Below are 230,686 nucleotides of genomic sequence, written 5' to 3' on the forward strand. Positions count from 1 at the left end.
TGATCTCCCTCTCGCAGAACGTCCGGGCGAGTTGACGGAAGTCGTCGAGGTCCTGGTTCATCCAGGGTGAACGGCGGCTGGGCATGGGTCCTCCAGGGAGTATTCGCCGGGTACAGGGTGTGCCCGAAGGCTACGGGTACACCCTGTACCGCGCCAGTCCCTTTCGGGTTAGAATGTGGTCGTGGATCTTGCGAGGTGGGTGGACACGGCCGTGGTGCGCCGATCGACGGCGCACGAATCGCACCGGTCGGCACGACGAGAGCAGATAGTGGTGGCTGCGGCTCGTGCGATCGAGGAGTACGGTCCCGGCGTCGGTACTGCCCAGATCGCGGAACGGGCAGGCGTTGCGCGGCCTCACGTCTACCGGCACTTCGACAGCAAGGAAGACCTCGAACGAGAAGTGCTCCGATTCGCGGCTGATCAGCTCATCGACACCGTTCGTCCCGCCTTGCGTGTGAGCGGTACAGCTCCCGCCATCATCGAAGGCGTGATAGGCGCTGCCATCGGATGGGCTGCCGGTCATCCCAACCTGTATCGCTTCATGGCGGCGCGCCAGCAGAACAAGGAAACACACCGGGCCAGGTTGGGGCGCACACGGTTCCTCGGCGAGGTGGTGGCCGCAGCCTCGGCATACATGCGCACATCCGAGGTACAAGTCGATCCCCCGGACGGCGTGATGGCGGGGTTGATGGGCATGGTCGACGCGGGGATCATCTGGTGGCTGGACCACCACGATGAGTCGAAGGAAGAGGTGACCACCCGGATCGCCCATCAAGTTTGGCTGATCATGCGTGATCTCGCCCAGAGCGTAGGGGTTGCTGTGGACAACGACCTTCTGTTGAGCGCGCGATGAGGGACCTCTCGCCCGGAATGGGCGCACCCCGAGCCCGTCGAAGCGGTCCCGCGTTGGAACGGCGACGCCCCGTGTGCGACCGGTGGCTGGAAGAGGTCGGTGACCTGGTGCGGCGGATGCCCGACGTCTGCATCTCGGCAGTGCCCGGCGAGCAGCCGGCCGGCTGGCTGCGCACGGCCGTAGCGCTCAAGACTGACGGTCTGGTCAACACCGCGGTGCGGCGATGACGCCGGCGCCGGGATCGCACCTTGAGGCGACCTTCTTCCTCGATCACGACCACGCTTCGGTACGCGACTTCACCCAGCACGTGATCGCCGGCGCGTCGAGCCCCCGAGAGAGAGCGTCCCTACTCTTTGCTGCAGTGCGTGACCAAATCTGGTACGACCCCTACTCGGTCTCCGAGGATCCTGAGCATTACCGGGCGAGCCACGTCCTCCAGGCCGGCCGCGCCTACTGCGTGCCCAAGGCGGTGCTACTGGCCGCGGTTCTGCGGGCCGCGGGCATCCCTACCCGACTCGGCTTCGCCGATGTACGGAACCATCTGCAGACCGACACCTTACGAGCCGTCATGGGTGGAACGGACCTGTTCGTCTATCACGGCTATTGCAGCGCCTACATCGACCGACGATGGCTGAAGGCCACACCTGCCTTCAACGTCGAGTTATGCGAACGATTCGGCGTGCCCCCGGTCGACTTCGACGGACAGAGCGACGCGCTCATGCACGCCTTCACCTCCGACGGGACTCGGCACATGGAGTACGTACGAGACCACGGCAACTTCGACGACCTCCCCCTGGGCCGCATTCTGTCCGCTCTCCACCAGGCCTACGGACCTATGGTCACCGCCGCTGCGGGGCCTGACCATGCCTTCACTCCTCCAGCTACCACCGGTAAGACCACTCCGGAAGGATCCGTGGACTCATCCGGGAGCACCGGATGAGCCACTCCCACCGGGCGCGGTCCTTCTAAGGAACTGCGGAAGTGGTACTCAAGGGTGCTGGTGGGCGCGTCGGAAGTGGCTCGGTGAGCTGCCGGTCCACCCTTTGAAGGCGTGCGAGAAGTTCGTGAGGTCGCTGTAGCCCAGTTCGGCGGCGACCTCACTGACAGACGTGGAGCGGTCGAGCAGCCGTATCCGGGCGCGGTCGAGCAGTGACTCCTGGAGGAGTTCGCGGAAGCTGGTTCCCTCCGCGGCGAGCCGGCGTTTCAGGGTACTCGAGGAGATCGAGAACTCATTCGCGACCGACTGGAGGGTCCTCACCCCGGACCCGTCCTCGAGCAACGCCCGCACTCTGCGGGTGAACTCCGGGCTGCCGCCCTGACGTTCGAGCGCCTGCTGGAGGCTGGTGACGGCGACGTCGTAGGCGACTGGGTCGGGGAAGCGGCAGGCCGCGTGTAGCGTCCGTTCAGGGATGTGCACATAGGACAGGGGGGCGTTGAAGATGAGCCGCGCCCCCGGCCAGGCTTCTCGAGCCCCGCTGCTTGGCTCCGGCCAGCGACTATGCATGGTCACCTCCGACGCGTCGTCGACCAGTCGGTCGACCAACCGCATGAGGGCGAGTCCGCAGTAGGTGACGGCGAGACAGTCCAGGTCGGGGTCTGCCGCGTTCCCGGTGAGCCGGATCGTCAGGTCGTCGCGCTGGGGATCGGACTGGGTGGTGACGGCCTCGGTGATCACGGGAAGATAGGTCAACAGCTGAACGACCTGGGCGACGGTTCCTGCGCTGACCAGCGGCACGCTCAACGGCCCGAAGGACGTGAGCTGGGCCTGTTCCGCGCAGGCGATCCCCAGCTTCGTTGCCTGCTCGGCATCGAGGTCCGGGTAGACCTCGCGAAACCACCGCAGCGGTGCCTGCTCCTGGGTCCGGATCAGAGACAGTTCCCCGGTTCCCTCGCGCGCCATGATGGCACGGAACTGCTCGGCACTGTCCGGATCGATCGCCGGACTGGCCAGCAGCTGCGCGAAGGCAAGCGCTGGGACGCCCGGCTCGCTTCTCTGCACAGCGCTCCTCACGTGACCCGATCTCACAGCAGGATGACACGATTCAACATGGTCATCGCCGATATCAACGACAATACTGGAGAAAATGTCGATGACGTAGTCAATAGTGAGGGAGTTGTAGATGACAGTCGTTACCTTCGTGTCATACGACGGGGAGAAGCACGAGGCGCCCATCGAGGAGGGCTGCTCGCTGATGCAGGTCGCCACGAACAACGCCATTCCGGGCATCGATGGTGACTGCGGCGGAGAGGCCGCATGCGGCACCTGCCACGTGATCGTCGATTCCGCCTGGGCCGCCAAGGTCGGCCCCTCCGGCCCGGAGGAGGAGGAGATGCTGTCGATGAACCCCGAGCGAGAGCCGACGTCGCGGCTGTCGTGCCAAGTCCAGGTCTCCCGGTCATGGGACGGCTTGACCGTGCAGTTGCCTGAATTCCAGATGTAACAGGAGGTGTTGACGAGATGAAGATCCCTGACGCAGTGAAGACGAAGGTCGACGCCGCCATACCCCTGGATCGCCAGGTCCAGGCCGCGCACCTCTACGACAAGAGCCGACGTTGGTTGACGGGCACGAACGGGCAGAAGATGTTCGTCGAACGCCCGATCCCGCCGGTCGAAGAACTCGCGCTCGAAGACATCGACCTCAGCAACCCCTTCCTGTACCGACAGGGGCAGTGGGCCCCCTACTTCGAGCGCCTGCGTAACGAGGCCCCGGTGCACTACCAGCCCAACAGTCCGTTCGGGCCGTTCTGGTCGGTGACGCGGCACGCCGACATCATCGCTGTGGACAAGAACCACGAGGCCTTCTCCGCCGAGCCCCTGATCGTCATCGGGGCGCCGCCGCGGTTCATGGACATCGCCATGTTCATCGCCATGGATCCGCCCAGGCACGACGTTCAACGGCGCGCCGTCCAAGGCGTGGTGGCTCCCAAGAACCTGCGCGAGATGGAGGGCCTCATCCGGGAGCGCGTCAGGGACGTCCTGGACAACCTGCCCGTCAACGAGCCTTTCGACTGGGTGAGGACGGTGTCGATCGAGCTCACCGCGCGCATGCTGGCGACCTTGCTGGACTTCCCCTACGAGCAGCGCCACAAGCTTGTCGAGTGGTCGGACCTGGCCACCTCCATGGAGCAGGCCAATGGAGGGCCCTCCGACAACGACGAGCTGTTCAAGGGCATGGTCGACATGGCGCGTGGACTCAGCGCACTGTGGCATGACAAGGCCGCCCGCCTGGCGGAGGGAGAAGAGCCGGGTTTCGACCTGATCACGATGCTGCAGAGCGACGAGGCCACCAAGGACCTGATCAAGCGACCAATGGAGTTCGCCGGCAACCTGATCCTGCTCATCGTCGGGGGCAACGACACCACCCGCAACTCGATGAGTGGGGGGGTTCTCGCGCTCAACCAGTTCCCCGACCAGTTCGAGAAGCTGAAGGCCAATCCGGATCTGATCCCCAACATGGTCTCGGAGATCATCCGCTGGCAGACCCCTCTTGCCTACATGCGGCGGATCGCCAAGACCGACACCGTGGTGAACGGCCAGTTCATCCGCAAGGGTGACAAGGTGGTCATGTGGTACGCGTCAGGTAACCGGGACGAGTCCGTGTTCGAGCGGCCGGACGAGTTGATCATCGACCGGCCCAACGCCCGCAACCACATCGCTTTCGGGTTCGGCGTCCATCGGTGCATGGGCAACCGATTGGCCGAGCTGCAGTTGCGGATCCTCTGGGAGGAGCTGCTCCCACGCTTCGAGAGGATCGATGTCGTCGGTGAGCCGGAGTACGTGCAGTCCAACTTCGTTCGCGGCATCAGCAAGCTGATGGTCGAGCTCACCCCCAAGGGAACCGGATGAGTTCGGGGCGCGCGGTGGTGGTCGGCGCCAGCCATGCCGGCGCGCAGTCGGCCACCCGCCTCCGCCGGGAGGGTTGGTCCGGTGACATCGTGGGCCGGTGACGAGCCGATGTTGCCCTACCAGCGACCCCCTTCTCGAAGACCTGTGGAAGGAACAAGGACGATCTGTGGAAGGGACAAGAAGGTGTCGGCGCTCCCATGGTCCCGGTCGGACCAGTACGACCACAAGCTGCGGATCGCGGGACTCAACAACGGTTATGACGACATCGTCCTGAGCGGTGACCCCACCTCTGACCGAAACCGCACCTGCTACTACCTCAGGCAGGGCGAGCCGGTCGCCGCTGACAGCGTCAACCGCCCCGGGGACTCCATGACCACCAACGGCATTCTCGGCCAAGTCGCCGTCGACACGACTGCCCTGACACCGGAGGTGGCGGTGTGAGCAAGCAGACCGACCACTGGTCGTGGTCACCACCGAACGTCTGACCCCCGAGGTGAACAAGGATGGTTTGGAGGTCGACGGCAGGGCCCGCGATGAGACTTCTGCCTTTCGTTCCGGGCGCCCGTGACTCGCATCAGTCCGCAGGCGTGCGACGCGCACCCGCGGACGCCCGCGGCCCTGCATGGTGGCTCGCGTTGGTCGTCTGCAAACCCCTTCTGCTGCTCGTCAGGAGAGCGGACTGGCGCGGTACAGAGCGCCTTCCCGGGTCGGGGGGCGCAGTACTGGCGGCCAACCATGTCTCCCAAGCCGACCCGCTCTTCCTCGCGGAGATGGTCCTCGCCCAGGGCCGGACCCCCCGGTTCATGGCAAAATCGAGCCTGTTTCAGAGCAGAGCAGTGGGCTGGTGGTTTCGGTCGGCCGGCCACGTCCAGGTCGACCGCTCCGACGGGCGAGCCGGGATCCGCGCCGCGATCGAAGCAGTGGATCGCGGCGCCCTCGTCGTCGTCTACCCGGAGGGATCGATCACGAACCGACCGGATGCACGTCTGATGTCGCTCAGGTCGGGTGCTGTTCGCATCGCGCTCGAGACGTCAGTCCCATTGATCCCCGTCGCCCAATGGGGTGTGCAGGCCATCGCGCCAGCTTACGAAGGAAGGGTGGTGCTGGGCCGCCGTCGTCGGGTCACCCTGCTGGTCGGGGACCCGGTCCCGCTCGAGGACCTCCGAGAATTGCCGACGGCGACGGGAGCCGCTGCGGGTGTGCAAAGACTTCAGGACACCCTCGCAGCGATGGTCGACCAACTGGCCGACGAGCACGCTAGGTAGCGTGTGGCCGTGTCCAAGTCAGTGACGCGAGTCGATCGCGAGACAGGAATCGCTAACCTTTCTGTCATGCGGGCACCGTCAATGCGCGAACGATTCAAGGAGCACATGCGCCTGGCTGTCCTCGAGGCTGCCCACGACCTGACTGTCGACCGCGGCTGGGACCGGGTGCGCATGGGGCAGGTGGCTGATCGTGCCGGGGTGTCGCGGGCGGCTCTGTACAAGGAGTTCGGTGACAAGGCCGGCCTCGGAGAAGCCGTCGTACTCCGGGAGGCCTCGCACTTCCTCGAGGGCATCCGGGGCGCGCTGGAGGCGCACATCGGCGATGCGAAGCGAGGCATCGCAGCCGCCGTCGACTACACCTTGAACGAGGCCGGGCGCAGCCCCCTGCTCAAGGCGGTGCTCATCTCCAACCGTGACCTTGATGCGGGAGGTCAGGCGTCCACGGGGATGCTCCCGCTGCTCACGACATCCGCGCCGCTTCTCGACCTCGCCTCCGACACCCTGGCCGGATGGGTCGCGGAGAGTTATCCGGGTCTCCCCCCGGGCGATGTCATCGACGCGGCCGACACCCTGGTGCGCCTGACGGTCAGTCATCTTGCGCTCCCCAAGTGGGACCGAACCGCGACAGCGCGGAAGATCTCCGAGGTCGCCGTCCGGTTCCTCTCACTCGAATAGTGACCTACGCCGGGCGTCGGGAGCCTGCCGTCCGGCCACCACTCCGGGCAACCGCTCACTTCTCGACTCCACCGCGCACTTCCGCGCCATGCGAAAGCACACCACAGGGCAGGGGTCGTCACCCGGTCAGGACAGGTCGAGGAAGCTGCGCAGGTCGTCGAAGGACTCGCGCACCACCGAGTAGTGCGCCCACTTGCCGCGCTGCTCGCGGACCAGCAACCCGGCCTCGACGAGCTTCTTGAGATGGTGGCTGATCGTCGGCTGGCTGATGTCGACCACTTCGAGGAGGTCGCACGCGCACACCGAGTCACACCCCTGAGCCGCGATATGCGACAACAGGCGCAGCCGCATCGGGTCCGCGAGCGCCTTGAGTCGCGCCGACATCCGCTCGGCGGTGGGAGCGTCCACCGGCCCCGCCGACATCGAGCAACACGCGTCCTGCACCGGGGCCGACAGGCCGGGTTCCACTGTTGTCATCGTCCACCTCACCTGACCCCGAAGATACATTGACACTCACCGATATGTCAGCCTAGCCTCCCCCATAGACAATCATCGATCTAAGGACGTTCTCCCGGATGAGCACCATGATGACCGGGCCCGGCGTGGCACCGGTCGCCAAGAAGATGTCGTTCCTCGACCGCTGGCTGGCCCTCTGGATCCTCACGGCGATGGCCGTCGGGCTACTGCTCGGACGGTTCATCCCCGGCCTCGACCGGGCGCTGGACTCGGTGAAGATCGGCGGGATCTCCGTCCCGATCGCCATCGGCCTGTTGGTGATGATGTACCCGGTCCTCGCGAAGGTCCGTTACGACGAGACCCACCGGGTCACCGGTGACCGGAAACTGCTCACACTGTCCCTGTTCCTCAACTGGATCGCCGGTCCGGCGTTCATGTTCACCCTCGCGTGGGTCTTCCTACCCGACCTGCCGGAGTTCCGTACCGGGCTGATCATCGTCGGCCTGGCCCGCTGCATCGCCATGGTGTTCATCTGGAACGACCTGGCCTGCGGCGACCGGGAGGCCGCGGCGGTGCTGGTGGCGATCAACTCGGTGTTCCAGGTCGTGGCGTTCGGCGCCCTGGGCTGGTTCTACCTCCAGCTGCTGCCCTCCTGGCTGGGGCTGGAGACCACGATGGCCGAGTTCTCCGTGTGGGCGATCGTGCTCTCGGTGTTGGTGTTCCTCGGCATCCCGCTGCTGGCCGGCTTCCTCACCCGAGTGTTCGGCGAGCGGGCCAAGGGCCGGGAGTGGTACGAGGAGACGTTCCTCCCCCGGATCGGCCCGTGGGCCCTCTACGGGCTGCTGTTCACGATCGTGTTGCTGTTCGCCATGCAGGGCGATGCCATCACGTCCCAGCCGCTCGACGTGGCGCGGATGGCCGTGCCCCTCCTGTTGTACTTCGTCCTCATGTTCCTCGTCAGCCTGTTCGCCTCGCGGGCGGTGGGGCTGAACTACGCCAAGTCGACCAGCGTGGCGTTCACCGCGTCGGGCAACAACTTCGAACTGGCGATCGCGGTGTCGATCGGCACCTTCGGCATCGCCTCCGGCCAGGCCCTCGCGGGCGTGGTCGGGCCGCTCATCGAGGTCCCGGTCCTCATCGGGCTCGTCTACGTCGCCCTGTGGGCCGGACCGAAACTCTTCCCGGGCGACCCGACCCTGCCCGATCGTTCGGTGACCGGGACCCGCTCATGACCGCCGAGCAGCAGGCGCACCACGTCCCCAGCGTTCTGTTCGTGTGCGTCAAGAATGGCGGCAAGTCCCAGATGGCGGCGGCGCTCATGCGCCTGCACGCCGGCGACGCCGTCGCCGTCCATTCGGCGGGCACCGCGCCCGGCTCGGCGGTCAACGCGCTCGCCGCGGAGGCGGTCGCTGAGGTCGGCGCCGACATGTCCGGCGAAACACCCACGGCCATCGACCCCGACCTGCTGCGACAGGTGGACCGGGTGATCGTCCTGGGCGACGAGGCCGCCGGGGAGATCGACGACGACGACGAGGTCAGCGCGCTCGAAATCTGGCGCACCGACGAGCCGTCGCACCGGGGCATCGAGGGCATGGAGCGGATGCGTCTGGTCCGCGACGACATCGATCGCCGCGTCCGCACCCTGCTCGCAGAGCTGACCGATTTCAGGCCCCGCGTGCTGTTCGTCTGCGTCCACAACGCAGGGCGCTCCCAGATGGCCGCCGGCTACCTGTCCCACCTGGCCGGAGGACGAATCGACGTCCTGTCGGCCGGGTCGGCACCCAAGGATCAGATCAACCCGGTCGCCGTCGAGGCGATGGCCGAGGACGGCGTCGACATCACCTCGGCCACGCCGAAGATCCTCACCACCGACGCCGTCCGCGCGTCCGACGTGGTCATCACCATGGGCTGCGGCGACGCGTGCCCGGTCTTCCCCGGCAAGCGCTACGAGGACTGGGAGCTCGCGGACCCCGCGGGCCAGGGAATCGAGGCCGTCCGGCCTATCCGCGACGAGATCAAGCGGCGGGTCAGCGCGCTGATCTCCGAACTGCTCGAGACCGGATCGTAGCGGGCGGGCAGGGGGCTGGCCCGCTCCCCCGGACCACCTCGCCGACCGGGCAGGTTCAGCCGACGTGCCAGTGACGGCGGATGAGCTCATCCCGGTCGGCCTCTCCGCTTCCGGAGTCGCCCACCTCGTCGTCGTCGTCGTTGTCGTCGTCATCGTCGTCGTCATCACCGCGTAGCCCCGCGAGCACCGAGTCGATGAGCGCGGCGGGGAACACACCGTCGGCCTCGAATATTTCGCGCTCGGCCTCCAGCACGTCGGCCGACTCCGCGCACGAGGTGGGCAGGGTCTCGAAGTCCTCGCCGTCGGCGGCGTTGAGGCGCTCGGCCTGCTCCAGGCTGCCCGGGTCGTCGAGCCCGCGCCTGGCCGCCACTGCCATGCCCGCCAGGAGCAGGTGCACGTCGGCTGAGCCGTCGCCGAGCCGGAACTCGACGGTCTGGGGGTGCGTGGCGGGCCCGGGGATCGGCTCGGAGCTGCCGGGGTTGGCGTGGGCGACCATGTCGGCCAGGACGTCGCCGCCCCAGGCCAGCGGGACCCGGACCAGGCCGGTACGGTCCTGCATCCCCCAGCAGATGTCCTCGGGCGACTCGTCGCCCTCGGCGAACCGCAGGTAGGAGGTGGGGACGGTGTTGCCGAACGCGGACAGTGCCCGGGCGGCCGAGAGGTAGCCGGCGATCAGTCTGCGCGCGGTGTCGGTGATGCCGGCGTCGTCGACGATGACGTTGGTACCGTCGCGCACCAGGCGGCTGTGGATGTGCAGTCCGTTGCCCGCGCCGTCGCCGCTCACCAGCGGGGCGAAGGTCGCCTCGAGGCCGTGAGCGTAGGCGACCTGACGCACCACCCACTTGGTCAGGACGATGGCGTCGGCGGCCTGCTCCAGGGGGACGGGCTGGAGTTCGATCTCGTGCTGGACCAGCTGTCGGTCATCCTCCAGGATGTTGCCGACCTCGCCGTGGACGTACTTCATCGCGACCCCCATCTCGCGGAGGTGCCCCAGCACCTGCTCGCGGACCCGCTCGTGCTTGGAGAAGGGCGCCGACTCCTGGTAGCCGCGTTCGGACTCGACGGGGTAGATCGGCTCGGGATCGGCGGCGAGGTAGTACTCCAGCTCACCGAAGGCCTCGAGCGTCATGCCGGTCTCCCGCGTGAGCACCTCGGCGGCGCGGCGCACGACCTGCTCGCGCGCGTAGGGCAGCGGCGTCCCGTCGGGAGCGTAGAACGAGCAGAGCACGTCGAGCGAGGTGCGTTCCCCGAAGGGGTTGAGGAACGCGGTGCGGTGGCGCGGGACGATGTAGACGTCGCTGGCCTCGGTGTCGGTGCCGGGAAAGACGCTCGAGCCGTCCACGCGTTCGCCGCGGGTGAGCACCTCGTGGAGGTGCTCGCGCGAATTGATGGGGAAGGCGAGCGTTTTGAGCCGACCGTCACCGCCGACGTAGCGGAGGTTGACCTGGCTCAGCTCCAGCTCTTCGGTGGCCCGCACGAGGTCGGCGGCGGTGAAGTCGGCCGTCGGTGTGCCGAGTAGTCGGACGAGCGGGTGGGGTTCGAACGAGTCGATGGCCATGCCCCGTTCTACCAGCGGCGGGGCCGGCCCGCTTCCGGACGGCGGGGCCTGCGCGCGGCCGGGGGCGCGCCGTCGGTGACGAGCCCGATGTGTCAGTCCAGGTCTCTAGACGAGACCCGGCTCCAGCGGTGCCGACGACGTCCACGCCGACGGTGTTCGATCTCCTGGTAGTCGAACACCGGTAGTGAGAGCTTGAAGCGGATCGCGGCCACTCGCAGGCCGAACCCGACGACCAGGGTGATCGCCGCGCCCCAGTTCTCGGGGACGCCCGCAGCCGCGAGGCCCACGTAGACGAGTGCGGCCAGGATGGCGACACTGGCGTACAACTCGTGCCGGAACACGAGCGGCACCCGGTCGCACAGCAGGTCACGCATGACTCCCCCGAACACGCCCGTGATGACCGCGGCGGCGACGGCGATGAGGACGCCGTGGCCCATCTCGAGGGCGATCCGGGCGCCGAAGATCGCGAAGACGGTCAGTCCGAGTGCGTCGAGCCCGAGGAAGAGCACCCTGAAGTGCCGCATGAGCGGGGCGACGAACACGGTCACGACCGCGGCCAGCGCGACCAACGCGAGGTAGGACGGATTCTCCACCCAGATGAGCGGATAGTGGCCCAGCAGGACGTCCCGGATCGAGCCACCGCCGATGGCGGTGACGCACGCGACGATCACCACCCCGAACAGGTCCATGCGCTCGCGACCGGCGGCCAGCGCGCCGGTCATCGCCTCGGCGGTGATACCGATGAGGAACAGTACGGTGAGGAATTCCACGGGTGCGACGCGTGACTAGAACCAGAGGTCGGCCAGCAGCTCGATCGACCGGTTCCGCACGGCCGGGTCGTAGGCGTAGGTGACGGTGATGAGCTCGTCGGCGTCGGTGCGCTCGACGAACTCGTCCAGCTGCGCCTTGACCGTGGCGGGCGAGCCGACGGCGCTGATCTCGAGCATCGCGGGCGTGCTGCCGGCGAACTCGGACGGGTCGACGGGCGGCTGGATCTTGCGGCTGCGCCCGGCCCGCAGGTCGAGGAACATCTGCTGCAGGGTGGTGAACTGCCGCTGCGCCTCCTCGTCCGTGTCGGCCACGACCACGTTGATGCCGGCCATCACCTGGGGCTTGTCGATGCGCGCGGTGGGCGCCTCGGTGCTGAACGAGTCGCGGTAGACGCGGATGGCGTCGTCGATCTGGTCGGGCGCGAAGTGGGAGGCCAGCGAGAACGGCAGTCCCAGCTGCCCGGCGATGGAGGCGCCGTTGACGGTGGAGCCGAGCACCCAGATCGGCACCTCCGTGTTCTGCGAGACCGACGACAGGATCGGGGTGCTCCGCGCCGTGCCCTCCTCGCCGAACCAGCCCTGCAGGTCGTAGATGTGCCGAGCGAAGGCCTGCGGCTCGGCCGATGAGCGGCTGAGCGCCTGCGCGGTCATGCCGTCGGTGCCGGGGGCGCGGCCCAGGCCGAGGTCGATCCGGTCGCCGTGGATGTTGACGAGCGTGCCGTACTGCTCGGCCACCATGAGCGGCGCGTGGTTGGGCAGCATGACGCCGCCGGAGCCGACGCGGATCCGCTCGGTCACCGATGCCGCCTGGGAGATGAGCAGCGACGTGGCGCTCGAGGCGAGGTTGGGGGTGTTGTGGTGCTCGGCGAACCACAGCCGTGAGTAGCCCAGCCGATCGGCGAGGCGGGCCGACTCCATCGACGCGGCGATGCCGTCACGCGCGGTGGCCCCCTCGGAGATGGAGACCAGGTCGAGAATGCTCAAGGGGACCGACACAACGCACCACCTTTTCGTAGCTCACCGTCACCGCCGCGAACATCCGCGGCTCGTGTGTCGAGGCTACCGACGCGGCGAGGTCGGTGACGGGTCACGGATCGGCGCCACCCGCGTCCGCCCCCGTGACGGGCGTGGGTCACACCGGTGCCACCGTCGGTGACGTGCGGGACCGGACCGACGACGACGACGACGACGACGACGACGACGAGCTTCCCGTCCCCGCACCCCGTGGCCGCCTGCCGGCGTCGGCGTTTCGGGCCCCCACCCCTGCGCCGTGGGTCACACTGAGCTCGTCGCGGGGTCCCGCCCGCGCATCAGATCCGCACGAAGGGTCCGATCACATGACGCAGACACGCTCCGATGAGCCGCTTCACCAGCGGGTCACCTCGGGAGAGGCCGATCTCGACGATTTCCGTGAGCGCCTCACGGCCTGGCTGGCCGAGCGCGACGAGGTCGACGCTGCAGCCGGGGTCGAGGTCTCGGCGGTGAGCCGGCCGGAGAGTTCGGGGATGTCCAACATCTCGGTGCTCTTCGACGCCACGTGGGCCCCGGCCGAGGCCAGCGCACCGGCGGGCCCGTCCGAACCGCGGCCTGCCCGCCTGGTCGCGCGGATGTGCCCGCTGGACGACGCGTTCGCGGTGTTCCCCGTCTACGACCTACAGAAGCAGTTCGACGTGATGCGGGCGGTCGGCGAGGCCACCGACCTGCCGGTGCCGCGGGTGCGCTGGCTCGAGCAGGATCCGGCCGTGCTCGGAGCGCCGTTCCTGGTGATGGACCGCGCCAGCGGCCGGGCGCCGGTCGACAATCCCCCGTACGTCTTCGACGGCTGGCTACTCGAGATGGCCCCCGAGCAGCGGGCCGAGCTCCAGCGCGAGTCCGTGGCGGTGCTCGCGGAGATCCACCGCATCCCCGCGCCGGCCGACCTCCTGCCGATGCTGGCCCCGGCGCCCGGGATAAGCGCGCTGCGAGCGCACGTGGACGAACAGCGCGCCTACTACGAGTGGACGACCCGCGAGGACGGGCTGCGGATCCCTCTCATCGAGCGCGCCTTCGACTGGATCGAGGAGCATTGGCCCGCCGAGACCGGACTCGACGTGCTGAGCTGGGGCGACGCCCGCATCGGCAACATCCTCTACGAGGGCACCACCCCGACCGCCGTCCTGGACTGGGAGATGGCGGCCATCGCGCCGGCCGAGGTGGACCTCGGCTGGTTCCTGTACTTCCACGACCTGTTCCAGGACCTCGCGGAGACCTTCGGCTTCCCCGGGATCCCGGACGTGTTCGACCACTCCGAGGTCGTCGAGCAGTACGAGCAGCTGACCGGCTCCACCGTCCGGGATCTTCCGTTCTACTACGTCTACGCCGGGCTGCGGCAGGCCATCATCCTGTCGCGGATCACTCGTCGTCGTATCCACTTCGGTGAGCAGGAGGCGCCCTCCCACCCGGACGAGTACGTCCTCCACCACCCGATGCTCGCCCGCCTGATCGCCGGCTGACCGCACTCAGAAGGCGTTTCGCGGTGACTGCTGAAATCCGCCTTCCGGAAGCTCAACTTTCGCTCCCAGCTCTCGAAGGACTTCTGCTGCCACCTCTGGCCGCTCGCGTATGACCGAGCGGGCTTGATAGTCCCTCCATTCAGCTCGCCCTTGGTCAATCTGTTCTCTCCAGTCACCACTTCCTTCAACGCCGCATTCGGCGATCAGGAACTCCAAGAAGTCCTCGACGCAAGGCCGGAAGCGCTCTCCGCCGGTCGGGATGTGGAGAGACTCGACAGCAGCCGGAGTCTTGTGACCCGTCTTGGCAAGGAACAGCGTTAGTGGCCCACTCTGCGCGTGTATGTGAATGTGAGAAGACGGTACGTGCACCGGCTCGCGCAGATACTCCATCCGCAAGATCGGTCGCTTGCGCATATCAAGGAGTTTGAACGCGGACTCGTACACGGCCATGTAGCGCCCCGCCCGGTCGCGCCCCACCGTGAAGTGGACCTCGACAAATCCGATCGAGGCAGGATTTCGTTCTGCTTTCAGTGGTCGCCGAAACTCAAACGAGAACCTCGGCCCCTTGGGAGATCTGACGACACTCAACGGCTCTTCAGATCGGGCGCCGGCCAGCGTCGATTCGATGCGGCTACTGCACTTCACCGCGAAGTCGCTTACATCGCGTTGAAGGTCTGCGTCGCGCTTTTCGTCGTCACCGAAATCGCTTCCGAAGTCGTCAGTCATCCCATAAGAGGAAGCGAATCGTCTTGACTTCGTCCCAGACTTCCCGCTCTTCGTCGGTCAAGAGGTACTGTTCGGCGAGCTTGGCCAGCTCCTCGTAGCTGTGGCCGACCCGTGCGAGCGCGAGCCGCTCCTTCTCGCGAAGCTCCGGCTCAGTTGGGTTTTCGAACACAATGGTCATGGCTTACCTCCCCCTCCTCTCCTACGTGCCCTCAGTATGCATCGCCGGTACGACAGGAGTCGGGTTGTGGCCGTACTGCTCCCAGATGGCTGCCGGGATGTCGCCCCTGTTAGCGCGACGACGGCGGACTCACTTCCCGCGCACCCATGCCGGGACTACGTACGAAGCGGTGACATTCAACGGCTCTCTGCACCAGAGTGGAATCACCTTCCTGACCCGACACGACAGGCCTGCCGATGAAGCCGACGCCGCTCGACGAGTTCCCCGTCCACCAGACGCCCCTGCCGATGACCCAGGTCGGCACGAGTGACCGCAACTTCTACGACCGCTACTACTTCAACGCGCACGACCGCACCGGCGACGTGTTCCTCGTGACGGGGTTCGGTGCGTATCCCAATCTCGGGGTCGTGGACGCGTTCGTCACCGTCCGCCACGGCGACACCCAGCGATCCGTGCGGTTCTCCGACGCCCTCGACGCCCGCTCACTCGCGCCCGCAGTGGGAGGCTTCCGGATCGAGGTGATCGAGCCGCTGAGCACCCTGCGGCTGGTGTGCGAACACCCGGACCTGTCGGTGGACATGACGTGGGAGGGGTCGTTCGACGCGGTGCTCGAGGACCGGCACGTGCTGCTCGAGGGCACGCGCGCGATGCTCGACGCGAGCCGGTTCGCGCAGGTGGGCAGCTGGTCGGGCACGCTCTCGGTCGACGGGCGCGACTTCGCCGTGGATCCCAACGCGTGGCTGGGGACGCGGGACCGCTCGTGGGGCATCCGGCCGAGCGGCGAGTCGGATCCCGCCGGCCGGTGGGCGGCCGAGCCGCGGGAGGGCTTCTGGTGGACCTACGTTCCGCTGCGCTTCGACGACTACGCGATGGTGGTGATCCTGCAGGAGAGCCCAGACGGGCACCGCACGCTCAATCACGCGAGTCGGGTGTTCGCCGACGGGCGGATCGAGCAGCTGGGCTGGCCGCGGATGGAGGTCGACTACCGCAGCGGCACCCGTCACCCCGACTGCGCGCGCCTGCACCTGACCACGCCCCGCGGCGAGCCGCTGCTGCTGGAGGTCGAGACCCTCGGCGGCGTCCCGCTGAGCATGGGCTCGGGCTACGTCGGCGACCCGGCGTGGTCGCACGGCCGCTGGATGGGCCGCGAGTGGAGCGAGTCGGTCACCTACGACATGACCTCCCCCGACGTGGTCGCGATGCTGCCGTTCAACACCATCGACCACGTGGCCCGCGCGACCTGCAACGGTGACGTGGGCTGGGGGCTGTTCGAACACGCGAACCTAGGCCGCCACGACCCGTCGGGGTTCACCGACTGGGGCGATATGGCATGAGAGCCGCAGCTAACCGCAGGTACGGGTTGACCGACACCTCCACCCGGCGCGGTTCACCGCCGTAGGATGCCGACGTGGACGGACATCAGCCTGCGTCAGTGCAGGCGAGCAGCATTAACGGCGTCGCCCAAGCGCAGGCACCAAGCACGCTGGTATTCCTCCTGCCGACCACTCGTAGGCGCTGCGGTGGCCAGATGCGGCGTCGAGACGGAGAACCGATCCGCTCGGCCGAGTGGTGCGCCATTGCATCGATAGGCCAGCACGTCCGATGACGGCCGAACGAAACCAATCCCCAGCCCGCGCAAAGCGGCCAGCTGCATCGTCCGAGACGGTTCGCGTCAACATGTCGAGGCAGAAGCGACGCGATACCGGGTGCGAGATGGCTGTGCGACGGATCCTCCACGCAGAAGGGATCCGCTACAGGGTCGACTTTCGCCCACTTCGCGATGAGCGTTTCAGAGTCGACATCGGCTGGCGTAAGTACAAACTAGCGGTGTTCATCGACGGCTGCTTCTGGCACGGATGCCCGGAACACGGGACTGTTCCGAAGAGCAATCGGACGTGGTGGGCCAGCAAGCTCTACGAAAACCAGCAACGCGACCGACGCGTGCTCGCGACCCTCGAGGATGCTGGCTGGATAGCTGTTCGCTTCTGGGAACACGAACCGCCGCGCAGCATCGCACACTCAATTATAACGCTCGTCCAATCCAGACGCCCACCATGCTAACGTGAGACAACATAAGTAATTCGCCATCGGTTGTCGGCCGTGGCCGACCCGCCAGCGCCCGATACCTACCTCGCCCCCGCCCAGGAGAGCCCACATGGACCCTGCATTCATCCGTGAAACACTAATCGGGCGAATGCGTCGACATGGCGAGGACCTAGAAGCAGCTATGCGCTCAACTGCTCGCGGCCTCGGCGTCGACATCTCGACCTTGAAGCCGGCCGCCGACGCAATCCGCCGCGAAGGCGCCCGGAACCGTCTCTTGACAGAACCGGCGGGCGTCGTGAAGGACCTAGTCCGTGACGAGCTGACCCACGAGAGTTGGTACACCGGCGAAGAAGAGGGTGACGAGTTTTGGCCGCGACTGAGGGCAAAAATGCAGCTCGGATCGTTGTCCGAGGCCCTGCCAGAGATCGATAAGGCGTCTACCAAGGTAGTCGCCTTGTGCGCCGATCCGAATGTCCGACGACTCAAGAAGCGCGGAATGGTCGTCGGACACGTCCAATCTGGCAAGACAGCCAACTACACAGCGGTCATGGCGAAAGCGGCTGACGCCGGCTACCAACTTTTCATCGTTCTCGCTGGAATGCACAACAACCTCCGACGACAGACACAGGTGCGCCTTACCAAAGACCTCCTAGACGACAGCTGGGCACCCCTAACAACGAGGGATGACGACTTCGGCACGGTCACGAACGGCTCCGCCATGCTCAAAAACGGCACCAAGGCGATCGCTGTTGTCAAAAAGAACCAGAGTCGGCTCGAATCGCTTCGCACTTGGCTATCGGAAATCCCGGAAGATATCCGAGCCCGCGTACCAGTAATGATTCTTGACGACGAAGCTGATCAGGCCACTCCAAACTCGTCTACCAACGCCGACTCAAGGACACGGATTAACGAGCTGGTACGCGAAATCTGGGCTGAAGTAAAAACCGGGACATACGTCGGATACACCGCCACCCCGTTCGCGAACGTTTTCATGGACCCCCACGATGAAGAGGAGCTCTATCCAGCAGATTTCATCGTCGACCTTCCACGGCCCAAGGCCTACTTCGGCGCTGAGAGACTCTTCGGCAGAGAGCCCCTCGATGAGGAAGACACGCCAAGCGATGGAATGGACGTCATCAGGTATGTGCCCGATGAAGACGCAGATCAGCTCCGCCCCCCGTCCGGTGCCGAGAACCGTAATCGCTTCGACCCAGAACTCCCGCCTTCCCTCATCGAGGCAATATCGTGGTTCATCGTCTCGACAGCCATCCGCCATGCAAGAGGCGAAGCCGCAGAGCACAGCTCTATGCTCATTCACACAACTCACTTCGTAGGTCCTCACTTCGCTATGAAGGAGAGGGTCGATGCACATCTACAAATGCGCCTCCGAGAACTCGCGGAAGGCAAATCGGACGCGTTCCGCGAGAGTTTCGAGCGAGAAGCCGCACGCGCGTCCGATTCAGCTACTAAGCCAATGCCTCCGTGGGAAACAGTGCAGGAGCGTCTCTGTTCGGTAGCCGAAAGCGTCCGAGTCATCGTCGATAACGGATTCTCACGCGACCGCCTCGACTACGAGCGAGAGGACGATGACGGCGAGAAGCTAACGGAAACCGTCATCGCCATTGGCGGAGGCACACTCTCACGAGGCTTGACCCTCGAAGGCCTAGTGGTCTCGTACTTCATCAGAACATCTAACACTTACGACACCCTTCTCCAGATGGGTCGATGGTTCGGTTTCAGGCCGGGATACGAGGATCTTCCTCGAATCTGGATGCCTCGTTCCCTTGCACTAGAGTTCCAATTCCTAGCCTTGATCGAAGAAGAGATCAGACAGGACATGCGACGCTTGGAGAAGATGCAGGTCACGCCCAAAGAGATGGGGATCCGCGTCCGCAGCCACCCTGGGCGACTCGCCATTGTAGCGAAGAACAAGATGCAGCATGCAGACATTGTTTGGGTGTCATTTTCCGGAAAGCGCCTGCAAACATTCATTTTCGATGAGTATGACGCTTCGCTACAGCGCCAGAATATCGACGCCGCACGGAAACTGATCGCGGAGGCGTCCAACTCCTCGGCCGCAGGAGTTCGTCAGATCCCCGGGTCGCCGAAGTGGGTGGCTCACGATCTACCCGCGGCGACTGTTATCCGATTCCTCAACAGCTATCGAATCCACCCCGATCAATCGAGCATGCGCGCGGACCACTTGATCGGCTGGATTGAGACCGCCGCGTCGGATCGTCGATGGAATCTGGTAATCAAGGGATCGGCCCAACAGCAGACACTCGACGGCACAGTGATCGATTTAGGGAGCATCGACCTCGGCCTTCCCGTCGAAGTCCCGGCTGTCAATCGCGCTCCCCTGACTTCGTCTTCGAAGGGAGTCGCCAACATAAAGTCGCTCCTCTCGCAGAGCGACTGGTACGCCGATCTAGATCCCGCGCTGATCGCCGACAGAAAAGCTCTCGACTACACGGCCGCCCGAGAGTTGCGGCGAGACCACGCAAACGGCAATGGACTGATCATCATCTACCCAGTAAGCAAGCACTCCGTCCCATTGAGCCCAGCTCAGCTCCGAACGAACAGCAGAAGGGCAATGACCTCTCCGGAACATCTCATCGGAGTCGGAATAATTCTCCCAGACATTGGTAACGACGGGGTAGCAGAAGAAGGCGACTACTATTCAGTCACACCAGACTGGGAGATGACTGTAGACAGTGACGAGACACCTCCGGACCTAGAAGGGTCGGCGCAGTTCGACGGCGCCGATCGACAGAGGGCCTAGAGAAATGGATGTCGGCGAGCACTTTGTATATCTTTCAGAGCAGCAGCGCGACGTCGGAATGTCTCAAATCTTGACGAGGGAGATCGCGTCCACGTCCGACATCGGTCGCATCCTCGTCGGTATTGACGACCACGGTGATCGACACTTGCTCATTCCGATTACCCCGAGCCAACAGCTAACGCCGTTCTCCCACAAGGCAATCTCAGTTTCCAAGAGAACATTATTCGGCGACTCGGCGATGACCGATTATCTTGATGTCGCTTGCAGCAAGCCACGTCTGTTTTTGGTCTTCGACCGATTGCTCGACGAGGTTGTCTCTCGAGTCATATCCGGCGCCGCGGATCCCGTTGCCGCCTGCTTGAACACCTTGGACGAGTGGCGACAAATAATAGAGACCGCCTCAAGTCAGACCGCAGCTACGACAATCGCCGGTCTAGTGGGCGAGCTGGCACTGCTTGAGAGCTTAGCGAGACTTGATCCGATTGGGTCATTGACTTCCTGGGTGGGGCCAGAAGGCGTAGTCCATGACTTCGTATCCGACGAGAACTCCGCGATCGAGGTGAAGGCGACGACCTCGAAAGAGGGTAATCGCACGTCAATTCACGGGCTCGACCAATTAAATTTCAGCTCTAGAGCACGCCTTTATCTCGCCGTCTACCACCTTAGGGAGAGCCCCAATGCCCCCAGCTTGGACGACAGGATCGATCGGTTGGTCAATATCGGTGTGTCTAAGGTCGAATTGATCAAGAAGATCTCCAAGGCGGGATACGTATATGAATCAGGTACAGACGCCGACCATCGGTTCGAGTGCATCGGGTTCAAGCTCTGGAGGGTGACGGATAGCTTTCCGGGCCTGAAGAGATGCGATCTCGGTCCAAAGCTCACTGCCGGAGTGGAAAATGTCCGGTTCGACATCGAATTAGTCGCCGCGCCGCCGCCGCTCGATGAGCATCAAGTCGAACAGGTTCTCGCTAGTTGGAGCCCACATGTCTGACGAGCTCGAGGAAGCGCTGGCTCCAGTTAAGCAACACTTCCGCGGAAAGAAGATTAGTGAGAACACGGTGTTGGCTGCATACATGCGGGCGGCGAAACTAGAGCCGACCGGACCAAAGTGGCAAGCGGCTAAGGCTGCGTTCAAAGGCGGAGCCACTTTTTCACAGGCAGTCGCTGCAGTCGCGGAGTCGAAGAGCTCGGCGGCCCCCCAGGCCGCGGGCGCGCCGCAGGCTGTGCCGACGAAATCCCCACGTGAACCAGTTCCCTCGCTTAGACCGCGCAGTTCTACTGAACAGGTTTCCCCGTCGTATAAGACGACGAAAGAGGTGAGTCAGGTGGGCGCCAAGCCTGATCCCATAGCGCGTACGCCCCGCAAGGTCTTTAGAACGCCGACGGGCGACGACGAACGGAATTCAATGAAGTGGTTCCCGAAGCGGTTCGCCCCCGGCGATATCCATGGGCAGGGAGCCGAGAAGCTACTCGGACGGCCAGACCTTCAACAGTTGGAGGTATTAGTACGCGAGACAGCTCAGAACTCCTGGGACGCCCGCGGCACCGCAGATCATATTGACTTTTGCATCAATCTACGACGCCTCTCCAACAACAATCTAACCGCGTTGAGGCGCGACGTATTTGGAGAGGCTGGGGGACCAGAGGGATTACAGGAAATCTTGACGCGCGATGAGGTCTGGGCTATCGAGATTTCCGATCGCGGTACAATCGGTCTAGGTGGTCCGACTCGGAATGACCTTGAGCCTGCCTCGGGGGTGCCCACCAACTTTATCGACTTTGTTTTCGACCTAGGCGCACCGAAGAGCCAGGGCATGTCGGGCGGTACTTACGGCTACGGAAAGACCGTGTCCTACTCGTCGAGCAGTGTTGGGACGGTATTGATCTGGTCACGGTGTGCGAACAATGGTCAATTAGAAGACCGATTGATCGGTTCTGCGATCGGGCCTAGTTTCAATATGGGCGGCCGACGATACACTGGGCGGCATTGGTGGGGGCGGATCCCAGAAAATGGCGACAGAGTTGAACCGCTAATAGGAGCCGAAGCAGAACGTATCGCTGCAGACGTGTTCTCGAGCGGGTTCGAGCGTTCGGCTACGGGTACAAGTATTCTAATTCTCGACCCGCATTTTGGCGATGACGATGACTCGCGGCCTAGTCAAGCACGTTCGATCGCAGAAGTCGTAGAAAACCATCTCTGGCCGAAGTTGATCGATTCAGACTTGCTGCGCGCACGGATGAATATCACAATACTGCTAGACGGCGAGCCCATTCCAATCGGAGATCAGGCGTCACACAAGATTCGGGCCAACTACGGGGAATGCCTGAACATGGTTCGAAGAATCCAGAGCGGCGGCTCGACGGATTCCGACAACGTTCGAGCGTTTCCGATTACTCGCTATAACGATGTCGTGGGTCATTTATGCATGACCCGGTTTCCAATAGATAAGCGCTCGGGACAAGGTGTTGAGCACGAGGACCCCGGCCCAAAGCGACTCGCGGAAAACCGAGTTGCCTTAATGAGGAACGAGGCCGAACTCGTCGTAAAGTATCTAGATTTCCCCGCGCTAGCCGTCGAAGGGTTCGCATGGGTCGGTGTGTTCAAGCCTGTCTCAGCAACAGATGGGGCGTTCGCAGCCGCCGAACCCCCAGCGCACGATGAATGGAACCCAGCGACCGTGACAGTGAAGACGCAGAAGTCGATCGTCAATGTAGCGCTTCGGAAAGTAAAGGAAGCGGTGGCGTCGTACCTAGCACCGACTAAGTCTCTGGGCGAAGTGGGTGTTCAACCACCCGCTGCCCAGATCGGTGACTTCCTAGCCGGACTACTAGTGGGTTTAGACGGGCCCGCTCCAACTAAGCGGCGGAACGGCACGATCCCTTCGACTCCGAAAAAGTCGAAGGCTAAAGTCAGCATCTCCGGCGTCAGAACCGACCCAATTCCGGGTTCAGAGTGGAACACGTCGATAGTCACAGTTCAAATGCGAGCCAACGATTCTCAGTCTCGCTCTGTGTCGATGGACCTGTCAATCGGGACCGAGGGGAACAGTCGTGAACCTATCAACCGCGTTGTACTTCGAAACAACGGTTGGCTTTTGGATTCGGGGATTGTCGCAGACCAGAACATGCAGATGAAAGATGGTGACACCGCTTTCTACGCCTTTGATTCTAGCGCCAAAGTCGCGATCGACTTACAACCTCGGATAGAGACTCCCTAATGGCGCACTTTCGAGTACTCCCACACAGAGTTGCCAGCGCCGCATCAATCAATATCGAGCAGTGGTGGTACCGCCTCGGCGACGGCGAGATCAGTGACCTGCCCGAACTGGTTCCGGGGTGGGACTACAATACCCACACGGTCGTCGGGGTAGACGTAGAAATCAACACAGAAGAGCTGACCTCCAGCACTGGCTTACCTATCGAAGCGATCGAACTCGTTATTACGGTTGATTGCCCTGCCGTCTCGGAACGCTTTCTCGAAAAATCCGCCATCATGGACGGGCCCCAATCGCTGGCCGTAGAAATTCCCAGCGGCCGAGTCGCCGACTCCTTCATTGCGACTGCACATCTTGTCGCGAAATCAACCGAGCCACTTCGGCAGTCGCCGGCCTCGGTCAAAAGTGGGGCGCGCCTCTTCACCTCGGAGCCGCAGCGGGCGCAGCTGGAGGGGTCTGGGGGGCGCTTTCCCGTTGAGGTCTGCGGATTTAGCTCCATCGGCTTTGAGTCCGCACCCTGGACGCTGGTGTCCGACTTCGAGGAGCTCAGCGACTCATTTATGGGCTCTATTCGACTCTTTGTCAATTCGGAGCACCCACTTGGAGCGCTCGCGGCGAAACCAGCCCAGAACGCGACGGCCGCTCGCTTGATGCAAATCGACACTATGCGACTTCTCATCGCCGAAATTGCGCGTAGTGGAATGTACGAATCCCACACCTCGTGGCCGGATGGGAGCGTGATCTATGTGGTGGACTCGATGTGCTCAGCCTACTTTAACCGCGAGCTGAGCACGATGATTCAACTGCTAAGTGTTGATCCTGCTGCGTTCGAGCGTCTCCTATACGACAGTCTCCCCTTCGACGAGGTTGCTTCTCTATGAGTCATTACGTATACCCTCGGCTATCGGGGGCCGCGGCCGAATCCGCTTATTCTTCCATATCGGAGGCCTACCGGTCCGGGGGACTAGCGGCCGTAAGGGAACTAAGCCGGCTATCGCACTCATCGGCGAGCCCCGTACCAACAGGGGGAACCGTAGCGACCGAAACGCGTATTGCGGCAGTTCGGGAAGCTGCAGAAGCCGCCACACAAGAGTGGATCGATCGGGGCATTATTGGGCCACGCGAGGTGGGCGTCTTCGACATTGCACTTGGGCGCGCGTTACACCGCTCGCTCGAGATTACGCCAGCGGACGCCGCCCATGTCGACACCTGGAATTTTTTATCTCTCGTGGTTATGCCGCACTTGAGCGTGCTCAGGTTCCCCGACATGCATCGAACGAGAATCTTCGGAATGCCCCGGAATTCACTTCGTCGCGCATGGCAACGAGAGGAAGTGATCGGCGACCTCCTCCTAGGAAATGAGGGCACACTCGGCGAGGATATTCTGGTTGGGATGTTCGAACGGACTGCGCTCGCGAGGAACCGCACCCTCATCCGGGCAATGACCCGGGCCCTACTCGCCTACGACGGCCCCATCGCTAGGTCCACTCTCGCTAGACGATTCTCGAAAACAGTAACCTGGGCCACTGGACCATTCCTGCTCGACACCCTCAGTCAGAACGAAGTCGACGAGCTAATTCCCCAATACTTGAACATCTCTATCTTGAAGTTAAACGAAGGCGGCGACCTAGAGGAGGCAGAGGTGAGCACCGCCGCGGCGCGCTGAAGCCGTGAAGGGGCTCGGATTTAATATCTTGTCATTGCTTTCGGTAAGGTGTAGTTGTGGATAGTGGAGAGTTGGGGACTTCTAAATCTCCGTACGGGGTCAAGCTGGTCCGCGGCCCCTTCCTCGATCTGCCTCCGCACGAGCACCACGCCGCGGACGTCGGGGAATTCAAGCGTCTCACCAGATCGCTGCGGGGGCGTGGCGCGCATCTCGCTGCGGACCTCTTCTCCGGCGCCGGAGGAATAAGCCTGGGTCTCGAGGAGGCCGGCTACGATGTGGTGCTCGGCGCGGACCACTACGAAGCCGCTGTCCGCACCCACGCCCATCACTTCGCAGGATTGTCCCTGGACTGGGACCTCGCGGACGCGGACGTCGTCGAACGCGTCGCGGGACTCATCAAGGAGGCCCGAGTCGAGATCATCGCCGGCGGCCCGCCCTGCCAACCGTTCTCGAAGGCCGGCCGATCCATGATCCGACACCGCGTCCAGCTCGGAGAGCGTGATCCCCACGATGAACGGCGGGATCTCTGGCGCTCATTCCTCGAGATCGTCGGAAGCGCGCGGCCTCGCGCTGTGCTCATGGAGAACGTTCCGGACCTCGCACTCGACCGCGAGATGTTCATCTTTCGATCGATCGTCGAAGAGCTGGAACAGGACGGCTACTCCGTCCACACCCGCATCGTGGAGACGTGGAGGTACGGCGTTCCCCAGATGCGTCAGCGCCTCCTCGTGGTCGCCTTGCGAGACGGCGTCGCCTTCGAGTGGCCCGCCGACGCCCCTACCAAGACGACACTGTGGAACGCGATCGGGGAGCTTCCCGAGGTCGATGGCGGCTGGCGCCCCGAGGGTGGCGCCGAGGGCTGGGCGGAGTACGACGGTCCGGTAACCGAGTATCAACAGAGGATGCGGCGCGGTGTGGCGGGTGCGGACGCCCATAAGGTGTTCGACCACATAACCCGTCCGGTTCGTGAAGACGATCGTGCGGCATTCGAGACCATGACGCACAAGACCAAATATTCCGACCTCGCGCCCGAGCACCAGCGGTACCGCAACGACATCTTCGACGACAAGTACAAGCGTCTCGACGAGAACGACCTCTCGAGGACGATCACCGCGCACATCGCCAAGGACGGGTACTGGTACATCCACCCCCGCCAGCCGAGGACGCTCACCGTCCGCGAGGCCGCGCGCATCCAGTCCTTCCCCGACTACTTCCGCTTCTCGGGACCACCGTCCGCCGCCTTCAAGCAGATCGGTAACGCGGTCCCCCCCTTGGTCGCCGAGACCGTGGGCAAGTCGATCAGATCAGCGTTGGCTGCCGGCCGGTCGATGCCGTTCAACACACGCGAGATATCGGCGAGGATGGCAACCTGGTATCGGGGGCGCGGAGTGGACGACCTCGCCCTCCCCTGGTTCCGATCAGGCTCGCGGTGGGTCTTCGTCGCCAGTGAGATCCTCCTCGCCAGAGCGTCACGGGCCGTCACGCGCAGCTTCTTCCCCGCCATCGCAGCGCTCGACGTCCCCCGAGGCTCCCTTCCCGCGGACGACGCCCTGGCCATCCTCAAGAACATGGCCGAGGGAGTCGGACGCTCGACGCGCGCGGACCAGCTCGGTGAGCTGGCCGGACAGATGGCCGATGCCCCGGATGCCCTCTGGTCGCCGACGATCGACCGCACCGCCCTTCCGACGATCCCTGCGTCCATCGCGGACCTGGCCGAGCTGGCCGTGCCGACAACCGACGAGAACGGGTTGGAATCAGAGGAGCCCATTCTCACCGGAAAGGGCATTCTCCGGGTGGCCAGTCGGTTCCTGGGCAACGACGTCGACAAGCGCAACAAGCTGACCGACGGCCGACTGGCAGTCGCCAGACTGGTCGGTATAGGTGAGGAGTCGCGTGACGCCCAGCTCGGTCTCATCGAGCTCGCGGCGTCGGTCTGTACCATCGACCAACCTCGGTGCAGCATGTGCCCGCTGTCGGACCACTGTGCGTACGCCAACGACAAACGAGATGAACCGACCTCGCTTTTCTGAGGTCAGAACCCGAGCGACTTCGCCATGTCCGGTGACTCCTTCTTCAGCAGGTCCGAGATCTGCTTGAGGGCGTCGAAGTTGCCGGTACGGACGAGCGCCGCCTTGATCGCCAGCCCGATCTCGGCGCCGTTGGACACCTCGCTCGGCATGCCGGCTGCGCCATTGTTACGCCTACGCGGAGCGTCGACGCGGTAAGCGTTGTTGGCGAGGATGCAGAGCTCCGAGATCGGGCGTCCCAGCATCTGCTTGAGCTGCGGGGGGAGAGCGACCCGCATCTTCGCAACATTGATGTTGAACGCCGCGTCCAGGTCGGTGTCGAAGTCGACCGAGGCTCGTGCCAACTTCGTGTGCTCGTCCAACGCCCGGGTCCCGGCCCATCCGCCCCATTGCACGAGCCGGTTGGCGCGGTAGATATACAAGCCCTGCTGGCGGTTCCACTTGAGCGGACCAGACGCCGCCTCGAAGGCCTCCGGCGACGAGAACGCGTTTCGCGACGGCAGGATGAAGCGGCGGAGATGAACCTTTCCGGCATGGTCGCCGACCATCACCTCGAACGACTCCGGGCCGAGTTCCTTCAGCTCCGGCTCGTTTCGCTGGAAGGGGTCCCACGGCGTGAGCGGCTGGTCGTCCACCCAGATCTCAATCTTCCGCGCGGTCCCCTCGCCGGCCAGGAAGCGGTGGAACACCATCGATAGGTGCGCCATGAGCTTCTCACGCAGGCTGTCGAATCGCCTTTTCGCCCACCCACCGGTTGACTGCCTGGCCGGCAGTATCCGGTCGAGCTTCTCCCAGATCACGACGGTCCCCGGCTCACCGGCCAGCAGCTCACGAGCTCTGGTGGTCGCGGCATCAGGATGCGGGACCACGACGATCCAGTCATCGCGCTCGGCGATGAGGTCGAGATCCAATCTCTGGATCTGGGGTTCCTTCATCCGGGCTGTGCGACTGACGACGGTGACCGAACGTCCCTGCGAGAGAGAAGCGGTCTTCAGTCCGAGCCCGTACCGCCCGAGATCCCCCAACTCGTAGTCACGGCGGCTGCCGAACCGGAGCGATTCGAGAGCACCGTTCACCGACATTCCGTGCCCGTCGTCGCAGATGAGGAGACGAGAGCCCTCGCCGTCGAACTCCATGAAAACCCGTATCTTCTCCGCACCGGCACTCACCGAGTTGTCGATGAGGTCAGCCACCGCCGAGCTGAAGTCGTACCCGATATCCCTCAGGGACTCCGTGAGCCTCGCGGCCGAGGGGGTGACGGATGCGATGGCGACTCCGGGGTTCACGTGTTGATTCTCTCTACTTCCTCGAGACTGACCTGCTCAGCCGATGGCGACGACCATTGTCGCCCACAGGTCAGACACCGGAGCCCGGCCGGGCCCGCCGAGCATCGGCGACGCTCCGATACTGCCGCCGACCCACAGGATTCGGTCGAGCCGCCCCCGACCGGGCTTCTCCGGCGCAGGAGTCAACCTCGCTGACATCGGCCTTCCGGTGACATTAACACCCGCTTCGACGCCCACCGCTCGCGACTCGCTGCCGACGGCGCCGCGGTCGCGTAATGGCTATCGGCCGACCACGACGACTACCGCCGGTCAGTCGTCCGACCGGCCGAACCGTCGTGGTGAAAGTTCCAGCCGACTCGCCGCGCTCGGCGAACACCCCCGCCGAAGTGATGCGCCACCGGGTCGACGAAGTCGGCCGGGCGAGCGGGCCCCTCGTCGTCGTCGTCATAAAACCCACCAGCCCACCTGCACCTTTCCCATCCACCGGAATCGAACGGTGACGCGCGCCACAACGCGGTCACAGTGTCCTCATCCTCCCCCGGGCGCGCGCAGCGCGACGGACGGCGGCACCCCCGGCACGCCGGGACCCTCATCGGCGAAAGGACACCCCATGGGCGACGTCCGTGCCCTCGGCTACCTCAGAATCGACACCACCGACCTCGACCGCTGGCGCACCCTCGCCCACGACGTGCTGGACCTGGGCGTGGGCGCCGGCGGCGACGACGACACCCTCCACCTGCGCCTCGACGAGCGCGCCCGCCGCATCACCCTGCGCCGCGCGGAGAAGGACAACCTCGCCGCCGTGGGCTGGGAGGTGCGCGACGAGATCGCCCTGGACCGCGTCCGGGCCACCCTCGCCGAGCACGGCATCGCCTACCGCGACCTCACCCACGACGAGGCGCAGGCCATCAAGGTCGACGGCGCGATCACCCTGGAGGACCCCTGCGGCCAGCGCCTGGAGATCTTCCACGGCGCCGAGCTGGACCACTCCAAGGTCTCCACCAAGTACCGCACCGAGTTCGTCACCGACGAGCTGGGCCTGGGCCACCTCGTGGTCCCCACCACCGACTACGACGCCACCATCGGCTTCTACCGCGACGTGCTGGGCTTCCACACCCGCGGCGCGTTCCCCTTCCCCACCGCCCCCGGCATGCCGCCGCTGCGCATCCAGTTCATGGGCGTCAACCCGCGCCACCACAGCTTCGCCGTGATGCCCGCCCCGCACATGGGCCCCGGGATCGTGCACATCATGCTCGAGGTGGCCCAGATGGACATGGTCGCCCAGGCCATGGAGCGCACCACCGAGCACGGGTTCGGCATCTCCTCCACCCTCGGCCGGCACACCAACGACAAGATGATCTCCTACTACCTGCGCGCGCCCGGCGGCTGGGACATCGAGTACGGCTACGACGGCCTCATGGTGGACGAGAACCAGTACCTGCCGCAGAACATCACCGCCGACAGCTACTGGGGCCACGACTGGTCCGGCAGCGAGCCCCTGGCCTGCACCCTCCCGCTCGAGGAGACCGCCGCCGAGGCCGCGGCCGACTCCCTGTCCGAGCCCGTGGTGGAGACCGTCTGACGCACTGACGCTTCCTACGCGCCCCTGACCTCGATCAGCTCCCACCACCGCGCGGGCATGGTGCTGGGCGCTCTGCACGGCCGCCGAGTGGCTACTGCGTCCACGCAGGTACCGCTCGTCGACCCGCTCCTCGGTGTAGGCCGTGGCGATGTCGGCCGGGTCCTCCGCCTGGTCGACGCGGCCGCAGAAGAGGCCGTGCGGCAGGACGAGCATCGTCGCGGCGAAGCGGTCGCCGCCCGGCTACTGAGCCGGATGCGTGGTTCTCGGCCGGTGCTCACGGACCGGGAGTCCGAGGTCCTGCGCGCCGTGACCGAGGGGGCTCGAGCAACCGGCAGCCCGCCGAGTCGCTGCACCTGTCCGAAGGCACGGTCAAGACCCATCTCGTGCATGTCTTGAGAGAGGGTGCTGTGAGACCGGCGCCGTCATCGTCCGGCGCAAGAACTCGGCCGTGATCCCGCCGGCGTGGCGGCTGTGCGGGGTCAGGCCGGCGAGCACCGAGAACGCGTGGACTGCCGAGTACCACCGATGGGTCTCGACGGGCCGCCCGGCCGCGTGGAGGCGTTCGGTCAGCTGGAGCGCGGCCGGTTCCACGAGTTCGCCCGCAGCCAGGGTGATCAGCGTCGGCGGGAACACCTCCGGATCGCAGGTGAGCATCGAACGGCTGCTCTCCAGCCCGTCGGCGTGGTGCTGCCACAGCCTCTGGAACCGCTGCACCGTGACGGCCGGTTGGTAGGAGTCGCGCGTGGCCCACGGCCCCTCACGCACCTCGCCATCGACGTCGAGCAGGGGCGAGTAACCCACCATCGCGGCGGGCTGGCGGACGCCGTCGCGGGCGGCCAACTCGCAAATCGCGGCGGCCAGGTACCCGCCCGCCGAGTCCCCGGCCACCACGATCCGGTGATCCGCGGGCAGTTGCTCGGACAGAGCGCGATACCCGGCGTAGGCATCCGCGACCACGGTCGCCAGGTCGACCTCCGGCAGCATCCGGTAGTCCAGCGAGTGCACGGTCACGCCGAGGTCCATCGCCAGCCGGCCGCAGAGCCCACGGTGGGTGCCGGGGCCGCAGAAGACGAACGCGCCGCCGTGGAGGTAGAGCACGGTCACGTCGGCCAGTGCGTCCGGGCCGACGGAATCGGGGGTCGACGTCTCGGCCGCGGTGCCGCCGAGCACGGTCCGTTCCACACGCACCCCGGCGGGGCCCGCCAGTCGCGAGAACCCGCGCTCGACTGCGGCCAGCCCCCGGATCCCGGCGCCGGTCATGGGCCAGAAGCGGTACACCTGACGGAGCGTCGCCCGCCCGGCCCAGTAGAGCAACCGGGACTGCAGGTCGACCTCACGATGGATGATCACGGAGGGGTCTGTCCGAGTGGTCAAGAGCGGGACGATCCTTGCGTTCGTAGGAGAGTGCGCTGCTTCCGGCGACCCTTGGCGGCCATCAGCGGCAGGAGGGCGGACGCCAGGCGGGGGAACGCGGCACCCAGCCTGGCCAGCGCCCCGCGCCTAGCCGGGACGGCCGTAACCGGGCGCCGCGACTCCAGCACCCTGCCCACCGCGCGCACCACGTCCTCCGACTGCAGGAGGACACCCGAAAACGACAGCGCCGCCTGCGGGTCCTCGAGTTTGTCGAAGAGCATCGGGGTCCAGATGCCGTCCGGGCAGATGCACGAGATGTCGATATCGTCCACCCCGGCCAGCCGCAAGTCGGCGGCCGTGCTGGAACTGAAGCCCATCACCGCGTGTTTGGACGCCGCGTAGACGGCCTCGCCCGGGACCGCGGAGATCCCCGCCAGCGAGACGATGTTGACGATGTGCCCGCCACTGCCGGTCGCGCCGGTGCCCGGGATACCAGCGCTGCGGGCGCGCATGGCCTCGATCGCGGCGACCGTGCCGTTGATCGTCCCCAGCGCGTTGACGTCCAGCATGAGCCGCCGCTGGTCGTCGGTCTGCTCCCACGCCGGGCCGGTGAGCAGGACACCGGCGTTGTTGACCCACACGTCCACGCCCCCGGTCTCCGCGACCAGCCGGTCCCGGGCCTCGTCGACCTGCCCGCGATCGCGGACGTCGACAGCGGCCCAGAGCGCACCCCGCCCGATCTCCGCGGCCGCCGTCCGGGACGACTGCTCGTCCAGATCGGTGATCATGACGCGATACCCGCGGTCGGCCAGCAGGCCCGCGATATCTCGGCCCAGGCCGCGACCGGCCCCGGTCACGAGCGCGCTGCGGATCCTCGTCGTCGTCGTCACTTCCCGTCCCTCAGTCCGGCGCGGATCTCGCCGTAGGAGATCCCACCGTGGCAGTACGTCGGCACCACCGGCCAGAAACGCTTCCACGGCGCCAGTTCGGTGGAGGGCAGGATCTGCAGCCAGCGCGGGTCGGTCGGGCACGGGTCGGCGAGGGTCTTCTCCTTGATCATGGAGTCGTACTGGTCCAGCGCGTCCTCGAGGGTGTTGGCGTTGGGGCAGATCTCGCGGCCGTACTCGCGGTGGTAGCGGCGCACGCCCGGGATCTTCGACAGCTCCGGCTGCCAGTTGTCCAGGGAGATGCCGTTCTCGGAGGACACCCACACGCCGTCCGGGGTGTTGATGACCAGCGAGTGGTTGCCGTCCGTGTGGCCGGGCGTCCACAGCAGGGCGATGCCGGGGCCGAGCTCGATGTCGCCGTCGAACACGGCGAACCTGTCCCGGTGGACGCCGTCGAGTCCGTCCTCGACGTACCAGGCCCACTGCATGGGGTGCAGGTCCTCCAGGGTGGCCAGTTCGCGGCGGTGCACGAGCAGCTGCGCGTCGCCGAACAGGGCGGTGCGCGGCGTCGGCTCGCCGGCGATCACCTCGCTCGAGCCGAGAATCATCCGGGGGTCCTGCACGTGCAGGTGGTCGAACGTGAGGAAGTCCACGTCCTCCGGCCGCAGCCCCACCTTGGCCAGGGCCTCGGCGGGCTCGTTAAAGTACTTGAGAATCGCCTTGCTGGCCAGGCGGCCGCCGGGGACGGCGTCGACCAGCCTCTCCAGATTGGCGTAGAACGGCGCCTTGGCGGAACCGGCGGGGACGGTCGGCTCGAACACCAGGGTGCGGGGCCGACCGTTCCAGTCGTCGTACTGGACCACCACCATGCGGTTGATCATGGTGACCAACGGCAGGCTGGGCACCGACACCGCGTTGTCGAAGGCGTACTTGACCGGGTACGGCGCCCCGGCCACGTCGACTGACCGCACCGCCCGCACCTGCCCCTGCTGCACGAACCGCTTCTTGTACTCGGCGGCCACCGAGCGCACCGCCCTCAGCCGCTCGCCCCGCGGCCACACGTCGTGGACGCCGTCGAATTCGGGGATCGGCCGCGCGCCGATCTGCTCGAGCATGGGTCCGGACACCTGGTCCGAACGCGGTGGATCTTCGCGCAGCATCGTTCGCTCCTCCTCGCCGATGGGGTGGCCGCCCGGGGGGCGCCGGTCGTTCCCGCGGTCGACACCAGCATCCGGTGTCCGGCGGCGGGAAACTTGTGTCAGGGCGACAGATTGGTGGTCCGCCTCAGCTCCCCGGGGGACATACCGAACCACCGGCGCGCCGCGTGGCTGAGCGTGGCCTGCTCGGCGAAACCGACCAGGTCGGCGATCTGGGTGAAGGACAGGTCGCTGGTCGTGATGAACCGGTGCGCGCGATCCCGACGCAGGTCGTCGACGACCCGGCCGTAGGTGGTGTCGACGGCGGCGAGGCGACGTTGCAGCGTCCGCGGGTGGAGCAGGAGCGCCCCGGCCACCTCGACGAGGGTGGGGACGCGGCCGGGAAGGCGCTCCCCCACGAGGCGGCGCACCTGGTGAGCCACCGAGTCCGACGGGTCGGAGTACGAGCCCGTCAGGTGATCGAGGGCCGCGCGACGGAGATCCTCATCCGCGGAGGCGAACGTGGCATCCAACATCCGACGGTCGACGCACAGCGCGGCCGCGGGCCGGTCGAACTTCACGTCGACGCCGAAGAAGCCCAGATACCGGCCGACCGGCGAGAGTGGTCCGTGCGGCACCTCCACCGACCGCAACCCGGTGGACTGCCCGACCAGATGCACGGCCACCCGGTAGAACACCCCCAGCCCCAACTCGGCGGCCTGCGGCGAGTACGGCGACTCGGTCAGTTCCTTGCGGTACGTCAGGGCGATCACGCCGCGCCGGCCCCACGGGTCGTCGGCGACCTCGATCCTCAGCGCGGGGCTGTGCACGAACATGAACCGAGCCGCGCACTCCAGTGCCTCCGCGGGGGTCTGCGACGATCCGATCGCGCGCGCGATGGGGCCGAGAATCGTCACGTCCTGCCGTTCGGCCAGCCGCAGACCGAGGTCCGGGCAGCGCAGGTGGGCTGCCGCCACATCGAGCATCCGGTCGTGGTCGGTGATCGACAGCAGCCCGTCCTCGTCCGCCAACGTCTCTGGCTCGATGCCGAACCGCGCGAGCAGCCGATCCGGATCCCCGCCGAGTTCAGTGACGAGCTCAGCGAACCCGCGCAGGCTCGCGGCGCGGATCAACGGCTGCATCGACGTCGCCTGTCCTTTCGCGTGCGGAGTCCCCGAGGAGCCGCGGTCGAGGACGTCTCCGCGGAGCCACACGTGGTTCGACCATCCTCGCTCCACCTCGCCCCGACGTCCGGCCCTACCCGCCGCCCCTGACCTCGATCAGCTCCCACTGCCGGACCGGCCCGGGGGCGTGGGCCCGGCACATCGTGAAGATCGGCTCCGAGTAGGTTTCGCGCAGCCACACCTCGATCGGACCGTGCGGGCCCTCGAGCGTCACCTCGACGTGCTCGTCTCGTTCGACCACGCGCACGGGGGCGAAGGCGTCGATGCGGTCGTCGGGCTCCACCGCCCGGGCGTGATGCTGCGCGCTCTGCACGGCCGCCGAATGGCTACTGCGTCCGCGCAGGTACCGCTCGTCGACGCGGCCCTCGGTGTAGCGGGTGACGATGTCTGCCGGATCCTCCGCCTGGTCGACGCGGCCGTAGAAGAGGCCGTGTGGCAGGACGAGCATCGTCGCGGCAAAGCGGTCGCCGCCCAGGTGGGAGCACTCCCAGGTCGCCTCCGGATACCGCTCGGCGATCCGCGCCGCGGCGCTGCGCCCCCGCACGGCGCAGCACTGATCGTGCTTGCCGTGCGCGCACACGGCGACCAGCGGCTCCGCTGACGGGGTGCCGGCGGAACCGTCGAGGGGGATCTCGGCGTACCCGACCGGGCCGTCGACCTCGCCCCACCGCAGCGACTCATGCCCCGGCCGGGCGTCGGCGAGCGCCCACCGCCAGCGTGGCTCCTCTGTATGGCGACGACGACCCGGCCTGCGGATCGCGGCAACCCGGACATCAGCCTCCTGGGCACGCCCGGCGATCTCGCGGCCCAGCTCCGGCGGAAGGAGACCCGGCGAGTCGAGTAACGCCGAATAGCCCCACGGGCCGGACAACTCGACCATCAGCCATCGCAACCCCCGCGAGCCCGACCCGTCCAGGGGATCGCCGCGGCGCAACGACGAGTCGCTGCACGGCTCCCAGTCCGCAGGCCTGCTCACAGCGCCACCACCACGCCCTCCCGCAGCAGCCGGCGCAGGACCACCAGGCCATCGTCGGCATCAAGGCCGGGAAGCGTGCCGGCGCTCACGGGGTCGCCCTCGAGGACAGCGCGCAGAGCGGGGGCGCATACCGGCGGGAACGTCACCGACTTGGTGGGCAGCCTCAACACCACCGTGCCGGGATTGGCGGCGGCGGAGTCGGGGTCGGAGTCGGAGTCGGTGCAGTCCACCCGTGCATGGAGCCCCTCGCGTAGGTGCAGCCGGGTGTCGGGCTCGAGGGACGCGACGGCGTCGAGGGTGGCCAACGGGCGGATCGCGGCGGGTCGGGTGAGATCCAGGTACTTCTCGGCGAGCGCGTCGCCGGCGAGAGTGCTGAGCTGCTCCTGCTTCTCGGAGATCAACCGGGCCAGTATGTCGAGGACCTCGCGGGCGTGGGGCTCGGCGCGCGCGGCATCGGTCGGGGCGAGCCCGAACGGCAACGACGCCCGCAGCTCCTCCTCCGAGGCCAGTGCCTCGATCATCGCCGTGGCGACGTCATGCCCGGTCAAGGGGGCCACGCCCACCGTGAGGTGGATGGAGGTATCGCCCTGCGCCTCGGCGGAGTGGATCCAGCCGCGCGGCAAGTAGAGGCAGTCCCCCGGCTCGAGCACGGTGTCGATGACCGGCTCGTCCTTCGCCCGTTCGGCGATCGCCTCGCGGTGATCGGTCCACGGCTGATCCGCAAGCGGATGGTGGTGGACGGGCTCGTGCACCCGCCACCGCTTGGTGCCGGACACCTGGAGCACAAAGACGTCATGGACGTCGTAGTGCGGATCGAACCCGCGATTCGCGGGCGGGGTGATGTAGGCGTTGGTCTGCACCGGATGCCCGATGTCCGAGGTCATGCCCCGCACGAAGTCGATGATCGGCGGCCAGAACCGGTGCAGACCCTGCAGAACGAGCGTCGCCCCGGCGGCGTACTGCGTGAGCACGCCGTCGGGGTCGAGCTGATCGGCGATCTGCGCCCCGAACCCCGCGGAGCGGGTAAAGCACGCCCGGTCGACGAGCGTGCCCTCCCGCGCCATCCGGACGAACGGCGTGCGCACCCCGCGCTCGGCGACGATCTCGTCGACCATCCCGGGTGAGAGCAGGTCGGAGTAGTCGCGTGGCAGCTCGGCCGCCCGGGTCAGCAGGGGCCGCTGCCCCCACACCCGAGCCGCGAACTCATCCGAGCCGCACGCGACGCACCGATGAAGCGCCCGCAATTACTGGGTGCCGTCAGCGCCGCCGTCGGCACCATCCGGGTTCGAACCGCCGTCGGCCACCCCTTCGCCGGTGTTCGCGGAGCCATCGGCGGAACCGTCCGCGCCGCCGTCGTGGCCGTCCGGGTTCGAACCGCCGTCAGCCAGGCCCTCGCCCTCGCCCTTCATGTGGTGGGCGGATCCGTCGGCGCCGCCGTCGTGGCCGCCCGGATTGGAACCGCCGTCGGCGATGCCCTCGCCCTGAGCGCCGGACGTGGTGATGTCGTCGTCGTTGATAGCCATCTGCGTTCCTCTCGTCGGTGCAGGTGCGAAACCTGCAGGGAGTCGTGCGATCTGGCCACGTGTTCCGGCAGCAGGCCGGGACACGAGGGGCTTGCAGTTCCACTATGGCACTGGACCGGCCTCGATACGACCGAAGCCGCCGCCGGTTCGGCGTGACCGGGCGGCCGCATCGTTTCCGAGCGGCGGCGGTCCTCGTCGTCGTCGTTGTCGTCGTCGTTGTCGTTGTCGTTGTCGTCGTCGATCTATCCCCGCGCCACCCCGAGCTCGCGGTCGACCCGGGGCGGGTGGGCGTCAGAGGCTGACGCCGCCGGGGCCCCGGCCCAGCGCCTCGGTGACGGAGGCGAACATCGTGGACTTGATGGCGCCGAGGGTGGTGCGGTCCTTGCCGAGGATCGGCTGGAGGCGCCCGAGCGCCGCGGTGACGATCTCGGCCTCCGCAGCGGTCGCGTCGACGAGGCCCGCCTCCTCCGCCTCGGCCCCGGGGTAACGGTGGCCCGTGCTCATCGCGGTCAGGGCGGTCTGCGGGGTCGTCTTGGCCTGGATCAGCGCCGCCATGCCGGGAGTGAACGGGATGTTGATGTCCACCTCGGGGAAGCAGAAATAGCCACGGTCGTCGCGCATCACCCGGTAGTCGTGGGCCATCGCGAGCATCGCGCCGCCGCCGAACGCGTGCCCGTTGACCGCGGCGACCGTCGGCAGGGAGAACGTCAGGACGCGCGAGAACAGCTCCTGGATCCGGCCGACGTACCAGTCCAGGCGGTCGGAGTTGGCCATGAGCCAGTCGAGGTCGAGGCCATTGGAGTAGAACTTGCCCGACCCCACGGTGACGAGCCCCTTCGCGGACTTCTCGACCTCATCGAGGTGGGCGTTGATCGCGTCGAGCCGGTCCGGGGAGAAGCGGTTCTCGTCGCTGCCGAGCGTGAGGACGGCGATGTCCTCGTGGTGGGTCAGGGTCGGGGTCATGGGTTGTCCTCTCGGGTGGTGGGGTTGTGAGGTGTGGGTGGGCCGGGGTCGGGGTTCGGCGGTCGACCGCTACTCGTCTAGAAAATCCTGGATCCACCGGCGAATGTCTACCAGGGTCCCCGCATCCACCCGGCCGGCATGGCCGACAACACGCTGACGCGAAAGGGTGTGCACCTGCTCGGTCATCGCCCAGGAGTCGCGATCCAACACGTCTCCACGGAGCAGGACGTGGTTCGACCATCCGCGATCCACCGACGTCACCGGAACCACCATCACGAGAGTATCGGCGAGGGAGATGTGCGCGCGCGACGAGACCACCACCGCGGGCCGGCGACCACTCTGCTCACGACCCGCCACGGGATCGAGGACAACCCATATGACCTCCCCGGGAGTCGGGTCAGGCATCCTGCGCCCGCTCCCACCACTCGGATTCCTCGCGGTAGGACGCCAGATCTTCTGGCGATGTCGCGTCTATCTCCGCACGCAGGCGCTTGAGCCGCCGTTGCTTCTCGGCGAGTGAGGCGAGATACGCAAGATGGTCGCCCAGCGTGCGGTGCTCCTCGGCGGCCTGCCTCTTCAGAAGATCCCGGAGGTCGCGACTCACCTTGATCGTCGTGTGGGACATACCGAAAGTATGCCTTTGGTCATACCGCCGAGACGGCGAACTCCTCGCACGCCCGACGCACGAGAGCCGCCGCCCGGTCTGCGCGACCGGGCGGCGGCTCTCGCCTGTGTGCGACTGCGGGGCCTCGTCGTCGTCGTCGTACTCCCGACCAGCTCAGCCCGCGACTGGCCACTCGACCAGCAGGTGCGCTACTTGACCAGCAGCTCCGCGATCTGGATGGTGTTGAGCGCCGCACCCTTGCGCAGGTTGTCGCCCGCCACCATGAGGTTGAGGCCCTTGTTGCCCTCGATCGACTGGTCCTGGCGAATCCGGCCCACCAGCGACTCGTCGATGCCCGCCGCATCCAGCGGGGTCGGCACGTCCACGACCTTGACGCCCGGCGCCTTCGACAGCAGCTCGCGCGCCTGCTCCGGCGTGATGTCCTTGTCGAACTCCGCGTTGATGCTCAGCGTGTGACCGGTGAACACCGGCACGCGCACGCAGGTGCCGGCCACCCGCAGCTCCGGCAGGTCGAGGATCTTGCGCGACTCATTGCGCAGCTTCTGCTCCTCGTCCGTCTCCTCGGACCCGTCGTCGACGAGCCCACCCGCGAGCGGCAGCACGTTGAACGCGATCGGCGCGACGTACGGGCCGTGGTCATCGACCTTCAGCGCCGAGCCGTCGTGCACCAACTCGTGGCCCGCACCGACATTGCCGGTGATCTGATCGTTCAGCGTGTCCACGCCGGCGAGCCCGGAACCGGAGACCGCCTGGTACGTCGACACGACCAGACGCTTGAGACCCGCCGCGTCGTGCAGCGCCTTGAGCACCGGCATCGCGGCCATCGTGGTGCAGTTGGGGTTGGCGATGATGCCCTTGGGCGGGTTCTTCGCCGCGTCCGGGTTCACCTCGGAGACGACGAGCGGGACGTCGGGGTCCTTGCGCCACGCGCTGGAATTGTCGACGACGACGGCGCCGGCCGCGGCGAACCGAGGGGCCTGCTCCTTCGACATCGTGCCTCCGGCGGAGAACAGGGCGATATCGATCCCCTCCAGCTCCTCGTCGGGCGTGTGGGCGGTGTCCTCGACGACGATGTCCTCACCGCGGAACGGCAGCGTGGTGCCGGCGGACCGGGCGGACGCGAAGAAACGGACCTTGTCAGCCGGGAAGTCCCGCTCCTCCAGCAGGGCACGCATGACGCGCCCCACCTGGCCCGTGGCTCCGACTACGGCGACAGTGGTCATCTCTGAGGTCAACTCCTGACAGGTTGGTCCCGGCCCGCCGCGGACGGGTTCTCCGCCCTGCGCTCGACCGACCGGCAGTACCCCATCCTACCGGGGCCGCCCAGCTCCGACAGCGGCGTGCGTCACACCCGGCCGCGCTTCGGGCACAGACACCACGCAAGGCGAGGCCGGGGCGGAGCGCGGGCGGCGGGGCACGCCCCGCCATCCGGTCGCTCGCCCCCCCGGCCTCGCCGTCCGGAGGAATTCGCCTGTATCGGCCGAGTGGCGTTGCGCAAATTCCTCTTCTCGGCGAGGACCGCGGTGCTCGCCGAGGGGGTCGACGTCCTGGGCCAGAGGCCGTGGCATCGCTATCCACACCCCTCGGCCCCATCCACAGGTCGACGCGGATCCCTGCTCTGCGCCCCTGCCAGTCAACGTCCGCTTGGCAGAGTCACGGTCCGTGAGCGCAGAATCCCGCACCGCCCCCATCCGCACAGCCCCCATCCGCACCCGCGACCTGCGGCACCTGACCGGAAGCCGCGTCACGAACCGCGGTTACACCCGCCTGCACCACGGACTGTGGGTCCGGGACCACGTGCACGTCGACGCCTGGGCGCGGGCCGAAGCGCTCATGACGCTCTACCCGGACGCGACGTTGACCGGGTGGATCGCAGCCACGCTCTATGGGCACGACTTCCCGCCGCGCGAGTTCGCGGACGATGTGGTGGCGCCCGGCCGGCGGATCGAACGGCCCGGGCTGGCGGGCTGGCAGTACCGGATCCCGCCCGAGCACATCCACGTGCTGACGTCGGGACGTTCCCCCGACATCGGCATCGCCAGCCCCGAGTGGGTCTTGTTCGACATCGCTCGTCGCGAACCGCGCGTCGAAGCCATCTGCGCGCTCGACGCCTCCACCACCATGGGGGTCCTACCGATCAGCCGCCTACCGGCCCTGGTGGAGGACATGCACGGCGTCCGCGGTCGCCGGACTGTTCTCGAGAGGATCGAGGAGGTCGACACAGATGCCGAGTCGCCCTGGGAAACCCGGACGCGGCTGTTCCTACTCGAGAACGGTCTGACCGGATTCGTCCTGCAGCACCGGGTCCCCGAGTTCAGGTATCGCCTGGACATCGCCTGGCCGGAGTTGAAGGTGGCGGTGGAATACGACGGAGGGGACCATCGCACGAAAGAGCAGCAGGCGAAGGACGAGATCCGACGGAACCGGCTTCGGGCGGCCGGCTGGTACATCGAGGTGGTCACCGCGACCTCGCTCCTCCGCACCCCCGGCGAGATCCTGGCACACGTGCGTGCAGCCCTCCACCGCCGCGGCTACGGGAGTCTTCGCGGCTGAACCGACCAATTCGGACGACCCGCCGCGCCGGGTGATCGCCGAGCAGAGGATTTCGCACTGAGCCACTCGGGCGATACAGGCGAATTCCTCTGCTCGGCGGGGCGCCGGGTGCGCGGGGCGCCGGGGGGCGCCGGGCGCCGGGCCGGCCTGGCTTGGGGCGGGCCGGCGGAGGGGTCAGGTCAGCGGCCGGTGCCGGCGTAGACCTGCGCCTCCTCGTCGCCGCCCAGCTCGAACGCCTTGTGCAGCGCGCGGACACTGTCGGGCAACTCGTCCTCGCGGACCAGCGCCGAGATGCGGATCTCGGAGGTGGAGATGAGCTCGATGTTGATGCCGGCCTCGGACAGCGACTCGCAGAACGTCGCGGTGACGCCCGGGTGCGACTTCATGCCCGCGCCGACGAGGGAGACCTTGCCGACGTTGTCGTCGTAGAGCACCTGGTCGATACCCAGATCGTCCTTGGCCTGCGAGAGGACCTCAACGGCCTTGGCACCCACCTCGCGGGGGCAGGTGAAGGTGATGTCGGTCTTGCCCTCCGCCTTGGAGACGTTCTGCAGGACCATGTCGATGTTGATCTCGGCGTCGGCCACCACGCGGAAGATCTTGGCCGCGTACCCCGGCTGGTCGGGGATGCCGACGACCGTGATCTTGGCCTCCGAGGCGTCGTGAGCGACTCCGGTCAGGACTGCGTCTTCCACGGGGATGTCCTCCACTTTTCCGGCCACGAGCGTGCCCGGGTTGGTCGAATACGAAGAGCGGACGCGCAGCGGCACGTGGTAGCGGCGGGCGAACTCCACACTGCGCAGGTTGAGGATCTTGGACCCGACGGCCGCCATCTCCAGCATCTCCTCGTACGAGATGGTGTCGAGCTTGCGGGCGTCGGGCACGATCCGCGGGTCGGCGGTGTAGATGCCGTCCACGTCCGAGTAGATCTCGCACACGTCCGCACCCAGGGCCGAGGCCATCGCGACCGCGGTGGTGTCGGACCCGCCGCGACCCAGGGTCGTGACGTCGCGGGTCTCGCGGGACACGCCCTGGAAGCCCGCGACGAGGGCGATCTTGCCCTCGTCCAGCGCCTCACGGACGCGCCCCGGGGTGATGTCGATGATGCGGCTGTTGCCGTGCCTGGTCGTGGTGATGATCCCGGCCTGGGATCCGGTGAAGGAATAGGCCTCCATCCCGTACGAACTGATGGCCATCGCGAGCAGCGCGTTGGAGATGCGCTCCCCCGAGGTCAACAGCATGTCCATCTCGCGCTGCGGAGGCGAGGGACAGACCTGATCGGCCAGATCGAGTAGCTCGTCGGTCGTGTCGCCCATAGCCGAGGCCACGACCACGACGTCGTTACCCGCCTTCTTGGTCTCCACGATCCGTTCCGCCACCCGGCGGATTCGTTCTGCGGACTCCACGGAGGAGCCGCCGTACTTCTGCACTACGAGTGCCACGCGGTCACACCCTTCCGGTGTTGATCGGCTTACCGCAGACCTACTTTACGGGAGGTGTTTACTCATGAGGGATGAGTGAAATCTGGGCGGCAGTGATTCTCGCCCTCGCGTCCGCCCTCAGCCAGGCCTTCGGAACCGTCATGCGGCACCGTTCCCCCCAGCGTGCGAAGGGTCGACACGAGGGTCACTTCAACGTGCTCGCGAGCCGGTACTGGTGGACCGGCATGGTCATCAGCCTCGCCGGATTCGCGTTCCAGGGCCTCGCGCTCGCGTTCGGATCGCTCATCCTCGTCCAGACGATCACCGTTCTCTCACTGACGTTCGCCCTCCCCCTCGGCGCCTGGGTCACCGGTCGGCGGGTCACCAAGACCGAACTCTTCTGGGGGTACGTCCTGACGGGATGCGTGATGGTGCTCGTCATCTACGGACGGCCCACCGGAGGAGATGCCCACCCGCCCTGGTGGCAGTGGGCACTCGCGTGCGCGGGCGGACTCCTCGTCGTCGTCGCCCTCCTCGGTCTCTCCCGTAACCGCATCTCCAACGGCAACCGTGCCCTCCTGCTGGGCGTGGCCGGCGGCACCGCGTTCGCCTACGTCGCGCTGCTGACGAAGGGCGTCGCCGAGCGGTTCCACGACGGCGGACTGTTCACCGTGGCCACGACCGGCGAGGTGTACGGCCTGGGCGTGGCCGCCGTCGCCGCACTGACGCTCCAACAGATGTCGTTCTCCGCGGGCGCGGTGCACCAGGCCGTGCCCGCCTCCACGGTCACCACCCCGGTCGTCTCACTCGGCCTGGGCGTGGTGGTGCTGGGCGAGTGGTTCTCCGTCGACGGCGCCGCCCTGATGCTGCTGGGCGCCACCCTGACCGTGATGGTGCTCGCGACGGTGCGGCTCGCGCACAAGGACGTCGACTCGGCGCAGTCGATCCCCGACCACCGCGCGCCGAACCGCCGCGCCTCGGAGTGACGCGCCTCCGAGTAACGCCCCCGGTGCACGCCGCGACGTCCTCACCATGAGGACCCATGTCGAGCAGCCCGAGAACTCCCCACCATCGCCTAAGCTGAGCTTCATGCGCCTCACACGTCACAGTGGCCCCACCCGGCCCGGCCGGTTGGTCGCCGCGGTCGCCGCCATCGCCGGGACGGTGGCTGCGTCGCTCGCGGTCGCGGCACCCACGGCCGGCGCGGTAGTGAACGGCGCCCCCTCCGGCCCCGCCCCGTGGGCCGTGCAGATCACCGTCTTCGACGGCGTCCTCGGCGCGCCGTGCTCCGGCGTCGTCATCCACCCGCACTGGGTCGCCACCGCCGCCCACTGCGGGCCGACGAACCCCAACGCGTACACCCTCGGATTCGGCAACCTCGCCACCGTTCCCGGCGGCTTCACCGCGACCGCCTCCCTGGCCAGCCCGCCCATCGTCGGCGCATTCGGATCTCTCGACACCGGCAGCCTCGGCCGCCACGCCCCCGAGGCGGTCTACAAGGCCCCCGCCGGGGACTTCATGCTCCTCAAGCTCCGCCACCCCGCGCCGTCCCCGTCCGTGCAGCGCGCCGGCGTCGACCCCGCCCCCGGCGAGGTCCTGCGCTTCCACGGATTCGGCGAGACCACCCCCCGCGGCCTGCGCTCCCCCGAACTCCGCACGGGCCTCACCCGCCTCGACCGGATGGAGCCCCGAGCCGGCTCCCGCGTCGGCCGCTCCCACACCATCCAGGGCGGATACGGGTACGGCGACTCCGGCGGACCCGTCTTCCAGGGCGACCGACTGGTGGGCGTCCACTCCGGCTCCGACCACGACCGCCGGCAGCCCGACGGCACCAACCCGGCCCGGTACGAATCGATCCCCGCCCAGAACGGCTGGATCGACTGGATGATCGCCAACCGATGACCCAGGGCAGTCGGCGATGCCGAACCCCCTCGATCTTTGCCACACTGGACAGATGACCCCGCCGGAGCTCGTCATCCGCCGCGCCGCGCGCGCGGATGTTGACCTCGTGCTGTCCGCGGGTGACCTGCTCAGCACCCCGCCCACCGCGGAATGGACCACGGACTTCCTCGACCGAGGTTCCAACCTGCTCGTGCTGGCGCTGCAGGACGAGGTGCCGGTCGCGATGCTCGTCGCGGTGGAGACCGGACACCTCGGCGCCAGCCCCGACCTGTTCGTCTACGGCATCCGGGTCCGTGAGGACCTGCGCGGCCGGGGCATCGCCCACAAACTCGTCGAGAAGGCGGTGGAGGTGGCCGAGGAGGCCGGCTGCAGCAAGGTGTGGGGGTCCATGCAGGTGCCCGACGACCTCACCCAGGACCCGCCGTCGGTACCGCCCGAAGGGACCACAGCCGAGTCCTCGACGTTCGTCATTCCGATCCCGTGACGGCCCGCGGGGATGTGTATGATGACCCGCATGCAGCGCGTGCTCCTTCTTGGGTGCCGCGGCGGGGCCCGCTGAGACGGACCGGCTCCCCGTCGCGGGATCTCGTCGCGCCGGTCCGATCCCTGCCGATCGCCCCCCCTAGGAAGTTGAGCCACTGCAATGAATCCCGCTGATGCCTTCGTCTCGTCGTCGTCGACCCTGACTCCCCCCTCCAAGCCCGGCCGCCCCGACCAGCCGTCGTGGAACAAACAGCGCGGCTCCTCCATGCCGGCGCACCGGTACCGGCCGTTCGCCGAGGAGGTCGAGGACGTCTCCCTGCCCGACCGCACCTGGCCGGACAAGATCATCACCCACGCCCCCCAGTGGTGCGCCGTGGACCTGCGCGACGGCAACCAGGCCCTGATCGACCCCATGAGCCCCGCGCGCAAGCGCCGCATGTTCGACCTGCTCGTCCGCATGGGCTACAAGGAGATCGAGGTCGGCTTCCCGTCCGCCTCGCAGACGGACTACGACTTCGTCCGCGAGATCATCGAGGACGCCGCGATCCCCTCCGACGTCACCATCCAGGTGCTGGTCCAGTGCCGCGAGGACCTCATCCGCCGCACGTTCGAGGCGTGCGAGGGCGCGTCCGACGTGATCGTGCACTTCTACAACTCGACGTCGATCCTGCAGCGCAAGGTGGTCTTCCGCAAGGACCGCGAGGCCATCAAGAAGATCGCCACCGACGCCGCCGAATTGGTCACCACGATCGCCAAGGACTACCCCGACACCAACTGGCGCTGGGAGTACTCGCCCGAGTCCTTCACCGGCACCGAGCTGGCGTTCTCCAAGGAGGTCTGCGACGCGGTCACCGAGGTCGTGGGCGCCACGCCGGAGAACCCGATCATCATCAACCTGCCGGCGACGGTCGAGATGGCCACGCCCAACGTCTACGCCGACCAGATCGAGTGGATGCACCGCAACCTGGCACACCGCGACTCGACCATCCTGTCCCTGCACCCGCACAACGACCGCGGCACCGGCGTGGCCGCCGCCGAGCTGGCCTTCCAGGCCGGCGCCGACCGCATCGAGGGCTGCCTGTTCGGCAACGGCGAGCGCACGGGCAACGTGTGCCTGGTGACCCTGGGCATGAACATGCTCACCCGCGGCGTCGACCCGCAGATCAACTTCTCCGACATGGACGAGATCCGCCGCACGGTCGAGTACGCCAACCAGCTGCCCGTCCCCGAGCGTCACCCCTACGGCGGCGACCTGGTCTTCACCGCGTTCTCCGGCTCGCACCAGGACGCCATCAACAAGGGCTTCGACGCCCTGCAGGCCGAGGCCGATGCCCGCGGCGAGGACATCACCGACATCACGTGGGAGGTCCCCTACCTGCCCGTCGACCCGAAGGACGAGGGCCGCACCTACGAGGCCGTCATCCGCGTGAACTCGCAGTCCGGAAAGGGCGGCGTCGCCTACATCATGAAGAGCGACTACGGCCTGCAGCTGCCGCGGCGCCTGCAGATGGAGTTCTCCGCCCTGGTCCAGTCGGTCACCGACTCCGAGGGCGGCGAGGTCACCCCCAAGGCGATGTGGGACATCTTCTCGACGGAGTACCTGGACCGCGTCTCGCCCATGGAGCGCATGTCGCAGCACCTCGTCCCCGCCGAGACCGATGACGGCGAGGACGCCATCGAGGCCGTCATCAAGTGGAAGGGCGAGACCCGTGAGCTGGCCGGGTCCGGAAACGGACCCCTCGCCGCGTTCGTCGCCGCCCTGAACGAGATGTTCGACGACGAGGTACGCATCCTCGACTACTCGGAGCACGCGATGACGTCCGGGGATGACGCCACCGCGGCCGCGTACGTCGAGGTGCAGTTCGGTAACCGGGTCTTCTGGGGTGTCGGACGGGCCGGTTCCATCACCACCGCCTCTCTGCGCGCCGTGGTCTCCGCCGTCAACCGCGCCTACGCCGACGAGGCCGAGGGCGCCGAGTCCGTCGGTTCGGTCGAGGGCGCCCGCACCTGGGCCCCCTGACCGGCTGACGTCGGCGGGGCCGGCGCGCCGGGTGGGCCGGGTGGGCCCGCCCCCGGGCGGGTTGGGTGGGCCCGCCGCGCGGGTGGTGCCCGCCGCGCGGGTGGGGTGGGCCCGCCCTCCCGACATCGACAAGACCGTTCCGCGCACATCGCCCGAGAGGCTGCGTGCGGAACGGTCTTCTCGTCGCGCGTCGGGGCGCGCGCGAATCGTGGGGCAGCACAAGGCGTTTGGCCTCATCGCCCGGGCGGACGCCGCCACATCAGTCACATCGCCCTCAGATATCCCTCCGGTAACGAGGGTCTCGATTCGGTCACGCCAAGCGCGTAATGTAGCGGCGGGCCGCGCCGATAGGTATGGGTCGGCCCTTCGCAAACCTCAGTCTGGAGCCCGTATGTCCGTGACACGCCGTGGATTTCTCACAGCCGCATCCGTCGGCGTGGGCGTCGCCGTCGCCTCCACCGTCCGAGGTCCCGTCGCCGGGGCCAATCCCTTCACCACCGGCTCGCTCGGCGTGGCCCAGGACCTCATGCAGTCGGTCTCGACCGGCAGCGGGATGATCCAGCCCAACGGCACTCTCGGCTACGTCGGCGTGACGTTCCCCAGTGCCGAGGAGATCGTCGGCCGGATCCGGTTCGCATTCCCCGACGGCTCGGTCGGCGACTGGCTCCCGCTCGAGGGGATGGACTCCGCCCCGGACGCCGGCAGCACGCCCGCCTCCGAACTCGTCGGCGCGCCCGATGGTGCCGTGGGGTACGAGGTCGACGCGCCCGCGGGCGCCGAGGCGACCGTGTTCGACGACGGCCGCGGCACCCCCCGCAACTACAGCCTCGGCAGCGTCGGCCTGGCGGGCCTACCGGTCATCCCGCGCGCGGCGTGGGGTGCGGGCGATGTCGCGGGCTTCCGCTGGGCGCCCTCCTACTTCCCCGCGCAGTCCATCACGATCCACCACACCGCCTCCCCGGTCGGGCCGGACCGTGCGGCCAGCGTGCGGGCGATCTACAACTACCACGCCAACACCGTGGGCTGGGGCGACGTCGGGTACCACCTGCTCATCGACCCCGAGGGCCGGATCTACCAGGGCCGCGGCGGAACGCCCGTCGGCAACCCCGTCTTCCAGTTCCCGCCGGTCGCCGGGATCGCACCGCCGGTCGTCACCGGTGGCCACGTGGGCGGATTCAACAACGGCAACATCGGTATCAGCCTGCTCGGTGACTTCACCGGTGCACCGCCGACCTCGCGCGCGGTGGGCGCGGCCATCGACTGCGTGCGGGCGCTGTGCAACGCCACCGGCATCAACCCGCGCGCTGGCATCACCTACCGCAACCCGCAGGGCGGGGCCACCCGGCCGATGATGGCCGTGTCGGGCCACCGCGACTGGGGCGGGACCGCCTGCCCGGGCAACTCGTTCTACCCGCAGATGCAGTTCATCCGCGACCAGGCAGCCCGGGGCTGGGCCCCGACCGCCGTCTCCTCGGCGGCGTTCGGCTCCTGACCTGAACCGGTCGGCGCCGCCCGCCCCTCGCGGCGCCATCACCGTCGCCGTCGCCGTCGCCGAGCAGAGGATCTCTACTGCATCGCCCGAGTAGCGGGTGCGCGAATTCCTCTGCTCGGCGGGCGGGTGCGCGAATTCCTCTGCTCGGCGGGCGGGTGCCCGCCCGGGCGCCGCTCAGCCGCCGCCGCCGCTCGGTCGCGGGCGGGTGCCGGCCCGGCGGGTGCCCGCCCGGGCGGCCGGCGCTGGGCCGGGCGGGCCGCCGCCGCTCAGTCGCGGGCGCGACCGGGGACCAGCATGCCGAGCACCCAGTTGACCAGGCCGATCACGATCGCGCCGAACAACGCCGCCCAGAACCCGCTCACCACGTACTCGGCCCCGAAGGGCTGGAACGTCGTGGTGATCCAGCCGGTGAGCATGAGCATCAGCGCGTTGACCACCAGCAGGAACAGGCCCAGGGTGAGGATCGTCAGCGGCAGCGACAGCAACTGAACGATCGGTTTGATCACCGCGTTGACCAGGGTGAACACCACCGCAACGACGAGCAGCGCCGTGATGGTGGGGACGTTCACCTCGTTCTCGATGTCGCCGGCGCCAGAGGCTGCGGCCCCGGAGATCTCGTGCAGGGTGATGCCCGGCACGATCAGCGTCGCCACCCACAGGGCGACGGCGTTGACGATCAGCCGCAATATCAGCGCCATCGAATGGTCAGCTCCTCACGTACTCGTCGGCCACGTCGAGTGCGCGGTCGAAGATGTCGAGGCCCTCGTTGGCCTCGTCCGGGGTGATGATGCACGGCGGCACCACGTGGAATCGGTTGTAGTTCATGAACAGCAGCAGGCCGTCGGACTTTGCCTTACCGAACGTGCGGGCCATGGCCTCCGATGATCCACCGTAGGGCGCGAGGGGCTCGCGTGTCTCGCGGTCGGCCACCATCTCCACGGCCCAGAACACGCCGAGGCCGCGGACCTCGCCGATCGACGGGTGCTTTTCGGCGAGCTCGCGCAGGCGCGGGCCGATGACGTCCTCGCCGATCATCTTCGCGTTCTCGACGATCTTCTCGTCGCGCATGAGGTTGATCGTCGCGACCACGGAGGCGCAGGCCAGCGGGTGCCCGGCGTAGGTCAACCCGCCGGTGTAAGGCGTGGTCTCGAAGGAGGCGGCGATGCGGTCGTGCAGGATGACGCCGCCGAGCGGGACGTAACCCGAGTTCGAGCCCTTGGCGAAGGTGATGAGATCGGGCGCCCAGTCGTCGTCGCCGGAGCGGAAGTGGTCCAGGGCGAGCCACTCGCCGGTGCGGCCGAAGCCGGACATGACCTCGTCGCAGATCATGACGATCCCGTACTTGTCGCAGATCTCGCGCACACCGCGCAGGTAGTCGGCGGGCGGCACCATGATGCCGACCGTGCCGGGCACCGACTCGATGATGAGGGCGGCGAAGTGGTCGGGGCCCTCGAGGCCGATGAGCGAGTCGAGGTGCTCGAGCGCCCGGTCGCATTCCTGCTTGTCGTTCTCGGCGTAGAACTGCGAGCGGTACAGGAACGGGGCGTGGAAGTGCACGGCGCCGGTGTTGCCCATGTCGTTGGCCCAGCGGCGGGTGTCACCGGTGAGGTTCATCGAGGTGGTGGTGGCGCCGTGGTAGCTGCGGAACGCCGACAGGGTCTTGTGGCGGCCGGTGTGGCGGCGGGCCATGCGGACGGCGTGCTCGACGGCCTCGGTGCCGGCGTTGGTGAAGAACACGCGGTTCATCCCGGCGGGCGCGACCTCGGCGACGAGGCGGGCGGCCTCGGCGCGGGCGGCGTTGGCGTGTGCCGGATTGATGGTGCACAGCTCGGCGGCCTGGTCCTGGATGGCCTTGACGACCACCGGGTGCTGGTGGCCGATGTTGGTGTTGACCAGCTGCGAGGTGAAGTCGAGCAGCCGGTTGCCGTCCCCGTCGGTGAGGTGGCAGCCCTCGGCCGCGGTGACGACCATCGGGTCGCTCGAGCCCCAGGCCGACCACGGGGTCAGGACGTGGGCGCGTTCCTTCTCGTAGACCTCACGGGCGGCGGCGTTCTGGGGTGCGGGCACTTGCGGTACTCCTGTGGTCGACGACGGTGGCCGCCGCCCATCATGTCAGTTCCGCCGCGCCGCCTCGGACCAGCGCCCCACGATGCGGAACGCGGGGGTCTGGAGGCGCGGAACGCGGGCGCCGAGCAGCACGGAACGCGGGGGTCTAGAAGAGCGCCCCCTGCGCACTGTCCACGGCCTGGGCCCCGGCGACGGACCGCCCGGGGGCGACGGCGGCGAGCATCTCCTCGAACCGCGCGTACGGCACCAGCTCGAGCCCCTTCTTGCGGGCGAACGCGGTCCGACCGCGCACGGCGCCGGGTGCGTCGCACACTGCGAGGGACGTGCGGGACGAGATGCGGTCGGCGACGTAGAGACCGGAGTCGACGACGAGGCCGGCGATCTCCTCCGGATCGCGGTCCACGTCCTGGGTGAAGACCACCTCCATGCCCTGCACCAGCCCGCCGCCGCGCTTGAGCCGCCCGGCCGGCCGCCACAGCCTGGGGGCGGCGAGGGCCTCCGCCCACACCGTGGACACGAGGTACCCGGTCTCGGGATGCGCCACCATCGCGTCGAGTTCGCGTACCTTCGGCTGCACGTCCTTGCCCCTGGCCACCTCGAGCAGTCCGGCGAACACCCCGGCCAACACGAGGGCGTCATCGTGGGCGTCGTGCGCGGCCCGCTGCTCCACCCCGAAGTGCGCGGCGAGCGTCGACAGTTTGAGGTCGGCGGTGGACAGGTGCAGCCGACCGGCGAAGTCCAGGGTGCAGAGGAACCGCTCGAGCGGCGCCGGGAGACCTGCCCGGCGGGCCTCGGCCGCGAGGAACGACGCGTCGAAGGCGGCGTTGTGGGCGACGACCGTCCTCCCGTCGAGCACCCGGTCCAACTCGGCGGCCACGTCCGGGAAGCGTGGTTTGCCCGCGAGGAGTGCCGGGGTGAGGCCGTGCACGTGGACCGGCCCCGGGTCGACGCCCGGATTGAGCAGGGTCGTGAACTCCTCGACCACCTCGCCGTCGTCGTCGATCACCACCGCGGCCACCGACAACACACGGTCGACCGCCGGCGTCATCCCCGACGTCTCGACGTCCACCACCACCCAACCTGCCATGCCCACCATCGTCCCAGACCCCTCCGACATCCCGGCCGTCACCGTCGCAGGTCACGGCGTTCACACCGTGGTGAACACCGCGAGCGGCCGCTACGCGCTGGGCGGTGCGGTGCGGTTCTGAGGCGGCCGTGCTGCCCGGACGCCGCGCTGCCTAGACTCTGCGGCATGAGTTCCCGCGCGATCACCGCACTCACCCCCCGCGGTCGGGTGGCCGTGGCCGTCTCCCGGCTGGCGACCTGGGCGTCCCGGGTGTCGGGGCGCGGGTCGGGCGGGATGATCGGCGGCCTGGTGGCGCTGAAGCTCGATCCGGGCCTCATGCGCCAGCTCGCGGCGGGCCGGCGGACCGTGCTGGTCACGGGGACCAACGGCAAGTCGACGACGACGAGGATGGTCGCCTCCGCCCTGTCGACCGTGGGCCGGGTCGCCTCGAACGCGAACGGCGACAATATGGACGCCGGGATCGTGTCCGCTCTCGGGGCCGACCGGGTGGCCGGGTTGGCCGCCATCGAGGTCGACGAGCTCCACACGCCCGCGGTCGCCGAGAACACGACGCCCGAGGCGATCGTGCTGCTCAACCTCAGCCGTGACCAGCTCGACCGGGTCGGGGAGATCAATGCCATCGAGCGCCGGCTGCGCGCCGGGGTGGCCGCGCAGTCGCAGGCGACGGTGGTGGCGAACTGCGACGACGTGATGATCACCTCCGTGGCGTACGACAACCCGTCCGTGGTCTGGGTGGCCGCCGGGTCCGCGTGGGCGGGCGACTCGGTGAGCTGCCCGCGCACCGGCGAACCCATCTCGCGGACGGTGGACTCCACCGGGGCCGTGCGGTGGCGGTCCGAGGGCACGCTGCCCGACGGCCGGACGTTCGAGCGGCCCGAACCGGACTGGCGGGTCGACGACGAGGCCATCCACGGGCCCGACGGGTTCAGCGCCCCCATGAGTCTGGCCATCCCGGGGCGGGCCAACCGGGGCAACGCCGCGCAGGCCGTCGCCGCCGCCGTGGCGATGGGTGCCGACCCCGCCGCCGCCGTCCGGGCGGTGGAGCAGGTCGACGACGTGGCCGGGCGCTACTCGACCGTCGACGTGGACGGGCGGGCCGCCCACCTGCTGCTGGCCAAGAACCCGGCCGGCTGGCAGGAGGCGCTCGGCATGATCGACACCTCCGCCGACGGTCTGGTTATCGCGGTCAACGGGCAGGTCGCCGACGGCGTGGACCTGTCGTGGTTGTGGGACGTGCGCTTCGAGAGCTTTGAGGGCGTGACCGTGTACGCCTCGGGCGAGCGCGCCGCCGACCTGTCGGTGCGGCTGAGTTACGCCGGGGTCGAGCACCAGCTGGAGCCGGACCCGCTGACCGCGATCCGCCGCTGCCCACCCGGGCGCGTGGAGGTGCTGGCCAACTACACCGCGTTCCGCGATCTGGGGCGGACGATCGCCGCTGTCGGGCCCCGCACCGGGGCCGGGGCCGACCGGAAGGAGCAGCAGCGATGAGCGAGCAGAACACTGGCGCGGAGATCCCCGGCGCGGGCGGTTCCGGGACGAATCCCGACCCGCGCAACGCCGGGGGCCGCGACGCCGGCGCCTCGGCCTCACCGCTGGACACCGTCGCCGCGGATTCGGCCCGGCCCTCCGAGTCGACCGTGCGGATCGGCCTGGTCCTGCCGGACGTCATGGGGACGTACGGCGACGACGGCAACTCGTTGGTCCTGCGCCAGCGCCTGAGGTGGCGCGGATACGACGCCGAGATCGTGCGGATCACCCTGGAGGACGAGGTCCCGGACTCGTGCGACCTCTACACCGTGGGCGGTGGCGAGGACGCGGCGCAGAAGCTCGCGTCCCGGCACCTGACCGCGTCGCCGGGGTTGCAGCGAGCGGTGGAGCGCGGCGCGCCGGTCCTGGCGATCTGTGCCGGGATGCAGGTGTTCGGCGAGTGGTTCGTGGTCTCCGACGGATCCCGTGCGCCCGGCCTCGGCCTGCTGGACGTCACCACGACGCCGCAGGCCTCCCGCTCGATCGGCGAGTTGGTGGTCGCGCCGCAGGTCGCGGGCCTGACGCAGCCGCTGACGGGCTTCGAGAACCACATGGGCGCCACCGTCCTGGGCCCGGACGCCGCCCCCCTGGGCCGCGTGACCTCCGGGGTCGGCAACGGCGTCCCGGCCGGGCAGCAGGTCCCGGCCGGCGGGCTGGTCGAGGGCGTGGTGCAGGGGTCGATCATCGCCACCTACATGCACGGGCCGGCGCTGGCCCGCAATCCCGAGCTGGCCGACCTGCTGCTGTGCCGCGCGCTGGGTGTGGACTCGCTGCCGCCGGTCGAGGTCCCCGGGGTGGCGCAGCTGCGCCGCGAACGGATCGCGGCCGCTCGCCGCTGAGCCGTCCGCCGGTCCGCTCGCCGGATCGCGATCTGCTCCCCGGGTCGCGATCCGCCCTCCGATCTGCCCCGAGCCGCCTCGATCCGCCCTCCGAATTTTGATACGCGCTGCGGCGCCCGCGGGCGGATCGCATACCGAGGGGCGGATTCGTGTCGTGACCGGGAGGTCGTCTGCGTCCGGGGGTGGCGATGGCCGTGGACGCCCGATCGCCCTGCGGGTCGGCGCCTCTGACATACCCTCGGTGACATGTGTGAACACCACGGCGCCGCCACCCTCACCGGGACCGTGTCCCCGCCCGATCCCGCCGTCGAGGCAGCGCAGGTCCGCGCGTTGTGGGAGCCGCTGGGGCTGCCGGGGGTCATCGACGTGCACACCCATTTCATGCCGACGCGGGTCATGGACAAGGTGTGGAACTACTTCGACGCCGCCGGCCCCAAGATCGGGCGTCCCTGGCCCATCACGTACCGGGAGGCCGAGGACGAGCGGGTCGAGCGGCTGCGCTCGTACGGGGTGCTGGCGTTCTCGTCCATGCTGTACCCGCACAAGCCCGAGATGGGGGCCTGGCTCAACGCGTGGGCCGCGGAGTTCGCCTCCCGGCACCCGGATTGTCTGCACACGGCGACCTTCTATCCCGAGCCGGCGGCGGCCGACTACGTCCGGGATGCCGTCGACGCCGGGGCACGGGTGTTCAAGTCGCACATCCAGGTGGGCGAGTACGACCCCCGTGACCCGCTGTTGGAACCGGTGTGGGGTGTGCTGTCCGAGGCGCAGGTGCCCACGGTCATCCACTGCGGGTCCGGGCCCGTGGCGGGCGAGTTCACCGGACCTGAGCCGGTGGCTGCGGTGCTCGAGCAGTTCCCTGAGCTGCCGCTGATCGTCGCCCACATGGGCATGGGCGAGTACTCGGAGTTCCTCGATCTGGCCGAGCGGTACCAGAACGTCTACCTCGACACCACGATGGCGTTCACGGACTTCGTCGAGGAGACCATGCCGTTTCCAGAGGACGAGCGCGGTCGCCTGGCCGATCTGGGCCACAAGGTTCTGTTGGGGACGGACTTCCCGAACATCCCGTACCCGTACGCGCACCAGCTCGAGGCCCTCGCCGGGCTCGGGATGGGCGACGACTGGCTACGGGCGGTGTGGCACGGAAACGCCGCGAGGCTGTTCGGGCTCTGACTCCGCGCCCGGGTAGCCGATCTCCGGGCTCGGTGCGGGGTCGGCCGGGGCCGGGGCCCACGCGTCCGGGGCAGGCGGGGTGTCCTGGGCGGGCGCCGAGTTCGGCGCGGGTACGGCGGGCTGCGCGGGGTCGATCTGCTCGGGGCGCAGCACGCCGCCCGACCGGGGGGCCTGGGCGGGCCCGCCCGAGAGGATGCGGCGCCCCGACAGTGCGCTGCCGAGGGTGAGCTCGTCGGCGAACTCCAGGTCGGCGCCCATCGGCAGGCCGGACGCCAGGCGGCTCACCACGAGATCGGGGAATGGCCGCAGCAGACGGGCCAGGTAGGTGCTGGTGGCCTCGCCGGTGGTGTTGGGATCGGTCGCGATGATGATCTCGGCGATCTCCTCGCCCTCGGCCTCCCCGCCGACCCGCCGCATCAGCCCGGCGATGCGAAGTTCGTTGGGTCCGATGCCGTTGATGGGGTCGAGCGCCCCGCCGAGCACGTGGTAGAGCCCGCGGAACTCCCGGGTGCGCTCGATGGCCTCGATGTCCTTGGGCTCCTCGACCACGCAGATGAGCGTGGGGTCGCGGCGCGGGTCCGAGCAGATACGGCAGCGCTCGGCCGCCGCGACGGTCCCGCAGACCTCGCAGTAGGTGACGCCCTCGACCACGGCCTGCAGCGCGGAGCGGAGGCGTTCGACGGAGTCGGGCTCGGCCTGCAGCAGGTGGAAGGCCAGGCGTTGCGCAGACTTCGGACCGATGCCCGGCAGCTTGCCGAACTCGTCGATCAGGTTCTGGACCGGTCCCTCGTACATCGCGCTTTCCTGTGCTCTTGCTGTCCCGACGACGGCTGCGTCGCCGGGTGGCGGGTCCGATTACGAGTCGGAACCCGGTGGCGGGGCCCGGAACGTGCCGGGCCCCGCAGGCTCACATTCCCAGTCCGCCCATCATGTCGCCGAGGCCGCCACCGGAGGCCAGCGGGCCGAGCCGGGACTCGGCGAGCTCCTGCACCTTGGTGTGGGCATCGCCGAACGCGCCGACGAGGAGGTCCTGCAGCGTCTCGATGTCCTCGGGGTCGACGACCTTCGGGTCGATCGTGACGCCGGTGACCTCACCGGTGCCGCGCATGGAGACGGTGACGAGTCCGCCGCCTGCCTGACCGTCGACGGTGCTCGCGGCGATCTCCTGCTGCGCCTCGGCGAGCTGGGCCTGCATCTGCTGTGCCTGCTGGAGCAGGGCGTTCATGTCGGGTCCGGGCTGCATGGCGGGGTCCTTTCGGCGGTGTGCGGGGCAGTGCTGAGTTCATGGCTGGTGTTCAGGCCTGACCCTGCCGGGGCGGCCCCGGTCGGTCGGTTCCCAGCGTAACCGTCCGGTAGGACACCGTGCCCCGGCGCGCGGCGGGGCGGGTGGGTCAGCGCTCGAGCGGGCGGGCCCCGAGGTGCTCCTTGAGCAGGGCCAACGCGATGTCCTCGCCGGTCCGGTGGTCGAGGTTCTGGGGGCCGCTGCGGGCCTCGTCCACCATCTCCTCCTCGCTGACCGGCTGCGGGGGCGGGCTGTTGGGCTCGCCCGGTTCCGGCTCCGGCTCCTCGGGCGGGGGCGGGATGTCGTCGTACCCGCCGCCCGAGCGACCGCCGCCCTGGCCCTGCCCCGCGTCCGCCCCGCGCAGGCGACGCTCCCAGCCCCGCGGCTCGCCCTGCTGGGGCGCGCCGGGGGCGTCAGTAGGGCCCGCGGCGGATCCCCGTCCGGGTGCTGGAGGCGACGCGTCGGCGGGAGCCGCGGTGTCCCCGGCTGCCGCGGACGCGGAGCCCGACGTGCAGCGGATGGTCCAGTCGCCGCCCACGACCTCGGTGATCGAGTCGGTGATGGCGGTGGCGTTGTGCGGCTGCGAGAGGCGCTTGGCCAGCGGCGCGTAGTCGTGCACCAGGTGGATCACCCGGCCGTCCACCCCGGCGACCGTCGCGCCGGCGAGCATGACCTCCACGGTGCGGGTGCGGGTGCGGACGGCGTCGCGGATGGCGGGCCAGGCCCGGCGGATGTCCTCGGCCTCGATCCCGGGTGCGCCAGCCGCGAGCGCGGACGCCGCCTCGGGCTGCGGCTCCGGGTCCGGCCCGGACGACGCCTGCTCCGGAACCGATGCTGGCGGCACGGGTGCGGACTGCTCGGTCGCGGACTGCTCGGTCGCCGCCGCGGGCTGTTCGCGCCACGGGTCGTCGGTCTGCGCGGGCGCGGGCGCGGGCGCGGGCGGGGGCGGGGCCGATGCGACGGCAGGAGTCGCGTCTGCGCCGGCCGAGGCTTCCTGCGCAGGCTCCGGAGCGCCCGCTTCGGCGGCTGGCGCTGTGGTCGCCGTGCCGGGATGAGCGGCGGGTGCGGCGGGAGCGGACGGCGCGGCGGTCGGCGCGTCGGGACCTGCGGCGGGCTCGGATGCCGGCCCGGGCAGTACGTCACCTACGGGTTGCTGCTCGGAGGTCGGCGGCTGGGCCGACTGCGGGGGCTGTGCCGACTGCCGCGACTGAGCGTGCTGCGAGGACTCCGACTCGGGAATCTGGTTCGCCGCGATCTGCTCCGCGACGGACCCGGCGGGCACGGCCGGGGCGGCGGGGTCGTCTGCCACGGCGGGCTCGTTCGGCGCTTCGGTCCCAGTCGGCGCTGCGGGCGCAGTCGGCGCGGCGGGTCGGCTCGGCGCGGGTTCGGCGGCGGCGTGCGGCGGCTCTGGCGCGGACGCCTGAGGCGGAGTCGGAGTCGAAGCCGGCGTCGGAGTCGGAGGCGGAGTTGAAGGCGCAGCTGCAGCCGGAGCCGCACCCTGGCCCGCCGGCGCGGGGGTCTGCGGCGCCGGCTGCTCTGCGGCGGGCGCGGCCTGCTGCTGCGACCGGCGCACGAACTTGGGCCGCCCCTCGGCCTGGCCGGCAGCCTGCGGCCCCGGCCCGCCGGCGGTGCCGGGGCGGGGCTCGTCGTCGTCTCCCCGAGGCGACCCTCCCGGTGCGGATCCACCGCCACCGACGGCACCCGCCGCGGCGGCCGGCCGCACGGCGCCCGACTCGAGCGACTCGACACGCTGCAGCAGCGCGATCATGGAGTCGTCCGCCGAGGGCAGGAGCAGCTTGGCGCAGAGGATCTCCAGCAACAGCCGCGGAGAGGTGGCCCCTCGCATCGACCCCATCCCCTCGTGCACCATGTCGGCGCAGCGGGCGAGAGTGGCGGGCCCGATGTTCTCGGCCTGACGCCGCATGGTCTCGGCCTGCTCGACCGGCGCGTCGACGAGCCCACGCTCGATCGCCTGCGGCACGGACTGCACCATGATGAGATCGCGCAGCCGCTGCAGCAGATCGGCGGCGAACCGGCGCGGGTCGTGCCCGGCCTCGACCACCTTGTCGACGGTCCGGAACAGCGTGGCCCCGTCGCCGGCGGCCAGCGAATCCACCGTGTCGTCGATGAGCGCGACCTCGGTCGCCCCCAGCAGGCTCACCGCGCGCGGGTAGGTGATGCCCTCGTCACCGGCGCCGGCCATGAGCTGGTCCAGCACGCTGAGCGTGTCGCGCGGCGATCCCCCGCCGGACCGGATGACCAGGGGGAACACGGTCGGCTCGACCTGCACACCCTCCTGCTCGCAGATCCGCTCGAGCAGCCCGCGCATCGACGTGGGCGTGAGCAGCCGGAAGGGGTAGTGGTGCGTGCGGGAGCGGATGGTGGGCAACACCTTCTCCGGCTCGGTGGTGGCGAAGATGAAGATGAGGTGCTCGGGCGGCTCCTCCACGATCTTCAGCAGCGCGTTGAAGCCCGCGTTGGTGACCATGTGGGCCTCGTCGATGATGAGCACCCGGTACCGCGACGACGCCGGGGCGAAGAACGCCCGCTCGCGCAGATCACGCGTGTCATCGACACCGCCGTGGCTGGCCGCGTCGAGCTCGGTGACGTCGAGGGTCCCGTGGCCGCCGGGCGCCAGCGCCACGCACGAGTCGCATTCGCCGCACGGGTCGGCGGTGGGCCCCTGCACGCAGTTGAGCGAGCGGGCGAGGATGCGGGCGGACGAGGTCTTGCCGCAGCCGCGTGGGCCGGAGAAGAGGTAGGCGTGGTTGATACGACCGGAGGACAAGGCCACCGAGAGCGGTTCGGTGACGTGCTCCTGGCCCACGACCTCGGCGAAGGAGGCGGGGCGGTACTTCCGATAGAGAGCCACGCCTAGAGGGTACCCAGGGGGTACGACGACGAGGACTTCCGCTTCCGACGGCGATCACGCGTGATCCGGGATGGGCCGAAATGACCGGAGGGGCCGCGTCATACGCAGCCCCTCCCGACGTCCCTCGCGCGCGGATCGGGCCCCCTCAGACCCCCGCGGCACGGTTCCCGAACCGATATCGGACACCGGCCCCTCACAGCCCCTCAGCTGTCTCCGGTGTCCGCATCCCTCTAGCTCGGACGACTCCGATACAACCAGACGGCCCCGGCCCGGACAAGACCGCACTTGCGTTGACCATCGCTCAACAACGCGGGTGAATTACATTCATGCAGGTGACAGGGTTACCTAAGCTACGGACTCCCGCATTCACACTATGGGAATGTGTCAGAGATCACGGACGGGCAGACGTGCTGGTCACCTGTCGATTCCCGGGGCGAGGAGGCGAGATCGGGAGCGCGGTCCGTTAATGGCCGTCGTTAACGCGGATCGTGCAGTTGTTACACACCGCCCGAGCCGAGCGATCGCTCAGTCGGCGAGCGCCGCGCGGCAGGCCGCGAGAAGAGCGCACAGGCCCACGACATCCATGGCGGTCTCGACCTCGGCCAGGGGCGGGAGCGTGGGCGCCAGACGGATATGGCGGTCGTCGGGATCCTTGCCGTACGGGTACGCGGACCCGGCCGGCGTGAGGGCCACCCCGGCCTCCTTGGCCAGGCGGACGGTCTCGGTGGCGGTGCCGTCGACCACCTCGAGGTCGATGAAGTACCCACCCTCGGGCCGGGTCCAGCCGGCCACGTCGTACTCGCCGAGCCGGTGGGCCAGGGCTGCGGCGGCGGCCTCGAACTTCGGCGCGATGACCTCGCGGTGGCGGAGCATGTGGTCGCGCACCCCGTCGGCGTCACCGAAGAATCGGGCGTGCGCGAGCTGGTTGACCTTGTTCGGCCCGATGGAGCGCACGGAGGTGTGGCCGAGGTACCAGTCGAGATTGGCCCGCGAGGCGGAGAAGAACGACACGCCCGCGCCGGCGAACGTGATCTTGGAGGTCGAGCACACCTGCCAGAAGCGGTTGGGGTGGCCCGCCTCGGCGGCCAGCGTGTCGACGTCCGGGACCTTGGGGAAATCCTCGGTGAGCGTGTGGACGACGTAGGCGTTGTCCCAGACGATCCGGAAGTCCGGGGCGGCGGTCGCCATGCGCGCGAGGCGGGACACGGTGTGGTCGTCGTACACCGCGCCGGTCGGGTTGGCGAAGATCGGGACGCACCACATGCCCTTGATGGACGGGTCGTTCGACACGAGACGCTCGACCTCGTCCATGTCCGGACCTGTCGGCCCCAGCGGCACCGGGATCATCTCGATCCCCAGCGCCTCGGTGATGTTGAAGTGGCGGTCGTAACCGGGCACCGGGCACAGCCAGCGCAGGACCGGCTCGTCCTTCCACGCACGCTGGGAGTCGGGCGTGCCGAAGAGCATGGAGAACGTCAGCAGGTCGTACATGATCGACAGGCTCGCGTTGTCCTGGGCGATCACGCGGTCGGCCTCGACCCCGAGCAGCTCGGCGATGATCGACCGCAGTTCCGGCAGTCCCGCCCCGCCGCCGTAATTGCGGACGTCGGTCTTACCCGCCGCGTGGTCGCCCTCCCCCGGCAGCGACAGCAGCCGCTCGGACAGGTCCAGCTGTTCGGGCGAGGGCTTTCCGCGAGTCAGGTCCAGGGCCAGGCCCTTGTCGGCCAGCGCGTCGTACTCGGCGGCCAGTTGCGACTCGAGTCGGGCGAGTTCGTCGGCGGGGAGATCGGACAGTGCCACTGTGGCCTCCGGCGGGATCGACAACTTCGGTGTTGGTGCCCTAAGACATGTCCCAAGACATAAGGGGACCCCGCGCACCCGCCAGAGCCCGCTGACCCTTGCTGCCTTCCGGCCCTGGGGGAGTTCACAGGATGGACGCCGCGCGGGGTCCACGGACGAGTCTAACCGGCCCGCCTCCCGCGCCGCACCCCACCCGCCCCCCGCGCTGCACCCCACCCGCCTCCCGCGCTGCACCCCACCCGCCTTACGGGCCCGGATCGGAGCCCGCTCGGCCCCGCGGTTTGCCTCCGCTTGCGCGTCCTGGGTATTCTCCTCCACGGAGGATTCGCCTAGTGGCCTATGGCGCTCGCCTGGAACGCGGGTTGGGGTTTATAGCCCCTCAGGGGTTCAAATCCCCTATCCTCCGCCGCAGACGCGGCCCGGAGCTCTCGAGCCCGGGCCGCGTCGCTCATTTCAGCCACGCCCGGGCCGACCGGAGGCCCGCTCTCGCTCCCGCGACCACCCACGCTCGGTAGGCTCGCGATCGTGACCGAGACCACGGGCGGCCGGACCGTTGACGACGACGTCGCCCTGCGGGTGCTCGTCTACAGCCACGACGCCGCCACCCGCAGCCGCGTGATGTCCGCCCTCGGCACCCGCCCGCACCCGGACCTGCCCCGGCTGACGTACCTCGAGGTCGCCACGGCCCCGGTCGCCCTCGAACACCTCGACGCGGGCGGGGTCGACCTGGCGATCCTCGACGGCGAGGCGACGCCCACCGGCGGACTCGGCCTGGCCAAGCAGCTGCGGGACGAGCTCGACCGCTGCCCGCCGGTGCTCGTCCTCATCGGCCGGGCGGACGACCGCTGGCTCGCCGACTGGTCCCGCGCGGACGCGTCGGTCCCCCACCCGATCGACCCGCTGCGCCTGCGCGACGCGGTGAACGGGCTCCTCGCCCCCGCCTGACACCGGCCCCCGCGGCCGCGCGCACTCTTCCCCCCGCCCGCGGAGCACGACCGAGACGCCATCTGTCCGAACCCCCGACGCACGTCAACACAGTGTGAGTAGAGTCACAGTTGCGGGCCGCACAGTGAACGGCCCGCCGGGGAGACGGACGACCGGACCCCATCAGCGCCGGTCGCTCGAACCCCCTGCGGTTGCAGTAGAGGCCCGCCTACAGGCGGCTTCTCATCACAAGCGCGAGGAGTGACGCCAACGTGAACGAATACGTGCCCATCCTGGTACTCGGGGCCCTGGCCGTCGCCTTCGCCGTCTTCTCCTCGGGCGTGTCCTCCTTCGCCGGGCCCAGCCGGTTCAACCGCGCCAAGCTCGAGGCCTACGAGTGCGGCATCCAGCCCACGCCGCAGCCGGCGGGCGGCGGCCGCTTCCCGGTGAAGTACTACCTCACCGCGATGCTGTTCATCATCTTCGGCATCGAGATCCTCTTCCTCTACCCGTGGGCCGTCCACTTCGACCAGCTCGGCGTGTTCGGGCTGGCCGCGATGGCCCTGTTCGTGTTCAACGTCTCCGTCGCCTACGCCTACGAGTGGCGCCGCGGCGGACTGAGCTGGGACTGACCCGGAGAGTCGGAGAGGAGCGCCGAGATGGGACTCGAGGAGAAGGTGCCGGCCGGCTTCCTGCTGACCACGGTCGAGCAACTGGCGGGCTACATGCGCAAGGGCTCGCTGTGGCCGGCGACGTTCGGTCTGGCGTGCTGCGCGATCGAAATGATGTCCACGAGCGGCGGCCGCTACGACCTGGCCCGATTCGGCACGGAGGTCTTCCGCGCGTCCCCCCGACAGGCCGATCTCATGATCGTCGCGGGCCGGGTCTCGCAGAAGATGGCCCCGGTCCTGCGGCAGGTGTACGACCAGATGGCCGAGCCCAAGTGGGTCCTGTCGATGGGCGTGTGCGCGTCGTCGGGCGGGATGTTCAACAACTACGCGATCGTGCAGGGCGTCGACCACATCGTGCCCGTCGACATCTACCTGCCCGGATGTCCGCCGCGGCCGGAGATGCTCATGCACGCGATCATCACGCTGCACGACAAGATCCAGGACATGCCGCTGGGCGCGAACCGGGCCGAGGCGATCCGTGCCGCGGAGCAGGCCGCGCTCGACCAGCGTCCGCTCATCCCCGTCGAGGGGATGTTCCGGTGACCGACACGACCCCCGATCGCGACCAGGCTCCCGACGCACCCGACCGCACGGACGCCGCCGGCCACCCCGTCACCGCCGACCCCCACGACGGCGCGGGGCCCGACCGCAGTGAGTCGGGCGTCGTCGGCGTGCGCCACGGCATGTTCGGCGTCCGCGGCTCCGGGGACACCACCGGGTTCGGGGGCCTCGTGCGCCCCAAGGAGATGCCCGGTACTACCCCACCGCCCTATGAGGACGACGACGACGAGGTCATCCGCGCGCTCACCGCGGCCCTGCACCAGCGGGGTGGGCCGAGTTTTCAGGAGGCCGTCGAGAAGGTCGTGGTCCACTGCGGGCAACTCACCCTGCACGTGGAGCGGGAGCACCTACCGGCGGTGGCCCTGACCCTCCGAGACGCCCCCGACCTGCGGTTCGAGATGTCGTTGGGCGCGAGCGGGGTGCACTACCCCGACGCCACCGGCCGGGAGCTGCACGTGGTGTACCCGCTGCAGTCGATCACCCACAACCGCCGCGTGATGCTCGAAACGTCGGCCCCGGACGCGGACCCGCACATCCCCACGCTGACCCGCGTGTACCCCACGACGGACTGGCACGAGCGGGAGACGTACGACTTCTTCGGCGTCCTCTTCGACGGCCACCCGTCGCTGACGCGGATCGAGATGCCGGACGACTGGGAGGGCCATCCGCAGCGCAAGGACTACCCGCTGGGCGGGATCCCGGTGCAATACAAGGGCGCGACCATCCCGCCGCCGGATCAGCGGAGGGCGTACTCATGACTGCCGATCGCACCCGGGCGAGGCGCTCGGGCCGCTCGGCCCGTGCCGACCGCGCCGCGGACTCCGACACGATCCTCACCGCCTCCGGGCAGGACTGGGACGCGATCAGTGAGGCCGCGCGCAACGCCGACGACGACCGCATCGTGGTGAACATGGGCCCGCAGCACCCGTCCACGCACGGGGTGCTGCGGCTGATCCTCGAGATCGAGGGCGAGACCGTCACCAAGGCCCAGTGCGGGATCGGTTACCTGCACACCGGCATCGAGAAGAACCTGGAATACCGCTACTGGACCCAGGGCGTCACCTTCGTCACCCGCATGGACTACCTGGCGCCGTTCTCCAACGAGGTCGCCTTCTGCCTGGGCGTGGAGAAGCTACTCGGGATCTCCGACCGGATCCCGCCGAGGGCGTCGGTCATCCGGGTGATGCTCATGGAGCTCAACCGCATCTCCTCGCACATGGTGGCCCTGGCGACCGGTGCCCTGGAATTGGGGGCGAGCACCCCGATGCTCTTCGGGTTCCGCGAGCGCGAGCTGGTGTTGGACGTCTTCGAGGTCATCACCGGCCTGCGGATGAACCACGCCTACGTCCGGCCCGGCGGCGTGGTCCAGGACCTGCCCGACGACGCGGTGCCCAAGGTGCGCGAACTTCTCGAGGTGATGCCCGGGCGGATCCGCGAGATGGAACTCCTGCTGCGCGAGAACCCCATCTGGAAGATGCGGCTGCAGGACGTCGGCTACCTCGATCTCACCGGGTGCATGGCCCTCGGCGTGACCGGCCCGGTCCTGCGGGCCACAGGACTGCCCCACGACGTGCGCCGGTCCGACCCGTACTGCGGATACGAGGACTACGAGTTCGACGTCATCACCGGCTCGGCGAGCGACTGCTACGACCGGTTCGTCATCCGTGTCGAGGAGATGAAGGAGTCACTGAAGATCGTCGAGCAGTGCCTGGACCGGCTCGAACCGGGACCCGTGATGGTCGACGACCCCAAGATCGCCTGGCCCGCCCAGCTCAAGGTGGGACCAGACGGGCTCGGCAACTCCGCCGAGCACATCCGCAAGATCATGGACAGCTCCATGGAGGCGCTGATCCACCACTTCAAGCTGGTCACCGAGGGCTTTCCGGTCCCGCCGGGTCAGGTGTACGTGCCGGTGGAGTCCCCCCGCGGCGAACTGGGGGTGCACATGGTCTCCGACGGCGGGACCCGCCCGTACCGGGTGCACTACCGCGACCCGTCGTTCACCAACCTGCAGGCCGTGGCCGCGATGTGCGAGGGCGGGATGCTTTCCGACGTCATCGCCTCGGTCGCCAGCATCGACCCCGTGATGGGAGGGGTGGACCGATGAGCAGCATGGAGTCGACGAGTCGCGAACCGGTCTTCCTGCAGTTCGGGCAGCAGCCGGACGAGCCGGGGGCGATCGTCCGGCCCGACGCCCGCCGGCACTACCCCGACGACGTCCTGGCGAGACTGCGGGCCGACGCCGAGGTGATCATCGCCCGCTATCCGCAGGCCCGGTCGGCGTTGCTGCCACTCCTGCACCTCGTCCAGGCCGAGGACGGGCACCTCACGCCCGCCGGCATCGAGTTCTGTGCCCTCGCCGTCGGACTCACCTCCGCCGAGGTCATGGCCGTCGCCACGTTCTACTCGATGTACCGACGCACGCCCACGGGCGACTACCTGGTCGGGGTGTGCACAAACACACTGTGCGCGGTGATGGGCGGCGACGAGATCTACGCCGACCTGCATGACCACCTGGGGCTCGACGGGCCCGGTACCACCGACGACGGCCGGGTGACGCTCGAGCGCATCGAGTGCAACGCGGCCTGCGACTACGCCCCGGTGATGATGGTCAACTGGGAGTTCTTCGACGACCAGACCCCCGCCTCCGCCCGGCAGGTCGTGGACGACCTGCGGGCCGGCCGGACGGTGACCCCGACCCGGGGCGCGCCGTTGTGCACGTTCCGCGAGACCTCCCGCCTCCTCGCCGGTTTCCCCGACACCCGCCCCGGCGCGAACGACGGCGCCCCCGGCGACGCGACCCTGGTCGGGCTGCGGATCGCCCGCGAACACGACATGCGCGCCCCCGCGGGGCCGGACGAGTCCACTGAGCTCCCCTCAACCGAGCCGGCCACCACCGAGCCGACCACCACCACACCGGACGAGGAGGCCTGACATGCCGCTCGCGCCGTACCTCAGCCGCTACTGGGACGCCCCCGACAGCTGGACGCTCGAGACCTACCTGGACCACGACGGCTACACGGGCCTGCGCAACGCCCTGGCCACCGGACCGGACGAGGTCATCTCCACCGTCCTCGACGCCGGCCTACGCGGCCGTGGCGGCGCCGGGTTCCCCACCGGCCGCAAGTGGGGCTTCATCCCGCAGGAGACCGGCGAGTCGGCCGACGGCTCCGACTCCGGCCCGGGCACGCAGGCCTCCGCGGCCGCCAAGCCCCACTACCTGGTGGTCAACGCGGACGAGTCCGAGCCCGGCACCTGCAAGGACATGCCGCTCATGCTGGCCACCCCGCACGTGCTCATCGAGGGCATCATCATCGCCGCGTACGCCATCCGCGCCTCGCACGCGTTCATCTATCTGCGCGGTGAGGTGGTGCCCGTCCTGCGCCGCCTGCAGGTGGCGGTCGCCGAGGCCTACGAGGCCGGGTACCTCGGCCGCGACATCCTCGGAAGCGGCGTCGACCTCGAGCTGATCGTCCACGCCGGCGCCGGCGCCTACATCTGCGGCGAGGAGACCGCCCTGCTCGACTCGCTCGAGGGACGCCGCGGCCAACCCAGACTGCGGCCGCCGTTCCCCGCCGTCGCCGGCCTCTACGCCTGTCCGACGGTGGTGAACAACGTCGAGTCCATCGCCAGCGTCCCGTCGATCCTCCAGCACGGGCCCGAGTGGTTCCGCTCGATGGGCTCGGAGAAGTCCCCCGGCTTCACCCTGTACTCACTGTCCGGGCACGTCACCCGGCCCGGCCAGTACGAGGCCCCGCTGGGCATCACCCTGCGCGAGCTACTCGACCTGGCCGGCGGGATCCGCCAGGGCCACACCCTCAAGTTCTGGACCCCCGGTGGTTCTTCGACCCCGCTGCTCACCGACGCCCATCTCGACATGCCGCTCGACTACGAGGGCTGCGCCGCCGAGGGCACCATGCTCGGCACCAAGGCGCTGCAGATCTTCGACGACACCACCTGCGTCGTGCGAGCGGTGCTGCGGTGGACGGAGTTCTACGCCCACGAGTCGTGCGGCAAGTGCACCCCCTGCCGCGAGGGCACGTTCTGGCTGGAGCAGATCATGCACCGACTCGAGGACGGCACCGCCACCGCCGACGATCTGGACCGACTGCTCGACATCTCCGACAACGTCGCCGGCAAGTCGTTCTGCGCCCTCGGCGACGCCGCCGCGACCCCCATCATCTCGTCAATCGCGCTCTTCCGCGACGAGTACCTCGCGCACATCCCGGATGGCTGCCCGTTCGACCACAGCCGCTCCACCCTCTTCGACCGGACCGACCGTGCGGGCGCCGGCTCCCGGCGTCCGCCCGTGCGGCCGGCCACTCGACCGGACCCCACACGACCGGATCCCACACGACCCGAGGAGGTGGCCCGATGACCTCCGCCCGGTCAGGTGTCCCCCGCGACGCCCGCGGTCCCGACCAGGAGCCGGACCATGGCCGCGCCAAGTCAGAGCGCGCCAAGTCAGAGCGCACGGACGATCTCGTCATGCTCACCGTCGACGGCCGCGCGGTCTCTGTGCCGCCCGGCACGCTCATCATCCGCGCCGCCGAGCGGTTGGGCGTGCAGATCCCCCGCTTCTGCGATCACCCGCTGCTCGAGCCGGCCGGGGCGTGCCGCCAGTGCATCGTCGAGGTCGAGGGCGCGCCCAAGCCCGTCACCTCGTGCACCACCCCGGTCACCCAGGACATGCAGGTGCGCACGCAATTCACCTCCGAGATGGCCGACAAGGCCCAGCGCGGGGTGATGGAACTGCTGCTCATCAACCACCCGCTCGACTGCCCGGTCTGCGACAAGGGCGGCGAGTGCCCGCTGCAGAACCAGGCCCTGTCCAGCGGCCACGGGCGGTCGAGGTTCACCGAGGTCAAGCGCACGTTCCCCAAGCCGATCGCCATCTCGTCGCAGGTGCTGCTCGACCGCGAACGCTGCGTCATGTGCGCCCGGTGCACCCGCTTCTCCGAGCAGATCGCCGGGGACCCGTTCATCGACCTCTTCGAGCGCGGCGCCCGGCAGCAGGTCGGGGTGTACGGCGACGAGCCGTTCGAGTCCTACTTCTCGGGGAACACTGTCCAGATCTGCCCGGTGGGCGCCCTGACCGGCGCGCAGTACCGCTTCCGCGCCCGCCCCTTCGACCTGGTCTCCAGCCCGGCGGTCTGCGAGCACTGCGCCAGCGGTTGCGGGCAGCGCACCGACCACCGTCGCGGGAAGGTCCTGCGCCGCCTCGCCGGCGACGACCCCGAGGTCAACGAGGAGTGGAACTGCGACAAGGGCCGGTGGGCGTTCACCTACGCCACCCAGCGCGACCGCATCACCACCCCCATGGTCCGCGGCGAGGGCGGCGGGCTGGTCCCGGTCCCGTGGTCCACCGCCCTGGCGACCGCTGCCCAGGGGTTGGCCGCCGCCCGCGGACGGGCCGGGGTCCTCACCGGGGGGCGGCTCACCGCCGAGGACGCCTACGCCTACGCCAAGTTCGCCCGCACGGTGCTCGGTACGAACGACGTCGACTTCCGCGCCCGCCGCCATTCGGCCGAGGAAGCGGACTTCCTGGCCGACCGGGTCGCCAGGCGCGGCCCGGGCGGCGGGTCGGAGCAGGGATCCGGCGGCGGTCCGGGTCAGGACAGCGGGCCGGGCCAGGACGGCGGGCCGGGCCAGGACGGCGGGGCCGTGACCTACGCCGACCTCGAGACCGCACCCGCCGTGCTTCTCGTGGGCTTCGACCCGGAGGAGGAGTCGCCGATCGTGTTCCTCCGCCTGCGGCGGGCCGCGCGCGACCACGGGCTGAAGGTCTTCTCGATCGCGCCCTTCGCCACCCCTGCCATCCGCAAGACCCGCGGCGCTCTGCTGCCGACCGTCCCCGGGGCGGAGCCCGAGGTGCTCAGCGCCCTCGCCGTCGTCCCCTCCGAGCCCAGCGGAACCGGGCCCTCCGCGACCACCGACCCCACCCGCGGCGCCCTGCCCACTCTGCTGCGCGAGCCCGGCGCGGTCATCCTCGTCGGCGAGCGGCTCGGCGCGGTGCCCGGCGGGCTCACGGCCGCGGCCGCCCTCGCCGACACCACCGGCGCACGGCTGGCGTGGATTCCCCGGCGAGCGGGTGAGCGCGGGGCGCTCGAGACCGGGTGCCTGCCGGGACTGCTGCCCGGCGGCGCCTCCGTCACGGACGACGACGCCCGGCGGGCCCTCGCCGAGCTGTGGCGCTGCGACGATCTGCCCGCGACGCCCGGCCGGAGCACCGCCGAGCAGCTGGCCGCGGCCGGCTCCGGCGAGCTCGGGGCCCTGGTCGTCGGCGGGGTCGAGGCTGCCGACCTGCCCGACCCGCGCGCCGCGCTGGACGCGGTCGACGCCGCCGGCTTCGTCGTGAGCCTCGAGCTGCGCCGCAGTGAGATCACCGATCGCGCCGACGTCGTTCTGCCGGTCGCGGCAGTCGCCGAGAAGGCGGGCACGTTCGTGAACTGGGAGGGCCGGACCCGCCCCTTCGCCGCCGCCCTGACCGGTACCGATGCTCTGCCCGACCACCGGATCCTCAATGCCCTGGCCGAGGAGACCGGTGCCTGGTTCGGCCTGGCGGACGTGGAATCGGTGCGCCGCGAGATGCAGGCCGTCAGCCACGCGCTCCGCCCCGCATCCGCCTATTCGGATCCGCAGCCGCGCCCCGGCAGGGCGTCTCGCACCGACCGGAGCGCTGGCGAGACGCCATCCCCAGGAGCGGCTGCGGGGTCGGCGGCGTCGGCGGGAGCGGCTGCGGGGTCGGGGGCATCTGCGCGGGCGGCTGCGGGTCCGGAGCCCGGCGCCGGGCAGGCGGTCCTGGCCACGTGGCGGATGCTGCTCGACGACGGTCGCATGCAGGACGGGGAACCGCACCTCGCCGGCACCGCCCGCCGCCCCGTGGCCCGCCTGTCGCCGACGACCGCCCGCGAACTCGGAGCCGCCGACGGCGACCCGGTGACCGTCTCCACCGACCGCGGGGCGATCACCCTGCCGCTGGCCGTCACCGAGATGCCCGACCGCGTGGTCTGGGTACCGCAGAACTCGCCCGGGTCCGCCGTGAACGCGACTCTCGCCGCCGGCGCAGGCGACGTGGTGTCCATCGCGGCCGGGGAGGTGGCGTCATGACCGGGGTCGCGGTGAACGGGCCCGCCGTGCTCGCCGCCGCGGACCTGTCGACCACCGGCGCCGACCTCACGGCCTTCGGTACGGACCCGTGGTGGCTGGTGTTGGCCAAGGTCCTCGCGGTCTTCGTGTTCCTCGTGGTAACCGTGCTCGCGGCCATCTACCTGGAGCGCAAGATTCTGGCATGGATGCAGATGCGCATCGGCCCCAACCGCGTCGGCCCCGGTGGGATCCTGCAGAGCTTGGCCGACGGCGTGAAGATCGCCCTCAAGGAGGGATTCATCCCGGCCGGGGTCGACAAGCCGATCTTCCTGCTCGCACCGGTCATCGCGGTGATCCCGGCGTTCATGGCGTTCGCGGTGATCCCCTTCGGGCCCGTGGTCTCCGTCTTCGGCCACTCCACGCCGCTGCAGCTCACGGACCTGCACGTGGGAGTGCTCTACATCCTCGCCGTCACCTCGATCGGGGTGTACGGGATCGTGTTGGCGGGCTGGTCCTCCGGCTCGACCTACCCACTGCTCGGCGGCCTGCGCTCCACCGCCCAGGTGATCAGCTACGAGATCGCCATGGCGCTGTCGTTCGTCGGGGTGTTCCTCTTCGCCGGCACCATGTCGACGTCGGGGATCGTCGCCGCCCAGTCGCAGGTGTGGTTCGTGTTCCTGCTGCTGCCCTCGTTCGTCATCTACGTCATCTCGATGGTCGGCGAGACCAACCGCGCCCCCTTCGATCTGCCCGAGGCCGAGGGCGAACTCGTGGGCGGGTTCCACACCGAGTACTCCTCGCTGCGCTTCGCGATGTTCATGCTGGCCGAGTACGTCAACATGACCACAGTCTCCGCGCTGGCGGCCACCCTGTTCCTCGGCGGCTGGCAGGCCCCCCTGCCGTTCTCGCTGATCGACGGCGCGGATTCCGGGTGGTGGGCGCTGCTGTGGTTCGTGGCCAAGGTGTGGGCGTTCATGTTCCTGTTCATGTGGCTGCGAGCCACCCTCCCGCGACTGCGCTACGACCAGTTCATGGCCTTCGGCTGGAAGGTGCTCATCCCCGTCTCGCTGGCCTGGGTCATGTCGGTGGCGACCATCCGGGTGATCGTGGGCCCCGGGTCCGCTCTCCTCACGCCCGCCATGGTGATCGCGGGCCTGGTGGCGGTGGCGGTCATCGTCGTCGTCCATCGGTCCCGATCCCGGCGCGGCGGCCGGGCCACGCCCACCCGCGGCGACTCCCCACCCGCGTCCGTCACGCGGGGCGCGCGCTTCGACCCCACGGCCGGAGGGTTCCCCGTCCCGCCGCTCCCCCACCAGCGCGCCGCGCTGGGCCGCTTCACTTCTGCAGACTCGCCCCCCAGTCAGGAGGCCCGCCATGCCTAGGAAGTCACGGTCCCGGGTTCCCGGGTTCCTCGAACCGCTCGCCGGGTTCGGGGTGACGTTCTCCACGATGTTCCGCAAGGCGCACACCGAGCAGTACCCGGAGGAGAAGGTCCCCACCGCGCCCCGCTACCACGGGCGACACCAACTCAACCGCTACGCCGACGGGCTGGAGAAGTGCATCGGCTGCGAACTGTGCGCATGGGCGTGCCCGGCGGACGCGATCTACGTCGAGGGCGCCGACAACACCGCCGAGGAACGCTTCTCCCCCGGCGAACGCTACGGGCGGATCTACCAGATCAACTACCTGCGCTGCATCGGCTGCGGCCTGTGCGTGGAGGCGTGCCCGACCCGGGCGCTGACCATGACGAACAACTACGAGATGGTCGACGACAACCGCGCGGACCTCATCTACGAGAAGCACGACCTGCTCGGACCGATGCTCGCCGGGATGGTCCCCGCCCCGCACGACATGTACCCGGGCGCCGACCACTTCGACTACTACCGCGGAGAGATCACCGGCTCCGCGCCCGAGCAGGGTGAGCCGTACGAGCCCGGTGAGGCCGAGCCGCGCGGTGCGACCGCAGCCGGCTCGCGCGCGCGCCGCGGAAGGGGGGCCTCGTGACCACCGGGGAGTCCGTCCTGTTCTGGGCGCTGGCCATCATCGCCGTGGCCGGGGCGCTCGGGGTGGTCTCGGCGACCAAGGCGGTCTACTCGGCGCTGTGCTTGGCCGCAACGATGGTCTCGCTCGCCGTGCTGTACATCGCGCAGGGGGCGGTGTTCCTGGGCGTGGGCCAGATCGTCGTCTACACCGGCGCCGTGATGATGCTGTTCCTGTTCGTGGTGATGCTGATCGGGGTGGAGTCCTCGGACTCGCTGGTCGAGCGGATCCGGGGGCACCGGGTGGCGGCCATCGTCGCCGGCCTGGGGTTCGGCATCCTGCTGGCCACCGGGCTGTCGCGGGCGCAGCTGCCGCCGTTCGCCGGGTTCGCCCCCGGATACTCGGACGTCCCCGCGCTGGCGGAACTGCTGTTCTCCCGGCACGTGTGGGCGTTCGAGCTCACCGGGGTGCTGCTCATCATCGCCACCCTCGGCGCGATGGTCCTGGCGCACCGCGAGCGGTTCACCGGGCGCCTCACCCAGCGGCAGATGTCGCAGCAGCGCTTCCTCGACTGGCAGGCCGACGACACCGCCCGCGTGACCCCGCTGCCCAGCTCCGGCGTGTACGCGCGCCGCAACTCCGCCGACATGCCCGCCCGACTGCCCGACGGGTCCGACGCCCCCGACTCGGTGAGCGAGGTGCTGCGGCGCCATGCGACCGATCGCGCGGACGGTCCCGACGAACTCGGCAGCTGCGGACCCGGCGAAGGGGGCCGACGGTGAACCCCGAGTACTACCTGTACCTCTCGGCCGTGCTGTTCACCATCGGCGCGGCCGGGTTCCTGCTGCGGCGCAACGCGATCGTCCTGTTCATGTGCATCGAGCTCATGCTCAACGCCACCAACCTCGCCCTGGTGGCGTTCGCTCGGATGCACGGCGACGTCACCGGCCAACTCTTCGCGTTCTTCATCATGGTCGTGGCCGCCGCCGAGGTCGTGATCGGCCTCGCGATCATCATGGCCATCTACCGTTCCCGCCGATCTGCGTCCGTCGACGACGCCAGCCTGCTCAGGTACTAGGGGGGACGACGATGACGACGACCGTGATGACGACGACGACAACGACCGCAGCCGCCCTCGCCCCTGCCGTCGCCGGGTCCGCGCTCTGGCTCATCCCCGCACTGCCGCTGTTCGGCGCGGCGGTCCTGCTGCTGCTCGGTCGCCGCGCGGACGGGTGGGGCCACCTGCTCGGGTGCGCGACCGCGCTGGCCTCATTCGCCGTGGCGGTGTGGCAACTCGTCGCCATGACCGGCCGTGACGCCGCCGACCGTGCCTCCGGACAGACCCTGTTCGAGTGGGTCTCGGTCGGCGAGTTCCAGCTGGACTTCGGCCTGCGTCTGGACGAGCTGTCCATGGTGTTCGTCCTGCTCGTCACCGGCGTCGGCCTGCTCATCCACGTGTACTCCATCGGCTACATGGCGGCCGACCCGGCGCGGCGCAAGTTCTTCGCCTACCTCAACCTGTTTCTCGCGGCGATGCTGCTGCTGGTGCTGGCCGACAACTTCCTCGGCCTCTACCTGGGCTGGGAGGGTGTCGGCCTGGTCTCCTACCTGCTCATCGGGTTCTGGCAGCACAAGCCGTCCGCTGCCACCGCGGCGAAGAAGGCGTTCGTCGTCAACCGCGTCGGCGACATCGGTCTGGGTGTAGCGCTGATGGTCATGGTCACCCAGCTGGGCACGCTGTCCTACGAGGGCGTGTTCTCGGCGATCGGCGGCGGGGCGGCGGGGGCCGACGGCGGGGCGGTGAGCTCGGGGCTGGTCACCGCGCTCGGGCTGCTGTTGCTGCTGGGCGCGTGCGCCAAGTCCGCCCAGGTGCCGCTACAGTCCTGGCTCGGCGACGCGATGGAGGGCCCCACCCCGGTGTCGGCCCTCATCCACGCCGCGACCATGGTCACCGCGGGCGTCTACCTCATCACCCGGTCCAACCCGATCTACGACGCGACCCCGACCGCGCGCGCCGCGGTGATCGCGGTCGGCGCCGTGACGCTGCTGTTCGGTGCGGTCATCGGTTGCGCCAAGGACGACATCAAGAAGGTCCTCGCCGCCTCCACCATGAGCCAGGTCGGGTACATGGTCATGGCCGCCGGCTTCGGGCCCGCCGGATACGCGCTGGCGATCATGCACCTGCTCACCCACGGTTTCTTCAAGGCCGGACTGTTCCTCGGCGCCGGCTCGGTGATGCACGGGATGAACGACGAGGTCGACATGCGACGCTACGGCGCCCTACGCGCGGTCATGCCGGTCACCTTTGTCACCTTCGGACTCGGCTACCTGGCCATCATCGGCGTCCCACCGTTCGCCGGCTTCTACTCCAAGGAGGGCATCATCTCCGCGGCGTTCGACGTGGGCAGCGGGTCGGCTGCGGGTGCGGGCGCGTTCGGCTCAGGATCGGCGGTCGGCTACCTGCTGGGGGCGGTGGCCCTGCTCGGCGCGGGCCTGACCGCCTTCTACATGACCCGTGTGATGATCCTGACCTTCTTCGGGCCCGGGCGCTGGGCCGACGACGCCCACCCCCACGAGTCGCCGGCGATCATGACGGCGCCGATGATCGCGATCGCCGTGGGCTCGGTGCTCTCGGGTCTGCTGCTGTCGCTCGGCGGGCGGCTGCAGGCCTGGCTGGCACCGGTCGTCGGCGAGCACCATCCGGAGCACGTCCTACCGGTGTGGTTGGTCACCGCCGCCTCCCTGGTCGTGGTGGCCGTCGGTATCGCCCTCGCCGTGTACCGCTACACCCGTAGTGAGGTTCCGACCACCGCCCCCGCCGGCTCCGCGCTCACGCGGGCCGCGCGCCGCGACCTGTATGCCGACGACCTCAACGAGGCGGTGTTCATGCGACCCGGCCAGGCCCTGGTCGCGGGCACCGAGGTGATAGACCGGCGAGTGGTGGCCGCGACGGCGACAGGCGTCGGCACCACCCTCGGGGAACTGTCCGCCCGGACGAGGCTCCTGCAGTCGGGGCTCACCCGCTCCTACGCGCTGTACATGCTGATCGGCGCGGTTCTGGTGATCGCCGCGATGTTGGGTGGTGGTGTGCTGTGACCGGTCCCGGACTACTCACCGCGCTGTGGCTCGCTCCCCTGGTCGGCGCACTCGTCGTCGTCGTCCTCCCTGCGAGCGCGCGCCGCGCGGCGAGGCCCCTCGCCCTGGTCACGTCACTGGTCGTCCTGGGGGTGGCCGTCGCGCTGGCTGTCGGGTTCGAGCCGGGCGGCGACACCCACCAGTTCGTCGAGTCGCGGCCGTGGATCCCTGCGTTCGGCGCGACGTACACACTCGGGATCGACGGCGTGGCGCTCGTGCTGGTGCTGCTCACCGCCGCACTCATGCCGTTGCTGCTGCTCGCCGGGTGGCGTGACACCGACGACTCCAGCGGCGCCACCTCGGACGGCCGGCGCGCACAGTCCTACCCCGCGCTCATGCTGGCCACGCAGGGGCTCGCGCTGGTGGCGTTCACGAGCCTGGACGTGTTGCTGTTCTACGTCGCGTTCGAGGCCATGCTCATCCCGCTGTACTTTCTCATCGGGGGATTCGGAACAGGCGCGTTCGGGGACAGCGGCGCCGACCGGGCGCAGGCGGCCGTCCGGTTCCTCCTCTACAACCTGCTCGGCGGACTCGTCATGCTGGCCGCGGTGCTCGGGCTCTACATGTACACAGCCCGGGCCGGACTCGGGCCCGACGGCCGCGGCACCTTCGACTACCGCCTCATCACCGACGCCGTCGCCGACGGTCGACTGCAGATCCCGCCCGGCGCGATGCTGCTGCTGTTCGCCGGGTTCACGCTGGCCTTCGCGATCAAGGCCCCGCTGTGGCCGTTCCACACCTGGCTTCCCGGGGCCGCCGTCGCCGCGACGCCCGCCTCCGCGGTGCTCATGATGGCCGTGGTGGACAAGGTCGGCACCTTCGCGATGCTGCGGTACTCGCTGCCGCTGTTCCCCGAGGCAGCGGCGACCGCGGCGCCGGTGATGGTGACGCTCGCGGTGATCAGCATCGTCTACGGCGGCATCATGGCCATCGCCCAGACCGACCTCCTGCGCCTCATCGCGTACGCGTCGATCTCCCACTTCGGGTTCATCGTGCTGGGTGTGTTCGCCGCGACCGAGCAGTCGGCGACCGGCTCGACGCTGTACATGGTCAACCACGGCATCGCCACGGCCGCGCTGTTCCTCGTGGCCGGGTTCCTCGTCCGGCGGCACCGGATCCGCGAGATCGGCTACTTCGGCGGGGTGCAGCAGGCTGCTCCCCTGCTCGCCGGGGTGTTCCTCATCGCCGGGCTCGCGACGCTGTCACTGCCCGGGCTGGCCCCGTTCATCAGCGAGTTCCTGGTGTTCGTCGGCACGTTCGAGGTCTACCCCGTCGCCGCCGTACTGGCCACGTCCACGTTCGTCCTTGCGGCCGTCTACATCCTGTGGACCTACCAGCGGGTGATGGGCGGGCCCCTCGCGCCGGGGTTGCGGTCCACGCCCGACCTGACGACCCGCGAGCGCGTGGTGCTGGCCCCGCTGGTCGTGGCGCTGATGGTGCTGGGCTTCTACCCGCAGCCGGTGCTCGACGTGATCGACCCGGCGGTCGCCGAGACCGTCGCCCACGTGGAAGGTGCCACCCGATGACCCCGGACATCGCCTACTCCTCGCTTCTGCCGCTGCTCGTGGTGCTCGGGACGGCGATCGTCTCGGTGCTCATCGAGGCGTTCGCCCCCGCCCGGCACCGCTACGCCGCGCAGCTGGTTCTGTACCTCGGCGGGCTCGTCGCGGCGCTGGTGACGGTGGTTCTGCTCGCCGGGACGCGATTGGTGACGGCCGGCGGCGCCGTGGCCGTGGACGGGCCCGCGCTATTCCTGCAGGGGGCGACGGTCCTCGTGGCGATCGGGGCGGGGGTGCTCATCGGGGAACGCTCCCGGGTGGGCGCGCCGGCCGGGGCCTCGTCGGATGCGGTGGGCGCGTCGGCCACGGCCAGCCGCCCGGTGCTCGCGGGTTTCGCCCCGCAGGCCGCCCTGGCCCCGGGCGGCGACGCCGAACGCGAGGCCGAGCGCGCGGGCGTCTCCCAGACCGAGGTCTTCCCGCTCGCACTGTTCGCCACGGGCGGGCTCATGCTGTTCCCCGCGGCGAACGACCTCATCACCCTGTTCATCGCGCTCGAGGTGCTCTCCCTGCCGCTGTACGTGATGTGTGGCATGGCTCGCCGTCGGCGACTCCTCTCGCAGGAGGCCGCGGTCAAATACTTCCTGCTGGGGTCCTTCTCCTCGGCGATCTTCGCCTACGGCGCCGCGCTGATCTACGGGTACGCCGGAACCGTCGAGTTCGGCGGCATCGCCGCGGTGGTCGCGACCGAGGGCGGCAGCTCACTGGCGCTGATCGGCGTGGCGATGATGTCGGTGGGCCTGCTGTTCAAGGTCGGGGCCGTGCCGTTCCACACCTGGACCCCCGACGTCTACCAGGGCGCGCCCACCTCGATCACGGCGTTCATGGCCGCGGGGACCAAACTCGCCGCGTTCGGTGCGATCCTGCGGTTCTTCCACACCGCCGTCCCCCGCCTCGAGGACGACTGGGCGCCCGTGCTCTGGGTGATCGCGGCGTTGACGATGATTGTCGGCACGGTCGTCGGAGTCACGCAGAACGACGTCAAACGCCTGCTGGCCTACTCCTCCGTCGCGCACGCCGGATTCCTGCTCACCGGGGTGCTCGGCCCTCCGGCGGCCGGTACCTCCGCCGTGCTGTTCTACCTCGCGGCGTACGCGGTGAGCACCGTCGGCGTGTTCGCGGTGGCCGGGCTGGTCCGCGCGCCTGACGGCGCCGAGATCACCGACCTGCAGGCCTGGGCCGGGCTCGGCCGACGTCAGCCACTGGTGTCGGGCGCGTTCGCACTGCTGCTGCTCGCACTCGCGGGCATCCCGCTGACCAGCGGGTTCATCGCCAAGTTCGCGGTGTTCTCCGCAGCCGTTGCCGGCGGCGCGGTGAGCCTCGTGGTGATCGGCGTGCTCACGAGCGCGATCGCGGCCTCGTTCTACGTCCGCGTGATCGTGGTGATGTTCTTCCGCGATGCGGGCGAGGTGGACTCCGGAAACGAGCGTTACGGCTCTGCAGGCGCCGGCGAGGTGGCGTTCGCGCGCAGGCCCGTCACGTACGCGGTCGTCGGCATCGCGGTCGTGGTGACGATCCTGCTGGGGATCGTGCCGCAGCCACTGCTCGACCTGGCCACCGCGGCGGCCGCGTTCGCGGGGTAGGAGTTCGCGGAGAGGAGGCCGAGTTGGCGGAGTTCGCGGGGTAAACAGCCATCCGGCCGTCAGTAGCCGCGTCGACAAGAGTCTTTCACCCGTATCGGTCGAGTAGCAGTGCACGAAACACTCTTCTCGACGACTGCCGCCCGCTGCCTGCCGCCCGCCGCGCCCTCGGAGCCCGCCGCGCCCCCTACTCCCCCAGGCCCAGCGGGGTGGCGTCGAACTCCCCGGACAGCGCGGACACCGACCGAGCAAGCCGGAGGTCGCGCTGGGTGACGCCGTCGACGTCGTGGCTGCGGAGGTCGAGGGTGACCTCGTCGTAGCTCCACAGCAGGTCGGGGTGGTGGTCCTGCGAGTTCGCGGCCTGCCCGATCGCGGCGACGAGGTTGATCGCGGCCTGCGGGGTCTCGCACACGGCCGTGTAGGTCAGCGACCCCTCCGAGAAGGCCCAGCCGGGCAGATCGGCGAGGCCTTCGGCGATCTGCTCCTCGGTCAGGCGGGTGTTGTCGTCGGCGGCGGGGCGGGCGTTGTCGGCGTCTGCGCTCATGCCGTCCAGTCTGGCACCTCCCGCCGCACCCGGCACTCCCGCCGGGGCGCGGGAACTCATCGCCGCGCCCGCTGCTTCCCGCCGGGGCGCGGGAAATCTCCGCCGCGCCCGGCGCTTCCCGCCGCGTCGGCCCTTCCTGGTGGCGCGGCCTACCCTGTGGGAGTGAAATCCCCCGCCAGCTCCCTGCCCCCCGGCGCCGGCCGGTACGCACCCAGCCCGTCGGGCGACCTGCACCTGGGCAATCTGCGCACGGCGGTGGCGGCGTGGGTGCTGGCCCGCGATTCGGGCCGGGCGTTCCGGATGCGCGTCGACGATCTCGACGCCGCCCGAGCGCGCCCCGGCGTGGCCGAGCGTCAGCTGGCGGACCTGGCGGCGATCGGCCTCGACTGGGACGGCGAGATCATGTGGGAGTCCGAGCGGTCGCACGCCTACGCCGCGGCGGCGAACCAGCTGTCCGACCAGGGCCTGGTCTACGAGTGCTACTGCTCGCGCCGCGAGATCGCCGAGGCCCCGCGCGCGCCGCACTCCCCGCCCGGGTCGTACCCCGGCACGTGCCGTGACCTGTCGGAGGCGGAGCGGGAGCATCGCCGGGAGGCGCTCGGCCCGGGGCGGGTGCCTGCGCTGCGACTGCGCGCGACGGTCGCGGAGCTGACGATCACCGACGGCGTCCACGGGCCGTACACGGGCGTCGTCGACGACGTGGTGCTGCGCCGCGGTGACGGCGTGTGGGCGTACAACCTCGCCGTCGTCGTCGATGATGCCGAGCAGGGCGTCGACCAGGTCGTGCGCGGCGAGGACCTGCTCTCCTCCACTCCCCGCCAGGCCCATCTGGCCGACCTGCTGGGCCTGCCGCACCCGGAGTACGTGCACGTGCCGCTCGCGGTCAACGCCGCCGGTGAGCGTCTGGCCAAGCGGGACGGCGCGGTGACCCTGGCCGATCTGGCGCAGGAGGGGACGACGACGAGGGCCGCGGTCGCCCGTATCGTGGCCTCACTCGGTGGGCCGGAGGGCGCGGACTCGATCGAGGCGCTGCGGGGGGTGGTCACCGCCGAGTCCTTGCGGGCCGGCCCCTGGGTGGTGGCCTGATCGGCCGACGCGCGCCCAGCCCGGCCCGACCGCCTCATCGAAAAGAGCGTTCCGCGCAGACCCACTCGCACAACGCGTGCGGAAGCGACTTGTCGATCAACGGTGACGCGGCGCGACGCGACCTATTCGGCAGGCAGGGATTCGGCATCGCGGCGGGCGGCGCGGATAATCGTCGTTCGTGACCACTTCCTCGCAGAATTCCGACCAGCTGGGGACTGGGCGGCCGGACGGGAACACTCCCGAGCCGGCGCCCAGTACCCCTTCCACCGCGTCCGCCGCCTCCGCCGGTCTCCCCGGCCGCGCCGTGTTCGCCACCGTCGCCAGCCCGTACTACGGCTATCTCATCGCCCTGTTCGTCGGCGTGATGCTCATCAGCAACGTCACCGGCACCAAGGGCGTCCTCCTCTTCCCCGACCTGAGCTTCGAACTCGGGTTCCTCTCGATGGACGGGCTCGTCACCGACGGCGCCTTCCTGCTCTTCCCGCTGGCCTACGTGCTCGGCGACGTGATCAGTGAGGTGTACGGCTTCAAGGCGATGCGCCGCGTCGTGCTCTCCGGTTTCGCCGTGCTGGCGCTGGCCGCGTTGAGCTTCAGCCTGACCGTGCAGTTGCCGCCGGCCGACTTCTACGAGAACCAGGATGCGTTCGAGGCCGTCGCCGGGGTCATCCCGCAGTTCTTCCTCGCCGGCCTGGCCGGGTACGTCGTCGGCGAGCTGCTCAACTCCTACGTCCTGGTGTGGATGAAGCGCCGCACCGGTGAGCGGAGCCTGTGGGCGCGGCTCCTGGGGTCGACCGTGGTCGGCCAGCTCGCCGACACGCTGGTGTTCTGCACGATCGCGGCCCCGGCGCTGGGCATGGTGCTCGGCTCGGGCGACTACTGGAACTACGTCGTCATCGGTTTCGTCTGGAAGACCCTCGTCGAGGCGGTCCTGCTGCCGGTGACCTACGTGGTGATCGCGTGGATCAAGAAGCGCGAGCCCAGCTATCAGGCCGCCCTGTCGGGTTCCGCCCTGTCACACTCGGCGGTATGACTTCCGCTGACCGGGACGCAGACGACGGGCGCGATGCCGCTCGACCTGCCGCGGTGACGGTGCTGGGGGCGACGGTCGACGACCAGACCAGGTGCGTCCACTACCACGGCCCGCTGGACGTCATCGCGATCCGCTTCCACTGTTGCGGCGAGTTCTATCCCTGTTTCCGCTGCCACGCCGACGCCACCGACCATGCGCTGTCGGTGTGGCCGCGGGACGAGCTCGACACCGATGCCCTGCTCTGCGGCGCATGTTGGAGCACGCTGACCATCGCCGAGTACCAGGCCACCGACGCCTGCCCGGCCTGCGGCACGGCGTTCAACCCGGGCTGCTCGCTGCACTACCCGCTCTACTTCGAGTCCTAGGTCGAGTTCAACGGCGCGCGAAACTCCTCGACCATGCGTGCTGCCAGGACCAGGTGAGCCCGGATCACGCCCGCGAGTTCGTTCTCGATGCGTTCTCGGGGCAGGTCCCGAGCTCTGGCCCCCTCCGGCAACCTGTCAGCCACCCGTTGTAACCCGTCGTTGTGGACCCCGCCGCGTCGCTGTCTCCACGGGTCGGAGAGCACGTCGAGGATCGATGCCCGAAGCGTCGCGAATGCCACTGGGTCCGCCCCGTACGCGGCTCTGTAGATCCCAGTCGCCACCGAGACCCGGGGCTCCTCCTCCTCTAGTTCGGCGATCAGTTCGTCGTCTTCGTCGAAGTACGCCGCCTCGTACAGATCCTTCTCCTCCTCGAACTCTTCTACACCTTGCTCGAGCACCCCGGAGAGAATCTGGTCGGCGGCCACCAGCTGTGGCCACCTAACCATGAGCTCGTCGAACTCCAGATCCGCCATTCTGCTGATCAGTCGCCGAACCGCGGCGTCATCCCCGGCCAGCGCCTTTCGTAGCGCCTTCTCCGCGAGGTTGAACGCGGCGGTCTGCCACGTCTCACTCTTTTCTGAGCTATCGCGTACCGGACTGTGCAGGAGGACGCCCAACGGCGAGCGCCTCTCGAGGTCGTCGTGGAGGTGATCGTTTCTGGTCTGGTTCGTCATGCGCGCAGCGTCGCACGCAGCACCGACACCTACGAGTCGCCTCGGTCGTGCGGAGCTCATCAGCTGGTCGACCAAGACCGACGTGTAGGCCCGCCTATGTCGGTTCCTGCGTCATAGTGACGTATGGCCTCACCCCGCGTACCCGCCGCACTCGCACTCCTCACCGCCGCACTGCTCCTGGCGGGTTGCTCGGGTCAGAGTGAGGATCCGCCGGTCATCAGCACGCAGGGAACCGGCATCGTCACCGGTTCTCCCGATACCGTCACCATCGTGCTCGGCGTCGAGACCCGGGCATCTGACGCCAGCACAGCGCTGACCGACAACGCGGAACGCGCCCGATCCCTTATCGAGACCATCAAGGCCCAGGGCGTCGAAGAGGAGGACATCGCCACCAAGAACCTGTCGGTGCAGCCCAATTTCCTGCCCAGCGGCAGCATCGACGGATACATCGTCACGAACCAGGTGACGGCGACCTTGCGCGACGTCGACAGGAGTGGCGATCTCATCGATGCAGCGGCGGGCGCCGCCGGCGACGCGATCCGGGTTCAGCAGTTGACGTTCTCCATTGACGACGACAGCGACCTCAGGGCCCAGGCCCGGGCGCAGGCGGTCACTCGAGCTGAAGAACAGGCCCAACAGATCGCCGAGGCGGCCGGGGCGGAGTTGGGGGCGGTGCAGTCGATCACCGAGGTACCGGAGACCGAAGCGACTCCGTTTCCGGTCTCGAGGTCGTTGGCAGACGGCGCAGCTTCGACGCCGATCGAGGCCGGTAGCCAGGACCTCACTGTGTCCGTCTCCGTGACCTACGAGATCAACTAGCTGATCCCGCCGACGGATACGGGCGGCCGGGCGCCCTGGCCGCGCGGCCAGGGCGGCCAGGGCGGCCAGGGATCAGCGCCCCGAGTAGTACCGCCCCAGGAACTGCTCCTTGTAGGCCACGTACTCGTCGGGCCCGGCCGCCATCGCCGCGCGCACCTCGTCGACCAGCCGCACCACAAAGGCCAGGTTGTGCAGGGTGAGCAGGGTGGAGCCGAGGAACTCCTTGGCCTTGAACAGGTGATGCAGGTAGGCGCGGCTGTACTCGCGCGACACCTCGGACGGCCCCTCGGGGTCGAGCGGGGTGTGGTCGTGGCGGAACTGGGCGCGGGTGATGTTGACCCGCCCGTCGAGCGTGTAGATCCCACCGTGGCGGGCCAGCCGGGTGGGCGCGACGCAGTCGAAGGTGTCGGCACCGTTTTCCACGGCGGTGAAGATGTCGTCGGGCTCGCTGATGCCCAACAGGTGTCGCGGACGGTCCTCGGGCAGTTCCTCGGTGCACCAGCCGACGATCGTTCCGAGGTTCTCCTTCTCCAGCGCGCCGCCGATCCCGTAGCCGCCGAACCCGCGCCGCCCCTCGGCTTCGGCGCGCTCGCTCATCTCCACCAGCCCGCGCACGGCCTGCCGCCGCAGATCCTCGAACTGCGCTCCCTGGATCACGCCCCACAGTGACTGCCCCGGCCGGTGCCCCCGCTCCAGCGACAGCCGCTCGTGCTCGTCGAGGCAGCGCTGCGCCCACCGCCGCGTCCGCTCCACCGAACTCTCCTGGTACTTCCGCGTGTTCATCAGCGTGGTGAGCTCGTCGAACGCGAACAGGATATCGGCGCCCAGCGAGTGCTGGATGCGCATGGACACCTCGGGCGAGAAGCGGTGCCGGGACCCGTCGAGGTGCGAGGTGAAGGTGACGCCGTCCTCGTCGACCTTCGCGAGCCGGCCCTGCCCCTTGTTGGTGGCCGCGTCGTCCGGTGTGGCGCCGGCCGACATCTCGATGACCTTCTTGAATCCCACCCCGAGGCTCATCACCTGGAAGCCGCCGGAGTCGGTGTAGGTGGGCCCGGACCAGCGCATGAACTCCCCCAGCCCGCCGGCGGCGTCGACGACCTCGTGCCCGGGCTGCAGGTACAGGTGGTAGGCGTTCGCCAGGACGGCCTGGGCGCCGGTGGAGCGGACCTGCTCGGGGGTCAGCGTCTTGACGGTGGCCTTGGTGCCGACGGGGATGAACGCCGGGGTGGCGATGTCACCGTGCGGAGTGTGGATGACACCCGTCCGCCCGCCTGCCGTCCCGTCGAGGACCATCCGCTCGCCCACGTCGAAGGTGGTCGCGCGGGTGGTGGGCGTGGCGTTGTCCGGCATCACTCCATCGTGGCATGGCGGTCGCGGATTGCGGACGTGACCCTAAGATGGAGAGGTACGTCGGCATGGGGGGCGTAGTCGTCGGCGTCGGAGGGCGCGACGTGCGCGCCCGAGAGTACGACGACGAGGTGGGGCGATGACCACATCAGGTGGCCGTAGGCTCTCCAAGCACGAGCGCCGTTCCCAGCTGATCGTGTTGGGGATCCGTTTGCTGGAGACCGTGCCTTTCCATGCCCTGTCGCTGGACGACGTCGCCGAGCGGGCCGGGGTGTCCCGCAGCCTGCTCTTCCATTACTTCCCCACCAAGCTGGATTACCTCACGGCGGTCGTGCGTGCAGCGGCCGACCACGTGCTGTCGCTGACCGAGATCCCGGTGGGCGCGCACGCCGAGGACAGCACGCGCGCGATCATCACGGCGTTGGTGCGCTACATCCAGCGGCGGCGGGACAACTACGTGGCGGTCCTGCGGTCCGGCAGGGCTGTGGATCCGGCGTTGGAGAAGGTCGTCGACGGCATGCACCGCACGATCAGCCTGCGGATCCTCGACAGCCTCGGGGTACACGACCCGGACCCCCTGGCGCTCGCTCTCACGCGGGCGTGGTTGGCCGGCACCGAGGAGTTGGCGTTGCTGGGTGAGGAGTCGGGGCTGCCGCAGGACACGGTGATCGACGCGTCACTGTCGACCCTGAGCTCGGTCGTGACGCTGCCGGACTTCGCCGAGGAGTCCTCCGGCCACGTCTGACAGCGCGTCTCGACTGCGCCCGCTCCTGCCCCGCCCACAGCCGCCCGTCGCCATGGCGTCTCGCACCTGCCCCACACACAGCCGCCCGTCGCCATGGCGTCTCGCACCCACCGCGGGGCAGGCGAGACGCCATCGTCAGGGGCGGCTGCCGAGGGGGCGGAATGGCGCGGGAGCGGCTGCAGTCGGCACGGACAGGCGCGGGAGCGGCTGCACGGGCGAGGGGGCGGAATGACGAGAGCCCCGGACCTCTCTCGAGATCCGGGGCTCTCCCCGTGGCGGTGGCGGTGGGATTTGAACCCACGGTTGGGGGTTACCCAACACAGCATTTCGAGTGCTGCACCTTCGGCCGCTCGGACACGCCACCGCCGATTAGGCTACTTCACGCATGGCCCCAGACGAAAATCGCCAGGCCAGAGGCGAGGAGTCAGCTGCTGCAACTCACTTGTCGTTGCCGGTGAGCTTGCTCGCGGCCTCGTTGGCCTTGTCCTTGAGCTTCTCGGCACCCTGCTTGATGCCGGCCTCGCCCTGGTCGGCCTGGCCCTCGGCCTGCAGGTCACGGTCTCCCGTCGCGGCGCCGGCCGACTCCTTGGCGCGGCCGCCCAGCTCCTCGGCCTTGTTCGAGAACTTGTCTCCCACTCCCATGTGGTGCTCCTCTCGATCGCGGCGCCGGGGTCCGGCACCTCTCACGACCCACGGTACGGAGATGCCGGGCCGGCCTCCACCGCGAGCGGGTCACGATCGGGTCACCGACGGGCGCCCCGCCGCGGACCCCGGCACAGCCGCCGTCATCGACGAGCGCGGAAGAAACCCTCCAGGACGGCCGCACACTCGTCCTCGAGCACACCACCCCGCACCTCTGGACGGTGCACCAGACGTCGGTCGCGGACGACGTCCCACAGCGACCCACACGCCCCGGTGCGCGGCTCCCAGGCTCCGAAGACGATGCGGCCGACCCGCGCCGCGACCGCCGCCCCCGCGCACATCGTGCAGGGCTCCAGGGTCACCACGAGAGTGCAGTCCTCCAGCCGCCAACCGTCGCCCAGGACCCGCGCGGCCTCGCGGAGCGCGATCACCTCGGCGTGCGCGAACGGGTCACCGTCGGCCTCACGCCGATTGGTGGCGGCGGCCAACTCCCGACCGTCGGGGCCCAGCACCAGCGCGCCGACGGGCACGTCGTCGGCCGGGGTACCACCCGCCACGGTCAGGGCGCGCCTCACCAGCATCTCGTCGGTCGCCCGCACGGAGCCCCGGTGCTCGGGGTGCGCCGATCCGGGATGCGCCGGACCTGCCGGGCTCACGAGTCGGGCTGGTGCCGCTCGAACTCGTCGCCGAAGCCCATCCGCTCGGCCACGGACTGCAGCTGCTCGTCGGCGTAGAGGTCGGTCTCGGAGACGATGATCTCCAACACCCCGGCGGGCAGGCCCATGTCGTCGAGGATCGCCATGTCGCCCTCGCCCCACGGGTCGGTCTGCTCGAGCTCCTCGTCGGTCATGTCGGGCACGTCCACGTTGAGCTCGTCGAGCACATCCGCGGCGAGGTCGTAGTCCAGCGACGCGGTCGCGTCCGAGAGCATGAGCCGCATCCCGGACGGGCCCGGGCGCAGGATCACGAAGAACTCGTGGTCCACGTCGACCAACCCGAACGACGGCCCCTCCGCGCGCAGCGACCGGACCTGCCGGGCGGCGTCGTCGAGACTGGTGAGGGCGGCGTCGTCCAGACGGGTGACCTGCCAGGAACCGCCGTCCTGGACCACCCCGAGTGCGATGCCGGTGACCGAGTCGTCGTCGGAGTCGCGGGAGGTTCGGTCGGAGCTGCTGGGCATGAGCTCAACCGTAGTCTGCTGTGAGAACCTTGTCAGGTGACGGTGACGGCGGACGTGTGCGTGCTCGGGGTCGGCCTGATCGGCGGCTCACTCCTGCGGGCCCTCGGCCCCGATCGGACCTTCGGCTGGAACCGCTCCCCCGCCGGCGCCGAGGCCGCCACCGCCGCCGGTTTCGACGTCACCACGGATTTGCCCACCACGCTCCGCCGGGCTGCGGAGTCGGATGCCCTCGTCGTCGTCGGCGTCCCCCTCCCCGCCCTCGAGTCGGTCCTGGGCGCGGTGGCCGAGCACGCACCCACGGTCGCCCTCACCGACGTGATCAGCGTCAAGGGCCCCGTCCTGGAGGCGGTACGACGGCACGGACTGGGGGCGCGGTTCGTCGGCGGGCACCCCATGGCCGGCACCGCCCACTCCGGCTGGGACGCAGGCGACCCCGACCTGTTCCGCGGTGCCACGTGGCTCATCGCGGCCGACGACGACGCCGACCCCGACACCTGGGGACGGGTGGCGCGGCTCGCGCTGGACACCGGCGCACGGGTGGTCTCGGCGACCTCCGCCGACCACGACGCGGCCGTCGCCCGGATCTCCCACCTGGGGCACGTGCTGGCCGAGGCGCTCGCGCTGGCGGGCGGTCGGGGCGGGGACCTCGCGCTCTCGTTGGCGGCAGGGTCGTTCCGCGACGGCACGCGCGTCGCCGGGACCGCGCCCGATCTGGTGCGCGCGATCTGCGAACCCAACCGGGACGCGCTGCTGGACGTGCTGGACGAGTGCCTCGCCGACCTCGGGGCCGCGCGGGCGTCGCTGGCCGAGCGGGGAACGCTGGGGCCGCTCGTCGACGACGGCCACCGCGCGCGGCGCGCCTACGAGGACGCGCAGGCCGATCGCACCGGCGGGGATCTCCGACCGGCGGAGGTCACGCCGGGGGCGGCCGGGTGGCTCGAGGCGCTCCGCGAGGCGGGCGCCGCGGGCAGGGCGGTCAGGCTCGCCGACAGGCTCTGAAAGGCCCGACGGCTGGCCGTTCAGGCCCTTCGGCTGGCCGTTCAGGCCCTTCGGCTGAGCCCCGGCACGTCGATGATCACGCCGTCGGCGTCGACCGTCGCGCTGGTCGACGCGGTGGCGGTGATGCCGTGGACCTGCTCGTCGTCGCTGGAGAGGGTGACCGTGTCCTCGGTGACGTCGAGCGTCATGGAATCCACCGACAACACCCGTACGTCCTCGGAACCCGGCTGTGCGTGCAGACCCAGGCGACGGATCATGACGCTGGCGAAGAAGACGCTGTAGGTGATGTCCACGTCCACCACGCCGTCGCCGCCCACGCGGGAGCGGGTGCCGGAGGAGTCCTCGAGCAGCCAGGCCCCCTCGTCGTCGCAGACCAGGTCGATCGTGCGCTCGTACTCCTCCGTGGTGAGGGTCAGCCACACCCGGCGCAGGGTCGTGTCGGCGCCGAGTTGAGCCTCGTACTCCACGGTGAAGGCGGGGTTGTCCGCGCCGGGGGCGGCGACGATCCGACCGCGGGCGCGGGTGGAATCACCCTTGGGGACGACCCTGACCTGCTCGATCAGTCTGCCGTTCTCGGATATCCACGTGTACATACGGGTGACCGAGGCGCGGTGCGCTTCGGTCTGCGGCGAGGACGTCTCAGAAGCGTTCACAGCCTCCACGGTAGGAAAATCTCCACCGAAACGCACATCTGAGTCCCGTTAACCTCCTGCCCACCACCCGTCACTCGGGCGGATCCGGCTCCCGGGCGGCCCTGAGGAGGAACTGAGGGCCCACGGAGCGCTGCGGGCCCGCAGGCCCGCAGGCCGGGCTCAGCGCCGCCGCAGGTCCACCCGCGCGCGGCGCCACGGGTACAGGGTGACGTTGCGGGACCGCGGCCACTCGCGACCGCTGCCCACCGGCTCCAGGCGGTACCGCTCCAGCACCTGCCGCAGGATGACCTGGCCTTCCATCATCGCGAATGACGCCCCGATGCAGCGGCGCGCGCCGCCGCCGAAGGGCAGCCACTCGGTCGGAGTGGGCACCTCGCCGAGGAACCTCCCCGGGTCGAAGTCACGGGGTCCGGCGTAGGTGGCCGCGGAGCGGTGGGCCAGGACGATAGACGGCGAGATCGTCACTCCCCGCGGGTAGGTCCGCCCGCCGACGGTGGCCGGCTCCTGCAGCTCCCGCATCACCATCGGCACCACCGGATGCAACCGCAGGACCTCCTTGAGGACGGCGTCGAGGTACTCCGACCCGCCCTCGGCGATCTCGGCCACACACCGGTCCTGGACGTCCGGGTGGCGGGCCAGTTCCAGCATCGACCACGCCATCGCCGTGGCCGTGGTCTCGTGCCCGGCCGCCACGAGGGTCATGAGCTGATCGCGCAGCTCCTGGTCCGACAGTCCCTGCGCGTCGGCCGCCGAGGCGCGGACGAGCAGCGCCAGGAGGTCCCGCCGCTCGGACAGGGCCGGGTCCAGGCGGGCCGCGGAGATCTCCTCACCGAGGAACTCGTGGATGGTCTCCAGGTCCCGCACCTCCCGGCTCCACGGCCACCGCCGGCGCAGCGCGGGGATCCCCAGGCCGATCATCACCACCGGGCCGGCATCGACCGCCCGGGCGACGATCGGCCGCATCCGGTCCAGGCGCGCCGAGTCCGTCACCCCGAAGACCACCCGCAGGATCACCTCGAGCGTCAGCTGGTTGAGCAGCACGTGGGCGCGGACGCGGCCCGACCGCGGCCAGTGGTCCAGCTGTTCGCGGGTGACCTCCTCGACGAGCGTGCGGTAGCCGTCGATCTCGCGCCGCCCGAACGCCGGCGCCAGCAGCCGCCGGGCGCGCGCGTGCTCGTCACCGTCCTGGAGGAGCAGCGAGTGCTCGCCGAGGAGGGGGCGGAGCAGGTCGTTGCCCTTGCCGGCGTGGAAGACCGACGGCGAGCCGGCGAAGACGTCCTTGATCTGCGCGGGCTCGGACACCGCGACGACCTTGCGCCCGGCGGGCATGAGATCGAGTGTGAACGGCACCCCGTAGCGCCGGGCCGCCGCCGGGAAGACGAGGGCGGGAGCCGACAGGGCCAGCACCGCCTGCAGGATTCGCGGGAGCCGGGGGCCGGGTGGGAGCCCGTCCCGCCCGATCCCAGCCTGCGTGGTCGGGCCGGGGCCCGCGTGACCGTGTGTCGCCTCGCTGCGCATGCGCTCACCGTACGAGTCGGCACGCCCCCGCCGCAGCGGGATCGGTGATGCCCGACGCCCGCCGGCGCACCCCTGCGTCACCCGCGGGTGGCCGGACGTTCACCGGTATCGCCACCTCGTCGTCGTCGATCAGGTCTAGCGTGGACCACATGGCCGTGCTCCCCGTGGACCTGGACTCGACGCCCGACGACATCGCCTCCCTCCTCGCCGTGGACGCCGCCGTCCGCGCGGCGGTGGGCCTCGACCACCACGTGCCCGCCGCCGGCGCCCTGCACTGGTCGGGGGACGAGGGGATGTGGATGGCGTTGCTGCGACCGGGGCCCGGGCGCGCACTCCTCGCCGGCTGGCACCACGAGTTCTCGCTCACCGAGGGCAGCGGCACCGCCGGCGAGGTCGGCACCGACCTGGTGGGGGACGCCCCGGGCTGGTGGCGCCGCGGCGTCGAACACGCCCGCACCCACGACGCGTGCCTGGGTTTCCTGTACGGGTGGGACGGGTCACGGTGGTGGCGACTGGATCAACCCGCCGACGACGGCTTCGACCCCGAACTGTTCCCGGTGACGCGGGCCGCCCTGCGCGACATCGTCGACGAGCTGGCCGACGACACCCTGCTCGACGCCCCCGACCCCGATGCCGTGGAGGCACTACTCACCGCCGGGTCCGCACTCACCGCGGTCGAGCTCGGCGCGGTGCTCCACGCCCCCGACGGCTGGCCCGAGGTCGACCTCGACGCCGGCGCACGGGCCGCCCGGGAGTTCCGCTCCGCGGTCCCCGCCTGATCCCCCTCCGGCAGCGCACCCCGCCCCATTTCTGTAACCATGGTCCGGTGAAGAGACTCGGCTACGTGGCGGTGAGACGCCTCGCGCTCGAGATCATCGGGTGGACGCTCATCGTTCTCGGCATCGCCGCACTGTTCCTCCCGGGTCCCGGGCTCCTCATGCTGTTCGCCGGGACGGTAGTGCTCTCGCGGCAGTACGAGTGGTTCGACCGGCGACTGCTGTCGATCAAGCGCGTCGCTATGGAGGGCGCCTCCCGCGGGGTCCAGTCGTGGCCCAAGATCGCCGGGTCACTGCTCGGCGTGGCCTGGCTGATCGGCCTGGGGATCTTCTGGGGGATCGGCTCGACGGTGCCGACCTGGTGGCCGCTGTCGGCCGACCTCTGGCTGATCGGCGGCTGGGGCACCGGCGGCACCCTCATCTTCTCGGGCCTCGTCGGGCTGGCGCTGCTCGTCTACGCACTGCGTCGGTTCCGCGGCAGCCCGTACGACCACGAGGCGGAGGTGGTGCACGACCACCAGCGCCGCGAGGAGCGGCGCCGGGCGCGGGCCGCGCGGCGGCACGCCCACCCGGCGGCACGCCGCGCCGATCCGGGCGTCACTCCAGGCTGAACCTCTCCTCGCCGCCCACCTCGACCATCCGCTGCTCGCCCCGCACGCACACGCACACCGGGGTCGCGTCGATCACGCCGTCGCGGTGACGGATCACCACCTCGTCCCGCATCACCGTCACCGTGAGCGGCGATCGCAGGTAGGTCATGTTGAACGAGACCCCGTCGATCCCGCCGGGCAGATTCGGGTCGAACTGCAGCATCCCGCCCTCGACCCGCATCCCGGCGTAGAAGCGCTGCACGAGGTCGACCGTGCCGGACATGACCCCCATGTGAATGCCCTCGCGGGTGGTGCCGCCCTGGATGTCGTGCACGTCGCTGCCCAGCGCGACCTTGAACCGTTCCCAGGAACTGTCCGGGTCGAAGCGTGCGAGGACGCCCGCGTGGGTGATGTACGACAGGGTCGACCCGTGGGAGGTGCGGTGGTCGTAGTACTCGATGGTCCGCCGCGCGGCGTCGTCGGGGAACTCGTACCCGAGGCGTTCGAACACCCGGCGCAGTTCGTCGTCACTGAACAGGAAGAACAGCATCACCGCGTCGGCCTGTTTGGCCAGTTTGTACCGGTCCGGGGTGTCGCCCTCGGCTTTGAGGATCCGGTCGAGCCGCTGGATGTTGCCGTACCTGGCGCGGTATCCCTCCCAGTCCAGCTCCTCCAGCTCCTCGTAGCCCTCGAACTGGCTGATGATCCCGTCGTGGAACGGGACGAACATCTTTCGGCTCATGTCCTTCCACCGGGCGATCTCCTCGTCGCGCAGTTCGAGCCGGGCACGGACGGCACCGGCCTGGGGTGCCGGCAGCAGGTCGAGCAGGTGGGCGGCGATGTCGCAGATCCACGCCACGAAGACGTTGGTGTAGGCGTTGTTGCGCACTCCGCCCTCGGACGCGCCCGGGTACTTCTCGTGGTACTCGTCCGGCCCCATCACGCCGTGGATCTCGTACCGCTGCCGCTCGGGCGAGTAGTGCGCGATGGATGACCAGAATCGCGCGATGCCGAGCATCATCTCCGCGCCCCGGAACTCGAGGAACATCGTGTCCTCGGTGAGGGTGACGTACTGCCAGACGTTGTAGAAGATCGCCGCGCTGACGTGGCGCTGGTTGTGCGACAGGTCGACGTCCCACCGCCCCGACATCGGGTTGAGGTGGAGTTCCTGGGTCTGCTCCGTGCCGAGCGATCCGCTCTGCCACGGGAACATGAACCCCTCGTACCCGGCCGACGCCGCCGCCACCCGCGCCTCGGACTGCCTCCGGTAGCGGTACATGAGCAGGCTGCGGGTCACGGCCGGGAGCCGGAAGGTCAGGAACGGGAAGACGAACAGTTCGTCCCAGAACACGTGGCCCCGGTAGGCCTCGCCGTTGATCCCGCGGGCGGGCACGCCGGCGTCGAGGTCGGAGGTGTTGTGCGAGCACGTCTGCAGGATGTGACTGATGTGGACCCGCAGCAGGTGCTGGGCCTCGTCGTCGCCGAACACGTGGAGGTCGCACGCCTGCCACAGCCGCTCCCAGGACTCGCGGTGGTGGGCGTACGCCGCCTCGAACGGGCGAGAGCGCGACGCCGACCGCGACGCGCGCAGGAGCGTGTCCCCCGTGGCAGGGTCACGCGAGGTGAACAGGGCGACCGACTTCTCGATCGAGGTGGGGACGTCGCGCTCCAGCTCCACGTGGAGGGTCTGCTGGATGTAGTCCGCCGTCCGGAAGTCGGAGCGGGGCACGTCCCGCTCCCGGCCACCGGTCGAGACGAGGGTCCGCGCCGCGACGCCGACGTTCACCTCGGACTGCCGGGTGCGCACCTTGAGCGCCATCATCTCGGGCTGCGGGAACACCGTGCTGCCCGGCCGGAGGTGGTCGCTCTCGAGTTGCCGGTAGCGGGGCACTCCGTCGTTGGTGACGCGCCCGTCGAGCGCGCTCACGATCTCCGCCTGGCCGGACCAGTTCAGCGGCGTGATCGTCCACTCGAGGTAGGCGTGGTGCATGCTGGCCATCGACGCGAACCGTCGGCTCACCAGCTCGGTCTCCCGCCCCTCCCGGTCACGGAAGCGGATCTGGCGGGTCATCAGCGCCGAGCGCAGGTCCACCCGGTGGCGGTACTCGAGGATCTGCACCTCCGAGAGCCGCAGCACCTCGGCGCCGCCGATGCGCAGCTTGAGCGGCAGCCAGTTGGGGAGGTTGACCAGGTCCTCGTTGTGCACCGGCACGCCGCCGAGCATGGTGGTCGCGCGGTTGTAGAGGCCGTGCACGTAGGTGCCCGGGTAGTGGACCCCGTCGTTCTCCTCCCATTCGGCGGCGCCGCGGGTGGACATGTACCCGTTGCCGGTCGAGGTGAGGGTCTCGCGCAGGCCCTCCTCACCGGGGTCGAACCCGTCGTAGGACAGCGAGAAGGCGTTGTCCTGCCCGCCCGGGGAGGCTGCACGTCCGGCCTGTGAGGTGGTCACACGCCCGACCCTAACCAGTCCGTCGGCTCCTCGGCGGCGGTCCGGCCGGACGGCTCGGCGAGATCGTCATCCCGCCGAGACCCGCCCCGCGCGGGTCTACGATATGATCTACGTCACAGTCGGGACGGTTCGGGGCCGCGCCGCGATCCCTCTTGTCGACCGTCTCCGTCCGACAGGGGTTCATCATGACCGTTCAGCTCATCGAGATCACCGAGGACGTCGCCGACCGGCTCCAGGTCCTCACCACACCGACGGCCTGTCAGGTCGGCGATGCGCGCATGATCATCATCGATCTGCTCGGTTCCGGGCCGTCGTGGCCGTTGTCCGTCCTGGTCGACCACGTCTGCACCTCCTACGAGGCCCCGGACGGCGAGCGTCTCATGGTCGACCTGCGCGACCGCGAGGGCCTGGCCGACCACCTCCTGCGTGACGAGCCCGCCCTGCGCCACGTGACGTGGGTCCGCGCCACGCGCCAGGCACTGCGCGAGTTGACCGACGCCGGTGAGGTGGTGTGGAGCCTGCCGTCGGACGATCCGGACGAGGTCGACCATCCGGAGGTCGAGGTACTGATGTCCGGCGCCCAGCCGCGCGCGTTCCGCGTCTACGTCGGCGATCCGCTGCCCGACGGCTCGGTCTCCCTGCGGTAGCGGACCGCCACCGCGAGCATCACCGCGCCGACGGCGATGAACGACAGCACACGGAACAGTCCCGGCAGGGTGGCCAGGTCGAGCAGGAGCAGCTTCGCCAGCGCGAGGGAGCCCAGGACGAACCCGAGTCGACGCGCGTCGGCGATCCGCGGGTTCACGGTGAGGACGAGCCAGGCCGCGCAGCAGATCCACAGCACTGTCACCACCAGGTGTGCGGCGAGGAACCCGTTCCGCGCCACCCCGGTGAGGTCACCGATCACGACGCCCGCCGCGACCACCATCACCGAGAATGCCGCCAGGGCCACGACGGCGCCCGCCATCATCACGCGCGTCGACTCGCGGGGCAGGCGGCGGCGCGCCCACCACGTCACGGCGACCGCCAGCGCCGTGACGGCGAACGCGGAGACCACGTCCCAGTAGGTGAACTCGCGGACCGCGAGCCGGTCGCTCAGTGCGAGGTGCGGTCGGTTGACGGCCGTGTAGACGAGCACGGCGATCACGGAGGCGGCCGCGGCCACCAGGTCCACCCAGCGTCGTCCCCACAGGCCGGCGGACACGACGTACGCCAGGGCGCTCAGGGTCAGCGCGAATCCGGTGAGCTCGCGCCCTCCCAGTTCGACCCACGTCAGTAGCAGGAGCGCGCTCCCGACGAACCCCGTGACCGCGGCCAGCAGCACGTGCGCCCTGTCGCGGCCGGTACGGCCGGCGAGAACCGCGACGGCGAGGTAGGCGGCGGCGAGGGCCAGTCCGACGGGCCAGCCGGGCCGGAGGAGGTGGGTGGCCGGCAGGAGGGCGAGGGGCAGGGCGGTGGGGACGACGACGAGGGCGGCATTGGCGAGTGCCGGGCGCCGGCGGGCGGTGTCGAACCAGGCCACCCCGACGCCCACGGCGGCAAAGACGAGCGCGGTCGCGATGAGCGCGATCTGTTCGCCGCGGCTGTGGAGTGCGGCCTGCGAGAGGTAGCCGGCCAGCAGGAACCCGGGTAGGACGGACCACACCACGCGGACGGCCGCCCCGAGTTCGGCGGCGAGTACCGCGGTGGCGATGCCGACGATCGCGACGAAGATCGGCAGCTCGACACCGGTGGAGATGAGGGGCGCCAGGAGCATCGTGCCGGCCGAGACCAGGCAGGCCAGCAGCCCGGAGGACCAGCGCCCCGCGAGTGCCATCCCTCCGAGGGCGAGCCCGCCCACGAACATGTACGCGGCCGGGACGGGGATCCACAAGTAGAGCGTGGTGCTGGCGATGACGTCGAGCATCGCCGCGGCCAGGCCCGTGCCGACCAGGGCCAGTGCGCCGGGGTTGACCGGGGTGCCGTCGGGGTCGGAGGCGGCCCGGGGGTCGGTGTGGGCCGTGGGGTCGGTGATGGCGGCGTCGTGGCGGGACTGCAGTCGCAGGCCGAGGCCGACGAGCACCACCGCCAGGACCGCGGCGGCGACGACCCGCGCGAGCGGCGGGAACAACCCCGCCTGGATGGCCACGACCAGTAGGAACGCGATGCCGGCGAGCATGACCGATCCGCCGATCGCGGCGATGACGGTGGCGGCCGTGATGCGCGGCCCCCGCCGCGGAGACCGACGCGGCGCCGCCCCCGCCGGCTGTTGCCACAGCCGGTCGGCCTGTTGCCACGGCCGGTCGGGGTGCGCGGGCCGATCGGGGTGCGCGGGCCGGTCCGGGTGGGCGGGCCGGTCCGGGTGGGCGGGCCGGTCGGGGTGCGCGGGCGGCGGCCCGTACCGCCCCGTGGGGTCGTCCTGTCCGGGTGGCCGCCAGGGCCCGCCCGGACGTGCCGGGGCGGGCGCCGACTGCGAGGGGGCGCCAGCCGGGGCCGGCGTCACCAGATGCGGCGGCCCCTGAGCCGGCGCGCCCGCACGCCACGGCGACTCCACCGGCGACTGTCCGGCCACCGCCGGACCGGACTGCCGGGCGAGTGCCGACAACCCGGCCCGCACTTCCCCGACCTCTGCGGTGATGCGTCCGAGACGGGCGTCGAGGTCGGCGAGGGCGCGCTGCAGGTCGGACTGCTGGGGGTTCACCCCTGAATCATCTACCGCACGGGCCCCGGCGTCCACGGACTCATCGGCGCGTGTCCCGCCCCGCGACGGTGCCGACGTCACCGACAGCGGCGGCGGCGTGCGCGAGCTCGACCAGGTCCTCCCCCGTCAACCCCGGGAGCCGTGGCAGATGTCCCGCCACTGCGCCGGCACGGCCGACGCACCCCAGCGCGCGCCCAGCAGGCCCCCGGCGATGGCGGCGACCGTATCGGTGTCGCCTCCGATCCCGATCGCCGTGACCAGTGAGTCGGCCAGGTGCCGCCCGGGATCAGCGGCGGGGATCGGCGTGTGGTGGATCGCCGACCACGCCGACTGCAGGGCGGTCACCACCCAGCCGTTGCGGCGGAACCGTTCGGGCGGCCCCTGTTCGGCCTCGTCGATGCGGGCCTCCCAGTACTCCCGGTCCGGCCCGTCGAGGTACGCCAGTCCGCCGCGGAGGTCCAGGACCTGCTCCCGCACGGCGCGGTCGATGGCCGTCGACCACAGGACGCACGCCTGGGCGGTGCGTGGGTCGGAGTGGGTCAGGTCGCTCACGGCCGTGGCTGCCCGGACGATCGCCCCGGTGTCGCCGAGGTGGGCCAGGGCGACGGGTGCGGTCCGCATGAGGGAACCGTTGCCCGCGGAGTGGTGACTCCGCCTGAAGTGCTCCTCGGCCGCCTCCCGCGCGGCGGCGGCCGTCGGCGCCGGCCCCGCGGCCCGCAGGACCGCGGCGGTCTGGTTGCCGATGTCCGGCGGGCCGGAGTCGTACCACCGCCCGAAGTTGCGGGCGACCTCCGAGAGCGCCTCGTCCGTGAGCAGGCCCCCACCCCTGGCGGCCACGTCGAGCACGCACCACGCCATGGACGTGTCGTCGGTCCACTGTCCGGGCGCGAACCCGCCCAGGCCGCCGCCGATCATCTACGGCCCCTCGGGACCGAGCGGCGCGGAGCCGAACTCGTATCCGGCGCCGAGAGCGTCCCCCACGGCGGTACCGAGCATCACCCCGGCGACCCGGTCGTCCCACCCCCGGTCTCCACTGCCCGTCATCACGCCACCTTCCCTCCGAGCCGGTACGCCAGCTCATCCCGGTTCTGTTCGAGGTCCTTCGCGAACGCGCGGAGCATGCCCTCGATGTTGTCCACCGAGAGCGGGCGCGCGGGGAGGGTGATCCGCTGGAACACGTCGCGCCCGCTGAGGTACCAGGTGCTCCACATCCCCTTGCTGCCCGAGCAGATCCACCTCGACCGCGGTGTTGCGACGGCTGTACACGCCGCGGACCACGAGGGCCCAGGCCTGGACCAGCCCGCCGTCGGGGCTGAAGATGACGAACACCGTGGTGCCGGCGACGGTGAAATACACGTCGCCGTCGTCGTCGACGCCCGGCTCCTCCCCGAACATCCTCCCCACCGCCTCCACGACCACCGGACGCAGCGCGTCCGGACCACCGCGGACCCCACCGTCCGTGCGGCCGTACGGCCCACCCGGCGCGTCCGCGTCCGCGAGCCCCAGGGACTCCGCCAACTCGGCTGCTCCGCGTCCGCTCGCGCGGGCCGTGAACAGCTGGGGGTGCGGCAACCGCAGGTCCTCGCGCGCCACCCGGACGATCGCGTCGGCCAGTGCGAACGCGCCGTCGGCACCAGCGCTGGCCACGACCTCCTCGGCCGCCGTGCTGCCGGAGATCCCGCGGGTGACCCACATGAATCCCCGACCGCGGTCCGACCGGACGACGAGCTGTTGGCTCCACCCCTCCGGCCCGGGCGGGGCCACCAGCGCCAGCGCGTCACCGTCCCCGACAGCACCGATCCGCAGCGTGTCCAGGAACACGCCCCATGCGCACTCGGTGGCCTCGCCGCCGACCCCGTCCATGCCGTCGTCTCGTCGACTTCCCATGACCCCTCCACTCCTTTAGCACTCCAGGCGCGCTAAACATTAGCACGCCAATCGCGCTAAAGTGAAGGCCATGTCCGATCTCGATAAGTTCCCCCGGCCCGCCGTGGCCGTGGACCTGGCGATCCTCACCGTGACAGGGGCCGGCGGCACCGACCCCGAGCTGCGGGTATTCACGCAATCACGCCGGAATCCGGACGGTCGCGCGCTCCCGGGCGCGTTCCTGCGCGAGCGGACGACCGTCGCCGAGACCGCGGACCACGTACTCCGCGAGAAGGTCCGGATCGCGCCACACGAGACCATCCGTCCGCGCCTGCTGCGGCTCTTCGACGACCCGGGGCGGGACGAGCGGACGTGGGCCGTCTCCGCCGCCCACGCGCTCCCCCTGCCCGAGTCCGCGCTGGCCGGAGCGAACGGCGAACTCACCCGCGTCACCGCGGACGGCCGACTCGACGGCATCGAGTCGCTACTGTTCGACCACGACGCGATCGTCGACGCCGCGATCCGCGACGTCCGCGAGCTCTACGAGATCCGCCAGCGCTACGTCGACGTGGGCCCCGACCCCGACGGCTTCCTGGCCGAACCGTTCACGCTGCTCCAACTACGTCGCGTGCACGAGGCCGTGATCGGCGAGGAACTGCACAAGGACAACTTCGCGCGCCGGATGCGACCGCACCTGGAACCCGTCCTGGACGACGACGGCGAGGTGGCGCTGTCCACGGCCCTACGCGGTCGCCCGGCCGCGCTCTTCCGGCGCGCGCGCTGAGGCGTCCCGCGCCGCCCGCGACCGCAGCACCAGGGTCACGCCGACCGCACTGATCGCCATGCCGACCACGGCCGGGAGGGTGATCGGGACACCGAACATGAGCCACACCCAGACCATGGTCGTGGGCGGGGTGAGGTAGAGCAGCACGCTCGCGACGGTGGCGCCACGGGTGCGGGTGACAAAGACGAAGAGGACGTACCCACACAGGGTGGACAGGAACACCAGCCAGGCCACCGCCGCCCAGAAGTCGGGTTCGGCCACGGGCGCCGCCTGGCCGGTCACCAGAGCCGCGGACATCAGGGTGACCCCCGCGACGACGGACTGCATGGTGATCGACTGCAGCAGCGTCTCGGAGGGCCGCAGCCGCTGCGTGAGAACCGTGCCCGTGGCCAGACTGAGCATGCCCGCCGCCGGGAACAGGTACGCCCACCACGGGGCGGCGCCCGCGTCGAGACCGCCGGAGACCACCACCACGACGCCCGCCATCCCCAGCACCATGCCGACCCACATGCCGGCCGTCGTGCGCTCGCCGAGGACCCTGCCCGCCACCGTCGCCACCAGCAGTGGCTGGAGCGCGGCGATGAGCGCCGCGGTGCCGCCGTCGACGCCCCGGGAGACCCCCTCGAAGATCATGAACAGGAAGAACGCCTGACTGAACAGGCCCAACACCGCCTGCCGCGTCCACGCCGCGCGATCGTTCAACCGCACCCCCAGCACGAGGCAGACGGTCACCAACAGCACGCCGAGGATCGAGAACCGCCAGCCCAGCAGCTGCAGCGGGGTCCCGTCGGCCCGGATCCCGAGTTCCGCGCCGACATAGCCCGAGCTCCACATGAGCACCAGGGCCACCGACGCCAGATGGCCGGCGTTGCGGCGGAGCGCCTCTCGCGCGGGCTGAGCCATCGGCACAGCCTACGAAGCGGCCGACCTCGTCGTCGTCGTACTCTCGCGTCCCACCCCCGGCCTGTGGCCGTTCACCCCTCCGCGCTCACTCCTCTGCGCTCACTCCTCTGTGCTCATTCCTTCGCGTCGACGATCACCGTCCCGGCCTCGAGCCGGGTGCCCGTGGGGCCGCCACCGCCTCCTCGAGCGACGACGGCGCGCGGTCAGAGGTCGGACTGTGGTTTCTGTCGCGGCTCCGGGACGGGCGCCACTCGTCGGGCGTGGGGGAGGCGGTCGGGTCCATGGGATTCGCACTCGCGGTCATCGGGGTGTGCATCCTTATCGGCGGGACGTGGCTGCGGTGGATGTTCTGGCCGGTACGGGTGCTGGGCGCGATGCCCCTGACCGCGTACACCGCACACCTCCTCGTCTGGGCGGCGTGGATCGCCATCGCGCGCGCCGAGGGCCGACACTTCGACCCGATGGACGACTTCCGCGCCCTGGACCCGTTCTCGCCGATGACTCTCGGGGTGACGGCCGGGTGCGCCCTCTGGGCGGCGTTCGTCGGGCGCGAGGCCCCCTCGAGACAGCCGTCTCGCGGCTCGCGGTCGCAGGCCTTCCTCACCGTCTGCGTCGGTACGAAGTATGAAGGACCTATTATCGACGGTGTTGGTCGGGCTCTCACCGACCATTCCCCCCGATCCACCTAACCCGAAGGTGACTCCATGACCGACACCCGCGTGCCCCTGCGGCTCTCCGACGCCCCTCGCTCCGACGACGGCTACTACGGCCCCGACAGCATCTCCTGGCGGGTGTTCTCGGACCCGGCCTCGGGGCTCGGCGCGAAGAACGCGCTCTTCCTCCAGATGCTCGAACCGGGCATGATGACCCACTTCGATCGGGTCTCGCTGACCAGCGAGGGCGCCGATGAGATGGCCGCCCGGTTCGACCGCACGGCCGCCTACCTACGGGACTCGGTCTTCGCCGACACCGCCCACGCGGACGCGGCGGCCAAGCGCGTCGACCACCTCCACGAGATGGCGACCTGGACCAACCCGGAGACCGGAGAGGTGGAGGAGGCCAAGCAGCCGGAATGGATGCGGTGGACGTGGTGGACGTACATCTGGTCGGCCGTCCGGGGCTACCAGGAGTTCGGCCCGGGCCTGAGCACCGCGGACGCGGACCGCCTGGTGGTGGAGTCCCACATCGGCGCGGACAAACTGCACGTCCCCGGCCCGCACCTCGAGACCTTCGCAGAGGTCGACCAGTACGTACGCGAGGGCCTCGACACCAAGGCGTTGACCATCTTCGCCGCGATGGCCGGCCACTCGCTCCGGCACCCGGACGTGAAGGGCCCGGTGGCCAGGTGGGTCACCCGCCAGATCCTCAACGGCGTGCTGTCGCTGCTCCCTGATCAGGCCAAGCTGTTCTTCGCCGTGGAGGACCGCAGCGCCAAGGAGTTCGCCCGCGGGGCCCGGTTCACCAAGCTCGTCGCCACACTCGCGCGGAAGAACCGGACCGCCGAGGACCTCATCGCGCAGGCGATCGGTGAGTCCGTCGCGGCCCCCTACCAGCGGGTGCGGGTCAAGAAGGCCAAGGCCTCGCCGGCTTCCTGACGCGTCGACCGCGAGATCCCACACAGGCCCGACCCCGGCAGTGCGCCGGGCCGCGGCCTCCCGACCTGCGGTGCCCTGCACACGGTCCGCAGGGCACCGCAGGTCAGGGCCGGTCAGGGCCGGACGATGGCGGAGTGTCGCAGTGCAGCGGGTGGAGCGAGAGGGCGCGCGACGAGACTGTGCGCCATTTACATAGTGTGTGCCACACAGTAACGTGTACCGCATGGTCGACGACGCGGACGCGGCGCTGGGCACCCACCTGCAGGAACTCCGGCGCGGGTCGGTCGTTCTGGCGAGTCTGCTGGCCTGCCGGACGCCCAGGTACGGGTACGCCCTGCTCACCACGCTGGCCGAGGCGGGAATCGCCACCGAGGCCAACACCCTCTACCCGTTGCTGCGCCGCCTCGAAGGACAGGGCCTGCTCACCTCGACGTGGCGGACCGAGGAGCCCAGGCCCCGCAAGTACTACGAGACCACCGCGCTCGGCACCGAGACCGCCGAGCGCCTGCACGCCGAGTGGCTGGCATTGGGTGCCGGCTACACCGATCTGCGGAAGGCGGACGCGTGATGTCCACACTGACCGATCGCTACATCTCCGAGGTGGTCCGCCACCTCCCCGAGGACCAGCGCGGCGACATCTCCTCGGAGATCGCCGCGACCATCGCCGACATGGTTGCCGCCGAACCCGACGCCGTGAACGACGCCAGCGGGACCCCGCCGAGCGGGACCGCCGACCGCGCTTCCGCCGAGCGCGCTTCCGCCGAGCGCGCCGTCCTGGCGCGACTGGGCGACCCGGCCGAACTCGCTCGCCGCTATGCCGGCGCCCGCCAGTACCTCGTGGGGCCGGAGGTCTACCCGGTCTGGGCCCGGGTACTGCGGTGGCTCCTGCCCGTCGTGGGTGTCATCGCCGCCCTGGCCGGCAGCATCCTCTACGTCTCGACCACCGCGGAGCCGGAGCTCGGCGGTCTCATCGGCCAACTCGTCAGCTCCGTCGCCGCCGCCCTGCTCTGGGCCTTCGCGGCCTGGACGCTCGTGGTGGTGATCATCGAGCGGACGACCTCGGAGGGCGAACGCAGTCCGTTGTCCCTGACCCCCACCTGGGACCCGGCACACCTGGACGGCCACAGGGGCGGGGCCGAGTCCCGCGCGGACGCGGTCGTGTCGCTGGTGTTGCTGGCCGTCCTGGCCGCGGTGCCGTTCGTCCCGTCGACGTTCCTGTACATCGGCCATCTCAACGGCGGCGAGCCGCTCGTGAACCCCGCCATCCCCACCAGGTGGTTCACGGGGTACGTGCTGCTGATCGGAGCGCTGGCGCTCGTCCAGGTGTGGCGCCTGGTGAGGCCGGGCAGGTCACCGGCGCGGCTCGGCATCGACGTGGTGGCCGACGTTGTCTTCGGTGTCTTCCTCACGGTCCTGGTGCTGAGCCACGACCCGGTGATCCACCCCGGCCTCGTCGCGGACGACGGCGGCACGGCGACCACCGCGATCCGCTGGAGCATCATCGCCACGATCTGGGTGATCGTGGTCTGGGATCAGATCGAGACCCTGCGCGCATACCGGCGGGGGGCCGCGAACGCCGCGTGAACACCGCAGGCCGGAAATGGCGAACGCCCCCGTCCGCGTGGACGGGGGCGTTCCTTCTGTGCGCCCGAAGGGACTCGAACCCCTAACCTCTTGATCCGTAGTCAAGTGCTCTATCCATTGAGCTACGGGCGCAATATTCTTCTGTCGTGCCAGCTATCCGGTCACCCGGATCCCCGGCATGGCGGAGGCGAGAGGATTTGAACCTCCGGTCCCCTTTGAGGAGGACAACTCATTAGCAGTGAGTCCCATTCGGCCGCTCTGGCACGCCTCCTGGAGGCTCTGCTGAGCCAACGAGGAATTACAGTACACACAGGCCGGGCCGGTGCGCAAAACGGCCGGACACCGGGCCCGCAGGGGGTGGTCCTACCCTGTAGTCATGTCCCCCGACGTGCGCAGCGACCTCGACGCCATCCCCGCCTACATTCCGGGCGCCTCCGTGCCGGGCGCGGTCAAACTCGCGTCCAACGAGACCACCGCGGGCCCGCTGCCGAGCGTGGCGGCGGCCATCGCCGAGGCCGCGGCGGGCGCCAATCGCTACCCGGACATCACCGCCGGCGCGCTCGTCGACCGGCTCGCGGACTTCCTCGACGTGCCCACCGGGAACGTCACCGCCGGCTGCGGCTCGGTCGCCCTGTGCCAGCAACTGGTCCAGGCGGTGTGTGCACCGGGCGACGAGGTGGTCTTCGGCTGGCGCTCCTTCGAGGCGTACCCGATCATCGCCCGCATCGCCCACGCGGTCCCGATCGCGGTCCCCAACCGGGACGACGGGTCGCTGGACCTCGACGCGATCGTCGCCACCGTCACCGACCGGACCCGGCTGATCTTCGTCTGCACGCCCAACAACCCGACCGGCCCGGCGGTGACCCGCGCCGAACTCCTCGCTTTTCTCGACCGCGTCCCCGAACGGGTCACCGTGGCGCTGGACGAGGCCTACTACGAGTACATGCGATCCGAGGACCCGGTGGACGGCGTCGCCGAGGCGATGTCGCGGCCCAACGTGGTCTCGCTGCGCACCTTCTCCAAGGCCTACGGTCTGGCCGGCCTCCGTGTCGGCTACCTCGTCGGACCCGCCGAACTGGTGGTACCGGTGGCGAAGATGGTCGTCCCGTTCTCGGTGAGCTCCCTGGCGCAGGCCGCCGGAATCGCCTGCCTCGAGGCCGGGGACGAACTGCGGGCCCGCACCGACGCGGTCGTCGCCGAGCGCTCCCGCGTACGGGCTTCCCTGCTCGACATGGGGCACGCGGTCCCGGACACCCAGGCGAACTTCGTCTGGCTACCCCTCGGGGACGCCGCGGCTGATTTCGACGCCCACTGCCGCGAGCACCTGGTCGTCACCCGGTGTTTCGCCGGCGACGGAGTGCGGGTGTCCATCGGGGATCCCGAGGAAAACGACCGATTCCTCACTGCTGCCCGGCATTTCGTGACCAGAACGTAATGCTTCCGGCGGGGTCCCGTGACATCGCGAGGGCAGCATGGGCCGGGTTTGGGAGAGCAGGTCACGATCTCGCGACCCCCGGATCGCGGAACGTGCGAGCCCCCACCCCCCCTAGGAGACGATGTGCAGCAGAAGAGTTCATGGCACGAGGTGAACTCCGCAGCTATCCACACGTCCATAACGGGCCGCGTCGGGCCGGTCGCTTTCGCACTGTTCGCGGCCGTGGTCCTCGTCGCAACCCTCGCTTCCCCTCCGCGTGCCGACGCGCAGATCAGCAGTCCCTGGAGCCCGGCGGCGGAGACCCGGTCGGTCCGCATCCTGGGGATCGGGGAGTTCTCCGGTGCGCTGTCCCGGCCCGTGGGGTTCCAGGGCGAGCTCCGTGACGGCTCGGGCAACGTCCGCCCCGCCGGTGGCGGGCCACACCTCGCGGCCACGGTCGGAAAGTTGCGCGACCAGGCCGAGGATTCACTGCTGTTCGCCACCGGCGACTCGATCGGCGGGACCGCCCCCGAGGCCGCGTTGCTGGGTGACCGAGCGACCATCGAGTACTTCAACCGGCTCGGTGTGGACGGGGCCGGCGTGGGACGACGCGAACTCGAGAAGGGCGCCGACCACGTCCGATCCCTGGTGACGCCGGGGTGCGTGACCGAGCGGGACTGCCGCGTCGACCCCCCGCTCCCGCCGTTCCGTGGGGCGGCGTTCCCGTTCCTCGCGTCCAACGTCATCCCGTCGCCCGATTCGGCCCCCACCTTCCCCTTCGCCATCCACCGCGTCGGTGACGTCCTGGTGGGGGTCGTGGCGGTGACCGCCCCGTCGACGTCCGTCCCGGAGACGACCACGCGGTTGACCGACCCCGTCCGCGCGATCGACGAGACCGTGGAGTCACTCCGGTTCCTGGGCGTGGAGGCGATCGTCGCCATGGTCCAATCCGACACCGTCCACGCCAACCTCGACCCGGCGGCGTGCCCCGACGAGCTCACCGAGATGGACCTGGTCAAGCAGCTCAATCCCGCCGTGGACGCCCTCATCGTGGGAGCTTCCGGCGGCCCGGCCACCTGCCGTGTCTTCGACTCGGACAACGACGAGCGCGTCGTCGTTGCCCCCGCGTCCCACGGCCGGTCCGTCACCGTCGTCGACCTGGCGGTCGACCCCGCCACGGGCGACGTGATCCGGCCCCAGACGTCGGTGTTCAACCAGACGGTCAACCTCGACATCGAACCCGATGCCGGGACCGAGGAGCTCGTACGCCAGGCCCGGGCCGCCGCGGCGCCGCAGGCCCGCGAGGTCATCGGCACCGCCGACGAGACCATCGAGCGGGACATGGACGCGAACGGCGAGTCACCACTGGCAGACCTCATCGCCGACGGCCAGCTCCACGCCGCCCGGGGGCGGGGCGCCGAGCTCGCCCTGTCCAACCCGGACTCCCTGCGCACCGACCTCCCCGCCGGTCCCCTCGACTACGCCGACCTGCACACCGTGCAGCCCTACGGGGATCGCCTCTACCTGGTCACCGTGACCGGGGAGGAACTCCGCGCGGCCTTCGACCACTTCGCCGACGACATCGGCCGCAACGGCCCGGCGGTCTCGTCGAACGTGCGCTACACCGTCGACCTCCGCCGCCCGCCCGGAGCGAGGGTGTCGGAGATAATTATCGACGACGAGCCCGTCGACCCCCGGCGCGAGTACACCGTCGTGGTGAACGAGTTCCTCTCCTCCCCCGAGTGGCACGGCTCGGTCCTGGCCGAACGCGGGGACCGCCGCGAGGCCGGGGTGACCGATCTCGACGCACTGCGTCGCTATGTGGGCGAGGAGGGCCCGCTGAGCGCCCCCGAGACCGGCCGGATCAGCGTCGTCAGCTGACGAGGCCCGACAGCCGCACCGGGTCGCCGCAGGCCGGGCTCGGCACGGCACGCCGGGGGCCGACACGGGGGGGGCACCTCTCAGCGCCGCGGGCCTATCAAAGAGTAAGATCAGCTTCACTCTCCGCGATTCCGGACGCCCCCGCCCCTGTGCACCGTGCCCACCCAAGGAGAAAAAAGGTACTCCGCCTTATTGACTCCTGAGGAAGTGGTGGCCATGTCGTCGCGAAGACCCGTCGTGGGACCGGGGCACCTCCTCATGCGTGGCGCGGCCCTGGTGGGCGGCGCACTCACCCTGGTCGGCTGCATGACGACGACCGCCATTCCGCAGGTGGACCCGACCTATGCGGGAACCGTCCGACTGGACGAGGTCACGGTCCAGCGCTTCGAGTACCCGACCCGGGATTCCGACGCCGATCCCGAACAGAACTGGGCGGACCTGTACCTGCCGTCCGGGGCCCAGGAGGTCGACACCATCCCGCTCGCGGTCCTCATCCACGGAGGGGCGTGGCAGAACCAGCTGGGTGCGGACATCTTCGACCCCCTGGCGCGCGAACTGGCGAGCCGAGGGATGGCGGTCTACAACGTGGAGTACCGCCGGGTCGGTTCCGGCGGCGGCTGGCCCGGCACCTTCCGGGACATCGCGGACGCACTCGACCACGTGGTCGAGGTGGACCGGCGCTTCCCCCAGATCACGACCGACGACGAGGTCGTGGTGGGCCACAGCGCGGGCGCGCAACTCGCCGTGTGGGGCGGCACCCGCCACCTGCTCGAGGACGACGAGGTGGGCGCCGAGCCCGCATTCCGGCCCACGCGCGTGATCTCGATCGCCGGACCACTGGACATGGTCTATGCCGCGAACCACGGGGACGACAGGATCGTCACGGCGATCGGCGGGACGCCCTCCGAGTTCCCGTGGCGGTACGCGTCGGTGGACCCCATCCAGAACATCGACACCGGCACACCGGTCGTCGCGATCCACGGCAACCGGGATGCGACCGTCTCGGCGGAGAACTCCCGGCGCTACGTCGACGAGGTCACCCGCCGGGGAGGACGCGCCAAACTGGTCCTGCTCGAGGGTGAGGACCACGTCTCGATCGTGTCGGGGAAGTCCCGCTCGTACCCGCGGGTGCTCGAGATCATCCGCTACGTCGCGGCAGCGGACCTGCAGGAGACGACCGCCTGAGCGGGCCCTCGGTGACGAATTCCCGGCATCTCGGCCCCGTGCGGTGACCAGCCCGAGCGGCGGGGGCTGACGTCTGCCCCGGGTCGGCGTAAACTTCTGCCGATGACCGTTCGAGTGACCACGCACGACGTCACCTGTCAGCGGTGCGGAGCGCCCATCCCCGCTGGCACCCCTCAGCGGTTCTGGCTAGGCCCTCGCCCCAACTGCGTCGAATGCGACGAGCGGGCTCTCGAGAACTACGGCAACTACAGGCGTCGGTGCATCGAGCACAACGAACGCCGCCGCCGGGAGCTCGAAGATCGAGGCCTCTGACACGACAGTGACACGAGACCAGATACCGGTTCCGTAAACGCCCCTGAACTGGAAGTTCTCTGAGCTAAGGCGGAAGTGGAGGGATTTGAACCCCCGGTGCTGTTTAGGCACGCTCGCTTTCAAGGCGAGTGCATTCGGCCGCTCTGCCACACTTCCCCGCCGCCTGCCGCGACACGCACGACCGCGTGGTTCCACGTGGAACCCGCGTTGACGACGCCGTTCATCGTAGTGGACCGCGGGCGTACGCACCCAGCCCGCCCGCCCTCGGGTCTCATCCCGGCTACCGTCGGAGGACATGAAGGCAATCGCATATGACAACGGCCCCGACACCCTGCGCCTGACCGAGGTCGACGACCCGGTCGCGGCCGCCGGCGAGGTACTCATCGATGTCGCGGCCTCCGCGGTGAACCGGGCCGACCTGCTGCAGTCCAGGGGCCACTACCCGCCGCCGCCCGGCGCCTCCGAGATCCTCGGCCTCGAGTGCTCGGGCCGCATCTCGGCGGTCGGCGAGGGCGTGGAGGGCCTGGCGGTGGGCGACGAGGTGTGCGCGCTGCTGGCCGGCGGCGGGTACGCCGAGAAGGTGGCCGTCCCGGCCGGGCAGGTCATGCCGGTCCCCGCCGGGGTCTCGCTCCACGAGGCCGCGTCGCTCCCGGAGGTGGCGTGCACCGTCTGGTCGAACCTGGCCATGACGGGCGGGCTCGGCCGCGGCGTCCTGGCCGCGCAGGCCCGCTGGGGCGACACCGACCTCGGCGCCCCGCGGGTGCTGATCCACGGCGGTGCCGGCGGGATCGGCTCCCACGCGATCCAGGTGTGTCGCGCGCTCGGGGCCCGCGTGGCCACCACCGCTGGCGGGCCGGAGAAGGTGCAGATGTGCCGCGAACTGGGCGCGAACCTGGTGATCGACTACCGGGACGAGGACTTTGTCGAACGGGTCAAGGACTGGACCGACGACGACGAGCGCGGCCGCGGCGTCGACCTGGTCCTGGACGTGATGGGCGCGAAGTACCTGGAGAAGAACATCGCGTCCCTGGCGCCGGACGGTCGCGTCATCGTCATCGGCCTGCAGGGCGGGGTGAAGGGTGAGCTCAACCTGGGCCGGTTACTGCCCAAGAGGGCCGGCATCCTCGCGACCAACCTCCGGGCCCGACCTGCGGACGGCCCCGGCGGCAAGACCGGCATCTGCCGGGAGGTCGTGGACCAGGTGTGGCCGATGGTCGCAGCAGGGGACGTCACCACCCGGGTCTCCCGCGAGATCCCGCTCGACCGGGCCGCAGACGCACTGGCCCTGCTGGAGTCGGGCGAGAGCCACGGCAAGATCCTGCTCACGGTCGACTGATGCGATCCAGCACGTCGAGGGTCTCGTCGCACCAGCCCACCCACGCCTGCTCCGCCTGGATGCCCAACTTGAGCACCTGGTGCTGGAGCGCACCCCGGACCTCGACGGGGTCGCGGTCCGCGAAGTCCTGCTCCTCGATCTCCCGGTACCGCCGTAGGTTCTCCACCCGCTGGCGGCGGTGGTACCCGAGGGCCCGCCGAAGGTCATCCACCCTGCCCGTGGCCGCGGCCGCGCGGACACGGACCGCGAGGCTCGAGCGCATCGTTTCGGGCTCGTCGTCCTCCCCGATCCACTCCACCAGCAGGTCCCGGCCGGTGTCGGCGACGGCGAACCTCCTGGGTTGCCCCCGCCGCGGCGGTCCCTGCTGAGGCAGCTCGTGGATGAGGCCCGCGGACGCCAGCCGATCGAGCTCGCGGTAGATCTGCTGGTGGGTCGCGGGCCAGAAGTACCCGATCGACTTGTCGAACCGGCGGGCGAGTTCGATGCCGCTGCCCTCCCGCTCGGTGAGGGAGGTGAGGATCGCGAACTTCAGCGACATCGGGTCAGCGGGTCGCGGGCAGACCCGCGGTGAGAGCCGTCACCGCGTCGTCGTACTCGGACCGCAGCCGCTCGACCAGCTCGCGGACGGTCCCGACCGAGTCCACCGCGCCCACGCCCTGACCGGCGCCCCAGATGTCGCGCCACGCCTTGGAGTCGGTGGTCCCCCCGGAGCCGAAGTCCATGGCCGAGGGATCGGACTCGGGCAGATCGTCGGGGTTCAGGCCGGCGGCCTCGATACTGCCCCGCAGGTAGTTCCCGTGGATACCGGTGAAGAGGTTGCTGTAGACGATGTCGCCGGCGCCGCTGTCGACGATCATCTGCTTGTAGGCGTCGGTGGCGCGGGACTCCTCGGTCGCGAGGAACGCCGAACCCACGTAGGCGAGGTCGGCACCGGCCGCCTGTGCGGCGAGGATCGAGCGACCGTGGGCGATGGCCCCGGACAGCAGCAGCGGGCCGTCGAACCACTCGCGGATCTCGCTGACCAGCGCGAACGGCGACTGGGTGCCGGCGTGTCCCCCGGCGCCTGCGGCGACCGCGACGAGCCCGTCCGCGCCCTTCTCGACGGCCTTGCGGGCGAACCGGTCGTTGATCACGTCATGCAGGACGATGCCGCCGTACGAATGGACGGCCTCGTTGACCTCCTCGCGCGCACCGAGGGAGGTGATGACGATCGGCACCTCGTGCTCGACGACGGTGGCCAGGTCCTGCTCGAGCCGATCATTGGAGCGATGGACGATCTGGTTGACCGCGAACGGGGCGACGTACCGGTCGGGGTTAGCGGCGGCGAACGCCTCGTTGCTCTCCCGCACCTGCTCGATCCACTCGGCCAGCGCCGACTGCGGCCGAGCGTTGAGCGCCGGGAACGACCCGATCACCCCCGCCTGACACTGCGCTGCCACCAGCTCGGGGCCGGAGTAGATGAACATCGGCGAGGCGACCACCGGGACGGTGAGCGGGCCGGCGAGCACTGAGGGAAGGGCCATGAGCAGTCCTGTCGTGAGCGGGGCGGAGCAGACTTCTCCCCCGACCGTACGGTCGCGCCGACTTTTGTGCAACTAGTTGCACAAAAGTCGGCGGCCTCGCGTCAGCGACAGAACCCACACCTCACGGACGGGAGTCGCGGTCTAGGACAGCTCCGCGAAGCGTTCGGTGTCGCGTACCTTGCCGGAGACGATGATGGTGTCTCCGGGGTGCAGGATCGTGTCGGCGGCGGCGTAGGTGAAGCCCTCCCCGGGACGCTTGATCGCCACCACGGTCACGCCGTGGTCCGTGCGGATCGACGTCGCACCGAGACTGCGACCCGTCGCGAACGCGGGGGCGGTCGTCTTGACCATGGCGAATCCGTCATCGAACTCGATGTAGTCGATCATCCGGCCGCGGACCAGGTGGGCCACCCGCTTGCCCATGTCGTGTTCCGGCCGCACGACATGATGCACACCGATCTGCGTGAGGATTTTGGCGTGAGAGTTGCTGATCGCCTTGGCCCACACGTTGGCCACGCCCATATTGATCAGGGCCGAGGCGGTCAGCAGGCTGGCCTCGAGGTCGGAGCCGATCCCCACCACCGCGCGATCGAACTCGTGCACCGACAACTGACGTAGGGACTCCTCGTCTGTGGTGTCGGCCACCACCGCGTGGGTGAGGCGGTTGGCGATCTTCTGCACGACCGCATCGCTCGCGTCGACGCCCAACACCTCCGCGCCCTGGGACATCAACTCCAGGGCGAGCGACTTGCCGAACCGACCCAGACCGAGCACTGCCACGGCGTCCGGCGCTGATTTCCTAGCCAATGAGAGGCCTTTCTGCGGGAAGGTCGTACCGTCGTCCGCGCTGGCGAGCGGCCAGGGCACTGACCATGGTGATCGGGCCGATCCGGCCCAGGTACATCAGTCCGATCAGTATCCACTGACCCCACTCGGGAAGCCGCGCGGTGATGCCGGTGGACAGCCCCACCGTGGCGAACGCGGAGGTGACCTCGAACAGCAGTTCATTGAGCCCGAACGGCGTCCCCGCCAGGAGCACGATGGTCGAGACCGTCACCAATCCGATACCGATGAGGGCCACGGCCAACGCCTGGCGCTGGACGCGGGTGTCCACACGACGGTCGAAGATCGTGACCGTCTTCTCGCCCCGCACCTCAGCGACCATGACGAACAGCAGCAGCGCGAAGGTCGTCACCTTGATCCCGCCCGCGGTGCCTCCGCTGCCGCCTCCGATGAACATCAACACGTCGGTCACGAGCAGGGTGGCATCGTCCATCTGCGCGTAGTCGACGCTGTTGAAGCCGGCAGTTCTGGGCATCGTCCCCTGGAACGCGGCCACCAGGACCTTGTCGGCGAAACCGAACGATTGCAGCGTGCGGGTCCACTCCAGCGCCAGGACCGCCGCAAACCCCGCCAGCAGCAGGATCACCGTGACGTGCACGGTCAGCCGGGTGTGCAGGCTCCACCGCGGGTGCTCCCGGGCCGCCGACCCGGACCGGCGGATGCGCCGCCCCACCTCGAACAGGACCGGGAAGCCCAACCCGCCCAGGATCACGGCCACCATCAACGGCACACAGATCCACGGATCGGTGGCGAAGCCGATCACATTGTCGCTGTACAGCGCGAACCCGGCGTTGTTGAACGCCGAGATCGAATGGAACACGCCCAGCCACAGCGACCGCAGCACCGACTCGTCGTACCCGACCGCGAAACGAACCGCCAGAACCGCCGCGGTGACCGCCTCGATCAGCAGACTCATCCGGACCACGCCCACGACCACGCCCCGCACGTCGCCGAGTTCGGCCGCCCGGGCCTCGGCCGCGGTGTTCAACCGTGCCTTGAGCCCGATCCGGTGCGCCAACATCAACCCCACCAACGAGGCCATGGTCATGATCCCCAGGCCACCGATCTGGATCAGGCCCAGAATGACCGCCTGGCCGAATCCCGACCAGTGCACAGGGGTGTCCACCACGATCAACCCGGTCAAGCACATCGCCGACGTCGCCGTGAACAGCGCTGCGGTCACACTGGTGGCGCCCCCGGACGCCACCGCCGCGGGCAGCAGCAGCAACCCGGTCCCCACCGCGATCGCCGCAGCGAAACTCAGGGCGACGACCCGGACCGGACTCAACGTCGCCCAGCCCGCCCACCGCCGCATCACAGACGGTGACACCCGCCCATACGCAGTCACGAGGTCGAACAGTAGACCTCGGCGCCACCGATGAACAGTAGGAGTTCGCCCTCCGTGAACCGGCTGCGTATCACCGCAGCGTGCGGCCCACGACCCCCGCGTAGATCTCCTGCGCCAACCGCTCCGCGCCCTCCACGAGCGCGGCGACGGCTGCCGGATCGACGCCGCCCGCCGCGGGCACTCGGGGAACGACGGTGCGCGGGCCGTCGTCGGCCGCCACAGAACTCCACCGCGATCCGGCCGCGAGCAGCGACCCGTGCTTGACGTCGTAGTAGACCGACCCCGACCGGAGCGCCACCCCGGAGGCCCCGCGGGCCGCCGCGAAGAGATGCGGATGGAAACGGGTGGTCAGCCAGACCTGCCCAGGCCGGGCGGGCAGACCCGTGGCCCACAGTTCCTGGAAGGGCACGAAACGCGCACGGGGCAACCGCAGATCGGCCAGGGCGCGGCCCACCTCGTCGTCGTCGCCGTCTCCGCCCCGGCCACCGCCGGCACCGGACGCGGCCGCGGCGCGCGCACACACCCTGTCCCACACCACCCGGTCCCCACCGGGGATCGACTCGACGACGGTGATCCGCTCGCCCGGCACCGCCCACGCGGCGAGGATCCGCGCGACGGTGGCGGCGAGGACCTCGGGTTCCACCAGGTCGGATTGGGCGCAGAGCACCAGGTCGCGGCACGCGTCCGGGTCGGACGAGTAGACGGGGTGGTCGCCGGCCTCGACGCCACCCGCCGCCGACAGGGCGAGCCAGCCGTCGTCGGCCACGTGACGGACCGGCACCCCCGTGCCCGCGAGGAGCTCGAACGAGTCGGCGTCACGGACGGTGACCAGGTCGTAGTCGCGCACCGCCCCCGCCAACCGTCCGGCGTCCCCGCACGGCACGAACCCCTGACCGGTGGCCACCACGCGCGCGCCCGCCGCCCGGCCGGCCTCCCCCGCCGCTGCGACCACGCCCAGGTGATGCGGCCACAGGTCGTTGACGAAGCCCCCGCCGATGAGGTGGACCACAGACGCGCTGCGCAGCAGGTCGATGCCCGTGGCCAGCGCCGGACGCAGCCCGGGGTCGCCCACCGCGGCGCGACAGAACCCGATCGCCTCGTCGGCGCCGGTGTGCTCGGAGGCCAGGCGCCACAGGGTGTCGGTGAAGAGCACGTCCGGGTGCTCGGAATGGTGCAGGACCGCCGCCTGGCCGGGCGTGTGGCAGTCCACCACGACGGGCGTCCCCGGCAGTGCGTGCCGCAGGTAGCGCAGCCACCCCGCCAACAGCTGCTCGTCGCCGTGGTTGGGGTGACCGGCCGGAGCGACGAGGTACACGGGCCGGTGGCCCTCCCGCGGCCGGCCCCACCGCGCGTCCGCGGTGGCGCGCACGCCGTCGAGCCGGCGTCGGGCCCGTCGTCTCAGGCGGGCGGCGGGCGCGGCTCGGCGAGTCGGCGTCATGACGTCAACCCTGCCGCACCCCCGTGGGGCCACGCCCCCCCGGGTCAGACCGCCGCCGGCCGCCGGACCGGACTGAGGGTCAGATCGGTGGGATCAGATCCGCACGAGCATCTTGCCCACGTTCGCGCCCTTCATCAGATCGAGGAACGCGTCGACCGAGTTGTCGATGCCGTCGACGACGGTCTCGTCGAACACGATCTCGCCCGAGGAGACCCACGGGCCGACCTTCTCCGCGAACTCCTTGAACAGATGCATGTACTTGTTCACCGTGAAGCCCTGCAGGGTGAGGCCGCGGGTGATGGCGTGCCACATGTTGTCCGGCCCCGGCGCACGCTCGGTGGCGTTGTACGAACTGATCGCGCCGCACAGGGCCAGTCGGCCCCCGTCGTTCATCAGGTCGAGCGCGGCCTCGAGGTGGTCACCGCCCACGTTGTCGAAGTAGACGTCGATACCCTCACCGTCGCGGGCGCCGAAGTGCCCCCGCAGGAGCTCACGGACCGAGCCGTCCTTGTAATTGATCGCGGCGTCGAAGCCATAGCGCTCCGTGCACGTGGCGACCTTCTCCGCGCTGCCGGCCGAGCCGATGATCTTGGACGCGCCCTCGAGCCTGGCGATCTGGCCCACCGCGGAACCGACGGAACCCGCCGCACCCGAGACGAACACCGACTCGCCCGCCCGGAACCGTCCGATGTGCATGAGCCCCACGTACGCCGTGAGTCCGGTGGTGCCGAGGATGCCCAGGTACGCCGAGACCGGCACGCCGTCGATCTCCTCCACCACGCGGAACTGCCGACCGTCGGCCTGCGCGACGTCACGCCACCCCAGGTCGTGCAGGACCACCGCACCGACGGGGTGGGCGTCGGACCGCGACTCGACGACACGCCCCACCGCGGCACCGGTCATGGTCTCGTCGAGCTCGAACGGCGGGATGTAGGAGCGCCCCTCGTTCATGCGGCCACGCATGTAGGGATCCACGGAGACGTACTCGTTGGCCACCCGCACCTCGCCCTCGGCGAGCTCGGGCAGGTCGACGGTGACCGTGCGGAAGTTGTCGTGGGTCGGCCATCCGCGGGGGCGGCTCGCGAGCTGGATCTGCGTACTGGTCGTCATCTCTACTGTCTACGCGCACTCGCTGCGGGGCTGCCACCGCCGGCCGCTCTAGTAGGCTTCCCGATCGTGCAGGACCAGCCCCTCCCCGATCCCACCTCGGCGACGCTCCCCGACGAGCGCGTACGCGGCGAGATCGTCAACGACTCCCACACCTTCCGCCGGGCCGTCGCCGACCTGCGGCAGGGGCTCAGCCAGCGCGAGCTGTGGTTGTCCCTGGGCTGGCAGGACATCAAACAGCGCTACCGGCGGTCCACGCTCGGTCCCCTGTGGATCACCATCGCCACCGGCGTCATGGCCGTCGCGCTCGGCCTGCTGTACTCGATCCTCTTCCAGATCCCGCTCGCCGAGTTCCTCCCGCACGTCACCGTGGGCCTCATCATGTGGGGCTTCATCTCCGGGTGCATCAAGGAGGGCTCCGAGGTCTTCATCGCCAACGAAGGCCTGATCAAGCAGTTGCCCAGCGCGTTGAGCGTCCACGTCTACCGCCTGGTCTGGCGGCAGTTCCTGTTCCTGTGTCACAACCTGGTGATCTGGGTGGTGCTCATGCTGGTCTTCCCGCGCCCCCTGGGCTGGGACCTGCTGCTGTCCGTCCTGGGACTGGCGGTGCTCATGATCAACGGCGTCTGGGTGGCCATGCTGTTCGGCATCCTCGCCACCCGGTTCCGCGACATCGCGCCGCTGCTGGACTCGATGGTGCAGCTGCTGTTCTACATGACCCCCATCGTCTGGACCACGCAGACGCTCTACGAGCAGGGCGGGGAGATCGCCGAGCGGGCCCGGATCGCCGAGCTCAACCCGCTCTACCACTACCTCGAGATCGTCCGCGCCCCCATGCTCGGGGAACCCACCGCCGCCTATCACTGGTGGATCGTCCTGGGCTGCACCGCCGTCGGTCTGGTCCTCGCGTTCGTGGCCCTGCGCCAGTTCCGCTCCCGAGTCCCGTACTGGGTGTAGGAGATATATCCCATGAGCTCCGCTGTCCCCACGCCCGGCGGCGTGTCCATCGACTGCGTGGACGCCTGCGTCGACTTCCCGATCTTCGACGCCAAGTCGCGATCGCTCAAGAAGGCCGTGCTGGGATCCGCCGGCGGCGCGATCGGCCGGAACGCGTCCAACGTCGTCGTCGTCGAGGCCCTCAAGGACATCACCCTCTCCCTCCGGGAGGGCGACCGGATCGGGCTGGTCGGCCACAACGGGGCCGGCAAGTCCACGCTGCTGCGCCTGCTCTCCGGGATCTACGAGCCCACCCGCGGGGCCGCCCGGATCCGCGGTCGCGTGGCGCCGGTCTTCGACCTGGGCGTCGGCATGGACCCGGAGATCTCGGGCTACGAGAACATCATCATCCGCGGGCTGTTCCTCGGGCAGACGCGCAAGCAGATGAAGGCGAAGGTCGAGGAGATCGCCGACTTCACCGAGCTCGGCGAGTACCTCGACATGCCACTGCGCACCTACTCCACCGGCATGCGCGTCCGCCTGGCGATGGGGGTGGTGACCTCCATCGACCCCGAGATCCTGCTGCTCGACGAGGGCATCGGTGCCGTGGACGCGGAGTTCATGAAGAAGGCGCGGGTCAAGCTCGCCGAGCTGGTCTCCCGCTCCGGCATCCTCGTGTTCGCCTCACACTCCAACGAATTCCTCGCGCAGCTGTGCGACTCGGCCATGTGGGTCGACCACGGCCGGATCCGCCAGCGCGGCAGCATCGAGGAGATCGTCACCGCCTATGAGGGCCCCGAGGCCGGGCGCTCGATCGGCGAGTACATCGGCAGGATGCACCATGAGGACTGAGCGGCAGGGCGCGGGCCGCCCGGGCGGTGCGGGCGACACGCCCGGGTCGGACGCCCCTGCGGTGATGGGCTCGGACCTGCGCGCCCAGAATGGTCCCGACACGCAGCACAACCCCGCCGGAAGCGAGCATTCCGCCAGCGCAACCCAGCGGGGCGGCGACGGGCGGCGCGTCGTGGCCGTGGTGGTCACGCACCGCCGGCTGGAGCAGCTGCGCGCCTCGCTCGAGGTGGTGTGCGGCCAGACCCGCCCGATCGACCACCTGGTGGTGATCGACAATGCCGACGAGCAGGCCGTGCGAGAACTGGTCGAAGCCCAGCCGGTCGAGGCCACGTACATCGGCTCAAAGCACAACCTGGGTGGCGCGGGCGGGTTCGCACTGGGGATGCTCCACGCCCTGGCCACCGGGGCGGGCCTGGTGTGGTGCGCCGACGACGATGGCCGCCCCGAGGGGCCCGAGGTGCTGGCGACCCTGCTGGGCTGCATGGACCGCCACGGGCTGGCCGAGGTGTCGCCGGTGGTGTGCGACCTCGACGATCCCGACCGTCTGGCGTTCCCGCTGCGGCGCGGCCTGGTGTGGCGACGACACCGCTCCGAGCTGTTCACGGTCGGCGGGGCCGGTGGGACGGGCGGGGCCGGTGGGACGGGCGGGCCCGCGGCACCGGCCGAGGACCTGCTGCCCGGCATCGCGTCGCTGTTCAACGGCGCGCTGTTCACCGCCGACTGCCTGGACCGGGTGGGCGTTCCGGATCTACGGCTGTTCATCCGCGGCGACGAGGTGGAGATGCACCGCCGCCTGGTCCGCTCCGGCCAGCCCTTCGGCACCTGCCTGACCACCGCCTACCTGCACCCGCAGGGCTCGGACGAGTTCAAGCCGATCCTCGGCGGCCGGATGCACACCCAGTTCCCCGACGACCCGGTCAAACGCCACTTCACCTACCGCAACCGCGGGTACGTGCTCACCCAGCCCGGCAATCGGCGACTCATCCCCCAGGAGATCCTGCGCTTCGGCTGGTATTTCCTGGTGACGAGGCGCGACCCGGCGGGCCTGCGCGAGTGGCTGCGACTGCAGCGGATGGGCGCCGGCGAGCGGTTCGACAAGCCCGGCGGCTGACCCACGAAATCCGCTACCGCGAATCCGGATCCGCTATGCCGATTGGACTCGCGGATCCGGAGGTGGAGTAGCGGATTTTGGCAGGATGGGTCCATGACCGACTGGATCGCCCTGCAGTCCCGCGCCGCCGACCTCTACGACGAGGTCCTGCCCGCCATCACCGACTGGGACGCCGCCACCCCCTGCAGCGACTGGACGGCGCACGAGGTGCTGGCCCACGTGGTCGACGAGCAATTGTGGGTGCCGGGGTTGCTGGCCGGCGGCACCGTCGACGAGGTGGCCGACGATCTGGAGGACCGCCTGCGTCGGCTCCACGAGGCGACCGGGCCGGAGCTGGTCACCGACTGGCACGCGATCCGCCCGCCGGTGGCGGCGGCGTGGCGAGGGACCCCGGACGACGACGAGGTGCACCTGTCCTACGGGCTGGCGCCCGCGAAGCACTACCTGGCGCAACAGGTGTTCGACCTCGCCGTCCACGCGTGGGATCTCGCCGTCTCCCAGCGGATCGACCTGCGGTGGGGCGACGAGCTCGATCGGGCCGTGCTGGAGTTCGTCCGGGCAGATCTCGCCGACAACCCGGCCCCGGAACTCTTCGATCCCCCGGTGCCCGGCTACGAGGGGCCGGACGTCCCCGCCCGGGACACGGCGCTGGCGCTGACCGGACGCGATCCGGGGGCGTGGCCCGTCAGGCCTCTCTGAGAGCAGCCATCGGGCACTTCGCGACGGCCTTCCGTGCCCGCTTCTCGTGCTCCTCGGGGACCTCGTCGACGATGACGCGCACCACCTCGTCGTCGTCCCCCAGCTCGAACACTGCGGGGGCGAGCCCGACGCACACCGCCTGGCCCTCGCACCGGTCCGGATCCACGATGATCCTCATGACGTGCCTCCTCGTCGTCGGCCACGATCGGTTCCGTGGTCGGACCCCTGAACTTAGACAAATCGGTGCTTTTTGTCTAGGGAATTCGTGTTTTCGTCACCGGATCGCAGCCGCCCCGAACTGATCCGCCGGTAAGTTAAGCTCGCCCCGTGCCCAAGACGCTGCTGCACCGATACACCTCGAGCCCCCGGGCGTTCCCGGTCCTGGCCTCGCTCTATCCACCCCTGCTGGGCTCGGGGATCCGCATCCGCCACGTCGCGCCGGACTGGACCCGCGGGGAGCTCGACATGCACGTGGCCCCGTGGACGGCCAACACCAACGGCACCGCGTTCGGCGGCGCGCTGTTCGCCGCCACCGACGTGCTCTACGGGGCGCTGCTGTCCGGGCAGCTCGGCACCGGTTACCAGGTGTGGACCAAGTCCGCGACGATCGACTTCCGTACCCCCGGACGCGGTCGTCTGCGGTGCGTCGTGGAGGTCCCCCGCGTGGAGGCCGACTCCATCCGTGAGCAGCTGACCGCGCGGCCCCGGACGAGCATCGTCCACACGGCCCTGGTCACCGACGCCCGCGGCGGGACGGTCGTGGAGGCCCGGCACACGATGTCGATCCGCCGCAGGGATTGACGGGCAGCGGTCAAAACCTCCGCCGGGGGTCTCCCGCCGCCGGACACGGGTAGGATAATCCGGTCCCAGGCCCTCCCCGGAAAGGAACCCCCGTTGGGAGCCACCCCGCTCGCATGGTCGTTGTCAGTCGGCCTCATCATCGCCCTGTTGCTGTTCGACTACTTCTTTCACGTGCGCAAGGAGCACATCCCCACCCTCAAGGAGTCGGCCATCTGGTCCGCGCTCTACGTGGGGATCGCCCTGATCTTCGGCGGCGTGGTGTGGATCTTCGGCGGCACAGACATGGGCGTGGAGTACTTCGCCGGGTACATCACCGAGAAGGCGCTCTCGGTGGACAACCTGTTCGTGTTCCTGCTGCTGCTCACCAGTTTCAAGGTGCCGCGTGCGGGCCAGCAGAAGGCACTGCTGTTCGGCATCGTGTTCTCGATCATCGCGCGGACCGCGTTCATCTTCGTGGGCGCCGCGCTGCTCAACAAGTTCGCCGTCCTGTTCTACATCTTCGGCCTGTTCCTCATCGTCACCGCCGGACGTCTGCTGGCCGAGGACGACGAGGACGACGACGCCGACAACGTGGTGGTGCGCCTGGCCAAGCGATTCATCCCGGCCACCGACCACTACGACCACGACAAGCTGTTCACCATCGAGAACGGCAAGCGCGTCATGACGCCGATGATGATCGTCATGGTCGCCATCGGCGGCACCGACATCATGTTCGCGCTGGATTCGATCCCCGCGATCTTCGGTCTCACCCAGAACGTCTTCATCGTCTTCACCGCCACCACGTTCTCGCTGCTCGGCCTGCGCCAGCTGTACTTCCTGCTCGACGGCCTGCTCGACCGGCTCGTCTACCTCAAGTACGGGCTGGCCGCCATCCTCGGCTTCATCGGCGTCAAGCTCATCCTCCACGCCCTGCACGAGAACAACCTCCCGTTCATCAACGGTGGCGAGCACGTGGACGTGGTGGAGGTCCCCACGTTCCTCTCGCTGGGCATCATCGTTGGTGTGCTCGTGGTGACGGTCCTCGGCTCCCTGCTCAGCCCGGCCGGCAAGGCGCTCACGGTGCTCGGCAACCTCAAGCGACACTCGCTCGAATACCTCGACAAGGACTTCGTCGACGATCCGGTCGAGCGGGCGAAGCTGTGGGCGAAGATCGTCGAGAACGAGGACAAGCTCAAGGACATCGAGCGCAGGTACTTCGGCAGCGAGGGCGACGTGTGGGAGCTTGAGCAGCTCCTGCGGAGGGTCTGGGACGAGCAGGGCCGCTACGAGAAGGCGACCGACTACACCCGCTGACGCCGGCGGCGGGGCCGGGCCTTACCGGGGCTTCCTCACCGGGGTTCCTGACCCGGGCTCCTCACCAGGGGCTGCCTGACCACATGCCGTGCGGATCCACCGCGCCGTCCTCGCGCAACGGGGACCGGACCTCCGTCGATGGCCAGCGCGACCTCAGCACCGCCGCCGCGCGGTGCCCTTCCCCCCGACCTCCCGGAGGCGTGAGCGCGGCTGGCCCGGCAAACGGAGCGGGCACAGCGGACGGAGCGGGCGCCGCGGCCCCCTCCGGAGAGACGGGTCCTCGGACGACGATCACCGTCCATCCGGCCCGACGCAAGTGCTCCCGGTAGCGCTCGGCGGGTCTCCCGAACGACGGGGCCCGCCCGCCGGGCGTGAACACCACGCACCGGTCGAAGGGATCGGCGAGCGGCAACTCCACCGTGAAGTGCCCCAGCCGGACCGTGTGCCCGTGCCCGAACGTCCCGCACCCCGCCGCCGCCAACTCGAGCCGGGCCCGGGTCGACGCGACCGATCCCGAGAGCGGATCCGCCGCCCCGGCGACCTCACGGAAGGCCCTCGCACCACGCCCGGCGGGATGCCCGGCGGCGCCCGACAACTGGCCCGGCAGTTCGGGCAGCATCCCGCACAGCCGCTCCACCGCGACGACCGCGTCCTCGAACGACAGATCTCCGGCCAGGTCCCGGCAGGTCCGCAGCGGGGTGGTCACACGCAACCCGTCGATCTCCGTGACAGCGGACGGGGGCATCGAACCGTAGCGGTACACCCTGCCCGGACGCGACCTGCGCGTCGACGGCAGCCAGATCTCGGGTGGCGCGTCCGCGGGCGCGGAGTCGTCGCCCCACAGCAGGGCGGCGCTGCGCCCGCGCAGCACCCCTCCGGGCCAGGTCCGCGCCAGCGCGACGCTGCGCATGCGGAGATCGTCCCGTTGGTCCTCCCGCCGGTACATTCCGTGCCAGATCCGCCGATAGCGCGCGCGGTCAGCGGGATCCGGTACCGCGACGGCGAGTTCGGCCGTGGTCAGCGGGCCGGGTGGCAGAACGCCCCGTGCACCCCGTGTTCCCTGTGCGCCGCGGCGGATTCTGCCCGGTGGTGGCGGGTCGCCGGCCACCGTCTCCGCACCGCGTCCTCCCGCATCGAGGACTCGGGCACGGGACGCATCTGGGATCTCCATACCCGTCACTGTGGCGCACGGAGCCGTTGCTCTAGGGCCGGGAAGCCGCCTTCCGGGCGGCGTCTGTGGAGAACGCCACACCTGTGGAATCTCACGACCCACCGCTGTTACACGCAGCTAGCTAACTCGACTCATCGTCCGCCGAGGATCAACCTGTCACACCGACTCACAGACGGAGGAAAAGATTCAGAAGGAAATCGTCGTTCCCGAGGACATGGCCCACTTGGTGGAGCGGTTCAACTACTCACCGGCAGTGAAGGTCGGCAGCCTGATCTACTGCTCGGGCCAGGCCGGGCGGGACTCGGAGATGAACGTCATCGACAGCAGCCTCGAGGATCACTTCGTGGCGGCCTGGGAGAACCTGGGCACGGTACTCCGGGCCGGCGGGTCGGATTTCGAGCACATCGTGGAGATGACCACGTACCACGTCGGTCTCCAGGACCACCTGCCCCTGTTCCTCGACGTCCGCAGCCGCTACATCCCCCGGACGGACGTCCCCACGGCGTGGAGTGCGATCGGCGTCAGCGAGCTGACGTTCCCCGGCCAGCTCGTCGAGTTGAAGGCGGTGGCCCTGGTGCCGTGATCGACCGCCGGCCCCCTAGGGGTGGTGCTCGCGGAGATAGGCGGAGAACACCTGCTCCGGCAGACCACCGCGGTGCAGGAACTGCTGGTCCAGCGTCACCGCGAGCCGCTCCAGCGCCACTGCGAGCTGGCGGCGACCCAGCTCCACGGCGGCCGGCGACCCCGCCGGGCCGGGTTCGGACAGTCGCACCGCGCCGGCCAGCTGTCGTGGCAGCGACAGGTCCGCGAACTGCTCGCGGAAGTAGAAGCCCTCGGAGTGCTGGAAGAAGTCGATCCGGACCTCCTCGACCCTGTCGGCCACCGCCGTCAACTGCGCACACACCGGCTCCGTCGGCAGGTCCGGGATCCGTCCCTGGAAGTCGACCTCGTCCAGACGCGACAGTTCCTGCGCCAACGCCCGCCGCCGCAACAAGGGCGGATACACCTGGTTGAACCAGGTAAGGGCCCCGGTGAGCAGGGCGAACCCCGTCAACGCCTGGAACGGTGTGATCCACCGGACCCACGAATCGGAGGGGACCATGTCACCGAACCCGAGGGTGGCCAGGGTGACGAACGAGAAGTACAGGGCCTCGACGAACGCCGGGAGCCTGTCCGGATCGATCCCGTCCGAGTAGGTGAAGTCCGCGGGCAGGTGCGGGTAGTAGATCAGTCCCCAGCCCAGTCCCTGGAGCAGCACCCACAGCAGGATGACCGTCACCAGGGCCGCCGGACCCACCGCGCTGCCCACCCGATGGCCCGTCGCCCGGGACACCCGCCAGATCCCCGCGAACACCCAGGGACTCAGGTACCCGGTGCCCCCGGGGTGCATCAGCGTGTGGAACACGTCCATCAACACCACCACGATGAGCGCCACGCCCACCACCGTCAGCACGATCTCGACCATCAACCCACCCTAGGCGGCGAGCGGACGGCGGGTCAGAGTCCGTACAGCCGCGCCCAGTTCTCCCGCGCGGTGAGCTCGGCCTGCGCGGCACGCCACCGCTCCTGGGCGGCCGGGGCCTCCCGGACGAACCTGGAGAGCAGTGCGACCAGCCGCTTCTGCAGCTCGGTGGCCCGCGCCGGGTCCACCTTGCGGTGGTGCACCCCCGTCTGCGAGGCGTCGGTCACGTACACCTCGTCGAACAGGGAGACGTGCCACCAGGCCGCGTCCTCGTAGGGGATCGCCACCACGCCGCGGCGCTGCCGGCCCAACTTCTGCACGAGCAGCCGCTTGGCGAGCACCTGGTCCTCGCGGTCCTCCCTCGGGATCCCCACCTTGCGCTGGACACCGACCCCGGCGGGCAGGGCCTCCACCCCGAGCTTGGCGGTCTCCGGGTACCGCGCGCGCTCGGCGCGGATCGCGGCCAGCGCGGCCTGACCGCCGTCACCGACGCCGTGGGTGCCGTCGGGCCCGTCGAGGAACGCCTCGATCCCGCGCAGGCGGGTGGCGGCGAGCCCGTACTGCATGGCCGCCACCGCGCGCAGGACGCTCCGGGCGAGGTTCTTGGCCATGTCCTTGGGGTCGATCCCCTGCCGGACCGCCGCTGTGGTCAGCGAGTTGCGCAGGGAGAAGAACTGGCCGAAGTCGTCGCCGTCCTTCCAGTAGAAGTCCGCGTGCCACACCGCCGCACCCTGCAGGGTGCACGTGGGCATCCCCGCCTGGCGGCAGCGCAGGCCGTACTCGATGTCGTCCCACTGGAAGAAGTACGGCATGGGGAGTCCGACCCGCTCCACGGCCTCGCCGGGGACGAGGCAGGACCACCACGCGTTGTACTCGGCGTCGATCCGCCGCTCCTGCCGGCCCGCGACCACCGACTCGTCACGCAGCGCGAACTCGTCGGCGTCCAACCCGCCCCGGAGCTCGTCGAGCTGCGTCCGTTCGGCCGAGACCAGCAGGTAGTCGGGGTTGAACAGGTAGAGCATCTGGGCGCCCACGAGCATCGGCTCACGGGTGACGGCGGCGAAGGCGAACAGCCGCAGCACCGTCTCGGGCTCCACCCGGACGTCGTCGTCCATGAGCAGCACGTCCACCGGCCCCGGGCCGTCCGGTGCGGTGGCCTCGAACAGCCCGCGGCTGAAGCCGCCGGCACCGCCGAGGTTGGGCTGGCGCAGGTAGTGCAGCCGGTCGCCGAACTCCTCCGCCGCGTGCCGGAACGGATCGCGGGTCTCCACCAGATCGGTGCCCTGGTCCGTGACATAGAGGTCGTCGATCAGGTCCGCGACGAGGGGATCCGAGGCCAGCGAGTCGACCGTGGCCGCACAGTCATCCGCCCGGTTGAACGTGCAGATGGCCACGGCGGCGCGGCGGGCGGGCCTCGTCGTCGTCGTACTCCATTCCACCTCCGACACCGTCGCCGGCGCGTCGACGGCGTGCACCTCCAGCCACATCGCGCCACCGTCGGTGAACGCGTCCACCGGCACGTGCACCACCGCCATGCCGTCGCCGTGGTGGTGGACCACCTCCACCGTCCGCACGTGGGAGCCGATGTCCGAGGCGCGCACCAGCACGTCGACCTGCCCGGCGGTCTCCACCGACACCCGTACGGTCAGCTCCGTGACGACGGTCCAGCGCTGCCAGTAGGACGCCTCGAACCGGCCGAAGTAGGTGTTGGTGTCGACGATCGCGCCGGGCTCCAGGTGCAGCTCGGTGCGTGTGCGGCGCACCACGCCCCGCGTGATCCGCGAGTACAGGTCGTCGTTGACCCACCGGCGCGGGCCGGAGAACAGGGTGCGCTGGAGCAGCAGATCGCGCTCGGGCCGGTCGGTCCCGGTGTCGGCGTCTGCGGTTGTCACGGTGGTGGCGTCCATGGGGCGATGCGCTCCTGGGAGTCGGTTAGGCGGTGCCGTCCAGGCTAGCCCCCGGGCCGGGGGGCGCCGCCTCGACGACCGGTGAGTCGGTGTTCGGGGGCTGCCCCGGCGGCGTCACCGGGGGGATGCCGGGTGGCGGGGGCAGCGGCTGGTGGTCCGCGGGCACCGGCAGGACCTCGTACAGACGGGCGCCCGGAGTGGCCTCCACCAGCCGCAGGTTCGGGTTGAGGTGCAGCCCGATGAACCCACCCGGCCGGCCCGGCCCGCCCACGGACTCCGTCCCGACGATCACCCAGCGCACGTCCCGGAGTTGCATCTCGCGGGTGACGGTCGGGTCGAAACCGTAGCGGTTGACCGAGGTGTACAGCGTCATGCGGTCGGCGCCGACCTGCGCGACCGGGTCGTCGGCGAGCGGCGCCCCGAACACCACCGGCACCCCGTGGAGCGCGTAGACCCAGGCGGTGCCGTCGAACGGGTCGTTCAGGGCCACCCCGCCGTCGTACCTCTCCCCCAGCGCGTCCAGCACGAGCCGCTCGTCGGCGGTGACCGCGGGCCCGTCGGCGTACCCCCAGGCGGTCAGGTCCCGCGCCATCACCGCGTGCCCGGAGGCGGTGAGCAGGGCCAGCGCCGCCGCCACGGCCACGCCGACCCGGGCCGCCGGCCGGCGCAGCGACCCGCGCGGAACCAGCGCCCGCACGCCGGCCCCGGCCAGCACCGCCGAGGGCAGGACGAGCAGCGACGCGAACCGGTAGAAGTCGTCCCACCAGAAGCCGGTGAACGTCCGCACCCAGTCGCCCCGGACGGCCGCGGCCAGGACGTACAGGGTCCCGTAGACGAGGAGCGCGGCGACGGGGGCGGCGAGCGGGCGACGCCGCCGCGGGTCGGCGACCGCCGTCGCCAGTCCCACGATCACCGCCACGGCCATGCCCACCGAGGCCACCGCCGTGGGACCGAGGTCGAGCACCGCGGCGACCGCCCGCGCCACACCCGCCTCCCGTGGCCACGAGAACCCGGCGAGCGACTGGGTGGTCCCGGACGACACCATGCTCACCGACCACCCGACGTACGCCCCCGCGGGCACGGCGGCCAGGACGAACGCGCCCAGCACCGTCAGCCGCGGGCGCAGGCCGGGAGCGGCGGCCAGCCCGGCGAGGGCCTGCGCGGCGAGCGGGATCGCCGCGGCCAGTGCCACCGACGGGTGCACCGACCACGCCCCGGCCATCCCGGCGCCCAGGAGCAGCGCGTGCGCGGGCATCCGGGACCGACGGGCGGCGAGGTGCTCACCCAGCAGGAGCAGTCCGGGGATCACCGCGACGCCCAGCGCGAACGGCAGTACGGGTCCGCGCACCAGGGCGAGGTACGGGAACGTCCACGCCGACGCGGCGACCGCCGCGGCCGCCACCGCCGCGAGTCGGGACCCCCCGCAGAGGCGGGCCGCCAGGACCGCGACCCCCAGCACGAACACCACCCCGGTCGCCGCGGAGACGGCGCCCAGGGCCTCCGGCAGGCCGCCTCCGGGCAGCCCGACCAGCAGCGACGCGAACGCGTGATAAGTGTCCGGGTAGAAGAAGTGCGGGTTGGCGGGCTGGCTCACCGGCGCGAGGTCGGTCAGGCCGGCCCGCCCGGTCTCGGCGATGAACCGGGTGGCGCCGCCGTGGAAGATGGCGTCCCAGCCCTGGGGAATGGCGGTGAGACCGCGGGTGGCGACGAGGATGTGGGCGACCGGGATCACCGCGAGGACGACGACGACGAGGTCCGCCACCCCCGGGCCCGGCCCGCCGCGGCGGGGGTCGTCGTCGTACTCCCCCTCGCCACGCCGCCACGTCCCCCGATCGGTGACCCGGGACGCGATACCCACGACGACGGCGCAGACCAGCGCGGCGAGCGCAGTCACCCCGGCCGAGACGACGCCCCAGCGCAGGTCCACCGCGGCGGTGACCGCGCTGCCGACCGCCACCACCGCGAGCGTCAGCGCCGGCCCGGCCGCCACCGCGTCCCGCCACCGGGTGCCGGCGGCCAGGCAGACCACCGCCCCCGGCACCACCACCAGCGCCACCGCGGCGAGCAGGACGAGCGCGACCGTCACGGTGCTCAGCGCACCCGGAAGATCACGGTCCGTTGGACGATGAAGTTGGTGACCGTGGCGACGCCCTGGGCGATGACGTAGGCCACGGTCGTGGCCCAGAACGGGCTCCAGTCCATACCGAGGAACCACGGTGTCAGCACCATGAACAGGCCCCACTGCACGCCGAACATCAGCGCGTAGAGGCCCATCGTGGCGATGAACCGGGCGCGCGACGGCTCGGCCTGGAACGTCCACCGGCGGTTGAAGGAGTAGGCGGTGAGCGTGCCGGCGACGAAGGACAGCGCCTTGGCCGTGCCGTAGTCCAGGCCGAGGACCCTGAGCAGCTGGAGGAGCCCGTAGTCGACGATCGCCGACAGCACGCCGGTCAGGAAGAACCGGACGGCCTGCGTCTTCAGGTCGGTCGGGCGGGCCGGGTCGGACTCGTGGCGGGCCTCGAGGGGGTCCACGGCGCCCCGCAGGGAGTCGAGGACGGAGTCCTCCGGCGGGTCCGCCGGGCTGCCGTGGATGGGTCCGCCGCTGGATGTCGTCACGCGACCAGGGTAGATCGCCGGCCGAGGGCACGGCGTCACGCACTGCCGAGGGGGACACTGGAGGCGTGAACTCCCCCGACCCCGCCGCCCGCCGCCGCGTCCTGGTGGTGGACGACGAACCCCACATCCGCCGTGTCCTGCGCGGGTATCTGGAGGCGGACGGTTTCGCCGTCGACGAGGCCGGTACCGCGGCCCAGGCCCGGGAGCTGGTGGGCGCCGCAGACCTCGTCCTGCTCGACATCGGACTGCCCGACGGGAACGGCCTCGACCTGCTGCGCGACCTGCGGGCGGTGTCACCGGTGTACGTGATCCTCGTGACCGCCCGCGCCGAGGAGGTCGACCGGCTGATCGGCCTCGAGGCCGGGGCCGACGACTACGTGGTCAAACCCTTCAGCCCCCGCGAGGTCACGGCCCGCGTCCGCGCCGTCCTGCGCCGGGCACGCGAGACGGGTCCGGTGGTGGTCGCCACGCCGCCGCTCACCGTCGGTGCGCTGACCGTGGACGTCGGGGCGCGCGAGGTCGCCGTCGACGGATCGGCGGTCCCGCTCACCCCGATCGAGTTCGATCTGCTGGCCACCATGACGGCCGCCCCGGGGCAGGTGTTCAGCCGCCGACAGCTCCTCGACGCGGTGTGGCAGGACGGGTACTTCGGGGACGAGCGGGTGGTCGACGTCCACGTGCGCGGGTTACGGCGGGCCCTCGGGGACGATCCGGCGGCACCCCGCTTCGTGGCCACCGTGCGGGGCGCGGGCTACAAGGTCCTCCGGCCGGCGGGTCACGGGGGTGCGCGATGATCCGGACCCTGCGCGGGCGATTGTTCCTCTCCCACCTCTCGGTGGCCGTGGTCGGTGTGATCGTGGTGCTGGTGGTGGTCCGGCTGACGGCTCCGATGCTCTTCGACGACTCGCTCCGGCCCGGCGGTCCCGGTGGGGTCGGTGGGGTCGGAAACCGCGGCGCCGGCCCGGGTCTGCGCTCGACCGTCGCCGACGCGGTCACCACGGCCACGGTGTGGGGGGCGGTCGCCGGCGTCGCGGTCGCGCTCCTCGCCGCCGGGATCGTGGGGAGCCGCATGCTCCGGTCGCTGGCGGAGGTGGGGGCCGCCACCACCGCGATAGCCGCCGGGGACTACACCCGCCGCATCACCCGTCCCCCCGAGCGGGAGATCGCGGCCCTGGCCGACGACGTGACGACGCTCGCCCGGACGATCGACCAGACCGAGGCGCGCCGGATGCGTCTCATCTCGGAAGTCGCACACGAGATGCGCACGCCGCTCACCGTGATCGACGGGTACGTGGAGGGCATCGCCGACGGCGTGTTCGGCGTGGAGGAGTTGCGTCACGTGCGTGCCGAGAGCGCCCGGCTCCGGCGCCTCTCCGAGGACCTGTCGACGCTGTCCAGGGGCACCGAGGGCCGCCTCGACCTCGCGCCGACGGTCACCGACCTGGCCGAACTGGTGCGCCTCACGGTCGAGCGGCTCCGGCCCCGGTTCGCCTCGACGGAGGTCGACCTGCGGGTGGAGTTGCCCGACGACGAGGTGCGCCTGACGGTCGACCCGGACCGCGTGGCGCAGGTCGTCGAGAACCTGGTGGTCAACGCACTGGCCGCCACCGAGCGCGGCCGGGTGACGGTCTCGGTGAGCGGCACCTCCGGCGGGGCGGAGATCACCGTCGCCGACACCGGCATCGGCCTGGACGACGACTCGGCCGAGCGCGTCTTCGAGCGGTTCCATCGCGGGCCCGGCGGACACGCCGGCGGATCCGGCCTCGGTCTGACCATCGGACGCCAACTGGCCCGGGCCCACGGGGGCGACCTCACAGTCGCCTCCCGGGGCCCGGGCCAGGGGTCCACCTTCGTGTTCAGCCTCGCTCGAACGCCGCCAGGTGCTTCTCCGATCCGTCCCTGAGGTGCTCGTACACCGCGTCCAGATCGGGTTGCTCGGTGGCCGCCATCGCGGCCTCGAGATCGGCGATGTCGCGTCGCTCGAGCTCGGCGCCCACCGCCAGCGCCTCGGACTTCGAGGTCAGGCCCCGCTCCAGCCAGTCGTCGTACAGCTCCTGGAGCTCCGGGTAGTCGTACACTCCCGGGGTGGAGCCGACCGACGGGTCGGGCAGGTCGTGGTTCGCGAGCAGGGTCGCCGTGGCCTCACCGTGCCGGGCTTCCGCAGCCGAGATGTTGTCGAACCGGCGGTCCGGCCACGCCTCGCCCAACGCCACGTACAGGTCGTGGGCGAGCCGCTCCTCCTCGCGCATCATCGACAGGGTCTCGGCCTCCTCGGCCGACAACGTACCGGCGGGCGCGGGGACCTCGAGCCCGTGGCCCTGCTGGCCTGGCTGGTCTCGCTGGTCTCGCTGGCCGTGCTGGCCGTGCTGGCCGTGCTGGCCGTGCTGGCCGTGCTCCTGCCTACCCGGGCCCTCTCCCTGGCGGCCCTGCCCGGGCACGCCGACTCCCTGGGGCCCTCCGGTCTGTTCCTGTGTCGCCACCGTCGCGACCCGGGTGCCCTCCGTGGGCCCGTCGGACCCGGCCAGCGCATATCCGCCGACCCCCGCCACCGCCAACGCACCGACGGCCGCGACCGCGCCCATCGAGCGACGGATCGTCCTGTTCGAGTTCGCCATCATGATCCTCACCTCGTCCTGCCCCGCGGGTGGGGCCTCGTGTGTCGGTTCGTCCGACACCTCGATTCCACCGCCTCCGCGTGAAGCACCCGAGGGGTCTCCGTGAGGATCACGTGAAGATCGTCACCCCCCTTGCGATCAGGTCTGCGACGTGCAATTCTTTCTCCACTGCGGGCACACAAGCCCGCTTCTGGTCGAACCGGAAACGGCACATCCGCCGACTGCGTTCGATTCCGCGGGAGCGATCCGTTCCGGCCACCCCATCTCACCCGGCGCCCTCACCACCAGGTCCGCGCCATTCCCGGGTAGCCGTCGTCGCCTCCACCCAACGCATCCGAGCACGGCTCGTCGTCTCGTCACCAGTGGACGTGGCGGCTGTGCAGCTCGCTTCCCGACCAGGAGGAATCCCCATGTCGCAGTACCGAAATCCCGCCATGAACAACGCGCCGACCGCGTTCTCGTACACGCCGACCGGCCGGGCCATCCCGCCGTCATCGCCGCTGCGGACTCCGAACCGTCGCCCGGTCTCGCCGTCGTACACGCCCACCGGCCGCGTCGTCCTGTCGACGCCGGCCACCCGCGGCTCCGCCTGAGCGCGAGCCCACCGCACCGCTACTCGCGCGCGGCGCCCACCGTCCGGCCGACAGTCGGGCGTCGTGCGCGAGGCGTCTCCCGGCTACAACCGGTCGGCGGCCACGAGACGGGTGGTCACCACCAGGGCTATCGCGCCACACGCGAGGATCCCGGTCGAGACGAACAGTTGCATCACCCCGGCCTCCCACGGACGGGCACCGCCGAGCACCATCCCGACGAACGCCCCGGGGATCGTGACCAACCCGATGGTGCGCGTCTGGTCCAGCGAGGGCTGCAGGGAAGTCGCCGCCGCCTCGCGGCACACCATCATCCGCGCGGGGATGTCCGTGAAGCCGAGCGACAGCGCGGCCTCCACCTCACCGTGACGGGTGGCGAGTTCGTCGTGCGCGCGGCGGCCGGACAGGCCCGCCACCGCCATGGCGTTGCCCAGGAAGATCCCCACCACCGGGATGACCGACAATCCGTTGGGGCGGACCACCCCGGCCGCGAGCAACCCCAGGACGATCACCGCCGCCGGCAGAGCCACCGCCACCGCGCACCACAGCGCATCACGCACGGTCACCCGCGCCGCACCAGCCTGAGGCGCGCTGCGCTGCGCCAGCCTCCGGGCCGCGGCCCACGAGGCGACGGACGCCATCACCACCGCGAATGCCGCCACCAGCCACGGCCGGTCGGCCACGTACCCGATGATCAGCGAGAGCGCCACGAGCTGGACGGCCGCGCGGATCGACGTCCACGGGATCTCCCACTCCTGCCCCGTGCCGCCCAGCCACGCCGCCGTCGCGCCGATAACCACGAACAGGACGACGGCCACCGCCAACGCCGGCCCGATCTCGATCATCGTCGACCCCACGTGGGAGAGCCTACGACCGACCCGCCCCGACCGGGAGGGTCCGGCGAGGTCGATGTGCCGACCGCCCGGTGGCCATGTCCGAGGCGCGCGATACCGTACGCGCATGAGGTCGCGGCGTCCCCTCCGTCCCGCCCGCGCAGTCGCCGCGGCAATCGTGTCCCTGGCCTGCGCGGTGGCCGGGGTCCCGTCCACCGCCGCGATGCCGGCACCGGCGCCCGGGTCCTCGCCCGCGGCACCGCCCGATCCGCTGGCGGCGTTCCGACCGGCACCCCCGCACGAGCGCACGCCGGAGCGATATCTGCCCAGCCCGTCACCGGATCCCTGGTACTCCGCACCGCCCGAGGTCGATCCCGCCACGGCCCCCGGGACGATCCTCGACACGAGGCCGGTGACGATCCCGCCGCACAACGTCCGCAACTTCGGCCGCGGCTGGCAGGTGCTGGTCCAGAGTCTCGACTCGCACGACCGGCCGCAGCAGATCGTCTCCACCATCATCGAGCCGGCCACCCCCTGGACAGGGCCGGGTCCGCGACCGCTCGTGTCGTTCAACGTCACCATCGATTCCCTCGGCCTGACGTGCATGCCGTCGCACACGCTGCCGCACGAGCTGAACCTCGAGATGCCACCGTTCCTGCAGATCCTCGCCGACCGCGGGTACGGGCTGGTCGTGACCGACTTCCAGGGACCCAAGGCCGCGTACGCGGCCGGACGGGCCAACGGCCGGGCGGTCCTCGACGGGATCCGAGCGGCCCGCGCCTTCGTCCCACCCGGTGAGAGCGGCCCGATGTTCGTCGACTCGCGGGTCGTCCAGGTCGGTTACTCCGGCGGCGGTATCGCCACCGGCTGGGCCGCCCAGCTGCAGCCCGTCTACGCGCCCGAGTTGACCGGTGTGCTCGTGGGGTCGTCCGTGGGCGGTGTCCCCGCCGACTACTCGGAACTGTTCGACACGATGGACGGCAACCTCGCCTCCGGGCTCTACCGAGCAGCGGTACTGGGGATCGCGCGCGAGTACCCCGAGCTGTACACACTGCTCAGCGACGCCGGGGACGTCGCCGCCCACGGGCTCCGCGACTCGTGTGCCGCCGCCAACACCGCGTCGGGGCTGTTCCCCGTCCCGCTGGCGACGCTGATTACCACCGACCCGCGGACTGACCCGACCGTGTCAGAGGTGCTCGCCCGCAACCGGCTGGGCACCGCCGACCCGGCCCACGGCGCGGACCCGCGCGAGGTGCCGACCGGCCCGGTGCAGGTGTGGCACGGGGACGCCGCCGCGCCGATCGGGCCCGGCCCGGGCTCGTCGCGGGGTCCCGGAGACCCGTTCGTCCCCGAATGGACGGCCCGGCAGCTGGCCGACGAGTGGTGCGCGGCCGGTGCCGACGTCGAGTACACGCCCGTTCCGGGCGAGCACATCCTGGCCGCCTACACCGCGGTGGGCCCGGCGCTCGACTGGGTCGACGACCGCGCCCGCGGGGTCCCGTTCACCACCGGCTGCCGATAGCGTCACCAGCGGTCGGGCGCGCCGGGGGCGTTGCGGACGTCACGCCGGGGCCGTCGAGGGGTGGGTCGGGAGCCGCTGAGCGGTACCCTCGACCCTGTGAGCACCGCCCAGAACTCCTCCCCGGCCCAGTCCGCCCTGGACACCGAACTCAAGCGCCTCACCGGCTGGGGGCGCACCTCTCCCGCGATGAGCCACGTGCTCACCCCACGGTCCGTGGAGGAGATATCGGCAGCCGTGGCGGCGGTCAACGACGCCAACGCGTCGAGCCCCGCCCACCTGCACCGCGGCGTGGTGGCCCGCGGGCTCGGTCGCTCCTACGGCGACAGCGCCCAGAACTCCGGCGGTCTCGTGCTGGACATGAGCCACTTCAACCGCATCCACGAGCTCAACGCCGAGAAGGCGCTGGCCGTGGTGGACGCGGGCGTGAACCTCGACCAGCTCATGCGCGCGGCCCTGCCGTTCGGCCTGTGGGTTCCGGTGCTCCCGGGCACCCGGCAGGTCACGGTCGGCGGCGCGATCGGTCATGACATCCACGGTAAGAACCACCATTCGGCCGGGTCCTTCGGCAACCACGTCACCCGCATGGAACTGCTCGTCGCCGACGGCCGGGTGCTGACCCTGGAGCCGAGCGGTACCGCCGACGACCCGGAGGGCACCCTGTTCTGGGCCACGGTCGGCGGCAACGGCCTGACCGGCGTGATCCTCAAGGTGTGGATCGCCATGACCCGCACCGAGACCGCCTTCTTCCTGGCCGATTCCGATCAGACCGGGTCGCTCGACGAGACGATCGCCCTGCACACCGACGGTTCCGAGTCGAAGTACACCTACTCCTCGGCCTGGTTCGACGCGATCAGCGCGCCGCCGAAGCTCGGCCGGGCAGCCGTGTCCCGCGGGTCGCTGGCCACCCTCGCCGAACTCGAGGAATACGCGCCCAAGCTGGCGAAGAACCCCCTGGCGATGGACGCCAAGCCGCTCATCACCTTCCCGGACATTTTCCCCAACGGGCTCGCGAACAAGTACACCTTCGGCCCCATCGGCGAGGTGTACTACCGGCTCGGGGTCACGTCCCGGAACCAGATCAAGACGCTGCCGGCGTTCTACCACATGCTCGACCTGTTCTCCGAGTGGAACCGGGCCTACGGGTCCAAGGGATTCCTGCAGTACCAGTTCATCGTCCCGCCCGGCGAGGTCGAGGGCTTCAAGGAGATCATCGGCGACATCCAGCGCTCGGGGCACTACTCGTTTCTCAACGTCTTCAAGCTCTTCGGCCCGGGAAACCAGGCGCCGCTGTCCTTCCCCATGGAGGGATGGAACGTCTGCGTGGACTTCCCGATCAACAGCCGGCTCAACACGTTCGTCAACGAACTCGACGCCAAGGTCATGTCGATGGGCGGCCGCCTGTACACGGCCAAGGACTCCCGCGTCCCGGCCGAGCGCTTCCACGCGATGTACCCTCGGATCGATTCGTGGATCGCCACCCGCCGGGGGATCGACCCGAACGGCGTGTTCGTCTCCGACATGGGGCGTCGCCTCGAGCTGATCTGACGGTCGACCGGGGCGGGGCCTCCCCGCCGCCGCCGCCCGGCTCCACGGCCGCGACGCGCCTCCGCCGGGGGACCGCCGGCGGGGGCTACACACGACCCCGGCCCGGCGTCACACTGGAGGATGTCCTCGGACCACGAGCGTCTACCGACGCGTCCGAAATGGAGCCCGCCATGATCCTCCGCGCCGCTGTCGCCGCAGTCGCCCTGATCGTGACCACCCCGCCCTCGGCGGTGTGGGAACGGTCCCCGAGCAGACCGGCCCCGTCACCCACCTCGGTACGCCCACGGCCACGCGCACCGCGCCGAGCCGGGCCCGGACGACCTCGATTCATCTGATCCGGGCGGCCGGGGGCCGGCCGGACCGGGCCACCGCGCAGCGGCGCACACCGCCTCGCGCCCGTCCCGATCCACCCGCCACCCGTGAGGGGCGCAGCAGCGTCGGACCCCCTCGGTAGACTCCTGCCCATGATCAATGCCGTCGGCGTCCCCCAGACCCTGCTCCTCCTCGGTGGTACCTCCGAGATCGGCCTGGCCATCTGCGCCGAGTACCTCCAGCAGGGCCCGATGCGCGTGATCCTCGCCTGCCTGCCCGGAGACCCGGGGGTCGACGACGCGCGCGCGGAGATGACCGCCGCCGGTGCGAGCGCGGTGGAGGTGGTCGACTTCGACGCCGCCGCGACCGAGTCCCACCCGGCCGCGTTCGAGCAGATCTTCGCCGGCGGGGACGTGGACGTGGCGATCGTCGCGTTCGGCCTGCTGGGTGAGAACGAGGAACTCTGGTCCGACCAGCGCAAGGCCGTCCAGATCGCCCAGATCAACTACACCGGCGCGGTCTCGGTGGGCGTGTTGCTCGCCGAACGGATGAAGTCGCAGGGTTACGGCCGGATCATCGCCATGAGTTCGGCCGCGGGTCTCCGTGCCCGCCGCTCCAACTTCGTCTACGGCTCCACCAAGGCGGGGCTGGACTCCTTCTACACCGGCCTCGGGTACGCGCTGGCCGAGCACGGGGTGGACGTCCTGGTCATCCGGCCCGGCCAGGTCCGCACGCGCATGTCGGCGCACGTCAAGGAGGCGCCGCTGACCATCAACAAGGACGAGGTCGCCCGCATCGCGGTGAAGAACGCCGGAGCCGGTAAGGGCGCGGTCTTCGCACCTGCCGCGTTCGGCGGGGTCATGGCCGTGCTCACGCACGTCCCCCGCCCCATCTTCCGCAAGCTCCCCTTCTAGGGATGCCGGTGGCGCTCCGGGGGCTCGGCCTGGCCGGCGCGGCGACGCTGCTGGCCGCCGTCGTCACCGCGGTCGTCCTCGCCGGGTTCTCCCTCGTCTCCTTCCCCGCCTACGGCAACTCCAACGTCCTGCGGGCGCTGACGGTCGTCGGTCAGGTCGCCGCCATCGCGCTGGTGGTGCTGGGGATACTGTCCGTACGCGCCGGCGAGCAGCCGGGCGGTCGGTCCGCGCTGGTCCGTCTGGGTAAGCTCGCGGCCCCCACCGGCTCCGCGTTGCTGGTCGCCGCCACACTGGGGATCCCGCTCGCCGCATCGCGGTTGTACCTGCACGGCGTGAGCGTGGACCAGGAGTTCCGCACCCAGTTCCTCGGTCGCTCGGCGACCTCGCTCGGACTGCCCGACATGGCGTACGCCGACCTGCCCTCGTTCTATCCGTCCGGCTGGTTCTGGCTGGGCGGGCGGTTCGCCAACCTCGCCGGCCTCGAGGGCTGGGCGGCGTACAAGCCGTGGTCCATCCTCTCGCTCGCGATCGCCGCCGCGCTGGTCACCGTGCTGTGGACCCGCCTGTTGCGCACCGACCTCGGGGCGGCGGTGGGACTGGCGTCGACCTCGATCATGCTCGCCTACGGCAGCCCCGAGCCCTACGGCGCGATCGTGGCGCTGTTCCTCCCGCCTGTGCTCATCCTCGCGTGGCACGCCGTCAACCCCACGGCGCGGCACGCCGGTCGCGGTGCGGCCCTGACCACCACCCTGTTCCTGGGCGTCTCGGCCAGCATGTACACGCTCTACACGGGTCTGGCGGCGGGCACCGTCGTACTCATGGCGCTGGTCGCGACCGTCACCGCCGTGTTCGCCGGCCGCCGCGCCGACCGTGCGGAGGACCGTGGGACCGACCGCGCCGACGGGGCACATCCCGCCCGTGAACCCCTCCCGCTCTGGCTGCCCGCGGTCCGGCTCGCGGCGATCGGGTTCGGCTCCATCGCGATCGCGCTCATCGTGTGGGCGCCCTATCTGCTCGCCGCCCTGCGCGGAACCCCGGCCGACTCCGGGACGGCGATGCACTACCTGCCCGACGCCGGCGCCCGCCTGCCGCTGCCCATGACCGCCGGCGGCCTCACGGGCTGGGTGTGTCTGGCCGGTCTGGTCTGGATCGTCGCCCGAGCGTGGACCTCGCGCCGCGCTCAGGCGCTGGGCCTGGGCGTGGTGGCCGTCTACCTGTGGTGCCTGGCCTCGATGGCGATCACCGTCCTGGGCACCACCATGCTCGGTTTCCGCCTCGAACCGGTGCTCATCGGTCTGCTCGTGGTGGCGGGCGTCTTCGCGATCACCGATGTCGCCGGCCTCGCCGTGCGCCTCGCCGGGCGCCAGAACGGCACCGACCGGCCCGCTGCGGAGGCGGCCGACCGGCGTCGCCGGGCCACCGCGGTGGTGGGGGTCCTGGCCTCACTGGCCGCACTCGCCCACGCTCAGGGCATCCCCGATCACCTGCACGAGGAGATCCGGCTGGCCTACACCGACACCGACGGTCACGGAGAGCGGGCGGACCGCTACCCGCCCGGGCCCGAGTCCCACTACGCCGAGGTCGACGAGACCATCCGGGAGGCGTTCCCCGGCCGGAGGCGGACCGACCTCGTCGTCGTCAGCACCGCCGATGCCTTCCTCGCCTACCACCCGTACCTGGCCTACCAGGCCGTAACCTCCCACTACGCCAACCCCCTGGGGCGGTACGCCGACCGCAACGAGGCCATGCTCCGGTGGGAGGACGCCACCAGCGGCGCCGAGCTGCACGCCATGATGGACCAGACCCCGTGGCGCGGCCCCGACGCGATCGTCACCCGCCGGTCGGGCGACGGATACGCACTGCGCCTGGCCGAGGACACCTACCCCAACGACCCCAACGTGCGACGGTTCGGCGTCACCATCCCCGCCGAGGCCGTCGAGGGCCCCCACTTCGAGGTCCACGACGTGGGCCCGTTCGCCGTGATCGTGGTGCGGTGATCACGTGGTGACGACGCGGGGAGCGGGTGACGGCCGCGGGTCCGGTGACGACCCGGGAGCAGGGACCGTGCCAGGGGGTGACGACGACGAGGTGCGCGACACCGACCGTGAGCGTCCCCTCGGACTGCACCCCTACCCCGGAATGGACCGCCACCGCCGGTGGGCGATCATCACCGGGTTCCTCGGTGCGTTCCTCGCCGTCCTCGCCGGGATACTGCCCGTCGACCAGGACACCACCCGTGTGCAGTGGACGGCCGGGCCCGACTACGCCCCGGTCACCGCGCCCCTGGTCTCCGGGCGGCCGCTCGACCTGACGATCACCGCCCCCTGCGCGCCGCTGGCACAGGTGCCGGAGAACACGATCGTGTTCTCCACCCTCCCGCAGGACGCCCCCGGGCGGATCTCCGACGGGCTGGTCGTCCAACGCGTCCGGGACGCCGCGGGCGATCCCGTCATCGAGGTCGCGGTCCGCAACATCACGCTGCTGTCCGTGCCGTTGTCGACCCTGCGCGACCCCGCGTGCGAGACGCTGCACGTGCGCGCCGAGACCGGGATCCTCACCGCCGAGTTCACCGGCCTCGAACGGGACCCCGACGACGCCGACGACGCCGTGCGCGCCGCCGTGCCCGGAAGCATGCGGCCGCAGGTCACCGGCGTCTTCACCGACCTCACGGCCGCAACCGCACCCGACGGGCTCGGTGAGTCGACGGTGGAGGTGACCGTCGACTCCCGCTACTCGTCCAGCCCCACGCTGCTCAAGCTGGTGCTGATGGTGATCGGCGTCCTTGCCACCCTCGCGTCCGTGGTGTTCCTGCACCGCCTCGACGGCATCGACGGCCGCTCGGGTCGACGGTTCGTGCCCCGGTCCTGGTCGCGACTGTCCGGGGTCGACGGCGTGGTGATCGGCGTCCTGGGTTTCTGGCACCTCGTGGGCGCCAACACCTCCGACGACGGCTACCTGCTGACCATGGCCCGCTCCGCCGGGCCCAGCGGATACATGGCCAACTACTACCGCTGGCTCGGCTCCCCCGAGTCCCCGGTGGGGTGGTACTACGAGATCCTGCGGGTGTTCGCCGAGGTGTCCACGGCCAGTCCGTGGATGCGCCTGCCCACCCTGGTGTGCGGAATCCTGTCGTGGCTCATCATCAGCCGGGAGGTCGTCCCCCGGTTGGGCAGACTCGCCCGCACCTGGCGCGGACCGCGCTGGACGGGGGCCGCCCTGTTCCTCGCGTTCTGGATGGCGTTCAACAACGGGCTGCGGCCCGAGCCCGTGATCGCGCTGGGCGCCCTGCTCACCTGGTCGCTGGTGGAGCGGTCCATCGCCACCCGCCGCCTCGTGCCGGGCGTCGCGGCGATCGGTGTGGCCGCGTTCTCCCTCGGTGCCGGCCCGACCGGGCTGATGTGCGTGGCGGCGCTGGCCGCCGGCGCACGCGAGTTCGTCCGCATGGTGCGCCGCCGCGCGCAGGTGGTCGGATGGGCGGCGATCCTCGGACCCGTGCTGGCGGTGGGCCTCGCACTGCTCTACACCGTGTTCGCCGACCAGACCCTGGCCGCGGTCCTCGAGGCCACCCGCATCCGCACCGAGCTCGGTCCGAGTCTGCCCTGGTACGGGGAGAAGGAACGCTGGGAGGCACTGTTCGGGGTCTCCGCCGACGGCGGGGTCGCCCGGCGCTTCCCCGTCCTGCTCATGCTCATGTGCCTCGTGCTCGTCTCGGCCGTGATGCTGCGGCGTGGGCGGATCCCCGGCGCCGCCGCGGGGCCGTCCCGCCGGCTGATCGGCGTGATCGCGGGATCGTTGCTGTTCCTCGTGTTCACGCCCACCAAATGGACCCACCACTTCGGGGTGTTCGCCGGACTGGCCGGAGCCCTGGCGGTGCTGGCCGTGATCGCGCTGCGCTCCTCGACGGTGTCGCTGAGCCGGAACCGCTGGCTGGTGTGGGCGGCGCTGTGCCTCGTCGTCGGACTCTCCACCGCCACCGACAACACCTGGTGGTACGTCTCCGACTACGGCATCCCCTTCTCGGACTCCTTCCCCGCCATCGGCGGGGTGCAGATCCAGTACGTCGCGTTCGTCGGCGGCTTCGTGTGCCTGCTCATCGCCGGGCTCATCCACTCCGGGATCCTGCCCGACGACCCCGGCGCCGCCCTCCGCGTCCGCATCAGACAGGCGGTGCCCTTCCTGCGCACGCACGCCGACACCCCCGCGTCGCGACGGCGGGACGGCGGCTCCGGGGACACGGCCCGCCCGCGCCGGCGCGCCGGGATCGGCGGCGCCCCGCTGACGGTCGTCGCGTTCTCCGTGGTGATCTTCGAACTGTCCTCCGCGGTCATCGCCGTGTTCGCCCAGACCCCGGCCTACACGGTCGGGCGCGGCAACATGCGCGCCCTGGCCGGCGAACCCTGCGCACTGGCCGACTCGGTGCTGGTCGAGGAGGACTCCAACGACGGCCTGCTCGGCGCCATCGGGGCCGGGCCGGAGATCTCCCTCGGGGCCGGCGTGGTCAACGGCTTCGCCCCCAACGGTCTGCCGGACTCCATCACCGTCGACAGCACCGAGGCCTCCGGCTCCCTGGCGACGTCCGAGACCGGTGAGCGCGACCCCGGCGACGGCGTGGACGCCGGCACCACCGGTGGCCGCGGCGCCGTGACCGTCAACGGCTCCACCGTGGCCCTGCCCTTCGGCCTCGACCCGGACACCACTCCCGTCCTCGGCTCGTACCGGCGCGGGCCGCAGGTCGCCGCCGAACTCACCAGCGCCTGGTACCAACTGCCCGCCCGCAGCCCCAACCGGCCGCTACTCGTCATGGCCGCCGCCGGCCGGATCGGGAGCGGCGACCTGCGGATCGAGTACGGACGCCCCGGCCGGGTCGGCCCCGCCGGACCCACCGATTTCGAGGTCATGGGGTCCATGTCCCCCATCGACATCGGGCCGGCCCCCGCCTGGCGCAACCTGCGCATCCCGCTCGAGTCGATCCCCGCCGAGGCCGAGGTCGTCCGCGTGGTCGCCGCCGACGGCAACCTCGATCCCGGCCAGTGGCTCGCTGTGACCCCACCACGGAACCCGCGCCTGCGCACCCTCGACGAGGTCGTCGGCCACACCGACCCGGTGCTCGTCGACTGGGTGGTGGCACTGGCGTTCCCGTGCCAGCGGCCGTTCGTGCACAACGGTGGCGTGGCGGAGATCCCCCGATACCGCATCCTCGCCGACCGGGAATCCTCCTCCGCCGCGAACTGGTGGCAGAGCGCCGGCGGCGGCGGACCCCTGCTGTGGACCACCCAGACGGTCGAGGCGATCACGGTCCCCACCTACCTCGACCACGACTGGTCGAGGGACTGGGGTTCGCTCCAGCGGTTCGAACCTCTGGACCCGCAGGCGAGTCCGGCCGAACTGGTCCGCGGCAGCGAGTTGCGGTGGGGCTGGACCACGCCGGGTCCGATGAAGTGATCGTCGCCTAGAATCGGTCGTCGTGTCAGACTCCTCGCCGGCCCCGTCCCCGGAAACCGCCCCGGCCACCGGCCCGGTGGCCGGCTCGGTCGCCGCCGACTCCCGCGTCAAGCGACTCCGTCTCATCTCGATAGTCAGCGGGCTCCTGGGGACCCTGTGCTTCCTCTCCCTGCCGTTCCTGCCGGTCGAGCAGACGACCTCGACCGTGCAGTGGCCGCAGAACGGGTCCGTCGACTCGGTCACCGCCCCGCTCATGGCGCACTCGCCGCAGCGGTTCACCGCCTCCGCACCGTGCACCCTGGTCGCGGATCTCCCGGAGGACGGGGGCATCCTGCTGGCCACCGCGCCCGCCGGCGGCGAGGAGGCCGGCGACCGCGCACTGTTCGTGCGCGCCTCCGCCGAGACGGTCGACGTGATCTCGCGCAACCGGGTGATCGTCTCCGCACCGCGAGACCGCGTGGAGGCCGGCGACTGCACACGGCTCAGCGTCGTCGCGGCCCCCACTTACGTGGAGGCGGCGTTCGAGGGGATGGACGATCCCGCGGCCACCCGCAGGGTGGACGCCGAGGACCTGCGCCCGATGGTGGTGGGCGTCTACACCGACCTGCCCTCGGACACAGCCGTGCCCGACGGTCTCGGCGCCACCGTGGAGGTCGACTCCCGGTTCACTACCGACCCCACCGCCCTCAAGTGGGCCGCCATCGTGATCGGCCTGCTGGCCACCGCGGTCGCCCTGTGGGCCCTGCACGCACTCGACCAGACCGACGGCCGGCGCGCCCGCCGCTTCCTGCCTCGCGGCTGGTTCAAGATCCGGCCGCCCGACGTCGTCGTGATCGGCACACTCGGCATCTGGCACTTCATCGGCGGCAACACCTCCGACGACGGCTACATCCTCACGATGGCCCGCGCCGCCGACCCGGCCGGGTACATGGCCAACTACTACCGCTGGTACGGGGTCCCCGAGTCGCCCTTCGGCTCCCCCTACTACGACCTGCTCACGCTGTTCGCACAGGTCTCCACCGCCAGCCCGTGGATGCGCCTGCCCGCGCTCGTCGCGGCCATCCTCTGCTGGCTGGTCATCAGCCGCGAGGTCCTGCCACGCCTCGGCCGGGCCGCCCGCACCACCCCGGTGGTGCTCTGGAGCGCCGCCGCCGTGTTCCTCGCGTTCTGGATGGCGTTCAACAACGGCCTGCGGCCCGAGCCCGTCATCGCGCTGGGGGCCCTGCTCACCTGGGTCTCCGTCGAACGGGCGATAGCCACGCGCCGGATGCTCCCGTTCGCGATCGCGGTGATCATCGCCTCGTTCTCACTGGCCACCGGCCCCACCGGCCTCATGGCCGTCGCCGCCCTCATCATGGGGCTGCGGGCGGTCGTCCGCACCGTGGTCGTGCGCGGCCGCCGGATCGGCTCGTACCTCGCCCTGATCGCCCCGGTGCTGGCCTCCGGCACCATGGTGCTCATCGTCGTCTTCGGCGTCCAGAACCTCGCCGCCGTCCTCGAGGCCATCCGCGTCCGCGGCGAGATCGGCCCCAACCTCAACTGGTTCGAGGAATTCGTCCGCTACTACTACCTGATGATCCCCACGGTGGACGGGTCCCTCGCCCGCCGCCTGCCGGTCCTGCTCGTGCTGCTGTGCCTGGCGCTGGTGATCGGCACCATGCTGCGCCGCGGCAAGGTGCCCGGCGCAGCCTCGGGACCGGTCTGGCGCCTGGTCGGCGTGGTCGTGGGCACCGCCTTCTTCATGATGTTCTCGCCCACCAAGTGGACCCACCACTTCGGTGTGTACGCCGGCATCGGCGGGGCGATCGCCGCGTTGGGCGCCCTCGCGATCTCCGCGTCCGCCGTCCGGACGGCCCGCAACCGCACGTTGTTCCTGGGCGTCATCCTCGTGGTGGTCGCGCTCGCCTTCGCGGGCCCCAACGGTTGGTGGTACGTCTCCAGTTACGGCATCCCGTGGTGGGACAAGGCACCCAGCGTCCGCGGCATCGACGCCGCCACTGTGCTGCTCGCCCTGGCCGTGCTCACGTTCGCCTACGCCGGCTGGCAGCACCTCCGTCGTGACTACATCGGTGAGCACGCGCCCCGCACCTCGGCGGGTCGTCGCCGGGTGCGGACCTTCGCCGCCGCCCCCATCGCGGTGGTCGCGGGACTGCTGGTGGTCTTCTCGTTCGCCTCGTTCGCCAAGGGGATCCACAAGCAGTACCCGGCCTACACCATCGCCGCCGGGAACGTGTCCGCGCTCGCCGGCAACCCCTGCATGCTCGCCGACCGCGTCCTGGTCGAGCCCGACGCGAACGCCGGCATGCTGGACCCGCTCGACGCCACCCCCCTGCCCGACGGGTCGATCGACCCGCGGGACCGGGCCGCCGCCATCGAGGCCGGGGAGAACACCGCGTTCACCCCGGACGGTGTCGCCCCGGACCTGTCGGCCGACGCGGTGGTGGCCGACCCCGGCGCCGCCAACACCACCTCCGAGCCCGGCGGCGGCCCGTCGGTCAGCACCGGGGAGAGCGCCGGCACGGCCGGCGGCCGCGGGGCGGAGGGCGTGAACGAGTCCACGGTGGCCCTGCCGTTCGGGCTCGACCCCGCCACGACCCCGGTGCTCGGGTCGTTCTTCGTGGGCCCGCAGCGGGAGGCGAGCCTGGAGACCGGCTGGTACCGCCTGCCCGAGAACCGCGAGTCCCACCCGCTCCTGGTGATCTCGGCGGCCGGCCGGATCGGCCGCTACGACGCCGACGGGCTCTACGAGTACGGCCAGGAGGTCGTGGTCGAGTTCGGCCGGTCCGGCGACGCCGGGGTCGACACGGTGGGCGAGCCGGTGGTGCCGTTCGACATCGGTCCCGCGCCGACGTGGCGCAACCTGCGGGTGGACATGCAGGACGCCCCCGCCGACGCCGATGTCATGCGGGTCCGGGTCGACGACAACGACCTCACCCCCGAACAGTGGACCGCCATCACCCCGCCGCGCGCACCCGAGCTCGTGACGGTCCAGGAGATGGTCGGGTCGGAGTCGCCCGTCCTGCTCGACTGGGCGGTGAGCCTGCAGTTCCCGTGCCAGCGGCCGTTCGAGCACTACGCGGGTGTGGCGGAGTTGCCGGAGTTCCGGATCCTGCCCGACCGTCCGCTCGCCGTGAGCGCCACCAGTACGTGGATGTCCTACGAGGCCGGTGGGCCGCTCGGGTGGATCGAGACCGCCCAGCGTGCCCGGACGATCCCGTCGTACCTGCGCCACGACTGGAACCGTGACTGGGGTTCGATCGAGGCCTACTCCCCGCTGGGCACGTACCAGGAGGAGCCGCCGACCCCTGCCGAGGTGACCACCGGCACCGAGACGCGCTGGGGCTGGTGGCAGCCCGAGGGGCCGATCTTCGTGACCGACCCCGAGTGACCCGCTCAGCGCGCGGGGCCGCGCCGGCCTGACGAGGGCCCGCCGGTCCGATGAGGGGCCCGCCGGTCCGATGAGGGCCCGCCGGAGGCAGCAGCCACCGGCGGGCCCTCGGACGTTCCGGGCGGCCCCGGCCTGAGCCCTCGTCGCCAGCACAGCCGCCCGCCGACATGGCGTCTCGCACGCACCGCGGTGACGGCGAGACGCCAAGTTGAGGAGCGGCTGCGGCCAACGCAGGCAGAAGCGGGAGCGAGACGCCAAGTTGAGGAGCGGCTGCGGCCAACGCAGGCAGAAGCGGGAGCGAGACGCCAGGTTGAGGAGCGGCTGCGGGGCCGAGATATGCGGGACGGGCGGCCCCCTCGTCGGTGGGCCGCCCGTCGGATAGCGCGAGTCTCGCGGAGCCTGCCGTCAGCTCACAGCGGGAAGATGGCGTGCTTGCGCGGCAGCTCGACCCGCGTCTTGTCCCGGAGCTGCTCGAGCGCACTACGCAACACCAGCCGCGTGTGCGAGGGCTCGATCACCGCGTCGATGTAACCCCGCTCGGCGGCCGTGTACGGCGTCGCGATGAACTCGTTGTACATGTCGATGAGCTGCTTGCGGAGCTTCGGCCCCTCCTCGGGACCCGCCTCCTCGATCTGACGGCGCTGCAGCAGATCGACCGCGCCCTCGGCGCCCATCACCGCGATGCGAGCGGTCGGCCACGCGAAGTTGAGGTCGCCACCGAGGTTCTTGGAGCCCATCACCGCGTAGGCCCCGCCGTAGGCCTTGCGCACCACGAAGGTCACCTTGGGCACCGACGTCGCCGCCACCGCGAAGCCCATCTTGGCGCCACGGTGGATGATGCCCAGCTTCTCCTGCTCCACACCCGGGAGGTAGCCGGGGGTGTCCACCACGAAGACCAGCGGGATCGAGTAGGCGTCGCACAGCATCATGTGCCGGGTCGCCTTCTCCGAGGCGTCGATGTCGAGTGCGCCGGACAGGTGGAGGGGCTGGTTGGCGATCACGCCCACCGGCTCACCGTCGACGCGCGCGAAGCCCGTGATGATGTTGGAGGCGAACTGCCCCGACGTCTCCATGAACTCGCCGTCGTCGAACATCCGGATCAGCACGTCGTGCATGTCGTACGCGGCGTTGTCCGAGTCCGGGATGATCGTGTCGAGCTGCAGGTCCGACTCCGTGGTCTCCGGCTCGAGTCCCGGGTTGATCCGCGGGGCCTTCTCGCTGGCCGACGACGGCAGGTAGCTCAGCAGGTTACGCACGTACATGAAGGCGTCTTGCTCGCTCACGGCGACGTGGTTGACGTTGCCGTTCTTGGCCTGCTGCAGGGCCGAGCCGAGCTCGTCCATGGTGACGTCCTCGCCGGTGACCTGCCGGATCACGTCGGGCCCGGTGACGAACATGTACGCCTGGTCCTGGACCGCGATCACGAAGTCGGTGGTCGCGGGGGCGTAGACGGCGCCGCCCGCGCACTTGCCCAGCATGATCGAGATCTGGGGCACGTACCCGGAGGCCGGATACTGCCGCCGGGAGATCTCGGAGTAGTAGGCCAGCGAGGTCACGGCGTCCTGGACTCGCGCGCCACCGGAATCGTTGATGCCGATGATGGGGCACCCGACCTTGATCGCGAAGTCCATGATGGCGCAGACCTTCTTGCCGAAGCCCTCGCCGACGGACCCGCCGAACACCGTGTTGTCGTGCGCGTACACGGCCACCGGGCGGCCGTCGATGGTGCCGCGGCCGGTGACCACGCCGTCACCGAACGGGTTGTCCGGGCTACCGGGCGCCTTGGCGAGCTGGCCCATCTCCACGAAGCTGCCCGCGTCGAGGAGTTCGGCGATCCGCTGGCGGGGAGGCGTCTGACCCGCGGCGTCGCGGCGGGCCTTGGCCCGTTCGCTGCCCGGATCCATGGCCTGCTCGGTCTTGACCCGCAGTTCAGCGAGCTTCTCCGCGGTCGTCTTGGCCGTCACGCGTCTGTCCCCTTCCGTACGCCCGCGTCGAGCTCGGTGAGCCGACGCGCCAGATGCTTACCGACGGTACCGACCACCGGTTCGTCGACCATCGCGAGGTGGTCCCCGTCGAGCTGGACGACCTCCAGGTCGCCGACGATGCGGGCCCAGCCGCCGTCCGGGTCGATGTGTGCGTAGCGGGGCTCGAGCTCGATCGCCCCGTCGTGCATCCGCTCCGCGCGGTACAGCACGAACGGCACCTCGGCGCCGACACCGGCCCAGGTGGACAGGTCCGCGCTCTGCAGGATCCGGTTGTCGACGAAGCTGGCCCGCTGGTGTTCGATGACACCGCCGCCCATGGCGTTGGCCTCGGCACCCAGTGCCCCGAGAAGCATATCCAACACGCCGTCCTCACCGTGCTCGGCCAGGAAGTCCCGCGGGACCTCCACGTCCAACCCGTAGGTGCGCTTGGCGAACTCCGAGTACCGACGCCACCGGGCCTCGGTCTCGTCGAGGGTGTCGGGGATCGGCTCCGACGGCTGCACGGTGTCCAGCAGGACCACCAGCGCGACCTCGTCGCCAGCGGCCCGCAGTTGCCGGGCCACCTCCACGGCCAGCGCGCCGCCGAAGGACCAGCCCCCCACGGCGAGCGGACGGCCGGCCGCGATCTCGCGGATGCGGTCCAGGTAGCTCGCGGCCCGCTCCTCCAGCGGCCCCTCGACGCGCTCGACGCCGTACACCGGGGTGTCCACGCCGAGTCGGTCGACCAGCGGCTCGTAGACGAACGACGACCCGCCGGCGGCGTGGAAGAGGAACAGCGGGGTGGCCTCGGTCGACCCCTCGGCCAGCACGCGAATGTTGCCCTCCACCGCGACCTCGGTGAACGGCCGGAGCAGGTCCGCGACCTCGGCGATCGTCGTGGCACCGGCGACCTGCGCGGCGGTGATCTCGCCGCCCGAGCGGGCCGAGAGCCGCTCGGCGAGAGCGACCCGGGTCGGCTCGTCGACCGGGGGCAGCGTGCCCGTGACGCCGGGTGCCGCGGCGCCGGTGACCACGGCCCACGCACCGAACGCCATGCGCTCGGTGTCATCGCGCGGCGCGATGGCGACCGAGGCGTCATCGCCGCCGGAGCCCTCCTCGGACGCCGGCGCGTCACCGCGTAGCGCGGCCACGTCGACGGCGCCCTCACCGCGGGCCTGCTGGGCCGCCAGGTCGCCGACCCGGTCCGGGTTCTCGACGGCGAACCGCACCATGTCCGCGACATCGTCGAGCGACGCGTCGCGCATCGCCTGCAACTCGAGCGGCGGGATGGCGAACTCGTGCTCGACACGGTTCTTGATCCGCACCGCCATGAGCGAATCCAGGCCGAGATCGAGCAGCGGGAGCTCCCTCGGCAGGTCGTCGGGGCTGTATCCCATCGAGGAGCCGATGATCCGGGCCAGGCGGTCACCGATCGCTTCGCCGGAGTCGGGGTTCCAGCGGGTGTCGACCTCGTCGCCGTCGTCCTCGTCGTCGACCACCGGCGCGTCGGACTCACTCGACACGTAGTGCTGCTCGGGCGCGGAGTCCGGGGCGATGGGGGCGCCGCCGGTCACGGCGCACTCGGCGACCAACACGAACGCCGCGGTGGCGTCGCCGGCGCGGGCGTGGACCTGCACCGACGCGCCACCCGGGTGCGGGGTCATGGTGGTGGTCACGGAACCGGCGGCCGGCAGCACGCCGGGCCGGTTCACGGCGGTGAGGGTCGCACCCTCGAGCACCGACGCCGCGGCGGCGGTCATCAGCGCGTCGACGCTGGGCACCACCTCGGCACGGACCTGCCACGCGTGTCGACCGTCGGGCAGCGCGACGTGCGAGCCCGGCATCCGGCCCTCGCCCGACCCGCCCCCGGCGGTGACCTTGGGCCACAGGGTGCGGCGCTTCCACGCAGTCCCCGGCACCGGCGCGTACCGGCCGGGGCCCGTGACGTAGCCGTGGATCATCTCCACGACGCTGGGCACGTCGATGGTGTGACCGTGCACGTACAGCTGCGCGACGGCGTGCAGGAGCGTGTCGGCCTCGGACTCCTTGCGCTTGAGCGTGTGGAGGAGGTTCGGCTCCATGAGCCCCGCGTCGAAGCAGGTCGCGGCCACCGACATCGCCGCCACCGGGTTGGGCGCGAGCTCGAGGAACGTGACGTACCCGGCCTCGACGGCCTTGCGCACGGCGTGGGTGAACCACACGGAGTGCCGCATGCCCTTGACCCAGTACTCCTCCGCGTGGACCGGCTCGTGACCGGCGCGGTAGAAGGTCTCGCGATCGACCGAGGAGAACAGGCCGGAGGTGAGCTCGCGCGGCTCGAGACCCGCGATCTCCGCGGCCAGCTCGCCCAGGAGCATGTCGACGTCCGAGGTGTGCCCGGCGCCGCGGACCTGCAGCTGGCGGGCGAACTTGCCCTGCTCCTCGACCCACGCGACGAAGTCGGCGACGGGCTTGGCACGGCCGCCGACCGTGGTGTGGGTGGGCGCGGCGTAGACGGCGGGCTCGATGGAGGCGAACTGCGGGTTGTCGGCGATGATCTGCGCGATCTCCTCGGCCGAGTACTCGACCAGCGCCATCGCGCCGGCCTCCTCCTCCGAGACCTGCCCCTCGGCGTCGCCCATGAGACGCGAGCGCACGCAGATCACGCGGACGGCGTCCTCGAGGCCGAGGCCTCCGGTCGCGTACGCGGCGGCCACCTCGCCCATCGAATGCCCGATCACGGCCTCGGGCCTGGCCCCGAGCGCGCGCAGGGTGTCGACCAGTGCCACCTGGATGGCGAAGATCCCGACCTGGGAGTTCTCCAGCTCGTACGTCTGGGAGTCATCGAGGATCAACTCCGCGATCCGGTAGCCGGCCTCGAAGTCGATGAGCTCGTCCACCGCGTCCAGGCACGAGGCGAACAGCGGGTTGGACAGGTACAGCTCCTTGGCCATCTTGCGGTGCTGGGACCCGAAGCCGGAGAACACCCACACGTCGCCGGTGCCGGCGGGGGCGTCGGCGCTGAACACGCCCGGCCCGGGGTCGCCGGCGGCCAGCGCGCGCAGGCCCGCCACGAGCTCGTCGCGGGTGTGGCCCACGACGGCGCCGCGGGAGCGACCGTGGTTGCGGGTGGCGAGGGTGCGGGCGACGGCACCCAGGTCGACCGAGTCGTCCTGCGCCTCGAGCCAGTCCGCGATCTGACCGGCCGTGGACTTGCGGCGCGACGGCAGGGAACCGGAGACGACGAGCACGGTCGCGGGGGCGCCGGGCACGGAGGTGCCGGTGGTGGCCAGCTCGTCGGCGTTGCGCTCCACGGCCTCGGCCACGCAGCGTGCGATGTCGTCCGCGGCGGCCGGGGTCGCGGCGGCCGGGGCCTCGGGGGCCTGGGCTTCGGCGGCAGGGGCGTCAGGGGTGGCGACCTCGCCGGCCCGGACGTCGGAGACGGAGTCCTCGTCGACCGTGGTCTCCTCCGACGCGCGCACCGGCGCCGGCTGGTACTCGGCCACCACGACGTGCGCGTTGGTGCCACCGAACCCGAACCCGGAGATGCCGGCCAGGGCGCGCCCGCTGTAGCGCGGCCACCCGGTGGTCTCCGTGACCACGCTCAGTCGCGCGGCGTCGAAGTCGATGTACGGGTTGGGGCCCGCGAAGTTGATCGTCGGCGGCAGGGCGTCGTTGGTCATCCCGAGGATGATCTTGGCGAGGCCGGCGGCGCCCGCGGCCGACTCCATGTGGCCGAAGTTGGTCTTGGCCGAGCCGAGCAGCGTGGGGCGGTCGGCCTCGCGGCCGCGGCCGAGCACCTGGCCCAGGGCGGTGGCCTCGATGGGGTCCCCGAGGATGGTGCCGGTGCCGTGCGCCTCGATGTAGTCGACCTCGCGCGGGTCGACGCCCGCGTCGGCGTAGGCCTGGCGCAGGACGGCGACCTGGGCGTCGGGGTTGGGTGCGGTCATACCGTTGGAGCGACCGTCGGAGTTCACGGCGGACCCCTTGATGACGGCGAGGATGTCGTTGCCGTCCCGTTCGGCCTCCGACAGGCGCTTCAGGATGAACACTCCCCCGCCCTCCGACCGGCAGATACCGTTGGCATCGGACGAGAACGCCTTGATCCGCCCGTCGGGGCTGAGCGCGGCACCGGTCTTGGCGAAGCCCATGGTCGCGGCGGGCGCGAGCATCATGTTGACACCGCCGGCGACGACCAGGTCCGATTCGTGCAGTCGCAGCGAGTTGACGGCCTCGTGGATCGCCACCAGGGACGTCGAGCAGGCGGTGTCCAGCGTCATGGACGGGCCGCGGAAGTCGAACGTGTACGAGACCCGGTTCGAGATGATCGAGTTGGAGGCGCCGGTGACCGCGTACGGGGAGGCCGCAGCGGAGTCCGAGGTGAGGAACACCTGGTAGTCGCTGGAGGACGATCCCATGAAGACGCCGACCTCGTGGCCCTTGAGGTCACTGGCCGGCAGGTGGGCGTTCTCCAGGGCCTCCCAGGTGAGCTCGAGTGCGAGCCGCTGCTGCGGGTCGACCATCTCGGCCTCGCGGGGGCTCATGCCGAAGAACTCGGCGTCGAAGTCGCGGACCTCGGCGTCGTCGAGCCAGCCGCCACGATCGGGCGCCTCGGACAGCACCTGCTGGACGTAGGCGTCGCCGGACCACTCGGACCAGCGGGTCGCCGGGCGGGGGGTGGTGGCGTCCCGACCGGAGGCGAGTAGCTCCCAGGTCGCCTCCGGGGTGTCGGCGCCGCCGGGGAAGCGGATGGCGAACCCGATCACGGCCACGTCGAACTCCATGCCCGCGCCGCGGTCACGGAACGTGTGGAAATCGGTGGGCGCCTCGGATTCGACCGGTCCGTTGACGACGTACTCGGCCAGCGAGGCGATGGTGGGGTGCTGGTAGGCGACGGTCGCGTCGAGTGGTCGACCGATGAGGTCCTCGAGATCGGCGGACAGGGACACCGCGTCGCGGGACGACAGGCCGTATTCCTCCAGCGAGCGGTCGTCGGTGACCTTGGAGATGTCGAGCCCGGTGGCCCGGCAGACCCAGCCCCGCATCCATTCGCGGAGCTCTACTACCGTCATCTCGCTCTGTGCCATCGTCCTGGCTCGCCTTTCCTCGGGTGTCGTCCGGTGTGTCCCGTCGCGGCGGGGCACCCGTGGTGCTTGAACCGGCCCGGCCGGGCGGACGCTACTGCGCCGGCAGGTCCGGGAAGGCGGTCTGCTGGTGACCCCCGCGCAGGGTGCCGTCCACGTAGGCCGCCTTGCACGCGCGCCGCGCGATCTTGCCGCTGGACGTGCGGGGGATGGATCCGGCGGGGACCAGCAGCACGTCCTGGGCGGTGACGCCGTGACGTGCCGAGATCGCCGTGCGGACCGCGTCCGCGATGGGGCCCGGGTCGGCCTTGCCGGCGCCGGGTGCGCGCTCGCCGACCACGACGAGCGTCTCCGAGGAGTCATCGGCGGCGATCTCCGCGCCGTTACGCGCCTCCATCGGCAGCTGGTTGGCCGGCACCGAGAACGCGGCGACGAATCCGGGGCGCAGCGCATCGGAGGCGCCCTGCGCCGTGTTCTCGAGATCCTGCGGGTAGTGGTTGCGGCCGGCGACGATCACCAGGTCCTTGACGCGGCCGGTGATGTACAGCTGACCGTCCACATAGGCGCCGTAGTCGCCGGTGCGCAGCCATCGAGCGTCGGAGGGCACGGTCCCGAACTCCCGGACCGTGCGGGACCCCTCCTCGAGGCACTCGACGAGCCGGTTGCCGAAGGTGGCGTCCGACTCCTCGGGGCGCCCCCAGTAGGCGCGACCGACGTTGGTCCCGTACAGCCAGATCTCGCCGACGCGCCCTTCGGGCAGCTCCCGCCCGGTGCCGTCGTGCTCACCCGTGGCCTCGTCGATGTTCGCCTCGACGATGGTGGCCCACTGGCTCGGTGCGACGTACCCGCAGGCGACCTGCGGGATCGCGTCCTCGTTGCCTTCCACCTGCGCCGGGTCGAGGACGGTCATGACGCCCTTGTTGAGGTCCGACCGGTCCACATGGATGACGATCGCCTCGTCGTCGCGGCGCGGCGAGGAGACGAACAGGGTCGCCTCGGCCATCCCGTAGGACGGCTTGATGACGGTCGGTGCGAGCCCGTAGGGCGCGAAGGCCTCGTTGAAGGCACGCATGGAGGCCGGGGTGACCGGCTCCGAGCCGTTGATGATGCTGGTCACGCCGGACAGGTCGAGGGTCTCGCCGTCCCTCGGCAGCCCCCGGCGGGCGGCGTGCTCGAACGCGAAGTTGGGCGCGGCGGCGAACACGCCGTCGCCGTCCGACATCGCGCCCAGCTGCGAGACCCAACGACCCGGGCGCTGCACGAACGCGCGGGGGCTCATCACCGTGATGGTGGCCCCGCCCATCGCGGGCAGGATCACCGTCAGCAGGCCCATGTCGTGGAACAGCGGCAGCCAGGTGACCCCGCGCGACGCGCGGGTCAGCCCGAGCCCGTCGAACAGCTGCATGACGTTGGTGACCACGTTGCGGTGGGTGATCTCCACACCGGCCGGTACGCGGGTCGAGCCGGAGGTGTACTGCAGGTAGGCGATGTCGTCGGCGCCGAGATCCGGTCTGGTCCACCCCGAGCCGAGCTCCGCGGGGATGGCGTCGACGGCGACGGTGCGCGGACGCTCGCGCGCCGGCAGGGAGCGGAACAACGTCCGGACCCCGGCCGCGGAGTCGGTCGAGGTGAGGATGACCGCGGGCGTGCAGTCCGCCAGGACCGCGTGGAGGCGGTCGTGGTGACCGGGCTCATCGGGGTCGAACAGGGGCACCGCGATGAGCCCGGCGTGGATGGCCGCGAAGAACGACACGATGTAGTCGAGGCCCTGCGGCGCGAGGATCGCGACCCGGTCCCCCGGCTTCGCGACCTGCTGGAGGCGGGCGGCGATGGCGTAGAGCCGGTCACCGAACTGCGACCATGAGAGTTCGTGCACCTCGCCGTCACGGGAGGACGAGTAGTCGATGTAGCGGTAGATCAGCCCGTCCTCGGCAGGATCCTCGCGGGCGGCGGAGACATTGGCTTCGACGAAGTCGACAAGGGTGGTGCGATCAGGGATGACGATCGCCCCACCGGCGTCGTGGTACTGCTCGAACTCCACGTTGCTCCGTTCCGATCCGTCTTACGTTGGTCGACGTCGTCGACCACGGAAATGCCGGGTGCACTGACGACAAGCTTGGTCGATCCTACAGCGTGCCCCAGAGCGCATCCGAACTCCGAATCATCCGGCTCGTCAGGCGTGTCGCAGGCCGAGCCCTCCGGAGGACGTGGACGGGTCACCCGTGGGCGATCTCCGGGGCGGCGTCGACGAGCTCACGCACGTGCCCGATCGTCCACTCCGGGACCGTCGTCCCCTCGATCACGTCCGGATTGGTCGCGTACATGGCGTGGATCGCGTTGTTTGCGACGAACTCCTGGAACCGGGCGGCGCCGTCCACGACGTTGAGCGGGGCGTTGCAGATCAGGTCTCGGGAGTCGCAGATCTGGGCGGTCCTGTCGCCGAGCTCGCCGAAGCCACCCGGGCGGGGCCCGGTCATGGTGGCGCCGGCGATGAGCTGGGTGAGCCCGGTGGCCGGCTGTAGGGAAATCTCCATCCCCTGCCCGTTTCCGGGCGACAACCCCGGCGACTGACCCTGGCCCGGCACGCGGCGGCCGTCGGCGATGAGGACCGATCCCCGGACCAGGTCGGCGGGCACCGGCCCGTTGCCGGTACCGATCTCGCTGGTGAGGTCACCCGCGATCACCGCACCCTGGGAGAAGCCCAGGAGCACGAACGACGTGTACGGGCACCGCTCGTGCGTGGCGGCGAGCTCGGCGCGGGCCCTCTCGGTGCCCTCCGCGCGGCTCTGGTCGTAGGGGATCTCGTTGGGCGCCTGCGGGTTCCTGAACTGGGCCACGTAGGGGACGGTGAACACCTCGAGCCGGTCGTCCGGGTACTGCTCGCTCAGCGGGTCGGTGATCGTCCTCAGCAGGGCGTTGGGCAGGAAACCCGGGTTGTACGGGTCGTCGGTGGGGCTGCTCTCCCAGGTCCCCGGCACGGCGACCATCTCCACGTCCGGACAGTCCGCGGGCTGGGTCAGCTCCGGCTCCCCCGGGCCGGGCAGGGGCCCGTCGGGACCCGTGGGCAGCCCACGATTCCCGATCCACCATCCGATGCCCAGCACCAGCAGGACCACCAGCACGAGTGCCCCCAACGAGCACCCGAGACGACGGCCTCTCCCACGACGCATTCCGCGAGCCACGATACGAACTCCTTCCCGGCCTCCCCGCTCGACTGGGGCGGGTGGCCGACGACCGGTCAACGCCCCGGTGGCGCTGCGGGTTCCGGGAGCACCGGGAGGGTGTCCCGTCTCACCCCGGGGCGACGCGGGCCGGGTCCTGCCGGACCGGGCGCCGCGGCGCTGTGTGCATTCGTCGGACTACGGACAGAGCTGGCCCGCCGAGGCGTCCACCACGACGCGGGAGAGCTCGTCGACCTCGCGATCCGAGTACCCGCCCGCCGAGATCTGACCGGCGACCGCGTCGGCGATCGTCGTCGTCTCGTCGGCGGCGCCCCCGGTCGTCCGGATGCGGCAGATGGTGTTGCCGGCGGCGACGAGCGAGTCGGAGAGGTCCGCGGTGTCGATGCCCTCGCTCTCCAGCGCCGCGAGATACCCGCGCTCCCGCGCGCCGACGGCCGGGGCGGTGTACCCGGAGGCGTCCGGATCGACGGGTGCGGGCGCCTCCGTATAGCGGCCGGAATCCTCCGTCGCGGGAACGCGCGACACCCCGGGTGATCCGCTGCCGCCCGGGGGCGGGGCCAGCGTCTCGGAGTCGGGCACGCCGGAGACCGTCGAGTCCCCTCCGCCGCAGGCGGTGAGCATCCCACCGCCGACGAGCAGCGCGGCGGTCAGCGTCGCCAACCGGGTTCTCACGACGAGATCTCCGCCCGGCCACCGCTCACGGTGATGCGGCCGCCCTCGAACTCCATCTCCTGACCGTCCCTCGTGGTGCGCAGCGGGCCGGTCGGGTAGCCGAGCCGCCCGCGTTCGTAGTCGACCGTGCCCCAGGCGTCGAACACCGGCCCACGGGGGACCACGTGGGCCCCGGTGCGCGGGGACCAGTAGATGTACCCGCCCTGGAACCGGCTGAACGCGCCGTCCCGGGTGCTCAGGGCGATCTCGTCGGTGGTCGGGTAACCCAGCTCGGAGTTCTCGGCGCCGGCCTCGCGATAGGTCTCGAGGATCTTGCCCTCGACGACCTTCGGGCCCGTCTCCTCGGACCAGTAGACGGTCCCGCCCTGGAAGCCCTGGACGACACCCGGCTTGTTGGGGTTGGTGATCTCGTCTGTGGTCGGGTAGCCGAGCTCGCCGCGCTCGGTGCCGCGCTCCTGCCACATCGCCCGGATGCCACCGCGGACGGCGTGCGACCCGGTGGTGGGCGACCAGTAGATGACGCCGTTCTGGAAGGTGGAGAACCGGCCGCGGCCGTCCGGGGTGGTGGTCTCGCCCGAGGTCGGCAGCCCGAGCACCCCGTCGGGGCCGCCCTCGGCCTGGTAGGCCGCGCCGATCGCGCCGAGGACCGAGTGGGCCCCGGTCCCCTGCGACCAGAAGGCGCGGCCGAAGCGGAAGTCGGTGGCCTTGCCGCCGCGGACGTCGTACTCGCCGGTCAGACACGGCCCCAGGCCGGGCTGCCGCTCGGCGAGGCGTGCGATGTCGCCACTCGCCGCGCACGGCTTCTCGACGTTCTCGATCCCCACCGCCGTCGCGAACTGCGGCCATGCCTGGGTCATCTCGAACTGCCAGTACGGCCAAGTGTGCGTGCCGGACGGGCGGAAATTGGCGGTGACCTCGACCCCGGCGGCGCGGGCCCGGTTGACGAAGGTCTGCGTGGTCATCCGCGAGAGCAGCTCGAGGCCGTAGCCGGGGAAGTTGGTCGGGATGTCCGGCAGGCCGGACGGCTGGTCCCAGGGCCCGGTGTTGCCGCTGCCGGCGGAGACGTAGACGCTCTGCCCGCGCATCTTCTCGGTGTGGAGCTTCGGGTCCTGTTCCTGCCAGCGCCGGGACCCGAGCGGGCCCCACATGCTCTCGGCCGGGTAGCCGCCGGCGTCCTGCATGGCCACCTTGACCGCCTCGGGCATCCCGAAGCTGGTGGTGTCGAGGAAGCCCGAGTAGCTGGCGGCGAAGTCGAAGTGATCCGGGTAACGCTGGGCCAGCATCATCGCGGCCGTTCCGCCCATGGACAGTCCGGCGACGCCGTGCTTGTCACCCACCCGCCAGTCGCGGGCCAGTAGCGGCGGCAGTTCCTGCATGAGGAACGTCTCCCACTGGTACGCCGAGCCCTTGGCGTCGGAGACCCAGTCCGTGTAGAAGCTCGACTCTCCACCGATCGGCAGGACGATGACGGCGTTCTTGGCGTCGAAGAACTGCGAGATCTTGGTCTCGAGCGTCCAGCCGCTGGCGTCGTCGCGGGCCCGCAGCCCGTCGAGCAGGAGCAGGGACGGGTAGGTGCGCTCGGGGTCGGCGTTCCACTGGGCCGGGAGCATGAGCTGCACCTGGATCGCCTGCTCCATGGCTGGTGACCGGACCCAGAGTGCCACCCGGTTGGCGGACTTCCACTCGACCTTGTCGAGCCGGACACCGGACGGCGGCGTCGACGGCACGCGCAGGGTCGGCGCCTCGGGCGCAGTGGCGGGACTCTCCGCGGGGGTCGACCGCGCCGGGCTCTCCGCCGGGCTCGTCTGCCCCGGGGTCGGCCGGGACGGCGTCTCCTGTGCCGCCGCGACGGGCGGGAGGACGAGACCGGAACCCACCACGGACGCCACGAGGGGAGCCGCGAGGAGGGACGCCCACCGGTGCCGGGGGCTCGCGTCTGAGCTGGGGGTCGCCATGTGTTGTTCTCTTCCTTGCCGCGTCGTCTCGCCGAATAGTTAGTGGGCGCGCGTCAGAACGACCCGCGCCACATGTATCCGGAGCCCGGGTCCGTGGTGCGCCCGCGGGTTCCCCTCCCGCGGCCGAACCCGGTGGTCAGATGCGACCGGGGCCCCGCACGAGAATCTACGCGCGGGGCCCCGGTGTGACGGGTGAGGACTCGCTGACGGGAGTCCGATTCGTCGGCTAACTCTGCGCGATCACCACGCGTGGGCGTCCATCACGTCGAGGATCTGCGCCGAGCGGGCCGCGATGAGGTCGTCGTTCCAGTAACCCCAGCCGTGGATGCCGGTGGTGCGGTACTCGAACGTGGCCTTGTTCGGCGCGGCGTTCATGGTGTTCTGGAACGCCAGCGTCGAGCCGCGGGACAGGCCCTCGAGGATGATGCCGTTGAACGTGTTGAACACGGACTGCAGGCTGGAGGGCTGGTCGTACCGGCCCGGGATGGCGGACCCGGCGGTCACGTACATCGGGATGTCGCGCAGCTTGGCGGCGTTGAGCAGCGGGTCGTGCTCGCCCCACTTCGGCGAGCCCGGCAGACCCCACATGGCGAACGGGTCGCACTTGCACTGGTCGAACATCGCCAGCGGGATCATGGTGTACATGCCCGGGGCCGTGGGGTTCATGTAGCCGGAGAACACCGAGACCTGCTTGAACTGGTCGGGATGCTTGGCGGCGAGCGTCGCGGCCGCGGAGCCGCCCATCGACAGGCCGGCGACGGCGTTGTTGTTCGGGGCCACGCCGAAGTGGGCCTGCAGGTAGCCGGGGAGCTCCTCGGTCAGGAACGTCTCGTACTTGTACTCGAGCAGGTTGCCGCCCAGGTTGATGGGCCGCTCCCAGTCGGAGTAGAAGGACACCTGGCCGCCGACGGGCATGACCAGGGTGATGTTGTCCTGCAGGAAGATGCGCTGGGCCTGGGCGTCGTGGGTCCACGCGTTCCAGTCGTCACGGGCGCGCAGCCCGTCGAGCAGGTACAGACCGGCGTTGCCGCCGAAGCGGGCCGGCTGGACCTGGACCTTGATGTCCCGCTTCATGGCCGGCGAGTAGACGTTGCACAGCTGGACCCAGGAGGCGACCGGGTCCCACTGGCAGCCGGGACGCAGCCAGTTACGGAAGCCCACCGGGTTCTCGTCACCACCGGCCGGCCGGAACGCGGGGGCGGCGGGCGGCGCGGCAGCCGAGCCCGCGGACCCGAGGCTGGCCGACGAGCCCTGCTCGGTCGCCTGGGCACCGGCCAGGGCCGGGGCGCCGACGACGAGCCCTGCGGCCGTCGCCAGTGCGGTGAGCCCGGCGGCGAACCTGCGCCGGAGGGTGGAGTGGGACATTCGTGTGTTCCTTTGTTCGTTCCTGGTGCCCGGGAGGGCATCGGTGACGTTCATCGGACCGGCCCCACCAGGGGGAGGACCGGAACTGCGACATCGAGTTCATCGATACTGTCGCGCACTTTGGGGCAGGTGTTACAGGTCGGGGACCATTTCGACCCCCGACTGTTACCGTTTCGAGACAACAGCGTGCGCAACACTACCGAGTGCCCTGATACTTCTCCACTTCCTCCGGCATCGGCAGCCCGCACCTCTGGACCTCGTACGCAGGGATTCTGTTGATCCTGTACTCGGCGTATGAGAATGCATTCACCACGTTGGACCAGCGCCTCTCGAGGGTCAACGGGGCCGTGTAGGACTCGATGAGTGCCTGCGTGGCGGGACACTGGAGCGCGACCTCGGCCTGGTTCACCCAGTTGACGTCGATCCACCGCGGGAAGTTGACCGGGTCCTCCACGACTCCGGTGCGCGCGAGCACCCAGTCGTACGGCAGGAACTTGTCATGCCCGATCCGGCCGTCCTCCATACGGTCCGTGTGCGCGGCCAGCGGCGAGGCGAGCCCGACGGTGTCGTAGACGTCCACGTCGAGCGGCAGGTTCATGCTGGTCATGCCGAGGTTGAGGAACACCACCGTCTTGAGGGGCTCCTCCGGCAGCTCGAACGGTGCCAACCCGGGCATCGGTCGGTCGTAGGACACCACGTCCCACCGGTCCTGGAACCCCGGCACCGGGAGGAATACCGCGCCGGTCCGGTTCCGGGTGACGTCGTTCACCAGGGCCCGCATCCGGGGGAAGTCCAGATAGTCCTCGGCGAGCAACGGGTGCCTGTGCCCGGTCCGCTGGATGTAGAACTGGCGCTCGTCGACGATCCCCGCCGACGTGATCGACTCCGGTTCCTCCCGGAACGGGTTCTCGGTGACCTGGACGGTCACCGCCCAGCCGACGACGACGAGCCACGCGGCCGCGATCGCCGGGACCGCCACCCGGCGCACCGAGGCCTCCGCGGACCCGCTGGCGGGACCGACGGGGAGGGGCACCACCGAGACCGGCAGGAGCAGGAGGAACAGAGACGGCAGCAGCACGCGGCCGTGCATGAAGTCGCCGCCGACGCGGATGACGTAGAGCAGCATCACCAGTGCCACCACGAGGAACACGATCGTGACGACCGGGGTGGAGCGGGCCCGGCGGCGCAGCCGCGGCAGGCGACCGCCCTCGTCGTCGTCGTGGTCGTCGGCGTCGTGGTCGTCGGCGCCCCCGCCATCGCCGCCACCATCGGCGGCGCCACCATCGGCGCCCCGCGGATCCGCTATCGTCCCTCCGGATCTGCTACTCCAATCCGGGTAGCGGATCCGGAGCGGGAATAGCGGATTTCCGGGGCGGGGGGCGAGGCGGGCCCAGAGGGCGACCATTCCCGCGACGAGCACGGCGGCCAGCGGCACCAGCAGGACGTACGGCGACAGCAGGTTCCACAGGTACTCGGCGCCCTTGTCCCACTTCGACCCGCCGGCGTCCTTGGCCACGGCCGTGAGCGGGTACGGCAGCGCGTAGAACGACATCCGCCATACCTGGTAGACCACCGGGACCGCGCCGGCGATCACCACCAACCACCCGAGGTGACGCCACGACTGGTGGGCGACGGCCATCAGCGCCAGGAACGCCGCTGCGGCCAGCGCCATCTCGGGGCGGACCAGGGGGCCGAGCCCGGCGAGGAAGGCGATCGCGGCCGTGCCCGGGGTGGGCAGGCCGAACCGGCCCTCACGATGGGGCGCCCGCGCCCACAGCTGCAACCCCAGCCACATGGCGCCGATCCAACAGATGACCAGGCCCGTCTCGAGACCCGAGGTGGCGAAGTCGCGGGCCGGGGGCAGCATCACGTAGACCAGCACGCCGAATGGCAGCAGCACCATCGGCCCACCGGCGGGTGCGCGGCCGGTGCCGCGGTACATCACGTGGGTGCCCAGCATCGCGAACACCACCGCGAGCATGCTCAGCGTGAGCGCCACACCCAGGACGACCAGTTCGAGCCGGTACCCCACGATCTCGTGGACGCCGTAGATGAGGTACGTCCACAGCGTGGAGGTGTTGGACTCGACCCGCTCCCCCGCGTTGAACACCGGGCCGTTGCCGGCGATGAGGTTGCGGACGGTGCGCAGGACGATGAGGCCGTCGTCGGCGATCCACCGACGCTGCCAGGCGCCGGCGAAGAAGACCGCCACCACCACCACGACCCCGGTCCAGAAGACCGTCCCGGTGCGCCCGAACCGGCGCGCCGCCGTCACCTGCGACATCGTCCGTCCGCCGGACTCAGGCGATCGACGGGACGATGTAGACGCCGATCACGACGGTGAGAACCCACAGCGCCGCGAGGACCTGCAGGACGCGGTCTCCGAGGGCGATGTCCTCGGGCTCGCCGGCCTGCGCGGCGTCGACGTCGACCGCGTAGCGCAGGACGGCGATGGTGAACGGCACGATCGAGATCTGCAGCCAGATCGCCGCCCCGTTCGGCTGCGTCGGGTCGGAGCCGCGGTCGTACGCCCACAGGGCGTAGCAGAGCACGAGCACCGTCGCCGAGAGCGTCCAGACGAACCGCAGGTAGGTGGGGGTGTAACTCTCCAACGCCTTGCGGATCTTGGCGCCGGTCTTCAGGTGCAGGCTCAGCTCGGCGTAGCGCTTGCCGGCGGCCATGAACAGCGAACCGAACGCCATGACCAGCAGGAACCACTGCGAGATGTCGACCTCGGCGGCCGCGCCACCGGCGACCGCGCGCAGCAGGAAGCCGGAGGAGACGAACGCGATGTCGAGCACCGGCTGGTGCTTGAGCCCGAAGCAGTACATGAGCTGCAGGACGATGTACACGGCCACGACGATCGCCAGGGCCGGGTGCGCCAGCAGCACCGAGATCGCGATCGACGCGATGATGAGTACCACCGCCATGCCGTACGCCAACCCCACGGGCAGGACGCCCGCCGCGATGGGGCGGAACCGCTTGGTCGGGTGGGCGCGGTCGGCCTCGACGTCCAACGCGTCGTTGATGAGGTACACGCTCGAGGCGGCCATGCAGAACGCCACGAACGCGATGAACACCGAGAACAGGACGCTGCCGTCGGTGAGGGTCTGGGACCCGGCCGCCGCGGGCGCGGCGATGACGAGGACGTTCTTGACCCACTGACGCGGCCGGAGCGCCTTGACCATGCCGTCGAGGAGGTTCTTGGGCGGCGCGCCCTTGGCATCCTCCTCCGCCTCGGCGATGTCGTCGATCTCGTTGGCGGTGTGCGGTTCGGCGCCGAGGAGGTGGTGGTCTGCCCCGCCCCGGGTCACCGGCGCTCCGGACTGATCGGTCATCGCTTCTCCTCGCGGTTCTGGGTGACGCCTGGGCCCGCCGCGCCGTCGCGCAGTGTCTCGGGCAGCACGCTCTGGACGGCGGCCGAGGGCCACACGGCGCGGGTGAGCGCAGCGCAGCCCGCGCCGACCGCGGCTCCGGCGAACACATCCGAAGGGTAGTGGACTCCCAGCACCAACCTCGACGCCAGCATGACCGGCACGAGCGCCGGCGCCACCGGGACCCCGACCACCGACCCCGCGAGCAGCGCGAACGCGGTGGTCGACGTGGCGTGGGACGACGGGAAACTGAGCTTGGAGGGGGTACCGACGCCGACGGTCACCGCGGGGTGGTCCGGGCGCCGCCGACGGATGACGCGCTTGACGACGACGGAGGTGGCATGGGCGCCGACGCTGCCGAGGCCGACCATCGCCCACCGACCGCGGCGGGCCGGATCGACGGCCATTCCCGTTGCCGCGACCGCCATCCAACCCAGCGCGTGCTCGCCGACATGCGATAGCGTCACGGCCGCCTCCCGGGAACCGGGCACGGCCAACAGCTGACGCTGGATCGCCGCCAGCAACCGGACCTCGCCGGTCGGTACGGGGATCTCCACGGCGGGATCGGACACCACCGGATCAGGATTCGAAGACACGGCCCCAGGCCTCCTTGGTCACGAGATCGGCGTGGGCGTCGCGGTAGCGGCGGCGCATCTCCGGGAACCGGCGGAACAGCTCACGGTGCACGGCGGCCGACTCCTTGAACAGGGCGGCGGCGAGGTCGCGGTCGCGCTTGCGGTAGACGACCCCGCGACCGTCGGCGGTGGTGACGGTCGCGCCGTCGACCCTGCTGAGCGAGTACCAGCGGGCCTCGATCGGCGGGAAGTTCGCCTGCGGCACCTCGTGGTGCGTCTTGTCGTCCCTGCTCAGGGTGTGGGCAAGGCCCCGCGCCAGCGCCACCGCCTTGCGGACCGGGCCCCTCGGCTCGGAGTGGATGCCCGCCGGGCCACCCGACGGTGCGGGCAGGTCGACGGCCGACGGGATGACCACCGCGTCGGGGAACTCCGCCCGCATCGCGCGCACCTTGGGCAGCGCGGTGGGCAGCAGTTCGTACAGGGCCTCCGGCCCCCTCAGGAAGTCCCGGATGGCCTCGATCTGGATGGCGACCGTCGAGTACTCGAGGCACACCAGGTGCTTGACCAGCGCCTTGAGGCTGGACTGCATGATGCCCCTGTGGTCGCCGTCGTGGTACATCGACGCCACCACCAGGCGGTTGCGCAGGTGGAAGTAGGCCTGCCAGTCGATCGCGTCGTCCTTGTCCGACCACGCCATGTGCCAGATCGCCACGCCCGGCATGGTGACGGTGGGATGGCCGGCCTGCCGCGCGCGCAGCCCGTATTCGGCGTCGTCCCACTTGATGAACAGCGGGAGCGGCTGCCCGATCTTCTCGGCGACCACGCGCGGGATGAGGCACATCCACCAGCCGTTGTAGTCCACGTCGATGCGGCGGTGCAGCGGCTTGGGGTTCTCGCGGTCCGTCAGCTGGTAGCGCGAGAAGTCGTAGTCGTAGTCCGCGTGCGGGGCGGCGGTCCACATGAAGTCGTGGGCGCCCACCACCTCGCCCATGGTGTGCAGGTGGCTGCGTTCCTGCAGGTTGAGCATCTGCCCGCCGACCAGCATCGGGACCGTGGAGAAGCGTCCGAACGCCAGGGCCCGCAGGATCGAGTCGGGCTCGATCTCGATGTCGTCGTCCATGTACAGGATGTACGGGGAATCGGTCAGCCTGCGCGCCTCGTACATGATGCGGCTGTAGCCGCCCGAGCCGCCGAGGTTGGGCTGGTCGAAGATGTGGAGTCGGTCCCCGAGGAACTCCGCCGCCTCCGCGAAGCCGGGCTCGTCGCGGACCTTGCGGTCGCCCTGGTCGGGCATGAGGACGGCGTCGATCACGGCGTCGACCTCGGGATCGGAGGTCAGTGCCCGCAGCGCGGCCACCGCGTCGCCGGGCCGGTTGAACGTGGGGATGCCGACGGTGACCCGCCGGTCGTTGGGCACCTGTACGGCCGGGTCGGGCGTGCCGTCCGGGCGGGCGTCGGGACGCGTGGGCGGTGCGTCGACCGAGGAGTACCACCCGCCGGCGAGCAACTCCACGTCCGTGTCGGAGGTGAGGTCGAACCAGATCCAGCCGCCGTCCTCGAACGGGCCCAGGTCGCAGACGAACTCGACCGTCGTCACCTGGTCGGCGCGGCCCGGTTCGCCGACGACGTCACCGGTGACCGCGATCCGCGAGCCGTCGATCTTGGAGCGGTACAGGTCCACGCGACCGGAACCGCGCACCGTCAACCGGAGGACGACCTCGCCGAGGACGGACCAGCGCCGCCAGTACGCCGCGGCGAACGCGTTGAAGTAGGTGGCGAACGAGACCTCGGAGTCGGCCCCGATCCGCAGGGAGGTCCGGGCGGAGGAGTGCGCGCGCCGGACGTTGGTGGGCGCCTCGGCGAGGTAGAGCGAGCGCACGTCGAGCGGTTCACCGGCCCGCGGCAGGATGATGCGTTGGAGGCATTCCCGGCCACGTGGAGCGGAGAGCGCGACGACCGACCGCTCGATCTCGTCGATCAGTTCGTGGTGGCCGTGGTGTTCCATGTGTGCCAGTCCCCGTCCCGACGGCCGGGGGCCGCCCTCATCAGCCTTGCTGCGCCTCGCCCTGCCCGTACGGCGGGCAGGAAAGCCGGGTCGATCGTACCCGTCGGGGGCGTGATGCCCAGTCCAGCACGCGCCGCGGCCCACCCGGGCCGGCGGAAGAAGTAGGTTCGTCCCATGCACCTCACCGGATCCGCCCGCCGCCGCCCGACCGTCCGCACCGCCCTGGGGGTGCTCGCCCTCGCCACGCCCCTCGCGCTCGCCGGGTGCGGCTCCGATGACGCCCCGTCCGACGACGCGGCGACCACCGGGGCGACCGCGGCGTCCCAGTCCGAGGGCCGCGAGTCCGGCGGGTCCACCGGGGGCGCTGTCGAGTGCCCGCCCGCCGAGGGCGCAGCGGAGCGCACCACCTCGTTCGACTCGGCCCCGCCGATGTGCCTGACCGACGGCGTCGACTACTCCGCCGTCATCACCACCGACGCCGGCCCCGTCACCGTGGACCTGCTCGAGGAGAAGGCCCCGGAGACGGTGAACAACTTCGTGTTCCTGGCCCGCAACAAGTACTACGAGGGCATCACGTTCCACCGCGTCATCCCCGGCTTCATGATCCAGGGCGGCGACCCCCAGGGCACCGGCAGCGGCGGCCCGGGATACGAGTTCGCCGACGAGCTGCCCGAGTCCGGCGAGTACGAGATCGGGTCGATGGCCATGGCCAACGCCGGACCGGACACCAACGGCTCCCAGTTCTTCATCGTCACCGGCGACTCCGGCGTCTCCCTGCCGCCGGACTACAGCCTCTTCGGCACCGTCACCGACGGAATGGACGCCGTCACCGCTATCGAGGACGACGGCAGCCCGCAGGGCCGGCCGCAGACGCTGCACACGATCGAGTCCGTGGAGATCGTCGAGGGCTGAGCCCGCCCGGGCCGGACGCCCGGGCCGGGCGGCTCTAGTACCCGCTCGACCCTCCGCCGCCGGAGAACGACGCGTTCGAGTAGCCGGTGGTGGTGGAGCTGGCCGCCTGCGCCGCCTGCACGTCGTGCGCGTGCCAGCTGGAGACCACATAGAACGGAACGAAGCCGTTGTAGCCGTACCCGGCCCGCCAGTCCCGGTCGTACAGCCGGGGCGCGTGGCGGTCGCCCGCGTCGTCCGCCGTCTCGACGTCCGCCATCTCGCGCGCCCGGATCGCCTCCACGACGATCCGGTAGTCGACGACGAGCCGGGCGTAGCGGTCCATGAAGTCGGGCGCCTGCGTATCCCGGGCCAGCTCGTCGGCGCGGGTGTCCAGTGCCCGGGCCTCGGCGGCCAGTCGCTCGTCCTTCGTCCCCAGCGCCGCGGCGAGCATGTCCTCGTGCAGCTCGCCGAGCTGGCGACGCCGCACCTCGGCGTCGCCCTGCTCCATGCGGAAGAGCTGGTCGATGTTCTGCTCCGCCGTGGTCATCTGGTCGACCGTGGTGTGGGCGGTGTCGATGTCACCGGCCTTGGCGCGGAACTCGGCGTCCGTCGAGTCGGGCCGCAGGTCACCGATCCGGCCCATGACGGTGTCCAGCGCGAGGAACCGGCCGCGCACGTCCTCCCACTGGGAGCGCAGCTCGTCATCGGCCAACGGGGAGGTGAGCGAGTTGGCGCGGATGTCCAGCCCGCTGAGCTCCCCCGCGACCCGTCCGTATTCGCGGGAGACCCGGTCGTACCGCTCCCTCGCCGTCGTCGCCTTCTTCTTGCGGCTCGCCGCGACCCCGGCCCCGACCGCGCCGGCGACGACCACCCCCGCCCCGGCGAACGCCCACGGCAGCCACGCCGGCGCGGGCTCGGGCTCGGGCTCCGGCGCCTGCACGGTGGGATCGGCCGCCGCCTGCGCACCCGCCAACAGCCCGACCGCGTGGTTCTCGCGCCGCATCGGGTCCTTCATCGCCTCGAGCGAACCGTCGAGGTGGCCGCCCTCGAAGAGGTCGAGCGCGGCGCACACGTCGTCCCCGCAGTAGATGCCGACGTCACGCGCCTCCGTGTCGTTGGCCACGATCAGGGTCCCCGGCGCCCACTTCTCCCTGTCCTCCGCCACGAGATCCGGTCGCTCGGCCTGGGCGAAGCGCTCGGTGGTGTCGTTGAGGTTGTCGCCGTCGTCGTCGAAGACCAGGTACTCGACGCGCGCCACCTGCGGCGGGAACGCGATGCGCCCGGTCTCGGTGCGGAGCAGGTCCTGGTCCCCGGGTGAGAGCACGCCCGCGCGGTCGGTGATGCCGACCTCGACCGTCTGCGCCGGGGCCGGCGCGGGGGCGGGGGCCGGCGCCTGCGCGCGGGCCGGCGCGAGCGGGAACAGCAGGAGCAGCAGTCCCGCGACGCCGGCGAGCACCACGAGCAGGCGCAGGGCCGGGGCGGTCGTCGTCCGTGTCATGACCCGAGCCTAGTGCCGCAGGTGGGCGGTGGCGGCGACACCGGTCGGCGATAGTCTCGACCGGGTGTTCGTCCTGGAAACGCTCATCGCCCTCACCGTCGCCCTGACGACCGCGTTCGGCGGCCTCGTCGCGGAGGACCTCATCACCCGAGACGCCTCGTGCACGATCTCCTCCGTGCCGGACCTGTGGTCCGAGGCCTGCACGTCCCCGTCCCGGCTGGGCTGGTTCGTCGGCACCCTCGTCGTGCTCGTCGTGGCGATGGCCGTGCGGGCGTGGCTCCTCGCCCACAACGGCACCCTGTACTACCTGCGCCTGCTGCCGGCCGAGAGCGCGGACCGGATGCGCGCCGCGGTGGACGTGGCCAACGCGCGCAGCCTGGGCTTCCGTTCTGCCACCGGGTGGTTCGGCACCGCGAACGAGGTGGTGGACCTGCGCCGCGAGGTCGACCACGTCTCCGACGAACTCGAGCGGGCGATGAACGACGACGACGACGCGACCGGCTTCGTCCTGGCCCCCAACCTCGCGTTCCCGGCGGCGCTGGCGGTGGGATACGACGTCCTCCTGCGCGAGCGCACCCACCTCGCCGAACTGCCGATCGAGGCCCGCAGGCGCCGCCTGCCCGGCGGCGACACGGGCGTGCGGACGGTGTACTTCGACGACGGCGACGACATGTGGGCCGAGCGCCGGTGGCGCTCCCGCCGCAGCCAACCGGGAGCCGAACTGTCGATGATCACCCTCCCCGCCGGGTCGGCGACCGCGGCGCGGGCCGACCGGACCTCCGTGCAGAGGGTCTGGCTCTCCCTCCAGCTGGACGGGGGCGGTCCGGTGTCCGAGGTGGACGCGGGGCATCCACTGCGGGAGGCGGCGGACCTCGTCGTCGTCGTCGCCCCCACCGGCGGCGCGGGCGGCCCCACCGACGGCTCGGACGGCTCCAACGGCTCCGGCGGCGCGCGCGGCGCCGGATCGGACACCACCGCGACCCTCCGCCCCTGGACTCTCCCCGCCGGACGGTGGTACCCGGGCGCGAGCGGGCGACAGATAGACCGGCGGGCCTTCGCTCGGCTCGTCGAGGAACTGTCCGGCGCGGTCGAACAGGTCCTCGACGACTACCCGGAGGCGCAGGTCCTGCTGTCCGGTCGGATGCCGCGGAGTGTGGCGTTCGCGCTGGGCTACGTGATCTCCCAGCGCAAGGACGACCGGATCGAGGGCAAGCGCGCGGCCCTCCACCCGACCCGGGCCGACGACACCCGCGCCGAGCGCGCCCAGGCCCGGGCGGAGAACGAGGGGCTGAGCTCGCTGAGCCGCTTCTGGACCTCGGTCACCCCGGTGCTCGAACACCTCGGCGAGGCTAAGCCCACGCTCGTGCACGCGGCCCAGCGCGATGCGGTCGTGCGCGGGCTCGTCGCCCCGGCCGGCAGCACAACCGCCGAATCCGCTACCCCGACTGGGGATCCGCTATCCCGATAGGAGTAGCGGATCCCGATTCCGAGTAGCGGATCCTGGGGGTCAGGCACGCGGTACGGGCCCGGCGCCGCGGCGAGCAGGCTCAGCCCTCGAGCGGCGCCCCGTCGCGCAGGTGCGGCGCCAGGGTGTTGTCGAACATCGTCAGCGCCGAGGCGATCGCCATGTGCATATCGAGGTACTGGTAGGTGCCCAGCCGGCCGCCGAAGAGCACCTTGTTGGCGGCGGTCTCGGCCTTGGCCCGCTCGCGGTAGGCGGCCAGCCGCTCACGGTCGGTGGACTCGTTGATCGGGTAGTACGGCTCGTCGTCGCGCTCGGCGAAGCGGCTGTACTCGCGCATGATCACCGTCTTGTCGGTGGGGTAGTTCTTGCGCTCCGGGTGGAAGTGGCGGAACTCGTGGATGCGGGTGTAGTCGTATTCCGCGTCGTTGTAGTTCATCACCGGGGTGCCCTGGAAGTCGCCGGTGGGCAGCACCTCGGTCTCGAAGTCCAGGGTGCGCCAGCCCAGCTCGCCGTCGGCGTAGTCGAAGTACCGGTCCAGCGGGCCGGTGTAGACCACCGGCGCGTCGGGGCTCGCGGCACGGACGGCCTCGCGGACGTCGAACCAGTCGGTGTCGAGCACCACGTCGATCTTGTCGTCCGCCGCCATGTTCTCCAGCCACGCGGTGTAACCGTCGACGGGCAGGCCCTCGTGGGTGTCGTTGAAGTAGCGGTTGTCGAACGTGTACCGGACGGGCAGGCGGGTGATGTTGCCAGCCGGCAGGTTCTTGGGGTCGGTCTGCCACTGCTTGGCCGTGTAGTCCTTGATGAACGCCTCGTACAGCGGGCGGCCGATCAGGGAGATGGCCTTCTCCTCGAAGTTGGCCGCGTCCTCGGCGGAGAACTCGGCGGCCTGCTCGGCGATGAGCGCGCGGGCCTCGTCGGGCGAGTAGTAGCGGCCGAAGAACTGGTTGATCAGGCCCAGGCCCATGGGGAACTGGTACGCCGTGCCCTTGTGCATGGCGAACACGCGGTGCTGGTACCCGGTGAAGTCGGTGAAGCGGTTGACGTACTCCCACACCCGCTCGTTGGAGGTGTGGAACAGGTGCGCGCCGTACTTATGGATCTCGATGCCGGTCTCCGGCTCGGGCTCGGAGTAGGCGTTACCGCCGATGTGGTGGCGCCGATCGAGCACCAGGACGCGCTTGCCGAGCTCGGTCGCCGCCCGCTCGGCGACGGTCAGGCCGTAGAAGCCCGACCCCACCACGATGAGGTCGTAGGTGTCCCACTGCCGTTCGCCTGCCATAACCGTCGGGCCTTTCCGTAGTACGTCGCCGCGGTGTCCGCCGGGTAGTGCGTCCGCCGGCCGCTCGCCTGACCGCGCGCCGGTCGGCGCGGGTGCGGGTCCCAGGGTATCCGGCGGGTCGGGGGTGGGTTCAGGGCACGCCGACGACGACGAGGTGGACGACTTCTCGAGACGACCGCGGTGGCCCACGGTGCAGGTGGGGCGTCGGCGCCGTCGTACGCCGGTTCGAAACTACATCCCTGTAGTCCCAATATTCACGTCTTTATCACTTGGTTTCACGAGTTTCTTGGATAACATTGACCTCGTTCGTCACATTCGTCCCAGTGGTCGCGCTCCGGTGCGGCCTCCGGGCAGTTGTGCCCCGCTGGTGAGCAGCTTCGGGACACAGACATCTGATCTGGAGAAGCCCTTGAGAACACGACGCCGCCCCCTGTACATCAGTGGTCGACGCCGGACCCTCGCCCTGGCGGTGGCGGTCGCGGCGTCCGTCGTCACGCCCCTCGCCGTGTACGGGGCGGACCAGGTCGTCCAGTCCGGCGACGACATCGCCACCACCGCGGGCAGCGCCCTGCCCACCGCCGAGACCGAGGTCCCGCTGGCCGAGGCGCCTCCGGCCGTCGGCGTGGAGACCGACATCGCCTCCGGCGGCACCACGGTCCGCCAGGTCACCTCCGACACACCGTTCTCGATGGCCGGCGTCACCTGGAAGGGGCACAACCCGGCCGCCGTCGCCACCCTGCGCGCCCAGAACCCCGACGGCTCGTGGGGCCCCTGGTACGAGGCCGAGTCCACCGACGGCAAGGGCGAGAGCGTCACCGGCACCGGTGGCACCGAGCCCGTCTATCTGGGGACCGACACCACCGCCGTCCAGATCACGCTCTCCGGGATCGACCTCGCCGACTCCTCGCTGGCCGACGCGCCCGAGGTCACCGTCCCCGACGACGAGGCCGCCCCGGCCCCCGCGAAGCCCACCGAAGACGCCGCTCCCGCCGCCGCTGATACCGGCGCCGCTGATTCCGCCCCCGCTGACGCGGACGTCGCGGCCACCCGCGCGGCCGAACCCGCCGCCCCCCGGACCTCTGCTCCCGCCGCGCCCGCCGGCCCCACGTCCGAGCCGGCCCGGCCGGCCGCCGACAGCGCCCCGCCGGTTCCGACCCGGTACGCGGACATCAAGCCCGTCGCCGAGACCTCGGGCCTCGACGCCGGCTCGGGCAGCGCCGATTCAGGCAGCACCGACCTGGGCAGCACCGATTCGATCGAACCCGCCTCGGTCAAGGCCGTCCTGCTCTCCCCCGACGACACCCCGACGCCCGATCCCGAGGCGTTCGCCGACATCACCGCCTCCGGCGGCAGCGGCACGCACGGGGACATCGCGGCCAGGCAGCCGTCGATCATCTCCCGCTCCGGCTGGGGCGCCGACGAGTCGATCCGCTGCCGCAGCGCGAGCTACGACCCCACCCTCGCCGCGGCGGTCGTGCACCACACGGCGGGCAGCAACGACTACTCCCGCGAGGGGTCGGCCAGCGTCATGCGCGGCATCTACACCTACCACGCACGCACGCTCGGCTGGTGCGACGTCGGGTACAACGTGCTGGTCGACAAGTACGGCCAGGCGTTCGAGGGCCGCCACGGGGGGCTCAGCCGCAACGTCCAGGGCGCCCACGCCGGCGGCTTCAACGGCAACACCTGGGGCATCTCGATGATGGGCGACTACTCGACCGTCTCCCCGTCGGACGCCACCGTCCGCAAGGTCGGCGAGATCATCGGCTGGCGACTGTCGGTCGCCGGCGTCGACCCCAAGGGCACCGACACCCACTACTCCGAGGGCACCTCGTACACCAAGTACTCGTACGGGACCGCCGTCCGGCTGCCCAACATCTTCGCCCACCGCGACGTCGGCCTCACGTCCTGCCCGGGCAACTCCGGTTACGCCAAGATGGGCCAGATCCGCGACATCGCGGCCTCCTACGCCAAGAGCGGCGGGGGCGGCGCCCCGGCCCCGACCCAGCCGAGCCCCAGCCCGGGCACGGGCGGTGGCACCGGTGGCGGCGGTGGCACGGGAGGTGGCACCGGTAGCGCGGATCTCCCGTCGGTCATCACGCAGGGCAGCGTCCAGGAGGCCGTGACCTCCGCGCTGCGAACCGTCCTCACCGGCGGCAAGCTCGATCCCGCGACCCTGACCCGGATCCTCACCGGCGGCAGGTCGCTGGCCGACATCCCGATCGACGCGGGCTCGGTGCAGGACGCGATCGGCCTCGACGCGGGCTCGGCACAGAACGTGCTCAGCCGCGACTTCTCCGGGCTCGCCCAGAAGCTGGCCGGCCCGCTCGGCAAGGCACTGTCCGGAGTCCAGCGCTTCGGCGACGTCTCCCTGGTCAAGCACGAGAACGGCGCGCTGTACTCCTCACCCGAGACGGGCACGCACCCCGTGTGGGGCGTGATCGGCGACGCGTGGGCCGCCCAGGGCTTCGAGCACGGCCCGCTCGGACTGCCGGTCTCCGCGGAGGCCGAGCGCGCCGACGGGACGGTCGCCCAGCGGTTCGTCGGCGGCACGCTGGTCTACGACCCGGCGACCCGGGAACTCACCGTCGAGCCGAACCCCTGATCCTCGGCCGGCGCCGCCCGATCACCGGGCGCGCGCCGGCCGACCACATCGTGCGGACCGGGTCCCACCAGGTGTGCACCCCTCCCCCACCCGGGGCGGCGTGCACACCGGGGAAGTGGTGGGGACCGGTCCGCATCCCATTTCGACCCATTTCGACAGGGCCTCGGTCGGGTCCGCCGCTCAGCCCCACCAACGCCGTAGGACGTGCGCGATCCCGGCTTCGTCGTTGGTGAGCGTGACCTCGTCGGCGGCCGCGTGCACGGAGGGGATCGCGTTGCCCATCGCGACCCCGTGATCTGCCCAGCGCAGCATCTCCAGATCGTTGGGCATGTCGCCGAACGCGACGGTGACCGGAACCGCGTCGGACGGGACGGCCGCGCCGGCCGCCGTCCCCGCCGCGATCCGGGACAGCCCACTCGCCTTGGTCACACCGCGGGCCGCGAACTCGATCAGCCCGTCGGTGGTCGAGTAGGTGAGATCCGCCAGGTGGTCCACCTCCCCGCGCAGTGCCGCCGCCATGTCGGCGCTCGGCATACCGGGGACCCGGGCGAGCAGTTTGAGCACCGGCTCGGAGAGGACCTCGTCGTGACCCACCTCGAGGTGCGCGGGATGGATCCAGGCGTGTTCGTAGTCTGGGCTGGCCACGAAATCGGCATCCGCGGCGTCGGCGCCCAGGCGCTCGGCCGCGATCCCGCTGCCGGGCAGCAGCCTGCGCAGCACCTCGTCGATCGCGGCGAGCGTTTCGGGATCGAGGAGACTGGTGGCCAGGAACTCGCCACTGTCGGTGTCCATGATGACGGCTCCGTTGGCGCAGACCGCCAGGGGCGCGACGGGCAACTGGTCGACCACCTGGGGCAGCCAGCGTGGCGGGCGTCCGGTGGCCAGGACGAACGTGGCCCCGTCCGAGACGAGGTCCGCCACGACGGCCCGGTTCGCGGCCGGGACGAGGTGATCGTTGTCGATCAGGGTCCCGTCGACGTCGGAGGCGACGAGCAGCGGTCGGGAACGGGTCACGGAGCGTCCGGGCCCGCCGGTCCCTCCGGCTCGTCACCGGCATCGGCATCCGGGTCGACTGCCTTCTGGGCACGGCGTCGCATGCGCTCGGCGTGTTCGGCCTCGTCCAGGGCGGTGGCCTCCTCCAACGTGGGGGCGGAACCGCCGAGGCGGGCGGGCACCCAGTTGGCGCCGGCCGGGTAGGCGCCGTAGCGCTCCGCGTACTCCTGTTGGAGGCGCTCCAGGGTGGCCTGGATGCGGGAGCGCAGCTCCTCGGTGCACTCTTCGACGGGCTCGTAGGCCCGCATCGGCTCGCCGACCTCCATCATGATCGGCACCTTGGGGCGCAGGAGCTTCTTGGGCAGGCCCTTGGTCCATACCCGCTGCGATCCCCACAGGGTCACGGTGATGATGGGGACATCGGCCGCCAGTGCCATCCGCACCGCACCCGACTTGAAGCCCTTGACCTCGAAGCTGCGGCTGATGGTGGCCTCGGGGAACACGCCGACCAGCTCGCCGGCCCGGAGACGGGCGACAGCCTCGTCGAAGGACGCCTTGCCCGCCGTCCGGTCGACGGGGATGTGCTTGAGCTCGCGCATGATCGGCCCGGACACCTTGTGGTCGAACACCTCGACCTTGGCCATGTAGCGGATGAACCGCTTGTGCACGCGCGCCGGAATGCCGCCGTAGACGAAGTCGAGGTACCCGGTGTGGTTCATCACCACCACCGCCCCACCGACCTCGGGGAAGTTGCGCTCCCCGCGAATCGTGAGGTCCAGGCCCTGGACCTTGAACATTGTGCGGGCGAACCCGATGATCCCCGTATAGAGCAGCTCCACGGCCACCAGCGTAGCCGCCCGCACCGACACTGGTGCCCGCCCCTGCCGGTAGGTTCGGCGGGGTGGATGACGCCCCCTTCGATTCGGTCGACCCGGTGGCACGCGGCCGCCACTACTCCTGGCCTGCCCTGCCGGATGCGGCCGAGCGCAGCGTGCACGCGGGTCTGGAGGCGCTGCGCCTCATCATCGACGGCGAGCGACACCTCTCCCCCGGCGCGCACACGCTCGGCGTCCGCTTGTCCGCGGCCGAGGTGGGCGCGGTGACCATGACGGCCGAGCCCGCGGAGTGGGCGCTGAACAACGGCGGGACGGTCCACGGCGGGATCGTCTCCGGGTGGGTGGACACGGCGCTCGGCTACGCGACGGCGACGGTCGTGGAGGAGGGCGTCGGCTACAGCACCCTCGACCTCACCGTGCGGTACATCCGGGCGCTCCGGTTGGAGCGCACGCCCGCCACGATCCGCGCGGAGGTCGAGCACGCGGGCCGGTCGACGTGCGTGGTGCAGGTCCGGGTCACCGACACCGACGGCCGGACGTGCGCCAGCGCGAGCGGCGTGATGATGCTGTTCCGCCCGTGACCCGGGCGGCGGCCCGCGAGGCGTCCGACGACCTCGTCGTCGTCCCCGGACACCCCGGCGACCACCCGCGGTTCGTGGTCAGCGGATCGGCTCGAGCACGTCCTTGCCGACGAACGGCCGCAGCGCCTCCGGCACCACGACGGAGCCGTCGGCCTGCTGGTGGTTCTCGAGGATCGCCACCAGCCACCGCGTCGTGGCGAGGGTGCCGTTGAGGGTGGCGGCGGTCTGCGTCCGACCCTCGTCATCGCGGTACCGCACACCCAGGCGGCGGGCCTGGAACGTCGTGCAGTTGGAGGTCGAGGTGAGCTCGCGATAGGTGCCCTGGGTGGGGACCCACGCCTCGCAGTCGTACTTCCGGGCCGCCGAGGAACCGAGATCGCCACCCGCGATGTCGATGACGCGGTACGGCAGGCCCATCGCCTCGAGCATCTCCTTCTCGAACCCCAGCAGACGCTTGTGCTCGGCGTGCGCCTCCTCGGGCCTGCACCACGAGAACATCTCCACCTTGTCGAACTGGTGGACGCGGATGATGCCGCGGGTGTCCTTGCCGTGGCTCCCGGCCTCGCGGCGGAAGCAGGAGGACCAACCGCAGTACCGCTTCGGGCCGTCCGACAGGTCGAGGATCTCGCCCTGGTGGTAGCCGGCGAGCGCCACCTCGGAGGTGCCGACCAGGTAGAGGTCGTCGGCGTCGAGCTTGTAGACCTCGTCGGCGTGCGCGCCGAGGAACCCGGTGCCCTGCATGATCTCCGGTCGCACCAGGACGGGCGGGATCATCATCGTGAAGCCGTTGGCGGTCGCCTTCTGCGCCGCCAGCTGCAGCATGCCCAGCTGCAGCAGGGCGCCGTAGCCGGTGAGGAAGTAGAAACGCGCGCCGGAGACCTTCGCTCCGCGCTCCATGTCGAGCAGCCCCAGGCTCTCGCCGAGCTCGAGGTGGTCCTTCGGCTCGAAGTCGAAGGTCGGGATCTCGCCGACGCGCTCGATCTCCACGAAGTCGTCCTCGCCGCCGGCGGGCGTGCCCTCCTCGACGACGTTGGACAGCAGCCGCTGGAGTCGCTCGACTTCCGCCGCGGCGGTCTTCTCGGCCTCCTCGGCGTCCTTGGCCGCCTGCTTCAACGCACCCGCGGCCTCGAGCAGCGCGGGACGCTCGTCGGGCGAGGCCTGTCCGACCTTCTTGCCGTGGGCCTTCTGTTCGGCGCGGGCCCCGTCCGCGGCCGCGATCGAGGACCTGCGGGCCTCGTCGGCGGTGAGCAGCTGGTCGACCAGCGACGGGTCCTCACCACGGGTGCGCTGGGAGTCGCGGACGACGTCGGGGTTCTCGCGGAGCAGCTTGAGATCGATCACGCACCTCAGCCTAGCGGCCCCACCCGGCCGGCCCGAGCCGCGACCGTGGCCGCGGGTGGATCAGACGCCGAACAGCTCGAGGAAGGCGTCCTTCTCGAACATGCGCGCGGTGTCGACCGCGGTGGGTGTCCCGCCGTAGGGGTCCGCACCGGCCTCGAAGAGCGCGCGGACGACCTCGCCGTACCCCTTGAACACCGCTCCCGCCAGCGGCGTCTGGCCCCGGTCGTTGGCGCGGTCCACCTCGGCGCCGCGTTGGAGCAGGGCGCGGACGGTGTCCGGGTGCCCGTTGTAGGCGGCGAGCATCAGCAGGGCGTCGCCCCGCTCGTTGGTGAGGTCCGGGCTCACCCCGGCGTCGACATACGCCGCGAGCCGCTCGGTCTCGCCGTCGCGGGCCAACTGGAACAGCATCTGTGCGAACTCGAGGACCTCCGGGTCCACCCCGTCCCGCGGCGAGCGCACGTCGCCGTCCGCACCGGCCGGCTCGTCGTGGTTCTGTCCGCTCATGCAGTGGATCCTATCGGGACCGCGCGATTGCGGCATCATGGAAGGCGATGACCACTTCCACCCGATCGTCGCGCCGTGGTCGATCGCTGCTCCGCACACGGGGCGCGGTCATGGCCTCCCTCCTCGCCATCCTGTCCGGCGGGGCGGTCACCGGTGCGCTCATGGCGTCGGCGATCAACGATCCCAATTCCTCCCGCGCCGAGCGCATCGCGGCGGTCGTCCCGCAGGTCGACCCGCGCACCCTGTCGGGGCCCGCGTACGCCGAGGCCGCTCCGGGTACCTGCCTGACCTGGTCGCTCGACGCCGCGGACCGCGTCACCTCGTTCGACACGGTGGACTGCGCCGAGCCGCACCGGTTCGAGGTGGCGGCCCGGATCGACCTGTCGGAGGTCCCCGGTTTCGGGGAGGGTGCGCCGCTGCCGGTCAGCGCCGAGTTGGCGCCGGTGGGGACCGAGCGCTGCCTCCCGCTGATCTCCCGGCACGCCGACGGGCGCGAGGTCGACCCCGACGGCCGCTTCACCGGGCTCGTCGTGCCGCCGTCCGAGGAGGGCTGGGACAAGGGCGACCGCAGCGTGCTGTGCGGTGTCGCCGCCGCCGAACTCGACGGGCGCTCCGCCCTGTCGACGGGCACGTTCGCCGAGGCCGACCAGCACCGTCGGTGGGACCCGGGTACCTGTCTGGGCTTCACCGACGAGGGCCTTCCCGGCGCGACCACGCCCTGTTCGGAGGACCACTCGATCGAGATCGTCGCCGACGTGGACGTCTCCGGTGTGTTCCCGGAGGGGCCGGTCCCGCCGGACCCCCGCCAGCAGTCCGAGCTCACGGCCGACGCCTGCCGGGAGGCCGGTGTCGCCTACCTCGGTGACGCCGAGGCGCTGCGGCGGACGACCCTCATCTCGACGCTGGTCAACCCGATCTCGGAGGTGTCGTGGCAGACGGGTAGCCGGACCGTCAACTGCGGGTTGATGAAGGCCGCGGAACCCGGCCCGTTCGCGGTACTGCGGGGGTCGGCGCGCCAGGGCGTGCTGGTCGACGGAGCCACCCCGGTCGCTCCCACCACCACGCAGATCCCGCCGCCGGGTCAGCCGCCGGGGGGCGTCCCCGGAGCGCCGACCGACGCGGGCCAGGGCACGGTGTCGGTACCGGTGCCCGGCGGGACGCCGTGAGCCTCCGCGTCACCGAGACGCGATTCGAGGAACTGGTGGACGACGCGTTGGACTCGGTGCCCGACGCGCTGTTCGAGGCGATGGACAACGTCGTCGTGCTCATCGCCGACCGCCACCCGGACGAGCCCGACCTGCTGGGCCTGTACGAGGGGGTGGCGCTGACCGAGCGTGACACCACCTACTCGGGGTTCCTCCCGGACACCATCACGATCTACCGGGGCGCACTGTGCGCGTTCTGCTCCACCGAGGAGGAGCTGGTCCACGAGGTGGCGGTGACGGTGATCCACGAGATCGCGCACCACTTCGGGATCGACGAGGAGACGCTCCACGCGCTCGGCTGGGGCTGAGCTCGATCTGGGCCGAGCTCGATCGGGGCCGAGCCCGCCGCCGTCAGTACCCCGGCCGCCCCGGGTGGTCGCCCCACCGTTCGCACGACCAGCCGCCGCCGTCCGGAGCGAGCTCGATGACCCCGCAGTTGGAGATCCGGTTGTCCAGCGCCCACTGCGAGGGGACGGCGCCGGCGAACACGGCGAGCATCCGCATGAGCGTGCCGTGCACCACTAACACCACGTCCACGGCGTTGTCGAGATGGGACTCACGCAGCTCGGCGATCAGCGGCATCGCCCGGTCCCGCACGTCCAGGGCGCTCTCGCCGTCGGGGAGCCGGGAGGCGAGGTCGCCGAGCTCCAACCAGTCACGCACCACCCGGTTGTAGGCCAGGAGCGCCTCGGCACCGGTCTGCATCTCGTAGCGGCCGGCCTGCACCTCGTGGACGCCGGGCACGGCCTGGGTGGGCAGGCCCATCTCCCCGGCAATGAGCCCGGCGGTCTCGCGGGCGCGCGCGGCCTCGGAACTGAGCACGACGGACGGCCTGATCCCCGACCCGGCCAGCTCCCCGCCCACCAGCCGTGCCTGATCGCGGCCGAGGTCGGTGAGCGGTGCGCCGGGCAGGGCGGTGTCGAGGGCGCCGGCGACGTTGGACGGGGTCTGCCCGTGGCGGACCAGGTGGAGGCGGGCGCTCACCCCGCGTCCTCCCCGCGTCGCAGGCGGTCGAGCCAGTCGATCTCCTCGGCGCGGTCCGGTGGGGGCGCACCGGCCTCACCGCCGCCGGCGACGGGCCACGACCCGAGGTAGCGCAGGTCGGCGGTCCGGTGACGCAGCGCGACGAGCGCCTCCGCCACCGCGGGGTCGTCGATGTGCCCGACGAGGTCCACGTGGAACAGGTAGGTGAACCGCTCGACGCGGGTGGGCCGGGAACCGATGCGCGTGAGGTCGATGTCGCGGATCGACAGTTCGGTGAGCGCCTGGACGAGGGAGTTGGGCTCGTGGGGCAGCCCGAAGATCACGCAGGTGCGGTCGCTGCCGGTCCGGGGCGGTGGCGGGGCGGGCCGTCCGACCAGCACGAACCGGGTGCGCGCCCCGCCGATGTCGGCGACGTTCTCGGCGAGCGGGACCAGTCCGTTGATCTCGCCGGCCCGGCCGGGCGCGGCGGTGGCGTCGGCGGTGCCGGCGGCGACCTCCTCGGCGCCGGCCGCAGTGGAGGAGGTGGTCTCGATGTGGGCCCGGGGCAGGTTCATCCCCACCCAGCGGCGGACCTGCGCGGCGGCGACGGGGTGGGTCCGCAGGACGCGGACGTCGTCGGCGGCGGTGCCGGGCCGGACCAGGATGGAGAACACCACGTCGAGTTCGGTCTCGGCGAAGATCTGCAGCCGGTCCCCCACCGCGAGCGCGTCGCTGGTGGGGTTGACGGTGCCGTCGACGGAGTTCTCGAACGGCACGCACGCGTAGTCCGCGGTGCCGGCGCGGACCATGGCCAGCGCCTCGTCGGGGGTGCCGGCGGGGACCGCCTCGGCATCGGCGAGCAGCACCGAGGTGCACGCGTCCGAGCGGAGTCGGTGCAGGGCGGCATCGGTGAAGGTGCCGGGCGGGCCCAGGTAGGCGACGGTGACCACGACGACAAGCCTAGCCAGCGTCAGGGACCGTCGACCGACGCGAGGTCCGCCGAGACGGCATCGACCCGCCCGCCGGGCACGAGGGCGCACGTGACCACGTCGCGGATCGCCTCCCGGGCCGACCTCGACAGGCCCAGGATCCGGGCCGGGTCCGGTCCGGCGATCGCCGCGCGGACGTCCGCCCCGGTCATGGCGGCCACGGCTCCGGCCAGGATCGCCCACACCTGATCGGCGTCGGCGCAGCGGGGCACCAGCCCGGATCCGAACCCGACCCCGGAGTGCGCGGCCACGGCCAGCAGGTCCGCGAGGTGGTCGGCGGCGGGCCCGGGGCCGGCCAGCCCGGGTGCCACGTCGACGACCGCGGGCGTTCCCGCGGCGAGCACCCCGGCCACCGCGTCGAGCGCGGGCAGGCCGGCGGCGGCCGCGGGTTCCACCTCGACCGGGGCGGGCGCCGACCAGCGCGCCAGGGCCGACACAATCGACGCCTCGTCCACCACGAGGTCGTCCAGCAGATCCGGCCGGGAGGGCCCGCGACCGAGCAGTTCGAGCGACACCGTCATGGCCTCAGGTCTACACCCCCCGCGATGACCCCAAGGCCACACCCCGCACGTTGCTACGCTCTCCCCGATGGGTACCGACGACTCCCCCGTGCCCGGGTACGCGGCCGACTACACCCCCGCGCCGGACGACGCCCCGGACGCCTCTCACCTCACGCCTGAGGAGAAGCGCGGGCCGCGCACCGTCCACGTGGCACTGGGCCTGCTGGCCGCGTTGCTCGTCGCCGCCGTGGCCACGAACCCCGCGTCGGTGCTGCCCCGGGACTCGACCCTGTCCGGCACCTACTACGTCGACGAGGGCTCCGGGCTCGAGCTGCAGGTGCCGGTCGGCTGGCGTGTGATCGACGACCCGGAGTTCGGCAGTGTGCAGCTGAGGCCGGTCGGCACCGGCCGGGCCCTGGACACCCGCATCCTCGCCGGTCCGCTGGACGCCGGGATCGCCGCCGCCGCGATCACCGATGACCAGGGGGCCGCGACCGCGCTCGCGGAGACCATCCAGTTGTACGTCCTGGGCGTGTCCGGGACCCGTGACGAACAACGGGTGGTCCCCGTGGACAACGAGGCGGGCACGGGCGCCGCGATCTCCTACGTGGTGGTCCCGGACGGCATCCCCGACCAGGACTCCGGCGGGTTGGTGTACACCGCCGTATTCGGTTCCGAGGACAGCCGGTGGTGGGTGGCGTACGTGACCACCGCGCAGCAGTCCGCTCCCGGCGTCCGGTGGATGGACCGGATCGTCGACCACGTCCGGCTCCCCGAGTGACCGGGGGGAGGTGAGCGGGTCGATGCCACCGGCCTCCGGCGCGGGACGGGTCCGCGCAGCCCTCTCGCCCCGCGAGGCGTTCGCCCGGTACGCGGCTCGGTTCGACCCGGTCACCGACCCCCGTGTCCGCCGGCTACTGGTGGCCGAGCTCGTCGTCGTCCTGGCCGTCACCTTCGGCCTGTCCGGCGCCTACGCCGTCCTCGACCTGGTCTCCGCGCTTCTCGCACCCGCGGACCTCGGGGAGCAGACCGCCGCCCTCAACGTCTCACGCTCGGAGCACTCGTGGCTCGACCTGGCCTACCAGGCGCTCGGGGTCCTGCGACTGCTGGCGTGGGCGCTGCTGCCGCTGGTGTTGCTCGCCCATTCCGGGCTCGGCGCGCGGGCCGTCGGGCTCGTGCGCGACCGTCCGGGCCGTCAGATCGCGTGGGGGCTCGCGCTGACCGCTGTCATCGGCGTCCCCGGGCTGGCGTTGTACCTCGGCGCGGTCGCCGCGGGCGTCAATCTGCAGGTGTCGGCATCGGGTCTGGGCGAGACGTGGTGGCGGCCCGTCGTGCTGGTGCTGTCCGCTGCCGGCAACGGCGCCGCCGAGGAGATCCTCGTGGTGGGGTACCTGCTCATCCGGCTGCGCCAGCTGGGGGTGCCGCCCGCACTGGCCCTGGCGGCCAGCGCCCTGCTGCGCGGGTCGTACCACCTCTACCAGGGGTTCGGCGGCGGGCTCGGGAACCTGGCGATGGGTGTGGTGTTCGCGTTGTGGTGGATGCGGACCCGCCGGCTGTGGCCGCTCGTGCTGGCGCACACGCTGCTCGACGTGGTCGCGTTCCTCGGCTACGCGCTGCTCGCCCCGCACCTGTCGTGGCTGTGACCGCCCGACTCGTCGCTGTGACCGCCCGGCCACCGCTCCGCGCCCCGTACCGCTTCAGGTTGCGCGTCCCGATTGGTCCATTCGGGCAGCGCACCTGGCCGAATTGCGGACATAGGGGCAGCGCACCCCGGCACAGCGGGGCGGCCCACGCGGTTGTGACGCGTGTCCCGCCGGGGCCGTGGGACCCGCCGACCGCGGCACCGGCCAAGTAGAGTCCGATCCCATGACCGACGACTCCAGGCGCCGGCACCTCACCCCGGAGGAGGCCGCCGAGCTCCGGCGACGCGCGCGCGAACGCCGTGGCTACGCCGACCCCGGCGCGCCGCGGGACCCGTCGGCCAGGCCCGACCGGGGCGACCGGGCCGCCCGGCGGGACCCTCGCGACGCGGGCCCTCGAGACGCGGGCCGCGAGCGTCCGGTGGGTCGCACCGGCTATCAGCCACGCCAGCAACCGGAGCCGCTGTCCCCGGAGGAGCGGGCCCGCTACGCCGCCCGGGACCGCCGCGACCCCCGCGACCCACGAGCCGGACGCGACCCCCGCGACCCGCGTGCCGGACGCGATCTCCGCGACTCCCGCGACCCACGTGCCGGACGCGACCCCCGCGACCCGCGGCAGCCCGCCGGCTCCCGGGCCGGCTCGCGAGACCCCTACCGGGGGGCCGTCGACCGCCGCGGCCGGCGACCCGACCGTCGCCCCCCGCGCGGAGCGGCGGGGACGCCGCGCGGCCCCCGCAGCCGCCGCACCCCGCGGCGCCGGATCGGGCCCCTGCGGATCCTCGGACTGGTGCTGGTCGTCGTGCTCACGCTCGGGGTGGTGAGCGTGCTGTGGGCGGATTCGAAACTGCAGCGGATCGACGCGCTGACCGACTACCCGGGGCGAGGCGGCAACACGCCCGGCACCGTCACCCTGTTGGTGGGCACCGACTCCCGCGAGGGGTTGACCGCCGAGCAGCAGGCCCAGTTGTCGACCGGGTCCGAATCGGACGCCGGCGGCAAGCGCACCGACACGATGATGCTCGTCTACACCCCCCGCGGCGGGGACCGGACGATGCTCATCTCCCTACCCCGTGACCTGCTGGTCGACATCCCCGGTTACGGCGAGAACAAGCTCAACGCGGCCTACACCTTCGGCGGTCCACCCCTGTTGGCGCAGACCCTGGAACAGCAGTCCGGGGTGCGGATCGACCACTACGCGGAGATCGGATTCGGTGGCTTCGCCGGGATCGTCGACGCGGTCGGCGGCGTGGACATCTGCCTCGACGAGCCGATCAACGACCCGCTCGCCGGACTCGACCTCGCCGCCGGGTGTCAGACGCTCGCCGGCCCGCAGGCGCTGGGCTTCGTGCGCACCCGCTACGGCTTCGCCGAGCAGGACCTGCAGCGCGTCCGCAACCAGCGACAGTTCCTCGGTGCGCTCATGCGCAAGACGCTCTCGCCCGGGAACCTGCTCAATCCGTTCACGGCCGTGCCGCTGGTGAACTCAGCGTCGGAGGCGGTCACCGTGGACACCGGCGACCACATCTGGAACCTCGCCATGGTGATGCGTCGACTCAGTGGTGACCCGCTCACCGTGACCGCGCCCCACGACGGGATGGCCTCCGGGTCCGTGGGCTCCTACCTCGTGTGGGGCCCCACGACGACCGGGTTCTTCGACGCGGTGGCCTCCGGGCGGACCCCGGGACCGGAGTTCCTCGACACCGGGCCGTGAGCGGCGGAGCTCAGCCGGCCGGGGTGATGGAGACGATCCCCCACGTGCCGCCGGGGTTCTCGGCCACGCGGACGCGCTGCCGGATCAGCACCGGGTCGGCCCCCGGCGGGTACTCGGTGAGGTCCACCTCCAGCAGGGTCGGTGACAGTTCGCGTACGTCCACGCAGTGAGTGGTGCCCTCGGGGACCCGCTCGACCCCCTCGACGCGCAGCTGCTCCTCGGTCATCCGGCTGGAGGGGGCGACCGCCTCGAAGGCCTTCTCGGCCGAACGCTCCACGTAGTAGGCGTGATCGAAGGCCAGCACCGCCCCGGCCGGCGTCTCGAGCGAGCCCGGCCCGGACCCCACCACCCGGCCGGGTTCGGCCACCTCCACGCACCCGGTGTCCCTCTCGTCCGCAGGGCTGACGGCCCCGCGGGTGACGACGAACCCGAGGACCGCGGACCCACCCAGCACCGCGACCCCGGCGGCCGCCAGCAGGGCGATCCGTGCCGGGCGGCGATCGAGCACCGCGGGGGCCGGCGGCGGTTCGTCATCGGGTCGGCCCCGGTCCGCGGGCGGGGCCCCGAGCGAGAGGGTGGACAGGTCGTCCGCCTCGCGCCTGGTGCTGCCGCTGCCGGCCGGTCCCGCAGGGGAGCGCAGTTCGCTCGTCGCCGGGGCGTGTGCGTCGCCGACGGCGCCGAGGGTGATGCGGGTGGGGGGCGGCGCATCGGCGGACGGTTCGCGCTCACCCGACCCGGCCCGCGCGGCATCCGAGCCACCGGCCCCGCCGGCCGACCGGCCCGCGGCGGGGACGCCGGGCATCGCGTGATCGGGGGTCGGCCCGGTCCGCAACCACGGCGGAACCGTCACCTCCGGGAGCCGGGGGGCCTCGTCGTCGTCGCCCGTCCTCGGCCGGTCGGCCACGCCGCCCCACCCCCTCACTCCACTCCGCGTCGACTCATCGCGTGACGGGTCATCGCGTCACGGGCGACCGCGGTCGCCATCGGAGTGGATCCTAGAGGCCGCCGCGCCCGGCCGGGGGTTCATACCGCGGGGGCCGGGCGCGTGGTGCTAGCGGGGAGCCGCCGTCTAGCGCAGGGTCACCTGACGGGCGCGCAGACCGTCGCGGGAGGACCGCTCGTCCGAGGTGAGGGGCGTGTCGTCGGCCAGGGCGTCACGCAGCGCGGCGTCGAGTGCCTGCAGACCCGGCGCCCATTCCTGGTGGTGCATCTCGCGGTCCAGGTCGAACACCGGCACCAGGACCCCGTGCGTGCGGAACGACCCGGCGAAGCGGGACCCCTCACCCAGATGGAGCGCGCCGGCGGCGTGCACGCGGGCGAGCGCCTCGAACAGGTCGTCCTCGTTCTCCGGCCGCACCCAGCGGATGTGTGCCTTCTCGCCGGCGTCGACCCACCAGGCGGCCTCGATGCCGTCGGCGGAGACGCGCGCCGAGGGCATCATGACCTCGTTGGCGTTGCGGATCGCCTGCTCGATCTCGGGCCCCACGTCCACGCCGTCGGCGACCCACCACGAGAAGTCGTCGTGGACGACGATCTCCAGCGGCGCATCGGCGACCACGACGTCGGCCAGTGCCGGGGTGGAGTCGGTCGGGTGCGACGAGGTGAGGGTCTCCCCGCCACCGGCGCGGGTCGCCCAGTCGACCGCGTACGCGAGATCGGCTGCCGGGTCCGGCCCGTGGACCTGCACCTGCAGGCCGACCATGGCCTGGCCGCCGAGCTCCTCGTCGCGGACCAGGCCCGCGATGGCGCCGGGCAGGACGGTCGCCAGCGTGACCTCCCGCCCACCGTCGACCGTGGTGAGGCGCGCGGTGGCCGACGGCACGAACTCGCGCATCGCCACCATGTCGCATTCCCCGGCGAACCCGGCGAACGGCCGCGGCTCGACGCTCAGTTCCTCACGCTCGGCCGCGCGCGCGGCGATCTTGGCCTGGCGGTTGCCGCCGGCCTTGGGCTCGTTGTTCCGATTGCGTCTACCCACGATCACCACGATACGGTGCGCCCCCGCCGACCGCCCGCGTAGGCGTCGGACTCGAACCCGGACTCGGGCCCGGGCTCGGCCGACCCGCCCCTCAGGCGCCCGCGGGCCCCTCGGTCCGGGGCGCGCCGCCGTCGAGGACGGTCAGCGCGCGCGAGGGGACGTTGGTGCCGACCCAGTCCACGCCGAGGTCGCGGCACAGCAGCAGGTCGGCGGGGTCGTCGACGGTCCAGCAGTAGGTGCCCATCCCCCGCGACCGCCAGTACTCGACCAGCCACGGCCGCGCCCGCAGCGTCCCGATGCTCGGTCCCATCAGCTGGGCACCGAGCCCCTCGGCCGGCCACGACTTGACGATGTTCCGACGCTCGCGCAGCTGCACCGTCGGCACGTCCGGGGCGAGCCGCCGGAACCGCCGCACGGCCGCGACCGAGAAGCTCATCATCACCGCGCGGGAGTCCGCGAACGACGCGGCCCGGTCGAGGCCGAAGTACGTCAGCTCGTCGCGCAACGCCGTCTCGACCCGGCCGCCGGACGGCACCGGGTGCTTGGTCTCGAGGAACAACCGGACGTCCGGGTACGCCTCGGCCATGACGAGGAAGCTGCGCAGCGTGAGCACCGTTTCGGGGGCGCGGTGCACGGGGTGCCACGACCCCACGTCGAGCGCGGAGATCTGCTCGAGGGTGCTGGCGTGGACCCAGAGATCCCTGTCGGCGACGCGGGTGGTGCGGGGGTCGTGGAGCAGGACGGGCACGCCGTCGGAGGTGAGGCGGACGTCCACCTCGAGCGCCTCGGCGCCCTGCTCGAGGGCCTGCTGGTAGGCGACCCGGGTGAGTTCGGGGAATTCCGCGGAGGCGCCGCGGTGTGCGACGACCCCGCTGCGGGTGGAGACGGGCGAGGGCAGGTGGGTGGTCGCGGGGACCGTCACGTCTCAATCCTTCCGGGTTGCTGACGCTTCCAGGATCCCCGCCGCGATGAACCTGCGGGTGAACCGCGGGGAAGGGTCACTGAAACTCCTCATGACGCCCCGGGTCTCCCGGACCGCCCACGCCGCGGCGAGTGCGGCGAGGGCGGTGAGCAGCACGGTGTCCGCGGCGGCCTGGGGGCCCTCCCCGCTGCCGCGCCACAGGGCGACCGCGACCGCCAGGGCGTTGACGGCCCAGGCCGCCCACCACCGCCGGAGGTCCGATCGGGACGGGGCGCGGGTCGACGCCCGGCGCAGTTCCTCGAGGTAGACGGGCAGGCGGAAAAAGTTGACGACGACGAGGAGGGCACCCACCCACAGGCCCGCCCGTGATCGGGGGTCCCGAACCGGTCCGTACGCCCGTCGCCGCATCTCCACCAGCCACGCCGTCGCCGTGACGGCTGCGGCGATGCCCACGGCGATCGCGACGATCCCCGTCACCCAGACCAGGGCGGTGGTGAGGGCCTCGAGCCACCACGGCGCGAGGCGGTCGGCGTACCAGACCAGGGCGGCGTAGCGCAGTCCGTGGGCCACGGCGGTGGCGAGGAACCAGGCGCCGGCCGCCCGCATGATCCCGGGGGCGGCGGTGGCGAACCGGGCGGGTGCGGGTCCTGTCGTCTGCTCGAGGCGGCGCGGGATCGCGACCGGCGGCAGTCCCCACCGCGGGGTGCCGGGGTAGGACGGGGTGCGGTCGCGCCACGCCGGCCCGGTGCGGTGCCGCGGGACGGGCGGCCGCGTCACGGGCGTGGGGGGTCGCCACGGCGGGTGCGCGACCCAGCGCCACTGCCCCTGCCGCCGCGGTGTGGTCATGGCGACCATGCTGGCACAGCCCGGGTGGCGTCGGACGGCGCTGTGCCGGAGCCTGGGTCCATGTCCGTCTACTGCGTGCGCGTCCACGACCTCGTCTCGGGAGAGGCCGACCCGGCGGGGGCCCACGTCGTCCTCGTGGACCGGCTGTGGCCGCGGGGCGTACGCAAGGACTCCCTCGGTCACGACGACTGGTGCCGGGACGTGGCTCCGTCCGCCGACCTGCGCCGGGGGTTCCACCGCGGTGAACTGGACTTCGAGCACTTCGCGGAGAGGTATCGGGAGGAGTTGTCACGCGATCCCGCCGCCGGGGAGGTGGGCCGCCTGGCGACGCTGGCGGCCCGCGACGACCTGGTGTTGGCCTATGCGGCGAAGGACACCGAGCACAACCACGCCCTCGTTCTGGCGGACGAGATCAGGCAGCACATGTAGCCGTCGTCACATCAGGGGTGACGGATCGCGACGGCGTGTGTATGGTCTTCCTCAGTAGTTGAAATCGTTCGTTGTATTTCTGTAGATCCACCGTCCTTGAGAGAGGGCAGTGCGGCACCGCAGGGAAACACACAGCACGCTCTCTGCTGCAGCACCTGGGATCCCGACAAGCGGGGTACCGACTCTCGAAAGGACGCCAATATGGCTACCGGCACCGTTAAGTGGTTCAACGCTGACAAGGGCTTCGGCTTCATCGCCCCCGACGACGGCTCGGCCGACGTCTTCGCCCACTTCTCCGCCATCCAGGGCTCGGGCTACCGCTCGCTTGAGGAGAACCAGCAGGTCTCCTTCGACGTCGCGCAGGGCGCCAAGGGCCTGCAGGCGGAGAACATCACCCCGATGTGATCTGACGTCAGAGCGATCTGACGTCCTTCGGAATTAACGAGAGGGCCCGGCAGGAGAGATCCTGCCGGGCCCTCTCGCATGTCCGATGCGCCTGACCCCTCGGCGCGACCCTCCGCTCCCGCGCCCGGTCAGGCGCGGGAGCCCCCGGTCAGATGGGGGTCAGATGGGGCAGGCGACGCCGCTGCGCACGTGGCAGTCGTAGCCCCCCGGGTTCTTGACCAGGTACTGCTGGTGGTAGTCCTCGGCGTAGTAGAAAGTGCCGGACCGGACCTCCCCCAGTTCGCCGATCTCGGTGGTCAGCGGGCCATAACCGGCGGCGTCGAGCTCCTTCTGGTAGCCCTCGGCGATGCGGCGGGCCGCCTCCAGCTGCTGCGGCGTGGTGGTGAAGATGGCCGAGCGGTACTGGGTTCCCCTGTCGTTGCCCTGGCGCATCCCCTGCGTGGGGTCGTGCCACTCGAAGAACGTGGCCAGCAGCTTCTCCACCGGCAGTACCTCGGGGTCGAAGACCACCAGCACGGCCTCGGTGTGGCCGCTCGCCCCGGTGCAGGTCTCCTCGTAGGTGGGGTTCGGCGTCCACCCGCCGGCATACCCGGCGGCGGTGGTCCAGACCCCGTCGAGCTGCCACAGGATCTTCTCCGCGCCCCAGAAACACCCCATGCCGAGCACGATCGTCTCGTGGCCCTCCGGGAACGGCGGGACCATCGGGTTTCCGGTGACGATGTTCGCCGGCGCCACCGGCACCGGGTCAGCGCGGCCCGGGAGCGCCGCCTCGGCGTCGACGACCGTGGTCGCGGTACGCATGGCGGAGTGTCTGATCGCGTCTTGTAGCCAGCCCATGCCGCCAGGGTAACCCTCCGGCCCATTCGTGATCCGGACGTGATGTGACCAATGCCATAGTCGGCGCTAGGGTGGTGACCAGTTCGACCGAGGGGGAGTTCGACGTGACCGCTACACAGCCCGCCGCGCAGCGCCTGCGCGCCATCCTCGACGGTGAGCCGCCGCAGCCCTTCGAGGGGTCCGGCTGCAGCGACCACGTCCGTCGCCGCAACCTCCACGTGAGTGTCGCCGTCGCCCTGGCGCTCCTGATCGTGCTCGTCGTCCTCCTGGTGATCTGACCAGGCACCGTCATCACGTCAGACAGTCGCGGGCGACGCGCACCAGCAGGGGGGCCCACGGCGCACACGCGTCCTCCGGCAGCGTCGCGATGTGGGCCACCTCCGCGGCCGCGACCCAGCGCAACTCCGCTATCTCGGCCCGGTGCTGCTGCCCGCCGTCCACCTCGGCGGCGAAGACCTCGGAGACCAGGGAGAAGCCGGGCTCGTTGGCGGTCGCGGTGTCGAACCGCCCCAGGGGGGTGAGCCGATCGGGGGCGATGATCACCCCCAGTTCCTCGTCGATCTCCCGGGCGGCGCACGCCCGGGGAGACTCCCCGGCCTCCCACTTCCCGCCGGGCAACATGAACCGGTCGGTGCCCGCCTTGCGGACGGTCGCCACCGCCCCGTCGGGTCGGGTGAGCACGACGGCCGACACGGAGATGATGCCGCCGGCCGGGGCCGTATCAGAGTGATCCACGACCCCGATCATGGCAGGCCATCGGCTCGGGCGGCAGCCGGCGGTCGCGCAGCACGACGCACCGGTGGACGGATCACTATGGTGGAGGTGGACGTCGTGACGGGCGCCACGGGGACTCCCGTGCGCAGCCCGCCACCCAACTGAAAGGACACTCCACTATGGCCGAGTACGTTCTTCCCGATCTCGACTACGACTACGGCGCTCTCGAGCCGCACATCTCCGGCGAGATCATGGAGCTGCACCACTCCAAGCACCACGCGACCTACGTCAAGGGCGCGAACGACGCCATCGAGCAGCTCGCCGAGGCCCGCGAGGACGGCAGCATCGCCGCCAAGGCCCCGCTGCTGAGCAAGAACCTGGCCTTCCACCTCGGTGGCCACACCAACCACTCCGTGTTCTGGAAGAACATGTCGCCGAACGGTGGCGACAAGCCCGAGGGCGAGCTGGCCGCCGCGATCGACGCCGAGTTCGGGTCGTTCGACAAGTTCCAGGCCCACTTCAACGCCGCCGCCACGACCCTGCAGGGGTCGGGCTGGTCCGTCCTGGGCTGGGACCACATCGGGCAGCGCCTGATCATCCAGCAGCTCACCGACCAGCAGGGCAACATCTCGATCAACATCACCCCGCTGCTCATGCTGGACATGTGGGAGCACGCCTTCTACCTGCAGTACAAGAACGTCAAGCCGGACTACGTCAAGGCCTGGTGGAACGTCATCAACTGGGCGGACGTGGCCGAGCGCTACGCCGCCGCCAAGGGCTGAACACCGGCCTAGCGCCTCACGGCTCAGCAGAGCACGCAGCGGCCCGGGTGGGGACCTCCCCACCCGGGCCGCTGCTCGTTTGTCGCCCGGCTCGTCCGTCCGGCACGCAGAGGACACCCCGGACGAGCGTCCACTTGGGTAGCGTCACTTCCCGATGCGGGGATGCGAGTCACCGCGATACGCGCACCCGGGGAGAGTCGATGTCCGCCAACCGAATGGCCGTCAACCGCCGCACCGTCCTGGGCGGGGCCGCCGCACTCGGCGGGGTCGCCGCGCTGCAGTCACTCCTGCCAGCCGTGGCACAGGGCCAGTCCACGGCCATCTACGTCGGCCGCGGCATCGGGGACATGACCGGAGAGCCGCTGGGCGCGGGCATGAACGGGTACGCGGACACCGAGCAGCAGTCCGTCGGGCTGCATCTGCGGCAGCGGGCCCGCGCCTTCGTCTTTGCCGACTCGCCGTCGTCACCCCGGTTCCTCCACGTCACCGCCGAGATCGGTCTCGTCTTCCAGTCGATCCAGCAGGAGGTGCTGCGCCGGTTGGCCGCCGAGTTCGGCGACACCTACCACGAGGGCAACGTGGTCATCACCGCCACGCACACCCACGTGGCACCCGGCGGGACATCCGGCCATCCGATGGTCGACCTGTCGATGCTGGGCTTCCGGCCGGTGACGTTCGAGGCCAACGTGGCGGGGATCGTCGACGCCGCACGGATGGCGCACCAGGACCTCGCGCCGTCGAGCGTCGGGGTCACCACCGGCGCGCTGCACGACGCCGGCGTCCAGCGTTCCCGCGGGTCGTTCGACCGCGACACCCCCGAGGAGCGGGCGCAGTTCCCGGCGGGGATCGACCCGCGGTCGCAGTCGTTGCAGATCACCCGCGACGGCCGGCTCGTGGGCGTGCTCAACTGGTTCGGCGTCCACGCCACCTCGATGACCTCCCACAACACGATCGCGTCCTCCGACAACAAGGGCTTCGCCGCATGGCACTGGGAGCGGGAGGTGGCCGGGCAGGACTACCTCGACGGCCGCACGCCGGAGCTGGTCACCGCGTTCGCGCAGACCAACCCGGGCGACGTGAGCCCCAACCTCGACCTGGCCCCCGGCCGGGGACCGACGCCCGACGAGTGGCTCAACACCCGGATCATCGGCGAGCGACAGTTCGCGGCCGCGCGCGACCAGGTGGACAAGGGGGTCCGGCCGCTCGGCAACGGGATCGACGTCCGGCACCGCTGGGTGGACATGTCGGCCGTCGAGGTGCGGCCCGAGTTCACCGGCGACGGGCGCCCCCACCGGACGACGGTGGCGGCCCTCGGCGCGTCGTTCGCGTCGGGCAGCCAGGAGGACGGCGGCGGTGGGGACGAGCTACCGTTCGCCGAGGGCGACCGCGGCGGCAACCCCGTCATCGCGGCGATCACCGACGTGGTGATCCCCGCCTGGCTCCGCGAGGCGCACGGCGCCAAGGACGTCCTGCTCCCGGTGGGCCTCGTACCGCAGGCCGTCCAGCGCGTGTACCCGTTCCACCTCGTACGCCTGGGCGGGCACTATCTGTTCACCCTCGGCTTCGAACCCACCGTGGTGGCTGGTCTACGGCTGCGGCGCACGCTCGCGGCCGAACTCGGCGTGGCCGAGGACCACGTCACCGTCCAGGGGTATTCAAACGCCTACGGGCACTACGTGACGACGCCCGAGGAGTACTCGGCCCAGAACTACGAGGGCGGCGCGACGATCTTCGGGCCGTGGACGCTCCCCGCGATCCAGCAGACGGCCGCGGAGCTCGCCCGCTCGATGCGCGCGGGCACCCCGCTCGACCCGGGCACCTCGGAACGGGACCTCACCGGACAGATCCCCGTATCCCCGCTGGGCAACCCGCTCGTCGACACCCCGGCACCGCTGCGGAACTTCGGCGACGTCCTGGACCCGCCGCTCACGGAGTACCGCATCGGACAGCGGGTCGTGGTGCGGTTCTGTGGCACCCACCCCAACTCCGACCTGCGCCGGGGAGACACCTACCTCGCTATCGAGCGCCGGGAGGGCGACCGGTGGGTACGGGTCCACGACGACGGCGACTGGTCCACGATGATCGTGTTCGAGGGCCTGCTCACCGTGACGAACGCGCTCATCACCTGGGACATCCCGCCCGGCACCCCGGCCGGCGCCTACCGCGTGGTGTACACGGCGTCGGGCCGCGGGATCGACGGGCGTCTGTTCCCCGTTAGGGGGGAGAGCCCGGCCTTCGACGTGCGCTGACGACCGGTCTGGGACACTGGAGGCGTTAATGCTTGCACTTCCTAGTGCTTGCGTCGTCAACAGAAAGGACATCGCCCGTGGACATCAAGGGTGCTTCCGTCATCGTCACCGGTGCCGCCTCCGGCCTGGGAAACGCCACCGCGCGTTCGTTCGCCGAGAAGGGCGCGGTCGTGTTCGGCCTCGACCTCCAGCAGTCCATCGACAAGGCCGTCGAGCAGGGCATCGATGAGGGCATCACCCTCCTCGCCGCTGACGTCACCAGCGAGGACGACGTCAAGGCCGCGATCGCCAAGGCCACCGAGGCCGCGCCACTGCGCGTCGTCGTCAACTGCGCCGGCATCGCCCCGGCCGCCCGCATCGTCTCCAAGAAGGGCGTCCACGCCCTCGACCTGTTCGAGACCGCCATCTCGGTGAACCTCGTGGGCACGTTCAACGTGCTGCGGCTCGCCGCCGAGGCCATGTCCACCCAGGACACGGTCGACGAGGACGGCCAGCGCGGCGTCATCATCAACACCGCGTCCGTCGCCGCCTACGAGGGCCAGGTCGGCCAGATCGCCTACGCCGCCTCGAAGGGTGGCGTGTACTCGATGGGCATCTGCGCTGCACGCGACCTCGCGCAGTTCGGTATCCGCGTCAACACCATCGCCCCGGGCACCATCGAGACCCCGATGCTCAAGGGCCTGACCGAGGAGTTCCAGAAGTCCCTCGAGGCCGCGATCCCGTTCCCGTCGCGCCTCGGCCGCCCGTCGGACTACGCGCAGCTGGCGAACGCGATCGTCGAGCAGGACTACCTCAACGGCGAGAGCTTCCGCATGGACGGCGCCCTGCGCATGGCGCCGCGCTAACTGCCCGCCCGGGACCGGACAAAGCGTCCGGTCCCGTGCGCCGGTACGACGACTGAGGCCCGCCCCCTGCGAAGGGGGCGGGCCTCGGTGCTGTGCCTGGGTCAGGCGGTGCGCACAGGGTCAGCCGCGACCGTTGTCGATCGCGGGGCCGGGGGCCGGCGCGGGGGCGGGCGCCGGAGCTGCGGGGGCCGGAGCGGCACCGGCCGGCGCCCACGGCAGCGGCGGCAGCGGCGGCAGCGGCGGCAGGGCGATACCGGCGGCGGTGAGCGATGCGTGGATCTCCGGGAGGAAGTAGATGCCCGCACCGACGGCGGCGACCGAGCCGAGACCCAGGGTCGCGGGGACGAGCGAGCCCGTGCCGGGCAGGGACCCGGCATCGGAGCCGAGGACGACGGTCGCACCCTCGCCGATCCCCAGCGAGCCGGCGATGGGGGCGTAGAGCGGGACGAGCGAGCCGGTGGTCGGCTCACCTAGCAGCGCCGAGCCCGAGGTGTCGACCGAGCCGGTGCCCTCGGCCGGGGTGAGGATGTCGACCGAACCGGTGGCCTCGGAGACGGAACCGGCTAGCGGCGCGAGCGAACCGGTGGAGGGCTCACCGAGCAGCGCCGAACCCGACGTGTCGAGGGATCCCTCGCCGGTGGCGTTGGCATCCAGGATGAGCGAACCCAGGTTCTCGGGGACGGAACCGCCGCCCGAGCTCAGCTCCGACGATCCGGCGGAGCCGATCACGTCCGAGGACAGAGTTCCGAGTTCCTCGGAGCCCTGCGCGTTGGCGACGCCGGTGGCGCCCGAAATGGCCAGGGCAGCGGCGGCCGCGACCGCAGCGGCTTTGCGGGTGGTGAACGTCATTGCGTCTCCTCGTGTGGAAAGGGGCTCCCAGGCGCAGAGGCTCGTGGCCGACCCACCCCGGGGTTGGGGTCTGTGAGACGTGAGAACAGCGTTACGAGACCGAGGTTCATCCGTCCGTTCCCCACCCTAGCCACGAATTCAGGCGATGAACGGTGAGAACTCAGTTAGATCTGAGTTAGTAAGGGGTTCTGAAAGGCGCTCGACCCCTTGCCGTGTGGCCACCCATGCCCCAGCGTCGCCCCGGGGCACCCGCGCGGGGAGCCCCGAGGCCCGCCCCCTTCGATCCAGGGTGCGGGCCTCGTGGCACGGGAAGCGGGCCCCGCTGGACCTCGCCGACTGCGATCAGATAACCGGCAATGGCGGGAGGACGATGCCGGCGTCCGCCAGCGCCTGCTCGATCTGCGGCGCGAAGTAGATGCCCGCCCCGATGACGGCGGCGGAACCGCCGATCAGCAGCACCGGCCCGAGCGAACCGGATACTCCGAGCGAATCCGTACCGCCATCGGAGCCGATGACGATCGCCGGACCCTCACCGGAGCCCAGTGCGCCGCCCACCGACGCCACGGCCGGCGTCAGCGACCCCGAGGTGGGCTCACCGAAGACGGAACCGGTGGTGTCCACCGACCCGGTACCCGGCGCGGGACTCACTGCGTCGGAACCCGTTGCCTCGTTGACCGAGCCCACGCCCTGCGACACGACCGGGGCGAGGCTGCCGAAAGTCGGCTCGTCGAGCAGCGCGGAGCCCGAGGTGTCGATCAGTCCGGGGTCGACGACCCCCGTTTCCTCCTCGGCCGAGCCGAGGGCGGAGGACTGAGCGTGCGCCAGCCCCACTCCACCGGACAGGGCGAGCGCGGAGACGCCAAGGGCCGCGGCGGCGCGGATGTGCCTCGTCATAAGTAAGTATTCCTTTCGGGGAGAAACGCCGACACTTCGGCGATACTTAACAATTCTTATTATTTCGCCGTGAACACCCCGCGCGACCACCGGGAGAATGCCCGCGCATGAGGGGTCCAACGCCGAAGTAGACATACGTTCAGAGCTGGTGGCCGCCCCAGCTCGAGCGGGAGATCCACTCCCGCACAGCGCGAGTGGCCCGGACGTCGTCCTCGTTGTAGGTGAGGATGCGGTTCCGGCCGGCATCCCGCTCGACGCCCCTCGCCGCCTGCGCGTCGCGGTACCACCCGAGCGAGGCCTCGCCGCAGGCCTCGGGATCTCGCCACGCGAACCCGGCGGCCGGGGCGACCACCTTCAGCCCGAGGCCCGAGGTGGAGACGAACTGGGTGGTGACCGCCTCGTGGACGTCCACCCAGAGCGGGGAGGAGATGAAGCGCCGGACCTCGGCGACGGAGGGAACCCCCTTGACGACGGCGAGGGTGCCCTCCGGCCCGAACCTGCCGGCCGACGAGAGCATCCACCCGTTCTCCGCGGACCGTGAATAGCAGTAGGCCCGGAACGACCGGCCCTGACCTGCCGCCCTGTCGCGGATGCCGGTGAGCCAACGCCAGAACTCCGCGAACGAACGCCCCTCGTCCGGATCCGGCAACCGCGCCCAGGTGGCGAACGGCCTGTAGCCCTCGGCCTCCAGGCGCCGCCCGTCCCTCAGCGTGAGCAGGGTCCCCCACAGATAGGCGCCGTCGTCGAGGTGACTCTCCAGGTCGACGTCCACCTCGATATCCGCACGCGGAATGCTCGGCCGCGCCACCTTGGGAACCACCACCTCACCGTCGCGGTGTGCCCTCGCCCGCAGGACCGCGTCCGAGAACGGCTCGCCGTTCCAGTCCGTGGGCCGGTCCGGTCCGGCCACCGCCAACTCCGCGACCGTCCGGATCCCCCGGGCCCTCAGCGACCCGACCTGTCCGCCGCCGACGACGAGACTGACGTCATCGGCCACGACGAGCCGGTCACGGCAGCCCTCGACGGGCCCGTCCCGATCGTCCCAGCCCTCCCACCAGGGGCAGGTGCGGCATTCGCCGATCCGGCTGGGTTCGGTGTCGAGCTCACCGCGCACCACCGCCAGCCGCGTGGCGTGGGTGCGGTCTGCGGCGTCGAGCACCGGCCCCAGGTCGTGCACCACCGCGCGCGCCGAGCCCAGCCCCAGCACCGCGCCCACCGGGGACTCCGCCGCGTGCCCCACGGCGGCGAGCAGCCGCCACGCGTGGACGAGCCGGTCCAGATCCGCGGGGTGACGCCGCACCCGGAGAGCGGGGTCGGGCGCAGGGGACCAGTCGAGCAAGCGGGTCACCGTCGCCGTCGACGCGGTCCTCCCCCGCCGCGGATCGACCACCTTGTGATTGACCACCAGCACCGGCGTGTACCCGCCGCCGGGCACGGCCGCCAGGGTGCACCGGAGGCCCGCCCGGCCCTCGTGCGGATCGGCGGGAAGAGCCGCGCCCCACACCAGCGTCGCCCCGTCGGCCAGGGCCCGGAGTGTCGCGCTCTCGTCGTCGTCGCCCGGTACGTCCCCCGGCAGATCGGTCCAGTGATCCCCCACCACGTCCACCACCACGGTGTCGGGGCGCGCGTCCCGCAACGCGCGCTCCCGCAGGCCCGCGCGTCGATCGGCCGCCGCCATCGCCCGCAGACGCACGCCCTCGTCGAGCGGCGCCGTCCGCCACCACCCCGGTCGCGCATCACGTTCCCGGGCCACGCGGTGCAGACATCTGGCCCCCGAGGCCGGCCCCACCACCGCCGCATCGGGGGCGCGGTACGTGGTGCTGCCGGCGTCCTCCATCGCCGTCCATCATGGCCCAGCCGCGGCCCACACGACGGTCCGGTCCTCAGTGCGGGCCGATTCGCCTAGGCTGGAGACCTGATGTCCGCGACGAGAGAAGGATCGACGCCCATGGGCAAGCTGACGACCTACCGCGACAAGCGTGCCGAACTCCGCGCCCATGCTTCGGCGCTCAAGTCCACGGCCATGAAGGAGGCCAAGCTCGCGGCCAAGGAGACGCGGAAGAAGGCCAAGGAGGCGCACCGCGTGGAACTGGCCGAGGCCAAGGAACGCGCCAAGCTCGAGCGCAAGAACGCCGAACGCAAGGCGAGGCGCGCCGAGAAGCGGGCCGAGAAGCGTGACAAGCTCGACCGCAGATCCGCCAAGCGGAACCGCAAGAACGAGAAGGTCCACGCCAAGCAGGAGCGCGCCACCATCAAGCGCGAGGCCAAGCTGCTGGCCAAGGACCGCAAGCTCGCCGAGAAGATCGACTCCGCCGGCCGCAAGCACGAGTACCAGCTCGCCGAGATGGAACTCAAGAAGCTCGAGGGCACCAAGCTCAACAAGGATGACCTGCAGCGGTGGCTGAGCATGGCCAAGGTCGCCACCCCGGTGCTGCTGCCGATGGTCTACAAGGCCGTCTCCAACGTGCAGGGATCGGCCGGCAAGCCCTCCGGCCCCGGAGGCGTGGACCTCGAGGCCGCCGGCATCAACGCCACCGGCCCCGGCGCCGCCCTCGGTGTACGCATCGTCCGCCTCGAGCAGACCCTCGACCAGCTCGACGTGAGCCGCGGGAGCGAGCGTGAGGTCAAGGACTTCATCTCCTCCACCCGGGCCAGGCTCACGGACCTGCGGACAGCGGTCGAGACCGCCGAGACCACGCCCACCGCGCAGCGGCGCGAGATCCACTCGTCGATCTCCGGCGAGCTCGACCGCATCAACAAGGACATCTTCGCCCGCCTGGGCGTCAAGGCGTGACGGCGCTCCGGGGGCGGCTGGCGTCCGTCGCGGTCGCTACCGCCCTGGTCGGCGGCGCGGCCGCTCCCGCGGTGGTGCTCGCACCGGTCGCCGGCGCCCACTCGGTGTTGGTCTCCATCGACCCGGAGGACGGCTCCGAGCTGGACACCCCGCCCGACGAGATCGTCCTGACCTTCAACGAGGAGATCAACCAGAGCTTCGCCTCCGTCGCCGTCACCGCCGGGGACGACCGGGCCACCCGGGTCGTAGGCGACCCCTCGGTGGCGGGCGAGACCGTCACGGTCGACGTCGATGATCTCGGGACCGGCGCCTACACGGTCGGCTACCGGGTGACCTCGTCCGACGGGCACGTGGTGAGCGGATCGTCGGTCTTCACCGTGACGGGCGGGGGCGGCGGCGCGGAGGCCGGCGCAGAGTCCGGCTCGCAGCCCGCGGCCGGCGGGGAGCCCGGCTCGGAGTCCGGCTCGCAGCCCGCGGCCGGTGGAGACGCCTCCCCGGCGGGCGGGTCCGACACCGGGGCCGGCGACGAGGCGGGCGTCGCCGATGAGACCTCGGGCGAGGACACCGGCGTCAGCCCCGCGATCTGGGTCGTCGGCGGACTGGCGATCCTGCTCATCGGTGGCGCGTTCGTGCTGCTGCGCCGCGGTAACTGACGGGCGGGCACGCCGAGCGGCGAGCGGTGCAGCCGCTCCCCCGCCCGGCGTCTCGCTCCCGCGCCTGTACACGTCAGCCACACCCGCGTCCGCGCGTGGCGTCTGGCCTGCCCCTCGGGGCGCGCGAGACGCCATGCCCGGACGCGGCTGTATGACGAGATCGAGCGGCCGTATCACGAGTCGGGCCGCGGCGGCAGCACGAGGCGGGCCGGGGCGGCCGCGGGCTCCCGCCACTCGCGCGGGCCCGGCCACCCGCGCGAGCTCCCGCCTACCGCCCCGGCAGGAAGCGCATGGCGTCGGTGGCGGGCGCGAGCAACTGCTGCCACCGCGTGCGGGGCAGGAACGACGGCCCGCCCATGTGCACGACGCGCTGAGTGGCGATCGTCTGCGCCTCGGTGTACTTGAGCAGTCCCTCGTCGCCGTGGCGTCGGCCCACACCGGAGGCGCCCATGCCGCCCATCGGGCCCGCGACGGAGCCCCAGCCCGCGACGTAGCCCTCGCCGACGTTGACGGTGCCGGTCCGCAGGCGCGCCGCGATCTGCTCGCCCTCGGAGTCGGACCCCGCGAACACCGACGAGTTGAGCCCGTACTCGGTGTCGTTGGCCTCGGCGATCGCCTCCTCGACCGAGTCGACCGGGTAGATCGACACGACCGGGCCGAAGGTCTCCTCGCCGTAGCAGGTCGCGCCGGAGGGCACGTCGGTGAGCAGGGTCGGCTCGTAGAACAGCGGGCCCAGGTCCGGCCGGGCGCGTCCGCCGGCCAGGACGCGCGCGCCCTTGGCCACCGCGTCGTCGACGTGTGCGGAGACGGTGTCCAGCTGGTCACGGGAGATGAGGCTGCCCATCTCGGCCTCGAAGTCGTAGCCGGGCCCCACGCTCATGGACTGCACACGCGCGGTGAGCTTCTCGATGAGCTGCGGCGCGACGGAGCGCTCCACGTAGACCCGCTCGACCGAGATGCACAGCTGACCCGAGTTGGAGAAGAACGCGCGCGTGGCGACCTCGGCCACCTCGTCCAGGTCGGCACCCTCGGTCACGATCATGGCGTTCTTCCCGCCGAGTTCGGCCGAGAACCCGATCAGGCGCTCGCCGCACTGGCGGCCCAGCGTGCGGCCGGTCGCGGTGGAGCCGGTGAACATGAGGTAGTCGACGTTCTCCACGATCGCGCCGCCGACGGTCCCGCCCGAACCGGGCACCACCTGGAACAGGTCGCGCGGCAGGCCCGCCCGGTAGAGCATGTCGGCGGCGGCGAGGGCACAGAACGGCGTGATGGAGGCGGGCTTGATCACCACGGCGTTGCCCGCGAGCAGGGCGGCGAGCGCGTCGGTGGCGGCGAGGTTGAGCGGGTAGTTCCACGGCGCGATCACGCCCACGACGCCCTTGGGCTGGCGGCGCACCACGGCCTTGGTCAGTCCCGGCAGCATGCCCTGGACGCGCTTGGGGGCGAGCAGCCCGGGCGCGGTCCGGGCGTAGTGACGCGCGGTGATGAGGCAGTCCAGCACCTCCTCCTGTGCGGAGGCGCGGCTCTTGCCTGTCTCTGCCTGCACGATGTCCATGAGTTCGCCGCGGTTGCGCATGATCTGCTTGGCGAAGCGGGTGATGACGGCGACCCGGTCGGCGACGTCTCGTTCGGCCCACGCGACCTGCGCGGCCCGGGCCCGCTCGACGGCGGCGGTGACATCGTCGGCGGTGCCGGCGGGGATCTCCGCGAGCGGGTCACCGGTGAAGACCTCGGTGATCATCGCCGACGGGCGGCTTGAGGGATCGGCCCGGAATTCGGGGATCGCGACGAGGTCGCGGAGACGGTCGTACACATGGGGCGCGGGTCGGCTCATGGCACCGAGGCTACCGGCGGGTAAGGAAGAGCGGTACCGCCTGCCACCGTTCTTCGCCCGCCGGTCGCGGAAACCCGGGCTTGACCCTGACATCGCGTCAGGCCCCACGCTCGTGGATGTGAGAGATGCTGGAGACATGACGACGAGAGACGGGCTCACCGTGGGAGCGGTCGCCGCGCTGGTCGGGGTGAGCGTCCGGACCCTGCACCACTGGGACCGGATCGGGTTGGCGCCGGCGAGCGGCAGGACGTGGTCGGACTACCGGGTGTATGACGACGACGACGTCGCCCGCCTCCACCGGATCCTGGTCTACCGCGAGCTGGGCTTCCCACTCGCGGAGATCGGGGACCTGCTCGATGACCCGGAGGCCGACGCCCTGGCTCACCTGACCCGCCAGCGGGAGCTGCTGGTCGGACGCATCTCGCACCTGCAGGAGATGGTCTCCGCAGTCGACCGCATGAAGGAGGCGATCGATATGAACGCACCACTGACCCCTCAGGACAGGGCCGAGATCTTCGGCACGGACTGGAAGGAGGAGTACCAGGAGGAGGCCGAGCACCGCTGGGGCGACACCCCGCAGTGGGCGCAGTCGCAGGAACGCACGGCGCGCATGTCCAGGGAGGACTGGAAGCAGGTCAAGGCCGAGGGCGACGCGCTCAACGTCGACCTCGCCGCCGCCAAGCGTGCCGGCATGGACCCGGGGGCGCCGGAGGCCGCGGAGCTGGCCGAGCGCCACCGCGCATCGATCGGGCGGTTCTACGACTGCACGCATGCGATGCAGGTCTGCCTGGCGCGGATGTACGTCGAGGACCCACGCTTCGCCGAGACGTACGACGTGCACGAGCCGGGCCTGACTCAGTGGCTGGTCGCCGCCGTCGAGGCCAACGCCCGGGCGCACGGCGTCGACCCGGACACCGCCACCTGGGAGTGAACTGCCCCGCATGAGCCGGTGGGCGATGTCGGACGGCGGACGTACCCTGGCCCGCATGAGCCGATGGACCACCGCCGACATCCCTGACCAGACCGGCCGGACCTTCGTGGTCACCGGGGCGAACTCCGGGCTGGGCCTGCAGTCCACCCGCGCGCTGACCGACGCGGGCGCCCGCGTGATCATGGCCTGCCGTGACACGGGCCGCGCCGAGACGGCCCGCGCGGGGCTCGCGCACCCGGACCGCGCCGAGGTCGTCGAACTCGACCTGGCCGACCTCGAGTCCGTGCACGCGGCGGGTGAGCTGCTCGCGGGCCGCTCGCCCGACGTGCTCATCAATAACGCGGGGCTGATGAACATCCCACGGTCGCGCACCGCGCAGGGCCACGAGATGCAGTTCGGCGTCAACGTCCTCGGCCACTTCGCGCTCACCGAGCACGTCGCGCCGGCGCTCACCGACCGGGTGGTGTGGCTGGGCTCGATGATGCACCGCTTCGGCACGGTGGACCCCGACGACCTGGACTGGACCCGTCGCCGCTACGCCCCGATGCCGGTGTACGCCGCCTCCAAGCTGGCCTGCGTCATGCTCGCCTACGAGCAGCAGCGTCGCCTCGAGGCCGCGGGGTCGTCGCTGAGGGCGGTGGCCGCGCACCCCGGTTATTCGGCGACCAATCTGCAGTACCGCAGCGGCAGCCGCGTGCAGGACCTGCTGATGAAGGGCGTGGAGAAGATCCCGTTCCTCGTGCAACCGGCCGAGCGTGGGGCCCTGCCGCAGCTCTACGCCGCGACCGTGGAGTCCGTCGCGGGCGGCGCGTACATCGGCCCCGACGGCCCCGGCGAGCTCACCGGGTACCCGACGACCGTGAACTCCACCAAGGCCTCGCACGACCGCGAGGTCGCCGCCGCACTGTGGGACCGCTGCCGGGAGATGAGTGCGCAGGGGTGAGTGGTCAGGGGTGAGTCCGCAGGGGTGACCGCCCGCGGGTAACCGCTGGCGGCGCGGCCTACCGCCCGGCCTTCCGAGTGGCCCCGCAACGATTTGCCCGGGCCCGCGTGGAGGGGACGACGACGAGCCCGGGCCCCTACGCGCGCCGGCGGACGAAGGCCAGCAGCAACCCGCCCAGCAGAATCGTCCCGGCGGCGACGCCGACCAGCGCGGTGGTCCCCACGCCGGTCACGGCCAGCTCCGCGGGGGCAGACAGCTCGGCGGGGGCCGACTGCTCGCCGGGTCCTGCGGCGGCATTCCCCGCGGTCGTGGCGATGGCGGCAGGCGCGGCCGCGGCGCCGAGGGTCGCGCCCACTCCGCCGGTTCCGCCCTGCGTGTCCCCGGCGGGACCGTTCGCGCCGACCGGGGAGATGTCTGCCTCGTCGTCGTCAACCTCGTCGTCGTCGACCTCGTCCGTCGCGTCCTGCCCACCGTCGGCGGCCGCCGCCTCGGCCTCGGCGCGACGGCGCTCGTTGTCCTCGTACGGATCCTGCAGCGCGGCGATCTGGACCGCCTCGATACTCCCCGCCAGCGCGCCGGGCAGCTGGGTGCCGGCGGCGTCCGCGGCGTCGGTGAGCAGCGCGCCGCCCTCGGCCGAACCCTCGACCAGCCCGTGCCAGAAGTCCAACTCGTGCGGATAGAGCTCGCCGGCCTGCTGCCGCTCCCCCAGCGCCGTGAAGAAACCGCCCGCGAACTGCACGCTCAGTACGGGGAAGATGTACTCGGGGATCGCGATCGATCCCAGCCCGATGGTGCCCGACCCGAGCGACCCGGTCGGGTTGGCGTAGACGGACCCCGGCAGGCTGCCCGAGGACGCCACGGACGCCGCCGCGGACCCTCCCGCCGACCCCAGCGCCTCGAGCGGCGCCACCGAACCGAGGGTCTGCCCCAGGGACAGTCCGGCGTCCGCCACCGGGGCGCTGCCCGTCTCGCGCAGACCCTCGGACCCGAGCGCCCCACCGCCGATGACAATCTCCTCGGGCAACTGGCCGACCAACTGGTCCACACTGCTGTTGCCCGTCTCCGCGGGCAGCGCCGAACCCGACCCCGAGTCCCCCTGCGCGTACGCCACGGCGGGGACCGCGACCGCCGCCACCACGGCGGTCGTGACGGCGGCGCCGAGGCGCCTGGTCCGGACTCCGGAACCACGGGTCTGGGGCATCGGGCACAGCCTCTCGTCGCAGGGGCGGGCCTGTGCGACCCGCGCACGCTGAGCGTACTACTGCGGTGCCGCCCGCCCGTAGCGCCGGCTGTCCGGCCGGACCCGATCCGCCGCCGGACCCGGCCTACTGCAGCGCTGAGGTGAGACGTGCGACGTTGTCGACGTACCGCCCCGGCCACGGGCGGCTCATCCACGTCTCGATGCCCAACGTGGTGCAGTCCTCGAGGTAGGAGTCCACCACGTCGTTGAGCTCCGCGACCGCCTCGCCGCCCAGGGCCAGCAGACTGATCTCGAAGTTGAGGTTGAACGAGCGCTGGTCCATGTTGCTCGAGCCCACGATCCCGGCGTAGTCGTCGATCAGCACCGTCTTGGTGTGCAGGACCGCCGGGGAGCGGAAGCGGTGGATCACCACCCCGGCCTCGAGCAGCGCGCGGTAGTAGGACCGCTGGGCGTGGTGGACGAGGAACTGGTCGGCGTGTTCGGGGACGAACAACTCCACCCCCACCCCGCGGAACGACGCCGACGTGATGGAGTGCAGGAGAGCGTCGTCCGGCACGAAGTACGGGCTGACGATCCGCACCCGCTTCCGTGCCTGGCCGATGAGCTGGGTGAACATCCGCAGCCCGGGCTGCGTCCTGTACCCCGGGCCGGACGGGACCAGCTGGAACGCGCTCACCGGGTCGCCCGCCGTGGGATCCCCGCCCTTGCGTCCGGGCGCCAGTGGTGCGCCCTGCGCCACGTCCTCCAGCGTGCCGATCACCTCGCCGGACTCGGAATACCAGTCCACGGCGAACACGCTGTCCATCGCCTGGACGATCTCCCCGCGGACCTCCATCATCAGATCGACCCACTCGCGGCCGAGCCGGGCGTTGCGTGAACTGCCGTAGTGGCGCTCGATGAGGTTCTGCGACCCGATGAACCCGTGCACCCCGTCCACGATGAGCATCTTGCGGTGATTGCGTAGGTCCGGCCGCCTGAACCGGCCGCGGAACGGGTTCACCGGCAGCATCAGGTGGAACTCCACCGGGGTCCGCCGCAGCCGCTTCCGGAGCTTCGTGAACCCCCGGTAGCGCAGTGACCCGAGGTGGTCGACCAGCACCCGGACCACGACCCCCCGATCGGCGGCCTCGACCGCGGCGGTGAACAACTCGTCGGTTTCGGAGTCCCACGACTGCGCGTAGAACTCGATGTGCACGTGGTCCCGGGCGGCACGGACCGCCTCGGTCATCGCCGCCAACGACCGCGTGTAGTCCGAATGCAGGCCGATGAAGTCCCCGGACATGGCGGGGATCGCGGTGAGGGTCCGGTTCATCTCCAGGATGGTCCGCACCCCGGGCCCCACGCGCACTCCGTCGGGAACGGTGGGCCGCTTCTCGAGCGCCCTGGCATAGAGATGGTTCGCCTCGGCCTGGATGAGGTGCCGTCGCCCGGTGATGTAGGGATTGCCCAGCAGGAGGAACAACGGCACCCCCACCACCGGGATGAAGAGGATGGCGAGCAGCCACGCCTGCGACGACGACGGCTGCCGGTTCTCGGGGACCATCCCCAGCGCGAGGATCTTGATGACGTACTCGGTGATGAGCAGGCCCGAGGTGACCCCTGCCGGGAAGGACAGGTCGAGACCCACCACTGTGGGGTTCACTTCGTCTGTCGGGTCAGGACAGTCCCGAGGGCGAGGGCACGGGGGTCGATCACCGTTCCGCCCCGCATCGTCCACCGCACCACGCCCGCCAGGGCACGCTGGGCGTACACCGAGTCCGCAGAGCCCAGCTCACGGGTCCCGGGCAGGACGACGAACGCGTCGTCGTCGGCGACCGCGGCGAGGTCCGCGCGCAGGCCGACCCGGATCTCACCGCGGTCCCGCAGGCCCACGACCCCGGCGGTGCGCGTGGCCATCCACCCGGCGACGTCGGCGAGATCGAATCCCCGGCGACGGGCCTCGGTCCACACGACCGACAACCCGAGCCGGGCCGAGGCCACGGCGTCGATCGTGCCGTCGCGCAACGCCTCCCACAGCAACTCGCGGTTGGCGGCGTCCCGGATCGGCGGGTCGAGCCGCGCGACCGCAGCGCCGCCGTGGGTGACCTCGGAGACCAGCGCAAGCATGTGCGGGCTGGTCGAGGCGGTCACGGCCAGTCCGTCCGCCCTGGCTTCGCGCAGCAGGGGCAGTTCCTCGTGGTCGGACACCGCCCGGACGTGCAGCCGGCCACCCGTGCGCCGGCAGACCTCGAGAAGCCCGGGCAGATCGTCCACCCCGGCGTCCACCGCGAACAGCCCGCCGGCCTCCGCGACCTCCTCGGCGGCCGCCACCACCTGTGCGGAATCCAGGGTCGGCGCACCGGCGACACCCTTGCCGGCGGCCACCGCCGACACCCCGAACACGCCACGATCCAGCAACGTCCCGAGCCCGCCGAGATTCCCCGGAACCGCCGCGCCCCACAGGCCGACGTCCACCGTGGACTCGCCGGTCACGTCCTGTCTCCAGCGGTCCACGTCCTCGGGGGTGATCGCGACCGGGTCGCCGTCGGTTCCGTAGTCGATCACCGAGGTGATCCCGCCCTGAGCCGCCGAACGCGTGCCCACCGCGACGTCCTCGGTACTGACGTGCGGGTCGACGAGTCCCGGCATGAGGACCACGTCATCACCGAGCGCGATCGTGTGGTCGCCCGCCAGACCGATGTCCCGCGCCTCCGACCCCGTCCGCACCGACGAGATCACTCCCCCGTCCACCGTGACCGCCGCCTGTTGGATGCGATCGTCGATGACCGCGCGCCGGGCGTGGATCAGGAGTTCGTACTGGGCCACGGGTGGCTCCTTCCGGGTTCTCGGACGATGGCGGGGCACCCTTCACCCGACATTGTCCCCCACGGCGGGCTCCCCCGCGGGAGCGCGGCCGGATAGCGTTGCCATGACCAGACCACGCCCCAGGAGGCCCCGCATGACCGACACCCCCGCCGGATTCGTCCACACCGCAGACCTCGTCGACGAGATCGGCGAGGACGTCCGCAGCTGTGACACCCAGTTCCGCGACCTCGGTGGCCGGACGGAGTTCTTCGGCCCCGTCTCGACCGTCCGGTGCTTCCAGGACAACGCGCTGCTCAAGAGTGTGCTCGGCGAGCCCGGCGAGGGCCGGGTCCTGGTGATCGACGGCGGTGGCAGCCTCCACACCGCGCTGGTGGGAGACCTCATCGCCGAGCTCGGCCGTTCCAACGGCTGGGCCGGGGTCGTGGTCAACGGCGCCATCCGAGACTCGGCGGTCGTGGGCGGCATGGACTTCGGATGCAAGGCCCTGGGCACGAACCCGCGCAAGTCCAGCAAGACCGGCGACGGCGAACGCGACGTGACCGTGAGCTTCGGCGGGGTCGACTTCGTCCCCGGTGACACGCTCTACGCCGACTCCGACGGGATCGTGGTGCGCTGACCCGACCGGGTCGTTCGTCGCACCCGCCCGAGCGCCTGCGGGGTGTGCCCGCGGGCGGGGTCGCTCAGGAGGCTCCCCCGAGGCTCGCGACCGGGATGGTGAGCACGTCGCCGATCGAGGCCTCGGGACCGTAGCTGCCCAGGGACCCGGGCGCGTAGGAGCCCGTCGCGTTGGGCAGCTCCACCGACAGGATGACCGAACCGGCGTTGATGAGCCCGGTGAGCAGGTCCATCAGCGAGCCGGTCCCGAGCGACCCGTAGCCGATGCTGCCGAGCGCCTCCCCCACGTTGGGAGCGAGGAGCACGCTGCGAATCGTTCCCATATCCGCGGACTCGTCCGGCTCGTCTGCCACCGCCGTTCCGGCTCCGGTCAGCAGCGCGGTGGCGGCGAGTGCCGAGACGGTCGCGGCGAGGGTGGTCGTGCGCATCGGGATCCTCCGGGTCGTCGCCCCGCCCCACGGCGGGGTCTCACCCGGGAGATGGTATCGGGGGTCACACCCGGGCGGCGCGCGACGCGGCGTCCCGGCCTGCTCGGTCGATCAGGCCTCGCGGCGGATCCAGCGCAGCAGAGGCCCGAGTGAGACCCGGTCGGTGAGGTCCAGCCCACCCAACTCGAGCATGGACTCCTCCTCCGGGGTGCGCTCGGATTTGCGACGCAGCGCCGCGAGAGCGGTCTTCACGCCCAGCCGCTGCCGGAATCCCAGCTGGTCCGGGGTGACCACGCCCCGCAACTGGAAGAGCTTGAGATCGCGGAGCTGATCGCCCGAGAACTCACTCGACATGAGCTCGATCCGGGCGTCATCGGTGACCGGGGTCGGGCCCACCATGACGACCGCGACCCGGCGCCCGGCCTCGACGAGCGCCTCCCAGTTGTCGCGGATGAACGCCGAACCACCCAGCCCGCCAGCCGCCCGCATCCCGGTGACGAGGACGACCGTCCCGGCGACGACGAGTTCGGCCGGGTCCACGGAGTCGTGATGGGTGGCCCGGGTGTCGAATTCCTCGGCGAGCCAGGTGGCGTAGCGCCTGGCGCCGGGGTCATCATCGTGCAACACGACCGGAGCCTGGATCGTCCGCCGCGTCTCGTCCGCCATCAGGCCTCTCCCCGTCCGTCGCGCGCGACCACCCGGGCTGCGCGGCCCCCGATCTCCACCACGTCGCCGTCGACCAGACCGCGACCGCGACGGGTGTCCACCTCGTCGTTGACGCTCACGGCGCCGGAGGTGACCGCGTCCTTGGCCTCGGCACCCGAATCGAGCAGTGATGCCAGCTTGAGGAACTGCCCCAGCGTCAGCTTGCTGCTCAGGTCGCATTCGACGTCGTCGACGGGTGGACCGGCCGGCGGGGGTGTCACCCGGCCGGTCCGTCCTCGTCCTGCGATGTGGCGGCTCATACGCCCGAGCCTATCGGGCGCGCCGTCACGCGAGCGGACCCGTCCTCGCGGGCTGATCGCCGGGCAGGTCCCCGCGGCCGCGTCGCGTCACCAGGGCCAGCCCCGTCCCGCCGGCCACCAGTGCCGCAGCGGCCAACGCCAGCGCGATGATCTGCACGCCCGACATGCCCGAGGCGTCGTCGACCTCCTGCTCGTCCACGTCGGGGGACTCGCCCCTGGACGGCAGTGGTGGCAACTCGCTCAGCACGGGCAGGTCCGTCACCACGGCCCGGCCGCCCGGTCCCGGGAGCTGGGCGCCCGGTCCCGGCAGCTGGGCCGGGGCCACTGGCGCCCCGCCCAGGACGACCGCAGCGCAGAGCGCGGCGATCATGCTGGCGGGGCGACGGCGGACCATGGATGCCTTCCGAGACGAAGGCCGGGCGGCCTGATATCAGAATAGACCTGATCTTAGGTTCCATTAAGGTCAGGCGCCACGGCGGATCTCAGCGCTGTGCCACGTCCGTCGGTCGGACCGGCTCCGGCAGCGCCGTCTCCCCCATGAGGAAGCGATCCACCGAGGCGGCGGCGGCGCGCCCCTCCGCGATGGCCCACACGATGAGCGACTGCCCGCGGCCCATGTCGCCGGCCACGAACACGCCGTCGACATTGGTCGCGTAGGTGCCGTCACGGTCCACGTTTCCGCGGTCGGTGAAGTCCACCCCCAGGTCGGAACAGAGTCCGGCCTTCTGGGCACCCGTGAAGCCCATCGCCAACAGCACCAGATCCGCCGGGTACTCGAAGTCCGTACCGGGAACGGGCTCGAAGCGCCCGTCCACCATCCTCACCTCGGAACCCTTGAGGGCGGTGACGTGCCCGTTCTCCCCCACGAACTCGGCGGTGGACACGCCGTAGACGCGCTCACCGTTCTCCTCGTGGGCGGAGGCCGTGCGGAACATCAGCGGGTACATCGGCCACGGGGTCGAGGCCGCACGCGTCGCCGGCGGGCGGGGCATGATCTCGAAACTCTTGACCGACCTGGCCCCCTGACGGGTCGCCGTGCCGAGGCAGTCCGCGCCGGTGTCGCCGCCACCGATGATGATGACGTGCTTGTCCCGCGCGTGGATGGCGGGCAACCCGTCGGCATCCACCACCGGGTCGCCGACCGCGGCCTTGTTGGCCAGGGGCAGGTAGTCCATGGCCTGATGGATGCCCTCCAGCTCACGGCCGGGCACGGGCAGGTCCCGCCTCATGGTGGCGCCGCCGCTCAGCACCACCGCGTCGAACTGCTCCCGCAGCTGCGACGCCGTGATGTCCTCGCCGACGTTGACCCCGGAACGGAAGACCGTTCCCTCGGCCTCCATCTGCGCGAGACGCCGGTCGAGGACCGCCTTCTCCATCTTGAACTCGGGGATCCCGTAGCGCATGAGTCCACCGATGCGGTCATCACGCTCGAACACCGTGACGGAGTGTCCGGCGCGCGTGAGCTGCTGCGCGGCGGCCAGACCCGCCGGGCCCGAACCCACGACCGCGACGGTCTGCCCCGTACGGAACGACGGGATCACCGGTGCCATGCCGCCGTCGGCCCACGCGGCCTCGGCGATCTCCACCTCGATCTGCTTGATCGTCACGGGCGGCTGGTTGATCCCCAGGACGCAGGAGCCCTCACACGGCGCGGGGCAGAGCCGGCCGGTGAACTCAGGGAAGTTGTTGGTCGCGTGCAGACGGTCGACCGCCGCGTCCCACTTCCCGCGGTGCACCAGGTCATTCCACTCGGGAATGATGTTGCCCAGCGGACACCCCTGGTGGCAGAACGGCACACCGCAGCTCATGCAGCGGGAGGCCTGGGTCTTCAGGTGATCCTCCGGGAGGGTCGTCGACTCGTAGACCTCCTTCCAGTCCATGATGCGCAGGTCGACGGGGCGGCGTTCGGGCAGCTCCCGCTCTGTGTGCTTGAGAAAGCCCTTCGGGTCAGCCATTTGCGGCCTCCATGATCGCCTCGTCCACGTTGCGTCCGTCCTTCTCCGCCTGCTCGATGGCCAGCAGCACGCGCTTGTAGTCGCGCGGCATGACCTTGGCGAAATGATTCACGTTCTGGGCCCAACCACCGAGGATCTCCCGGCCCCGGGCCGAATCGGTCTCCTCCACGTGCCGCTCCACGATGCCGCGGAGGAATTCCACGTCCTCGCTGGTCAGCTCGTCGGTGTCGACGAGCTCCACGTTGAGGTTCTCGGGCAGGACGCCCTGCGGGTCGTAGAAGTAGGCGACGCCACCGGACATGCCGGCCGCGACGTTGCGTCCCGTCTCCCCCAGCACGACGACGCGTCCACCCGTCATGTACTCACAGGCGTGGTCGCCCACGCCCTCCACCACCGCGGTGACGCCCGAGTTGCGCACGCAGAAGCGCTCGCCCACGATGCCGCGGAGGAATACCTCGCCGGCGGTGGCGCCGTAGCAGATCACGTTGCCGGCGATGATGTTGTTCTCGGCCGCGAAATCGGGGGCGGCGTCCTCCGCCGGGCGGACGACGATGCGTCCCCCGGACAGTCCCTTGCCCACGTAGTCGTTGGCGTCACCGAACACCCGCACGGTCACGCCGGAGGCGAGGAACGCCCCGAGCGAGTTGCCGGCGGACCCCGTGAAGCTCAGGTCGATCGATCCCTCCGGGAGCCCGGCACCACCGTGCGCCTTGGAGATCTCGTGGCTGAGCATGGTGCCCACCGAGCGGTTCACGTTGCAGATCGGGTAGCTGCCCGCGAACGGCCCCGTCGCGGGATCAGCGATCACGGAGCGGCTGTCCTCGATGAGCCGGCGGTCGATGACGCCCTCGAGCTTGTGGTCCTGCGACTTGGTGTTCCGCAGGTCCTGGTGCATGAACGGGGACTCCGCCTGGGCGAAGATCGGCGCCAGGTCGAGCTTGGCGACCCGCTTGTTGTGGGCGAACGCCCGCGACTTGTCGAGGCATTCGGAGTGTCCGATCGCCTCGTCCAGCGAACGGAACCCGAGCTCGGCGAGGTACTCGCGCACCTCCTCGGCGATGAACTCCATGAAGTTCACCACGTACTCGGCCTTGCCGTTGAACCGCTCGCGCAGGATCGGGTTCTGGGTGGCGACACCGACGGGGCAGGTGTCGAGATGGCACACGCGCATCATCACGCAGCCGGCCACGACGAGCGGAGCCGTCGCGAATCCGAACTCCTCGCCGCCGAGCAGCGCCGCGACGATGACGTCGCGCCCGGTCTTGAGCTGCCCGTCGACCTGGACGACGATCCGATCCCGCAGGCCGTTGACCAGCAGGGTCTGCTGGGTCTCGGCGAGACCCAGCTCCCACGGGCCGCCCGCATGCTTGAGCGAGGTCAGCGGAGACGCGCCGGTGCCACCGTCGTGGCCGGAGATGAGCACCACGTCGGCGTGCGTCTTGGACACACCCGTCGCGACGGTGCCCACACCCTGCTCGGCCACGAGCTTGACGTGGATCCGGGCCTCGGGGTTGGCGTTCTTCAGATCGTAGATGAGCTGCGCCAGGTCCTCGATCGAGTAGATGTCGTGGTGCGGCGGCGGCGAGATCAGCCCGACGCCCGGGGTCGAGCCACGAACCTCGGCGACCCACGGGTAGACCTTCCCCGGCGGGAGCTGGCCGCCCTCGCCCGGCTTGGCGCCCTGGGCCATCTTGATCTGGATATCGGTGCAGTTGGCCAGGTAGTTGCTGGTCACACCGAACCGGCCTGAGGCCACCTGCTTGATGGCCGACCGGCGCCAGTCACCGTTGGGGTCGGGGCTGAAGCGGTCGATCGACTCGCCGCCCTCGCCCGAGTTGGACCGGGCGTGGAGACGGTTCATGGCGATCGCCAGCGTCTCGTGGGCCTCGGCCGAGATGGAGCCGTAGCTCATCGCGCCCGTGGAGAACCGCTTGACGATCTCCGAGACGGGCTCGACCTCCTCGATCGGCACCGGGGGACGGGTCCCCTTCAGCTCGAACAGGCCGCGGAGGGTGGCCAGACGTTCCGACTGGTCGTCGACGAGCTGGGTGTACTCCTTGAAGATCTCGTAGCGACCGGAGCGCGTGGAGTGCTGGAGCTTGAACACCGTGTCCGGGTTGAACAGGTGGTACTCGCCTTCCCGGCGCCACTGGTACTCCCCGCCGATCTCGAGCTCGCGGTGCGCGGCCTCCTCCGGCCGCGGCAGGAACGCGAAGCGGTGGCGACGGGCCACGTCCTCGGCGATCTCGTCGAGCCCGATGCCGTCGATGGGGCTGATCGAGCCGGTGAAGTACTCGTCGCACAACTCCTGCGAGAGCCCCGTGATGTCGAAGAGCTGCGCACCCGTGTACGAGGCCAGGGTCGAGATGCCCATCTTGGACATCACCTTGAGCACGCCCTTCGCGGCGGCCTTGCGGTAATTGGCGCAGGCCGCGGGGGTGTCCACCCCGGTGAGGTGACCGGTCTTGACGAGCTCGTCGATGGACTCGAACGCCATGTACGGGTTGATCGCCTCGGCGCCGTACCCAAAGAGGACCGCCATGTGGTGGACCTCGCGGGCGTCTCCGGATTCGACCACGAGGCTGACCCGGGTACGGGTCTTCTCGCGGACGAGGTGGTGGTGCACGGCCGAGGTGAGGAGCAGCGACGGAATCGGCGCGTTGCGCTCATCCGACTCACGATCCGACAGCACGATGATCGTGGCACCATCCTCGATGGCGTGGGAGATCTCGCGACGGATCCGTTCCAGGGCGATGCGCAGGCCGCGGCCGCCGTGAGCGACGTTGTACAGGCCGCGGACGACCACCGATCGCAGACCGGGACGGGTCTCGCCGGCCGCCATCAGCGTCGACAGCTCGTCGTTGCCGAGGATCGGGTTGTCCAGGCGGATCTGGCGGCACGACTCCGGGCCCGGGTGGATGAGATCGCCCTCGGGGCCGAGCGTCACACCGTAGCTGGTGACGAGCTCCTCGCGGATCGCGTCCAGCGGCGGGTTGGTGACCTGGGCGAAGCGCTGCGCGAAGTAGTCGAACAGCATCCGTGAGCGCTCCGACAGGACCGGCAGCGGCGTGTCGGTGCCCATCGATCCGATCGCCTCCGCACCCGCCCCGGCCATCGGCGAGACGAGGATCCGGAGCTCCTCCTCGGTGAATCCGAAGACCCGCTGCCTCAGCACGACACGCTCGTGCGGCATGTACGGGTGGTCGACCTGCGGGAGATCCCCGAGTCGGACCATGCCCTCGTCGAGCCACTGCTGGTACGGGTGCTCGGCGGCCAGCTCGGTCTTGATCTCCTCGTCGTCGATGATCCGCCCCTGGGCGGTATCGACCAGAAACATCCGGCCCGGGCGCAGGCGGGTCTTGGTGACGACCTTGTCCTGGGGGATGTCGAGGACGCCGACCTCGGAGGCCATGACGACGAGCCCGTCGTCGGTGACCCAGATCCGGGACGGGCGCAGACCGTTGCGGTCGAGCACGGCGCCGATCACGGTGCCGTCGGTGAACGTGATCGACGCCGGTCCGTCCCATGCCTCCATGAGGGAGGCGTGGTACTCGTAGAACGTCCGCTTGGCCGGGTCCATCGTCTCGTGGCGCTCCCACGCCTCGGGGACCATCATCAGCACGGCGTGGGGCAGGGTGCGCCCTGCCAGCGTCAACAGTTCCAGCGCCTCGTCGAAGCGCGCGGTGTCGGAGCCGCCCGGGGTGCAGATGGGCAGTGCCGCCGACAGGTCCTCGATGTGCTCGCTGGACATGAGTGACTCGCGGGCCCGCATCCAGTTCTCGTTACCGCGGGCGGTGTTGATCTCACCGTTGTGGGCGACGTAGCGGAAGGGGTGGGCCAGCGGCCATGCCGGGAACGTGTTGGTGGAGAAGCGGGAGTGGACGATGCCCAGGGCGGACTCCACACGCTCGTCCTGGAGATCCAGGTAGAACTCCGGGAGCTGCTTCTCGGTGAGCATGCCCTTGTAGACGAAGGTGCGAGGGCTCAGGGACGGGAAGTACACGGTCTCCGAGCCGAGGTCACCCTTGCCCGGCCCCTTGGAGCCCAGCTCGTGCTCGCAGCGCTTGCGCACGACGAAGCACTTGCGCTCGAGGTCCAGCTCGGTGAGCAGCGCCCCTCCGGGGCCGGCGGCCTTGACGAAGATCTGGTGGATGCTGGGCTGCGCGTCGCGTGAGATCGCGCCGACCGTGGAGTCGTCGACCGGTACCTCACGCCACCCGATCACGGACACGCCCTGTTCGGCGGCGATCCGCTCCACCATCCGCATGGCGTCCATCGCGAGCATGCGGGACTGGGGGAGAAAACAAAGGCCGGTGGCATATGCACCGGCCTCAGGCAGTTCTACGTTCTGCTCCTCACGCATCACTTCGCGGAGGAACAAGTCCGGTACCTGGATCAACAAGCCCGTGCCGTCACCGGTGTTGGCCTCGGCGCCAACGGCGCCGCGGTGCTCGAGGTTCACCAGTGCGGCGATCGCCTTCTCGACGATGTCCCGGGACTTGCGTCCGTACATATCCACAACGAACGCGACGCCACACGAGTCGTGTTCGTATTCAGGGCGGTACAGGCTCTTGGGGCCGGGAGTCGTCATCATGTATTCGCCTTCGCTTGTCGACGGGCGGACTCCGTGGTGTCTGGAGCACCCGTACTCAGAGGACCGAAGTGCTCTGGCTCGGAAATAATATGGGCAGAAGGGGCGCAGCACACAAATCGGGAAAGTCAAACTGTGGCCCCTGACATGGGAAGCTGAGTCCACCTTGTGAGATTTCTCTCAGGGTACGCGCCTCACGCCCTCCCGAGATGGCGGAAGGCCCGCCCCGGGCGAATGCTCCCGGGGCGGGCCTTCTCTCAGATAACTCACCGAATGAACGGCATTGGTGGCAACGTGACACCGTCCGGCAGCGCCACTTCGTAGTCACCCAGCGAGCCGGTCATCACGATGGCGGCATTGACGCCCACCGCGGCGCCTCCGACTCCGGCGACACCCGGTTCGCCTCCACGCCCGTTGGGCGTCGAGGGCCCGGGCGCAACCGGCGGCGCGGCGACCGCCGGCGCTGCCGCGACCGGAGCGGGGAGGCCCGGCAGCGGCGGAAGCGCGATCCCCATGTCCGCGCCCACCTGCAGGATCATCGGTGCAGCAGCCACGGAACCGCCGATGAGCGCGACAGGCAGCAGCAGCGGCAGTGACCCCGCAGCCGATCCTGCGGACCCGAGTGGGGCCAGCGACGCCGTGAGGGACCCGAGGGGAGCGAGGGAGCCGGTGGCCGATCCCGGTTCGAGAGATCCCATCGGCAGGGAGCCCTCAGACGAGCCTTCCTCCAGCGACCCTTCATCGGACCCGGCCGACAACGGTGCGAGGGAACCCCCGTCGAGGGAGCCCTCCAACGACCCGTCGAGCGAACCCTCCCCCGTCCCGTTGCCCGAACCGGCATCAGAACCGGACGACAACGGCGCCAGGGACCCCTCCACCGACCCGTCCTCCGAACCCATGTCATCCGACCCGCCACCGGAACCCGCCGACAACGGCCCCAGCGATCCTCCCACCGATGCGAGAGGCAGGGAGCCCAGAGCAAGGGACCCGGGCGCGAGTGAACCGAGGTCGACCGACCCCTCCCCGGGCTCGTTGTCCGACCCGCCCTCAGAACCGGCCGACAACGGCGCGAGCGAACCCGCATCCAGCGACCCCTCCAACGACCCGTCACCCGAACCCAGATCATCCGACCCGCCCTCAGAACCGGCTGACAGCGGCGCCAGCGAGCCATCACCCGCCTCGGAACCGGACGATCCGAGCGCCAGGAGCAGAGTCACGGCCACGAGCGATCCGCCCTCGGCGGAACCGGGGTCCAACGACCCGTCGTCCGAGCCGGCATCCGAGCCCGCCGACAACGGCGCCAGGGAACCCGCATCCAGGGACCCCTCCTCCAGCGACCCTTCGTCAGAGCCCACGTCATCCGACCCGGCATCGGACCCCGCGGACAACGGCTGCAGCGAGGCTGGGTCCAGGGAGCCGGGGTCCAGCGAACCGGGGTCGAGCGATCCCGGGTTGAGCGATCCGGTGTCCGGGGACGACCCCGACGGCACGGAGCCGGGGTCCAGCGAACCGGGCCCCGAGAGATCATCCGAGCCGGTATCGGAACCGGCGGACAGCGGCTCCAGCGAGCCGGGATCCAGCGAGCCGCTCGGTATGCCTCCGTCGAGCGATCCGCCCTCACCCGACCCGGCCGAACCGAGCAGCAGTTCGAGGTTCAGACCGAGCTCGCCGTTGAGCGACCCGGTCTGGGCACCTGCGATCGCCGGCGAACCGGCGGCAGCGAGCAGCGCTGCGCTGGTGAGCGCCGCCGCCCTCAGATGTCGTGCGCGTTTCGAAGACATAGTCGATCCTTCTCTCGGTGTCCCTTGCTTCTGCCGGAGGATGCAGCGGATCGCCTGCACCGATCCCCTTACCTGACCTAAACATCGCGTAAACTCAGAATACTGTTACCTAGATCACATTACTACCGGTGAAACGACATATATTTGACCTCGTCAGCGGCCTGCGGCCACCTACGCTCGATGGGTGACCACTGCGCCCCACACCCTGTCGTCCCCGGTCCCGCCGCTTCGCCGCATGGCGGACGGCACGGTCAAGCAGACCAATCCGTTCACCGGCACCGAGGTGTGGACCGTGCCCGGTCGGGCGCACCGGCCCATCGACCACTCCCCCGGGCGGGTCACCGCGGTGGACCCGTCCGCCGCGGAGGCGCACTGCCCGTTCTGTGTGACCCGGCTGCGCGAGACCACCCCGGAGAAGGCGCGCGTAATCCGCGACGGCGACACCTGGCGGGTGCTCGAGGAGGTGTCCGCCGACGAGCTCGATGCCACGACCCCGGAGTTCCGGCTGTTCGGCAATCTCTTCGAGATCGTCTCACTGGACTACTGGAAGGCCGTGCACGGTTACCGCATCCCGGCCCGCGCGGCCGCCCACCAGTCCGCGTATCTCGCGACCCCGTCCGGCGCCGAGCACGTCCGCGCGCTGGTCCGCGCCCGCATCGCCGCAGCGCAGGGCGACCCGTCGGCCGTGGATGCCATGGGCCCGGCCGAACTGGCCACGCACTCGGAGAGCTTCTTCGGCGGCTGTCACGACGTGGTGGTGGCACGCCGTCATCTCACCGACGGCGCCACCGCCAGCGACCGCCACGCCGCGTCGGGCGACCTGACCCCCGCCGAGCACGAGCAGTTCACCGCCTTCACGGTCCGCGCGATGCGAGGCCTGTACCGCGACAACGCACACGCGCGGTACGTGTCGGTGTTCCAGAACTGGCTCGCGCCCGCGGGCGCCTCGTTCGCGCACCTGCACAAACAGCTGGTGGCGATCGACGAGATCCCCGCCAAGACCGCCCGCGAGGCGGCCGCGCTGGGCGGCGACACCGACCTCTACAACCGGCTCGGTGTGGACCACGCCGCGGCCGAGGGGTTGGTGCTGGCGGAAAACGAGCACGCGGTCGCGGTGGTGGGCGTGGGGCACCGCTACCCCGCGCTGGTGGTCTACTCGCGGTCGGCGGCGAGCGCGCCGTGGGAGCATTCGGCGGCCGAGCTGCGCGGCGTCTCGGATCTGCTGCACGCCTGCCACGCGGCGACGGGTCGGCTGGTGCCGTGTAACGAGGAGTGGCACACCCGCCCGCCTGAACGGGGTGTCGCGGCCATGCCGTGGCGGATCGTGCTGAAGTGGCGCATCTCGACACCCGCCGGTTTCGAGGGCGCGACCGGCGTCTACGTCAACACGATCGACCCGTGGGGCTTGCGTGACCGGGTGGTACCGCGCCTGGCAGAGCTCCGCGCGCAGGGCCGGATCGCCCACATGGCGGTGGGCACCGAGTGCGGGGACGTGCGGGGGGCACTTCGGTACGGGCGGTGAGGACGACGACGACGACGAGGTGGTGGCCACGCCCGGCCGGCGGGAGGGCGGGTCAGTGGCCGCGGACGCCGAGGCCGCGGACGCGGCCGGAGGCGCGTGAGACGACACGCGTGTGGATGACGCCCCGCGCGGGGGCGGCGGTGGCCTCACGGATGCCCGGGACGGAGGCCGGGATCACCACCGGCGCGGCGAGACCCGCGTCGAGCAGCATCGCGGTGGGCGTCTCCTCCGAGCCGCCGTTGATGCTGCAACACAGTTGATAGGCGTCCTCGTCCCGCCAGATATTGACCCAGTGGACGTCGAGTCCCTCACGGGCGGCCCGGCGACGCAGCGCCGACGAATAAGGGCACCCCGGCCTCCACAGCACCACCACGGCGCGACCCGCGTCGGCGACGGACCGCACGGTCTGGAGTGGCTCGTGACCGGAGGCGCGCAGCGGGGAGTTCCACAGGGCCAGCACCAGTGCCGCGACGAGCACCACGGCCGCCAACGGCGCGCCGTGTCCGAACCCGATGAGCGTCCACGCCGTGGCACACCCGAGCGCCAGAACGGCTGCGGGGCCGAGCCAGTGGCCGGGGACGAGCTCCCGCCCGGCCCGTGCGAAGGGATGGGTCACGCCGATGACCATACGCCCCGCGGTTCGGGGCGTGGGGCCCGCTTCGCCAGAATTGTGACCTGACAACGAGTCTGGTGCCGCCCGACCGGTTGCGCGGTAGCGTCGGCCCCATGACGGATCCGCCGCCGCCCACTGCGTCCCGCACATCGGCCACCCGCAAGGTCCGGGACCTCACCGGACCCGGGATCACCACGGTCTTCGGGATGGAAGGGACGGATCTGGGCATCCTGACCCGGACCCCGTCCGGGCGCCTGCTCGCGGTGTTCGGCGACACCTTCGCCGGCGCCGGGATGGGCGCCCCCCATGTGGGGCGTCCGCACCCGGGTATCGAGCAGTGTGCCCCCACCACGGATGAGCGTCCCGGACCCGGAAACCCGGACTGGCGCTCCCCCGCCGGATTGTTCTCCGACACCGTCGACCTGTCCGAGGGGCTCGAGTGGACGGACGCCGCCGGCCCGGGCCCGCGGGACTACGCCGCCCAGCTGATCGACTATGTGCACGGCCGCGGTTGCTCGACCGTCCTCCCGAGCGACGTGCTCACCATCGGAGACACCATGTACCTGCACGTCATGGTCAACGACGGCCTGGGCACCGTCACCCGCACCCGGATCCACCGGTCGACCGACGACGGCCGGACCTGGGAGCCCACGGGGGCGGAGTTCTCGCCCCTCCTCGAGGGCGGCCATCGCCAACTCTGGACGTGGGAGCTCGGCGGGGACGGGTTCGTCTACGTCCTGTCCACAGGGTTCCAACGGGACAAGGGCGTCATCCTCATGCGGGTGCGTGAGGAGCACCTCGCGGATCCCGACCTCCGCAGGTGGCAGACCTGGGGCTTCCGGAAGGGCGCCTGGGGCTGGGGCAATCCCACGACCATCGTGCTGCCCGGCCGGATCGGCGAGATGTACCTGCGTCGGTGCGAGGACTTCTGGACCCTCACCTACTTCGATGCCGAGCACTACCGCATCGACTGTCTGACGTTCCCGCACATCGGGGCCGACCTGCTCGACCGCTCGGTCACCACGCACACCACGCTCCTGCACGGGAGTGCGTGGGGCGACGAGTCGGACGGTTCCGACCCCGGGGCCGGGCCCGCGCGGGTCGCCCAGCTCTACTGCGGCTGCCCGGTGCCGGGATCCACGCCGGAGGAGTGGCACTTCGTGGTGAGCCAGTGGAACACCCACGACTCGGCCGCCGGGCCCGCCGGGTGGCCGTACCGGTCCATGCAGTTCGTCGGCTCGATCCCGCGCCCGCCGCGCGGCTGAGCCAGGATCGCGGCTCAACCAGGGGCCCGGCGGACCAGGGGCCCTGGCGGCTCACGCCCAGGGCAGTGGCCCCAGCTCGCGTTCGGCCCACCGGTGCACGGCGGCGTGGTCGCGCACGTCGAGCCCGGCGGTGTCCACCTCTATCGCATCCGGCCACGGCGGCGTCGCCACCAGCTGGGAGTCCAGGACCTCCACCGTGGCCTCGGACGGGTCGGCGCCCACGGCCGCCCGCGCGGTGATCCGCCGAACCAGCTCGTCGCGGGGCGCGGTGCACGCGATCTCCACCAGCTCGGCGTGCGCGTCCACGGCCACGGTCTCGGCCTCCGCGCGGCGCCGTGGCTCCAGCCAGGTGGCGTCCAGCACCACCGTTCGCCCCTGCGCGAGCAGCCCGGCGGCGCGGGCGAGCATCTCCGCGTAGACCGCGTCGATCGCCGCGTCCGAATACCGGTCGGCGGCGGCGCCCGCGATCTCCCCGCGGACCACGTCGGAACGCAGCAGGTCCGCCGACAGCGCCTCTGCCAGCGGCGCGGCCAGCGTGGACTTACCGGACCCGGACACCCCGCCCACCAGCACCAGACGGACACGGCACCGCAGCAGTGAGTCGACCGCCCGGTCCGCCAACACCAGCGCCCGGCGGGCCTCGCCGCCGGCGGCCCCGTCGTCGGCCTGCTCGGCGCGGATGGCGGTCACCTTGGAGCGGACCAGGGCACGGTAGGCGATGTAGTGGTGGACCAGCGAGGGCGGCGCGTCATCGCCGGAGAAGTCGCGGTAGGCCTCGAGGAGGACGACGGCGAGGTCCCGCGCCCCCGCGGCGTCGAGATCCATCGCCAGGAATGCGATGTCCAGCATCGCGTCGCCGAACCGGAGCCGGTCGTCGAACTCGAGGCAGTCGATCACCCGCGGTCCGTCGTCGGTGAGGTAGACGTCGGCGGCGAGGAGGTCCCCGTGGCCGTCGACGACCCGGCCGGCCGCCACGCGGGACCGCAGCAGCGGGGCCCGCCCCCGCAGGTAGCCCGACGCCAGGGCCGCGATGTCGTCGACGATCTCCGGGGCGTCCCTACCCACGTCGAGTCCGCGCAGGTGGTCGAGGGACTCCGCCCACAACCGCGCCACCGCGGCGGGGGAGCCCGCGGCGTCGATCTCCTCCGAGCGGGGGCTGGCGGCGTGGAGGTGGTCGATCTGCCGGGCCACCTCGCGGATGCCGGCCACGATGTCCGGATCGCCGTCCCCGGTCGAGCCCTCCTGCCGCGACCGCACCAGCGCGGCGAGGCTCCGGTGCGCGGGGAGGCGACGCATCCGCACGACGTGATCGATCACCTCGCCGTCGGGGCCCCTCACCTCCAGCACGCCGGTGTAGACGTCCGGGGCCAGTCGACTGTTGAGCTCGACCTCACGGCGGCTCTGCTCCGCCCGCGCCTCGACGGTGGTGTTGTCGAGGAAGCCGAGATCCAGTGGCTTGCGCACTTTGTGAGCCTGGTCACCCCAGAGGATGATGAGCGCACTGTGGGTCTCCACGAGGCCCGGAGGGCCCGGCGTCGCGGGATCGGATGCTCCGGACACGGTCATGGACCCAGCCTAGGCAGGCACGACGCCGCCCGTGGCGCCTCCGACGGACCCGCCCGACCCCCCGGGGACACGCGAGTGACCGGAGTGTTACATCAACGCGCCCTCACGATTCGGACCCCTTGCGCTCTCGCAGGCCGCTTGTAGGGTCGCTGACGCACCTCGCTTCCGACCGGGGTGCCCGCGATGAGAGACATCGGGGTCGATGTAGATCGGAGACGTGCTCTATGACGAACACTCACCGGAAGACCACCAACCGCACCACCGCGAAGATCGCCGCCGTCGGCGCGTTCGGACTCGGTGCCGCCATCGCGTTCCCGGGCCTGGCCGCCGCGCAGACCGAGGCCCCCACCGACCCCACCGCCAGCCTCGAGGACCTCGCAGGTGACAGCGGCAGCCTCGCCGACATCACGGGCGAGGACGGCAGCCTCGAGGGCGCCCTGGGCACCGACCTCAACCTCGACTTGGGCAGCCTGGCGTTCAACCTCAACCTCGATGCCGAGACCCCCAACCCGGGCTCCGTCGAGCTGGGTAGCCTCGGCGTCTCGCCGAACACCGGCAGCGCGCTGATCGACGGCAACTCCGGTTCCGCCGAGGACGAGACCGAGACCGCGACCGGGTCGGCCACCGGCTCCGCCGACGAGGATGCGACCGACGCCGACGCCGACAGCGGCTCGCTGGGCAGCAGCGACGAGACCACCGATGACACCGACGGCGTCGCGACCGCCGCGGTCGTCGAGGAGGCCCCGGCCACCAGCGGTTCGCTCGGCTCGGGTGACGAGACCACCGATGAGCCCCCCGTCGATGAGACCGCCGCCGAGACCGGGTCGCTGAGCGGGTCGCTCGCCGGCCTGAGCTCCGGCGCCGAGGACGACACCACCACCGGCGCCACCGTCGACGCCGACGCCGAGGTCGAGGCCGACGCCGGGCTGAACTTCGGCTCGCTGGGCTGATAACCCCCGCGTCCACGACGCGCCTTCCCGGCCCGGGATCGTGCCCCTCCCCCTCACGATCCCGGGCCGTCGTGTGTCCGCCGACACTCATGGGGGATGATGCAGGTGTGACGATCGTCGTGGCCTGCGGGGCCTTCAAGGGCTCCCTCACCGCTGTCGAGGCGTGCCACCACGCGGCCGAGGGCGCCCGTCGGGCGCACCCCGACACCGATGTCCTGGAACGCCCGGTCGCCGACGGCGGGGGCGGCAGTCTCGAGGTGATGGTCGCCGGCGGCGCCCGCACCGTGCCCGTCACGGCATCGGGGCCCACCGGTGAGCCGGTCGAGACCTCGTTCGCCGCCATCGACCCCGACACCGCGTTCGTGGAGATGGCGGACGCCTGCGGCCTGCTGCGACTGCCCGGCGGCGAGGCCCGCCCCCTGGAGGCGTCCAGCCGCGGGGTCGGCGAGGTGATGCTGGCCGCGCTGCGATCCGGCCGCGGCAACATCCACCTGGGCATCGGCGGCAGCGCGTCCACCGACGGCGGCGCCGGGATGCTCGCCGCTCTCGGTGCGCGTTTCCTGGACTCCTCCGGCACGGAGCTGCCCGACGGCGGCGGCGCGCTGGTCAACCTCGACCGGATCGACCTCGACGGCCTCGACCCGGCCGTCCGCGCCGCCCGCATCCTCGTCGCCTGCGACGTGGACAACCCGCTGCTCGGTCCGCTGGGCGCGGCCCGCGTCTACGGCCCGCAGAAGGGCGCGATCCCGGACCAACTCGACGAGCTCGAGGCCGGCCTGACCCGCCTGGTGCGGGTCCTGCGAGCGCAGGGACTCGACGTCGACCCGGATGCGCCCGGCTCCGGCGCGGCCGGCGGGGTCGGCTTCATCGCCCGTGAGCTGCTCGGCGCCTCCCTCGACCCGGGGTTCGAGGTGCTCGGCACCCTCACCGGTCTCGAGGACGTCCTGTCCGCCGCCGACCTGGTGATCACGGGCGAGGGCCGACTCGACGACCAGACCATGCACGGCAAGACCCCGATGGGAGTGGCGGCCCTGTGCCGGTCCCACGCCGTCCCGGTGGTCGCGGTGTGTGGCCGCCTGGATCTGGGGGCCGACCGGGTCGCCGAGGCCGGGTTCGCGGCGGCGGCCGCACTCACCGAACGGGAACCCGACCTGGCCCGTTCCATCGCCAACGCGGGCCCGCTGCTCGAGGAGGTCGCCGCCGAGGTCGTCTCCCGCATCCTGCCCTGAGGCGGCGTTGTCACCAGCGGTGCGGTCAGCCGATACGCCGGCGCAGTTCGTCCACTCCCCCGCCGGACAGCTCGTCGAGGAACACCGGCCGGCCCGCCATGGCCATCACCAGCGCCAGCGTCGGCCCCTCTACCTCCGGACCTGCGCCGGCCTCGAACGGCCCGTCGGTCGCCCGTAGGCGCAGTCCCTTCACGAGCCTCGCACTGTTCACCGCGAAGTCCTGCGACGCATAGAACCGCGCGACCCCGGTCAGGGGATCGACGGGGTAGGCGCGGGTCAGGCCGAGGGGCCGGCGGATGTCCTCCGCGTGCACGATCGTCTCGCCGAGCCACGCCGCGGGGTCCCCGAAGGGTGACACGCGGAGCGACGACGAGTCGACGAAGTTCTCCAGCGTCCCGCCGGGGCTGTCGCGGAGCTGCTCCCGCATCCTCCGCCGGTTGTGCTTGTCGGTGTCGAACCCCGCACCCACGATGCTGCGGACCCACCGGACCCGGCCCGTCCGGGCGACCGCCGTCAGATGGGCGAGGACCTTCTCCACGCTCCACCGGGTGCACAGCGACCCGGTGCGCCACTCCGCGTCGCGCAATGCCCCCAGCTCGTCGGCCAGGGCCGCGCGTTCCACGTGGATCGCCGCCCACAGTCGGTCCCGGTCGGCACGGGTGCGGCCCATGAGAACTCCTCCGTCGCGGTTGGGGTGGTCTCATCGAACCACGCGGCCCCGCCCGGCGGTGTGGTCCATGATGGAACCGTCCCCGCCCCCGACTGGAGGTCGACATGCGCAAGTGGCTCCTCGGCGCGCCCCTGGCCGCCCTGGCCGCGGTCGCGGCCACGGACCTGCGGCAGACCAGGTTCCCGATCCTGCGGACGTTCCCCGTCCTCGGACACGCCCGCATGGCGCTGACCGCCATCGGACCCGAGCTGCGGCAGTACATCGTCGCCAGCAACGACGAGGAACGGCCGTTCACCCGGGATCAGCGCGACTGGATCTACGAGTCCGCCGAGTCCCGGGGGACCACGTTCGGGTTCGGTACGGACAACGATATCGAGTTCCTCGAGGGCTACCCGATCATCAAACAGCGCACCTTCAGTGACGTCACCCTGTCCGCGCTCCCCCATTCCGGACAGCAGCTCCCGCTCCCGCCCGCCAAGGTGCTCGGCGCCGCCCGCGGCCGGGCCCGCGCGTTCCGGCCGGACTCTTTGGTCAACATCTCGGCGATGAGCTACGGCTCGCTCTCCGCGCCCGCGGTCGAGGCTCTGGGTCGGGGTGCCGCCCTCTCGGGAGCCCTCCACAACACGGGTGAGGGCGGCCTGAGCCCCTACCACCAGAACGGCGCGGACCTCATCTTCCAGATCGGCACCGCCTACTTCGGGGTCCGCGACGACCGGGGACGGTTCGACATCGACAAGCTGGTCGCGCTCACCGAGAAGCACCCGATCCGGGCGATCGAGATCAAGCTCTCCCAGGGCGCCAAACCCGGCCTGGGCGGGCTCCTCCCCGCCGCCAAGATCAGCGAGGAGATCGCTGCGATCCGCGGGATCCCGATGGGTGAGGACTGCGCGAGCCCCTCCCGGCATACCGCGTTCAGCGACGTCGACTCGATGCTCGACCTCGTCGAGGACATCGCCGACCGCACCGGCCTGCCCGTCGGCATCAAGTCGGCCATCGGCGACATGACCTTCTGGGAGGAACTCGCCACCGCGATGCTCCCGCGCGACCGCGGCGTCGACTTCATCACGATCGACGGCGGGGAGGGCGGCACCGGCGCCGGTCCGCTCGTGTTCACCGACGCGGTGTCCCTGCCCTTCCGCCTCGGCTTCCCGCGCGTGTACTCGATCTTCGCCGAAGCGAGACTCACCGATGACGTCGTGTTCATCGGCGCCGGCAAGCTCGGCATCCCGGAGAACGCCGTGGTCGCGCTCGCACTGGGCGTGGACATGATCAACGTCGCGCGGGAGGCCATGCTGTCAGTGGGGTGCATCCAGGCGCAGAAGTGCCACACCGGCGGCTGCCCCACCGGTGTCGCCACGCAGAACCCGTGGCTGGTGCGCGGGGTGGAGCCCACCGCGATGGCCGAACGCTGCTCCAATTACATCCGGTCGCTACGACGCGAGCTCGTCAAGGTCGCGGGCGCCGTCGGCGTCCCCCACCCCGGCCTGATCGGGCCCACCGATGTCGAACTCGCCCGCGGCACCCGGGACTCGCACACGCTCGCCGAGATCTACGGTTACGGCGACGGCTGGGGGCTGCCCGGGCCGGACGACGCGCGGGCAGTCACCGAGATCATGGTCGCCGCCGGCGTCGCCGAGCACACCGCGGCGATCACCCCGCCGGGCGTCGAACCGGACTAGTCGCCCCCGGCGGCCCCCGCGCGCAGCAGGCCCAGCTCGCGATTGAGGTTGGCGTGGGCCTGCTTCTCCCACATGTCGCGACCCGCGCGGGTGAGGAACACGGACCTGCGCTCGAGCAGTCCCTCGAGCGCGGCGATCCGCCCGGCGACGAACCTCTCGCCCGGGACGTGGGCGAACTCGTGCCGCACGTCCGCGGCGTAGGTATCGTAGGTCTCCGGGTCGGCACCCAGCACGGCCAGATCGGCGTCCGAGAGGACGGCCCCGTCGAGGTCTCCGGGCTCGATCCGGTGCCCGCCCATGAGGCGGACGAGGCGCGCGACCTCCTCGACGGGCGCGGCCGGGTCGAGCAGTTCCTCGGCCAGCGCCGCCGACTTCTCGTTGTTCTCCGCGCCCGCGGGGTCGAACACCGCGGCGTGCAGCCACGCGGCCAGCCGGACCGCCGTGGCGTCGAAGGTCTCCCCGTCCGCCTCGAGCGCGTCCACGGCCCGGAGCACGGCCCGCAGGTGCGTCTCGTTGTGGTACCGCCGCTGTGGCTCGTTCCAGCGTCTCAGCAGGTCAGCCCGCAGCTCGGGGGTGAGGAACCCGACGGGGGCGTCGAGCGGGTCAGCGGAGGCCGTGCGATCCGTGTCCATGGTCGGACTCTACCGCCGAAACCCCGCTGATCCGCGCCGGATCGGGTTACTCCTCCAGCTCCGAGCCCAGCCTCGGCGGGAACTCCTCGAGTGCGGCGAGCTCGGCGGTGTCGAACGTTCGGGCCCTGGACAGGAACCGCTTGCCGGTGGGGTTCTCGAGGCTGAACCCCGAGCCGCGTCCCGGGATCGCGTCCAGCACCAACTGCGTGTGTTTCCACGTCTCGAACTGGGAGCCCGAGATCCACACGCGGACCCCGGGTGCCAGGTCCAGCTCCCCCACCAACACGTCGCGCTGCCCCACACGGAACTCACCGTCGGGATAGCACATGGGCGCCGAGCCGTCGCAGCACCCGCCGGACTGGTGGAACATCACCGGGCCGTGCCGGCCGACGAGCTCGCGGATGAGCTCGACGGCCGGCTCGGTCGCCACGAGGCGCGGCGGTAGGTCGGCGGGCGCGCCCTCCGGGGGGAGCGCCCGCGCGGCGATGCGCACGCTCCCGCCCGAGGGCAACCCGCACACGTCGTCCATCAGAAGAAGCCCTGCGGCTTGCCCGAGTAGCTCACGAGCAGGCACTTGGTCTGCTGGTAGTGGTCGAGCATCATGCGGTGGTTCTCGCGGCCGATGCCGGACTGCTTGTAGCCGCCGAACGCCGCGTGCGCCGGGTACTGGTGGTAGGTGTTGGTCCACACGCGGCCGGCCTGGATGGTGCGGCCGGCCCGGTAGGCGGTGGTGCCGTTGCGCGACCACACACCGGCACCGAGTCCGTAGAGGGTGTCGTTGGCGATGGTCATGGCGTCGTCGAAGTCGGTGAACGAGCTCAGGGACAGGACCGGCCCGAAGATCTCCTCCTGGAACAGCCGCATCTTGTTGTGACCGCGGAAGACGGTCGGCTGCACGTAGTAGCCACCCGCCAGGTCACCGTCGAGCTCCGCCCGGGCGCCGCCGGTGAGCACGTCCGCGCCCTCCTGCTTGCCGATGTCGATGTAGGACAGGATCTTCTCCAGCTGATCGCCCGAGGCCTGCGCGCCCAGCATGGTGTCGGTGTCGAGCGGGTTGCCCTGGGTGATTTTGTTGGTGCGCTCGATCGCGAGTTCGGTGAACTCGTCGAAGACCGACTTCTGCACCAGCGCGCGCGAGGGGCACGTGCACACCTCGCCCTGGTTGAGGCCGAACATCGCGAACCCCTCGAGTGCGGCCTGCCGGAAGTCGTCGTCGGCGTCCATGACGTCGGCGAAGAAGATGTTGGGGCTCTTGCCGCCCAGCTCGAGGGTCACCGGGATGAGGTTCTCGGAGGCGTACTGCATGATCAGCCGCCCGGTGGTGGTCTCGCCGGTGAAGGCGACCTTGCGGATCCTCGGGTTGGAGGCCAGGGGCTTGCCCGCCTCGGCGCCGAAGCCGTTGACCACGTTGAGCACGCCGGGCGGGATGAGGTCACCGATCACCGACAGCAGGAACAGGATCGACGCCGGGGTCTGCTCGGCCGGCTTGAGCACCACGCAGTTGCCCGCGGCCAGTGCCGGGGCGAGCTTCCACACCGCCATGAGGACCGGGAAGTTCCACGGGATGATCTGGCCGACCACGCCGAGCGGCTCGTGGAAGTGGTACGCCACCGTGTCCTCGTCGATCTGTGAGATCCCGCCCTCCTGCGCGCGGATACACCCGGCGAAGTAGCGGAAGTGATCGATCGCCAGCGGGATGTCGGCCGCCAGACACTCGCGGATCGGCTTGCCGTTGTCCCACGATTCGGCCAGGGCGATGGCCTCGAGGTTCTCCTCCATGCGGTCGGCGATCCGGAGCAGGACCAGCGAGCGCTCGGCGGCGGAGGTGGCGTTCCAGGCCGGGGCGGCGGCCCACGCGGCGTCCAGGGCCGCCTCGATGTCCTCGGAGGTGCCGCGGCCGACCTCGCAGAAGACCTGACCGGTGATCGGGGTGACGTTCTCGAAGTACTCGCCCTTGACGGGTGCCACCCACTCGCCGCCGATGTAGTGCTCGTAGCGGCTCTCGTAGGACATCACCGAACCATCGGCGCCGGGCTGTGCGAAAACGGGCATCGTGCCCCTCCTTCTCCTCCGCGCGACCCCCGTGGTCGTCGCTGTGATGTAGGACACTATCCGCGGCGGGGTTGCAGCAACGTTGCACGACGGACGATTCCGTCCGACTCCGTGCGGGCACTGCCCGACCGGACAGGCCCCACCCGTTCGACCTGCCGGAATCCACCGCATCCCCTCGCCGCGGACGTCCCGACCGCCCTACCGTCAGCCCCCATGGAGACCACCGCGAGACCCGGGGCGACCCGAGAGATTTCCGCGATCCGGGGCGGACCGGGCCGACGCTTCGGGGCGTTCACCGTCGTGGCCGACGCCCATCGGGTACGGATCGGGCACGACCTCAGCCACGACGAGGTGAGCGAGGCGGTGATCCCGGCCATGTCCCGAGACCTGCTCGACACCGGGGTCCTCCACACCGTGGACGAGTTCCACCGGGCCGTGACCGCGCTCGTGACCTCCCGGGACGGGAGCTGGCAGGAGTGCTGGTCCGACTACTACCGGTCCTCGATCGCAGCACTGACAAACGGCCACTGCCCGTTCTCCCCGGTCCACGACCGGGCGGTGGCGGAGTTGGTCGGCGACTCGGCGCTGGAGATCGGGTGTTGCTTCGGGTTCCTGTCCCTGCGGCTCTCACGGGAGGGGGCCGGGACCATCGCGGCAGATCTGGACCCCACCGTCCTCAAGCTGCTCCGGACCTGCGCACCGGCCGGTGACACCCTGCC

The 230,686-nt window shown here is 70.6% G+C and carries 205 protein-coding genes, 5 tRNA genes, 1 other RNA gene and 3 pseudogenes (2 of these 214 cut by a window edge); 107 read left to right on the forward strand and 107 right to left on the reverse strand.

Features of this window, described 5'->3' with window-relative positions; genetic code table 11:
- A protein-coding gene (locus CK206_RS08700) for an acyl-CoA dehydrogenase family protein (RefSeq protein WP_063972188.1) crosses the window boundary here: on the reverse strand, positions 1–85 show its beginning. The gene continues 1,082 nt to the left of window position 1, outside the view; the window shows 85 of its 1,167 coding nt (coding positions 1–85); the start codon lies at positions 83–85; the stop codon falls past the left edge of the window.
- Between the two features lie 96 nt (positions 86–181).
- On the opposite strand from CK206_RS08700, the gene CK206_RS08705 reads away from it, so the two are divergent.
- The 3 genes from CK206_RS08705 to CK206_RS08710 are packed head-to-tail and all read left to right on the forward strand — an operon-like array spanning position 182 to position 1,793.
- Positions 182–853, forward strand: coding sequence for a TetR/AcrR family transcriptional regulator (locus tag CK206_RS08705; protein ID WP_216824127.1), 672 nt, complete (start codon positions 182–184; stop codon positions 851–853).
- 17 nt (positions 854–870) lie between these two features.
- On the forward strand, positions 871–1,080 hold the full coding sequence (locus CK206_RS19535; RefSeq protein WP_143337713.1) for a hypothetical protein: 210 nt from the start codon (positions 871–873) through the stop codon (positions 1,078–1,080).
- Entirely contained in the window at positions 1,077–1,793 is a 717-nt protein-coding gene (locus CK206_RS08710; protein WP_096906173.1) for a transglutaminase family protein, read from the forward strand. The genes CK206_RS19535 and CK206_RS08710 overlap by 4 nt, the downstream gene beginning before the upstream one ends.
- A 48-nt stretch (positions 1,794–1,841) precedes the next feature.
- On the opposite strand, the gene CK206_RS08715 is transcribed toward CK206_RS08710, so the two are convergent.
- Positions 1,842–2,852, reverse strand: a complete 1,011-nt coding sequence (locus tag CK206_RS08715; RefSeq protein ID WP_007628314.1) for an AraC family transcriptional regulator — start codon at positions 2,850–2,852, stop codon at positions 1,842–1,844.
- A 121-nt stretch (positions 2,853–2,973) separates the two neighbouring features.
- Here CK206_RS08715 and CK206_RS08720 point away from each other — a divergent pair, with 121 nt between their 5' ends.
- The 5 genes from CK206_RS08720 to CK206_RS08740 all read left to right on the forward strand — a co-directional run bounded on the left by CK206_RS08720 (position 2,974) and on the right by CK206_RS08740 (position 6,640).
- Positions 2,974–3,294 (forward strand): 2Fe-2S iron-sulfur cluster-binding protein, encoded by a 321-nt coding sequence (locus tag CK206_RS08720; protein WP_007628312.1) that lies wholly within the window; start codon positions 2,974–2,976, stop codon positions 3,292–3,294.
- 17 nt (positions 3,295–3,311) lie between these two features.
- On the forward strand, positions 3,312–4,700 hold the full coding sequence (locus CK206_RS08725; protein WP_007628310.1) for a cytochrome P450: 1,389 nt from the start codon (positions 3,312–3,314) through the stop codon (positions 4,698–4,700).
- Between the two features lie 183 nt (positions 4,701–4,883).
- The gene (locus CK206_RS19540; protein ID WP_007628308.1) at positions 4,884–5,141 is read left to right on the forward strand and encodes an oxidoreductase C-terminal domain-containing protein; all 258 of its coding nucleotides are present in this window, start codon (positions 4,884–4,886) and stop codon (positions 5,139–5,141) included.
- A gap of 146 nt (positions 5,142–5,287) precedes the next feature.
- Positions 5,288–5,965 carry a 1-acyl-sn-glycerol-3-phosphate acyltransferase gene (locus tag CK206_RS08735; protein WP_227022378.1) on the forward strand — a complete coding sequence of 226 codons (678 nt, stop codon included), beginning with the start codon at positions 5,288–5,290 and terminating at the stop codon, positions 5,963–5,965.
- A gap of 105 nt (positions 5,966–6,070) precedes the next feature.
- Positions 6,071–6,640, forward strand: coding sequence for a TetR/AcrR family transcriptional regulator (locus CK206_RS08740; RefSeq protein WP_063972255.1), 570 nt, complete (start codon positions 6,071–6,073; stop codon positions 6,638–6,640).
- A 126-nt stretch (positions 6,641–6,766) separates the two neighbouring features.
- On the opposite strand, the gene CK206_RS08745 is transcribed toward CK206_RS08740, so the two are convergent.
- Complete coding sequence (locus CK206_RS08745; RefSeq protein ID WP_067716176.1) at positions 6,767–7,117, reverse strand: helix-turn-helix transcriptional regulator; 351 nt, start codon at positions 7,115–7,117, stop codon at positions 6,767–6,769.
- 98 nt (positions 7,118–7,215) lie between these two features.
- Between CK206_RS08745 and arsB the strand changes: the two genes are divergently transcribed.
- The 3 genes and pseudogenes from arsB (at position 7,216) to CK206_RS20750 (ending at position 9,164) form a co-directional block, all read left to right on the forward strand.
- The gene (arsB, locus tag CK206_RS08750) at positions 7,216–8,328 is read left to right on the forward strand and encodes an ACR3 family arsenite efflux transporter (RefSeq protein WP_096906175.1); all 1,113 of its coding nucleotides are present in this window, start codon (positions 7,216–7,218) and stop codon (positions 8,326–8,328) included.
- A pseudogene (locus tag CK206_RS20745) lies at positions 8,325–8,732 on the forward strand (low molecular weight phosphatase family protein); the annotation flags it as partial. The gene arsB and the pseudogene CK206_RS20745, both read left to right, overlap by 4 nt.
- Positions 8,733–8,750: 18 nt before the next feature.
- The gene (locus CK206_RS20750; RefSeq protein WP_371607078.1) at positions 8,751–9,164 is read left to right on the forward strand and encodes an arsenate reductase ArsC; all 414 of its coding nucleotides are present in this window, start codon (positions 8,751–8,753) and stop codon (positions 9,162–9,164) included.
- 55 nt (positions 9,165–9,219) lie between these two features.
- Here CK206_RS20750 and CK206_RS08760 read toward each other — a convergent pair whose 3' ends face one another.
- From CK206_RS08760 to CK206_RS08770, 3 genes are all read right to left on the reverse strand, one after another.
- On the reverse strand, positions 9,220–10,722 hold the full coding sequence (locus CK206_RS08760; RefSeq protein ID WP_096906177.1) for a glutamine synthetase beta-grasp domain-containing protein: 1,503 nt from the start codon (positions 10,720–10,722) through the stop codon (positions 9,220–9,222).
- Positions 10,723–10,814: 92 nt separating this feature from the next.
- On the reverse strand, positions 10,815–11,444 hold the full coding sequence (locus CK206_RS08765) for a trimeric intracellular cation channel family protein (protein ID WP_371607079.1): 630 nt from the start codon (positions 11,442–11,444) through the stop codon (positions 10,815–10,817).
- A 63-nt stretch (positions 11,445–11,507) separates the two neighbouring features.
- The gene (locus CK206_RS08770) at positions 11,508–12,488 is read right to left on the reverse strand and encodes an LLM class flavin-dependent oxidoreductase (protein ID WP_096906179.1); all 981 of its coding nucleotides are present in this window, start codon (positions 12,486–12,488) and stop codon (positions 11,508–11,510) included.
- A 131-nt stretch (positions 12,489–12,619) separates the two neighbouring features.
- On the opposite strand from CK206_RS08770, the gene CK206_RS08775 reads away from it, so the two are divergent.
- Positions 12,620–13,984: a phosphotransferase family protein gene (locus tag CK206_RS08775; protein WP_254050526.1), complete on the forward strand. Its 1,365-nt coding sequence runs from the start codon at positions 12,620–12,622 to the stop codon at positions 13,982–13,984.
- A 6-nt stretch (positions 13,985–13,990) separates the two neighbouring features.
- On the opposite strand, the gene CK206_RS19545 is transcribed toward CK206_RS08775, so the two are convergent.
- Both CK206_RS19545 and CK206_RS08780 read right to left on the reverse strand, forming a co-directional pair.
- Positions 13,991–14,710 (reverse strand): hypothetical protein, encoded by a 720-nt coding sequence (locus tag CK206_RS19545; RefSeq protein ID WP_143337714.1) that lies wholly within the window; start codon positions 14,708–14,710, stop codon positions 13,991–13,993.
- Positions 14,703–14,888, reverse strand: a complete 186-nt coding sequence (locus tag CK206_RS08780) for a hypothetical protein (RefSeq protein WP_061914077.1) — start codon at positions 14,886–14,888, stop codon at positions 14,703–14,705. Before CK206_RS08780 ends, CK206_RS19545 begins: the two co-directional genes overlap by 8 nt.
- 236 nt (positions 14,889–15,124) lie before the next feature.
- Here CK206_RS08780 and CK206_RS08785 point away from each other — a divergent pair, with 236 nt between their 5' ends.
- The 8 genes from CK206_RS08785 to dcm all read left to right on the forward strand — a co-directional run bounded on the left by CK206_RS08785 (position 15,125) and on the right by dcm (position 26,630).
- Positions 15,125–16,222: a hypothetical protein gene (locus CK206_RS08785; RefSeq protein ID WP_096906180.1), complete on the forward strand. Its 1,098-nt coding sequence runs from the start codon at positions 15,125–15,127 to the stop codon at positions 16,220–16,222.
- 268 nt (positions 16,223–16,490) lie between these two features.
- Positions 16,491–16,949, forward strand: a complete 459-nt coding sequence (locus CK206_RS08790; protein WP_096906181.1) for a very short patch repair endonuclease — start codon at positions 16,491–16,493, stop codon at positions 16,947–16,949.
- A 94-nt stretch (positions 16,950–17,043) separates the two neighbouring features.
- Positions 17,044–19,716, forward strand: coding sequence for a Z1 domain-containing protein (locus CK206_RS08795; RefSeq protein WP_096906182.1), 2,673 nt, complete (start codon positions 17,044–17,046; stop codon positions 19,714–19,716).
- 4 nt (positions 19,717–19,720) lie between these two features.
- Positions 19,721–20,710, forward strand: coding sequence for a PD-(D/E)XK motif protein (locus CK206_RS08800; protein WP_096906183.1), 990 nt, complete (start codon positions 19,721–19,723; stop codon positions 20,708–20,710).
- A complete protein-coding gene (locus CK206_RS19550; RefSeq protein WP_143337715.1) occupies positions 20,703–22,937 on the forward strand; it encodes a hypothetical protein in 2,235 nt (744 codons plus the stop codon). Before CK206_RS08800 ends, CK206_RS19550 begins: the two co-directional genes overlap by 8 nt.
- Positions 22,937–23,815 (forward strand): hypothetical protein, encoded by an 879-nt coding sequence (locus CK206_RS08805; RefSeq protein ID WP_096906184.1) that lies wholly within the window; start codon positions 22,937–22,939, stop codon positions 23,813–23,815. Before CK206_RS19550 ends, CK206_RS08805 begins: the two co-directional genes overlap by 1 nt.
- Positions 23,816–24,267: 452 nt before the next feature.
- Positions 24,268–24,600: a hypothetical protein gene (locus CK206_RS08810; protein ID WP_096906185.1), complete on the forward strand. Its 333-nt coding sequence runs from the start codon at positions 24,268–24,270 to the stop codon at positions 24,598–24,600.
- Between the two features lie 56 nt (positions 24,601–24,656).
- Positions 24,657–26,630: a DNA cytosine methyltransferase gene (gene dcm, locus CK206_RS08815; protein WP_254050528.1), complete on the forward strand. Its 1,974-nt coding sequence runs from the start codon at positions 24,657–24,659 to the stop codon at positions 26,628–26,630.
- Between the two features lie 2 nt (positions 26,631–26,632).
- Here the strand turns inward: dcm and CK206_RS08820 are convergent, their stop codons facing one another.
- On the reverse strand, positions 26,633–27,913 hold the full coding sequence (locus CK206_RS08820; protein WP_254050529.1) for an ATP-binding protein: 1,281 nt from the start codon (positions 27,911–27,913) through the stop codon (positions 26,633–26,635).
- 610 nt (positions 27,914–28,523) lie between these two features.
- Between CK206_RS08820 and CK206_RS08825 the strand changes: the two genes are divergently transcribed.
- Positions 28,524–29,495 carry a VOC family protein gene (locus tag CK206_RS08825; protein ID WP_096906187.1) on the forward strand — a complete coding sequence of 324 codons (972 nt, stop codon included), beginning with the start codon at positions 28,524–28,526 and terminating at the stop codon, positions 29,493–29,495.
- Positions 29,496–29,864: 369 nt separating this feature from the next.
- Here the strand turns inward: CK206_RS08825 and CK206_RS08835 are convergent, their stop codons facing one another.
- The 11 genes from CK206_RS08835 to CK206_RS08885 form a co-directional block, all read right to left on the reverse strand.
- The gene (locus CK206_RS08835; RefSeq protein WP_143337716.1) at positions 29,865–30,869 is read right to left on the reverse strand and encodes an alpha/beta hydrolase; all 1,005 of its coding nucleotides are present in this window, start codon (positions 30,867–30,869) and stop codon (positions 29,865–29,867) included.
- Positions 30,866–31,738: an SDR family oxidoreductase gene (locus tag CK206_RS08840; RefSeq protein WP_244294160.1), complete on the reverse strand. Its 873-nt coding sequence runs from the start codon at positions 31,736–31,738 to the stop codon at positions 30,866–30,868. The genes CK206_RS08835 and CK206_RS08840 overlap by 4 nt, the downstream gene beginning before the upstream one ends.
- A complete protein-coding gene (locus CK206_RS08845) occupies positions 31,735–32,895 on the reverse strand; it encodes a hypothetical protein (protein ID WP_254050530.1) in 1,161 nt (386 codons plus the stop codon). The genes CK206_RS08840 and CK206_RS08845 overlap by 4 nt, the downstream gene beginning before the upstream one ends.
- Before the next feature lie 98 nt (positions 32,896–32,993).
- Positions 32,994–34,013, reverse strand: coding sequence for an AraC family transcriptional regulator (locus CK206_RS08850; RefSeq protein ID WP_067714565.1), 1,020 nt, complete (start codon positions 34,011–34,013; stop codon positions 32,994–32,996).
- A 115-nt stretch (positions 34,014–34,128) separates the two neighbouring features.
- Positions 34,129–34,935 carry a sucrase ferredoxin gene (locus CK206_RS08855; RefSeq protein ID WP_254050680.1) on the reverse strand — a complete coding sequence of 269 codons (807 nt, stop codon included), beginning with the start codon at positions 34,933–34,935 and terminating at the stop codon, positions 34,129–34,131.
- 92 nt (positions 34,936–35,027) lie between these two features.
- Positions 35,028–36,275: a cupin domain-containing protein gene (locus CK206_RS08860; protein WP_096906189.1), complete on the reverse strand. Its 1,248-nt coding sequence runs from the start codon at positions 36,273–36,275 to the stop codon at positions 35,028–35,030.
- Positions 36,276–36,554: a hypothetical protein gene (locus CK206_RS08865; RefSeq protein WP_061917080.1), complete on the reverse strand. Its 279-nt coding sequence runs from the start codon at positions 36,552–36,554 to the stop codon at positions 36,276–36,278. It abuts the gene before it with no gap.
- Positions 36,555–36,845: 291 nt separating this feature from the next.
- Positions 36,846–37,517 (reverse strand): enoyl-CoA hydratase/isomerase family protein, encoded by a 672-nt coding sequence (locus CK206_RS08870; protein WP_096906190.1) that lies wholly within the window; start codon positions 37,515–37,517, stop codon positions 36,846–36,848.
- A 69-nt stretch (positions 37,518–37,586) separates the two neighbouring features.
- On the reverse strand, positions 37,587–37,922 hold the full coding sequence (locus CK206_RS08875) for a type II toxin-antitoxin system PemK/MazF family toxin (protein WP_096906191.1): 336 nt from the start codon (positions 37,920–37,922) through the stop codon (positions 37,587–37,589).
- Complete coding sequence (locus CK206_RS08880) at positions 37,915–38,142, reverse strand: hypothetical protein (RefSeq protein ID WP_061917071.1); 228 nt, start codon at positions 38,140–38,142, stop codon at positions 37,915–37,917. The genes CK206_RS08875 and CK206_RS08880 overlap by 8 nt, the downstream gene beginning before the upstream one ends.
- A gap of 188 nt (positions 38,143–38,330) precedes the next feature.
- Complete coding sequence (locus tag CK206_RS08885; protein WP_096906192.1) at positions 38,331–39,365, reverse strand: aspartate-semialdehyde dehydrogenase; 1,035 nt, start codon at positions 39,363–39,365, stop codon at positions 38,331–38,333.
- 439 nt (positions 39,366–39,804) lie between these two features.
- Here CK206_RS08885 and CK206_RS08890 point away from each other — a divergent pair, with 439 nt between their 5' ends.
- Positions 39,805–40,695, forward strand: a complete 891-nt coding sequence (locus CK206_RS08890; protein WP_254050532.1) for an endonuclease domain-containing protein — start codon at positions 39,805–39,807, stop codon at positions 40,693–40,695.
- A 179-nt stretch (positions 40,696–40,874) separates the two neighbouring features.
- Here the strand turns inward: CK206_RS08890 and CK206_RS08895 are convergent, their stop codons facing one another.
- Positions 40,875–42,137 carry an aspartate kinase gene (locus CK206_RS08895; RefSeq protein ID WP_096906193.1) on the reverse strand — a complete coding sequence of 421 codons (1,263 nt, stop codon included), beginning with the start codon at positions 42,135–42,137 and terminating at the stop codon, positions 40,875–40,877.
- A 71-nt stretch (positions 42,138–42,208) separates the two neighbouring features.
- Between CK206_RS08895 and CK206_RS08900 the strand changes: the two genes are divergently transcribed.
- The 5 genes from CK206_RS08900 to CK206_RS08920 all read left to right on the forward strand — a co-directional run bounded on the left by CK206_RS08900 (position 42,209) and on the right by CK206_RS08920 (position 48,013).
- Positions 42,209–43,102 carry a DMT family transporter gene (locus CK206_RS08900; protein ID WP_096906194.1) on the forward strand — a complete coding sequence of 298 codons (894 nt, stop codon included), beginning with the start codon at positions 42,209–42,211 and terminating at the stop codon, positions 43,100–43,102.
- Positions 43,103–43,205: 103 nt separating this feature from the next.
- Entirely contained in the window at positions 43,206–44,018 is an 813-nt protein-coding gene (locus CK206_RS08905) for a trypsin-like serine protease (protein WP_096906195.1), read from the forward strand.
- A 52-nt stretch (positions 44,019–44,070) separates the two neighbouring features.
- Positions 44,071–44,502: a GNAT family N-acetyltransferase gene (locus CK206_RS08910; protein WP_096906196.1), complete on the forward strand. Its 432-nt coding sequence runs from the start codon at positions 44,071–44,073 to the stop codon at positions 44,500–44,502.
- Between the two features lie 159 nt (positions 44,503–44,661).
- A complete protein-coding gene (gene leuA / locus CK206_RS08915) occupies positions 44,662–46,521 on the forward strand; it encodes a 2-isopropylmalate synthase (protein WP_096906197.1) in 1,860 nt (619 codons plus the stop codon).
- Between the two features lie 391 nt (positions 46,522–46,912).
- A complete protein-coding gene (locus CK206_RS08920; protein WP_067714599.1) occupies positions 46,913–48,013 on the forward strand; it encodes a peptidoglycan recognition family protein in 1,101 nt (366 codons plus the stop codon).
- A gap of 266 nt (positions 48,014–48,279) precedes the next feature.
- Here the strand turns inward: CK206_RS08920 and CK206_RS08925 are convergent, their stop codons facing one another.
- The 3 genes from CK206_RS08925 to CK206_RS08935 all read right to left on the reverse strand — a co-directional run bounded on the left by CK206_RS08925 (position 48,280) and on the right by CK206_RS08935 (position 51,167).
- Positions 48,280–48,711 carry a phage holin family protein gene (locus CK206_RS08925; RefSeq protein WP_096906198.1) on the reverse strand — a complete coding sequence of 144 codons (432 nt, stop codon included), beginning with the start codon at positions 48,709–48,711 and terminating at the stop codon, positions 48,280–48,282.
- A gap of 7 nt (positions 48,712–48,718) precedes the next feature.
- Positions 48,719–50,080 carry an aspartate aminotransferase family protein gene (locus CK206_RS08930; RefSeq protein WP_067714604.1) on the reverse strand — a complete coding sequence of 454 codons (1,362 nt, stop codon included), beginning with the start codon at positions 50,078–50,080 and terminating at the stop codon, positions 48,719–48,721.
- Between the two features lie 145 nt (positions 50,081–50,225).
- Complete coding sequence (locus tag CK206_RS08935; RefSeq protein ID WP_096906199.1) at positions 50,226–51,167, reverse strand: exonuclease domain-containing protein; 942 nt, start codon at positions 51,165–51,167, stop codon at positions 50,226–50,228.
- Here CK206_RS08935 and CK206_RS20595 point away from each other — a divergent pair.
- The 4 genes from CK206_RS20595 to CK206_RS08950 all read left to right on the forward strand — a co-directional run bounded on the left by CK206_RS20595 (position 51,166) and on the right by CK206_RS08950 (position 54,709).
- Positions 51,166–51,288 carry a hypothetical protein gene (locus CK206_RS20595; RefSeq protein WP_256385628.1) on the forward strand — a complete coding sequence of 41 codons (123 nt, stop codon included), beginning with the start codon at positions 51,166–51,168 and terminating at the stop codon, positions 51,286–51,288. The genes CK206_RS08935 and CK206_RS20595 overlap by 2 nt on opposite strands.
- Before the next feature lie 44 nt (positions 51,289–51,332).
- Positions 51,333–52,655 carry a MurT ligase domain-containing protein gene (locus CK206_RS08940; protein ID WP_096906200.1) on the forward strand — a complete coding sequence of 441 codons (1,323 nt, stop codon included), beginning with the start codon at positions 51,333–51,335 and terminating at the stop codon, positions 52,653–52,655.
- Complete coding sequence (locus CK206_RS08945) at positions 52,652–53,533, forward strand: glutamine amidotransferase (RefSeq protein ID WP_096906201.1); 882 nt, start codon at positions 52,652–52,654, stop codon at positions 53,531–53,533. Before CK206_RS08940 ends, CK206_RS08945 begins: the two co-directional genes overlap by 4 nt.
- A 246-nt stretch (positions 53,534–53,779) precedes the next feature.
- Positions 53,780–54,709 (forward strand): amidohydrolase family protein, encoded by a 930-nt coding sequence (locus CK206_RS08950; protein WP_096906202.1) that lies wholly within the window; start codon positions 53,780–53,782, stop codon positions 54,707–54,709.
- 189 nt (positions 54,710–54,898) lie between these two features.
- On the opposite strand, the pseudogene recR reads toward CK206_RS08950, so the two are convergent.
- The 5 genes and pseudogenes from recR to ffs all read right to left on the reverse strand — a co-directional run.
- A pseudogene (gene recR, locus CK206_RS08955) lies at positions 54,899–55,504 on the reverse strand (recombination mediator RecR); the annotation flags it as partial.
- A 112-nt stretch (positions 55,505–55,616) separates the two neighbouring features.
- The gene (locus CK206_RS08960) at positions 55,617–55,952 is read right to left on the reverse strand and encodes a YbaB/EbfC family nucleoid-associated protein (protein WP_067714618.1); all 336 of its coding nucleotides are present in this window, start codon (positions 55,950–55,952) and stop codon (positions 55,617–55,619) included.
- Between the two features lie 148 nt (positions 55,953–56,100).
- Positions 56,101–58,863, reverse strand: coding sequence for a DNA polymerase III subunit gamma and tau (locus CK206_RS08965; RefSeq protein WP_096906204.1), 2,763 nt, complete (start codon positions 58,861–58,863; stop codon positions 56,101–56,103).
- 525 nt (positions 58,864–59,388) lie between these two features.
- Entirely contained in the window at positions 59,389–60,663 is a 1,275-nt protein-coding gene (locus CK206_RS08970; protein ID WP_067714624.1) for an aminotransferase class I/II-fold pyridoxal phosphate-dependent enzyme, read from the reverse strand.
- A 59-nt stretch (positions 60,664–60,722) separates the two neighbouring features.
- Positions 60,723–60,817, reverse strand: an RNA gene (ffs, locus tag CK206_RS08975) — signal recognition particle sRNA small type.
- 164 nt (positions 60,818–60,981) lie between these two features.
- On the opposite strand from ffs, the gene CK206_RS08980 reads away from it, so the two are divergent.
- The 16 genes from CK206_RS08980 (at position 60,982) to nuoN (ending at position 78,162) form a co-directional block, all read left to right on the forward strand.
- Positions 60,982–61,069, forward strand: a tRNA-Ser gene (locus CK206_RS08980).
- Between the two features lie 212 nt (positions 61,070–61,281).
- Positions 61,282–61,608, forward strand: coding sequence for a hypothetical protein (locus tag CK206_RS08985; protein ID WP_227022381.1), 327 nt, complete (start codon positions 61,282–61,284; stop codon positions 61,606–61,608).
- Between the two features lie 251 nt (positions 61,609–61,859).
- Positions 61,860–62,219 (forward strand): NADH-quinone oxidoreductase subunit A, encoded by a 360-nt coding sequence (locus CK206_RS08990; protein WP_067714630.1) that lies wholly within the window; start codon positions 61,860–61,862, stop codon positions 62,217–62,219.
- Between the two features lie 27 nt (positions 62,220–62,246).
- Positions 62,247–62,801, forward strand: coding sequence for an NADH-quinone oxidoreductase subunit B family protein (locus CK206_RS08995; protein ID WP_096906205.1), 555 nt, complete (start codon positions 62,247–62,249; stop codon positions 62,799–62,801).
- Between the two features lie 128 nt (positions 62,802–62,929).
- Positions 62,930–63,577, forward strand: coding sequence for an NADH-quinone oxidoreductase subunit C (locus CK206_RS09000; RefSeq protein WP_254050682.1), 648 nt, complete (start codon positions 62,930–62,932; stop codon positions 63,575–63,577).
- A complete protein-coding gene (gene nuoD / locus CK206_RS09005) occupies positions 63,574–64,926 on the forward strand; it encodes an NADH dehydrogenase (quinone) subunit D (RefSeq protein ID WP_096906207.1) in 1,353 nt (450 codons plus the stop codon). Before CK206_RS09000 ends, nuoD begins: the two co-directional genes overlap by 4 nt.
- Entirely contained in the window at positions 64,923–65,753 is an 831-nt protein-coding gene (nuoE, locus tag CK206_RS09010) for an NADH-quinone oxidoreductase subunit NuoE (RefSeq protein ID WP_082923811.1), read from the forward strand. The genes nuoD and nuoE overlap by 4 nt, the downstream gene beginning before the upstream one ends.
- Before the next feature lies 1 nt (position 65,754).
- Entirely contained in the window at positions 65,755–67,197 is a 1,443-nt protein-coding gene (gene nuoF / locus CK206_RS09015) for an NADH-quinone oxidoreductase subunit NuoF (RefSeq protein WP_096906208.1), read from the forward strand.
- A 110-nt stretch (positions 67,198–67,307) separates the two neighbouring features.
- Positions 67,308–69,929: an NADH-quinone oxidoreductase subunit G gene (locus tag CK206_RS09020; protein ID WP_254050683.1), complete on the forward strand. Its 2,622-nt coding sequence runs from the start codon at positions 67,308–67,310 to the stop codon at positions 69,927–69,929.
- Positions 69,926–71,290 carry an NADH-quinone oxidoreductase subunit NuoH gene (nuoH, locus tag CK206_RS09025; protein ID WP_082923812.1) on the forward strand — a complete coding sequence of 455 codons (1,365 nt, stop codon included), beginning with the start codon at positions 69,926–69,928 and terminating at the stop codon, positions 71,288–71,290. The genes CK206_RS09020 and nuoH overlap by 4 nt, the downstream gene beginning before the upstream one ends.
- The gene (gene nuoI / locus CK206_RS09030; RefSeq protein ID WP_069388933.1) at positions 71,283–71,912 is read left to right on the forward strand and encodes an NADH-quinone oxidoreductase subunit NuoI; all 630 of its coding nucleotides are present in this window, start codon (positions 71,283–71,285) and stop codon (positions 71,910–71,912) included. Before nuoH ends, nuoI begins: the two co-directional genes overlap by 8 nt.
- Complete coding sequence (locus tag CK206_RS09035) at positions 71,909–72,670, forward strand: NADH-quinone oxidoreductase subunit J (RefSeq protein ID WP_096906210.1); 762 nt, start codon at positions 71,909–71,911, stop codon at positions 72,668–72,670. Before nuoI ends, CK206_RS09035 begins: the two co-directional genes overlap by 4 nt.
- Complete coding sequence (nuoK, locus tag CK206_RS09040) at positions 72,667–72,966, forward strand: NADH-quinone oxidoreductase subunit NuoK (protein WP_096906211.1); 300 nt, start codon at positions 72,667–72,669, stop codon at positions 72,964–72,966. Before CK206_RS09035 ends, nuoK begins: the two co-directional genes overlap by 4 nt.
- A gap of 26 nt (positions 72,967–72,992) precedes the next feature.
- Positions 72,993–74,984 carry an NADH-quinone oxidoreductase subunit L gene (nuoL, locus tag CK206_RS09045; RefSeq protein ID WP_096907378.1) on the forward strand — a complete coding sequence of 664 codons (1,992 nt, stop codon included), beginning with the start codon at positions 72,993–72,995 and terminating at the stop codon, positions 74,982–74,984.
- Positions 74,981–76,549, forward strand: a complete 1,569-nt coding sequence (locus CK206_RS09050; RefSeq protein ID WP_096906212.1) for an NADH-quinone oxidoreductase subunit M — start codon at positions 74,981–74,983, stop codon at positions 76,547–76,549. Before nuoL ends, CK206_RS09050 begins: the two co-directional genes overlap by 4 nt.
- Positions 76,546–78,162 carry an NADH-quinone oxidoreductase subunit NuoN gene (gene nuoN / locus CK206_RS09055; RefSeq protein ID WP_096906213.1) on the forward strand — a complete coding sequence of 539 codons (1,617 nt, stop codon included), beginning with the start codon at positions 76,546–76,548 and terminating at the stop codon, positions 78,160–78,162. The genes CK206_RS09050 and nuoN overlap by 4 nt, the downstream gene beginning before the upstream one ends.
- A 184-nt stretch (positions 78,163–78,346) precedes the next feature.
- Here the strand turns inward: nuoN and CK206_RS09060 are convergent, their stop codons facing one another.
- Positions 78,347–78,703 (reverse strand): 4a-hydroxytetrahydrobiopterin dehydratase, encoded by a 357-nt coding sequence (locus tag CK206_RS09060; protein WP_067714662.1) that lies wholly within the window; start codon positions 78,701–78,703, stop codon positions 78,347–78,349.
- Positions 78,704–78,865: 162 nt separating this feature from the next.
- Here CK206_RS09060 and gluQRS point away from each other — a divergent pair, with 162 nt between their 5' ends.
- The 3 genes from gluQRS to CK206_RS09075 all read left to right on the forward strand — a co-directional run bounded on the left by gluQRS (position 78,866) and on the right by CK206_RS09075 (position 81,184).
- The gene (gene gluQRS, locus CK206_RS09065; RefSeq protein ID WP_096906214.1) at positions 78,866–79,789 is read left to right on the forward strand and encodes a tRNA glutamyl-Q(34) synthetase GluQRS; all 924 of its coding nucleotides are present in this window, start codon (positions 78,866–78,868) and stop codon (positions 79,787–79,789) included.
- Between the two features lie 304 nt (positions 79,790–80,093).
- Positions 80,094–80,819: a queuosine precursor transporter gene (locus CK206_RS09070; RefSeq protein WP_096906215.1), complete on the forward strand. Its 726-nt coding sequence runs from the start codon at positions 80,094–80,096 to the stop codon at positions 80,817–80,819.
- Positions 80,816–81,184 (forward strand): CHY zinc finger protein, encoded by a 369-nt coding sequence (locus tag CK206_RS09075; RefSeq protein ID WP_096906216.1) that lies wholly within the window; start codon positions 80,816–80,818, stop codon positions 81,182–81,184. Before CK206_RS09070 ends, CK206_RS09075 begins: the two co-directional genes overlap by 4 nt.
- Here CK206_RS09075 and CK206_RS09080 read toward each other — a convergent pair.
- Positions 81,181–81,858, reverse strand: a complete 678-nt coding sequence (locus tag CK206_RS09080; protein ID WP_096906217.1) for a hypothetical protein — start codon at positions 81,856–81,858, stop codon at positions 81,181–81,183. The two genes, CK206_RS09075 and CK206_RS09080, sit on opposite strands and share 4 nt — an antisense overlap.
- Positions 81,859–81,981: 123 nt before the next feature.
- Between CK206_RS09080 and CK206_RS09085 the strand changes: the two genes are divergently transcribed.
- Positions 81,982–82,677: an SIMPL domain-containing protein gene (locus tag CK206_RS09085; RefSeq protein ID WP_069388828.1), complete on the forward strand. Its 696-nt coding sequence runs from the start codon at positions 81,982–81,984 to the stop codon at positions 82,675–82,677.
- Between the two features lie 72 nt (positions 82,678–82,749).
- Here the strand turns inward: CK206_RS09085 and tgt are convergent, their stop codons facing one another.
- A complete protein-coding gene (tgt, locus tag CK206_RS09090; protein ID WP_069388829.1) occupies positions 82,750–84,027 on the reverse strand; it encodes a tRNA guanosine(34) transglycosylase Tgt in 1,278 nt (425 codons plus the stop codon).
- Positions 84,028–84,163: 136 nt separating this feature from the next.
- Between tgt and CK206_RS09095 the strand changes: the two genes are divergently transcribed.
- Positions 84,164–84,769 (forward strand): TetR/AcrR family transcriptional regulator, encoded by a 606-nt coding sequence (locus CK206_RS09095; protein ID WP_096906218.1) that lies wholly within the window; start codon positions 84,164–84,166, stop codon positions 84,767–84,769.
- 273 nt (positions 84,770–85,042) lie between these two features.
- Here CK206_RS09095 and CK206_RS09100 read toward each other — a convergent pair.
- The 4 genes from CK206_RS09100 to CK206_RS09115 form a co-directional block, all read right to left on the reverse strand.
- Positions 85,043–85,133: transfer RNA gene (locus CK206_RS09100), tRNA-Ser, on the reverse strand.
- A gap of 74 nt (positions 85,134–85,207) precedes the next feature.
- Positions 85,208–85,411: a CsbD family protein gene (locus CK206_RS09105; RefSeq protein WP_067714680.1), complete on the reverse strand. Its 204-nt coding sequence runs from the start codon at positions 85,409–85,411 to the stop codon at positions 85,208–85,210.
- Between the two features lie 143 nt (positions 85,412–85,554).
- Positions 85,555–85,992 carry a nucleoside deaminase gene (locus CK206_RS09110; protein WP_096907380.1) on the reverse strand — a complete coding sequence of 146 codons (438 nt, stop codon included), beginning with the start codon at positions 85,990–85,992 and terminating at the stop codon, positions 85,555–85,557.
- Positions 85,993–86,063: 71 nt separating this feature from the next.
- Positions 86,064–86,591, reverse strand: coding sequence for a tRNA adenosine deaminase-associated protein (locus CK206_RS09115; RefSeq protein ID WP_067714683.1), 528 nt, complete (start codon positions 86,589–86,591; stop codon positions 86,064–86,066).
- A 36-nt stretch (positions 86,592–86,627) separates the two neighbouring features.
- Between CK206_RS09115 and CK206_RS09120 the strand changes: the two genes are divergently transcribed.
- Positions 86,628–87,590 (forward strand): prephenate dehydrogenase, encoded by a 963-nt coding sequence (locus CK206_RS09120; protein WP_096906219.1) that lies wholly within the window; start codon positions 86,628–86,630, stop codon positions 87,588–87,590.
- Positions 87,591–87,631: 41 nt separating this feature from the next.
- On the opposite strand, the gene CK206_RS09125 is transcribed toward CK206_RS09120, so the two are convergent.
- The gene (locus CK206_RS09125; RefSeq protein WP_227022370.1) at positions 87,632–88,243 is read right to left on the reverse strand and encodes a putative glycolipid-binding domain-containing protein; all 612 of its coding nucleotides are present in this window, start codon (positions 88,241–88,243) and stop codon (positions 87,632–87,634) included.
- Between the two features lie 159 nt (positions 88,244–88,402).
- The gene (locus tag CK206_RS09130; RefSeq protein WP_119192065.1) at positions 88,403–89,761 is read right to left on the reverse strand and encodes a cytochrome P450; all 1,359 of its coding nucleotides are present in this window, start codon (positions 89,759–89,761) and stop codon (positions 88,403–88,405) included.
- Positions 89,762–89,808: 47 nt separating this feature from the next.
- On the opposite strand from CK206_RS09130, the gene CK206_RS09135 reads away from it, so the two are divergent.
- Together CK206_RS09135 and CK206_RS09140 are read left to right on the forward strand one after the other, a co-directional pair.
- Positions 89,809–90,540, forward strand: coding sequence for a hypothetical protein (locus CK206_RS09135; RefSeq protein WP_254050533.1), 732 nt, complete (start codon positions 89,809–89,811; stop codon positions 90,538–90,540).
- Positions 90,541–90,587: 47 nt separating this feature from the next.
- The gene (locus tag CK206_RS09140) at positions 90,588–91,148 is read left to right on the forward strand and encodes a PGPGW domain-containing protein (RefSeq protein WP_096906221.1); all 561 of its coding nucleotides are present in this window, start codon (positions 90,588–90,590) and stop codon (positions 91,146–91,148) included.
- On the opposite strand, the gene CK206_RS09145 is transcribed toward CK206_RS09140, so the two are convergent.
- Positions 91,135–93,576, reverse strand: coding sequence for a glycoside hydrolase family 65 protein (locus tag CK206_RS09145; protein WP_096906222.1), 2,442 nt, complete (start codon positions 93,574–93,576; stop codon positions 91,135–91,137). The genes CK206_RS09140 and CK206_RS09145 overlap by 14 nt on opposite strands.
- 185 nt (positions 93,577–93,761) lie before the next feature.
- On the opposite strand from CK206_RS09145, the gene CK206_RS09150 reads away from it, so the two are divergent.
- Positions 93,762–94,223: a hypothetical protein gene (locus tag CK206_RS09150; protein WP_067715077.1), complete on the forward strand. Its 462-nt coding sequence runs from the start codon at positions 93,762–93,764 to the stop codon at positions 94,221–94,223.
- On the opposite strand, the gene CK206_RS09155 is transcribed toward CK206_RS09150, so the two are convergent.
- The 4 genes from CK206_RS09155 to CK206_RS09165 all read right to left on the reverse strand — a co-directional run bounded on the left by CK206_RS09155 (position 94,178) and on the right by CK206_RS09165 (position 98,143).
- Positions 94,178–96,256, reverse strand: coding sequence for a DUF2339 domain-containing protein (locus CK206_RS09155; protein WP_096906223.1), 2,079 nt, complete (start codon positions 96,254–96,256; stop codon positions 94,178–94,180). The genes CK206_RS09150 and CK206_RS09155 overlap by 46 nt on opposite strands.
- A 126-nt stretch (positions 96,257–96,382) precedes the next feature.
- Positions 96,383–97,171 (reverse strand): ADP-ribosylglycohydrolase family protein, encoded by a 789-nt coding sequence (locus tag CK206_RS09160; RefSeq protein ID WP_254050534.1) that lies wholly within the window; start codon positions 97,169–97,171, stop codon positions 96,383–96,385.
- Positions 97,172–97,300, reverse strand: coding sequence for an ADP-ribosylglycohydrolase family protein (locus CK206_RS20300; RefSeq protein ID WP_254050535.1), 129 nt, complete (start codon positions 97,298–97,300; stop codon positions 97,172–97,174).
- A 33-nt stretch (positions 97,301–97,333) separates the two neighbouring features.
- Entirely contained in the window at positions 97,334–98,143 is an 810-nt protein-coding gene (locus CK206_RS09165) for a hypothetical protein (RefSeq protein ID WP_143337717.1), read from the reverse strand.
- Between the two features lie 70 nt (positions 98,144–98,213).
- On the opposite strand from CK206_RS09165, the gene CK206_RS09170 reads away from it, so the two are divergent.
- Positions 98,214–98,906: an NUDIX hydrolase gene (locus tag CK206_RS09170; RefSeq protein ID WP_096906225.1), complete on the forward strand. Its 693-nt coding sequence runs from the start codon at positions 98,214–98,216 to the stop codon at positions 98,904–98,906.
- Here the strand turns inward: CK206_RS09170 and CK206_RS09175 are convergent.
- Entirely contained in the window at positions 98,865–99,809 is a 945-nt protein-coding gene (locus CK206_RS09175) for a DMT family transporter (RefSeq protein ID WP_067714715.1), read from the reverse strand. The two genes, CK206_RS09170 and CK206_RS09175, sit on opposite strands and share 42 nt — an antisense overlap.
- 281 nt (positions 99,810–100,090) lie before the next feature.
- On the opposite strand from CK206_RS09175, the gene CK206_RS09180 reads away from it, so the two are divergent.
- From CK206_RS09180 to CK206_RS09195, 4 genes are all read left to right on the forward strand, one after another.
- Positions 100,091–100,498: a hypothetical protein gene (locus tag CK206_RS09180; RefSeq protein WP_143337718.1), complete on the forward strand. Its 408-nt coding sequence runs from the start codon at positions 100,091–100,093 to the stop codon at positions 100,496–100,498.
- 15 nt (positions 100,499–100,513) lie between these two features.
- A complete protein-coding gene (locus CK206_RS09185) occupies positions 100,514–101,404 on the forward strand; it encodes an oxygenase MpaB family protein (protein WP_096906227.1) in 891 nt (296 codons plus the stop codon).
- A 223-nt stretch (positions 101,405–101,627) separates the two neighbouring features.
- Entirely contained in the window at positions 101,628–101,972 is a 345-nt protein-coding gene (locus tag CK206_RS09190) for a PadR family transcriptional regulator (protein ID WP_096906228.1), read from the forward strand.
- Positions 101,972–102,988: a hypothetical protein gene (locus tag CK206_RS09195; RefSeq protein ID WP_096906229.1), complete on the forward strand. Its 1,017-nt coding sequence runs from the start codon at positions 101,972–101,974 to the stop codon at positions 102,986–102,988. Before CK206_RS09190 ends, CK206_RS09195 begins: the two co-directional genes overlap by 1 nt.
- A gap of 59 nt (positions 102,989–103,047) precedes the next feature.
- Here the strand turns inward: CK206_RS09195 and CK206_RS09200 are convergent.
- Positions 103,048–103,120: transfer RNA gene (locus CK206_RS09200), tRNA-Arg, on the reverse strand.
- A 47-nt stretch (positions 103,121–103,167) separates the two neighbouring features.
- Positions 103,168–103,259: transfer RNA gene (locus CK206_RS09205), tRNA-Ser, on the reverse strand.
- A 105-nt stretch (positions 103,260–103,364) separates the two neighbouring features.
- On the opposite strand from CK206_RS09205, the gene CK206_RS09210 reads away from it, so the two are divergent.
- The 3 genes from CK206_RS09210 to CK206_RS09220 all read left to right on the forward strand — a co-directional run bounded on the left by CK206_RS09210 (position 103,365) and on the right by CK206_RS09220 (position 107,468).
- On the forward strand, positions 103,365–104,423 hold the full coding sequence (locus tag CK206_RS09210) for a pyridoxal phosphate-dependent aminotransferase (protein WP_096906230.1): 1,059 nt from the start codon (positions 103,365–103,367) through the stop codon (positions 104,421–104,423).
- A 123-nt stretch (positions 104,424–104,546) separates the two neighbouring features.
- Positions 104,547–106,283 carry a bifunctional UDP-sugar hydrolase/5'-nucleotidase gene (locus CK206_RS09215; protein WP_083249862.1) on the forward strand — a complete coding sequence of 579 codons (1,737 nt, stop codon included), beginning with the start codon at positions 104,547–104,549 and terminating at the stop codon, positions 106,281–106,283.
- A 258-nt stretch (positions 106,284–106,541) separates the two neighbouring features.
- Complete coding sequence (locus CK206_RS09220) at positions 106,542–107,468, forward strand: alpha/beta fold hydrolase (protein ID WP_083249863.1); 927 nt, start codon at positions 106,542–106,544, stop codon at positions 107,466–107,468.
- A 382-nt stretch (positions 107,469–107,850) separates the two neighbouring features.
- Here the strand turns inward: CK206_RS09220 and CK206_RS09225 are convergent.
- Positions 107,851–107,936 (reverse strand) — tRNA-Ser (locus CK206_RS09225).
- 139 nt (positions 107,937–108,075) lie between these two features.
- On the opposite strand from CK206_RS09225, the gene CK206_RS09230 reads away from it, so the two are divergent.
- Positions 108,076–109,116 carry an NAD(P)H-quinone oxidoreductase gene (locus CK206_RS09230; protein ID WP_096906231.1) on the forward strand — a complete coding sequence of 347 codons (1,041 nt, stop codon included), beginning with the start codon at positions 108,076–108,078 and terminating at the stop codon, positions 109,114–109,116.
- On the opposite strand, the gene CK206_RS09235 is transcribed toward CK206_RS09230, so the two are convergent.
- From CK206_RS09235 to CK206_RS09260, 6 genes are all read right to left on the reverse strand, one after another.
- A complete protein-coding gene (locus CK206_RS09235) occupies positions 109,103–109,654 on the reverse strand; it encodes a PadR family transcriptional regulator (protein ID WP_069389249.1) in 552 nt (183 codons plus the stop codon). The genes CK206_RS09230 and CK206_RS09235 overlap by 14 nt on opposite strands.
- A 4-nt stretch (positions 109,655–109,658) precedes the next feature.
- Positions 109,659–110,639, reverse strand: a complete 981-nt coding sequence (locus tag CK206_RS09240; RefSeq protein WP_069389250.1) for a nitronate monooxygenase family protein — start codon at positions 110,637–110,639, stop codon at positions 109,659–109,661.
- 141 nt (positions 110,640–110,780) lie between these two features.
- A complete protein-coding gene (locus tag CK206_RS09245; protein ID WP_061229485.1) occupies positions 110,781–111,419 on the reverse strand; it encodes a TrkA family potassium uptake protein in 639 nt (212 codons plus the stop codon).
- A gap of 19 nt (positions 111,420–111,438) precedes the next feature.
- On the reverse strand, positions 111,439–112,797 hold the full coding sequence (locus CK206_RS09250) for a TrkH family potassium uptake protein (protein ID WP_069389251.1): 1,359 nt from the start codon (positions 112,795–112,797) through the stop codon (positions 111,439–111,441).
- A 103-nt stretch (positions 112,798–112,900) separates the two neighbouring features.
- Complete coding sequence (locus CK206_RS09255) at positions 112,901–114,268, reverse strand: polysaccharide pyruvyl transferase family protein (RefSeq protein WP_096906232.1); 1,368 nt, start codon at positions 114,266–114,268, stop codon at positions 112,901–112,903.
- Positions 114,269–114,361: 93 nt separating this feature from the next.
- Complete coding sequence (locus CK206_RS09260) at positions 114,362–115,378, reverse strand: NADP-dependent oxidoreductase (protein WP_069390377.1); 1,017 nt, start codon at positions 115,376–115,378, stop codon at positions 114,362–114,364.
- 66 nt (positions 115,379–115,444) lie between these two features.
- On the opposite strand from CK206_RS09260, the gene CK206_RS09265 reads away from it, so the two are divergent.
- The 4 genes from CK206_RS09265 to CK206_RS09280 all read left to right on the forward strand — a co-directional run bounded on the left by CK206_RS09265 (position 115,445) and on the right by CK206_RS09280 (position 118,973).
- A complete protein-coding gene (locus CK206_RS09265; RefSeq protein WP_069390376.1) occupies positions 115,445–116,332 on the forward strand; it encodes an ABC transporter permease in 888 nt (295 codons plus the stop codon).
- Positions 116,333–116,344: 12 nt separating this feature from the next.
- Positions 116,345–117,163, forward strand: a complete 819-nt coding sequence (locus CK206_RS09270) for an ABC transporter ATP-binding protein (protein WP_067714748.1) — start codon at positions 116,345–116,347, stop codon at positions 117,161–117,163.
- On the forward strand, positions 117,153–118,274 hold the full coding sequence (locus CK206_RS09275; RefSeq protein WP_240341220.1) for a glycosyltransferase: 1,122 nt from the start codon (positions 117,153–117,155) through the stop codon (positions 118,272–118,274). Before CK206_RS09270 ends, CK206_RS09275 begins: the two co-directional genes overlap by 11 nt.
- Before the next feature lie 93 nt (positions 118,275–118,367).
- On the forward strand, positions 118,368–118,973 hold the full coding sequence (locus CK206_RS09280) for a maleylpyruvate isomerase family mycothiol-dependent enzyme (protein WP_067714750.1): 606 nt from the start codon (positions 118,368–118,370) through the stop codon (positions 118,971–118,973).
- On the opposite strand, the gene CK206_RS09285 is transcribed toward CK206_RS09280, so the two are convergent.
- Positions 118,960–119,151 (reverse strand): ferredoxin, encoded by a 192-nt coding sequence (locus tag CK206_RS09285; RefSeq protein WP_007633389.1) that lies wholly within the window; start codon positions 119,149–119,151, stop codon positions 118,960–118,962. The two genes, CK206_RS09280 and CK206_RS09285, sit on opposite strands and share 14 nt — an antisense overlap.
- Positions 119,152–119,300: 149 nt before the next feature.
- Between CK206_RS09285 and CK206_RS09290 the strand changes: the two genes are divergently transcribed.
- Both CK206_RS09290 and CK206_RS09295 read left to right on the forward strand, forming a co-directional pair.
- Positions 119,301–119,774: a DUF4442 domain-containing protein gene (locus CK206_RS09290; RefSeq protein WP_067714753.1), complete on the forward strand. Its 474-nt coding sequence runs from the start codon at positions 119,301–119,303 to the stop codon at positions 119,772–119,774.
- Positions 119,775–119,867: 93 nt separating this feature from the next.
- Complete coding sequence (locus CK206_RS09295; protein ID WP_069390375.1) at positions 119,868–121,067, forward strand: TerC/Alx family metal homeostasis membrane protein; 1,200 nt, start codon at positions 119,868–119,870, stop codon at positions 121,065–121,067.
- 61 nt (positions 121,068–121,128) lie between these two features.
- On the opposite strand, the gene CK206_RS09300 is transcribed toward CK206_RS09295, so the two are convergent.
- The gene (locus tag CK206_RS09300) at positions 121,129–122,238 is read right to left on the reverse strand and encodes a hypothetical protein (protein WP_254050536.1); all 1,110 of its coding nucleotides are present in this window, start codon (positions 122,236–122,238) and stop codon (positions 121,129–121,131) included.
- A 214-nt stretch (positions 122,239–122,452) separates the two neighbouring features.
- Between CK206_RS09300 and CK206_RS09305 the strand changes: the two genes are divergently transcribed.
- Positions 122,453–122,821 (forward strand): RidA family protein, encoded by a 369-nt coding sequence (locus CK206_RS09305; RefSeq protein ID WP_067714759.1) that lies wholly within the window; start codon positions 122,453–122,455, stop codon positions 122,819–122,821.
- A 15-nt stretch (positions 122,822–122,836) separates the two neighbouring features.
- Here CK206_RS09305 and CK206_RS09310 read toward each other — a convergent pair whose 3' ends face one another.
- Genes CK206_RS09310 through CK206_RS09325 form a run of 4 tightly spaced genes read right to left on the reverse strand, consistent with a single transcriptional unit; the run spans position 122,837 to position 128,223 of the window.
- Positions 122,837–123,703: a potassium channel family protein gene (locus CK206_RS09310; RefSeq protein WP_096906233.1), complete on the reverse strand. Its 867-nt coding sequence runs from the start codon at positions 123,701–123,703 to the stop codon at positions 122,837–122,839.
- Between the two features lie 32 nt (positions 123,704–123,735).
- Positions 123,736–125,607, reverse strand: a complete 1,872-nt coding sequence (locus CK206_RS09315) for a glycosyltransferase (protein ID WP_069390372.1) — start codon at positions 125,605–125,607, stop codon at positions 123,736–123,738.
- 25 nt (positions 125,608–125,632) lie between these two features.
- Entirely contained in the window at positions 125,633–127,693 is a 2,061-nt protein-coding gene (locus CK206_RS09320; RefSeq protein WP_096906234.1) for a DUF6541 family protein, read from the reverse strand.
- Positions 127,694–127,698: 5 nt separating this feature from the next.
- On the reverse strand, positions 127,699–128,223 hold the full coding sequence (locus CK206_RS09325; protein WP_082923818.1) for a GtrA family protein: 525 nt from the start codon (positions 128,221–128,223) through the stop codon (positions 127,699–127,701).
- Between the two features lie 65 nt (positions 128,224–128,288).
- Here CK206_RS09325 and CK206_RS09330 point away from each other — a divergent pair, with 65 nt between their 5' ends.
- Positions 128,289–129,017 carry a response regulator transcription factor gene (locus CK206_RS09330; RefSeq protein WP_067714771.1) on the forward strand — a complete coding sequence of 243 codons (729 nt, stop codon included), beginning with the start codon at positions 128,289–128,291 and terminating at the stop codon, positions 129,015–129,017.
- Positions 129,014–130,126, forward strand: a complete 1,113-nt coding sequence (locus CK206_RS09335; protein ID WP_067714774.1) for a cell wall metabolism sensor histidine kinase WalK — start codon at positions 129,014–129,016, stop codon at positions 130,124–130,126. The genes CK206_RS09330 and CK206_RS09335 overlap by 4 nt, the downstream gene beginning before the upstream one ends.
- On the opposite strand, the gene CK206_RS19565 is transcribed toward CK206_RS09335, so the two are convergent.
- Positions 130,080–130,841, reverse strand: coding sequence for a DUF2202 domain-containing protein (locus CK206_RS19565; RefSeq protein ID WP_143337719.1), 762 nt, complete (start codon positions 130,839–130,841; stop codon positions 130,080–130,082). The genes CK206_RS09335 and CK206_RS19565 overlap by 47 nt on opposite strands.
- Before the next feature lie 407 nt (positions 130,842–131,248).
- Here CK206_RS19565 and CK206_RS09350 point away from each other — a divergent pair, with 407 nt between their 5' ends.
- Complete coding sequence (locus CK206_RS09350; protein WP_067714780.1) at positions 131,249–131,431, forward strand: hypothetical protein; 183 nt, start codon at positions 131,249–131,251, stop codon at positions 131,429–131,431.
- Between the two features lie 83 nt (positions 131,432–131,514).
- Here CK206_RS09350 and CK206_RS09355 read toward each other — a convergent pair whose 3' ends face one another.
- Positions 131,515–132,285 (reverse strand): ABC transporter permease, encoded by a 771-nt coding sequence (locus tag CK206_RS09355; RefSeq protein ID WP_227022103.1) that lies wholly within the window; start codon positions 132,283–132,285, stop codon positions 131,515–131,517.
- A gap of 103 nt (positions 132,286–132,388) precedes the next feature.
- Here CK206_RS09355 and CK206_RS09360 point away from each other — a divergent pair, with 103 nt between their 5' ends.
- The 6 genes from CK206_RS09360 to CK206_RS09385 all read left to right on the forward strand — a co-directional run bounded on the left by CK206_RS09360 (position 132,389) and on the right by CK206_RS09385 (position 145,384).
- Entirely contained in the window at positions 132,389–133,783 is a 1,395-nt protein-coding gene (locus CK206_RS09360; protein WP_096906235.1) for a lipase family protein, read from the forward strand.
- A 96-nt stretch (positions 133,784–133,879) separates the two neighbouring features.
- Positions 133,880–135,328, forward strand: a complete 1,449-nt coding sequence (locus CK206_RS09365) for an FAD-binding oxidoreductase (RefSeq protein WP_067714788.1) — start codon at positions 133,880–133,882, stop codon at positions 135,326–135,328.
- A gap of 464 nt (positions 135,329–135,792) precedes the next feature.
- The gene (locus tag CK206_RS09370; protein WP_067714791.1) at positions 135,793–136,554 is read left to right on the forward strand and encodes a decaprenylphospho-beta-D-erythro-pentofuranosid-2-ulose 2-reductase; all 762 of its coding nucleotides are present in this window, start codon (positions 135,793–135,795) and stop codon (positions 136,552–136,554) included.
- Positions 136,555–136,556: 2 nt separating this feature from the next.
- The gene (locus CK206_RS09375; RefSeq protein ID WP_096906236.1) at positions 136,557–138,551 is read left to right on the forward strand and encodes a galactan 5-O-arabinofuranosyltransferase; all 1,995 of its coding nucleotides are present in this window, start codon (positions 136,557–136,559) and stop codon (positions 138,549–138,551) included.
- Positions 138,552–138,618: 67 nt separating this feature from the next.
- Positions 138,619–141,996: an arabinosyltransferase domain-containing protein gene (locus tag CK206_RS09380; protein ID WP_096906237.1), complete on the forward strand. Its 3,378-nt coding sequence runs from the start codon at positions 138,619–138,621 to the stop codon at positions 141,994–141,996.
- A 22-nt stretch (positions 141,997–142,018) separates the two neighbouring features.
- Entirely contained in the window at positions 142,019–145,384 is a 3,366-nt protein-coding gene (locus tag CK206_RS09385) for an arabinosyltransferase domain-containing protein (RefSeq protein ID WP_254050537.1), read from the forward strand.
- Between the two features lie 410 nt (positions 145,385–145,794).
- Here the strand turns inward: CK206_RS09385 and CK206_RS09390 are convergent, their stop codons facing one another.
- From CK206_RS09390 to CK206_RS09440, 11 genes are all read right to left on the reverse strand, one after another.
- The gene (locus CK206_RS09390) at positions 145,795–147,288 is read right to left on the reverse strand and encodes an acyl-CoA carboxylase subunit beta (RefSeq protein WP_063972324.1); all 1,494 of its coding nucleotides are present in this window, start codon (positions 147,286–147,288) and stop codon (positions 145,795–145,797) included.
- Positions 147,289–147,344: 56 nt separating this feature from the next.
- Positions 147,345–152,414: a polyketide synthase Pks13 gene (gene pks13 / locus CK206_RS09395; protein WP_096906238.1), complete on the reverse strand. Its 5,070-nt coding sequence runs from the start codon at positions 152,412–152,414 to the stop codon at positions 147,345–147,347.
- Between the two features lie 91 nt (positions 152,415–152,505).
- Positions 152,506–154,452: a long-chain-fatty-acid--AMP ligase FadD32 gene (gene fadD32 / locus CK206_RS09400; protein ID WP_096906239.1), complete on the reverse strand. Its 1,947-nt coding sequence runs from the start codon at positions 154,450–154,452 to the stop codon at positions 152,506–152,508.
- Positions 154,453–154,627: 175 nt separating this feature from the next.
- Entirely contained in the window at positions 154,628–155,593 is a 966-nt protein-coding gene (locus CK206_RS09405; RefSeq protein ID WP_082923820.1) for a cutinase family protein, read from the reverse strand.
- 177 nt (positions 155,594–155,770) lie between these two features.
- On the reverse strand, positions 155,771–156,265 hold the full coding sequence (locus tag CK206_RS09410) for a DUF732 domain-containing protein (RefSeq protein WP_067714813.1): 495 nt from the start codon (positions 156,263–156,265) through the stop codon (positions 155,771–155,773).
- On the reverse strand, positions 156,262–158,220 hold the full coding sequence (locus CK206_RS09415; protein ID WP_096906240.1) for an alpha/beta hydrolase-fold protein: 1,959 nt from the start codon (positions 158,218–158,220) through the stop codon (positions 156,262–156,264). The genes CK206_RS09410 and CK206_RS09415 overlap by 4 nt, the downstream gene beginning before the upstream one ends.
- Positions 158,221–158,460: 240 nt before the next feature.
- Positions 158,461–159,585 carry an alpha/beta hydrolase family protein gene (locus tag CK206_RS09420; protein WP_096906241.1) on the reverse strand — a complete coding sequence of 375 codons (1,125 nt, stop codon included), beginning with the start codon at positions 159,583–159,585 and terminating at the stop codon, positions 158,461–158,463.
- Positions 159,586–159,781: 196 nt separating this feature from the next.
- Positions 159,782–161,869, reverse strand: a complete 2,088-nt coding sequence (locus CK206_RS09425) for an arabinosyltransferase (RefSeq protein ID WP_096906242.1) — start codon at positions 161,867–161,869, stop codon at positions 159,782–159,784.
- Positions 161,870–161,885: 16 nt separating this feature from the next.
- A complete protein-coding gene (locus tag CK206_RS09430; protein ID WP_096906243.1) occupies positions 161,886–162,923 on the reverse strand; it encodes a decaprenyl-phosphate phosphoribosyltransferase in 1,038 nt (345 codons plus the stop codon).
- Positions 162,920–163,555 carry a phosphatase PAP2 family protein gene (locus CK206_RS09435; RefSeq protein WP_069388758.1) on the reverse strand — a complete coding sequence of 212 codons (636 nt, stop codon included), beginning with the start codon at positions 163,553–163,555 and terminating at the stop codon, positions 162,920–162,922. The genes CK206_RS09430 and CK206_RS09435 overlap by 4 nt, the downstream gene beginning before the upstream one ends.
- Positions 163,539–165,539 carry a glycosyltransferase gene (locus CK206_RS09440; protein WP_069388759.1) on the reverse strand — a complete coding sequence of 667 codons (2,001 nt, stop codon included), beginning with the start codon at positions 165,537–165,539 and terminating at the stop codon, positions 163,539–163,541. Before CK206_RS09440 ends, CK206_RS09435 begins: the two co-directional genes overlap by 17 nt.
- Before the next feature lie 174 nt (positions 165,540–165,713).
- On the opposite strand from CK206_RS09440, the gene CK206_RS09445 reads away from it, so the two are divergent.
- Positions 165,714–166,451 carry a peptidylprolyl isomerase gene (locus CK206_RS09445; protein ID WP_096906244.1) on the forward strand — a complete coding sequence of 246 codons (738 nt, stop codon included), beginning with the start codon at positions 165,714–165,716 and terminating at the stop codon, positions 166,449–166,451.
- Positions 166,452–166,485: 34 nt separating this feature from the next.
- Here the strand turns inward: CK206_RS09445 and CK206_RS09450 are convergent, their stop codons facing one another.
- Positions 166,486–167,928 (reverse strand): DUF5129 domain-containing protein, encoded by a 1,443-nt coding sequence (locus CK206_RS09450; protein WP_096906245.1) that lies wholly within the window; start codon positions 167,926–167,928, stop codon positions 166,486–166,488.
- Between the two features lie 64 nt (positions 167,929–167,992).
- On the opposite strand from CK206_RS09450, the gene CK206_RS09455 reads away from it, so the two are divergent.
- Entirely contained in the window at positions 167,993–169,396 is a 1,404-nt protein-coding gene (locus CK206_RS09455; protein ID WP_096907384.1) for a hypothetical protein, read from the forward strand.
- Between the two features lie 79 nt (positions 169,397–169,475).
- Here the strand turns inward: CK206_RS09455 and glf are convergent, their stop codons facing one another.
- Positions 169,476–170,675 carry a UDP-galactopyranose mutase gene (gene glf, locus CK206_RS09460; RefSeq protein WP_069389387.1) on the reverse strand — a complete coding sequence of 400 codons (1,200 nt, stop codon included), beginning with the start codon at positions 170,673–170,675 and terminating at the stop codon, positions 169,476–169,478.
- A 409-nt stretch (positions 170,676–171,084) separates the two neighbouring features.
- Here glf and CK206_RS20670 point away from each other — a divergent pair, with 409 nt between their 5' ends.
- Positions 171,085–173,280, forward strand: coding sequence for an N-acetylmuramoyl-L-alanine amidase (locus tag CK206_RS20670; RefSeq protein WP_305790958.1), 2,196 nt, complete (start codon positions 171,085–171,087; stop codon positions 173,278–173,280).
- A 180-nt stretch (positions 173,281–173,460) separates the two neighbouring features.
- Here the strand turns inward: CK206_RS20670 and CK206_RS09470 are convergent, their stop codons facing one another.
- Positions 173,461–174,294, reverse strand: coding sequence for an HAD family hydrolase (locus CK206_RS09470; RefSeq protein ID WP_069388725.1), 834 nt, complete (start codon positions 174,292–174,294; stop codon positions 173,461–173,463).
- On the reverse strand, positions 174,291–175,112 hold the full coding sequence (locus CK206_RS09475; protein WP_173674785.1) for a 1-acyl-sn-glycerol-3-phosphate acyltransferase: 822 nt from the start codon (positions 175,110–175,112) through the stop codon (positions 174,291–174,293). Before CK206_RS09475 ends, CK206_RS09470 begins: the two co-directional genes overlap by 4 nt.
- A gap of 62 nt (positions 175,113–175,174) precedes the next feature.
- On the opposite strand from CK206_RS09475, the gene CK206_RS09480 reads away from it, so the two are divergent.
- Positions 175,175–175,690, forward strand: coding sequence for a PaaI family thioesterase (locus CK206_RS09480; protein WP_069388726.1), 516 nt, complete (start codon positions 175,175–175,177; stop codon positions 175,688–175,690).
- A gap of 78 nt (positions 175,691–175,768) precedes the next feature.
- Here the strand turns inward: CK206_RS09480 and serS are convergent, their stop codons facing one another.
- Both serS and CK206_RS09490 read right to left on the reverse strand, forming a co-directional pair.
- A complete protein-coding gene (gene serS / locus CK206_RS09485; RefSeq protein WP_096906247.1) occupies positions 175,769–177,031 on the reverse strand; it encodes a serine--tRNA ligase in 1,263 nt (420 codons plus the stop codon).
- Positions 177,032–177,091: 60 nt separating this feature from the next.
- A complete protein-coding gene (locus CK206_RS09490; RefSeq protein WP_067714851.1) occupies positions 177,092–177,535 on the reverse strand; it encodes an ankyrin repeat domain-containing protein in 444 nt (147 codons plus the stop codon).
- A 47-nt stretch (positions 177,536–177,582) separates the two neighbouring features.
- Between CK206_RS09490 and CK206_RS09495 the strand changes: the two genes are divergently transcribed.
- Together CK206_RS09495 and CK206_RS09500 are read left to right on the forward strand one after the other, a co-directional pair.
- Positions 177,583–178,701: a septum formation family protein gene (locus CK206_RS09495; protein ID WP_227022107.1), complete on the forward strand. Its 1,119-nt coding sequence runs from the start codon at positions 177,583–177,585 to the stop codon at positions 178,699–178,701.
- Complete coding sequence (locus CK206_RS09500) at positions 178,698–179,048, forward strand: metallopeptidase family protein (protein ID WP_067714854.1); 351 nt, start codon at positions 178,698–178,700, stop codon at positions 179,046–179,048. The genes CK206_RS09495 and CK206_RS09500 overlap by 4 nt, the downstream gene beginning before the upstream one ends.
- A gap of 43 nt (positions 179,049–179,091) precedes the next feature.
- On the opposite strand, the gene CK206_RS09505 is transcribed toward CK206_RS09500, so the two are convergent.
- From CK206_RS09505 to CK206_RS09515, 3 genes are read right to left on the reverse strand one after another with little or no spacing between them, the layout of a single operon-like run.
- Positions 179,092–179,724 (reverse strand): histidine phosphatase family protein, encoded by a 633-nt coding sequence (locus tag CK206_RS09505; protein ID WP_069388730.1) that lies wholly within the window; start codon positions 179,722–179,724, stop codon positions 179,092–179,094.
- Positions 179,721–180,653: a prephenate dehydratase gene (gene pheA, locus CK206_RS09510; protein WP_096906248.1), complete on the reverse strand. Its 933-nt coding sequence runs from the start codon at positions 180,651–180,653 to the stop codon at positions 179,721–179,723. Before pheA ends, CK206_RS09505 begins: the two co-directional genes overlap by 4 nt.
- A gap of 20 nt (positions 180,654–180,673) precedes the next feature.
- Positions 180,674–181,213 (reverse strand): hypothetical protein, encoded by a 540-nt coding sequence (locus CK206_RS09515; RefSeq protein WP_096906249.1) that lies wholly within the window; start codon positions 181,211–181,213, stop codon positions 180,674–180,676.
- Between the two features lie 55 nt (positions 181,214–181,268).
- Between CK206_RS09515 and CK206_RS09520 the strand changes: the two are divergent.
- From CK206_RS09520 to CK206_RS20310, 3 genes and pseudogenes are all read left to right on the forward strand, one after another.
- A pseudogene (locus CK206_RS09520) lies at positions 181,269–181,973 on the forward strand (APA family fibronectin-binding glycoprotein); the annotation flags it as partial.
- A gap of 22 nt (positions 181,974–181,995) precedes the next feature.
- Positions 181,996–182,835, forward strand: a complete 840-nt coding sequence (locus CK206_RS09525) for a CPBP family intramembrane glutamic endopeptidase (protein WP_069389643.1) — start codon at positions 181,996–181,998, stop codon at positions 182,833–182,835.
- A gap of 223 nt (positions 182,836–183,058) precedes the next feature.
- Positions 183,059–184,543, forward strand: a complete 1,485-nt coding sequence (locus CK206_RS20310; protein ID WP_254050538.1) for an LCP family protein — start codon at positions 183,059–183,061, stop codon at positions 184,541–184,543.
- A 10-nt stretch (positions 184,544–184,553) separates the two neighbouring features.
- Here the strand turns inward: CK206_RS20310 and CK206_RS09535 are convergent, their stop codons facing one another.
- The 4 genes from CK206_RS09535 to CK206_RS09550 form a co-directional block, all read right to left on the reverse strand.
- Positions 184,554–185,447: a hypothetical protein gene (locus tag CK206_RS09535; protein WP_096906250.1), complete on the reverse strand. Its 894-nt coding sequence runs from the start codon at positions 185,445–185,447 to the stop codon at positions 184,554–184,556.
- A 165-nt stretch (positions 185,448–185,612) separates the two neighbouring features.
- The gene (locus CK206_RS09540; protein ID WP_371607083.1) at positions 185,613–186,524 is read right to left on the reverse strand and encodes a DUF5926 family protein; all 912 of its coding nucleotides are present in this window, start codon (positions 186,522–186,524) and stop codon (positions 185,613–185,615) included.
- Between the two features lie 88 nt (positions 186,525–186,612).
- Positions 186,613–187,443, reverse strand: coding sequence for a glycerophosphodiester phosphodiesterase family protein (locus CK206_RS09545; RefSeq protein WP_069389506.1), 831 nt, complete (start codon positions 187,441–187,443; stop codon positions 186,613–186,615).
- A gap of 3 nt (positions 187,444–187,446) precedes the next feature.
- A complete protein-coding gene (locus CK206_RS09550; RefSeq protein ID WP_227022109.1) occupies positions 187,447–188,289 on the reverse strand; it encodes a DUF4328 domain-containing protein in 843 nt (280 codons plus the stop codon).
- A 60-nt stretch (positions 188,290–188,349) separates the two neighbouring features.
- Between CK206_RS09550 and CK206_RS09555 the strand changes: the two genes are divergently transcribed.
- Both CK206_RS09555 and CK206_RS09560 read left to right on the forward strand, forming a co-directional pair.
- Positions 188,350–188,718, forward strand: coding sequence for a DUF488 domain-containing protein (locus tag CK206_RS09555; protein ID WP_069389755.1), 369 nt, complete (start codon positions 188,350–188,352; stop codon positions 188,716–188,718).
- Positions 188,719–188,919: 201 nt separating this feature from the next.
- The gene (locus CK206_RS09560; RefSeq protein ID WP_007629661.1) at positions 188,920–189,123 is read left to right on the forward strand and encodes a cold-shock protein; all 204 of its coding nucleotides are present in this window, start codon (positions 188,920–188,922) and stop codon (positions 189,121–189,123) included.
- 159 nt (positions 189,124–189,282) lie between these two features.
- Here the strand turns inward: CK206_RS09560 and msrA are convergent, their stop codons facing one another.
- Positions 189,283–189,960, reverse strand: a complete 678-nt coding sequence (gene msrA, locus CK206_RS09565; RefSeq protein WP_371606854.1) for a peptide-methionine (S)-S-oxide reductase MsrA — start codon at positions 189,958–189,960, stop codon at positions 189,283–189,285.
- Positions 189,961–190,064: 104 nt separating this feature from the next.
- Here msrA and CK206_RS19865 point away from each other — a divergent pair, with 104 nt between their 5' ends.
- Positions 190,065–190,238: a hypothetical protein gene (locus CK206_RS19865; protein ID WP_159981117.1), complete on the forward strand. Its 174-nt coding sequence runs from the start codon at positions 190,065–190,067 to the stop codon at positions 190,236–190,238.
- Between the two features lie 13 nt (positions 190,239–190,251).
- Here CK206_RS19865 and CK206_RS09575 read toward each other — a convergent pair whose 3' ends face one another.
- The gene (locus tag CK206_RS09575; RefSeq protein ID WP_235027863.1) at positions 190,252–190,695 is read right to left on the reverse strand and encodes an NUDIX domain-containing protein; all 444 of its coding nucleotides are present in this window, start codon (positions 190,693–190,695) and stop codon (positions 190,252–190,254) included.
- A gap of 158 nt (positions 190,696–190,853) precedes the next feature.
- Here CK206_RS09575 and CK206_RS09580 point away from each other — a divergent pair, with 158 nt between their 5' ends.
- The 3 genes from CK206_RS09580 to CK206_RS09590 all read left to right on the forward strand — a co-directional run bounded on the left by CK206_RS09580 (position 190,854) and on the right by CK206_RS09590 (position 194,550).
- Positions 190,854–191,456: a superoxide dismutase gene (locus CK206_RS09580; protein ID WP_067714888.1), complete on the forward strand. Its 603-nt coding sequence runs from the start codon at positions 190,854–190,856 to the stop codon at positions 191,454–191,456.
- Positions 191,457–191,656: 200 nt separating this feature from the next.
- Complete coding sequence (locus CK206_RS09585; protein WP_096906253.1) at positions 191,657–193,705, forward strand: neutral/alkaline non-lysosomal ceramidase N-terminal domain-containing protein; 2,049 nt, start codon at positions 191,657–191,659, stop codon at positions 193,703–193,705.
- Positions 193,706–193,782: 77 nt separating this feature from the next.
- The gene (locus tag CK206_RS09590) at positions 193,783–194,550 is read left to right on the forward strand and encodes an SDR family NAD(P)-dependent oxidoreductase (protein ID WP_067714893.1); all 768 of its coding nucleotides are present in this window, start codon (positions 193,783–193,785) and stop codon (positions 194,548–194,550) included.
- Positions 194,551–194,670: 120 nt separating this feature from the next.
- Here the strand turns inward: CK206_RS09590 and CK206_RS20110 are convergent, their stop codons facing one another.
- The 3 genes from CK206_RS20110 to CK206_RS09605 all read right to left on the reverse strand — a co-directional run bounded on the left by CK206_RS20110 (position 194,671) and on the right by CK206_RS09605 (position 198,130).
- Positions 194,671–195,399, reverse strand: coding sequence for a hypothetical protein (locus CK206_RS20110; protein ID WP_216824128.1), 729 nt, complete (start codon positions 195,397–195,399; stop codon positions 194,671–194,673).
- Positions 195,400–195,741: 342 nt separating this feature from the next.
- On the reverse strand, positions 195,742–196,293 hold the full coding sequence (locus CK206_RS09600; protein WP_067714898.1) for a hypothetical protein: 552 nt from the start codon (positions 196,291–196,293) through the stop codon (positions 195,742–195,744).
- 139 nt (positions 196,294–196,432) lie between these two features.
- Entirely contained in the window at positions 196,433–198,130 is a 1,698-nt protein-coding gene (locus CK206_RS09605) for a TM0106 family RecB-like putative nuclease (RefSeq protein ID WP_096906254.1), read from the reverse strand.
- A 111-nt stretch (positions 198,131–198,241) separates the two neighbouring features.
- Between CK206_RS09605 and CK206_RS09610 the strand changes: the two genes are divergently transcribed.
- Complete coding sequence (locus tag CK206_RS09610) at positions 198,242–199,087, forward strand: DUF6474 family protein (protein WP_067714904.1); 846 nt, start codon at positions 198,242–198,244, stop codon at positions 199,085–199,087.
- Entirely contained in the window at positions 199,084–199,740 is a 657-nt protein-coding gene (locus tag CK206_RS09615; RefSeq protein ID WP_096906255.1) for a copper resistance CopC family protein, read from the forward strand. Before CK206_RS09610 ends, CK206_RS09615 begins: the two co-directional genes overlap by 4 nt.
- A gap of 268 nt (positions 199,741–200,008) precedes the next feature.
- Here CK206_RS09615 and CK206_RS09620 read toward each other — a convergent pair whose 3' ends face one another.
- Entirely contained in the window at positions 200,009–201,574 is a 1,566-nt protein-coding gene (locus CK206_RS09620; RefSeq protein WP_069389401.1) for a succinic semialdehyde dehydrogenase, read from the reverse strand.
- 136 nt (positions 201,575–201,710) lie between these two features.
- On the opposite strand from CK206_RS09620, the gene CK206_RS09625 reads away from it, so the two are divergent.
- Together CK206_RS09625 and CK206_RS09630 are read left to right on the forward strand one after the other, a co-directional pair.
- The gene (locus CK206_RS09625) at positions 201,711–202,505 is read left to right on the forward strand and encodes a MerR family transcriptional regulator (protein ID WP_069389402.1); all 795 of its coding nucleotides are present in this window, start codon (positions 201,711–201,713) and stop codon (positions 202,503–202,505) included.
- 55 nt (positions 202,506–202,560) lie between these two features.
- Positions 202,561–203,448, forward strand: coding sequence for an oxidoreductase (locus CK206_RS09630; RefSeq protein WP_096907387.1), 888 nt, complete (start codon positions 202,561–202,563; stop codon positions 203,446–203,448).
- A 136-nt stretch (positions 203,449–203,584) separates the two neighbouring features.
- Here the strand turns inward: CK206_RS09630 and CK206_RS09635 are convergent, their stop codons facing one another.
- From CK206_RS09635 to CK206_RS09645, 3 genes are all read right to left on the reverse strand, one after another.
- Complete coding sequence (locus tag CK206_RS09635; RefSeq protein WP_096906256.1) at positions 203,585–204,649, reverse strand: hypothetical protein; 1,065 nt, start codon at positions 204,647–204,649, stop codon at positions 203,585–203,587.
- Positions 204,650–204,773: 124 nt separating this feature from the next.
- Positions 204,774–206,291 carry a phospholipase D-like domain-containing protein gene (locus tag CK206_RS09640; RefSeq protein WP_096906257.1) on the reverse strand — a complete coding sequence of 506 codons (1,518 nt, stop codon included), beginning with the start codon at positions 206,289–206,291 and terminating at the stop codon, positions 204,774–204,776.
- Positions 206,288–207,454 carry an amidohydrolase family protein gene (locus tag CK206_RS09645; protein WP_069389254.1) on the reverse strand — a complete coding sequence of 389 codons (1,167 nt, stop codon included), beginning with the start codon at positions 207,452–207,454 and terminating at the stop codon, positions 206,288–206,290. Before CK206_RS09645 ends, CK206_RS09640 begins: the two co-directional genes overlap by 4 nt.
- A gap of 133 nt (positions 207,455–207,587) precedes the next feature.
- Here CK206_RS09645 and rraA point away from each other — a divergent pair, with 133 nt between their 5' ends.
- On the forward strand, positions 207,588–208,070 hold the full coding sequence (gene rraA / locus CK206_RS09650) for a ribonuclease E activity regulator RraA (protein ID WP_067714919.1): 483 nt from the start codon (positions 207,588–207,590) through the stop codon (positions 208,068–208,070).
- A 64-nt stretch (positions 208,071–208,134) separates the two neighbouring features.
- Here rraA and CK206_RS09655 read toward each other — a convergent pair whose 3' ends face one another.
- From CK206_RS09655 to CK206_RS09685, 7 genes are all read right to left on the reverse strand, one after another.
- Entirely contained in the window at positions 208,135–208,497 is a 363-nt protein-coding gene (locus CK206_RS09655) for a hypothetical protein (protein ID WP_096906258.1), read from the reverse strand.
- Between the two features lie 111 nt (positions 208,498–208,608).
- Complete coding sequence (locus tag CK206_RS09660) at positions 208,609–209,163, reverse strand: hypothetical protein (RefSeq protein WP_096906259.1); 555 nt, start codon at positions 209,161–209,163, stop codon at positions 208,609–208,611.
- Positions 209,163–209,462 carry an RNA-binding S4 domain-containing protein gene (locus tag CK206_RS09665; protein ID WP_227022113.1) on the reverse strand — a complete coding sequence of 100 codons (300 nt, stop codon included), beginning with the start codon at positions 209,460–209,462 and terminating at the stop codon, positions 209,163–209,165. Before CK206_RS09665 ends, CK206_RS09660 begins: the two co-directional genes overlap by 1 nt.
- Before the next feature lie 25 nt (positions 209,463–209,487).
- Positions 209,488–209,856 (reverse strand): hypothetical protein, encoded by a 369-nt coding sequence (locus tag CK206_RS09670; protein WP_096906260.1) that lies wholly within the window; start codon positions 209,854–209,856, stop codon positions 209,488–209,490.
- A gap of 88 nt (positions 209,857–209,944) precedes the next feature.
- Entirely contained in the window at positions 209,945–211,417 is a 1,473-nt protein-coding gene (locus CK206_RS09675; RefSeq protein WP_067714930.1) for a glutamate synthase subunit beta, read from the reverse strand.
- A complete protein-coding gene (gene gltB, locus CK206_RS09680) occupies positions 211,410–216,011 on the reverse strand; it encodes a glutamate synthase large subunit (protein ID WP_067714933.1) in 4,602 nt (1,533 codons plus the stop codon). Before gltB ends, CK206_RS09675 begins: the two co-directional genes overlap by 8 nt.
- Before the next feature lie 263 nt (positions 216,012–216,274).
- Positions 216,275–217,789 carry a hypothetical protein gene (locus CK206_RS09685; RefSeq protein ID WP_096906261.1) on the reverse strand — a complete coding sequence of 505 codons (1,515 nt, stop codon included), beginning with the start codon at positions 217,787–217,789 and terminating at the stop codon, positions 216,275–216,277.
- A 235-nt stretch (positions 217,790–218,024) separates the two neighbouring features.
- Between CK206_RS09685 and CK206_RS09690 the strand changes: the two genes are divergently transcribed.
- The gene (locus CK206_RS09690; RefSeq protein WP_069389257.1) at positions 218,025–219,311 is read left to right on the forward strand and encodes a DUF4921 family protein; all 1,287 of its coding nucleotides are present in this window, start codon (positions 218,025–218,027) and stop codon (positions 219,309–219,311) included.
- A 52-nt stretch (positions 219,312–219,363) separates the two neighbouring features.
- Here the strand turns inward: CK206_RS09690 and CK206_RS09695 are convergent, their stop codons facing one another.
- Positions 219,364–219,927 carry a hypothetical protein gene (locus tag CK206_RS09695; protein ID WP_227022115.1) on the reverse strand — a complete coding sequence of 188 codons (564 nt, stop codon included), beginning with the start codon at positions 219,925–219,927 and terminating at the stop codon, positions 219,364–219,366.
- A 110-nt stretch (positions 219,928–220,037) separates the two neighbouring features.
- Between CK206_RS09695 and CK206_RS09700 the strand changes: the two genes are divergently transcribed.
- The gene (locus CK206_RS09700; protein ID WP_069389262.1) at positions 220,038–221,189 is read left to right on the forward strand and encodes a DUF4185 domain-containing protein; all 1,152 of its coding nucleotides are present in this window, start codon (positions 220,038–220,040) and stop codon (positions 221,187–221,189) included.
- Between the two features lie 51 nt (positions 221,190–221,240).
- Here CK206_RS09700 and CK206_RS09705 read toward each other — a convergent pair whose 3' ends face one another.
- Positions 221,241–222,755, reverse strand: coding sequence for an AAA family ATPase (locus CK206_RS09705; RefSeq protein WP_067714942.1), 1,515 nt, complete (start codon positions 222,753–222,755; stop codon positions 221,241–221,243).
- 224 nt (positions 222,756–222,979) lie between these two features.
- Here CK206_RS09705 and CK206_RS09710 point away from each other — a divergent pair, with 224 nt between their 5' ends.
- Together CK206_RS09710 and CK206_RS09715 are read left to right on the forward strand one after the other, a co-directional pair.
- Positions 222,980–223,705: a hypothetical protein gene (locus CK206_RS09710; protein ID WP_096906262.1), complete on the forward strand. Its 726-nt coding sequence runs from the start codon at positions 222,980–222,982 to the stop codon at positions 223,703–223,705.
- 107 nt (positions 223,706–223,812) lie between these two features.
- The gene (locus CK206_RS09715) at positions 223,813–224,934 is read left to right on the forward strand and encodes a glycerate kinase (protein ID WP_096906263.1); all 1,122 of its coding nucleotides are present in this window, start codon (positions 223,813–223,815) and stop codon (positions 224,932–224,934) included.
- A gap of 25 nt (positions 224,935–224,959) precedes the next feature.
- Here CK206_RS09715 and CK206_RS09720 read toward each other — a convergent pair whose 3' ends face one another.
- On the reverse strand, positions 224,960–225,604 hold the full coding sequence (locus tag CK206_RS09720) for a maleylpyruvate isomerase family mycothiol-dependent enzyme (protein WP_067714949.1): 645 nt from the start codon (positions 225,602–225,604) through the stop codon (positions 224,960–224,962).
- 104 nt (positions 225,605–225,708) lie between these two features.
- On the opposite strand from CK206_RS09720, the gene CK206_RS09725 reads away from it, so the two are divergent.
- On the forward strand, positions 225,709–227,283 hold the full coding sequence (locus CK206_RS09725) for an FMN-binding glutamate synthase family protein (protein ID WP_096906264.1): 1,575 nt from the start codon (positions 225,709–225,711) through the stop codon (positions 227,281–227,283).
- Here the strand turns inward: CK206_RS09725 and CK206_RS09730 are convergent.
- From CK206_RS09730 to CK206_RS09740, 3 genes are read right to left on the reverse strand one after another with little or no spacing between them, the layout of a single operon-like run.
- Entirely contained in the window at positions 227,280–227,915 is a 636-nt protein-coding gene (locus tag CK206_RS09730) for a hypothetical protein (protein WP_096906265.1), read from the reverse strand. The two genes, CK206_RS09725 and CK206_RS09730, sit on opposite strands and share 4 nt — an antisense overlap.
- A gap of 46 nt (positions 227,916–227,961) precedes the next feature.
- Positions 227,962–228,444, reverse strand: a complete 483-nt coding sequence (locus CK206_RS09735; RefSeq protein ID WP_194307384.1) for a DUF779 domain-containing protein — start codon at positions 228,442–228,444, stop codon at positions 227,962–227,964.
- On the reverse strand, positions 228,444–229,967 hold the full coding sequence (locus CK206_RS09740) for an aldehyde dehydrogenase family protein (RefSeq protein ID WP_067714957.1): 1,524 nt from the start codon (positions 229,965–229,967) through the stop codon (positions 228,444–228,446). The genes CK206_RS09735 and CK206_RS09740 overlap by 1 nt, the downstream gene beginning before the upstream one ends.
- 213 nt (positions 229,968–230,180) lie before the next feature.
- On the opposite strand from CK206_RS09740, the gene mftM reads away from it, so the two are divergent.
- Positions 230,181–230,686, forward strand: the 5' portion of a protein-coding gene (gene mftM / locus CK206_RS09745; protein ID WP_082923826.1) for a mycofactocin oligosaccharide methyltransferase MftM. 328 nt of this gene lie beyond the right edge of the window; the window shows 506 of its 834 coding nt (coding positions 1–506); its start codon is at positions 230,181–230,183; its stop codon lies beyond the right edge, outside the window.

The sequence above is a fragment of the Dietzia sp. WMMA184 genome, assembly GCF_002441635.1.
Lineage (GTDB): Bacteria > Actinomycetota > Actinomycetes > Mycobacteriales > Mycobacteriaceae > Dietzia > Dietzia kunjamensis.

Excerpts from the sequence above, each read along its gene's own strand:
- CK206_RS19535 (WP_143337713.1), top strand. The coding sequence starts at position 871 with ATGGGCGCACCCCGAGCCCGTCGAAGCGGTCCCGCGTTGGAACGGCGA.
- CK206_RS08710 (WP_096906173.1), top strand. The coding sequence starts at position 1,077 with ATGACGCCGGCGCCGGGATCGCACCTTGAGGCGACCTTCTTCCTCGAT.
- CK206_RS08720 (WP_007628312.1), top strand. The coding sequence starts at position 2,974 with ATGACAGTCGTTACCTTCGTGTCATACGACGGGGAGAAGCACGAGGCG.
- CK206_RS08725 (WP_007628310.1), top strand. The coding sequence starts at position 3,312 with ATGAAGATCCCTGACGCAGTGAAGACGAAGGTCGACGCCGCCATACCC.
- CK206_RS08740 (WP_063972255.1), top strand. The coding sequence starts at position 6,071 with ATGCGCCTGGCTGTCCTCGAGGCTGCCCACGACCTGACTGTCGACCGC.
- CK206_RS08745 (WP_067716176.1), bottom strand. The coding sequence starts at position 7,117 with ATGACAACAGTGGAACCCGGCCTGTCGGCCCCGGTGCAGGACGCGTGT.
- arsB (WP_096906175.1), top strand. The coding sequence starts at position 7,216 with ATGAGCACCATGATGACCGGGCCCGGCGTGGCACCGGTCGCCAAGAAG.
- CK206_RS08760 (WP_096906177.1), bottom strand. The coding sequence starts at position 10,722 with ATGGCCATCGACTCGTTCGAACCCCACCCGCTCGTCCGACTACTCGGC.
- CK206_RS08765 (WP_371607079.1), bottom strand. The coding sequence starts at position 11,444 with ATGACCGGCGCGCTGGCCGCCGGTCGCGAGCGCATGGACCTGTTCGGG.
- CK206_RS19545 (WP_143337714.1), bottom strand. The coding sequence starts at position 14,710 with ATGACTGACGACTTCGGAAGCGATTTCGGTGACGACGAAAAGCGCGAC.
- CK206_RS08780 (WP_061914077.1), bottom strand. The coding sequence starts at position 14,888 with ATGACCATTGTGTTCGAAAACCCAACTGAGCCGGAGCTTCGCGAGAAG.
- CK206_RS08785 (WP_096906180.1), top strand. The coding sequence starts at position 15,125 with ATGAAGCCGACGCCGCTCGACGAGTTCCCCGTCCACCAGACGCCCCTG.
- CK206_RS08790 (WP_096906181.1), top strand. The coding sequence starts at position 16,491 with ATGACGGCCGAACGAAACCAATCCCCAGCCCGCGCAAAGCGGCCAGCT.
- CK206_RS08795 (WP_096906182.1), top strand. The coding sequence starts at position 17,044 with ATGGACCCTGCATTCATCCGTGAAACACTAATCGGGCGAATGCGTCGA.
- CK206_RS08800 (WP_096906183.1), top strand. The coding sequence starts at position 19,721 with ATGGATGTCGGCGAGCACTTTGTATATCTTTCAGAGCAGCAGCGCGAC.
- CK206_RS19550 (WP_143337715.1), top strand. The coding sequence starts at position 20,703 with ATGTCTGACGAGCTCGAGGAAGCGCTGGCTCCAGTTAAGCAACACTTC.
- CK206_RS08805 (WP_096906184.1), top strand. The coding sequence starts at position 22,937 with ATGGCGCACTTTCGAGTACTCCCACACAGAGTTGCCAGCGCCGCATCA.
- CK206_RS08825 (WP_096906187.1), top strand. The coding sequence starts at position 28,524 with ATGGGCGACGTCCGTGCCCTCGGCTACCTCAGAATCGACACCACCGAC.
- CK206_RS08845 (WP_254050530.1), bottom strand. The coding sequence starts at position 32,895 with ATGCTGCGCGAAGATCCACCGCGTTCGGACCAGGTGTCCGGACCCATG.
- CK206_RS08850 (WP_067714565.1), bottom strand. The coding sequence starts at position 34,013 with ATGCAGCCGTTGATCCGCGCCGCGAGCCTGCGCGGGTTCGCTGAGCTC.
- CK206_RS08855 (WP_254050680.1), bottom strand. The coding sequence starts at position 34,935 with ATGGTCGAGTTGTCCGGCCCGTGGGGCTATTCGGCGTTACTCGACTCG.
- CK206_RS08865 (WP_061917080.1), bottom strand. The coding sequence starts at position 36,554 with ATGGCTATCAACGACGACGACATCACCACGTCCGGCGCTCAGGGCGAG.
- CK206_RS08870 (WP_096906190.1), bottom strand. The coding sequence starts at position 37,517 with ATGACCCCGACCCTGACCCACCACGAGGACATCGCCGTCCTCACGCTC.
- CK206_RS08875 (WP_096906191.1), bottom strand. The coding sequence starts at position 37,922 with ATGCCTGACCCGACTCCCGGGGAGGTCATATGGGTTGTCCTCGATCCC.
- CK206_RS08880 (WP_061917071.1), bottom strand. The coding sequence starts at position 38,142 with ATGTCCCACACGACGATCAAGGTGAGTCGCGACCTCCGGGATCTTCTG.
- CK206_RS08885 (WP_096906192.1), bottom strand. The coding sequence starts at position 39,365 with ATGACCACTGTCGCCGTAGTCGGAGCCACGGGCCAGGTGGGGCGCGTC.
- CK206_RS08900 (WP_096906194.1), top strand. The coding sequence starts at position 42,209 with ATGAGTGAAATCTGGGCGGCAGTGATTCTCGCCCTCGCGTCCGCCCTC.
- CK206_RS08905 (WP_096906195.1), top strand. The coding sequence starts at position 43,206 with ATGCGCCTCACACGTCACAGTGGCCCCACCCGGCCCGGCCGGTTGGTC.
- CK206_RS08910 (WP_096906196.1), top strand. The coding sequence starts at position 44,071 with ATGACCCCGCCGGAGCTCGTCATCCGCCGCGCCGCGCGCGCGGATGTT.
- leuA (WP_096906197.1), top strand. The coding sequence starts at position 44,662 with ATGAATCCCGCTGATGCCTTCGTCTCGTCGTCGTCGACCCTGACTCCC.
- CK206_RS08920 (WP_067714599.1), top strand. The coding sequence starts at position 46,913 with ATGTCCGTGACACGCCGTGGATTTCTCACAGCCGCATCCGTCGGCGTG.
- CK206_RS08925 (WP_096906198.1), bottom strand. The coding sequence starts at position 48,711 with ATGGCGCTGATATTGCGGCTGATCGTCAACGCCGTCGCCCTGTGGGTG.
- CK206_RS20595 (WP_256385628.1), top strand. The coding sequence starts at position 51,166 with ATGCCCACCATCGTCCCAGACCCCTCCGACATCCCGGCCGTCACCGTC.
- CK206_RS08935 (WP_096906199.1), bottom strand. The coding sequence starts at position 51,167 with ATGGCAGGTTGGGTGGTGGTGGACGTCGAGACGTCGGGGATGACGCCG.
- CK206_RS08940 (WP_096906200.1), top strand. The coding sequence starts at position 51,333 with ATGAGTTCCCGCGCGATCACCGCACTCACCCCCCGCGGTCGGGTGGCC.
- CK206_RS08945 (WP_096906201.1), top strand. The coding sequence starts at position 52,652 with ATGAGCGAGCAGAACACTGGCGCGGAGATCCCCGGCGCGGGCGGTTCC.
- CK206_RS08950 (WP_096906202.1), top strand. The coding sequence starts at position 53,780 with ATGTGTGAACACCACGGCGCCGCCACCCTCACCGGGACCGTGTCCCCG.
- CK206_RS08960 (WP_067714618.1), bottom strand. The coding sequence starts at position 55,952 with ATGCAGCCCGGACCCGACATGAACGCCCTGCTCCAGCAGGCACAGCAG.
- CK206_RS08985 (WP_227022381.1), top strand. The coding sequence starts at position 61,282 with ATGTCCGCCCTCGGCACCCGCCCGCACCCGGACCTGCCCCGGCTGACG.
- CK206_RS08995 (WP_096906205.1), top strand. The coding sequence starts at position 62,247 with ATGGGACTCGAGGAGAAGGTGCCGGCCGGCTTCCTGCTGACCACGGTC.
- nuoD (WP_096906207.1), top strand. The coding sequence starts at position 63,574 with ATGACTGCCGATCGCACCCGGGCGAGGCGCTCGGGCCGCTCGGCCCGT.
- nuoE (WP_082923811.1), top strand. The coding sequence starts at position 64,923 with ATGAGCAGCATGGAGTCGACGAGTCGCGAACCGGTCTTCCTGCAGTTC.
- nuoF (WP_096906208.1), top strand. The coding sequence starts at position 65,755 with ATGCCGCTCGCGCCGTACCTCAGCCGCTACTGGGACGCCCCCGACAGC.
- CK206_RS09020 (WP_254050683.1), top strand. The coding sequence starts at position 67,308 with ATGCTCACCGTCGACGGCCGCGCGGTCTCTGTGCCGCCCGGCACGCTC.
- nuoH (WP_082923812.1), top strand. The coding sequence starts at position 69,926 with ATGACCGGGGTCGCGGTGAACGGGCCCGCCGTGCTCGCCGCCGCGGAC.
- nuoI (WP_069388933.1), top strand. The coding sequence starts at position 71,283 with ATGCCTAGGAAGTCACGGTCCCGGGTTCCCGGGTTCCTCGAACCGCTC.
- nuoL (WP_096907378.1), top strand. The coding sequence starts at position 72,993 with ATGACGACGACGACAACGACCGCAGCCGCCCTCGCCCCTGCCGTCGCC.
- nuoN (WP_096906213.1), top strand. The coding sequence starts at position 76,546 with ATGACCCCGGACATCGCCTACTCCTCGCTTCTGCCGCTGCTCGTGGTG.
- CK206_RS09060 (WP_067714662.1), bottom strand. The coding sequence starts at position 78,703 with ATGAGCGCAGACGCCGACAACGCCCGCCCCGCCGCCGACGACAACACC.
- CK206_RS09075 (WP_096906216.1), top strand. The coding sequence starts at position 80,816 with ATGACTTCCGCTGACCGGGACGCAGACGACGGGCGCGATGCCGCTCGA.
- CK206_RS09080 (WP_096906217.1), bottom strand. The coding sequence starts at position 81,858 with ATGACGAACCAGACCAGAAACGATCACCTCCACGACGACCTCGAGAGG.
- CK206_RS09085 (WP_069388828.1), top strand. The coding sequence starts at position 81,982 with ATGGCCTCACCCCGCGTACCCGCCGCACTCGCACTCCTCACCGCCGCA.
- tgt (WP_069388829.1), bottom strand. The coding sequence starts at position 84,027 with ATGCCGGACAACGCCACGCCCACCACCCGCGCGACCACCTTCGACGTG.
- CK206_RS09095 (WP_096906218.1), top strand. The coding sequence starts at position 84,164 with ATGACCACATCAGGTGGCCGTAGGCTCTCCAAGCACGAGCGCCGTTCC.
- CK206_RS09105 (WP_067714680.1), bottom strand. The coding sequence starts at position 85,411 with ATGGGAGTGGGAGACAAGTTCTCGAACAAGGCCGAGGAGCTGGGCGGC.
- CK206_RS09110 (WP_096907380.1), bottom strand. The coding sequence starts at position 85,992 with ATGCTGGTGAGGCGCGCCCTGACCGTGGCGGGTGGTACCCCGGCCGAC.
- CK206_RS09115 (WP_067714683.1), bottom strand. The coding sequence starts at position 86,591 with ATGCCCAGCAGCTCCGACCGAACCTCCCGCGACTCCGACGACGACTCG.
- CK206_RS09130 (WP_119192065.1), bottom strand. The coding sequence starts at position 89,761 with ATGCGCAGCGAGGCGACACACGGTCACGCGGGCCCCGGCCCGACCACG.
- CK206_RS09135 (WP_254050533.1), top strand. The coding sequence starts at position 89,809 with ATGCCCGACGCCCGCCGGCGCACCCCTGCGTCACCCGCGGGTGGCCGG.
- CK206_RS09150 (WP_067715077.1), top strand. The coding sequence starts at position 93,762 with ATGACCGTTCAGCTCATCGAGATCACCGAGGACGTCGCCGACCGGCTC.
- CK206_RS09160 (WP_254050534.1), bottom strand. The coding sequence starts at position 97,171 with ATGATCGGCGGCGGCCTGGGCGGGTTCGCGCCCGGACAGTGGACCGAC.
- CK206_RS20300 (WP_254050535.1), bottom strand. The coding sequence starts at position 97,300 with ATGACGGGCAGTGGAGACCGGGGGTGGGACGACCGGGTCGCCGGGGTG.
- CK206_RS09165 (WP_143337717.1), bottom strand. The coding sequence starts at position 98,143 with ATGGGAAGTCGACGAGACGACGGCATGGACGGGGTCGGCGGCGAGGCC.
- CK206_RS09170 (WP_096906225.1), top strand. The coding sequence starts at position 98,214 with ATGTCCGATCTCGATAAGTTCCCCCGGCCCGCCGTGGCCGTGGACCTG.
- CK206_RS09175 (WP_067714715.1), bottom strand. The coding sequence starts at position 99,809 with ATGGCTCAGCCCGCGCGAGAGGCGCTCCGCCGCAACGCCGGCCATCTG.
- CK206_RS09180 (WP_143337718.1), top strand. The coding sequence starts at position 100,091 with ATGGGATTCGCACTCGCGGTCATCGGGGTGTGCATCCTTATCGGCGGG.
- CK206_RS09185 (WP_096906227.1), top strand. The coding sequence starts at position 100,514 with ATGACCGACACCCGCGTGCCCCTGCGGCTCTCCGACGCCCCTCGCTCC.
- CK206_RS09190 (WP_096906228.1), top strand. The coding sequence starts at position 101,628 with ATGGTCGACGACGCGGACGCGGCGCTGGGCACCCACCTGCAGGAACTC.
- CK206_RS09195 (WP_096906229.1), top strand. The coding sequence starts at position 101,972 with ATGTCCACACTGACCGATCGCTACATCTCCGAGGTGGTCCGCCACCTC.
- CK206_RS09210 (WP_096906230.1), top strand. The coding sequence starts at position 103,365 with ATGTCCCCCGACGTGCGCAGCGACCTCGACGCCATCCCCGCCTACATT.
- CK206_RS09220 (WP_083249863.1), top strand. The coding sequence starts at position 106,542 with ATGCGTGGCGCGGCCCTGGTGGGCGGCGCACTCACCCTGGTCGGCTGC.
- CK206_RS09230 (WP_096906231.1), top strand. The coding sequence starts at position 108,076 with ATGAAGGCAATCGCATATGACAACGGCCCCGACACCCTGCGCCTGACC.
- CK206_RS09235 (WP_069389249.1), bottom strand. The coding sequence starts at position 109,654 with ATGTCGCTGAAGTTCGCGATCCTCACCTCCCTCACCGAGCGGGAGGGC.
- CK206_RS09240 (WP_069389250.1), bottom strand. The coding sequence starts at position 110,639 with ATGGCCCTTCCCTCAGTGCTCGCCGGCCCGCTCACCGTCCCGGTGGTC.
- CK206_RS09250 (WP_069389251.1), bottom strand. The coding sequence starts at position 112,797 with ATGCGGCGGTGGGCGGGCTGGGCGACGTTGAGTCCGGTCCGGGTCGTC.
- CK206_RS09255 (WP_096906232.1), bottom strand. The coding sequence starts at position 114,268 with ATGACGCCGACTCGCCGAGCCGCGCCCGCCGCCCGCCTGAGACGACGG.
- CK206_RS09260 (WP_069390377.1), bottom strand. The coding sequence starts at position 115,378 with ATGACGACCAGTACGCAGATCCAGCTCGCGAGCCGCCCCCGCGGATGG.
- CK206_RS09270 (WP_067714748.1), top strand. The coding sequence starts at position 116,345 with ATGAGCTCCGCTGTCCCCACGCCCGGCGGCGTGTCCATCGACTGCGTG.
- CK206_RS09275 (WP_240341220.1), top strand. The coding sequence starts at position 117,153 with ATGAGGACTGAGCGGCAGGGCGCGGGCCGCCCGGGCGGTGCGGGCGAC.
- CK206_RS09280 (WP_067714750.1), top strand. The coding sequence starts at position 118,368 with ATGACCGACTGGATCGCCCTGCAGTCCCGCGCCGCCGACCTCTACGAC.
- CK206_RS09285 (WP_007633389.1), bottom strand. The coding sequence starts at position 119,151 with ATGAGGATCATCGTGGATCCGGACCGGTGCGAGGGCCAGGCGGTGTGC.
- CK206_RS09300 (WP_254050536.1), bottom strand. The coding sequence starts at position 122,238 with ATGGAGATCCCAGATGCGTCCCGTGCCCGAGTCCTCGATGCGGGAGGA.
- CK206_RS09305 (WP_067714759.1), top strand. The coding sequence starts at position 122,453 with ATGGCCCACTTGGTGGAGCGGTTCAACTACTCACCGGCAGTGAAGGTC.
- CK206_RS09310 (WP_096906233.1), bottom strand. The coding sequence starts at position 123,703 with ATGGTCGAGATCGTGCTGACGGTGGTGGGCGTGGCGCTCATCGTGGTG.
- CK206_RS09315 (WP_069390372.1), bottom strand. The coding sequence starts at position 125,607 with ATGGACGCCACCACCGTGACAACCGCAGACGCCGACACCGGGACCGAC.
- CK206_RS09335 (WP_067714774.1), top strand. The coding sequence starts at position 129,014 with ATGATCCGGACCCTGCGCGGGCGATTGTTCCTCTCCCACCTCTCGGTG.
- CK206_RS19565 (WP_143337719.1), bottom strand. The coding sequence starts at position 130,841 with ATGATGGCGAACTCGAACAGGACGATCCGTCGCTCGATGGGCGCGGTC.
- CK206_RS09350 (WP_067714780.1), top strand. The coding sequence starts at position 131,249 with ATGTCGCAGTACCGAAATCCCGCCATGAACAACGCGCCGACCGCGTTC.
- CK206_RS09360 (WP_096906235.1), top strand. The coding sequence starts at position 132,389 with ATGAGGTCGCGGCGTCCCCTCCGTCCCGCCCGCGCAGTCGCCGCGGCA.
- CK206_RS09370 (WP_067714791.1), top strand. The coding sequence starts at position 135,793 with ATGATCAATGCCGTCGGCGTCCCCCAGACCCTGCTCCTCCTCGGTGGT.
- CK206_RS09375 (WP_096906236.1), top strand. The coding sequence starts at position 136,557 with ATGCCGGTGGCGCTCCGGGGGCTCGGCCTGGCCGGCGCGGCGACGCTG.
- CK206_RS09390 (WP_063972324.1), bottom strand. The coding sequence starts at position 147,288 with ATGGATCCGGGCAGCGAACGGGCCAAGGCCCGCCGCGACGCCGCGGGT.
- pks13 (WP_096906238.1), bottom strand. The coding sequence starts at position 152,414 with ATGGCACAGAGCGAGATGACGGTAGTAGAGCTCCGCGAATGGATGCGG.
- CK206_RS09415 (WP_096906240.1), bottom strand. The coding sequence starts at position 158,220 with ATGGCGACCCCCAGCTCAGACGCGAGCCCCCGGCACCGGTGGGCGTCC.
- CK206_RS09420 (WP_096906241.1), bottom strand. The coding sequence starts at position 159,585 with ATGTCCCACTCCACCCTCCGGCGCAGGTTCGCCGCCGGGCTCACCGCA.
- CK206_RS09425 (WP_096906242.1), bottom strand. The coding sequence starts at position 161,869 with ATGTCGCAGGTGACGGCGGCGCGCCGGTTCGGGCGCACCGGGACGGTC.
- CK206_RS09430 (WP_096906243.1), bottom strand. The coding sequence starts at position 162,923 with ATGACCGATCAGTCCGGAGCGCCGGTGACCCGGGGCGGGGCAGACCAC.
- CK206_RS09440 (WP_069388759.1), bottom strand. The coding sequence starts at position 165,539 with ATGGAACACCACGGCCACCACGAACTGATCGACGAGATCGAGCGGTCG.
- CK206_RS09445 (WP_096906244.1), top strand. The coding sequence starts at position 165,714 with ATGCACCTCACCGGATCCGCCCGCCGCCGCCCGACCGTCCGCACCGCC.
- CK206_RS09450 (WP_096906245.1), bottom strand. The coding sequence starts at position 167,928 with ATGACACGGACGACGACCGCCCCGGCCCTGCGCCTGCTCGTGGTGCTC.
- glf (WP_069389387.1), bottom strand. The coding sequence starts at position 170,675 with ATGGCAGGCGAACGGCAGTGGGACACCTACGACCTCATCGTGGTGGGG.
- CK206_RS09490 (WP_067714851.1), bottom strand. The coding sequence starts at position 177,535 with ATGAGCGGACAGAACCACGACGAGCCGGCCGGTGCGGACGGCGACGTG.
- CK206_RS09495 (WP_227022107.1), top strand. The coding sequence starts at position 177,583 with ATGACCACTTCCACCCGATCGTCGCGCCGTGGTCGATCGCTGCTCCGC.
- CK206_RS09515 (WP_096906249.1), bottom strand. The coding sequence starts at position 181,213 with ATGACGGTGTCGCTCGAACTGCTCGGTCGCGGGCCCTCCCGGCCGGAT.
- CK206_RS09525 (WP_069389643.1), top strand. The coding sequence starts at position 181,996 with ATGCCACCGGCCTCCGGCGCGGGACGGGTCCGCGCAGCCCTCTCGCCC.
- CK206_RS20310 (WP_254050538.1), top strand. The coding sequence starts at position 183,059 with ATGACCGACGACTCCAGGCGCCGGCACCTCACCCCGGAGGAGGCCGCC.
- CK206_RS09550 (WP_227022109.1), bottom strand. The coding sequence starts at position 188,289 with ATGACCACACCGCGGCGGCAGGGGCAGTGGCGCTGGGTCGCGCACCCG.
- CK206_RS09555 (WP_069389755.1), top strand. The coding sequence starts at position 188,350 with ATGTCCGTCTACTGCGTGCGCGTCCACGACCTCGTCTCGGGAGAGGCC.
- CK206_RS09560 (WP_007629661.1), top strand. The coding sequence starts at position 188,920 with ATGGCTACCGGCACCGTTAAGTGGTTCAACGCTGACAAGGGCTTCGGC.
- msrA (WP_371606854.1), bottom strand. The coding sequence starts at position 189,960 with ATGGGCTGGCTACAAGACGCGATCAGACACTCCGCCATGCGTACCGCG.
- CK206_RS09580 (WP_067714888.1), top strand. The coding sequence starts at position 190,854 with ATGGCCGAGTACGTTCTTCCCGATCTCGACTACGACTACGGCGCTCTC.
- CK206_RS09585 (WP_096906253.1), top strand. The coding sequence starts at position 191,657 with ATGTCCGCCAACCGAATGGCCGTCAACCGCCGCACCGTCCTGGGCGGG.
- CK206_RS20110 (WP_216824128.1), bottom strand. The coding sequence starts at position 195,399 with ATGACGTTCACCACCCGCAAAGCCGCTGCGGTCGCGGCCGCCGCTGCC.
- CK206_RS09600 (WP_067714898.1), bottom strand. The coding sequence starts at position 196,293 with ATGACGAGGCACATCCGCGCCGCCGCGGCCCTTGGCGTCTCCGCGCTC.
- CK206_RS09605 (WP_096906254.1), bottom strand. The coding sequence starts at position 198,130 with ATGGAGGACGCCGGCAGCACCACGTACCGCGCCCCCGATGCGGCGGTG.
- CK206_RS09610 (WP_067714904.1), top strand. The coding sequence starts at position 198,242 with ATGGGCAAGCTGACGACCTACCGCGACAAGCGTGCCGAACTCCGCGCC.
- CK206_RS09620 (WP_069389401.1), bottom strand. The coding sequence starts at position 201,574 with ATGAGCCGACCCGCGCCCCATGTGTACGACCGTCTCCGCGACCTCGTC.
- CK206_RS09625 (WP_069389402.1), top strand. The coding sequence starts at position 201,711 with ATGACGACGAGAGACGGGCTCACCGTGGGAGCGGTCGCCGCGCTGGTC.
- CK206_RS09630 (WP_096907387.1), top strand. The coding sequence starts at position 202,561 with ATGAGCCGATGGACCACCGCCGACATCCCTGACCAGACCGGCCGGACC.
- CK206_RS09635 (WP_096906256.1), bottom strand. The coding sequence starts at position 204,649 with ATGCCCCAGACCCGTGGTTCCGGAGTCCGGACCAGGCGCCTCGGCGCC.
- rraA (WP_067714919.1), top strand. The coding sequence starts at position 207,588 with ATGACCGACACCCCCGCCGGATTCGTCCACACCGCAGACCTCGTCGAC.
- CK206_RS09655 (WP_096906258.1), bottom strand. The coding sequence starts at position 208,497 with ATGCGCACGACCACCCTCGCCGCGACCGTCTCGGCACTCGCCGCCACC.
- CK206_RS09660 (WP_096906259.1), bottom strand. The coding sequence starts at position 209,163 with ATGGCGGACGAGACGCGGCGGACGATCCAGGCTCCGGTCGTGTTGCAC.
- CK206_RS09665 (WP_227022113.1), bottom strand. The coding sequence starts at position 209,462 with ATGAGCCGCCACATCGCAGGACGAGGACGGACCGGCCGGGTGACACCC.
- CK206_RS09670 (WP_096906260.1), bottom strand. The coding sequence starts at position 209,856 with ATGGTCCGCCGTCGCCCCGCCAGCATGATCGCCGCGCTCTGCGCTGCG.
- CK206_RS09675 (WP_067714930.1), bottom strand. The coding sequence starts at position 211,417 with ATGGCTGACCCGAAGGGCTTTCTCAAGCACACAGAGCGGGAGCTGCCC.
- gltB (WP_067714933.1), bottom strand. The coding sequence starts at position 216,011 with ATGATGACGACTCCCGGCCCCAAGAGCCTGTACCGCCCTGAATACGAA.
- CK206_RS09685 (WP_096906261.1), bottom strand. The coding sequence starts at position 217,789 with ATGTCTTCGAAACGCGCACGACATCTGAGGGCGGCGGCGCTCACCAGC.
- CK206_RS09690 (WP_069389257.1), top strand. The coding sequence starts at position 218,025 with ATGGCGGACGGCACGGTCAAGCAGACCAATCCGTTCACCGGCACCGAG.
- CK206_RS09700 (WP_069389262.1), top strand. The coding sequence starts at position 220,038 with ATGACGGATCCGCCGCCGCCCACTGCGTCCCGCACATCGGCCACCCGC.
- CK206_RS09705 (WP_067714942.1), bottom strand. The coding sequence starts at position 222,755 with ATGACCGTGTCCGGAGCATCCGATCCCGCGACGCCGGGCCCTCCGGGC.
- CK206_RS09710 (WP_096906262.1), top strand. The coding sequence starts at position 222,980 with ATGACGAACACTCACCGGAAGACCACCAACCGCACCACCGCGAAGATC.
- CK206_RS09720 (WP_067714949.1), bottom strand. The coding sequence starts at position 225,604 with ATGGGCCGCACCCGTGCCGACCGGGACCGACTGTGGGCGGCGATCCAC.
- CK206_RS09725 (WP_096906264.1), top strand. The coding sequence starts at position 225,709 with ATGCGCAAGTGGCTCCTCGGCGCGCCCCTGGCCGCCCTGGCCGCGGTC.
- CK206_RS09730 (WP_096906265.1), bottom strand. The coding sequence starts at position 227,915 with ATGGACACGGATCGCACGGCCTCCGCTGACCCGCTCGACGCCCCCGTC.
- CK206_RS09735 (WP_194307384.1), bottom strand. The coding sequence starts at position 228,444 with ATGGACGACGTGTGCGGGTTGCCCTCGGGCGGGAGCGTGCGCATCGCC.
- CK206_RS09740 (WP_067714957.1), bottom strand. The coding sequence starts at position 229,967 with ATGCCCGTTTTCGCACAGCCCGGCGCCGATGGTTCGGTGATGTCCTAC.